At 71.2% G+C, this 230,686-nt stretch carries 196 protein-coding genes and 2 riboswitches; of the genes, 102 read left to right on the top strand and 94 right to left on the bottom strand.

From position 1 onward, the window contains the following. Positions 1–16 precede the first annotated feature (16 nt). From IEY33_RS06615 to IEY33_RS06595, 5 genes are read left to right on the top strand one after another with little or no spacing between them, the layout of a single operon-like run. Entirely contained in the window at positions 17–601 is a 585-nt protein-coding gene (locus tag IEY33_RS06615) for a biliverdin-producing heme oxygenase (RefSeq protein ID WP_188961486.1), read from the top strand. After that, entirely contained in the window at positions 598–2,877 is a 2,280-nt protein-coding gene (locus IEY33_RS06610) for an ATP-binding protein (protein ID WP_188961485.1), read from the top strand. Before IEY33_RS06615 ends, IEY33_RS06610 begins: the two co-directional genes overlap by 4 nt. Then, positions 2,874–3,314, top strand: a complete 441-nt coding sequence (locus IEY33_RS06605) for a response regulator (protein WP_188961484.1) — start codon at positions 2,874–2,876, stop codon at positions 3,312–3,314. The genes IEY33_RS06610 and IEY33_RS06605 overlap by 4 nt, the downstream gene beginning before the upstream one ends. Beyond that, positions 3,311–4,804, top strand: coding sequence for a sensor histidine kinase (locus tag IEY33_RS06600; RefSeq protein WP_188961483.1), 1,494 nt, complete (start codon positions 3,311–3,313; stop codon positions 4,802–4,804). The genes IEY33_RS06605 and IEY33_RS06600 overlap by 4 nt, the downstream gene beginning before the upstream one ends. After that, complete coding sequence (locus tag IEY33_RS06595) at positions 4,797–5,210, top strand: response regulator (RefSeq protein ID WP_188961482.1); 414 nt, start codon at positions 4,797–4,799, stop codon at positions 5,208–5,210. Before IEY33_RS06600 ends, IEY33_RS06595 begins: the two co-directional genes overlap by 8 nt. Before the next feature lie 27 nt (positions 5,211–5,237). Here IEY33_RS06595 and IEY33_RS06590 read toward each other — a convergent pair whose 3' ends face one another. Then, on the bottom strand, positions 5,238–5,588 hold the full coding sequence (locus IEY33_RS06590) for a hypothetical protein (protein ID WP_188961481.1): 351 nt from the start codon (positions 5,586–5,588) through the stop codon (positions 5,238–5,240). Between the two features lie 178 nt (positions 5,589–5,766). Here IEY33_RS06590 and IEY33_RS06585 point away from each other — a divergent pair, with 178 nt between their 5' ends. Both IEY33_RS06585 and IEY33_RS06580 read left to right on the top strand, forming a co-directional pair. Further along, complete coding sequence (locus IEY33_RS06585) at positions 5,767–6,498, top strand: SDR family NAD(P)-dependent oxidoreductase (RefSeq protein ID WP_188961480.1); 732 nt, start codon at positions 5,767–5,769, stop codon at positions 6,496–6,498. Next, positions 6,495–7,574 carry a lactonase family protein gene (locus tag IEY33_RS06580; protein WP_188961479.1) on the top strand — a complete coding sequence of 360 codons (1,080 nt, stop codon included), beginning with the start codon at positions 6,495–6,497 and terminating at the stop codon, positions 7,572–7,574. The genes IEY33_RS06585 and IEY33_RS06580 overlap by 4 nt, the downstream gene beginning before the upstream one ends. A gap of 125 nt (positions 7,575–7,699) precedes the next feature. On the opposite strand, the gene IEY33_RS06575 is transcribed toward IEY33_RS06580, so the two are convergent. From IEY33_RS06575 to IEY33_RS06565, 3 genes are all read right to left on the bottom strand, one after another. Further along, positions 7,700–8,731 carry a Brp/Blh family beta-carotene 15,15'-dioxygenase gene (locus IEY33_RS06575; RefSeq protein WP_188961478.1) on the bottom strand — a complete coding sequence of 344 codons (1,032 nt, stop codon included), beginning with the start codon at positions 8,729–8,731 and terminating at the stop codon, positions 7,700–7,702. Positions 8,732–8,869: 138 nt separating this feature from the next. Then, positions 8,870–9,757: a bacteriorhodopsin-like gene (locus tag IEY33_RS06570; protein WP_229670835.1), complete on the bottom strand. Its 888-nt coding sequence runs from the start codon at positions 9,755–9,757 to the stop codon at positions 8,870–8,872. Between the two features lie 285 nt (positions 9,758–10,042). Next, positions 10,043–10,213 (bottom strand): hypothetical protein, encoded by a 171-nt coding sequence (locus IEY33_RS06565; protein ID WP_188961476.1) that lies wholly within the window; start codon positions 10,211–10,213, stop codon positions 10,043–10,045. Positions 10,214–10,412: 199 nt separating this feature from the next. Here IEY33_RS06565 and IEY33_RS06560 point away from each other — a divergent pair, with 199 nt between their 5' ends. Then, the gene (locus IEY33_RS06560; RefSeq protein WP_188961475.1) at positions 10,413–12,089 is read left to right on the top strand and encodes an HD domain-containing phosphohydrolase; all 1,677 of its coding nucleotides are present in this window, start codon (positions 10,413–10,415) and stop codon (positions 12,087–12,089) included. Continuing rightward, on the top strand, positions 12,086–13,693 hold the full coding sequence (locus IEY33_RS06555; protein ID WP_188961474.1) for a GGDEF domain-containing protein: 1,608 nt from the start codon (positions 12,086–12,088) through the stop codon (positions 13,691–13,693). The genes IEY33_RS06560 and IEY33_RS06555 overlap by 4 nt, the downstream gene beginning before the upstream one ends. Positions 13,694–13,767: 74 nt before the next feature. Here the strand turns inward: IEY33_RS06555 and IEY33_RS06550 are convergent, their stop codons facing one another. Next, a complete protein-coding gene (locus IEY33_RS06550) occupies positions 13,768–15,147 on the bottom strand; it encodes an NCS2 family permease (protein WP_188961473.1) in 1,380 nt (459 codons plus the stop codon). 195 nt (positions 15,148–15,342) lie between these two features. On the opposite strand from IEY33_RS06550, the gene IEY33_RS06545 reads away from it, so the two are divergent. Further along, entirely contained in the window at positions 15,343–16,245 is a 903-nt protein-coding gene (locus IEY33_RS06545; protein WP_188961472.1) for a tyrosine-type recombinase/integrase, read from the top strand. A 143-nt stretch (positions 16,246–16,388) separates the two neighbouring features. On the opposite strand, the gene IEY33_RS06540 is transcribed toward IEY33_RS06545, so the two are convergent. The 10 genes from IEY33_RS06540 to araB all read right to left on the bottom strand — a co-directional run bounded on the left by IEY33_RS06540 (position 16,389) and on the right by araB (position 27,866). After that, a complete protein-coding gene (locus IEY33_RS06540; protein ID WP_188961471.1) occupies positions 16,389–17,498 on the bottom strand; it encodes a DUF4388 domain-containing protein in 1,110 nt (369 codons plus the stop codon). 107 nt (positions 17,499–17,605) lie between these two features. Next, on the bottom strand, positions 17,606–18,556 hold the full coding sequence (locus IEY33_RS06535) for a tyrosine-type recombinase/integrase (protein WP_188961470.1): 951 nt from the start codon (positions 18,554–18,556) through the stop codon (positions 17,606–17,608). A 55-nt stretch (positions 18,557–18,611) separates the two neighbouring features. Further along, the gene (locus tag IEY33_RS06530) at positions 18,612–19,844 is read right to left on the bottom strand and encodes a peroxiredoxin-like family protein (protein ID WP_188961469.1); all 1,233 of its coding nucleotides are present in this window, start codon (positions 19,842–19,844) and stop codon (positions 18,612–18,614) included. A 405-nt stretch (positions 19,845–20,249) separates the two neighbouring features. Further along, entirely contained in the window at positions 20,250–20,606 is a 357-nt protein-coding gene (locus IEY33_RS06525) for a hypothetical protein (protein ID WP_188961468.1), read from the bottom strand. A gap of 78 nt (positions 20,607–20,684) precedes the next feature. Further along, positions 20,685–21,767: an aldose epimerase family protein gene (locus tag IEY33_RS06520; protein WP_188961467.1), complete on the bottom strand. Its 1,083-nt coding sequence runs from the start codon at positions 21,765–21,767 to the stop codon at positions 20,685–20,687. Then, the gene (locus tag IEY33_RS06515; RefSeq protein WP_188961466.1) at positions 21,764–22,894 is read right to left on the bottom strand and encodes an alcohol dehydrogenase catalytic domain-containing protein; all 1,131 of its coding nucleotides are present in this window, start codon (positions 22,892–22,894) and stop codon (positions 21,764–21,766) included. Before IEY33_RS06515 ends, IEY33_RS06520 begins: the two co-directional genes overlap by 4 nt. Next, positions 22,891–23,925, bottom strand: a complete 1,035-nt coding sequence (locus IEY33_RS06510) for an arabinan endo-1,5-alpha-L-arabinosidase (RefSeq protein WP_229670834.1) — start codon at positions 23,923–23,925, stop codon at positions 22,891–22,893. Before IEY33_RS06510 ends, IEY33_RS06515 begins: the two co-directional genes overlap by 4 nt. Beyond that, positions 23,918–25,426 (bottom strand): L-arabinose isomerase, encoded by a 1,509-nt coding sequence (araA, locus tag IEY33_RS06505; protein WP_188961465.1) that lies wholly within the window; start codon positions 25,424–25,426, stop codon positions 23,918–23,920. The genes IEY33_RS06510 and araA overlap by 8 nt, the downstream gene beginning before the upstream one ends. Next, positions 25,423–26,160, bottom strand: a complete 738-nt coding sequence (locus IEY33_RS06500; RefSeq protein ID WP_188961464.1) for an L-ribulose-5-phosphate 4-epimerase — start codon at positions 26,158–26,160, stop codon at positions 25,423–25,425. The genes araA and IEY33_RS06500 overlap by 4 nt, the downstream gene beginning before the upstream one ends. After that, complete coding sequence (gene araB / locus IEY33_RS06495; RefSeq protein ID WP_229670833.1) at positions 26,157–27,866, bottom strand: ribulokinase; 1,710 nt, start codon at positions 27,864–27,866, stop codon at positions 26,157–26,159. The genes IEY33_RS06500 and araB overlap by 4 nt, the downstream gene beginning before the upstream one ends. 422 nt (positions 27,867–28,288) lie before the next feature. On the opposite strand from araB, the gene IEY33_RS06490 reads away from it, so the two are divergent. The 4 genes from IEY33_RS06490 (at position 28,289) to IEY33_RS06475 (ending at position 32,896) form a co-directional block, all read left to right on the top strand. Next, on the top strand, positions 28,289–29,254 hold the full coding sequence (locus IEY33_RS06490; RefSeq protein WP_188961462.1) for an ABC transporter substrate-binding protein: 966 nt from the start codon (positions 28,289–28,291) through the stop codon (positions 29,252–29,254). 129 nt (positions 29,255–29,383) lie between these two features. After that, on the top strand, positions 29,384–30,949 hold the full coding sequence (locus IEY33_RS06485; protein ID WP_188961461.1) for a sugar ABC transporter ATP-binding protein: 1,566 nt from the start codon (positions 29,384–29,386) through the stop codon (positions 30,947–30,949). Continuing rightward, positions 30,946–31,917, top strand: a complete 972-nt coding sequence (locus IEY33_RS06480) for an ABC transporter permease (protein ID WP_188961460.1) — start codon at positions 30,946–30,948, stop codon at positions 31,915–31,917. Before IEY33_RS06485 ends, IEY33_RS06480 begins: the two co-directional genes overlap by 4 nt. A 1-nt stretch (position 31,918) precedes the next feature. Beyond that, complete coding sequence (locus IEY33_RS06475; RefSeq protein ID WP_188961459.1) at positions 31,919–32,896, top strand: ABC transporter permease; 978 nt, start codon at positions 31,919–31,921, stop codon at positions 32,894–32,896. A 417-nt stretch (positions 32,897–33,313) separates the two neighbouring features. Here IEY33_RS06475 and IEY33_RS06470 read toward each other — a convergent pair whose 3' ends face one another. The 3 genes from IEY33_RS06470 to IEY33_RS06460 all read right to left on the bottom strand — a co-directional run bounded on the left by IEY33_RS06470 (position 33,314) and on the right by IEY33_RS06460 (position 36,914). Further along, positions 33,314–34,276 carry a substrate-binding domain-containing protein gene (locus IEY33_RS06470; RefSeq protein WP_188961458.1) on the bottom strand — a complete coding sequence of 321 codons (963 nt, stop codon included), beginning with the start codon at positions 34,274–34,276 and terminating at the stop codon, positions 33,314–33,316. Positions 34,277–34,344: 68 nt separating this feature from the next. After that, complete coding sequence (locus IEY33_RS06465; RefSeq protein WP_188961457.1) at positions 34,345–35,361, bottom strand: ABC transporter permease; 1,017 nt, start codon at positions 35,359–35,361, stop codon at positions 34,345–34,347. After that, complete coding sequence (locus IEY33_RS06460; RefSeq protein WP_188961456.1) at positions 35,358–36,914, bottom strand: sugar ABC transporter ATP-binding protein; 1,557 nt, start codon at positions 36,912–36,914, stop codon at positions 35,358–35,360. The genes IEY33_RS06465 and IEY33_RS06460 overlap by 4 nt, the downstream gene beginning before the upstream one ends. A 386-nt stretch (positions 36,915–37,300) precedes the next feature. Here IEY33_RS06460 and IEY33_RS06455 point away from each other — a divergent pair, with 386 nt between their 5' ends. The 4 genes from IEY33_RS06455 (at position 37,301) to IEY33_RS06440 (ending at position 42,152) form a co-directional block, all read left to right on the top strand. Next, entirely contained in the window at positions 37,301–38,836 is a 1,536-nt protein-coding gene (locus tag IEY33_RS06455) for an alpha-N-arabinofuranosidase (protein ID WP_229670832.1), read from the top strand. Positions 38,837–38,996: 160 nt separating this feature from the next. Continuing rightward, positions 38,997–40,295, top strand: a complete 1,299-nt coding sequence (locus tag IEY33_RS06450; RefSeq protein WP_188961455.1) for an extracellular solute-binding protein — start codon at positions 38,997–38,999, stop codon at positions 40,293–40,295. Positions 40,296–40,368: 73 nt separating this feature from the next. Further along, positions 40,369–41,268 (top strand): carbohydrate ABC transporter permease, encoded by a 900-nt coding sequence (locus tag IEY33_RS06445; protein WP_188961454.1) that lies wholly within the window; start codon positions 40,369–40,371, stop codon positions 41,266–41,268. Further along, on the top strand, positions 41,265–42,152 hold the full coding sequence (locus tag IEY33_RS06440; protein WP_188961453.1) for a carbohydrate ABC transporter permease: 888 nt from the start codon (positions 41,265–41,267) through the stop codon (positions 42,150–42,152). The genes IEY33_RS06445 and IEY33_RS06440 overlap by 4 nt, the downstream gene beginning before the upstream one ends. An 89-nt stretch (positions 42,153–42,241) precedes the next feature. Here the strand turns inward: IEY33_RS06440 and IEY33_RS06435 are convergent, their stop codons facing one another. Beyond that, on the bottom strand, positions 42,242–42,958 hold the full coding sequence (locus IEY33_RS06435; protein ID WP_188961452.1) for an HD-GYP domain-containing protein: 717 nt from the start codon (positions 42,956–42,958) through the stop codon (positions 42,242–42,244). Between the two features lie 208 nt (positions 42,959–43,166). On the opposite strand from IEY33_RS06435, the gene IEY33_RS06430 reads away from it, so the two are divergent. The 8 genes from IEY33_RS06430 (at position 43,167) to IEY33_RS06395 (ending at position 50,291) form a co-directional block, all read left to right on the top strand. Next, complete coding sequence (locus IEY33_RS06430; protein ID WP_229670831.1) at positions 43,167–43,745, top strand: helix-turn-helix domain-containing protein; 579 nt, start codon at positions 43,167–43,169, stop codon at positions 43,743–43,745. Next, positions 43,742–44,260: a putative pterin-binding protein gene (locus IEY33_RS06425; protein ID WP_188961451.1), complete on the top strand. Its 519-nt coding sequence runs from the start codon at positions 43,742–43,744 to the stop codon at positions 44,258–44,260. The genes IEY33_RS06430 and IEY33_RS06425 overlap by 4 nt, the downstream gene beginning before the upstream one ends. Positions 44,261–44,294: 34 nt before the next feature. Continuing rightward, on the top strand, positions 44,295–46,727 hold the full coding sequence (locus IEY33_RS06420; RefSeq protein WP_188961450.1) for a PAS domain-containing sensor histidine kinase: 2,433 nt from the start codon (positions 44,295–44,297) through the stop codon (positions 46,725–46,727). Further along, positions 46,724–47,107 (top strand): response regulator, encoded by a 384-nt coding sequence (locus IEY33_RS06415; protein WP_188961449.1) that lies wholly within the window; start codon positions 46,724–46,726, stop codon positions 47,105–47,107. Before IEY33_RS06420 ends, IEY33_RS06415 begins: the two co-directional genes overlap by 4 nt. Further along, the gene (locus IEY33_RS06410) at positions 47,104–47,484 is read left to right on the top strand and encodes a response regulator transcription factor (protein WP_188961448.1); all 381 of its coding nucleotides are present in this window, start codon (positions 47,104–47,106) and stop codon (positions 47,482–47,484) included. The genes IEY33_RS06415 and IEY33_RS06410 overlap by 4 nt, the downstream gene beginning before the upstream one ends. Further along, positions 47,484–47,717 carry a hypothetical protein gene (locus tag IEY33_RS06405; RefSeq protein WP_188961447.1) on the top strand — a complete coding sequence of 78 codons (234 nt, stop codon included), beginning with the start codon at positions 47,484–47,486 and terminating at the stop codon, positions 47,715–47,717. Before IEY33_RS06410 ends, IEY33_RS06405 begins: the two co-directional genes overlap by 1 nt. Continuing rightward, the gene (locus IEY33_RS06400) at positions 47,711–48,724 is read left to right on the top strand and encodes a LacI family DNA-binding transcriptional regulator (RefSeq protein WP_188961446.1); all 1,014 of its coding nucleotides are present in this window, start codon (positions 47,711–47,713) and stop codon (positions 48,722–48,724) included. Before IEY33_RS06405 ends, IEY33_RS06400 begins: the two co-directional genes overlap by 7 nt. A 460-nt stretch (positions 48,725–49,184) precedes the next feature. Continuing rightward, positions 49,185–50,291: an SDR family oxidoreductase gene (locus tag IEY33_RS06395; RefSeq protein ID WP_188961445.1), complete on the top strand. Its 1,107-nt coding sequence runs from the start codon at positions 49,185–49,187 to the stop codon at positions 50,289–50,291. 19 nt (positions 50,292–50,310) lie between these two features. On the opposite strand, the gene IEY33_RS06390 is transcribed toward IEY33_RS06395, so the two are convergent. Next, the gene (locus IEY33_RS06390; RefSeq protein WP_188961444.1) at positions 50,311–51,963 is read right to left on the bottom strand and encodes an FAD-binding dehydrogenase; all 1,653 of its coding nucleotides are present in this window, start codon (positions 51,961–51,963) and stop codon (positions 50,311–50,313) included. Between the two features lie 94 nt (positions 51,964–52,057). Beyond that, positions 52,058–54,727, bottom strand: coding sequence for a YhgE/Pip domain-containing protein (locus IEY33_RS06385; RefSeq protein ID WP_188961443.1), 2,670 nt, complete (start codon positions 54,725–54,727; stop codon positions 52,058–52,060). 109 nt (positions 54,728–54,836) lie between these two features. On the opposite strand from IEY33_RS06385, the gene IEY33_RS06380 reads away from it, so the two are divergent. From IEY33_RS06380 to IEY33_RS06345, 8 genes are all read left to right on the top strand, one after another. After that, on the top strand, positions 54,837–55,451 hold the full coding sequence (locus IEY33_RS06380) for a TetR/AcrR family transcriptional regulator (protein ID WP_188961442.1): 615 nt from the start codon (positions 54,837–54,839) through the stop codon (positions 55,449–55,451). 333 nt (positions 55,452–55,784) lie between these two features. Further along, positions 55,785–56,144 (top strand): response regulator, encoded by a 360-nt coding sequence (locus tag IEY33_RS06375; RefSeq protein WP_188961441.1) that lies wholly within the window; start codon positions 55,785–55,787, stop codon positions 56,142–56,144. Positions 56,145–56,148: 4 nt separating this feature from the next. Beyond that, the gene (locus IEY33_RS06370; protein WP_188961440.1) at positions 56,149–56,562 is read left to right on the top strand and encodes a chemotaxis protein CheW; all 414 of its coding nucleotides are present in this window, start codon (positions 56,149–56,151) and stop codon (positions 56,560–56,562) included. A 22-nt stretch (positions 56,563–56,584) separates the two neighbouring features. Then, the gene (locus IEY33_RS06365; protein ID WP_229670830.1) at positions 56,585–58,858 is read left to right on the top strand and encodes a methyl-accepting chemotaxis protein; all 2,274 of its coding nucleotides are present in this window, start codon (positions 56,585–56,587) and stop codon (positions 58,856–58,858) included. Positions 58,859–58,864: 6 nt separating this feature from the next. Then, entirely contained in the window at positions 58,865–61,597 is a 2,733-nt protein-coding gene (locus IEY33_RS06360) for a hybrid sensor histidine kinase/response regulator (RefSeq protein WP_188961439.1), read from the top strand. Next, positions 61,594–62,355, top strand: coding sequence for a response regulator (locus tag IEY33_RS06355; protein WP_188961438.1), 762 nt, complete (start codon positions 61,594–61,596; stop codon positions 62,353–62,355). Before IEY33_RS06360 ends, IEY33_RS06355 begins: the two co-directional genes overlap by 4 nt. Before the next feature lie 10 nt (positions 62,356–62,365). Further along, on the top strand, positions 62,366–63,292 hold the full coding sequence (locus IEY33_RS06350) for a response regulator (RefSeq protein WP_188961437.1): 927 nt from the start codon (positions 62,366–62,368) through the stop codon (positions 63,290–63,292). A gap of 160 nt (positions 63,293–63,452) precedes the next feature. After that, a complete protein-coding gene (locus tag IEY33_RS06345; protein ID WP_188961436.1) occupies positions 63,453–64,220 on the top strand; it encodes a class I SAM-dependent methyltransferase in 768 nt (255 codons plus the stop codon). Positions 64,221–64,232: 12 nt separating this feature from the next. Here IEY33_RS06345 and IEY33_RS06340 read toward each other — a convergent pair whose 3' ends face one another. The 10 genes from IEY33_RS06340 to IEY33_RS06295 form a co-directional block, all read right to left on the bottom strand. Next, on the bottom strand, positions 64,233–65,297 hold the full coding sequence (locus tag IEY33_RS06340) for a GGDEF domain-containing protein (protein WP_188961435.1): 1,065 nt from the start codon (positions 65,295–65,297) through the stop codon (positions 64,233–64,235). 84 nt (positions 65,298–65,381) lie between these two features. After that, positions 65,382–66,365: a quinolinate synthase NadA gene (gene nadA / locus IEY33_RS06335; protein WP_188961434.1), complete on the bottom strand. Its 984-nt coding sequence runs from the start codon at positions 66,363–66,365 to the stop codon at positions 65,382–65,384. Further along, positions 66,362–67,231 (bottom strand): carboxylating nicotinate-nucleotide diphosphorylase, encoded by an 870-nt coding sequence (gene nadC / locus IEY33_RS06330; RefSeq protein WP_188961433.1) that lies wholly within the window; start codon positions 67,229–67,231, stop codon positions 66,362–66,364. Before nadC ends, nadA begins: the two co-directional genes overlap by 4 nt. Further along, on the bottom strand, positions 67,228–68,823 hold the full coding sequence (nadB, locus tag IEY33_RS06325; protein ID WP_188961432.1) for an L-aspartate oxidase: 1,596 nt from the start codon (positions 68,821–68,823) through the stop codon (positions 67,228–67,230). Before nadB ends, nadC begins: the two co-directional genes overlap by 4 nt. 26 nt (positions 68,824–68,849) lie before the next feature. After that, positions 68,850–69,695: a bifunctional hydroxymethylpyrimidine kinase/phosphomethylpyrimidine kinase gene (gene thiD, locus IEY33_RS06320; RefSeq protein WP_188961431.1), complete on the bottom strand. Its 846-nt coding sequence runs from the start codon at positions 69,693–69,695 to the stop codon at positions 68,850–68,852. Next, positions 69,692–70,606, bottom strand: a complete 915-nt coding sequence (locus IEY33_RS06315; protein WP_188961430.1) for an NAD(P)/FAD-dependent oxidoreductase — start codon at positions 70,604–70,606, stop codon at positions 69,692–69,694. The genes thiD and IEY33_RS06315 overlap by 4 nt, the downstream gene beginning before the upstream one ends. Then, a complete protein-coding gene (locus IEY33_RS06310; RefSeq protein ID WP_188961429.1) occupies positions 70,603–71,409 on the bottom strand; it encodes a thiazole synthase in 807 nt (268 codons plus the stop codon). Before IEY33_RS06310 ends, IEY33_RS06315 begins: the two co-directional genes overlap by 4 nt. Next, the gene (gene thiE / locus IEY33_RS06305; protein ID WP_188961428.1) at positions 71,406–72,281 is read right to left on the bottom strand and encodes a thiamine phosphate synthase; all 876 of its coding nucleotides are present in this window, start codon (positions 72,279–72,281) and stop codon (positions 71,406–71,408) included. Before thiE ends, IEY33_RS06310 begins: the two co-directional genes overlap by 4 nt. Beyond that, positions 72,278–74,203, bottom strand: coding sequence for a phosphomethylpyrimidine synthase ThiC (gene thiC / locus IEY33_RS06300; protein WP_229670829.1), 1,926 nt, complete (start codon positions 74,201–74,203; stop codon positions 72,278–72,280). The genes thiE and thiC overlap by 4 nt, the downstream gene beginning before the upstream one ends. Before the next feature lie 64 nt (positions 74,204–74,267). Next, a riboswitch (TPP riboswitch) is annotated at positions 74,268–74,384 on the bottom strand. A gap of 111 nt (positions 74,385–74,495) precedes the next feature. Beyond that, positions 74,496–75,263: a type 1 glutamine amidotransferase domain-containing protein gene (locus IEY33_RS06295; RefSeq protein ID WP_229670828.1), complete on the bottom strand. Its 768-nt coding sequence runs from the start codon at positions 75,261–75,263 to the stop codon at positions 74,496–74,498. A 222-nt stretch (positions 75,264–75,485) separates the two neighbouring features. Between IEY33_RS06295 and IEY33_RS19525 the strand changes: the two genes are divergently transcribed. Both IEY33_RS19525 and IEY33_RS06285 read left to right on the top strand, forming a co-directional pair. Beyond that, positions 75,486–77,393 (top strand): GAF domain-containing protein, encoded by a 1,908-nt coding sequence (locus tag IEY33_RS19525; RefSeq protein ID WP_188961426.1) that lies wholly within the window; start codon positions 75,486–75,488, stop codon positions 77,391–77,393. Next, a complete protein-coding gene (locus tag IEY33_RS06285) occupies positions 77,390–78,145 on the top strand; it encodes a TVP38/TMEM64 family protein (protein WP_229670827.1) in 756 nt (251 codons plus the stop codon). The genes IEY33_RS19525 and IEY33_RS06285 overlap by 4 nt, the downstream gene beginning before the upstream one ends. A gap of 47 nt (positions 78,146–78,192) precedes the next feature. On the opposite strand, the gene IEY33_RS06280 is transcribed toward IEY33_RS06285, so the two are convergent. Genes IEY33_RS06280 through IEY33_RS06270 form a run of 3 tightly spaced genes read right to left on the bottom strand, consistent with a single transcriptional unit; the run spans position 78,193 to position 81,418 of the window. Beyond that, the gene (locus IEY33_RS06280) at positions 78,193–79,407 is read right to left on the bottom strand and encodes a vWA domain-containing protein (RefSeq protein WP_188961425.1); all 1,215 of its coding nucleotides are present in this window, start codon (positions 79,405–79,407) and stop codon (positions 78,193–78,195) included. Then, positions 79,404–80,333: an AAA family ATPase gene (locus IEY33_RS06275; protein ID WP_188961424.1), complete on the bottom strand. Its 930-nt coding sequence runs from the start codon at positions 80,331–80,333 to the stop codon at positions 79,404–79,406. The genes IEY33_RS06280 and IEY33_RS06275 overlap by 4 nt, the downstream gene beginning before the upstream one ends. Beyond that, complete coding sequence (locus IEY33_RS06270) at positions 80,330–81,418, bottom strand: XdhC family protein (RefSeq protein ID WP_229670826.1); 1,089 nt, start codon at positions 81,416–81,418, stop codon at positions 80,330–80,332. The genes IEY33_RS06275 and IEY33_RS06270 overlap by 4 nt, the downstream gene beginning before the upstream one ends. A gap of 177 nt (positions 81,419–81,595) precedes the next feature. Between IEY33_RS06270 and IEY33_RS19220 the strand changes: the two genes are divergently transcribed. Together IEY33_RS19220 and IEY33_RS19215 are read left to right on the top strand one after the other, a co-directional pair. Then, positions 81,596–82,402, top strand: coding sequence for a metallophosphoesterase family protein (locus tag IEY33_RS19220; protein WP_229670825.1), 807 nt, complete (start codon positions 81,596–81,598; stop codon positions 82,400–82,402). Further along, on the top strand, positions 82,339–82,644 hold the full coding sequence (locus IEY33_RS19215; protein WP_268238818.1) for a tyrosine-type recombinase/integrase: 306 nt from the start codon (positions 82,339–82,341) through the stop codon (positions 82,642–82,644). The genes IEY33_RS19220 and IEY33_RS19215 overlap by 64 nt, the downstream gene beginning before the upstream one ends. Before the next feature lie 552 nt (positions 82,645–83,196). Here IEY33_RS19215 and IEY33_RS19580 read toward each other — a convergent pair. From IEY33_RS19580 to IEY33_RS06245, 5 genes are all read right to left on the bottom strand, one after another. Next, the gene (locus tag IEY33_RS19580) at positions 83,197–83,472 is read right to left on the bottom strand and encodes a tRNase toxin domain-containing protein (RefSeq protein ID WP_505691147.1); all 276 of its coding nucleotides are present in this window, start codon (positions 83,470–83,472) and stop codon (positions 83,197–83,199) included. Positions 83,473–83,719: 247 nt separating this feature from the next. After that, entirely contained in the window at positions 83,720–84,412 is a 693-nt protein-coding gene (locus IEY33_RS06260) for a putative 2OG-Fe(II) oxygenase (RefSeq protein WP_188961423.1), read from the bottom strand. Positions 84,413–84,592: 180 nt separating this feature from the next. Further along, positions 84,593–86,941 carry an aerobic carbon-monoxide dehydrogenase large subunit gene (locus IEY33_RS06255; protein ID WP_188961422.1) on the bottom strand — a complete coding sequence of 783 codons (2,349 nt, stop codon included), beginning with the start codon at positions 86,939–86,941 and terminating at the stop codon, positions 84,593–84,595. 64 nt (positions 86,942–87,005) lie between these two features. After that, on the bottom strand, positions 87,006–87,497 hold the full coding sequence (locus IEY33_RS06250) for a (2Fe-2S)-binding protein (RefSeq protein ID WP_188961421.1): 492 nt from the start codon (positions 87,495–87,497) through the stop codon (positions 87,006–87,008). Next, on the bottom strand, positions 87,494–88,351 hold the full coding sequence (locus IEY33_RS06245) for an FAD binding domain-containing protein (protein ID WP_229670823.1): 858 nt from the start codon (positions 88,349–88,351) through the stop codon (positions 87,494–87,496). The genes IEY33_RS06250 and IEY33_RS06245 overlap by 4 nt, the downstream gene beginning before the upstream one ends. Positions 88,352–88,728: 377 nt before the next feature. Here IEY33_RS06245 and IEY33_RS06240 point away from each other — a divergent pair, with 377 nt between their 5' ends. Continuing rightward, positions 88,729–88,995, top strand: a complete 267-nt coding sequence (locus IEY33_RS06240) for a hypothetical protein (RefSeq protein ID WP_188961419.1) — start codon at positions 88,729–88,731, stop codon at positions 88,993–88,995. A gap of 23 nt (positions 88,996–89,018) precedes the next feature. On the opposite strand, the gene IEY33_RS06235 is transcribed toward IEY33_RS06240, so the two are convergent. Beyond that, on the bottom strand, positions 89,019–90,017 hold the full coding sequence (locus IEY33_RS06235; RefSeq protein ID WP_229670822.1) for an acetylxylan esterase: 999 nt from the start codon (positions 90,015–90,017) through the stop codon (positions 89,019–89,021). Between the two features lie 150 nt (positions 90,018–90,167). On the opposite strand from IEY33_RS06235, the gene IEY33_RS19210 reads away from it, so the two are divergent. From IEY33_RS19210 to IEY33_RS06220, 3 genes are all read left to right on the top strand, one after another. Continuing rightward, positions 90,168–90,545 carry a plastocyanin/azurin family copper-binding protein gene (locus tag IEY33_RS19210; RefSeq protein ID WP_229670821.1) on the top strand — a complete coding sequence of 126 codons (378 nt, stop codon included), beginning with the start codon at positions 90,168–90,170 and terminating at the stop codon, positions 90,543–90,545. Between the two features lie 229 nt (positions 90,546–90,774). Next, the gene (locus tag IEY33_RS06225) at positions 90,775–92,202 is read left to right on the top strand and encodes a sensor histidine kinase (protein ID WP_188961418.1); all 1,428 of its coding nucleotides are present in this window, start codon (positions 90,775–90,777) and stop codon (positions 92,200–92,202) included. Further along, positions 92,195–92,860: a LuxR C-terminal-related transcriptional regulator gene (locus IEY33_RS06220; protein ID WP_188961417.1), complete on the top strand. Its 666-nt coding sequence runs from the start codon at positions 92,195–92,197 to the stop codon at positions 92,858–92,860. Before IEY33_RS06225 ends, IEY33_RS06220 begins: the two co-directional genes overlap by 8 nt. 22 nt (positions 92,861–92,882) lie before the next feature. Here the strand turns inward: IEY33_RS06220 and IEY33_RS06215 are convergent, their stop codons facing one another. Both IEY33_RS06215 and IEY33_RS06210 read right to left on the bottom strand, forming a co-directional pair. Then, positions 92,883–93,473, bottom strand: a complete 591-nt coding sequence (locus IEY33_RS06215) for a TetR/AcrR family transcriptional regulator (protein ID WP_188961416.1) — start codon at positions 93,471–93,473, stop codon at positions 92,883–92,885. After that, complete coding sequence (locus IEY33_RS06210; RefSeq protein WP_229670820.1) at positions 93,473–93,916, bottom strand: hotdog fold thioesterase; 444 nt, start codon at positions 93,914–93,916, stop codon at positions 93,473–93,475. Before IEY33_RS06210 ends, IEY33_RS06215 begins: the two co-directional genes overlap by 1 nt. Before the next feature lie 224 nt (positions 93,917–94,140). On the opposite strand from IEY33_RS06210, the gene IEY33_RS06205 reads away from it, so the two are divergent. The 5 genes from IEY33_RS06205 to IEY33_RS06185 all read left to right on the top strand — a co-directional run bounded on the left by IEY33_RS06205 (position 94,141) and on the right by IEY33_RS06185 (position 98,984). Then, complete coding sequence (locus tag IEY33_RS06205) at positions 94,141–94,929, top strand: IclR family transcriptional regulator (RefSeq protein ID WP_188961415.1); 789 nt, start codon at positions 94,141–94,143, stop codon at positions 94,927–94,929. Further along, positions 94,926–96,089, top strand: a complete 1,164-nt coding sequence (locus IEY33_RS06200; protein ID WP_229670819.1) for a thiamine pyrophosphate-dependent dehydrogenase E1 component subunit alpha — start codon at positions 94,926–94,928, stop codon at positions 96,087–96,089. Before IEY33_RS06205 ends, IEY33_RS06200 begins: the two co-directional genes overlap by 4 nt. A 62-nt stretch (positions 96,090–96,151) precedes the next feature. After that, a complete protein-coding gene (locus tag IEY33_RS06195; protein WP_188961669.1) occupies positions 96,152–97,114 on the top strand; it encodes an alpha-ketoacid dehydrogenase subunit beta in 963 nt (320 codons plus the stop codon). Beyond that, the gene (locus IEY33_RS06190; protein ID WP_188961414.1) at positions 97,114–97,548 is read left to right on the top strand and encodes a thioesterase family protein; all 435 of its coding nucleotides are present in this window, start codon (positions 97,114–97,116) and stop codon (positions 97,546–97,548) included. Before IEY33_RS06195 ends, IEY33_RS06190 begins: the two co-directional genes overlap by 1 nt. Then, positions 97,545–98,984 (top strand): dihydrolipoamide acetyltransferase family protein, encoded by a 1,440-nt coding sequence (locus IEY33_RS06185; RefSeq protein WP_229670818.1) that lies wholly within the window; start codon positions 97,545–97,547, stop codon positions 98,982–98,984. Before IEY33_RS06190 ends, IEY33_RS06185 begins: the two co-directional genes overlap by 4 nt. A gap of 312 nt (positions 98,985–99,296) precedes the next feature. Here IEY33_RS06185 and IEY33_RS06180 read toward each other — a convergent pair whose 3' ends face one another. From IEY33_RS06180 to paaZ, 4 genes are all read right to left on the bottom strand, one after another. Then, positions 99,297–99,707 carry a DM13 domain-containing protein gene (locus IEY33_RS06180; protein ID WP_188961413.1) on the bottom strand — a complete coding sequence of 137 codons (411 nt, stop codon included), beginning with the start codon at positions 99,705–99,707 and terminating at the stop codon, positions 99,297–99,299. Between the two features lie 55 nt (positions 99,708–99,762). Then, on the bottom strand, positions 99,763–100,395 hold the full coding sequence (locus IEY33_RS06175; protein ID WP_188961412.1) for a YceI family protein: 633 nt from the start codon (positions 100,393–100,395) through the stop codon (positions 99,763–99,765). A 246-nt stretch (positions 100,396–100,641) separates the two neighbouring features. Further along, the gene (locus IEY33_RS06170) at positions 100,642–101,916 is read right to left on the bottom strand and encodes an AMP-binding protein (protein ID WP_188961411.1); all 1,275 of its coding nucleotides are present in this window, start codon (positions 101,914–101,916) and stop codon (positions 100,642–100,644) included. After that, entirely contained in the window at positions 101,909–104,059 is a 2,151-nt protein-coding gene (gene paaZ, locus IEY33_RS06165) for a phenylacetic acid degradation bifunctional protein PaaZ (protein ID WP_373288001.1), read from the bottom strand. The genes IEY33_RS06170 and paaZ overlap by 8 nt, the downstream gene beginning before the upstream one ends. 106 nt (positions 104,060–104,165) lie before the next feature. On the opposite strand from paaZ, the gene map reads away from it, so the two are divergent. Next, positions 104,166–104,909 carry a type I methionyl aminopeptidase gene (map, locus tag IEY33_RS06160; protein WP_188961409.1) on the top strand — a complete coding sequence of 248 codons (744 nt, stop codon included), beginning with the start codon at positions 104,166–104,168 and terminating at the stop codon, positions 104,907–104,909. A 74-nt stretch (positions 104,910–104,983) separates the two neighbouring features. On the opposite strand, the gene IEY33_RS06155 is transcribed toward map, so the two are convergent. The 5 genes from IEY33_RS06155 to paaA are packed head-to-tail and all read right to left on the bottom strand — an operon-like array spanning position 104,984 to position 108,211. Beyond that, a complete protein-coding gene (locus tag IEY33_RS06155) occupies positions 104,984–105,334 on the bottom strand; it encodes a hypothetical protein (protein ID WP_188961408.1) in 351 nt (116 codons plus the stop codon). A gap of 16 nt (positions 105,335–105,350) precedes the next feature. Then, the gene (gene paaD / locus IEY33_RS06150) at positions 105,351–105,845 is read right to left on the bottom strand and encodes a 1,2-phenylacetyl-CoA epoxidase subunit PaaD (protein WP_188961407.1); all 495 of its coding nucleotides are present in this window, start codon (positions 105,843–105,845) and stop codon (positions 105,351–105,353) included. Between the two features lie 4 nt (positions 105,846–105,849). Continuing rightward, complete coding sequence (gene paaC, locus IEY33_RS06145) at positions 105,850–106,626, bottom strand: 1,2-phenylacetyl-CoA epoxidase subunit PaaC (RefSeq protein WP_188961406.1); 777 nt, start codon at positions 106,624–106,626, stop codon at positions 105,850–105,852. Beyond that, positions 106,623–107,219: a phenylacetic acid degradation protein gene (locus tag IEY33_RS06140; protein WP_188961405.1), complete on the bottom strand. Its 597-nt coding sequence runs from the start codon at positions 107,217–107,219 to the stop codon at positions 106,623–106,625. Before IEY33_RS06140 ends, paaC begins: the two co-directional genes overlap by 4 nt. 23 nt (positions 107,220–107,242) lie before the next feature. Further along, complete coding sequence (paaA, locus tag IEY33_RS06135; protein WP_188961404.1) at positions 107,243–108,211, bottom strand: 1,2-phenylacetyl-CoA epoxidase subunit PaaA; 969 nt, start codon at positions 108,209–108,211, stop codon at positions 107,243–107,245. A gap of 125 nt (positions 108,212–108,336) precedes the next feature. Between paaA and IEY33_RS06130 the strand changes: the two genes are divergently transcribed. After that, positions 108,337–108,948, top strand: a complete 612-nt coding sequence (locus IEY33_RS06130) for a TetR/AcrR family transcriptional regulator (protein WP_188961403.1) — start codon at positions 108,337–108,339, stop codon at positions 108,946–108,948. Between the two features lie 114 nt (positions 108,949–109,062). After that, positions 109,063–111,876 carry an ATP-binding protein gene (locus IEY33_RS06125; RefSeq protein ID WP_188961402.1) on the top strand — a complete coding sequence of 938 codons (2,814 nt, stop codon included), beginning with the start codon at positions 109,063–109,065 and terminating at the stop codon, positions 111,874–111,876. 25 nt (positions 111,877–111,901) lie between these two features. Here IEY33_RS06125 and IEY33_RS06120 read toward each other — a convergent pair whose 3' ends face one another. From IEY33_RS06120 to IEY33_RS06105, 4 genes are all read right to left on the bottom strand, one after another. Then, positions 111,902–112,342 carry a hypothetical protein gene (locus tag IEY33_RS06120; RefSeq protein WP_188961401.1) on the bottom strand — a complete coding sequence of 147 codons (441 nt, stop codon included), beginning with the start codon at positions 112,340–112,342 and terminating at the stop codon, positions 111,902–111,904. An 85-nt stretch (positions 112,343–112,427) separates the two neighbouring features. Beyond that, positions 112,428–113,096 (bottom strand): hypothetical protein, encoded by a 669-nt coding sequence (locus IEY33_RS06115; RefSeq protein ID WP_188961400.1) that lies wholly within the window; start codon positions 113,094–113,096, stop codon positions 112,428–112,430. 332 nt (positions 113,097–113,428) lie between these two features. Then, positions 113,429–114,547, bottom strand: a complete 1,119-nt coding sequence (locus IEY33_RS06110) for an NADH-dependent flavin oxidoreductase (protein ID WP_188961399.1) — start codon at positions 114,545–114,547, stop codon at positions 113,429–113,431. A gap of 114 nt (positions 114,548–114,661) precedes the next feature. Then, positions 114,662–115,267 carry a helix-turn-helix domain-containing protein gene (locus tag IEY33_RS06105; RefSeq protein ID WP_188961398.1) on the bottom strand — a complete coding sequence of 202 codons (606 nt, stop codon included), beginning with the start codon at positions 115,265–115,267 and terminating at the stop codon, positions 114,662–114,664. Between the two features lie 203 nt (positions 115,268–115,470). On the opposite strand from IEY33_RS06105, the gene IEY33_RS06100 reads away from it, so the two are divergent. From IEY33_RS06100 to IEY33_RS06085, 4 genes are all read left to right on the top strand, one after another. Then, positions 115,471–116,709 (top strand): transcriptional regulator, encoded by a 1,239-nt coding sequence (locus tag IEY33_RS06100; RefSeq protein ID WP_188961397.1) that lies wholly within the window; start codon positions 115,471–115,473, stop codon positions 116,707–116,709. A gap of 81 nt (positions 116,710–116,790) precedes the next feature. After that, positions 116,791–117,216: a universal stress protein gene (locus IEY33_RS06095; protein ID WP_268238813.1), complete on the top strand. Its 426-nt coding sequence runs from the start codon at positions 116,791–116,793 to the stop codon at positions 117,214–117,216. A 175-nt stretch (positions 117,217–117,391) separates the two neighbouring features. Next, on the top strand, positions 117,392–117,823 hold the full coding sequence (locus IEY33_RS06090) for a universal stress protein (protein ID WP_188961396.1): 432 nt from the start codon (positions 117,392–117,394) through the stop codon (positions 117,821–117,823). Positions 117,824–117,946: 123 nt separating this feature from the next. Further along, positions 117,947–118,507, top strand: coding sequence for a hypothetical protein (locus IEY33_RS06085; protein ID WP_188961395.1), 561 nt, complete (start codon positions 117,947–117,949; stop codon positions 118,505–118,507). A 106-nt stretch (positions 118,508–118,613) separates the two neighbouring features. Here the strand turns inward: IEY33_RS06085 and IEY33_RS06080 are convergent, their stop codons facing one another. Then, positions 118,614–119,510, bottom strand: coding sequence for an AfsR/SARP family transcriptional regulator (locus IEY33_RS06080; protein WP_188961394.1), 897 nt, complete (start codon positions 119,508–119,510; stop codon positions 118,614–118,616). A gap of 140 nt (positions 119,511–119,650) precedes the next feature. On the opposite strand from IEY33_RS06080, the gene IEY33_RS06075 reads away from it, so the two are divergent. The 4 genes from IEY33_RS06075 (at position 119,651) to IEY33_RS06065 (ending at position 123,740) form a co-directional block, all read left to right on the top strand. Next, positions 119,651–120,154 carry a universal stress protein gene (locus IEY33_RS06075; protein WP_188961393.1) on the top strand — a complete coding sequence of 168 codons (504 nt, stop codon included), beginning with the start codon at positions 119,651–119,653 and terminating at the stop codon, positions 120,152–120,154. A gap of 131 nt (positions 120,155–120,285) precedes the next feature. Beyond that, entirely contained in the window at positions 120,286–122,667 is a 2,382-nt protein-coding gene (locus IEY33_RS06070) for a phosphoketolase family protein (RefSeq protein WP_229670817.1), read from the top strand. After that, a complete protein-coding gene (locus IEY33_RS19445; protein WP_268238812.1) occupies positions 122,664–122,786 on the top strand; it encodes a hypothetical protein in 123 nt (40 codons plus the stop codon). The genes IEY33_RS06070 and IEY33_RS19445 overlap by 4 nt, the downstream gene beginning before the upstream one ends. An 84-nt stretch (positions 122,787–122,870) precedes the next feature. Further along, positions 122,871–123,740, top strand: a complete 870-nt coding sequence (locus IEY33_RS06065; RefSeq protein WP_188961392.1) for a DegV family protein — start codon at positions 122,871–122,873, stop codon at positions 123,738–123,740. A 124-nt stretch (positions 123,741–123,864) separates the two neighbouring features. Here the strand turns inward: IEY33_RS06065 and IEY33_RS06060 are convergent, their stop codons facing one another. Next, on the bottom strand, positions 123,865–125,181 hold the full coding sequence (locus IEY33_RS06060; RefSeq protein WP_188961391.1) for a dicarboxylate/amino acid:cation symporter: 1,317 nt from the start codon (positions 125,179–125,181) through the stop codon (positions 123,865–123,867). A 403-nt stretch (positions 125,182–125,584) separates the two neighbouring features. Here IEY33_RS06060 and IEY33_RS06055 point away from each other — a divergent pair, with 403 nt between their 5' ends. The 4 genes from IEY33_RS06055 (at position 125,585) to IEY33_RS06040 (ending at position 133,007) form a co-directional block, all read left to right on the top strand. After that, positions 125,585–127,252 carry a sensor histidine kinase gene (locus tag IEY33_RS06055; RefSeq protein ID WP_229670816.1) on the top strand — a complete coding sequence of 556 codons (1,668 nt, stop codon included), beginning with the start codon at positions 125,585–125,587 and terminating at the stop codon, positions 127,250–127,252. Beyond that, positions 127,245–127,913, top strand: a complete 669-nt coding sequence (locus tag IEY33_RS06050) for a response regulator (protein ID WP_188961389.1) — start codon at positions 127,245–127,247, stop codon at positions 127,911–127,913. The genes IEY33_RS06055 and IEY33_RS06050 overlap by 8 nt, the downstream gene beginning before the upstream one ends. A gap of 121 nt (positions 127,914–128,034) precedes the next feature. Next, positions 128,035–129,627 carry an efflux RND transporter periplasmic adaptor subunit gene (locus IEY33_RS06045; protein WP_188961388.1) on the top strand — a complete coding sequence of 531 codons (1,593 nt, stop codon included), beginning with the start codon at positions 128,035–128,037 and terminating at the stop codon, positions 129,625–129,627. Beyond that, positions 129,624–133,007: an efflux RND transporter permease subunit gene (locus IEY33_RS06040; protein ID WP_188961387.1), complete on the top strand. Its 3,384-nt coding sequence runs from the start codon at positions 129,624–129,626 to the stop codon at positions 133,005–133,007. The genes IEY33_RS06045 and IEY33_RS06040 overlap by 4 nt, the downstream gene beginning before the upstream one ends. 113 nt (positions 133,008–133,120) lie before the next feature. On the opposite strand, the gene IEY33_RS06035 is transcribed toward IEY33_RS06040, so the two are convergent. The 6 genes from IEY33_RS06035 to IEY33_RS06010 all read right to left on the bottom strand — a co-directional run bounded on the left by IEY33_RS06035 (position 133,121) and on the right by IEY33_RS06010 (position 137,086). Further along, a complete protein-coding gene (locus IEY33_RS06035) occupies positions 133,121–133,279 on the bottom strand; it encodes a hypothetical protein (RefSeq protein ID WP_188961386.1) in 159 nt (52 codons plus the stop codon). Positions 133,280–133,356: 77 nt separating this feature from the next. Further along, entirely contained in the window at positions 133,357–134,172 is an 816-nt protein-coding gene (locus IEY33_RS06030) for an AfsR/SARP family transcriptional regulator (RefSeq protein WP_188961385.1), read from the bottom strand. Positions 134,173–134,282: 110 nt separating this feature from the next. After that, a complete protein-coding gene (locus IEY33_RS06025) occupies positions 134,283–136,022 on the bottom strand; it encodes a cbb3-type cytochrome c oxidase subunit I (protein ID WP_188961384.1) in 1,740 nt (579 codons plus the stop codon). Beyond that, the gene (locus IEY33_RS06020; RefSeq protein ID WP_229670815.1) at positions 136,019–136,528 is read right to left on the bottom strand and encodes a cupredoxin domain-containing protein; all 510 of its coding nucleotides are present in this window, start codon (positions 136,526–136,528) and stop codon (positions 136,019–136,021) included. Before IEY33_RS06020 ends, IEY33_RS06025 begins: the two co-directional genes overlap by 4 nt. Before the next feature lie 2 nt (positions 136,529–136,530). After that, positions 136,531–136,695 carry a hypothetical protein gene (locus IEY33_RS06015; RefSeq protein ID WP_188961383.1) on the bottom strand — a complete coding sequence of 55 codons (165 nt, stop codon included), beginning with the start codon at positions 136,693–136,695 and terminating at the stop codon, positions 136,531–136,533. A gap of 1 nt (position 136,696) precedes the next feature. Continuing rightward, a complete protein-coding gene (locus IEY33_RS06010) occupies positions 136,697–137,086 on the bottom strand; it encodes a c-type cytochrome (RefSeq protein ID WP_188961382.1) in 390 nt (129 codons plus the stop codon). 330 nt (positions 137,087–137,416) lie between these two features. On the opposite strand from IEY33_RS06010, the gene IEY33_RS06005 reads away from it, so the two are divergent. From IEY33_RS06005 to IEY33_RS05970, 8 genes are all read left to right on the top strand, one after another. Further along, positions 137,417–138,148 (top strand): FadR/GntR family transcriptional regulator, encoded by a 732-nt coding sequence (locus IEY33_RS06005; protein WP_188961381.1) that lies wholly within the window; start codon positions 137,417–137,419, stop codon positions 138,146–138,148. Between the two features lie 48 nt (positions 138,149–138,196). Next, positions 138,197–139,672 (top strand): ABC transporter substrate-binding protein, encoded by a 1,476-nt coding sequence (locus tag IEY33_RS06000; protein ID WP_188961380.1) that lies wholly within the window; start codon positions 138,197–138,199, stop codon positions 139,670–139,672. 129 nt (positions 139,673–139,801) lie between these two features. Continuing rightward, positions 139,802–140,746: an ABC transporter permease gene (locus IEY33_RS05995; RefSeq protein ID WP_188961379.1), complete on the top strand. Its 945-nt coding sequence runs from the start codon at positions 139,802–139,804 to the stop codon at positions 140,744–140,746. Next, entirely contained in the window at positions 140,743–141,615 is an 873-nt protein-coding gene (locus IEY33_RS05990; RefSeq protein ID WP_188961378.1) for an ABC transporter permease, read from the top strand. Before IEY33_RS05995 ends, IEY33_RS05990 begins: the two co-directional genes overlap by 4 nt. Next, positions 141,612–142,496, top strand: a complete 885-nt coding sequence (locus IEY33_RS05985; protein WP_229670814.1) for an ABC transporter permease — start codon at positions 141,612–141,614, stop codon at positions 142,494–142,496. The genes IEY33_RS05990 and IEY33_RS05985 overlap by 4 nt, the downstream gene beginning before the upstream one ends. A gap of 83 nt (positions 142,497–142,579) precedes the next feature. After that, on the top strand, positions 142,580–143,500 hold the full coding sequence (locus IEY33_RS05980; protein ID WP_188961377.1) for an ABC transporter permease: 921 nt from the start codon (positions 142,580–142,582) through the stop codon (positions 143,498–143,500). A 63-nt stretch (positions 143,501–143,563) separates the two neighbouring features. Continuing rightward, on the top strand, positions 143,564–145,171 hold the full coding sequence (locus IEY33_RS05975; RefSeq protein WP_188961376.1) for an ABC transporter substrate-binding protein: 1,608 nt from the start codon (positions 143,564–143,566) through the stop codon (positions 145,169–145,171). Then, entirely contained in the window at positions 145,168–146,097 is a 930-nt protein-coding gene (locus tag IEY33_RS05970) for an acetamidase/formamidase family protein (RefSeq protein ID WP_188961375.1), read from the top strand. The genes IEY33_RS05975 and IEY33_RS05970 overlap by 4 nt, the downstream gene beginning before the upstream one ends. Positions 146,098–146,213: 116 nt before the next feature. Here IEY33_RS05970 and IEY33_RS05965 read toward each other — a convergent pair whose 3' ends face one another. The 5 genes from IEY33_RS05965 to IEY33_RS05945 form a co-directional block, all read right to left on the bottom strand. Beyond that, entirely contained in the window at positions 146,214–147,257 is a 1,044-nt protein-coding gene (locus tag IEY33_RS05965) for a M42 family metallopeptidase (protein WP_188961374.1), read from the bottom strand. A gap of 187 nt (positions 147,258–147,444) precedes the next feature. Then, entirely contained in the window at positions 147,445–148,473 is a 1,029-nt protein-coding gene (cydB, locus tag IEY33_RS05960; protein ID WP_188961373.1) for a cytochrome d ubiquinol oxidase subunit II, read from the bottom strand. Then, positions 148,470–149,885, bottom strand: a complete 1,416-nt coding sequence (locus tag IEY33_RS05955; protein ID WP_188961372.1) for a cytochrome ubiquinol oxidase subunit I — start codon at positions 149,883–149,885, stop codon at positions 148,470–148,472. The genes cydB and IEY33_RS05955 overlap by 4 nt, the downstream gene beginning before the upstream one ends. After that, positions 149,878–151,482: an amino acid ABC transporter ATP-binding/permease protein gene (locus IEY33_RS05950; RefSeq protein ID WP_188961371.1), complete on the bottom strand. Its 1,605-nt coding sequence runs from the start codon at positions 151,480–151,482 to the stop codon at positions 149,878–149,880. Before IEY33_RS05950 ends, IEY33_RS05955 begins: the two co-directional genes overlap by 8 nt. Then, on the bottom strand, positions 151,479–153,173 hold the full coding sequence (locus IEY33_RS05945; RefSeq protein WP_188961370.1) for an ATP-binding cassette domain-containing protein: 1,695 nt from the start codon (positions 153,171–153,173) through the stop codon (positions 151,479–151,481). Before IEY33_RS05945 ends, IEY33_RS05950 begins: the two co-directional genes overlap by 4 nt. A gap of 310 nt (positions 153,174–153,483) precedes the next feature. On the opposite strand from IEY33_RS05945, the gene IEY33_RS05940 reads away from it, so the two are divergent. From IEY33_RS05940 to IEY33_RS05925, 4 genes are read left to right on the top strand one after another with little or no spacing between them, the layout of a single operon-like run. Continuing rightward, positions 153,484–154,035 (top strand): gluconate 2-dehydrogenase subunit 3 family protein, encoded by a 552-nt coding sequence (locus IEY33_RS05940; protein WP_188961369.1) that lies wholly within the window; start codon positions 153,484–153,486, stop codon positions 154,033–154,035. Next, entirely contained in the window at positions 154,032–155,561 is a 1,530-nt protein-coding gene (locus tag IEY33_RS05935; protein WP_188961368.1) for a GMC family oxidoreductase, read from the top strand. The genes IEY33_RS05940 and IEY33_RS05935 overlap by 4 nt, the downstream gene beginning before the upstream one ends. Further along, the gene (locus IEY33_RS05930) at positions 155,558–156,676 is read left to right on the top strand and encodes a Gfo/Idh/MocA family protein (protein ID WP_229670813.1); all 1,119 of its coding nucleotides are present in this window, start codon (positions 155,558–155,560) and stop codon (positions 156,674–156,676) included. Before IEY33_RS05935 ends, IEY33_RS05930 begins: the two co-directional genes overlap by 4 nt. Beyond that, positions 156,676–157,404, top strand: a complete 729-nt coding sequence (locus tag IEY33_RS05925; RefSeq protein ID WP_188961367.1) for an alpha/beta fold hydrolase — start codon at positions 156,676–156,678, stop codon at positions 157,402–157,404. The genes IEY33_RS05930 and IEY33_RS05925 overlap by 1 nt, the downstream gene beginning before the upstream one ends. A gap of 22 nt (positions 157,405–157,426) precedes the next feature. Here the strand turns inward: IEY33_RS05925 and hutH are convergent, their stop codons facing one another. Genes hutH through hutU form a run of 5 tightly spaced genes read right to left on the bottom strand, consistent with a single transcriptional unit; the run spans position 157,427 to position 163,395 of the window. Further along, complete coding sequence (gene hutH, locus IEY33_RS05920) at positions 157,427–158,929, bottom strand: histidine ammonia-lyase (protein ID WP_188961366.1); 1,503 nt, start codon at positions 158,927–158,929, stop codon at positions 157,427–157,429. Between the two features lie 36 nt (positions 158,930–158,965). Then, the gene (hutI, locus tag IEY33_RS05915; RefSeq protein WP_188961365.1) at positions 158,966–160,171 is read right to left on the bottom strand and encodes an imidazolonepropionase; all 1,206 of its coding nucleotides are present in this window, start codon (positions 160,169–160,171) and stop codon (positions 158,966–158,968) included. Beyond that, on the bottom strand, positions 160,168–161,097 hold the full coding sequence (locus IEY33_RS05910) for an agmatinase (RefSeq protein WP_188961364.1): 930 nt from the start codon (positions 161,095–161,097) through the stop codon (positions 160,168–160,170). The genes hutI and IEY33_RS05910 overlap by 4 nt, the downstream gene beginning before the upstream one ends. Next, on the bottom strand, positions 161,094–161,684 hold the full coding sequence (locus tag IEY33_RS05905) for a WD40 repeat domain-containing protein (protein WP_188961363.1): 591 nt from the start codon (positions 161,682–161,684) through the stop codon (positions 161,094–161,096). The genes IEY33_RS05910 and IEY33_RS05905 overlap by 4 nt, the downstream gene beginning before the upstream one ends. 16 nt (positions 161,685–161,700) lie before the next feature. After that, positions 161,701–163,395 carry a urocanate hydratase gene (gene hutU, locus IEY33_RS05900; protein ID WP_188961362.1) on the bottom strand — a complete coding sequence of 565 codons (1,695 nt, stop codon included), beginning with the start codon at positions 163,393–163,395 and terminating at the stop codon, positions 161,701–161,703. A 163-nt stretch (positions 163,396–163,558) separates the two neighbouring features. Here hutU and IEY33_RS05895 point away from each other — a divergent pair, with 163 nt between their 5' ends. Beyond that, entirely contained in the window at positions 163,559–164,314 is a 756-nt protein-coding gene (locus tag IEY33_RS05895) for an IclR family transcriptional regulator (protein WP_188961361.1), read from the top strand. Between the two features lie 97 nt (positions 164,315–164,411). On the opposite strand, the gene IEY33_RS05890 is transcribed toward IEY33_RS05895, so the two are convergent. The 9 genes from IEY33_RS05890 to IEY33_RS05850 all read right to left on the bottom strand — a co-directional run bounded on the left by IEY33_RS05890 (position 164,412) and on the right by IEY33_RS05850 (position 177,801). Next, a complete protein-coding gene (locus IEY33_RS05890) occupies positions 164,412–167,459 on the bottom strand; it encodes an alpha-amylase family glycosyl hydrolase (protein WP_188961360.1) in 3,048 nt (1,015 codons plus the stop codon). A 107-nt stretch (positions 167,460–167,566) separates the two neighbouring features. Then, positions 167,567–169,441 (bottom strand): glycoside hydrolase family 3 protein, encoded by a 1,875-nt coding sequence (locus IEY33_RS05885; RefSeq protein ID WP_229670812.1) that lies wholly within the window; start codon positions 169,439–169,441, stop codon positions 167,567–167,569. After that, positions 169,431–170,795, bottom strand: a complete 1,365-nt coding sequence (locus IEY33_RS05880) for a GH1 family beta-glucosidase (RefSeq protein ID WP_188961359.1) — start codon at positions 170,793–170,795, stop codon at positions 169,431–169,433. Before IEY33_RS05880 ends, IEY33_RS05885 begins: the two co-directional genes overlap by 11 nt. A 46-nt stretch (positions 170,796–170,841) precedes the next feature. Continuing rightward, positions 170,842–172,191, bottom strand: coding sequence for a glycoside hydrolase family protein (locus IEY33_RS05875; RefSeq protein WP_229670811.1), 1,350 nt, complete (start codon positions 172,189–172,191; stop codon positions 170,842–170,844). After that, positions 172,188–173,060, bottom strand: coding sequence for a carbohydrate ABC transporter permease (locus IEY33_RS05870; protein WP_188961358.1), 873 nt, complete (start codon positions 173,058–173,060; stop codon positions 172,188–172,190). The genes IEY33_RS05875 and IEY33_RS05870 overlap by 4 nt, the downstream gene beginning before the upstream one ends. A gap of 1 nt (position 173,061) precedes the next feature. Further along, the gene (locus tag IEY33_RS05865) at positions 173,062–174,042 is read right to left on the bottom strand and encodes a carbohydrate ABC transporter permease (RefSeq protein ID WP_188961357.1); all 981 of its coding nucleotides are present in this window, start codon (positions 174,040–174,042) and stop codon (positions 173,062–173,064) included. An 88-nt stretch (positions 174,043–174,130) separates the two neighbouring features. Next, complete coding sequence (locus IEY33_RS05860; protein WP_188961356.1) at positions 174,131–175,393, bottom strand: extracellular solute-binding protein; 1,263 nt, start codon at positions 175,391–175,393, stop codon at positions 174,131–174,133. 147 nt (positions 175,394–175,540) lie between these two features. Further along, a complete protein-coding gene (locus tag IEY33_RS05855) occupies positions 175,541–176,548 on the bottom strand; it encodes a LacI family DNA-binding transcriptional regulator (protein ID WP_188961355.1) in 1,008 nt (335 codons plus the stop codon). 371 nt (positions 176,549–176,919) lie between these two features. Beyond that, the gene (locus IEY33_RS05850; protein ID WP_188961354.1) at positions 176,920–177,801 is read right to left on the bottom strand and encodes a cation diffusion facilitator family transporter; all 882 of its coding nucleotides are present in this window, start codon (positions 177,799–177,801) and stop codon (positions 176,920–176,922) included. A gap of 176 nt (positions 177,802–177,977) precedes the next feature. Here IEY33_RS05850 and IEY33_RS05845 point away from each other — a divergent pair, with 176 nt between their 5' ends. Continuing rightward, a complete protein-coding gene (locus tag IEY33_RS05845) occupies positions 177,978–178,958 on the top strand; it encodes an aldo/keto reductase (RefSeq protein ID WP_188961353.1) in 981 nt (326 codons plus the stop codon). Positions 178,959–179,102: 144 nt separating this feature from the next. Here IEY33_RS05845 and IEY33_RS05840 read toward each other — a convergent pair whose 3' ends face one another. After that, on the bottom strand, positions 179,103–179,984 hold the full coding sequence (locus tag IEY33_RS05840; protein WP_188961352.1) for a DUF4384 domain-containing protein: 882 nt from the start codon (positions 179,982–179,984) through the stop codon (positions 179,103–179,105). A 108-nt stretch (positions 179,985–180,092) separates the two neighbouring features. After that, positions 180,093–181,088, bottom strand: a complete 996-nt coding sequence (locus IEY33_RS05835; protein ID WP_188961351.1) for an SDR family oxidoreductase — start codon at positions 181,086–181,088, stop codon at positions 180,093–180,095. Between the two features lie 154 nt (positions 181,089–181,242). Here IEY33_RS05835 and IEY33_RS05830 point away from each other — a divergent pair, with 154 nt between their 5' ends. The 4 genes from IEY33_RS05830 to IEY33_RS05815 all read left to right on the top strand — a co-directional run bounded on the left by IEY33_RS05830 (position 181,243) and on the right by IEY33_RS05815 (position 185,232). Further along, on the top strand, positions 181,243–182,058 hold the full coding sequence (locus tag IEY33_RS05830; protein ID WP_188961350.1) for an intradiol ring-cleavage dioxygenase: 816 nt from the start codon (positions 181,243–181,245) through the stop codon (positions 182,056–182,058). Between the two features lie 57 nt (positions 182,059–182,115). Next, positions 182,116–182,955 carry an intradiol ring-cleavage dioxygenase gene (locus IEY33_RS05825; protein ID WP_188961349.1) on the top strand — a complete coding sequence of 280 codons (840 nt, stop codon included), beginning with the start codon at positions 182,116–182,118 and terminating at the stop codon, positions 182,953–182,955. 81 nt (positions 182,956–183,036) lie between these two features. Beyond that, complete coding sequence (locus IEY33_RS05820; protein WP_188961645.1) at positions 183,037–183,714, top strand: response regulator transcription factor; 678 nt, start codon at positions 183,037–183,039, stop codon at positions 183,712–183,714. Between the two features lie 117 nt (positions 183,715–183,831). After that, positions 183,832–185,232 (top strand): sensor histidine kinase, encoded by a 1,401-nt coding sequence (locus IEY33_RS05815; protein WP_188961348.1) that lies wholly within the window; start codon positions 183,832–183,834, stop codon positions 185,230–185,232. An 85-nt stretch (positions 185,233–185,317) separates the two neighbouring features. Here IEY33_RS05815 and IEY33_RS05810 read toward each other — a convergent pair whose 3' ends face one another. Beyond that, entirely contained in the window at positions 185,318–186,784 is a 1,467-nt protein-coding gene (locus IEY33_RS05810; RefSeq protein WP_188961347.1) for a glutamate synthase subunit beta, read from the bottom strand. A gap of 67 nt (positions 186,785–186,851) precedes the next feature. Then, a complete protein-coding gene (locus IEY33_RS05805; RefSeq protein ID WP_505691148.1) occupies positions 186,852–191,606 on the bottom strand; it encodes a glutamate synthase-related protein in 4,755 nt (1,584 codons plus the stop codon). A gap of 269 nt (positions 191,607–191,875) precedes the next feature. Between IEY33_RS05805 and IEY33_RS05800 the strand changes: the two genes are divergently transcribed. Then, positions 191,876–192,853 (top strand): helix-turn-helix transcriptional regulator, encoded by a 978-nt coding sequence (locus IEY33_RS05800; RefSeq protein ID WP_188961345.1) that lies wholly within the window; start codon positions 191,876–191,878, stop codon positions 192,851–192,853. A gap of 232 nt (positions 192,854–193,085) precedes the next feature. Here IEY33_RS05800 and IEY33_RS05795 read toward each other — a convergent pair whose 3' ends face one another. Beyond that, positions 193,086–193,544, bottom strand: a complete 459-nt coding sequence (locus IEY33_RS05795) for a PA2169 family four-helix-bundle protein (protein WP_188961344.1) — start codon at positions 193,542–193,544, stop codon at positions 193,086–193,088. Between the two features lie 149 nt (positions 193,545–193,693). Continuing rightward, complete coding sequence (locus IEY33_RS05790; RefSeq protein WP_188961343.1) at positions 193,694–194,092, bottom strand: hypothetical protein; 399 nt, start codon at positions 194,090–194,092, stop codon at positions 193,694–193,696. A gap of 219 nt (positions 194,093–194,311) precedes the next feature. Here IEY33_RS05790 and IEY33_RS05785 point away from each other — a divergent pair, with 219 nt between their 5' ends. Next, entirely contained in the window at positions 194,312–194,935 is a 624-nt protein-coding gene (locus IEY33_RS05785) for a DUF1684 domain-containing protein (protein WP_188961342.1), read from the top strand. 116 nt (positions 194,936–195,051) lie between these two features. Here the strand turns inward: IEY33_RS05785 and IEY33_RS05780 are convergent, their stop codons facing one another. Then, positions 195,052–196,968, bottom strand: a complete 1,917-nt coding sequence (locus tag IEY33_RS05780; RefSeq protein WP_188961341.1) for an ATP-binding protein — start codon at positions 196,966–196,968, stop codon at positions 195,052–195,054. A gap of 341 nt (positions 196,969–197,309) precedes the next feature. Here IEY33_RS05780 and IEY33_RS05775 point away from each other — a divergent pair, with 341 nt between their 5' ends. Together IEY33_RS05775 and IEY33_RS05770 are read left to right on the top strand one after the other, a co-directional pair. Further along, on the top strand, positions 197,310–198,527 hold the full coding sequence (locus tag IEY33_RS05775; RefSeq protein WP_188961340.1) for a S8 family serine peptidase: 1,218 nt from the start codon (positions 197,310–197,312) through the stop codon (positions 198,525–198,527). Between the two features lie 159 nt (positions 198,528–198,686). Further along, positions 198,687–201,104 carry an EAL domain-containing protein gene (locus IEY33_RS05770; protein WP_188961339.1) on the top strand — a complete coding sequence of 806 codons (2,418 nt, stop codon included), beginning with the start codon at positions 198,687–198,689 and terminating at the stop codon, positions 201,102–201,104. Between the two features lie 61 nt (positions 201,105–201,165). On the opposite strand, the gene IEY33_RS05765 is transcribed toward IEY33_RS05770, so the two are convergent. Together IEY33_RS05765 and IEY33_RS05760 are read right to left on the bottom strand one after the other, a co-directional pair. Then, entirely contained in the window at positions 201,166–202,452 is a 1,287-nt protein-coding gene (locus tag IEY33_RS05765; protein WP_188961338.1) for a YncE family protein, read from the bottom strand. A gap of 61 nt (positions 202,453–202,513) precedes the next feature. Next, positions 202,514–203,182: an RNA polymerase sigma factor gene (locus IEY33_RS05760; protein ID WP_188961337.1), complete on the bottom strand. Its 669-nt coding sequence runs from the start codon at positions 203,180–203,182 to the stop codon at positions 202,514–202,516. Between the two features lie 89 nt (positions 203,183–203,271). Between IEY33_RS05760 and IEY33_RS05755 the strand changes: the two genes are divergently transcribed. The 6 genes from IEY33_RS05755 to IEY33_RS05730 all read left to right on the top strand — a co-directional run bounded on the left by IEY33_RS05755 (position 203,272) and on the right by IEY33_RS05730 (position 209,535). Further along, complete coding sequence (locus tag IEY33_RS05755) at positions 203,272–203,913, top strand: nitroreductase family protein (RefSeq protein WP_229670810.1); 642 nt, start codon at positions 203,272–203,274, stop codon at positions 203,911–203,913. Positions 203,914–204,061: 148 nt separating this feature from the next. Continuing rightward, complete coding sequence (locus tag IEY33_RS05750; protein ID WP_188961335.1) at positions 204,062–205,096, top strand: aldo/keto reductase; 1,035 nt, start codon at positions 204,062–204,064, stop codon at positions 205,094–205,096. A 65-nt stretch (positions 205,097–205,161) separates the two neighbouring features. Continuing rightward, on the top strand, positions 205,162–206,334 hold the full coding sequence (locus IEY33_RS05745; protein ID WP_188961334.1) for an XRE family transcriptional regulator: 1,173 nt from the start codon (positions 205,162–205,164) through the stop codon (positions 206,332–206,334). Positions 206,335–206,372: 38 nt separating this feature from the next. Beyond that, on the top strand, positions 206,373–207,134 hold the full coding sequence (gene modA, locus IEY33_RS05740; protein ID WP_188961333.1) for a molybdate ABC transporter substrate-binding protein: 762 nt from the start codon (positions 206,373–206,375) through the stop codon (positions 207,132–207,134). A 94-nt stretch (positions 207,135–207,228) separates the two neighbouring features. Next, complete coding sequence (locus tag IEY33_RS05735; RefSeq protein ID WP_188961642.1) at positions 207,229–207,972, top strand: ABC transporter permease; 744 nt, start codon at positions 207,229–207,231, stop codon at positions 207,970–207,972. Positions 207,973–208,146: 174 nt separating this feature from the next. After that, positions 208,147–209,535 carry a nitronate monooxygenase gene (locus IEY33_RS05730; RefSeq protein ID WP_229670809.1) on the top strand — a complete coding sequence of 463 codons (1,389 nt, stop codon included), beginning with the start codon at positions 208,147–208,149 and terminating at the stop codon, positions 209,533–209,535. A 115-nt stretch (positions 209,536–209,650) separates the two neighbouring features. Here IEY33_RS05730 and IEY33_RS05725 read toward each other — a convergent pair whose 3' ends face one another. Then, the gene (locus IEY33_RS05725) at positions 209,651–210,661 is read right to left on the bottom strand and encodes a HoxN/HupN/NixA family nickel/cobalt transporter (protein ID WP_188961332.1); all 1,011 of its coding nucleotides are present in this window, start codon (positions 210,659–210,661) and stop codon (positions 209,651–209,653) included. Between the two features lie 234 nt (positions 210,662–210,895). Further along, positions 210,896–211,067, top strand: a riboswitch (cobalamin riboswitch). A 102-nt stretch (positions 211,068–211,169) separates the two neighbouring features. Here IEY33_RS05725 and IEY33_RS05720 point away from each other — a divergent pair. The 12 genes from IEY33_RS05720 (at position 211,170) to thrC (ending at position 228,753) form a co-directional block, all read left to right on the top strand. Continuing rightward, positions 211,170–215,546 carry a cobaltochelatase subunit CobN gene (locus IEY33_RS05720; RefSeq protein ID WP_229670808.1) on the top strand — a complete coding sequence of 1,459 codons (4,377 nt, stop codon included), beginning with the start codon at positions 211,170–211,172 and terminating at the stop codon, positions 215,544–215,546. After that, the gene (locus tag IEY33_RS05715; RefSeq protein WP_188961331.1) at positions 215,543–217,408 is read left to right on the top strand and encodes a VWA domain-containing protein; all 1,866 of its coding nucleotides are present in this window, start codon (positions 215,543–215,545) and stop codon (positions 217,406–217,408) included. Before IEY33_RS05720 ends, IEY33_RS05715 begins: the two co-directional genes overlap by 4 nt. After that, entirely contained in the window at positions 217,405–218,115 is a 711-nt protein-coding gene (locus IEY33_RS05710) for a cobalt-precorrin-7 (C(5))-methyltransferase (protein WP_188961330.1), read from the top strand. Before IEY33_RS05715 ends, IEY33_RS05710 begins: the two co-directional genes overlap by 4 nt. Then, complete coding sequence (locus IEY33_RS05705) at positions 218,112–219,719, top strand: precorrin-8X methylmutase (protein WP_229670807.1); 1,608 nt, start codon at positions 218,112–218,114, stop codon at positions 219,717–219,719. The genes IEY33_RS05710 and IEY33_RS05705 overlap by 4 nt, the downstream gene beginning before the upstream one ends. Then, complete coding sequence (gene cbiD / locus IEY33_RS05700) at positions 219,716–220,825, top strand: cobalt-precorrin-5B (C(1))-methyltransferase CbiD (protein ID WP_188961739.1); 1,110 nt, start codon at positions 219,716–219,718, stop codon at positions 220,823–220,825. Before IEY33_RS05705 ends, cbiD begins: the two co-directional genes overlap by 4 nt. Continuing rightward, the gene (cobI, locus tag IEY33_RS05695) at positions 220,822–221,547 is read left to right on the top strand and encodes a precorrin-2 C(20)-methyltransferase (protein ID WP_188961328.1); all 726 of its coding nucleotides are present in this window, start codon (positions 220,822–220,824) and stop codon (positions 221,545–221,547) included. The genes cbiD and cobI overlap by 4 nt, the downstream gene beginning before the upstream one ends. 44 nt (positions 221,548–221,591) lie before the next feature. Then, complete coding sequence (gene cobM / locus IEY33_RS05690; protein WP_229670806.1) at positions 221,592–222,374, top strand: precorrin-4 C(11)-methyltransferase; 783 nt, start codon at positions 221,592–221,594, stop codon at positions 222,372–222,374. Beyond that, complete coding sequence (locus IEY33_RS05685; RefSeq protein ID WP_188961327.1) at positions 222,371–223,141, top strand: cobalamin biosynthesis protein; 771 nt, start codon at positions 222,371–222,373, stop codon at positions 223,139–223,141. Before cobM ends, IEY33_RS05685 begins: the two co-directional genes overlap by 4 nt. Next, positions 223,138–224,727 carry a precorrin-3B C(17)-methyltransferase gene (gene cobJ, locus IEY33_RS05680; protein ID WP_188961326.1) on the top strand — a complete coding sequence of 530 codons (1,590 nt, stop codon included), beginning with the start codon at positions 223,138–223,140 and terminating at the stop codon, positions 224,725–224,727. Before IEY33_RS05685 ends, cobJ begins: the two co-directional genes overlap by 4 nt. Further along, complete coding sequence (locus IEY33_RS05675) at positions 224,724–225,824, top strand: CobW family GTP-binding protein (protein WP_188961325.1); 1,101 nt, start codon at positions 224,724–224,726, stop codon at positions 225,822–225,824. The genes cobJ and IEY33_RS05675 overlap by 4 nt, the downstream gene beginning before the upstream one ends. Before the next feature lie 52 nt (positions 225,825–225,876). Further along, a complete protein-coding gene (locus tag IEY33_RS05670) occupies positions 225,877–227,196 on the top strand; it encodes a cobyrinic acid a,c-diamide synthase CobB (RefSeq protein ID WP_229670805.1) in 1,320 nt (439 codons plus the stop codon). Between the two features lie 114 nt (positions 227,197–227,310). Further along, a complete protein-coding gene (gene thrC / locus IEY33_RS05665; RefSeq protein WP_188961324.1) occupies positions 227,311–228,753 on the top strand; it encodes a threonine synthase in 1,443 nt (480 codons plus the stop codon). 271 nt (positions 228,754–229,024) lie between these two features. Here thrC and IEY33_RS05660 read toward each other — a convergent pair whose 3' ends face one another. Further along, positions 229,025–229,399, bottom strand: coding sequence for a hypothetical protein (locus IEY33_RS05660; RefSeq protein WP_188961323.1), 375 nt, complete (start codon positions 229,397–229,399; stop codon positions 229,025–229,027). Next, positions 229,396–230,004 carry a ParA family protein gene (locus IEY33_RS05655; RefSeq protein ID WP_229670804.1) on the bottom strand — a complete coding sequence of 203 codons (609 nt, stop codon included), beginning with the start codon at positions 230,002–230,004 and terminating at the stop codon, positions 229,396–229,398. Before IEY33_RS05655 ends, IEY33_RS05660 begins: the two co-directional genes overlap by 4 nt. Between the last annotated feature and the right edge of the window lie 682 nt (positions 230,005–230,686).

Raw genomic sequence — 230,686 nt, 5'->3', positions numbered from 1 at the left:
GCACCGGAGGCCCCGCATGATCCTCACCGACCTCAAGACGCACACGCACGCGCAGCACGCGCAGGCGGAAGCGTCCCTGAACATCCTCGACCCTGCCCTCACGCTCGACCGGTACGTGGCGCTGCTGTGTGGCCTCGCGGCCCTGTACGCGCCGATCGAGGACGACCTGCGCCGCTGGCTGCCCGCCGAGACCACCGCTGTCCTGCCGCTCACCGCGCTCGCCGCGCTGCACGGCGACCTGAGCGCCCTGGGCGTCAAGGCTCCCGCCGGGCCCGGCGCGCCGCTGGGCCTGCAGAGCGAAGGGCAGGCGTGGGGCGCGCTGTACGTCACCGAGGGCGCCCGCCTGGGCGGCCAGGTGATCGCCCGCCACCTGCAGGCCCGCCTGCCGCTCCCGGCCGGACAGGGCCTCGCGTTCTTCGGGGCGGGCGGCGCGGACGGCCCGGCCACCGCGCTGCGCTGGCGGACCTTCGGGACGCTGATCACGGCCCGCTGGGAGGCGGACCCCGCCCCGGACGCCTTCCGTGACGACGCCGTGCTCGGCGCACGCCACGCCTTCACCGGCTTCACGCGCCTGCACGTCCCCCGGGAGGCCGTCGCATGACCGAGCCCACCCCGGTCCCGGCCCGCCTGAAGGGCCAGCAGGACGTGGACCTCACGAGCTGCGACCGCGAACCGATCCACGTGCCGGGCTCCATCCAGCCGCACGGCGCGATGCTCGTGCTGCAGCAGGGCCGGATCGTGCAGGCGAGCGCGAACACCGCCGACCTCTTCGGGCTGGAGGTGTCGGCGCTGCTCGGCCAGCCGCTCACGGCACTCCTCGCGCCGGACGTGGCCGAACGCGTCCTGCACGCCGAACGCACCGAGGACCTGCGCGACAACCCCCTGTACCTCCTGAGTGCCCGCGTGCAGGAACGCGGCCCCTACGACGTGATCGCGCACCGGCGCGGCGAGCAGACCGTGCTGGAGTTCGAGGGCACGGCCCGCGCCGTGAGCGCCGACGTGTACCCGGCCGTGAAGCGCAGCCTGACGCGCCTGAGCGCCACCGGCAGCGTGCAGGAGTGCTGCGAGGTCGCGGCGCGCGAGGTGCAGGCCCTCACCGGCTTCGACCGCGTGATGGTGTACCGTTTCGCGGAGGACGGCACCGGCACCGTCGTCGCGGAGGCCGCGAGCCCCGCCATGACGCCCTACCTGGGCCTGCGCTACCCCGCGTCCGACATTCCCCGGCAGGCGCGCGCCATGTACGTCAAGAGCATGCTGCGCATCATCTCGGACGCCCGCTACACGCCCGTTCCGATGCTGGCCCTGCCGGACCACGACGCGCCGCTCGACATGACGTACAGCGTGCTGCGCAGCGTGAGCCCCATCCACCTGGAGTACCTCGCGAACATGGGCGTCGCGGCCAGCATGAGCATCAGCCTGCTGGACGGCGACCAGCTGTGGGGCCTGATCGCCTGCCACCACGCCACGCCGCGCCTGCTGCCGTACGACGTGCGCAGCGGCTGCGAGTTCCTCGGGCAGTTCCTGAGCGTGCAGCTGAGCGCCAAGGCCGAGCAGCAGCTGCAGACGTACCGCCTGCAGCTGAAGTCCGCGCAGGCGAAGTTCGTGGAACTGATGGCCGAGGAACGCGACCTCGTCGAGGGCCTCATCCGGCATGACTTCAACCTGCTGGACTTCGTGGACGCGCCGGGCGCCGCCATCTGCCTGAACAGCGAGGTGGTGCTGCTGGGCGTCACCCCGACCCGCGACGAGGTGCGCGCCCTGACCGAATGGCTGTCCGTGAACGCGGACGCCGAGGTGCTGCACACCAGCGGCCTGCCGGACGAGTACCCGCCCGCGCAGGCCTACGCGGACGTCGCGAGCGGCCTGCTGTCGGTGCAGATCTCACGCGGGCGGCGCGACTACGTGATGTGGTTCCGCCCCGAGGAACTGCAGACCGTGCTGTGGGGCGGCGACCCCACCAAGGTCGCCACGCCCGGCCCGGACGGGCAGGAGCGCCTCTCGCCCCGCAAGAGCTTCGCGGCGTGGCAGGAGACCGTGCGGGGCCGCAGCCGCGACTGGCAGCAGGCGGAAGTGCTGGCCGCGCAGGAACTGCGGCACTCGATCATCTCGGTCGTGCTGCGCAGCACCGAACGCGTCAGCGCGCTCAACGAGGAACTGGAACGCTCGAACACCGAGCTGGACTCGTTCGCGTACATCGCGTCGCACGACCTCAAGGAACCGCTGCGCGGCCTGCACAACTACTCCACCTTCCTGATGGAGGCGTACGAGCACCGCCTCGACGAGGACGGCGTGTCGAAACTCCGTACGCTGGTGCGCCTCACGCAGCGCATGGAGGACCTGATCGACTCGCTGCTGCTGTACTCCCGCGTGGGCCGCGTGGACCTGAGCTTCATCAACGGCGACGTCGGCGTCGTCGCGCGCGACGCGGTCGACATCCTGCGCCCCCGCCTGGAGCAGGACGGCGTCGAGATCCGCTGGCACGGCACCTTCCCCAGCATGCCGCACGACCGCGTGCGGCTGCTGGAGGTGTTCAGCAACCTCGTCGCGAACGCCGTGAAGTACACCGACAAGCCCGAACGCTTCATCGAACTCGGCGCGCTCGCACCGGACGAGCGCGGTGACCTGCGCGTCCCGGACGGCGTGTCGCCGCAGGCCACCATCCTGTACGTCCGTGACAACGGCATCGGTATCCAGGAGCGGCACTTCGAGAACATCTTCCGGATCTTCAAGCGCCTGCACGCCCGCGACCAGTTCGGCGGCGGGACCGGCGCGGGCCTCACCATCGCCCGCAAGATCGTGGAACGCCACGGCGGTCAACTGTGGGTGAACAGCGTGTACGGTCAGGGCAGCACCTTCTGCTTTACCCTGGAGGCATGAAGGTGGGACCGGTGCTGGTGGTGGAAGACAGTGACGAGGATTTCATGGCGCTCGAATGGGCGATGCGCAAGCTGGGACGCACGGACCGCGTGCTGCGCTGCCTGGACGGCGACGACGCGCTCGACGCGCTGTTCGGACGCGGGCCGTACACCGAGGCCGTCTGGCCGAGCCTGGTGCTGCTGGACCTGAACCTGCCCGGCACGGACGGCCGCGAGGTGCTCGCGGAACTCAAGGCGACGCCCACCCTGCGGCGCGTGCCGGTCGTGGTGCTCAGCACGTCCAGCAACCCGCGCGACGTGGCCGCCTGCTACCAGAGCGGCGTGAACAGCTACATGCTGAAACCCGTGAATTTCGAGAAGTACACCGAGCAGCTCGGGCGGCTCTTCGAGTTCTGGCTGGGCGTGGCGGTGCTGCCTGAAGCGCCGGTGGAGGCGTGACGGACGCAGCGCAACCCCTCCCGCTGCGCCTGATGATCGTCGAGGACAACCCCGACGACCTGAGCGTGTACCTGCGTCACCTGCTCACCTGGCCCGGCCAGGACGTGACCGTGCAGACGTACGCGCTGGGCGAACCGGCCCTCGCGGCGCTGCAGGCCTCCGCGCCCGACTGCCTGCTGCTCGATTACCTCCTGCCGGACCTGACGGGCCTGGAGGTGCTGGCCGAGGTGCGGGGCACCTGCCCGGTCGTGATGCTGACGGGCCTGGGTGACGAGCGCGTCGCCGTGAACGCCATGAAGGGCGGCGCGCAGGACTACCTCGTCAAGGACCGTCTGGGCGCGCCCGAACTGCGGCACGCGGTCGAGCAGGCCGTGGAACGCTACCGGCTGGAGCAGGAGGTCGCGCGCGCGTCCCGCCGCACCGCTGCGCTGCAGGGCCTGCTGGTCCGGCTGAACGCCGCGACCCGCCTCATGGACGTCATGGAGGTCTGCGCGCAGTGCGCCGAGACGCTCGGGGCGGACCACGCCCGCGTCACCGTGCCCGGCCAGCCGGACGTCTCGCATGGCAACCCCGCGCCCGGCGGGCAGATGCAGCAGCTCCCGCTCGGTGAGGACGCCCTCCTGCACCTGCATTTCCCGGATCTTCACGGCGTCCCGGACGACGCCCTGACCGAGACCTTCGCGGGCGTGTGCGCGCAGGCCCTCGGGCGGGCGACCGCGCACGAGCAGGAACGCGACCTGCGGGAAACGCTGGAGCGCCGCGTCCTGGAGCGCACTGAGGACCTGCGCCGATCCAACCGCGACCTGGAACAGTTCGCGTACGTCGCGTCGCACGACCTCAAGGAACCGCTGCGGACCATCTCCAGTTACACGCAGCTCATTGACCAGCGCTACGGTCCGATGCTCGACGCGCGCGGCCAGACGTACCTCGCGCAGGTGACGGAAGGTGCGGGCCGCCTGTACCGCCTGATCGAGGACCTGCTCGGCTTCGCGCGCATCGGGCAGGAGGAACCCGTGCAGGCCGCCTGCGACCTCGACCGGCTGCTGGCCACGGTCCTGCAGGACCTGCAGGTCTCGCTGCGCGAGGCGAACGCGACCGTCACCCACAGCGCCCTCCCGACCGTGCAGGCCGACGCGGCCCTGATGACGCAACTCTTCCTGAACCTGCTCGGCAACGCCCTGAAATTCAGGCGGCCCGGCGTGCCGCCCGTCGTTCACGTGACGGCCGAACGCACGGGGGACACCTGGACGCTGCGCGTGAGCGATAATGGCCTCGGTATGGACCCCCAGTACAGTGACCAGATCTTCGCGCTGTTCCAGCGCCTGCATTCCCGCAAGGCGTACCCCGGGAACGGGATCGGGCTGTCGGTGTGCCGCCGCATTGTGGAACGCCTCGGCGGGAGCATCTGGGTGGAGTCCACGCCGGGCGAGGGCAGCACCTTCCTGTTCACCCTGCCCGCCCTGGACGCCCGGAGGGCCGCGCATGCCTGACTTCACGGTCCTGCTGGTGGAAGACAACGCGAACGAGGCGATGCTGATGGAGGAGGCCTGCCTGATGAGCGACCAGCCGTTCCGGATGCAGCTCGCGCGGGACGGCGTGGAAGCCATCGCCGCGCTCCGGGACGAGCGGGACGTGCCGGGCCTGGTGCTGCTCGACCTGAACATGCCGCGCATGAACGGCCTGGAGGTGCTGCGCGTCATGAAGCGCGACCCGCTGCTGCGCGCGGTGCCGGTCGTGATCCTCACGAACTCCGCGTCGCCGGAGGACGTGGACCGCTGCTACGAGGCGGGCGCGAACGCCTACGTCACCAAGCCGCTCGACGTGCTGGAGTTCTTCGCGGACGTGCAGAAGCTCCTGAACTACTGGCGGGACGTGGCGATCACGCCCACGCCGTAGGCTCACCTGTCCTGTGCGACCGGCGGCTCAGGCGGGCCTGCGGCGTTTTGCCGGGGTGCGCCGGCGGACGCCCGCGCCGACCTCCGGCTTCGCCGCGCGTCTGGCGCGGCCCGGTGAAGTGGTGCGGCGCGCGCGCGGTCGGCGGGCGGTCCGGCCCCCGCGTCCGGCGCCTTTTCGGCGCCTGTGCGGCAGGCGCAGCGTGAAGGCGGGCCACAGCAGACCGTGGACGACCATCAGCGTGAAGAGCCGCCCGAGCAGCTGCGCCGCGCCCGCCTCGCGCATCGGTCCGTTGCCGCGCGCCTCCCGCCCGAGCTGCCTGACGCCGCTCATGACGCCCCACCCCACGTACGCCCACACGGCGACCACCACGAAATTCACCCGCACACCATGCCCTCTGCGGCGCTCTGTGTCAAGCGGAATTCTCTCAGAATTTCGGTTCCCGTTGAACTCCCGGCGGTACGCTCACCCCCACCCTCCCCGGCAGGCCGCAGCACGCCCCTTCCACGCTCCCCGGCCCGGCCCGCCTCGTCCGGCGCGGAGTGGCACAATGCAGGGTATGGACCTCACCGGGAAAGTGGTGCTCGTCACCGGCGCGTCGAGCGGCATCGGCCTCGCCGCCGCCCGCCTCCTCACCGCCCAGGGCGCCCGCGTCGCCCTCGCCGCCCGCAGCGCCAGCACCCTGCAGGCCATCCAGGCCGAACTGCCCGGCTCCCTCGCCGTGCCGACCGACATGCTCGAAGACCTCGCCGTGCGGCACATGATCGCCCGCACGCACGCCCACTACGGCCGCATCGACGCGCTCGTCAACAACGCCGGCCGCGGCATGCACGTCCCCGTCATGGACGCCTCGCTCGACGCGTACCGGCAGCTCTTCGACCTGAACGTCGTCAGCATCCTGAACGCCATGCAGACCGTCGTGCCCCTCATGCGGCTGCAGGGCGGCGGCAGCATCGTGAACGTCAGTTCCGGCACCACCAAGACGCTCGTGCCGGGCCTCGCCCCGTACTCGTCCACCAAGCACGCCCTCAACAACCTGACCCTCATCGCCAGAGAGGAACTCGCGCCGGACGGCATCACCGTCAGCCTCGTCCACCCCGGCATGACCGACACCGACTTCGGCCGCAACTCGGTCGGCAGCACCCCGGACCGCGCCGCCGGATACCGGCACGGCGACAGCGCCGAATCGGCCGGCGCCCTGATCGTGGAGGCCCTGCAGACCGGCGCGCCCGAAGTGTACGCCCGCAGCGTCCTGGCACGCCTGCAGGCCCACGGCGGTCCCGGCGCGTGACGACCCACCTGGACTTCCTCGTCGGGAGCTACACCCGCCCCGAGGGGCACGTGCCGCACCCGGACGGGCTGGGCGTCACCCGCCACCGCCTCGACCTGCACTCCGGCGAGGTCACGCCGCTCGGCACGCTGCTGGAAGCCCCGAACCCCACCTGGCTGGCCCTGCACCCGGACGGAGAGGTGCTGTACACCGTGCACGAACTCGACCCCGGCGAGGTCCGCGCGTACCGGCTCGGGCCGGACGGCACGGCGCGGCACCTCGTCACGCGCGCCAGCGGCGGTGCGTACCCGGTCCACGCCGAACTGGACGCCGCGCGCGCCGCGCTGCTGTGCGTGAACTACGGGATCGGCGCGGCCCTCGCTCGCTTCACGCTCGGCACGGACGGGCAGCCGGACGAGGCACAGGTCCTCGCGCACGTGCAGGGCCACGGCCCGGACGCGTCCCGGCAGGACGCCCCGCACCCGCACAGCGTCACCGTCAGCCCGGACGGCCGCCACGCCTGGGTGCCGGACCTCGGCAGCGACCGCGTGTGGACGGTCGACCTGCGGGCCGCCCCGGGCACCCCTGCGGGGACGCTCACCCTGCCGCCCGGCAGCGGGCCGCGTCACCTGGCCTTCACGCCGGACGGACGGCACGCGGTCCTCACGCTGGAACTCACGGCCAGCGTCGCCCTGCTCGCCCGTGACCCGGACACGGGCGCCCCGCACACCCTGCAGGTCCTCCCGCTGCCCGTCCCCGCCGGGGCGAAGGCGGACGCGAGCAGCGTGGCCGTCAGCCCAGACGGCCGCTTCGCGTACGTCGCCTCGCGCGGAAGCGACGAACTGCACGTGCTCGCCACCGGCACCGGGGACCCCGCGACCGGGACGGCCACCTCCCTGAGCGCCATCCAGGCCGTCCCGACGCTCGGCAGGACGCCACGCGCGCACGTCCTCAGCCCGGACGGCCGCTTCCTGATCGTGGGCAACCAGGACTCGTCCACGCTCGCCGTGTACCGCCGGGATCCGGAAACGGGTCACCTCGCGGACGGCAGGACCTTCCCGTGCCCGACGCCCGCCTGCTTCGCCTTCCTGCCCTGACCCGGCACCGTGGCCCGCGCCTGAAAGTGATTCCGGGAGCGGGCAGGCGTGGTCAGCCGCACCCTCCTGCCCGGCATGAAGCGTCAGAAAACCGTCGGTGTGCCACTCGGGGCACGGAGTCCCCTTCAGTCCCCGGCGACCCTGAGGGCCGGGAGGTCCATCAGCGCCACGAGCAGCGCGTGCGGCAGGGTCAGGGCCGCGATGAGGGCCAGGTACAGCGCGGCGAACGTTTCGGTCCCCTGGACCCGCGGAGCGGCCCAGACGTACAGGGCGGCGAGCATGCCGAGCGCGATCACCGTGATCGGCAGCAGGTCGAGTGCCAGTCGCCGCACGCTGGCCGCCCCGGCCTGAGGGCCTGCGGGCAGGGTCAGGAGCCTGCCCAGGTGCCTCCAGGCGTGCCACAGCGAGAAGTAAAGACCGATCGACAGTGGCGCGGGCACCAGCGCGAACACGGCCAGCAGCATGCCGGTCTCGCCCAGCTCCTGCAGGACGGCGCGGCTCGACACGAGCGTATCGGCCACGTAGGCCAGCAGCAGCACCACCAGTGCAGCGGCGAGTGCTGCGGTCACTGGCCCGCTCAAGAGCGGCCCGGACGGCACGGGCACTCCGAACACCCGGTGAAGTCCTGCCGCCAGCCGGGCGAACCAGTCCGGGAACACCAGCAGGGGCAGCAGGATCGGCAGGCTGCCGCGCGCCAGCAGGGTCAGCGGGGCACTCCACGGTCCGGCCCGTCCCCGACCCTGGACGGCTTCCAGATGGTGCAGGTCACCCTGCCCCCAGTGCAGCAGCGACACGAGCAGGAACCCCCAGTACACCGCGTCCGGAGCGAGCCGCCAGCCCCCCAGGGTCGCTGCCGCCAGGAGGGCGTACCCCAGCAGGTACAGCCGGACCAGCCGTGGACGGCGACCCCAGGCCCAGCCCATCCGGCCCGGAACCCGGTGGTCGAGCGCCCCGTGCGGAATGCCGAACAGCACGGTGCTCACCAGCAGCGGCAGGTACATCAGGTGTTCCAGTGCCGCCGGGGCGAGCAGCCAGCTGACGAGCAACGCCAGCACCGCGATCTGGGGAACGAAGACCGCGGACGGCCAGCGCGTCCCCAGGGACAGGGTGCGCAGGCGCTGCGGCGGGTACACCGGAAGGTCGGGAGTGGATTTCATGGTCTGGCCTCCCTGGTGCCGCCCGGCACAGCCGGGCGGCACGGTCCGGTCCGCCTTCCGGAGGGTCTGCTGCGGCGTCCGGCCGCCCGCCCTTCCAGGCGTGGCCGGGGGACGGGCTGAAGCGGGTTCACGCCGTGGTCAGTCGGTGCCCTGGGCCAGGCCCGGGCGGGGAGAGACGGCCGTGGGGTTCGGGACCAGCTCGTCGTCCTCGCTCAGGCCCAGGTCCTGCCGGGTCTTGGTGATGGCGATGGCATAGGCGAGCAGACCGAAGATGGGTTTGGCGAGCACATCCGCGATGGTGTACCCGACCTGCACCCCGATCACCGCTTCCCCGCCGGTGATGCCGAGCATCGGGAGGGCGTAGGCAATGGGGTACACGCCCCACGAGAACAGCAGCAGCAGCTTCATGTTGCGGGAGTACAGCTGCACTTCCGGCTTCTGACGGGACGCGGCGCGGCCCAGCTCGCCCCACAGCAGCCACAGGATGTAGATGAACGGCACGGTGCTCGCCAGTCCCCACCAGAAGCGGGCGGTCAGCGTCCCGATCTCGCCGGGGTAACCGAGGATGATCATCAGGGCCGACGCGATCACGAGTCGCCAGATCAGGCTGCGGCTCTGCACGGCCGGCAGGGCCAGCACGGCGACCGTCTCCAGCAGCAGCAGGGGAACGGTCAGCAGCCAGTCCACGTAACGGTAGGCGTCATTGAACGGCTGACCGCTGAAGACGTACGCGCCGTCCTTGAGGGTGTACGCGGCGTCCCAGCTGTTGAAGATCCTGAGGTAATGGTACCCGGCGATGCTGACGACCAGTCCGGACACCAGCATGGCGATCCGGTACTTCGGGCCGACCTCGGAGCGCGACAGGAAGAAGAAGATGGTGGAGGCGCCCATCGCCGCGATGGCGAACGAGAAGAAGTTGTAGACCGTGGAAAACTGCCCTGCCGAGAGTGTGGCCGGAACAGCTTTCTGGGCGAGCCCCAGACCGGACAGCAGCACGAGCAGAGGCGCGAGGCGAATCAGCTTCACCGGATCTCCTTGTCGCATCGTTCAGCCACAGGCGACTTCCAGAACGAGAGGTTCGTCCCGGATACCTGCGGCTTGTATGATTACAAGGGCAAGGTAAGAGTCTGACGACGCGCCCAATTGAGCGGTTCATACACTTTTCATCTGATGTGGTGAGGGGCTACAAAGGCCACCCCCGCCACGCTCGCGGGGGTCAGTCGGCCTGTGACGCCGGCACCTTGTTCGCTGTTTCAGCCGTGGCACCGGGACGGGGCCGTCCGGTCAGGCCACGCCGGGTGCCCGGGGTGCTCAGCTGTGGCCGGGGTCCGCGTCGTCCGTGGGGCGACCGTGCGTTCCTTCCTTCCCCTGAAGGTCCGCGTCCGGGGTGTGATCGTCCGAGACGGGCGTCTGATCGGCGGTGGGCGCGGGCGTGGCGGTGGTATCGTCGGTCGCGTGGCGGTCGTGGTGCTTGTCGGTCATGCTGGGCCTCCAGGTGGGGTTCGCGGGTGCTCGACCGGCGAGGAGGGGAGAGGGTTCTCCCATTCCGCCACGGTAGGCCATCCCGTGACCGGGTGCGTAGGCGCGCGGTGAAGCGCCCTTCAGGAACGGCGTGCGTGCGGACCCTCATGTTTATCCAGATGTGACGTCCATGACAGACGATCTGACGTACCCTGACGCCATGTTCGACCATTCGGGTCCCCGCTCCCGCGCTGCCGGGAGTCGCGGTCAGGAACCGGTGACGCCGCCGCTGCCCCTCCCGCTGCACGATCCGGCCCTGCCGAAACCGCCGCTCGACCCGCAGGCGCTGGTGCACCTCGCGCAGTCGTCGCAGGACGTCTTTCAGCGGTGTGTGGATACCGCGCTCTCCATCACCTGTGCCACGACCGCCCTCGCGCTGCTGCACCGGGGCGGGCCGGAACGGCTGGAGGTCGTCGCGGCCGCCGGGAACCGCGCGGACGAGGCGGTGGGACGCAGCGTCGCGCGCGGCATCGGCCTGTCGTGGGAGGTGTTCGGTGAGCAGCGCGCGAGGCTCGTGCCGCAGGTGCAGTTCCACCCGGGCGCGTACCACCTGGGCGGCACGCCGCTGCCCGGCATGTACGTGGGGGTGCCGCTCGTGGATCCGGAAGGGAAGGTGTTCGGGGTGCTGTCGGCCGACACCACGCACTCCCGCGAGACGCTCGGTGAGGAGGACCTGCGGGCGCTCGGGCTGCTGGCGCAGGCGGCCGGCGTGGCGTACGCGCGCCTGCTGGCGCTGGAGGACGCCTGCCGTTCCGCCCGGAGGTTCGAGCGGGTCGCGCGCCTCTCGGCGGACCTGGAATGCATGACGGACCCCGGCCAGATCGCCCGGCACGCCCTGACGGCCCTGGTGGACGTGTCGGGCTGCACGCGTGCCGGGATGTTCGAGTCCGGCGGGGACGGGTTCCCGCAGCTGAACGTGGCCGTGGACCGGGGCGGCGAGGCGGGAGCGTCTCTCGGTCTGGACGAGGTGCAGGAGGTGCTGCGGGCAGTCCTGTCGTCGCGGGGCACGGTCGCCGTTCCGGACGGCCCGGCCCTGGTTGGCGGGCGCCTCCCACAGACGGAGGCGGTCCCGCCGGGACTGGCGACGCCGCTCCGGTCGCAGGGCGACGTGGTCGGCGTGCTGGTCCTGCTCGGCCTGAACGGCGGTCCAGGAGCGGCGGAGGGCCTGATCTCGCTTCTGGAACTGGTCGCGTCGCACGCGGAACGCGCCATGGAGCGCGTGCGGGGTCGGGAGCGGGAGCGGGTGCTGCGCGAGGCGGCCCTGCGGTCGCTCGGGCGGGTGCTGGAGTACCGGGACGACGAGACGTTCGGGCACACGGACCGCGTCACCACCCTGGCCCTGCGGCTCGGCGAGGCGCTCGGCCTGCACGGCGACGACCTGCGTCACCTGCGCTGGGGCGCGTACCTGCACGACATCGGCAAGGTCGCCGTCCGGGACGAGATCCTGCGCAAGGGCGGTCCTCTCACGCCCGAGGAGCGCCGCGTGATGCAGGAACACGCCGTGACGGGCGACACCATGCTCCGCGACGAGGACTTCGTGCCGCGGGCCGTGCGCGAAATCGTGCGCCACCACCACGAACGCTGGGACGGGACCGGCTACCCGGACCGTCTCGCCGGGAACGCCATCCCGCTGCTCGCCCGGATCTTCAGCGTGGTGGACGTGTACGACGCACTCACCAGCGAACGCCCCTACAAGCGCGCATGGACCCCCGAAGCGGCCTGTGCAGAGCTCGTCCGCTGCGCCGGGCAGCAGTTCGACCCCTGGGTCGTGCAGGCCTTCACGGCGCTGGACGGCACGGGTGCACCGGCAGCACCTCCGGAGGCGGGGACGACGTGACGAATCCGCACCTGTCGACCGTCGCAGCCGTGCCGGGTGCGCGCAGCCTCCCTCAGTCGCTCACGGACCTGCAGGACCTCATTCGCGCGGGCGCGCACCTCGGGGCGGCCGACCTGAGCCTGCTGCACCGCGACGCGGCGTACACGGCGCTGGACGTCGGTACGCCTGCCGTGGCGATGTCGCACGCGCTCGCCAGCCTGGATCTCGCGCGCGGCACCGGCGACCTGAGCCTGCAGGCGAAGGCGCACGTGACGCTGGCGCTCGTGCAGGCCGAGGCCTTCGACGACATCGGCGCGGAAGCGCAGTATCGGAAGGCGGAGGCGCTGGCGCGCGAGGCGGGCGATCACCGGGGCGTGGCGCTCGTCGCCGTGAACGCCGCGCACTGCGACATCGAACGGCAGAAGTACGCGTCGGCCGCCACGCGCCTGTACGCGCTGCTCGACTCGCCGCACTTCCGGAACCTCGACCCGGCCGACTCGCGTGAACTGATCGTGACGTTCCACACGAACTTCGTCACGAGCGCGTCCGAGGCGCTGCGGGGGCAGGACGCGTCCCTGCGCGAGTGCCCCGACCTGCAGCCCCAGCTGGAACGTTCTGCGCGGCTGCTGCAGCACCTCCACGAGACGGGCCTGTGGGAGCACGCCGGGTACTCGGGCCTGCTGCACCTCGCGGTGACGGAGGCCCTCGTACGGTACGCGGTGTGGCGCGGGGACTTCACGGCCGCTCAGACCCTCGCGGACGAGCGCGTACGGACGGCGTTGCCGCTCGGCAGCGCCGTCGCGACCGGCCGCGCGTACCTCGACCGGGCGCACGTGCACGAGGTGCGCGGCGACTGGCAGCGCGTCACCGAGGACGCCGAACTGGCCCTGCAGTCTTTCGAGACGGGGGAACTGAACGTCCTCAGTGCCCGTGCCCGCGACGCGCTCGCCACCGCCTACGCGCAGCTTGACCGGTACCGGGAGGCGTTCGAGGCGCAGCGCGAGGTGACGAGGCAGGTGGAACTCCTGTACCGCGCGTACCACCAGCAGCGGGCGCTGGTCGGGCAGGTGGAGCAGCAGGCGCGTGACGCGGAGGTGCGCGCGTCCGCGTTCGCCGAGGCGGCGCTGCGCGACCCGCTGACCGGCATTCCGAACCGCACGCACGCCATGAACGTCCTGGCGACGCTGCACGGGCGCGCGCAGCTCGGCGCGAGCAGCGTCGTGGCCCTGATGGACCTCGACCATTTCAAGCAGGTGAACGACCTGTACGGGCACCTGACGGGCGACCTGGTGCTCACGCGGGTCGCGCAGTCGCTCGGTCAGGCGGTGCGCGGCGCGGACTGCGTCGCGCGCTTCGGGGGTGAGGAGTTCATTCTGATCTTTCCGGCCGTGACGGTGCAGGTGGCGCTGGAGGTGTGTGAGCGCCTGCGCGTCCTGATGGAACGCCTCGACTGGACAGATGCCGCGCCGGGGCTGCGCACCTCCGCGAGCTTCGGGCTGGCGGTGCTGGACGGCCGCACCGACGTGAAACGCACCCTTCAGGCGGCGGACGAGGCGCTGTACGCCTCCAAGAACGCGGGCCGCAACCGCGTGACCGTGGCCGGTCCCGAGCCCGTGACCGGTTAGAACGGACGCCACACGGGAAAGGCGCGGCGGGCCAGCACCCTGTTGCTGGCCCGCCGGAGTTGGGGGAGGGCGGCTCAGCCTTCCGCGAGGAATGCGTACCGGGCGACGAGCAGCAGCGCCACGCCGTACAGCACGGGGTGCACCTCGCGGCCGCGGCCGCTGAGCAGCTTGATGAGGCAGTAGCTGATGACGCCGAGGCTCACGCCGTTCGCGATGCTGAACGTGAGCGGCATCGCGATGATCGTCAGGAAGGCGGGCAGTGCCTCGCTCATGTCGTTCCACGTGACGTGCACGACCCCTTCGAGCATCATGGCGCCCACGAGGATCAGGGCGGGCGCGGTCGCGGCGGCCGGGATGGCGGCTGCGAGCGGCCAGAGGAACATGCTCAGCAGGAACAGCACGCCGACCGTGACGGCCGTGAGGCCGGTGCGGCCGCCCTCGCCGATGCCGCTGGCGCTCTCCACGTAGGCGGTGGTGGTGCTGGTGCCCATCACGGCACCGAACATGGCGGCGAGGCCGTCCATGGCGAAGGTGCGCCGGGCGCGCGGCATGTCGCCGTTCGCGTCGAGGTACCCGCTGCGCTGCGCGAGGCCGGTGAGGGTGCCGGTCGCGTCGAAGAAGTCCACGAAGAAGAACGTGAACACGACGTTCAGCACGCCCAGCCCGAGGGCGCCCGCGAGGTCGAGCTGCCCGAAGAGGTCGCCGGGCCAGACGGGCGCACCGAAGATCCCGGCGACGCTGCCCTGGAAGCCGGGGAAGGCCTGCAGCGCGCCGTTCGCGCCGCCGGGGTAGACGGGGAGGCGCAGCAGCACGGCGACGAGCGTGGTGGCGAGGATGCCCCACAGGACGGCGCCCGTCACGCGGCGCGTGATGAGCACGGCGCTGAGGATCACGCCGAGCAGCGCGAGCCACACGCTGGGCGTGGTGAGGCTGCCGAGCGCGAGGAACGTCGCGGGGTTGCTGACGACGATGCCGGCGTTCTTGAGGCCGAGGAAGGCGAGGAAGGTGCCGATGCCGGCCGTGATGGCGAACTTCAGGCCGAGCGGGATGGCGCGCACGATGGCCTGCCGCGCACCGACGGCGCTGAGCAGCACGAAGAGCGCGCCGGAGATGAAGACGGCGCCGAGGGCGGTCTGCCAGGGGATCTTCATGCTGCCGACGACGGTGTACGCGAAGAAGGCGTTGAGGCCCATGCCGGGCGCCTGCGCGAAGGGGTAGCGGGCGATGAGGCCCATCATGAGGCTGCCGGCGGCGGCGGAGATGGCGGTCACCATGAGGAGCTGCACGAAGGCGTTCGGGATGTGGACGGCGCTGGAGAGCACCTGGGGGTTCACGAACAGGATGTAGCTCATGGTGAGGAAGGTGGTGAGGCCCGCGCGGAGTTCCTTGGGGACGGTGCTTCCGGCGGCGCGGATGCCGAAGTACCGTTCGAGGGGGGGTGGGGTGGTGGTCATGACGGATCACCTTACCGTGCTGGGGGGCGTGCAGGGTGAGGTGCGGGACTTGGCTGAGCGGGTATCATCTGTTATTTTATACAATAAGGGTCTTCCTGTGCCCGCACCCCGCCGTTCGTCTGTCCCGTTCCGCCCGCGCTGTCCCTCGTACCGCTCCCATTCGTTCCCTGCCGTTTCTCCGTGGAGGTGATGGTCGTGCCCGACCGTGATTCCGTCTACCAGCGTGCCCTCACCCAGCTGCAGCAGCTGCCGGAGCAGGATGAAGCCCAGCAGCTGCGCGTGGCCCTCGACCGCTTCGACACCGAGGGCGCGTGGACGCTGATGTCGCCGCGTTTCAAGGCCGCGCCCGGCAGCCACAGCCACAAGAATTACTTCAGCGCCTTCCGTGACCTGCTCGCCTGGGCTCAGGCGGAAGGGTACGCGCTGACCGAACCGGCCCCGCAGTTCGGCGCGGACTACAAACTGCACCTCGAACAGCGCTACGCGCAGTCCGCCGCCAGCATCAACACGCGGCTCAGCCAGGCCCGCAAGTTCTACCGCATCTTCCGGCAGGTGGGCGTCATCCCCAGCAACCTCGACCCGTTCAGTCTCCTCGAACGCGCCCGTGTCACGCCCGGCGAGCACCGGCACTACTACACGGACGAGGAGGTCTCCAGGCTGCTCGCGCAGGCGGACCTCCCCGAGCGCGTCATGCTGCTCCTCGGCGCGCACAGCGGCCTGACCACCGCCGAGGTGCTCGCGCTTCGCTGGACGCACGTGTCCTTCACGGACGGCACCCTGACCCTCCCGGACCGCACCGTGCCGATCAGCATGGACCTCGAACGCGTCCTGCGGCCCCACGCGGAACAGGTGGGCGGCGGCGCACTCTTCAGCACGCCCACCCCCGTCGTGGACTTCCCCGACCAGAACCAGCTGCGCGCCCGCGTCTTCACGCTCTGCCTCAAGGCCAACGTCACGTATCAGGCGTGGCGCGGACTGCGGCACGCCGCCGGACGACGCTACTACCGGCAGCTGCGCAGCATCGAACAGGTCGCGGCGAGACTCGGGGTGGAGAACCCGCATCTCGTGCGAATGTACGCCGAGGAGCAGAGCGGATGAACCGGTGTGCCTGGCGACGTGTTTGGGCAAACGCACCGGGCGCATCGTCTGCGGGTTCGTCGTTTATATAAAATAAGTGTTGATTCATGACCGACACCGTCCCCGTACCAGTTCGGCCGCACCAGTCTAGACACCGACCCGCCCTACCCGCGCCGGCGGCCGAACAGGCGACCCAGCAGGCCGCCCGCCGGTTTCTCCGGCGCCTCGGCCCTCGCCGGGCCGGCACTGGTTGGCGCGGCCTCCACCTGCGTGCCCGCCAGGGTGTTGAGCGCGCCGTCCACCGTGTCCACCAGGGTGCTGCTCTTCACGCGGCGGCCCTTGCGGCCGTCCTCCGTCAGTCGGCCCGACAGGATCTCCTGCATCAGCAGCGCGTCCAGCCGCCCGAGCGGCACGTGCTCGCGCGACGCGGCCAGCAGCTTCAGTTCCGCCGACAGGATCGGCGTCACGTCCACCACGGCGTGCTCGGCGTGCTTCAGCAGCGACGTGAAGGCCCGCCCCTTCCGGAGCGGACCGTACTCCACCTCGAACACCTCGCCCGCCACGATCTCCAGCCGCCCGATGTGCCGCTCCTGAGGCCCGATCAGCTGCACCCAGAATGCCTGCCGGTTCACGCTGAACAGCTGCAGCACGTCGATCAGCGGCACGTGCTCGGTCCGCGTCCGGAACGCGGTGCGGTGGTCTTCCGGCGCGAGGTCCTTCACGAGGTCGAGTTCGGCGGACACGTCGAAGGTCGTGCCGCTCATCACGGCGGACGCGGAGGACTCGTCGTCGAGCGTGGCGAGTTCGATCAGCAGGTTCTCGGCGTTCTGATGCAGCGTCTGCCGCGGCGTGGTCGGCTCGCCGCGCCGCACGGTGAAGCGCCCGCCCTCCTGCCGGAACAGGATCCGCAGGGCCCTGATGCCCACCTGCGCGCCGATGGGCCGCACCGGGCGGAACATCACGTCGACCGGCGTGCCCCGGTCGATGACCATCTCGAAGGTGCCTGCCAGGGTGGACAGCTCCCAGATCAGCGACTCCGCGCGGGAACACAGGTACCGGAACAGGTCCGGCAGGGCGTCGTGCGTGAAGCCACCCTCGATGATCGGCGCGCGCCTCGGCGCGGGCGGCGTGATCGCGGCGGGGTTCGGGGCAGCGTGAGGGCCAGCCGGAGTGGGCGACGGGTCGTGGCGTCCGGCCCTGGCCGGGGTGCCGCTGTCCGCCGCGCCTTCCGAGGACCGTTTTGCTGTCCAGGGACTCACTTCGCTCCGGCTCATTTCACCGTATTGTGCGCCTGCAGCAGCATGCGGCACACCCCGCCCGTTGGGGGGGACGCGCGTGTGAGGTCGCGTACAGACACGGGACGTGCAGCCTCAGTCCGGGGTCAGAAGCCCTCGACCTCGCTCGCGACGTCGTCCTGCTCGACCGCGACGTAGCGGCGGGTGGTGTCGACGCTGCTGTGCCCCAGGAACAGCCCGACGCGCGTGAAGTCCTTGGTGGCGGAGTACAGGCGCGTCCCGCTGTGCTTGCGGGCCGCGTGGAAGCCGCGCCACGCGTCCGCCCGTCCGGCCGCGCGGAACGCCTTCTGCATGCGGTACGTGGCCTGCGGGTACGTCCACCCGAACAGGTGCCCGTCCTCGCCCAGTGCCGGGAGGGCACGCAGCGCGTCGCGCAGGCGGCGGGAGAGCGGCACCACGCGCGTCTTGCCGCCCTTGCCGTGCACCACGGCCCGGGTGCCCTGCACGTCCGGCACGCGCAGCTGCAGCGCCTCCGTGATGCGCAGGCCGCCGTGCGCGCACAGCAGCAGCAGCGCCGCGAGGCGCGCGTCGCAGTGTTCGAGGGCCGCGTCGATCTCGTCCATGTACGGCGGGTTCTTGACGATGCCGGGCGTCGGGTCGGGCGGCACGTGCGCGTCCTCGAACGGCTGCGCCTCGGTCGCGCCCGCCCAGCGCAGCGCGCGGTACAGGGCGCGCGCGCCGGCCACGTACTGCGCGACGGTGGCGGGCGACAGGCGGCCGCGCTTCCCCTGGCCCTGCGAGTCGCGCGTCTGCAGGTGCGCGACGTACCGCCCGCCGTCCCGCAGGCCGGGACGCAGCAGCGTCACCCCGTTCGCCTGCGCCCACGGCACGAAGTCCCGCACGGCGAGCGAGTACGCGTCGAGCGTCTTGCGGCTCGTGCGGGCCCCCTTGCGGCTCGCGGTCGTCATGTACGCCTGCATCAGCGTCACCAGCGTGTCGAGGTCATAGGTGCTCGCGGCCTGCACGGCCCGCACCCGCAGGGCCTGGTCCGTCAGGTTCACGAGCGCCAGATGGTCAGAAGCGCGAACGAGCGTCAAGAGTAGCGTCCTCCAGCGGCCCCACGGGGCACACGGTCAGAGTAGCACCCGGACTTCAGGCGCGCCGCAGGGCGTCCTCCCACGCCAGCACGTCCTCCACCGGCAGCCAGTCGCTGCCGTACGCGTTGTAGTGCGCGCGGTGCACGGTGCCGTCCGGGTTGATGAGGAACTCGGCGGGCATGCGCGTGAACTCCCCGTCGCTCTTCAGGGCCTTCGCGCCCATCATGCGGACGCCCTGCAGCAGGGTCGGCAGGTTGCGCGGGTCGAGGGTGCCCGCCCAGCTGAAGTGCAGGCCGTACGCGTCGTACGTCTCGTCGTTCGGGTCGGCGAGCACCGGGTACGGCGGCACGAGTCGGCCCACGCCGTCCCGGAGGTCCTCCACGGTGCTGCCCCAGACCGTCACGACGCTCACGCCCAGGGCGCGCAGGCGGCCGTGCAGCGCGATGAGCTGCGCGTTGTGCGGGTTGCAGAGCGCGCAGGTGCTCTGGCGGTTGAACACCAGCCACACCGGCTGGCCGCGCAGGTCGCTGAGGCGCAGGTCCGAGCCGTTCATGGCGGGCAGGCAGAAGTCCGGCGCGGTGTCGCCCGCCTGCAGGCGTGGCCGGACCTGCCGGGGACCGCGGGCGTCCTGGGCGCGCAGCGCGCCGGTTTCGGTGAGGGCCGTCACCTCGCGTGTCAGGCGGTCCCAGCGCATCGGGAGACGCTGCGACAGTTCCGCGAGCGTCAGGCCGCGCATCGCGGCGCGGTACACGCGTTCGGCGTGCCCGCCACTCCCGGCCGGGAGGGACGCGGTGGGGGACACCTCGAACCGCTGCGAGGGCTGCAGGGCGCGCTCCGCTTCGCCCATCACGTGCACGAGCCGTTCGGCCTTCTGCAGCACCTGCAGGCCGTCGCTGCCCGCCAGGAAGGCGCTCGCGTTCCCGCCCGCGTGCACCTGCACGATACCGGACCGTCCGACGATCGGGACGAGGGCCGTCAGGGCCCGCTCGCGTGCGAGGGCCTGCAGTTCCGGCTCGTCGAGGTGCCCGCGCTCCAGCAGGTACGCGAGTCCGCCGTCCAGGCCGCCGCCATGCAGGTTCGCTTCCGTCACCGCCTGCGGCGACACGCCCGCGTCCGCGAGCGACACGGACCACGCGGGCAGGAAGTTGCTCTTCAGGCGCAGCAGCTGACCGTCCAGCATCTGCAGGGTGGTGTTCAGGGAGGAGTCGGCGAACGCGAACTCCAGCACGGTGGGGCCGGAGGTGTCGAGCGTGTGGTTGATGACCTGGGCGACCGGCAGAAGCTGCATGCCTTCCATCGTATGAGGAGAATCTCACAGGAACATGTCAGGCGTGAGAGGAAATCGTCATAGCTTTCCCGCACGAACCTGTATGACGCAATTTGGACGCGCACAAAACAGTTGCTCGGTCGGTGCAGATGGCCTTCAAGGGTCGGCCTCACAGGAAGGCCAGGAAGGGGCCTCCGAACAGTTCTGAGGGGGACGGGAGGGGGGGGGGACCACGGCGTGCCCGTGAGGCCGACGAGACCCGGTCTCGGCTTTCGCACTAATCTCCCTTAGTGCGAAACTGAGGAGCAGACTCATCCCTCTCCATGCCTCCGCTGCAGGGGCGTGGGCGACCCATGAACCTGGGTCGCCCACGCCGTCCGTGCTGTCGTCTTCCTGCGGGGGTCGTCCGGTCCGCGGGTTCCGGCTTCAGTCGCGGCGCGTGGCGCGCAGCGGGGTGAGGCGGGTGCGGAGCGTGTGCCACGCGCTGACGAAGGCGCCGCCCAGCACGATACGGACCATCAGGGCGGCGTCCACGTGGCCGGGCGCGTCGCTGGTGGGCAGGTTGGCGGTGAGGACGATGCTGAGGAGGGCGACGGCCAGCATGACCTGGGCGCTGAAGCTGAGGGTGCCGGCGCGGTCGCTGCCGGGCATACGGCGGTACGCGTGACTGGCGGCCAGCGCGGCGAGCAGCAGCGCCACCAGCTGCAGGGCACTGAGCTGCAGGGCCAGGGGGGCGTGCGTGAGGAGCGGGTGCGTGAGCAGGTCGGTCAGCGCGGTCGGCATGCCCACACTGTACGGTGAGAAGTCTTTCAAGATTCCATCAAGGCGTACGGGATGAGGCCCGCCACGCGGCGTGAAGACTCAGCGGGACTGCGGGTCGTGCCGCACGCCGAAACGGAACTCGCTGCGGGTGCGGTACGTCTCGCCGGGCCGGAGGATCACGGACGGCCACTCGGGGTGATGCGGCGAGTCCGGCGCGTGCTGCGGCTCCAGGCACACGGCGCTGCGGTGCGGGTAGGCGGTCCCGCCGCGCCCGGCGACGCTGCCGTCGAGGAAGTTCCCGCTGTACACCTGCAGGCCCGGCTCGGTCGTGTGCAGGTCCAGGGTGCGCCCGCTCACGGGGTCGTGCAGGGTCGCCGCCCACCGGAGCGCGCCGCCCGCGTCCGGCAGCACGAAGTGATGGTCGTACCCGGCGCCGCGCCGCAGCTGCTCGTCCGGGAGGTTCACCTTCTCCCCCACCGGCGCGGCCCGCCGGAAGTCGAAGGGCGTGCCGTTCACGTCCTGCACGGTGCCGAGCGGGATGGACGTCTCGTCGATGGGCAGGTACTGCGAGGCGGCGAGCTGCAGGTCGTGCCGCATGGCGCTGCCCGCGCCGCCGTCCGCGAGGTTCCAGAAGGCGTGGTTGGTGACGTTGACGGGCGTGGCGCGCGTGGTGGTGGCGGTCACGCCGAAGCTGAGCGTGCCGCCCGTCAGGGTGTACGTGACCGTGAGCGTCAGTTCGCCGGGGTAGCCTTCGTGCCCGTCCGGGCTGACGGTGCGGAAGGTGACGCGGTCCGGGCCGTCCTGCTCGCCGTGCCACAGGACGTGGTCGAGGCCGCCGGGGCCGCCGTGCAGGTGGTTGGGGCCGTTGTTGGTGGCGAGGCGGTACGTGTGCCCGCCGAGGCTGAAGGTGCCGTGCGCGATGCGGTTGGCGTAGCGGCCGACGGTCGCGCCGAAGTACGGGGTCTGCTCGGGGTTCAGGTAGGGGGCGAGCGTGTCGTGACCGAGCGTCACGTCGCCGGGCGTGCCGTGCCGGTCCGGGGCGAGGACGCGCACGATGCGCGCGCCGTACTCGCTGAGCTGCACGGTGAGCGGACCGGACTGCAGGGTGTAGAGCGTGACGGGGCGGCCGTCCGGGAGGGTGCCGTGCCGCTCGCTGCGGGCCTGGGTGCCGTGAACGGTCACGCCGTCACCTCCTGAACCTGCGTGGGTGCGTCCGGGTCGTCCTGTACGGTCAGGTCCACCATCACCTTGACGACGCCCGGCCCGTACGCGGCGTGCCGTTCGAAGGCGCGCGCCACGCCGCTGAGGGGAAACACGTCGCTCACGAGCCGGTCCACGTCCACCTGTCCGGACGTCACGAGCCGGATCGCCTGCGGGTACGTGTGCGCCATGCGGCGCGAGAAGATCAGGCTCAGGCCCTTGCGACGCGCCAGCGAGTGCTGCACCTCCATGCGGTCGTCGCCGGGAATGCCGACCAGCACGACGCGCGCGCCGGGCCGCGCGAGCAGGGCGGCGTCCTGCACCGACGCGTCCGCCCACGCCGCCTCGTACACCACGTCGTACCGGCTGTCGTGCGCGGCGGTGAAGGCCGCGTCGGTGCTCGTGGCGCCCAGGTCCGCCGCCAGCTCGCGCCGCCACGCGAGCGGTTCGGTGACGTGCAGGTCCGTGACGCCCGCGAGGGCCAGCAGCCGCACGATCAGCAGCCCGACCGGCCCGGCGCCCACCACGGCCGCCCGGTCCCCCACCCGCACGTGCCCGAGCCGCACGGCGTGCAGCGCCACCCCGAGCGGTTCGAGCATCGCGCCGCCCGCGTCGCTGATGGCGTCCGGCAGGCGGAAGGCGTTGTGGGCGGGCACGTTCAGTTCACGCTGCAGCGCCCCGTCGCGCGGGTACACGCCCATGAAGGTGTGGTCCGTGCAGAGGTTCGGGTGGCCCTCGCGGCACTCGCGGCAGTGCCCGCACGCGACGTGCGGCTCGACCGCCACGCGGTCCCCCGCCCGCAGCGGCTGCCCGTCGCCGTCCACGGTGCCGGGCGCGGCCTCGCTGACGACGCCCATGAACTCGTGCCCGAGCACCAGCGGCGACGACACGACCGTCGTGCCGATGCGGCCGTCCGTGAACATGTGGATGTCCGAGCCGCACACGCCGACCGTGCCGACCTGCACGCGCACCTCGCCCGGCTGCAGCGGCAGCGTGGGCCGCTGCACGAACGCGAACGTGCCCGGCCCGGTCAGGACGGCAGCCGGGTGAGTGACGGCGTTCGGGGCGGGAGGTTCAGGAGTCGTGGGCGGGGTGGGATTCGTGGTCATGGGGTGCCTCCGGGCGGCGGGGGCAGGTGCGGCCAGCCGTCCTCGTCCCACAGGAGGGGCGTCGTCTGCAGCTGGCTCGTCCCGCCCCGCTCGCGGTCGTATTGATGATAGACGAGGCGGTCCTGCGCCCCGTCACGGTACGCTTCCTGCCCGCCCGGCCCGGTCACGCGTCCGCCGGTGGCGAGCAGTTCGGTCCCGCCGCCCTGCAGCATCGGTCGCCCGGCGCGGTCGAGGTACGGGCCCTTCACGTCCCGCGCGCGGCCCACCATGATGCGGTACGTGCTGGCGAGGCCCGCGCAGCAGCGGTCGAAGGACACGAACAGGTACGTGTACGGGCCGCGCTGAAGCAGGCTGGCCGCCTCGACGGGGCCGCCCGCGCGCGACGCGAGCCGGTACGTGGGCGTGTCCGCCCGGCGCAGCAGGCCGCCCTCCGGGTCGAGTTCCCGCAGCCTGATGCCGTCCCAGTACGACCCGTACACGAGCCACGCCCGGCCGTCCCGCGCGTCGAGGCGGGCCGGGTCGATGGCGTTGAAGTCGTCCCCGGCGCGGCTCGCGAGCACCAGCCCGCGGTCCTGCCAGCCGCCTGCGGGCCGGGCGAGCGTCAGGCGGTCGTTCGTCATCAGGCCGATGCCGCTCGCGTTGCGCCCGAAGGTGGACGCCGAGAAGTACAGGAAGGCCCGCGCGCCCGTCCCGGTCCGGCGGAGCGTGAGGTTCGGCGCCCACAGGTTCGGCGGCGACGACCCCAGCAGGGCCTTCACCCAGCCGGGCTGCGCGTGCAGGAGCGGCCCGGCGTCCCGCCACGTGATCCCGTCCGCGCTCGTCTTGAGGCGCAGCGCGCCGCCGTCCACGTCCTCGAAGCCCGTCCCGGCCACCAGGTACCCGCCCGGCAGCGGCAGCAGGGTCGGGTCGTGCACGTCCAGGTCGCCGTGCAGGGTCGGCTGGACGGGGCCGCTCCCGCCGAGCGCCAGCGCCCCGCCCAGCAGCAGGGCGAGGCCAGCCGCGCGCAGGGTCCGGCGCGGGCGTTCAGGCACGCAGGCCCTGCGCGAGCACGTGGTACAGGTCGCTGAACCGGAGGTCCTGCCGGAAGTCACGCAGGCGCGTGTCCCGGTCGATCACGGCGAGTTCCACGCCCGACATCGCGGCGAAATCCTCGATCATCTCGGTGGTGACGGCCGTGCTGTACCCGGTGTGGTGCGCGCCGCCCGCGTAGATCCACGCGGCGCACGCCGTCTTGAAGTCCGGCAGGCACTCCCACACGGCCCGCGCGACCGGCAGCTGCGGCAGGTCCGGGTGCGGCACGCTCGTCACCTCGTTCACGATGAACCGGAAGCGGCTCCCGAGATCCACCAGCGACACGTTGATGGCCGGGCCGTACGCCGCGTCGAACACGAGGCGCACCGGGTCGTCCTTGCCGCCGATGCCGAGCGGGTGCACCTCCAGGCGCGGTTTCGCCTGCGCGATGCTGGGGCACACCTCCAGCATGTGCGAGCCGAGCACCTGATGCGAGCCCGGCGCGAGGTGGTACGTGTAGTCCTCCATGAAGCTCGTCCCGCCCGGCAGACCGTCCGCCATGACCTTCATGGCGCGCACGAGGGCCGCCGTCTTCCAGTCGCCCTCCCCGCCGAAGCCGTAGCCTTCCTGCATCAGGCGCTGCGTGGCGAGGCCCGGCAACTGTTTCAGGCCGTGCAGGTCCTCGAAGGTGTCGGTGAACGCCAGGTAGCCGCCCTCGTCGAGGAAGGCGCGCATGCCCGCCTCGATGCGCGCCCCGTCCCGCAGGGAGGCGTGCCGGTCCCCGCCGGGCCGCAGTTCCGGCGCGACGTCGTACGCGTCCAGGTACGTGCCGATCAGGGCGTCCACGTCGCCCTCCGTGACGGCCGCGACGCGCGCGGCGAGGTCGCCGACGCCGTACGTGTTGACGCTGAACCCGAAACGCATCTCGGCGCTGACCTTGTCGCCCTCCGTGACGGCCACCTGACGCATGTTGTCCCCGAAGCGCACGACCTTGCCGCCCTGCCAGTCGTGGTACGCCCACGCCGCGCGGGACCACGCGCCCAGCCGGTCCTGCACCTCGGTGTCGCTCCAGTGCCCGACGACGACCTTGCGGTTCAGGCGCATGCGGGTGTGCAGGAAGCCCGCCTCGCGGTCGCCGTGCGCGGACTGGTTGAGGTTCATGTAGTCCATGTCGATGCGGTCCCAGGGGAGGTGCTGGTCGTACTGGGTGTGCAGGTGCACGAAGGGCCGGTTGAGGACGCTCAGCCCGCCGATCCACATCTTGGCGGGGCTGAAGGTGTGCATCCACAGGATCAGGCCCGCGCAGGTGGGGTCAGCGTTCGCGGCGAGGCACAGGGCGCGGATCTCGTCCGGGGTGGTGAGGACGCCTTTCGCGGCGACCTTGAGGGGGACGGCGGGGCTCGCGCCGAGCGCGCCGGCGATCTCGGTGGCGTGCGCGGCGACCTGTTCGAGCGTCTCGGGGCCGTACAGGTGCTGCGAGCCGCAGACGAACCACAGTTCGGGGTGCTGGAGGTGTTTCACGCGTGCTGTTCTCCCTGGAGTGAGGTGGAGGCGGGGGCGACCGGGGCGGCGGGAGCGGACGAGTCCGGCGAGGCGGGCCGCTGGCCGTACACGTGCGTGTAACGGTGGTGCAGCCGGTCGATGTCGGCCTGCGCGAGCGGCACGGGCGACCCGAGCTGCGTGGCGAGGTACGCGGTGCGCGCCACGTCCTCCACCATCACGGCCGCCTTGAGCGCGGCGCGCGCGGTGGGACCGATGGTGAACACCCCGTGGTTCTGCAGGATGATGGCGGGCGAACGGTGCCCGCGCAGGACGCGCACGACCTCCGCGCCGATCTCCTCCCCGCCGATCAGGGCGAACCCGCCGCAGGGAACGGGACCGCCGAACTCGTCGGCCATGGCGGTCAGGAAGCAGGGGATCTCGCGGGCGTTCGCGGCCCACGCGGTCGCGTAGGGGCTGTGCGTGTGCACGATGCCGCCCACGTCCGGCAGGTGCCGGTAGATGTACGCGTGCGTGGCCGTGTCGGACGACGGGCTGAGGCCAGGGTGGAGCACCTGCGCGTCCGCGTCCGTGAGGACCATGCCGTCCGGCGTGAGGTCCTCGAAGGTCACGCCGCTCGGCTTGATGAGCAGGCCCTCCGGGACGCGGGCGCTGATGTTGCCGCTCGTCCACGTGACGAGGCCGTTGCGGGGGAGTTCCAGGTGCAGGCGCGTCAGTTCCTCGCGCAGCGCGCCGTGCGCGTCCGGGCGGGTCACGCGCTCACCTGCTGCGGGACCTGGGCGGCCGGGGTGGGCTGCCCGGCGGCGTGCGCGAGGGATTTGAGGCGTTTCATGACGTCGTTCAGGCCGCGCCCGAAGTAGTCGTGCAGCGTGACGTACTCGGCGTACAGGCGGTCGTACACGGCGACGTGCTCGGGCACGGGGAGGTACGCGGCGCGCGTCACGCGGCCCATCGCGGTCGCCGCCGCGTGGATGTCCGGGTAGATGCCCGCCGCGACGGCCGCGTGCATGGCGCTCCCGAGCGCGGGGCCCTGCTCGGCGTCCAGCACGCTGAGGGGACGGCCCGTCACGTCCGCGTAGATCTGCATCAGCAGCCGGTTGCGTTTCAGGCCGCCCGCGATCACGAGTTCGTGCACGGGAACGCCGTTCGCTTCGAAGTTCTCCACGATGACGCGCGTCCCGAAGGCCGTCGCCTCGATCAGCGCCCGGTACAGGTCGGGGGCGCGCGTGGCGAGCGTCATGCCGACCACCACGCCGCTGAGGTTCGCGTCCACGAGGACGCTGCGGTTCCCGTTCCACCAGTCGAGCGCGATCAGGCCGTGCTGCCCGGGCGACTGGCGGGCCGCCTCGCGTTCCAGCAGCGCGTGCACGCTGAGGCCCTCACGTTCCGCCTGCGCGGTGTACTCAGCGGGCACGGCGTGCCGCACGAACCACGCGAAGATGTCGCCCACGCCGCTCTGCCCGGCCTCGTACCCGTACGCGCCGGGGACGATGCCGCCGTCCACCACGCCGCACATGCCGGGCACGTCGGCGAGCGTGTCGCCGATCAGGACGTGGCAGGTGCTGGTGCCCATGATCGCGACGAGCTGGCCGGGGCCGGTCACGCCCGCGGCGGGCGCGGTCACGTGCGCGTCCACGTTCGCGACGGCGACGGGCGTCCCTTCCGGCAGGCCGGTCCAGCGGGCGGCCTGCGCGGTGAGGGACCCGGCGCACGCGCCGAGCGGCGCGAACGTCTGACCGAGCAGGTCCGTCACGTCGCGGAAGTCCGGGTTGAGGGCCGCGAAGTACTCGCGGCTGGGGTACCGGCCGTCCTGCACCATGGCCTTGTACCCGGCGGTGCAGGCGTTGCGCGTTTCGGTGCCGGTCAGCTGCCACACCACCCAGTCGGCAGCCTCGATGAAGCGCTCAGTGCGCGCCCAGATGCCGGGGTCCTCTTCGAGGACCTGCAGGGCCTTGGCGAACAGCCATTCGCTGCTGACGCGGTTCCCGTAACGGGCGAGCCAGGGTTCGCCTCGTTCGGCGGCGACGGCGTTGATGCGGTCCGCCTGCGGCTGCGCGGCGTGGTGCTTCCAGAGCTTCACCCAGGCGTGCGGGCGGGCCGCGAGGTCCGGCAGGAAGCACAGGGGCGTGCCGTCCGCGAGGGTGGGGAGGACGGTGCAGGCGGTGAAGTCGATGCCGACGCCGACCACCTCGCCGGGCTGCACGCCGCTGAGCTTCAGGGCCTCGGGCACGGCCTGCTGCAGCACGTCGAGGTAGTCCTGCGGGTGCTGGAGCGCCCATTCGCGCCCCAGGGGCGTGCCGTCCGGAAGGGCCTGGTCCATGACGAGGTGGCGGTAGGGGGTGACGGCTTCGGCGAGGGTGTGGCCGTCGCGGGTACGGACGACGACGGCGCGGCCGCTCTCGCTGCCGAAGTCGATGCCGACGGTGTACGTGTCCGGTGGGAGGGGTCGGGTTGAGGTCACGGGCGGCTCCTGGGGGGGGTCTGGTGTGGCGTGGGGACAGGGGTCCGGCGGCCCGGGCTGGGCCGGGCGTCGGGTCGAACGGCGTCTCTGTGAACGTTCACAGCATAGGTGCAGCCGGAATCCACTGTCAAGGCTCACCCGGGCAGGGCCGGACACCCTGCATCCCGCGAGGCGGATGCTCTCCCCTGTCAGCCGCCCAGCGGTGCAAAATTCGGACTCGGCCGGTCGGCCTGGTGTGCGGTCGCCCCGGCCGGTCCGGGCGGCCAGGCATCTTGACGGGACGTTCATGTCTGCCTATGATGTGATCGTTCACTCAATCCATCCGGCCGGTCGCACACCTGCCCCCCGATCCGTCCCACCCGCACGCCAGCCCCCCAGGGCCGGCCTCCCGCACGCCCACCCCACATCCCTGGAGGGACCCCATGAACGCACGCCTCATCGCCCTGACCGCCACCGCCGCCGTCGCCACCATCGCCTACGCCCAGACCGCCCTGCCCAAACTCGCCGTGAAACCCACGTACCGCGTGTGCTTCAACCAGTCCGAGATGGACAATCCCTGGCGCCTCGCACAGACCAAGAGCATGCAGGACGAAGCCAAACGCCTCGGCTGGCAGCTCGTGTTCACCAACGCCAACGGCTCGGCCGCCAAACAGGCCAGCGACGTCCGAAGCTGCATCGCCCAGCGCGTCGACGCCATCTTCCTGACGCCCAGGGAAGAGAAGCCCCTCACGCCCGTCGTGCTGGAAGCCAAGAAGGCCGGCATTCCCCTCTTCGTGATCGACCGCAACGTCGACGAGACCGTCGCCAAGCCCGGCCGGGACTTCGTGGCGTTCATCGGCTCGGACTTCTACGCCGAAGGGCAACGCGCCGCCGAATGGCTCGTCAAGAGCACCGGCGGCAAATCCAAGGTCATCGAACTGCTCGGCAGCACCGGCTCCTCCCCCGCCATCGCCCGCGAGAAAGGCTTCCACGACTACATCGCCAAGTACCCCGGCATTCAGGTGATCGCCGCGCAGACCGGCAACTTCACCCGCGACGAGGGCCGCAAGGTCATGGAGGCCCTCATCCAGGCGCACCCCGAAGCGACCGCCGTGTACGCCCATAACGACGAGATGGCCCTCGGCGCCATCACGGCCCTCGAAGCGGCCGGCCGCAAGCCCGGCAAGGACATCACCCTCGTCAGCATCGACGGGCAGAAGTCCGCGCTCGAAGCGATCATCGCCGGGAAGCTCGGCGCGACCGTCGAATGCAACCCGCGCTTCGGCGTGAAGGCCTTCCAGACCATGAAGGACTACGCCGCAGGCAAGAAGATCGCGCCGCGCCTCATCAACGACGACCGCTTCTTCGACACCGCCAACGCCAAGGCCATGCTGAGCTCCGCCTTCTGAACGGCGCCCCCTGACCCCACACACCCACGTCCCGCTTCGCCACAGTCCGCCAGCACCGCACCGCGACATCCGGCACCCCACCGGATGTCCCTCGCATTCCCGGACGTTCCCGTCCCACCCCGGAGACGCATGACCCACCCCCCACTCCTCGTGATGAGCGGCATCGACAAGGCCTTCGCCGGCGTCAGCGCGCTGCGCGGCGCGGCCCTGAGCGTCGCGGCCGGCGAGGTCCACGCCCTCATCGGTCAGAACGGCGCCGGGAAATCCACGCTGCTCAAGATCCTGACCGGCGCGTACCGCCGCGACGCGGGCACCGTCCGCCTGGACGGACGCGACGTGAACTTCAGTACGCCGCTGCAGGCGCAGCAGGCGGGCATCGCCACCATCTACCAGGAGGTGAACCTCGTGCGGCTGCAGTCCGTGGCGGAGAACGTCATGCTGGGCCACGAGACGCGCCGCTTCGGGCTGATCGACTGGCGCGGCACGCGCGCCCGCGCGGCCGACGTGCTGCGCGGCATGGGCATCGAACTGGACGTCACGCGGCCCCTCGGGTCGTACAGCCTCGCGCTGCAGCAGATGGTCGCCATCGCGCGCGCCCTCGTGCTGAACGCGCGCCTCGTGGTCATGGACGAACCCACCTCCTCGCTCGACGATCACGAGGTGGAACGCCTGTTCACCGTGATCCGGCAGCTGCAGGCGCAGGGCGTCGCCGTGATCTTCGTGTCGCACCGCCTGGACGAGCTGTACGCCGTGTGCACGCACATCACCGTCATGCGCGACGGGCAGACCGTGTACCAGGGGGAACTCGGGCCGCTCAGCCGACTGAACCTCGTGTCGAGCATGCTGGGCCGCCAGGAGCAGGAGCTCGCGGTGGCCGGACAGACCGGCTTCGAGCGCGGCACGCCCGGCGACGAGACGCTCCTCACGGTCGAGGACCTGCGGGCCGCGCCGCACCTGCACGGCGTGAGCCTCAGCGTGCGCCGCGGCGAGGTGACGGGCCTCGCCGGACTGCTCGGCTCGGGCCGCAGTGAGACGGCCCGCGCGATCTTCGCGGCCGACCCGTCCAGCGGCACCGTCACGCTCGGCGGGCAGGCAGGCAGGTGGACGAACCCCGCGCAGGCCATCCGGGCGGGCCTCGCGTTCTGCGGCGAGGACCGCAAGCACGACGGCATCATCCCCGAATGGTCGGTGCGCGAGAACCTCACGCTGGCGCTCCTGCCGCACCTCACGCGGGCAGGCATCGTGCGGCGCGACGAGCAGTCGCGCGTCGTGACGGAATTCATCCGGCGGCTCGACATCCGCTGCGCGGGCGAGGAGCAGCCCATCCGGGAACTGTCCGGCGGCAACCAGCAGAAGGTCCTGCTCGCCCGCTGGCTGTGCCTGAACCCCGACCTGCTGATCCTCGACGAGCCGACGCGCGGCATCGACGTGGGTGCCAAACGCGAACTGCAGCGCCTCGTGAGCGAACTCGCGCAGGACGGCCTGAGCGTCCTGATGATCTCGTCGGACCTGGAGGAACTCCTCGAAGGCTGCCACCGCGTCACCGTGCTGCGTGACGGGCACAGCGTCCGCACCCTGAGCGGAGACGACCTGACCGAGCCGAACGTGCTGGCCGCCATGGCGCACGATCCCGCCTCCCCTGTCAGCGTCCTGCCCGCCACCGCGCCTCACCCCCACCCCGGAGTCCCGTCATGACCACCCTCGCCAACGCGAAGAAACCGCCTGCGCGCAGGCGCGTGCAGGGCGTGTCCAGCGCCCTCGTGGCGCTCGTGGCGCTCGTGCTGTTCAACGCCGTCACCACCCCGAACTTCCTGACGCTCAACACCCTGAACATCAACCTCACGCAGACCGCCACCATCGTCATCGTCGGGATCGGCATGACCTTCGTGATCGCCACGCGCGGCATCGATTTGTCCGTCGGGTCGCTCATGGCGATCAGCGGCGCGCTCGCCCCGGTCCTGTTCCTGAACGAGCGGCTCGGCCCGAACCTCGGCGTGACGCTCTCCATCCTGCTGCCCGTCCTCGCGGCGGGCCTATTCGGGGCGTTCAACGGGCTGCTCGTCACGCGCTTCCGCATCCAGCCGATCATCGCGACGCTCGTGCTGTTCATCGCGGGGCGCGGCATCGCGCAGGTCATCAGCGGCGGCGCGCTCGTGAACTTCACGCAGCCGAGCTTCACGCTGCTCGGCACGGGCCGCGTACTCGGCATCAGCGTGCAGGTCCTGCTGATGCTGGCGCTCCTCGCGCTCGCCGCGTGGGCCCTGCGCGCCACCCTGTTCGGCCGGTACGTGATCGCGGTCGGCGGGAACGCCGACGCCGCCCGCCTCGCCGGGGTGCCCGTCACGCGCACGAAGCTCCTCGTGTACACCCTCAGCGGCCTGCTCGCGGGCCTCGCCGGGCTGATCGTGATCGCCGTGAACAGCTCGTCGGACAGCAACCTCGTGGGGCAGAACATGGAACTCGACGCGATCGCCGCCGTCGCCGTGGGCGGCACCAGCCTGAACGGCGGGCGCGTCACCATGCTCGGCACGCTGCTCGGCGCGCTGTTCATCCAGCTGCTGCGCTACACCCTGCTCGTGAAAGGCATTCCCGACGCGGCCGCCCTGATGGTCAAGGCCGCCATCATCGTCGGCGCCGTCGCCCTGCAGTACCGGAGGTCCTGACGTGACGACCCTCACCCCCGCCCCCGGCGCCGCCCGCCGCGCGAACCTGCTCGGCGGGCGCGGCGCGCTCCTCGTGCTCGTCGCGCTCGTCGTGTTCGCGTCCCTGCGTTACGACGGCTTCCTGAGCGCCTACAACGCCAGCAGCTTCTTCCGCTACAACTCGATGTTCATGCTGATCGGGATCGGCATGACGTTCGTGATCATCACGGGCGGCATCGACCTCTCGGTCGGCAGCACCGCCGCCATGGCGAGCGTCATGGCGGCCCTCGCCAGCCCGCACGGTCCCGCCCTGGGCGTCCTGGCGGGCGTCCTCGCCGGGGGCGCGGTCGGCCTGCTGAACGCCGTCCTGATCATCCGCCTGCGGATCGAGCCGTTCATCGTGACGCTGGCCACGTTCCTCGGCGCGCGCGGACTCGCGCAGCTCGCGTCACACCAGGCCGCCGTGTCCGTGGATTCGGGTGGCCTCTTCGCGCAGATCGGGCAGGGCGACGTGCTCGGGATTCCCGTTCCCGTCGTCATTCTCGCCGTGGCCCTCGTGCTCGGCATGGCGCTCCTCGGCTTCACGCGCGTGGGCCGCACCGCGCTCGCCACCGGCGACAACGAGGACGCCGCCCGCCTGATGGGCCTGCAGGTCGACCACGCGAAACTGCTGGTGTACACCCTGTCCGGCCTGCTCGCGGGCCTCGCGGGCGTGATCCTCGCCGCGCAGTTCGGGGCGGGTCAGCCGACCGAAGGCGTCGGCTGGGAACTGACCGCCATCGCGGGCGTCGTGGTGGGCGGCACGCTCCTCAGCGGCGGGCGCGGCTCGATCTTCAACACCATGGTCGGCGTGACGCTCCTCGGCCTGATCTTCAACATCCTCAACTTCGAGAACGGCAAAGGCATCATCTCCATCGACGTGTTCTGGCAGAACGTCATTCGCGGCGCGTTCCTGCTCGTCGTGATCCTGCTGCAGGCCCGCTCCTCCCGCACCCCCTGAATCCCGCAGCAGCATGCGCGGAACCCCGAGGACCACAGGGTTCCGCGCTTTGCTGCAGTGAGGTGAAGCGTGAGCGGCCGGGCGCATGTGTGCCTGACGGAAGGGCGGGAACCGACGCGGCCCATCCCTGCGTGCCTTCAGTCTGCCCAGCAGACACGGAGGCGACGTCCCCGCCGGTGAGGTGGGTGGCCGCACCCTGGCCACGTGCCATATCCGGGTGGGTGGGTCCACGTCTTGCCGCCACTGCCCTGGGGTGGACGTTCGCCTGAGCGTGTCGCGGACTGAGCTTCACCACTGGTGGTGACCCGCCGGTTCCGGACGGAGAGGGGGAACGCTGTCCTGCTCGCGTTCCCCCTCTTCCGTTGTGCTGCCTCTGCGTTCCCGTCCACCTGTGGACACGTGGACGGGTGGACGCGTTTACTTGCGCCAGAACTTGCTGTTGGCTTTGGTGATGACGCTCACGCCGGTGTCGATGACGGGCGGCAGCGGGCTGATGCTGGCGGTGCGCCAGTTGGAGACGCTGGCGATGCGGTTCTTGGCGACCGAGTCGAGCATCTTCAGGCCCCAGTACCCCATCTGCCAGGTGCCCTGCGCGACGGTCGCGTCGATGACGCCCTTGTCGATGTTGTCGAGGGTGCCTTCGTCGTAGTCGAAGGACACGATCTTGATCTTGCCGTTCATGCGGGCTTCCTTGACGGCCTGCGCGACGCCCACGCCTCCGGCGGCGTCGGTGGCGAAGATGCCCTTGATGTTCGGGTGGGCCTGCAGGACGCTGGCCATCTCGCGGGCGGCGACGGACGAGTCGGTCTTGTCGTCGGTGGTGGCGACGATCTTCAGGTTCGGGCAGTTCGCCTTGAGGTAGTTGGTGAAGCCGGTGCGGCGCTCGACGTGGTTCTGCTGGGCGGGCACGCTGCTGATGGCGACCTCGCCGCTGCTGACCTTGCTGCACAGGTACCTGGCGGCTTCGGCGCCCGCGCGTTCGTTGCCGGTTCCGAGGAACGCGTAGCGGTTGCTTTTGGGGCTGTCGGCGTCGAAGGTCACGACGGGAATGCCGGCCTTGATGGCCTTGTCGATGGTGGGGCGGAGCGCGTCGGCGTTCATGACGGTCAGGAGGATACCTGCGGGTTTGCGGGCGATGACCTGTTCGAGGGTGGCGATGTTGTCGTTCAGTTCGTAGTTGACGCTGCCGGTGTAGGTGGTGCTGACGCCGAGTTCCTTCCCGGCGGCCTGCATGCCGCGGTACGCGTCCTTCCAGTAGTCGATGCCGCTCAGGAAGGTGACCATGACGTAGCCGCTGCCTTTCTGCGCGGCGGCGGGGCCGGAGAGCAGGCCGAGGGTGACGGTGGAGAGGAGGGCGGCGGTGGCGATGCGGTGCTTCATGGTGTGCTCCTTGTGGTCGGGCGGGAGGCCCGGTGGGTGGGCGGTTTCGGTGGCGGGGTGGGGGGAGGTCAGGGGGTGGGGCGCGTGGCGCGCATGGCGCGGCGGCGGCGGACGTTCTGACTGAGGATGTCGCTGGCGACGGCGATGAGCAGGATCGAGCCGCTCACCATCTGCTGCCAGTACACGGGCACCTGGTACAGCACCATGGCGTTGTTGACCATCGCGACGAGCAGCACGCCGAGGAACGCGCCGAGCACGCGGCCCTGCCCGCCGGACAGGCTCGCGCCGCCGATCACGCCGCCCGCGATGGCGATCAGTTCGATGCCGAGGCCCTCGCTGGGCGCGGCGACGGAGAAGCGGCTGGCGCCCAGCACGCCCGCCAGGGCGGCGAGCGTGGAGCAGATGACGTACACGCGCAGCTTGACGCGGTCGGCGGGAATGCCGGACAGGCGGGCGGCGGCCTCGTTGCCGCCCACGTAGTACACCTGGCGTGCCCAGGCGAGGCGGCGCATCAGGAAGTCCGCGACGAGCACCACGACGCCCAGCACCCACACGGGGAGCGGCAGGCCGAGAAAGTCGTTCTGGCCGAGCGCGCCGAAGCTGTCGGGCAGACCGCCGATGGGTGAGCCCTGCGTGATGACGTACGCCGCGCCGCGCGCGATGCCCATGGTGCCGAGCGTCGTGATGAGCGGGTTGATGCCGACGCGCGTGATGAGCAGGCCGTTGACGAGGCCGGTCAGGCTGCCGCACAGCACGGCGAGCAGGAACGCGACGGGGACGGGCACGCCCGCCTTGACGGCCACGGCGGCGATCACTCCGCCGAGCGCGAGGACGGACCCGACCGAGAGGTCCACGCCTCCGGCGGCGAGCGTGACGAGCATGCCGGTGGCGACGATGCCGCTGCTGGCGAGGCCGAGCGCGACCGCGATGAGGTTGCCGGTGCTGGCGAAGCTGCTGCTGGTGACGGACAGCAGCAGGGCCAGCACCACGATGAACACCAGCAGCGCGAACTCGCGGACGCGGGTGAGTTGCGTGAACAGGTTCGCGCGGGGCGGGGCGGCGGGAAGCGAGGGGCTGGTGTTCATGCGGTTCTCCTGGGGGCCGGGTCGGGGTGGGGGGGTGCGGTGGGCCCGCTCGCGGCGCGCAGCAGGTCCTCGGGGGTGGCGTGCGCGGGGTCGAATTCGGCGGTGATGGTGCCCTCGTGCATCACGAGGACGCGGTCACTGACGCCCATCACTTCCGGCAGTTCGGAGCTGATGACGATGACGGCCATGCCGCCGTCCGCGAAGCGGCGCAGCAGGCGGTGGATTTCGGCCTTGGCGCTCACGTCGATGCCGCGCGTGGGTTCGTCCACGATCAGCAGGCGCGGTTCGATGGCGAGCCATTTGGCGATCAGGACCTTCTGCTGGTTCCCGCCGGAGAGGGTGCCGACCTGCTGGTCGGGGCCGCCGGTCTTGACGCGCAGCTGCGTGATGTAGGTTTCGGCGAGGCGGCGTTCGGCGGGCGCGTCGAACCACGGGCCCCGGCGCACGAGGTGGGGGGCGGCGGCGGCGGTGTTCCGGGCCACGTCGAAGTCGAGGAACACGCCGAGGCTCTTGCGGTCCTCGGTGACGTAGCCGATGCGGGCCGCGACGGCGTCCCGGGTGCTGCGGACGCGGAGCGCTTCCCCGCCGAGTTCGATGCTGCCGCTGGTGGCGGGTTCCGCGCCGAAGATCATGCGGGCCAGTTCGGTGCGGCCCGCGCCGACCAGGCCGTACAGGCCGAGGATCTCGCCTCGCCGCAGCTCGAAGCTGCATGGTCCGGCGGTGGCGTTGGCGAGACCCTGGACGCGCACCATGAGCTCGTCCGTGGGGGTGCCGCGCGGCGGGTAGGCGTTCTGCACGTCGCGGCCCGCCATGAGCCGCACGAGCATGTCCTCGGTCACGTCGCGCGTCTGGTGGTGCCCGACGTGGCGGCCGTCGCGCAGGACGGTGACCTCGTCGCACAGCGCGAAGATCTCGCTCATCTTGTGGCTGACGTACAGGACGGCGGTGCCCTGCTGCTGCAGGTCGCGCACGATGCGGAAGAGCGTCTCGACCTCGCGTTCGGTGAGGGACGAGGTGGGTTCGTCGAGGATCAGGACGTCGGCGCGGTGCGCGAGTGCGCGGCCGATCTCGACGAGCTGCTGCTGCGCGAGGCTCAGGTCGCCGACCGGGGTGTCCGGGGAGAGGTTCAGGTCGAGCTGCCGAAGGATGCGGCGGGTGTCGTCGTGCAGGCGGCGGCGGTCCACGAGGCCGAGGCGGGCGGGGAGTGCGCCCGCGTAGATGTTCTCGGCGACGCTGAGCATCGGGACGAGGCTGAGTTCCTGGTGGATGGTGCGGACGCCGCCGCGCTGGGCATGGGCGGCGCTGTGGTAGGCGGTGGGGGTGCCGTCCCGCAGGATGGTGCCGGAGGTGGGGGGGTAGGTGCCACTGAGGATCTTGATGATGGTGCTCTTGCCTGCGCCGTTCTCGCCCATCAGGCCGTGGACACGCCCGGCGTGCAGGTCGAGGTGGACGTTGTCGAGCGCGATCACGCCGGGGAAGCGCTGGTGGATGTCGCGCAGGGCGAGTCGTGCGGTGGGCGTGGGGCCGGCCGGTGACGTGGGGTGACCCGTCATGGATGTCTTCCTCCAGGGATCTGCTTTTGTGAACGATCACAGATTAGACGATGCCTTCCAGTGACGTCAAGCGCTCCCGCCCGGACCTCCGTCCCGATCCCTCTCCGGGCAGCATGCTGGCCGTGCGCCGGACAGGCGCGGCGTCCGGCGGGTGGGCGTGGAGGCGAGGCCGCCCGGGGTGATCGGCCGACAGGGCGCCCACGTGCCGCACAGCCGGTCCAGGAGACTTGACCGTGAACGATCACAATGTATGCTGTACCTGTCAGCCCATCCCGTCTCGCCCGTCCAGGAGCGAGCCACCCGCGCATGGTCCGCGCGCCAGACCCGCCCCGCACCCGCCGGGGTCACGGGTCGTCACGCCCGGTCCTCACCCGTACAGGAGCCCCATGACGACACCAGAAGCGCTCACCGCCCGCGTCTCCCTGCACACCCGGCGAACCGTCGGCGCGATCTCGCCCCTCATCTTCGGCGGCTTCGCCGAACACATGGGACGCTGCATCTACGAGGGCATCTACGACCCGGCCTCTCCCCTCGCCGACGAACGCGGTCTGCGCAGCGACGTGATGGCCGCCCTGCGCGAGACCAACTACCGCATCATGCGCTACCCGGGCGGGAACTTCGTTTCCGGCTACCGCTGGCAGGACGGCATCGGCCCGAAAGCCGAGCGGCCCCGCCGCCGCGCCCTCGCGTGGCGCTCCACCGAAACGAACCAGTTCGGACCGCACGAGTTCATGGACTTCGCCCGCGAACTCGGCACGGAACCGATGTGGGCCGTGAACCTCGGCACCGGCAGCATCCAGGACGCCGCCGACCTCGTGGAGTACATGAACCTCCCCACCGGCACGCACTACAGCGACCTGCGCGCCGCGAACGGCCAGCGGGAAGGGTACGGCGTGAAGTACTGGTGCCTGGGCAACGAGATGGACGGCCCCTGGCAGATCGGGCACCTGGACGCCGCCGCGTACGCCGACAAGGCCGTCGAGGCCGCCAAGCTGATGCGCTGGACGGACCCCGGCATCAAGACCATCGCGTGCGGCTCGTCGAACACCGCGATGGACACCTTCCCCAGCTGGGACCGGACCGTGCTGGAGCGCGCCTGGGAGCACATCGACTACTTCTCGATGCACTACTACGCGGGAAATCCGAACATGGGCGAGCCGAAGGAACAGGTGGACACCGACTCTTACCTGGCGAGCAGCGTGCACTTCGACGAGCACGTGGACACGGTCGCGGCCGCCATCCGGCTCGCGAAGGCGCAGCGGCGCTCCCGCAAGGACGTGTACCTGTGCTGGGACGAGTGGAACGTCTGGTACCGCGCGACGGGCGGGGACGGCGAGTGGGCCGAAGCGCCGCACATCCTGGAAGAGGTGTACAACCTGGAGGACGCGCTGGTGGTCGCGCAGTGGCTGGGGACGTTCCTGCGCAAGGCGGACGTCGTCAAGATCGCGTGCATCGCGCAGATCGTGAACGTGATCGCGCCGATCATGACGCGCCGGGACGGGATGTTCCGGCAGACGATCTTCTACCCGCTGACGCTGTTCAGCCGGCACGCGGCGGGCGACTCGCTGGACGTGCTGGTGGACGCGCCGACGCACGAGACGAGGAAGTTCGGGGAGGTGCCGCTGCTGGACGTGACGGCCAGTTTCGACGCGCCGAGCGGGGACGGCGCCGTGTTCCTCGTGAACCGTTCGCAGGGGCAGGCGATGCAGGTGACGCTGAACTGGGAGGACGTGTCGCCGGGGTCGCTGACGGGCGCGTGGCAGATGAGCGGCAGAGATCCGCGCGCCGCGAACAGTTTCGAGGTGCCGGACGCGGTCACGAGTCGCCCGATCGCGCTGCCGGTGCTGGACGGCGGGAAGGTGACGTTGCTGCTGCCGCCGCTGTCGTTCACGGTGCTGACGAGTCGGCATGCGCCCGCCTGAAGCGGCGGTCGGTTCGGGCGTGGCCCGGGATGATCTTGACATCGCCTGAACACCGACTTACGCTGTGATCGTTCACAACACAATTTCACCGAGGGTCGTCACTCCGTACCAGGGACGCCGGGCCCACACCCTGCCCCTGCCCCGCCGAGGAGGCAATACCATGCGCACACGTACACTGCTCGCCCTGAGTCTCGCCCTCAGCACCAGCGCCCACGCGGCCACCACCGTCGTCTTCTGGGACTTCTTCGGCGGCGGCGACGGCATCCGCATGAAACAGATCGTGGACGACTTCAACGCCTCCCAGAAGGACATCGTCGTGCAGCGCACCACCCAGACCTGGGGGAACCCCTTCTACACCAAGGTCCACACCGCCGTCGTGTCCGGACAGACGCCCGACGTCATGACGTACCACCTGTCCGCCGTCCCCGCCGGACTCCAGAAGAAAGACCTGCGGCCCTTCACGCAGGCCGACCTCAGCCTCGCGGGCCTCAAGACGAGCGACTTCCAGCAGAACCTCGTCGGCACCCTCAACACCGATGCGAAAGCCAGCGGCAACGCCGGCAACCTCTACGCCCTCCCGCTCGACACGCACACCTTCGTCATCTACTACAACAAGGACCTCCTCAAGAAGGCGGGCCTGATCGGCGCGGACGGCAAGATGGCCGCCATGAAGAGCGTCGCCGACCTCACCGCGGCGCTCAACACCATCAAGACCAGAACCGGCGTCACGCCCGTCGCGCTCAGCACCAACCAGGACCCCGCCAGCGTGTGGCGCCTGTGGTACAGCCTGTTCCTGCAGCAGGGCGGCACCATGGTCAAGGACGGCAAACTGTACACCGGCGACCTCGACACCAAGGGCAAGGCGGCCCTGCAGGTCATGGCCGACTGGAGCAAGGCGGGCCTCACCACCAAGAACGTCACGTACCCCGCGGGCGTCGCCCTCTTCACCGCCGGTCGCGCCGCCATGATGATGAACGGCAACTGGGAAGTCCCGACCATGGTGGACGCCAAAGCCAAAGGGCAGATCAAGTTCGACTACGGCGTGATGAGCTTCCCGTCCCTGTACGGCGGCAACACCGCCACCTGGGCCGACTCGCACGAGCTCGCCATTCCCGCGAACAGCAAGACGCCCATGAGCGCCGAGAAGCTCAAGGCCGTCATGACCTTCATCGGGTACGTGAACAAGCAGGGCGGCATGACCTGGGCGGGCGGCGGGCACATCCCCGCGTACCTGCCCACGCAGGGCAGCGCCGCCTTCAAGGCCCTGCAGCCGAACGCCATGTACAGCGCCACCTCCGCCACCGACGCGCGCCTGGAACCCACCGTGCCGATCTTCGGGGTGGGCGGCCCGGTGTACGACTCGGTCGGCGTGAACTTCGTACCGGTGCTGCTCGGCCAGGCCACGCCTGAACAGGGCATCGCGAAATTCAAGGCGGCCCTGCAGGGCTTCACGAAGTAACCCGGACGCGCGCACGGCGGACAGGCACGCCGCCCCGTCCGCCTGCACGCGCCCGGCCCCCAGGAGGCCCGCGATGCTCGACACCCTACCGCCCGCCGCCCGAACGCCCGAACGCCGCCTGCTGGACCGCAGGCGCGCGGGCACGGCGGCGCTGCTCGTCCTGCCGTTCCTGATCCTGTACCTGCTGTTCCTGATCTACCCGACGCTGCGCGTGGTGCAGCTCAGCTTCACGAACGCCGACCTGACCGGCGCAGGCGCCTGGGTGGGCCTGCAGAACTACACGCGGCTGCTTCGCGACCCGACCTTCTGGACGGCCCTGCTGAACACGGTGCTGTTCATCCTGCTGACCGCCGTCCCGAACACGGTGGTGGGCCTGGTGCTGGCGCTGCTGGTCGTGCGCCTGAACCGCCTGAAGAACGTGGTGCTGGCGCTGTTCTTCCTGCCGTTCGTGCTGCCGGTCAGCGTCGTCACGAACGTCTGGAACTGGGTGCTGGACGCGAACTTCGGACTGGTCAACACCCTGACGGGCAGCACCGTCGCGTGGTTCCAGGACCCCGTGTGGGCGCTGCCCGCCGTGGCGCTCGTGACGATCTGGTGGACGGTGGGCTTCAACGTGCTGCTGTTCATCGCGGGCCTGCAGGGCATTCCCGCCGAGATCTACGAGGCGGCGTCGCTGGACGGCGCGGCCGGACAGCGGCTCTTCTGGTCGATCACGTGGCCGAACCTGTGGCCCGTCACGAGCCTGATCCTGCTGCTGCAGCTCATCGCGCAGTTCAAGATCTTCGATCAGATCTACCTGCTGACGCAGGGCGGCCCCTTCGACAAGACGCTGGTGCTGCTGCTGTACTCGTACCGTGAGGGTTTCCAGCAGCAGCACGGCGGGTACTCGTCCACCATCGGCGTGGTCCTGATGCTGGTGATCGCGCTCGTCACGGCCGTGCAGGCGCGCCTGACGCGCCGGGGGAGCGTATGACGACCACCACCCGCCCGGGCGGCACGGCGACCGGCACGCGCCCCGCCCCGACGCTCGCGACGCGGCTGCGGCGCGCGCCCGGCGTGGCCGTCACGGTGCTGACCGTGCTGCTCGCCCTGCTGTGGGTGTTCCCGCTGTACTGGGCGGCCATCACGTCCTTCAAGCCGGAGCAGGAGACGATCGCGAACCCGCCCACCCTGTGGCCGCAGACCTTCGACGTGAGCGCGTACACGTACATCTTCCAGAACAGCCCCATCGTCCGCTGGTACCTGAACAGCGTCTTCACGTCCGGCGCGATCACGGTGCTGGTGCTGCTGCTGTCGGTGCTGTGCGCGTTCGCGCTGTCGCAGCTGCAGTTCCGGGGGCGGACGTGGCTGTACTGGCTGGTGATGGCGGGCTTCATGCTGCCGTTCCAGGCGAGCATCATTCCGCTGTTCATCCTGGTGAACCGCCTGGGCCTCGTGAACGACAACCTGGGCCTGATCCTGCCTCAGCTGGCCGCGCCGATCGCGGTCGTGATCTACAAGCAGTTCTTCGATCAGATTCCGCGTGACCTGGGGGACGCGGCCCGCATCGACGGTGCGGGGGAGCTGCGGGTGCTGTTCAGCATCTTCCTGCCGCTCAACTGGAGCATCACGGTGTCGCTCGCCATCGTGACGTTCATCGCCGCGTGGAACAACTTCCTGTGGCCGTTCATCGTGATGAACGACACCAGCAAGCTCACGATTCCCGTGGGAATCACGCAGGTGCAGTCCGCGTACGGGGTGGCGTACGCGAAGACGATGGCGTCCGCCATGGCGGCGGCCGTGCCGATGGTGATCGCGTACCTGCTGTTCCAGCGGCGCGTGACGGAGGGGGTGATGGCGACGTCCGGCCTGAAGTGAGAAGGACTCCGGGGGGGGGGTCGTTCACGTCGGGCGGGGCAGTGCAGGTGCACTGTCCCGCCCGGCTCCGTGTGCTGTGCGGCGTACGGTCAGCCGGGCGGCGTTTCGCGCCGCAGCGCAGCGATGAAGGCCTGCACGACCTGCGGGTCGAGCTGCGTGCCGCTCACGCGCAGGAGTTCCTGCACGGCCTCGGCGGGCGGACGGCCGGGCCGGTACGACCGGTCGCTGGTCATGGCGTCGTAGGCGTCGACCACGGCGAGCAGTCGGCCCTCGATGGGGATGGCGTCGCCCTTCAGGCCGTGCGGGTAGCCGCTGCCGTCCCAGCGTTCGTGGTGGTACAGCACGTAGTTGCGTGCGCCCTGCAGGGCCGGAAAACTCTCGATCATCAGCCAGCCGACGGACGGGTGGCGGCGGATGTCCTCGTACTCCTGTTCGCTCAGGCGGGCGGGTTTGCGCAGGATGCTGTCCGAGACGGAGATCTTGCCGATGTCGTGCAGGACGCTGCCGAGCCGCACGTCTTCGAGGCGCCCGTCGTCGAAGTCGAGGAGGCGGGCGGTGGCGAGCGCGAGGTGCTGGACGCGGCTCGTGTGGTCGCGGGTGTAGGGGTCGTGCGCGCCGAGCGCGATGATGAAGGCGTTCACGACGGCCAGGGTGGCCGCTTCGAGTTCGCTGCGCTGCTGCTCGGACCGGCGGTAGAGGGTGCCGATCTCCAGCGCGTACTGCCGGAGCTGCGCGTCGAGGACGGAGGTGTGGTCCTCGGTCCGGAACGGGCCGGCGTGGCTGTCCCCGGGCAGGATGACCTTCACGCGGCCTCGCTCCGGGTGTGGGGTCCTCGACGGCGCGTCGCGGTCATGCCCGCATTGTCCTCCTCGGGCGCTCATCTGAACAGGCCCGGCTCTCACGTTACGCGGACTTCCCCCATGCGGGGGCGGGTGGACTTCCGCCCAGAATTCGGCAAAAATGAAACATATGCAAGAAGTGAACGTCCCAGCAGAGTCAGCGGCAGGCGGGCCGGTGGAAACCTTCCTGACCACCCGCGAGGCCGCCGACCGCCTCGGGGTGTCGCTGCGCACCGTGCAGCAGTGGGTGGAGCAGGGCGCGCTGCAGGCCTACAAGACGCACGGCGGGCACCGCCGCATCCTGCGCTCCTCGCTCGACCGCATGCTGGCCGAACGCGAGAGCGCCCTGCGCGGCCACACCCTCAAGGTGCTGGTGGTGGAGGACGACGCCGCCCTGCTGCGGCTTTACACCCTGACGCTCGGCGGCTGGGACCTGCCGCTCGACCTGCGCGCCACCGACAACGGTATTCAGGCCCTGGTGGAGGTGGGCGCGTGGCAGCCGGACGTGCTGATCCTCGACCTGCACCTGCCGGGCCTGGACGGCTTCGAACTGGTGCGCCGACTGAACGCGCTCGTCCCGCACCCGGCACTGATCGTGGTGACGGGTCTCGACCCGCACGAGATCGGTGCGCGCGGCGGCCTGCCGCCGGAACTGCCGGTCCTGCCGAAACCCGTGCCGTTCGCCGTGCTGAAACGCCACCTCGAAACGCTCCTGCAACCCGCCCGTCCCGCCCTGGAGAGGTCACCCGCATGAACAGAGTCGCGCTTGTCAGCCTGTGCCTCCTGACCCTCGTCTCCTGCTCCCGCCCCGGCCCGGCCTACCAGAAGGTCACGGCGCTCGACGTCTCGGCGGACGCGCCCACCGGCACGGTCCTGACCGTCACCGACGCGTCGGGCCACTCCACCAGCTTCACGCGGGGCGACCTCGCGGCCCTGGGGCTCGTGACGTACACCACCCCGGACCCCAGCCTCAAGAACCGCCCCGTCCGGTACGTCGGGCCGCTCCTGAGCGACCTGCTGCGCAGGACGGGCATCCCGCAGGACGCCACGCTGCACCTCGTGGCGCACGACCGCTACACCACCAACCTCGACCTGAAACCTCTCAAGGACGTGCCGCTCGTCCTGGCGCTCGAAGCGGACGGCAAGGCCCTGAAGCTCAGCGATCAGGGTCCGGTGTACCTCGTGTTCCCGTACCAGGCCTACAAGCTGAACACCGCGAAGTACGATTCGGCATGGGTCTGGCAGCTCGAACGCATTGAGGCGAGGTGAAGCACGCGGCCCGCCACGTCCGCCGGGGGCCGGCGTGAAGGGCCTGCGCGGCAGACTGCTGCTCGTCACGATCGTGCTGGTGTTCGCGGCGTTCGTGACGGCGTCCACGCGCCTCACGCGGGCGACGGAACTGTCGAGCATCAGCCTGACCGGGTGGGCCTTCTCGGAGTTCGTGCGGCAGGCGGCCCTCACGGACGTCCTCGCCGCCGACGGACGGAACGGGCAGGACCTGTCGGACAGCATCGCGATCCTGCAGAGCAAGGCGCGCGTCGTGTCGAACGACTACTTCGTGGACCGCCTCGACGCGGACAGCGCGGCGGCCCTGCAGCGCGCCCTGAAGGCCACGAATGCCCTGACGGTCCAGCAGGCGACGTCCAGCCGGGGCAGCACGACGCTCGACGCGATCCTGAACGACGCGCAGGTCGCGTACGCGGGCGCGGTGGACGCGCTCAGCGCGCAGCGGGTGCTGCTGCTGCGCGACCTGCGGCTCGTGGAGGTCACGCTCGGCGTGCTGGCGCTGCTGCTGCTCCTGGCGACCAGCATGGTGTTCCGGCAGTTCCGGTCCGACGCGCGCCGCGCCGTGCAGCTGCAGGAGGACCGCGCGCGCGAAGCCGAGTCGAGCGCGTCCCGGCTGCATGACCTGTACGAGGCGACCGCCTCGGCCGAGCCGGACTTCGCGCGGCGGCTCGAACGGGTTCTGCAGATCGGCAAGTCCGCCTTCGGCGCGACGACCGGCATGTACGCCCGCAGCGAGGACGGCGCGCTCGTGGCGGTGTCCGTGACGGGCGACGAGGGCCCCGTCCCGGACCTGCTCGGCTGGGCCGCCGCGCACGCGCAGGACGGGACCGCCACGCGCCGCGAACGGTACCTCGCGGTGCCGGTCATGTCGGACGGCGTGCCGTGCGGCGCGCTCGCGTACGCGCGCCCGGCCGGGCACGGCACCTTCCAGCCGGGCGACGAGGCCTTCCTGGGCCTGATGGCGCAGTGGGTGGGGCAGCACCTGGAGCAGCAGCGGGCCGAGTGGCTGCTGCGGGAGAGCGAGGCGCGCAGCCAGTCCATCATCCGCAGCAGCCTGGACGCCATCATCACCTGCGACGACGCGGGACGCATCACGGAATTCAACCCGGCCGCCGAGGCGATCTTCCGCGTGAGCCGCGAGGTGGCGGTCGGGCGCACCATCGGTGACCTGATCGTGCCGCCTCACCTGAAGGACGCACACGAGCACGGCATGACTCGCCTGCGCGCCACCGGGATGGGCCGCATCCTGGGGCAGCGGCTGGAGATCGCCGCGCAGCGCCTGGACGGCACGATGTTCCCGGTGGAACTGTCGATCGTGGAACTCCCCACGTCGCCCGCCATGTTCGCGGGCTTCGTGCGCGACATCACGGACCGCACGGCCGCCGAGCGCCGCCTGCAGGAGCGCACGCAGCAGCTCGACTCGGTGTTCCGCGTCAGTCCGGACGGCTTCGTGATGTTCGGCAGCGACCACCTCGCCGTGGACGTGAACCCCGCCTTCCTCGACATGACGGGCCTCGCGCGCGACTGGCTGATCGGCGCGACCGAAGCGCAGGTCACGGAGGCCCTGCAGCGCCTCTCTGCGACAGGACAGCCGTTCCCGCGCAGTTTCACGCACGGCACCTTCGACACGCTGCACCTCTCGCGGCCCACCCCGCGCGTCCTGAAACGCAGCGTGCGCCTGCTGCACGAGGGCGACGGGCAGGACAGCGGGTACGTGATGTACTTCCGCGACGTGACGCACGAAACGGAAGTCAGCGACATGAAGACCGAGTTCCTGTCGACCGCCGCGCACGAACTGCGCACCCCCATGGCCAGCATCTACGGCTTCGCGGAACTGCTGCACACCCGGCAGCTGGACCCCGAGATGAGCGCCGAGATGATCGAGATCATCTACCGGCAGGCGGACCGGCTCGTGAACCTCCTGAACGAACTGCTGGACCTCGCGCGCATCGAGGCGCGTGCCGGGAAGGACTTCCGGATGCTGGAGCAGCCGATCACGCCGCTGGTGCAGCGCACGGTGGAGGCCTTCACCCCGCCCAGCGAGGCCGGACGCGTGCACCTGCAGCTGCCGCAGGACCTGCCGCACGTCGCCATGGACGGCGAGAAGATGCAGCAGGCCCTCGGGAACCTCATCTCGAACGCCTTCAAGTACTCCCCGGACGGCGGTCCCGTCACGGTCAGCGCGCACAATGACGGGAGGCACGTGGTGATCAGCGTGCAGGACCGGGGCATCGGCATGAAGAGCGAACAGGTGGCGCGCGCCTTCGAACGCTTCTACCGCGCCGACGCGTCCGGTAACATCCCCGGCACGGGCCTCGGCCTGACCCTAGTGAAGGAGATCATCGAACGGCACGGCGGTCAGGTGCAGCTCGACAGCCTGCACGGCATCGGCACGCGCGCCACCATCACGCTCCCCACCCACACGACCGCGCCACAAGGAACCCCATGACCAAACGCATCCTGATCGTTGACGACCACGCTGACCTCCGCAAACTCATCCGCCTCACCCTCATGACGACCCCCTACGTGCTGCACGAGGCCGCGAACGGCCGCGACGCCCTGCAGCGCGCCGCCGAGATCAACCCCGACCTCGTGATCCTCGACGTGATGATGCCCGGCGACCTGAACGGCTACCAGGTGTGCCAGCACATCAAGGACGACCCGACCCTCGCGCACACCACCGTCATGCTGATCACGGCACGCGGCCAGCAGGCGGACCTGGAGGAGGGCGCCCGCGTGCGCGCCGACGCGTACCTCGTCAAACCCTTCAGCCCCATCCAGCTGCTCGACCTCGTCACGCAGACGCTCGGCGAGGGCCGCACACCATGACGGCCCCCGCCCGGCTGGGCCCGGTCCTGGTGGTGGACGACGAGGTGCACCTGAACCTGCTCGTGAGCAGCATCCTGAAACTGCACGGCTGCGAGGTCATCACCGCGCAGAACGGCCAGCAGGGCCTGGACGCCGTGCGCGAACGCCGAGACGTGAAGGTCATCGTGACGGACCTGAACATGCCGGTCCTCGACGGGTTCGGGATGCTGAACGCCGTCCGCGCGCTCGGCGTGAACGCGCCCGTGATCGTCCTCACCGCGCGCGGCGACCACCGCGACCAGGAACAGGCCAGCACGCTCGGCGCGCACGCCTTCCTCACCAAGCCCTTCTCGCGTCAGCAGCTGTGGGAGCTGGTCGAGCCGCTCCTGCAGCCCTGATGCGTTCCCCCACCGGCCGCAGCCACGTCATGGCCCGCCCGGAACCCGCACGGGTCGAGCGGCCCGGGACGCCGCGCACCCGCACGCCCGCCCGTCATGCACAAACCTTCACGCACGTCCGCCACCGGCCGGGAGCGGTGCTAAGCTGGCCGCACGTGAAGCACCGAGGACGCAGCAACGACGGCGAACAGCCCAGGCAGGAAGCGTGCGGGGACGCGGGCGGCGCATGGTGAAGCCCGCCGCGCAGAGCGTCACCATCCACGACGTCGCGAAACGCTCCGGCGTGTCGTACCAGACGGTGTCGCGCGTCATCAACAACCACGTCAGCGTCGCCGCCACCACCCGAGAACGCGTCCTGAAGGCCATCGAGGACCTCAACTACCGTCCGAGCATCCTCGCGAAGAGCCTCGTCACGAAACGCTCCCAGCTGATCGGCGTGGTCGCCTACGGCACCGAACAGTACGGCCCCGCGCAGGTCGTGCAGAACGTGGAGCGCAGCGCCCGCACGCACGGCTACGAGATCCTCCTCTCGACCCTCAGTCAGTTCAGGGAACGCGAGATCCAGGCGGCCGTGGAACGCCTCCAGCAGTTCGGCGTGGACGGCCTCGTGCTGCTCACCCCGTACGACGCGCACGACATCGTGAAACGCATCGGCACGCGGCTCCCCTTCATCCTGATCGACGCGACCACCGACGTGGACGGTCCCACCGTCAGCATCGACCAGATGGAGGGCGGCGTCCTCGCCACCGACCACCTGATCCAGCTGGGCCACACCGGCATCCTGCACGTCAGCGGCCCCGACGAGTGGAGCGACGCCGACCTGCGCTACCAGGGCTACCTGCACAGCATGGCCCGCGCGGGCCTCACGCCCCTCCCCCGCTACGCCGGCGACTGGAGTCCCGCCAGCGGTTACGCCGCGACCCGGCAGGCCCTGACGGACGGGCAGCCGTTCACGGCCGTCCTCGCCGCGAACGACCAGATGGCGCTCGGCGCGATGCGCGCCGTCCGGGAGGCGGGGAAACGCATCCCGCAGGACGTGTCCGTGCTCGGCTTCGACGACATCCCGGAAGCGGCGTACTTCGACCCGCCCCTCACGACCGTCGTGCAGGACTTCGGGCTGCTGGGCCGCAAGAGCCTGGAGGAACTGCTGCGCCTCGTGAAGGAACCGCAGGAACGCGTGCGGCACGTGGTGTTCCAGCCGCAGCTCGTGGTGCGCGGCACCACCGCCCGCCGCTCCTGAGAAGGAACCCGGCAGGAAAGAATGAAAAGACCCCCACCTTCGCGGGGGTCAGGGCGGTGCGGATCGGCGGCTCTCGTTCGGGGTGTACGGCACGGGTCGGTGCGGTCTGGAGAGCGAACGATGCGTCAGTGTCTGCACCCGCACTCCTGCCTGACATCACACGGCCGGTGTGGAGTGCGCTGCCCTCACCGTACGGCCGGTGGCTCTCAGACTCCAGCGTGGAACGCTTCACGAACCGTCGCGCCGTCCGGGCAGACTGGACGCGCACAGGTGCCTGATCCGCCACCGGTCCTCACGGGGGGCCGTGCAGGTCGGTACCAGGCGGACCGGGCCGCCGTTCGAGGAGGTCGCCCGGCCGGTGTTCCGCAACTCCCCGCGCGGCCTGGCGCTCGTCCTTCAGCGTCCCTTCATGCGGTGCGGCCTCACCCCGCATCCTCCTGACGACTGCTAGGGTGGCGCGATGACCGACCTCCCCAGCACCCTCCCCAACTCTTCCGCGCAGCGCACGGCGCTCGTCGTGGGCGCGTCCGGCCTGTCCGGCAGTCATCTCGCCCGGCTCCTCGTCCGTGAAGGCTGGACGGTGTACGGCCTGTCCAGAGCTCCGAGTGACGAAGGCGCAGGCGTCCGGCCCGTCGCGGCGGACCTGCTGGACCGGGACGGGCTGACGCGGGCGCTCGCGCAGGTCGCGCCGACGCACGTGTTCATCACGTCGTGGATGCGGAACGACACCGAGGCAGAGAACATCCGCGTGAACAGCCTGATGGTCCGCAACGTGCTCGACGCGGTCGCCGTGCACCGCACGCTGCGGCACGTGGCGCTCGTGACGGGCCTGAAGCATTACCTGGGGCCGTTCGACGCGTACGCGCAGGGGGCGTCGCTGCCGGTCACGCCGCTGCGGGAGGACCTGCCGCGGCTGGACGTCCCGAACTTCTATTACGCGCAGGAGGACGAGGTGTACGCGGCGGCCGCGCGGGACGGGTTCACGTGGAGCGTGCACCGGCCGCACACCCTGATCGGGCGGGCGGTGGGGAATGCCATGAATCTCGGGACGACGCTGGCCGTGTACGCGTCCATCTGCCGCGAGACGGGCCGTCCTTTCCGCTGGCCGGGGTCGGGCGCGCAGTGGTCGGGCGTGTCGGACGTGACGGACGTGGACGTGCTGGCCCGGCACCTGCTGTGGGCGGCCGAGACGGAGGCGGCGCACGATCAGGCGTTCAACGTGGTGAACGGTGACGTGTTCCGCTGGTCGTGGCTGTGGGGCCGCGTCGCCGAGTGGTTCGGGGTGGAGGCGGCCGGATTCGACGGCCAGATTCACCCGCTGGAGCAGGAGCTGGCGGGGGCGGAGGGCGTGTGGGCGGACCTCGCCGCGCGGCACGGCCTGCGCGAGTCGCGGCTCGGGCGTCTCGCGTCGCCGTGGCACACGGACCTCGACCTGAGCCGCCCGATCGAGGTGGTGACCGACATGGCCCGTAGCCGCAGGCTGGGATTCACGGTGTACCGCAGCACCGAGGATTCCTTCCTGGACCTGTTCGCGGAACTGCGGCGGGAGCGGCTCATCCCGGAATGACGCGCGATCCGGAATCCCGTCAGAGTTCGGTGGCGGCGGCCCTCCCGGCGACGCGGCCGCTGTACAGGCAGCCGCCCAGGAAGGTGCCTTCCAGGCTGCGGTAGCCGTGCATGCCGCCCCCGCCGAACCCGGCGACCTCTCCGGCGGCGTACAGGCCGGGGATGGGCGTCCCGGCGGGCGTGAGGACGCGGGCCTGCAGGTCCGTCTCCAGGCCGCCGAGGGATTTGCGGGTGAGGACGTTCATACGCACGGCGATGAGTGGCCCGCTGGCCGGGCCGAGGATCGGGGCAGGCGCGGCGACGCGCGTGAAGCGGTCACCGGGGTAGGCGCGTGCGCCGCGGATGGCGGTCACCTGTGGGTCCTTGGAGTAGGGGTTACGGATCTGCAGGTCACGGTCCTGCACGGCGCGCCGCACGGTGTCGAGCTGGAGGCGGGTTTCGCCGGTCAGGTCGTTCATGCCCTGCACGAGTTCGGGGAGGGTGGCGCGCACCACGAAGTCCTCGCCGTGGTCCATGAAGGCACGGACGGGGTCCTGCACGCCGCGCACGCGGGACAGGACGCCCCGCACGTCGCGGTTCGTCAGGTCCGGGTTCTGTTCGCTGCCGGAGAGTGCGAATTCGCGGCGGATGATCTTCTCGTTGAGCAGGAACCACGTGTACGGGTAGCGGTGCGTGGTGATGTGCGTGAGGCTGGTGAGGGTGTCGAAGCCGGGGTAGTTGGGGTACGGGAGGCGTTCGCCGTCCGGGGTGAGCCACAGGCTGCTCGGGCCGGGCAGGACGCGGATGCCGTGGTTGTGCCAGATGGGGTTCCAGTTGCGGAGCCCTTCGGTGTAGTGCCACATGCGGTCCGGATGGATGAGGTTCGCTCCGGCGGCGTGCACGGTTTCGCGCAGGGTGCCGTCCACGTGGGCGGGGACGCCGGCCACCATGAAGTCCGGGGCGGGCCCGAGGCGTTCGGTGGGCCAGTAGCGGCGCACGAGGTCGTGGTTTCCGCCGATGCCGCCGGACGTGACGATCACGGCGCCTGCCGTGTACTCGAAGTCGCCGACGGTGACGCGGGAGCTGCGTTCGCCGCGCGCGACGTCGCTCGCTTCGAGCAGCTGGCCGTGCACGCCGGTGACGCGGTCGCCGTGCGTGGTGAGGCCGGTGACGCGGTGCCGGAACGCGAAGGTGATGCGTCCGGCGCTGGCGTGCGCACGGACGCGGCGTTCGAAGGGTTCGACGACACCGGGGCCGGTGCCCCAGGTGACGTGGAAGCGCGGGACGCTGTTGCCGGGGCCTTCGGCGCCCTGCCCGCCGCGTTCGGCCCAGCCGACGACGGGGAACCAGCGCATGCCCATGCCGTGCAGCCACGCGCGTTTCTCGCCCGCGGCGAAGTTCAGGTAGTGTTCGGCCCACTGGCGCGGCCAGTGGTCTTCGGGCCGGTCGAAGCCCGCGGTGTTCGCCCAGTCGCGCGTGGCGAGGTCCAGGGAGTCGCGGATGCCGAGGCGGCGCTGTTCGGGCGAGTCGATCAGGAAGAGGCCGCCGAAGGACCAGAAGGCCTGTCCGCCGAGGTTCTGTTCGCCTTCCTGGTCGAGCAGCAGGACGCGTTTTCCGGCGTCGGCGAGTTCGGCGGCGGCGACGAGTCCGGCAAGTCCGGCGCCGACCACGATGGCGTCTGTGGCGTGTGTCATGTGGACCTCCTGGGGGCGGGGCAGTGAAAACGTTGGAGTGGGTTCAACATAGCAGTTCGGGGCGGGAACACTCCCGCCCCGAGGGGTGAAGGCGTCAGCCGACGTCGAGGACGAGCGGGGAGCGGAAGCGGTCGTCGGCGATGTACATCCAGCGGCGGCGGCTGAGGAGCGCGACGATCAGGCTCGCGAGGGCGACGAGGCCCATGCGGGTCATGAACAGCGCGTACTGGCCCTCGTACGCGCCGAACATGGCGTAGCGCATGGCGTTGATGGCGTCCGTGACGGGAATGTACGTGTGCAGCCAGCGGAAGAAGGGGCTGGAGAGCTCCACGGGGTAGCTGCCGCCACTCGCGGCGAGCTGGATCACGAGGAGCACCAGCGCGAGCAGGCGTCCGGCCGCGCCGAGCAGCAGGTTGAGGGCCAGCACGAACAGCATGAAGGTGAGGCTGGCGGCCACGGCGGTCACGGTGACGAGGGCGGGGTGCAGGTAGTGCACGCCGAGCAGGTGCACGCCGTACACCACGATGAGGGCCTGCAGGACGACGTAGATGCCGGGCACCGTGAATTTTCGCAGGACGCGTGCGGCCTGCCCGGTGTGCCGGGCGCTCTCGGGAATGAGGAGGTAAGGGAAGATGAAGGTGGTGAGGGTGCAGCCGACCCACAGGCCGAGCGCGATGAAGTACGGCGCGAAGGCGGAGCCGTTGTTCCCGACGGGCGCGGTGGTGGTCGTGACGACCGTGACGCTCTCGGAGAGGCCTTCGGGGTCGCCGCCGAGCTGTTCGACGGTGGCGGGCACCTTGCTGTACAGGCTGTCGAGGCCGTCCTTGAGTTTGGTGGCGCCGGTGTTGAGGTCGGTGGCGCCGGTGGCGAGCTTGGCGCTGCCGTCGCGGAGTTTGCCGAGGCCGGTGGCGAGGTCGGCGGAGCGGCCGGCGAGGGTGCTGGCGCCGCCGCTGAGGGCCGTGAGGTCCTTGCTGGCGGGGAGTTTGGCGGTGATCGTGCCGAGCGCGTCCTTGATCTTGAGGTTGCCGTCGACCAGGGTCTGCACGCCGCCCTGCAGGCGTTTCGCGCCGGCGTTCAGGTCGCTGGCCCCCTTGCTGGCGTCGCCGAGACCGGCGGCGAGCTGCGAGGCGCCCGTCTGGAGCTGCGCGGCGCCGGTCTTCAGGGCGCCGGTCCCGCTGCGCAGCTGGGCGGCGCCGGTCGCGGCCTTCTGCGCGCCCTTGCTGGCGTCTCCGAGGCCGGTGGAGAGCTGCGTGGCGCCCGTCTGGAGCTGCGCGGCGCCGGTCTTCAGGGCGCCGGTCCCGCTGCGCAGTTGCGCGGCGCCGGTCGCGGCCTTCTGCGCGCCCTTGCTGGCGTCTCCGAGGCCGGTGGAGAGCTGTGTGGCGCCCGTCTCGAGCTGCGCGGCACCGGTCTTCAGGGCGTCCGCACCGCTCTGCAGCTGGCCCGCGCCGCCCTGCAGGGCCTGAAGCTGCGCGGCGTTCAGGCCGAGCTGGGTGGCCTGCCCGCCGAAGCCTTTGATGCCGCTGCTGAGGGTGCCCGCGCCGGTCGCGAGGCTGGTCGCGCCGCCCGCGAGTTTCTGCGCTCCGGCCTGCAGCTGCGTCAGGCCGCCCGAGAGTTCCGGGAGCTGCGCGGCGAGCTGCGACGTGCCGCCGTCCACCTGCGCCGCGCCGGTCGCGAGGCTGGTCGCACCGCCCGCGAGTTTCTGCGCTCCGGCCTGCAGCTGCGTCAGGCCGCCCGAGAGTTCCGGGAGTTGCGCGGCGAGCTGCGCCGTGCCTCCGTCCACCTGCGCCGCGCCGCTCGCGAGGCTGGTCGCACCGCCCGCGAGTTTCTGCGCTCCGGCCTGGAGTTTTTCGGTGCCTGCCGCGAGGCTGGCTGCACCCTGGGCGAGGCTGGCCGTACCGTCCTGCAGGGGTTGCAGCTGGGCTTTGCCGGGGGCCTTGTCGTTCAGCTGGCGCAGGCCGCCGGACAGCTGCGTGACGCCGCCCGTGAGGCTGCTGACGCCGCTGCTGAGGCTGCGGGCGCCGCTCGTGAGCTTGGTGCTGCCGTCGGCGGCGGTGACGGCGCCGCTGGCGAGGTCGCGCGCACCCTTCTGCAGGGTCGCGGTACCGTTCTGGAGGGTGCCTGCGCCGTCCGAGAGTTTGCGCACGGCGGTGCGGATGTCCACGAAGCCGGTCTGGACGTCCACGAGGGAGCTCTTGACCTTTTCCCAGCGGTTGCTGCCGAGTTCGGTGTTGAGGTTCGCGGCGACGGCGTTGCTGACGGTGGTGGCGACGCGGCTCGCGAAGTAGCTGGTGCCTTCGGAGACGTAGAGGTTCAGCAGACCGTGTTCGGCGCTGCTGCCCGCGATGGCGCGGCGGCTGAAGTCTGCGGGCACGGTGAGTGCGAAGTACACGCGGCCCTCGCGGACGGCCTGCTGCGCGGCGTCCTGGGTGGGGTAGCGGACGAAGCGGACGGGCGGGTCGTCGTGGAAGGCGTCGAGGAGGTCCTGGCCGAGGTTGTACGGCTTGCCGCGGTAGGTGGTGCCCTGGTCCTGTTCGACGAGCGCGACGGGGAGGTCTTTCAGCTTGCCGTAGGGGTCCCAGACGCTGCCGAGGTACACGGCGACGTACACGATGGGGATGAACAGGATGGCGATGGCGGCGGCCCACATGAGCGGTAGGCGCCAGAGGCGGCGTTCGCTGGGGCTGAGGCTTCTGTAGTCGGCGAGCAGGCCGTTGCGGGTGGGGGGGGTGGGGGTGGGGTCCGGGGCTGGGGTTGGCTGGGTCATGGGGCCTCGTGTGCGGGGGGAACGCTGTCCCCGCTGATGTGTCCAGTCTGGGACATGAAGTGACAACATGTCAAGTGACAAAATGTCACCAATGCGGTATGCTGTGTCCATGCCCGTGAACGAACACCGCAAACGCCTCGCCGCGAGCGCGCGCAGGCAGCAGATTCTCGACGCTGCCACCGCGCTGTTCATCGCGCGCGGCTTCGAGGCGGTCAGCATGGCGGACCTCGCGCAGGCCATCCAGGTCTCCCGGCCCGCCGTGTACAGCTACTTCCCGACCACCGAGGCCGTCCTGCAGACCCTGCTCGACGAGCGCCTCCAGCAGCTCTGGACGCACCTGGAACGCCTCCTGCCGCACAACCTCGACCCGCACGACCGCTCCTCGCGCGGCGTGTACGCGGCCCTCTTCGGGTTCCTGCTCGGCGAACGCGAGTCGCTGCTGCTGCTGCACAGCGGCGGCGGGCCGTCCTTCCAGGCGCGCCGCACGGCCTTCCTCACGCAGCTCGGCGAGCGGCTGGAAGCGCAGTACCCGCACATCCGCCGCCGCCCCTTCCAGATGGTGCTCATCACGCAGCTGCTCGACAGCCTCGCCCATCACGCCGTGCAGAACGACGTGCAGGACGTGGCGGCCCTCGCCCGCACGCTCGACGCCTTCGTTCGCGGCGGCATCGAGGCGCTGAGCAGCGAATGGGAACGGGAAACGGAGTTCAGCCTCACATCCTGAGGTGGTAGGCAGCGGCGGTCACCTTCCCGGCAGGGTGGTGGCCGCCGATTTTTTCACACTTGGCTCCATATAAGAAAACTCACTGCACGGCCCTCACAAATCAGGTAAGAGGCCCGTAAGAACGTGAGGCTTAATGTGACATTCACATGAGGCGGTCAGGCGTCTGCAGCGCCGACCCGCCCGTGTGTCCGCGCCTCATTCCGAACCCCGTGGCCCACACGCGGCTGCCCCTCCCACTCCACTGTCCACTCCACCCGCCCCGGGTGGCGTCAGGTGCCTTACGCCTGCACGGCCCCCGGCACCCCTACCTCCGTTCAAAGGACTCCGAACCCCATGGCCAAGATCATGATCGTCGACGACTCCCCCGCAGACCTCCGCTTCATGAGCGAGATCCTCAGACAGACGCCGCACACCGTCACCCAGGTGCAGGGCAGCGCCGACGTGGAGGTGCGCGCCTCCGCCGACGTTCCGGACCTCATCCTGCTCGACGTGGTCATGCCGGACCGCAACGGCTACGAGGTCCTGCGTTCCCTGAAACGCCAGGACAGCACCCGTGACGTCAAGGTGGTGTTCGTGTCCAGCAAGGGAGGCGACACCGACATCAAGTGGGGTCTGCGACAGGGTGCGGTGGATTACCTGATCAAGCCGTACACCGCCGATCAGGTCATGACCGTCCTCAAGAAGCACCTGTAACGCCATGAGCGAACCTGCCCTCGTCTTCACGCACCACGGCCTCACGCTGGCCGTCCCGGCACGCCTGGGCCGCGAGGCCTTCTCCACCGGGCAGGTCATGCCGCTGCCGGGCGGGCACGCCGCCCTGCTCGGACTGACCGAGGTGCGTGGGCGCGCCGTGCCGCTCCTGAACCTGTCATCCCTCACCGCTCATGAGGCGCCTGCCTCCACCCCCCTGCCGCTGTCCCTGCTTCTCGAGGTGAGCGGCACGTATCTGGCCGTCCCGGTCACCCAGGTGCTCGGCGTGTTCAGCGTGGACGCCTTCCTGGACCCCGGCACGCTCCTCTCAGGCCCTCTGGACGCCGGACCACACGAGGTCCAGGCGCTCGGCGCGCAGGCCCTCCTGACCGCCGTCCGTTCCCGCCTCGCCCTCACCTGAAATCGTTCCTGCCGGAGGAAGCATGATCAGCAAGCTCGACCCCACCACCGACCTGCGCACCACCCACGAAACCCGCATCCGACGCCCCGGCCTCAGCCTGCTCGGGCGACTCTCGGTGGGGCAGAAACTGGCCCTGTCGGCAGCCACGTTCGCCCTCCCCATCGTGGTGATCGTGTCCCTCCTGGCGAGTGAGCAGCAGCAGGCACTGAACTTCGTGCGCTCGGAGCAGCGCGGCGCGCAGTACCTGCCGTCCCTGGAAACCGTGTTGAAGAACATGCAGCTGCACCGCCGCGCGTCCTCCAAGTTCCTGAACGGCGACGCGGAACAGAAGGCCACCCTCACCTCCCTCGACGCGCAGATCGACCAGGGCATCGCGCAGCTCGAATCGACGAACACGGGCCTGGGCGACGAGTTCCAGCTCGGAGCCGACATCGGCGCCCTCAAGACCGCCTGGACGCGCCTCAAGAGCCAGGTGAGCAACCAGACCATCACGGCCGACAAGAGCACGGATGCGCACACCGCCCTCCTGTCCGAAAACATCACGCAGGCCTTCGCGAACGTCTCGCACGCCAGCCAGATCTCGCTCGACCCGTCGGTCGACGGCTACTACCTCGGCCTGCTCAGCACCGAACGCCTCCCGGACGCACTCCCCACCATCGGCGTGACCCGCACGCTCGGCAGTGCCGCCATCACGGCTGGCACACCCCTCACCGAGGTGCAGCGCACCGAGTACCTGAACGCCCTCGACCAGGCGCAGGGCGCGCGCCACGAGGTGGACGAGGCCGTGAAGTACCTGCTGCCCGCACTGCCACAGGACGTCCGCGCACAGTACGAGGCCGCCTACAAGCAATTCGACGACAACAACGCCATCCTCCTCAAAACCTTCGAGGAGAACATCCTCGCGCCGGGGGGCACCACCATCAGCGCCGCCGACTTCAAGAAGATCAGCGACAGCTCCACCAGCGCGCAGTTCGACTTCTTCGAACGCACCATCTCACTGCTCGGCCAGCGACTCACGGACCGTGAGGCGAGCGAGACCCGCCAGCGTCTGCTCTCGCTCGGGCTGTCGCTGCTCGCCGTGCTGCTCGCGAGCGCCCTGCTGTTCCTGATCGCGCGCGCCATCACCCGCCCGCTCGGCCAGCTCGCCGACGCCTCCACCCGCCTCGCGGGCGGCGACCTTAACGCCAGCGTGCCCGTCACGACGCGTGACGAGGTGGGCACGGTGTCGGGCGCCTTCAACTCGGCCGTCGCGCAGCTGCGCGAGAACGAAGTCCGGAACGAGCAGGCGCGCGTCGAGGCGCAGCAGCTGCAGCAGAACATCGGGCAGTTCCTCGACGTGACCATGGACATCGCCGAGGGCGACCTCACCAAGCGCGGCAGGGTCACCGAGGACGTCCTCGGGAACGTGGTGGACTCCATCAACCTCATGACCGAGGAGCTCGGGCAGGTGCTGCGCGACGTGCAGCGCGCGTCGAACTCCGTGACGGGCGGCTCGGTCGACATGCTCGCCACCACCAGCGACATCCAGGCGAGCGCGCAGCTCACCGCGAACGAGGCGCAGCAGGTGGCCCGGCAGGTGCAGCAGGTGATCGTGCAGATCCGCGACATGGCCACCAGCGCGCAGGCGTCCGCCGACTCGGCCCGCCAGGCGCTCCTCGCGTCCCAGCAGGGACAGCAGGCCGTGGCCGGAACGCTGGAAGGCATGCAGAACATCCGCCGCGAGGTGCAGGGCGTCGCCAAGCGCATCAAGGGCCTCGGCGACCGCTCGCTCGAGATTCAGGAGATCGTGGACACCATCTCGCAGATCGCCAGCCAGACGAACCTCCTCGCGCTGAACGCCGCCATCGAGGCGGCCGGTGCAGGCGAGGCCGGCAGCCGTTTCGCGATCGTCGCGGACGAGGTCCGTAAACTCGCGGACAACTCCGCGCAGGCCACCGGACGCATCGCGAACCTCATCCGTACCGTGCAGACCGAGATTCAGGACGTGATCGTGACGGTGGAGGACGGCACGCGCGAGGTGGAGCAGGGGTACCGTATCGCGGGAACCGCCGGTGAACGCCTGCGTGAGATCGGAACGCTCACGCAGCAGTCCGCGCAGCTCGCGGAATCCATCTCGAACGCCACGCAGGCGCAGGTGCAGGGCATGGAACAGGTGGGCGGCGCCGTGCAGGAGATCGCCAGCATCGCGGACCGTTCGCGCAGCTCGGTGGAACGCGGACGTGTCGCGGCCGAGCAGCTCCAGAACCTCGCCTCTCAACTGAACTCCGGCCTGGCGCGATTCCGGCTGCCGAGCTGATTCCACATGCCCGGGGGAGAACTGCTCGAAATCTTTCTGCTGGAGGCCTGGGAAGGGCTGGCGCTGCTCGAAGGCTCGGTCGGCGACCTGCGGGCCACCGACCGGAACGACGACCACGAACTCGGCCAGGTGAGCCTGATCGCGCACCGGTTGCGCGGCAGCGCGGGCCTGTACGGTTACCCGCAGCTCGCGAGCCTCGCGGGCCTCGCCGAACGCCTCACCGAGTCCCGCCCGCACCTCGCACCGGGTGACCGCGAGACGCTGCTGGACGTGCTGGAACTCGTCACGCTCGGCCTGCGCCGCGCCCTCACGGACCTGAGCAGCGGTCAGGCGGAGAACGCCGTCGGGCTGTACTTCGCGGAGGTGGGCGGCGTGGAGCGCCTGCAGGCCCTGCTGAAGTCCGCTCCGGCGGCCTTCCGGACCGTGCATCCGGCGAGCGCGCCGGACGCCGCCGTGCCAGACGCCGCGCCCGCTGGCCTGCAGGGCGAACTGCGGACCTTCGCGCGGACGAACGCGGAAGTGTACAGCTACTTCGCGCCGGAAGTGCGCGAGTACCTGGAGGCGCTCAGGACCGAACTCGACCGGGGCGCGCAGGCCAACATCACCCTGATGTTCCGCTCGGCGCACACCATCAAGGGCAGCGCCTTCATGGTGGGCCTGCCCGCCCTCGGCCACGTCGCGCACCGGCTGGAGGACCTGATGAACGCCGTGCGCGAGCAGGGCCTCACGCTGGCGGGCGCGCCGTCCGCGCTGCTGCTGCAGGGCGTGACCCTGCTGGAACGCATGCTGCTGACGGCCGAGGGACACGACGACGCGGCCCTCACAGCGGACAGTGAGCGCCTCCCGGCACGCATCCAGGCGCTCCTGCAGGGCGACGCGCCCACCGTGGAGCGCGCCGTCCCGGACGCGCCGGTGCCGGGGACCGTGGCGGGCGGCGCGCAGACGGTGCGCGTCAGCACGGAACGGCTCGACAGCATCATGGACGGCATCGGTCAGCTCGTCATGTCGCGCGCGCGCCTGGAGCGTCAGCTCGACCGGCTGTCGCAGCTGGAGGAGGCGCTGCAGGCCAGTCACGCGCGCGTGCAGCGTGTCGTGCGGGACTTCGAGGAACGCTACCTGAACCCCGACATGGTCCGCAGCGACGCGCCGGAAGCGCCGGGTGAGGCGCCCGGCGGGCTGCGCGGCACGGTCAGCGAGGTGTTCGAGGAACTGGAGTTCGACAGTTACGACGACATGAACATCCTCGCGCGGTCCGTGACGGAGCTCAGCGCCGACCTGGGCGAGCTGCGCGGGCAGTTCCGCGACGGGCGCGAGGCGCTGCGCGGCGAGGCGGACACCTTCACGAAACTGCTGCGCACCCTGCGCGGCAACGTCGTCCGGACGCGCCGCGTGCCGCTCAGTCAGGCGTACGCCCGCCCGAGACGCTGGGCGCGCGGCCGGAAGGACGCGGAACTCGTCACGCTGGGCGGGGACCTCGACGTGGACGCCTTCGTGACGCAGGGCCTGTCGGAGGTGCTGCTGCACCTCGTCACGAACGCCTTCACGCACGGCCTGGAAACGCCGGACGCGCGGGAAGCGGCCGGGAAGCCCACGCTGGGCCGCGTGACGGTCGACGCCCGACGCCGCGGCACGCTGCTCGACGTGACCGTCAGCGACGACGGGCGCGGCATCGACGTGGACGCCGTGCGCGCCCAGGCGCTCGAACGCGGCCTGCGCAGCGCCCGCGAACTGGAACAGCTGAGCAACGACGACACCCTGCGCCTGATCTTCCTGCCGGGCCTGTCCACCGCGCGCGAGGTCACGAACGAGGCGGGACGCGGGGTCGGGATGGACATCGTGGCGAGCACCGTCCGCAGGCTCGGCGGCGAGCTGCTCGTGCAGAGTGCGCGGGGGGTGGGCAGCACCTTCACGCTGCGCGTCCCGCTCAGCCAGCAGGTCGTGGACCTCCTGACCGTCCGGGTCGGCCCGTACCTGCTGGGCTTCCCGGCGGGGAACATCGCGGGCCTGCGCGAACTGCAGGTCACGGACGTTCAGGAGCGCGAGGGGCAGGCGCACCTGCCGGACGGCACGCCGCTGCACCTCCTGCAGCGCGTGTGGGGCGTGCCCTCCCCCACCGGCACCGTGCACGCCGTCGTGATCGACACGGCGTCCGGTCCGCTGGCCTTCGGTGTGGACCGCTTCGAGGGCATCGCGGAAGCGGTCGTGAGCGCGCCTGGACCTCTCCTCGACTCCCTCGGGTACGTGACGGGCACCAGTGTCACGCCGGACGGCGAGCCGGTGCTGCTGCCGGACGCGGCCGGACTCGCGCGCGCCGCCGTGCAGCTGCGCGGCACGCCGAGCGTGCAGGGCGAGGCCCGCAGCGCCGCCCCCAGCCGCCGCCGCCTGCTGCTCATCGACGACAGCCTCAGCGTGCGCCGCGTGGTGTCCAGGATGCTGGAACGCGCCGGGTACACGGTCGTCACGGCCAGCGACGGCCAGGAGGCCCTCGACCTGTACCGCCAGGACCAGGCCTTCGAGGCGATCCTCACGGACCTCGAGATGCCGCGCGTGAACGGCTTCGAGGTGATCGAGGACGTGCGCCGACGTGACGCGCGCGTGCCGATCGTCGTCATGACGACCCGCGCGGGCGACAAGCACCAGCGGCTCGCCTTCCAGCTCGGCGCGAGCGACTACTTCAGCAAGCCGGTCGACGAGTCGCTGCTCACCCGCTGCCTCGAACGGCTCCTGAGGCCCGCGTGACGCGACTGCTCATCGTGCTGCCCGACGAGATCACCCGCAGGGCCGTGTCTGTCCTCGCGGAGTACGAGGGCTACGAGGTCACGAGCGCCGACAGTCGCCTGCACGCCCTCACGCAACTCGAACGCAACACGCCGGACGTCGTCCTGTGCGACGACCGCCCCGGCGACCTGAGCAGCGTCGAGTTCCACGAGATCATCCGCAGCGAGCCGGGCACGCAGGGCGTCCCGCTGCTGCTCGTCACGGACCGCGTGCCCGGCTGGTTCGACACGGCGCTCGACGTGCCGGTCGGCCGGGACCGCACCTCGCGGGAACTGGTGGAGGCCATCACGGACGCCACCACGCGGCTCGCGCGCGACCCGGTCAAACTGACTCCGCTGACGCCCGCACCGGTCGGCGCGCAGATGCGCGGCACGCTGGAGATCGTGAACCTCTTCGACCTGATCGTGTCGTTCAACCAGATGCGCAAGACGGGCCGCATCATGGTCACGGTCGGGAACACCGAAGCCGTCATCTATCTCATGCGCGGCGAGGTGTGGCACATCGAATACGGCGGGCACACCGGGCAGCAGGCCCTGCTGAACGCCTTCGCGGACACCGAGGTGGCGCCCACCTCCTCGTTCGCGTTCGCGATCCTGCCGGAACCGCTGGTGGAACTGCTCCCGCGCACCAGCCTCACCTCCACGTCGCGCCTGCTGCTCGACATCGCCGTTCACCTCGATCACGTCCGCTCGGCCCGGCAGGCCCCCGCACCGCAATGAAGGAGACCGCATGACCCGCATCCTCGTGGTGGATGACAGCCTCAGCATCCGCAAAGCCCTGGAGAAGATCCTCAGTCAGACCGCCGTCGTCCACGTCGCCAACAGCGCCGAAGACGCCCTCGCCCAGCTGCACGCCGGTCTGGAGCCCCCGGACCTGATCGTGTCGGACGTCCTCATGCCGGGCATGAGCGGCTTCGAACTCGCGCACGAACTGCGCCTGCTGCCCGCCACGCTGCGCACGCCCGTCCTGCTGATGAGCGGCATCATCGACGACGACGTACACCACCAGGCGCAGGAGGTCCACGCCCGGGGCGTGATCCGCAAACCGTTCACGGCAGAGGAACTGATGCCCGTGATTCACGCGGCCCTCAGCGGCGCGCCCGGCGTGTCCGCCGAGAGCGCCCCGGTGCAGGCGCCACCTGCCGTCCCGGAGGAACCGGAACTGCTGAGCGGTCCCGGCCCGGTCCACGCGGACCCCGCCCCCGAACCCGTGCCGGCCGCTCCCGTGTCCCCGGCTCCCCGCACGGCCGCCACGCAGCCTGCTGCCAGTGCCCCACCCCCGGTCACACCCGCTCCGGCTCCGGTTGCCCCGGCACCTTCGGCGCATCAGGCGCTGCTGGACACGCTGACCCAGAAGCCCGGCGTGCTCGGCGCGCTCGTCCTGACCCGGCACGGCGAGGTGCAGGCGCACTCGGGCGACCTCGCGGTCGCGCCTGCCGACCTCGCCATGTACGCGCGCTTCTTCGCGAGTACGGCGGGCACGCTCGGCAACCGGATGGAGCGCGGCGCGCTGAGCGGCCTGCAGCTGGAGTACGCGGGCGGCACGCTGCTGCTCCTGCCGCTCGACGACGCGGACCTGCTCGTGACGCTCCTGAAGGACGTGAACAGCAGCCAGATGGTGCGCTTCGCGCTGCGCCGCCACCTCACCACCGCCTGACCCACACGGACGGCCGGACCTCCCGCCGCGCGCCGGAGGCCCGGCCGCTGTCTAGCGCGGCGGCACGGCCCCCCCCGGACGTGGGCATAGGGTGCGGGTCAACCCGCTCCGCACCACGGACCGGAGCGGCAGCACGCGCGCGCGTGCGGGGAGGCGCAGCATGAAGACCACCTGGGACGCCAGCGAGTACCGCCGCCGACACGCCTTCGTGTACCGGAGCAGCCAGGACCTCGTGGACGACTGGCTCGCGCCGAGCGCCGGGGAGCGCGTGCTGGACCTCGGCTGCGGCAGCGGCGAACTGACGGCGCTGATCGCGCGGTCCGGCGCGCACGTGAAGGGCATGGACGCCTCCGCCGACATGATCGCCGCCGCCCGCACCGCGCACCCGCACGTGACCTTCGAAGTGCAGGACGCCCACACCCTGCAGGCCACCGCCAGTTTCGACGCGGTGTTCAGCAACGCCGCCCTCCACTGGATGCGTCCCCTGGACTCGGTGTTCGGACGGGTGCACGGCGCGCTGCGGCCCGGCGGGCGCCTCGTGCTGGAGATGGGCGGGCAGGGCAACGTGCAGGTCACGCTGGACGCCGTCGCCCACGCCTGCCGGGCACTGGGCCTGCCGGATCTGCCGCTCCCGTGGGAGTTCCCGAGCACGGCGCAGCTCGCCCGCCTGCTGGAGGACGCGGGCCTGCAGGTGCGGCAGACGCTGTGGTTCCCGCGTCCCAGCCCGCTGCAGGGCGAGGACGGCTTCCGCGCGTGGCTCGCCACCTTCGGCAGCGGATGGCTGTCCCCGCTCGCGCCGGACGAGCGCGCCGCGGTGCTGGAACGGGCCGAGGCGTACGCACGCCCGCGCCTGTGGAACGGCGAGACCTGGCAGTCCGACTACTGCCGCCTGCGCGCCGTCGCCACCCGTCCGGACCTGCGCCCCTGACGCTGCGGCCGGTCAGGCGGTCACGACGCGGTCGCGGCCCGAGCGTTTGGCGCGCAGGAGGGCCGCGTCGATCCGCATGAAGTTCTCCCGCAGGCTTTCGTCCGGCCGCCACGCCCCCACACCTCCGCTGACGGTGACGGGCAGCCCCGCCACCGGTGACCGGGCGACCTGTGCGCGGACCGCTTCGGCCGCCTGGCGGGCGCGGCCCGGCATGTGGCCGGGCAGCAGGATCACGAACTCCTCGCCGCCCCAGCGGTACACGGTGCCGTGCTCGCGGATCACGTGCTGCAGGCGCTCACCGAGGCCCACGAGCACCTGATCGCCCACGTCGTGCCCGTACACGTCGTTCACGGTCTTGAAGTGGTCCACGTCCAGCAGCAGCACGGCATGCGGCGTGTCTGCGGCCAGGGTCTGCATGTCCTCCTCGAAGACGCGCCGGTTGGGGAGGCCCGTCAGGGTGTCGTGTCTCGCCGCATGCAGCGCCGCGTCACGGTGCGCGCTGACCGTCACCATCTCGTCCGCGAGCCGTCTCAGGTCCGAGAGGTTGTAGATCTGCAGCAGACCGAGCAGCACGACCGTGGCCGGGTCGAGGTCCAGGTGGCCGCGCAGGAACGTGACGAGCACCGCGCCGCCCGTGAGGCACAGGTACAGCAGGCTGAAGGTCAGGCCGAGGCGCGGCTGCTCGGCGTACTGCACGGCCCAGCGGGCGTAGTACGTGGGGGCGAGCAGCGGCAGCAGGGCCACGCCGACCGGGTGCGCGGCGTTCGACTGCAGCGCCAGCACGATCAGGTAGAGCAGCGGGCTGAGCAGGATGGCCGTCTCGGTCAGCGCCCGGTCCCTGCCGGTCTGCAGGCGCTGGCCGGGCGGGCGCCAGAAGACGGAGGACGCCGTGACGGCCGCCCCGACGGCAGCCGCTGCCAGGAACCAGCGTTCGCCCGGCACCTGGAGGCGCACGGCGTTCCACGCGATCACGCCCGGCACCACGAGCAGCGCCGCGACGCTGTTCAGTTCGTGGAGCCTGGATCTCAGGTGGGACCAGTGCGGCCTGATGTACGGGGTGCCCATCGCTTCCGGCATTGTCCGTCACGAAGTCTGACCGTGGCGTCACAACGGTCCTCGCCGCCGCACGGGGGCGGGCACGGCAGCAGGGTGCCGCAGGGGTCAGCCGATGGCGAGCATCCGTTCGATGGGCAGCAGGGCGCGCAGGGCGGTGTCGTGCGGGACGGTCACGCGGCCCGAGAGGTCGCGGAGCGATTCGTACACGTTCTCCAGGGTGATCATCTTCATGTACTCGCAGCAGGCGGTGCGGTTGACGGGCACGAAGGTCTTGCCGGGCACGTCGCGTTCCAGGCGCGTCACCATGCCGAGTTCCGTGACGACCACGAACGACGCGGCGCTGCTCTCGCGGGCGTGCGTGACCATGCTCTCGGTGCTGTGCAGGCGCAGATCCGGGAATTCCTGCAGGACGTGGCTGCTGCAGCCGCACTCGGGGTGGATGAGGAGTTCCGCGTCGGGGTGGAGGGCGCGGGCGGCGTCCACGTGGGCGGGCAGGATCGCTTCGTGCACGTGGCACGCGCCCTGCCAGATGTCGAGGGTGCGGCCCGTCTGGCGTTCGACGTGCGCGGCCAGGAAGCGGTCCGGCGCGAACAGGACGGGCACGCCCTGCGGGAGGCTCTGCACGATCTGCACGGCGTTGCCGCTGGTGACGCAGTAGTCCGCTTCGGCTTTCACGTCGGCGGTGGTGTTGACGTACACGACCACGAGGCCGTCCGGGTGCCGGGCCTTCCAGTCGCGGACGTCCTGCGCGGTGAGGGTGTCGGCGAGGCTGCAGCCGGCGCGCAGGTCGGGGAGCAGCACGGTCTTCTCGGGGTTGAGGATGGCGGCCGTCTCGGCCATGAAGTGCACGCCCGCGAACACGATCACGTCGGCGTCCGTGCGGGCCGCCTGCCGGGACAGGCCGAGCGAGTCTCCGACGTAGTCAGCGATGGCCTGCACTTCGGGCCGCTGGTAGTTGTGCGCGAGGATGACGGCGTTGCGTTCGCGGCGCAGCCTGGAGATCTCGCTGAGGAGTTCGTCCTGGGTGAGCATGGGGCGCAGCTGCATGAGGTTGGCGTGTTCGTTCTGGCGGGCGGGGATGTCGTTCATGCTTGTTTCACGTCCAGGCTGATGTCGAGGGCGGGGGCGGAGTGGGTGAGCGCGCCGACGCTCACGAAGTCCACGCCGGTCCGGGCGACGTGTGGGAGGCGGGCGAGGGTCATGTTGCCGCTCGCTTCGAGGGTGACGCGCGGGGCGTGGCGGTCGCGCAGCAGGACCGCTTCGCGCATCTGGTCGTCCGGCATGTTGTCGAGCAGCAGGCGGTCCGCGCCGGCGTCAAGGGCTTCCTGCACCTGTGCGGGCGTGCTGACCTCGCACTCGACCTGCAGCAGGTACCCGCCGCTGCGGGCGCGCCGGACGGCCTCGCCGACGCTGCCGGCCGCGGCGACGTGGTTGTCCTTGATGAGCAGGCCGTCGTCGAGGCCGTGGCGGTGGTTGAGGCCGCCGCCGACGCGCACGGCGTACTTTTCGAGGTCGCGCCACAGGGGCGTGGTCTTGCGGGTGTCGAGGAGGCGGGTGCGGGTCCCGGCGAGCGCGTCGGCGTACGTGCGGCTGAGGGTGGCGACGCCGCTGAGGCGCTGCATGAGGTTCAGCGCGAGACGTTCGGCCGTCAGGATGGCGCGCAGGTTGCCGCGCACCTCGCCGATCACGCCGGGCACGAGAGGTTCGCCTTCCGGCTGCAGCCACTGCACGTGCAGGTCCGCGCCGGTCAGGGCGAACACCTGCCGGGCGACGTCCTGCCCGGCGAGGATGCCCGCCTGCTTGAGTTTCAGCACGGCGACACCGTCCTGCGCGGCGGGAATGGTGCTGAGGGTGGTCGCGTCGCCGCGCCCGAGGTCTTCCTGCAGCGCGAGGCGCAGGCGGTCGGTGAGCGAGTCGCTGCGGGGAGCGGCGGGGAGGGAGTCAGTGGGCGTCATGCGCTCTCCGGGGGGTTGATGTGGGTGGGGCCTGTCGAAACACGGGCAGACTGTAGCACTCCGTCCGGGACGCTTCCCGGCAGGGCTTCGTGCCGGAGGGTGCCCGCGACCTGCACGGCGTGCCGGGGTGCGGCGAGGTGCGGGTGGTCGGCGCGCCAGTGGGCGCCGCGCGATTCCTGCCGGGCGAGCGCGCCGAGGAGCAGCAGGCGGCCGAGCAGCGCGAGGTTCCCGCGTTCCAGGGCCGCGCGGTCCACGCTGTCCGGCGCGTCCGGCAGGTCCGGCCATCCGTCCAGAGCGGCCTGGAGGGCGTCGCCGTGGCGGACGAGTCCGGCGGCGTCCGCGAGGCGCGCCTGCGCGGTCAGCCACTCGCCCTCGGGGAGGGTCTGGAGGGGGGTGGCGCGGGCGGGAGGTTCGCGGTGCAGGTCCTGCGCGGCGGCCTGCACGGCCCGCGCGCCGAACACGAGGCCCTCGGTGAGGCTGTTGCTGGCGAGCCTGTTCGCGCCGTGCAGGCCGCTGGACGCGACCTCGCCCGCCGCGTACAGGCCGGGCAGGGTGGTGCGGCCCCAGGCGTCGGTGGTGACGCCGCCCATGGTGTAGTGCACGGCGGGCTGCACGGGGACGGGGGTGGTGGCGGGGTCCACGCCGAGCGCGGTGAGGCGCGCGGCGATGCCGGGGAAGCGCGTGCGGACGTGGTCGGCCCCGAGGTGGCGCAGGTCGAGGGTGACGGTGCCGGTCCGGGCGCGTTCGGCGGCGACGGCGCGGGCGACCACGTCCCTGGGCGCGAGTTCCAGGGCGGCGTCGTGGCGGGCCATGAAGCGCTCCCCGTCGCCGTTCAGGAGGTGGGCGCCCTCGCCGCGCACGGCCTCGCTCACGAGGACGACGGTGCCGGGCGGCGTGGCGGGCACGAAGGCGGTCGGGTGAAACTGCACGAATTCCAGGTCGCGCAGCTCCGCGCCGGCGCGGTACGCGAGGGCGAGGCCGTCGCCGGTCCCTTCGGGCGGGGCGGTCGTGACGGGGTACACGCGGCCGAAGCCGCCCGTGGCGAGCAGCACGGCGCCCGCGAGGGCCTGCGTGACGCGGCCCTGCGTTTCGAGTTCCGCGCCGACCACGCGGCCGGACGCGGACTGCAGCAGGCGGCGCGCGAAGGTGTGTTCGAGCACCTGCATGCCGCTCTGCCGGACGGCGCGGGCGAGCGTCTCGCTGATGGCGCGTCCCGTCTCGTCCCCGTAGGCGTGGCGGACGCGGGGGCGGCCGTGCCCGCCTTCCAGGGTGACGTGGCGGCTGAAGGGCACGCCGAGCGTGTCGAGGGCGTCGAGGCTGGCGGCCGCTTCCTGCACGAAGCCCGCCACGACGTCCTCGTGGCACAGGCCGCGTCCGGCGTCCAGGGTGTCGTGCAGGTGGGCGGCGTGGTCGTCCGGGCCGGTGGGGGCGGCGGCGCCGCCCTGCGCCCAGAAGGTGCTGCCGCCTTCGAGGGCGGTCTTGCTGACGAGCAGGACGCGCAGGCCGCGTCGGTGGGCGTGCAGGGCGGCGCTGAGTCCGGCGATGCCGCCGCCGACGATCAGCAGGTCCGCGTCGAAAGAGCTTGTGAACACCGGCACATTATGGGGGTCGGGGACGGTCACGGGACATGCGTCCTCGGACCGGTGACAGAATCCCCCCGTTCAGGGGGGGTACGGCCCCACGTTCCGGACGGCGAATGCTCCAGCGGCCCGGCACCCGCCCCCAGCCCGGGCGCCTCCAGCAGCGCGGCCCGCAGGTACGCCAGCCCCGCCTCCACCGCGTCCGGCAGGCTGTCCCCGAGCGCGAGGCGTGCCGTGACCGCTGCCGACAGGGTGCAGCCGGTCCCGTGCGTGTGCCGCGTCACGACGCGCCGACCCTCGAAGCGGCGCGGCTCTCCGCCCAGGCACAGCAGGTCCGTCAGGACGTCGCCCGTGCCGTGCCCGCCCTTCAGCAGGGCCGGCCAGGGCAGCGGCGTCGTCAACGCCCGCGCCAGCCCGTCCCTGGCGTGCAGCGCGCCGGGCGCGAGGTCCAGCAGCACCTCCGCTTCCGGCAGGTTCGGCGTCACGAGCGCCGCCAGAGGCAGCAGCAGCTCCCGCAGCGCACTCACCGCCTCCGATTGCAGCAGCGCGTCGCCGCTCTTCGCGATCATTACGGGGTCCACCACCAGCGGCAGGTTGCGCCCGCGCAGCACCTGCGCGACGACCGCGACGGTGGCCGCGTCCCCGAGCGCGCCGGTCTTCACGGCCGCCACCGGAAAGTCGTCCAGGACCGCCTCCAGCTGGTCGCGCACCACGTCCGGCGTGAGGATCACGGCCCGGCGCACGCCGCGCGTGTTCTGCGCCGTGACGAGCGTCACGACCGACGCGCCGTACACGCCGTGCGCCTGGAAGGTCTTCAGGTCGGCCTGCAGGCCCGCCCCGCCGCCCGAGTCGGACCCGGCGACGGTGAGCGCCACGCGCTTCACCCGGCCACCCCGGCCCGCAGCCAGTCGAGGGCGCGGCGGGCCGTCAGGGGCGCGAGGAGTGCCCCGTGTCGCCCGTGCCCCGTCGCCACGAACACCCGCGCCCAGTCGGGGTGCGGCCCCACGATGGGCTGCCCGTCCGGCGTGACGGGCCGCGCCCCGGCGAGGCGACCCCGCACGGCCTGACCCGGGGGCAGGTCGCCCAGCAGGTCGCGCGCCACACCGAGCAGCCAGCGGTCGGACCAGCCGCCCGGCGCGGGGGACGGCTGCGGCCGGGCCGTCGCGCCGACATACACGCCGTCCGGGCGGTCCAGCGCGTACCGCCGGTGCGCCGCCCGGCCCGCGCGCCTGGGAGCGTAGCGGGGCAGGGGCGCGCCGCTGCCCGGCAGCAGGAGCGCCTCGCCCCACACCGCGCGCACCGGCAGGCCGAACGCGGCACTCCACGCGCCACACGCGAGGACACCCGCCGCGAACACCTCCTCGCCAGCGTCCGTGCGGACCTTCAGGCCACGCGGGTCCTCCTGCAGGTGCAGGACCTCCTCGCGGCGCACCTCCAGGCCCGCCAGCGCGGCGGCCCGCACGGACGGCGGGTGCACCTGCCCTTCGAGCGGACCGAAGCCGCGCCCCGGCGGGGCGGGCCGGTGGTGCACCGCCTGCCCCGACGCCGCCTCCAGCCTGCGCGCGAAGTCCGGCCAGAGCGCCAGGCTGAGGACCGCGTCCCCGTCCAGCGGGGTGCCGCGCAGGTCCTCGTGCGTCGGCGTGAGCAGCCCGGCGCTCGCCGCCCACGCCGCGCCCGGCCGGTCCGGGTCGAACACCGTGACGCGCTCGCCCGCCCACGCCAGTTCGGCCGCGACGCACGCCCCGATCAGGCCGCCACCGATCACGGCGACGCCCGTCCCGTCACGCGCCGTCACGGGAGCGGCACTTCGGGGTCGGGGAGGCGCACCACGCCCGTCACGGGACTGCTGGGGCTCGCGTGGTCGCGGACCTCCATGCGCCCCGCGAGGAACCCGGCGCGGCCCGCCTGCACGGCCAGGCCGAACGCGGCCGCCATGCCGACCGGGTCGTGCGCCTCCGCGACCGCCGTGTTCACGAGGACCGCCTGCGCGCCCAGCTCCATCGCCTGCGCCGCGTCGCTCGGGACGCCCAGGCCCGCGTCCACCACGACCGGCACGTCCACTGCCTCCACCACCGTCCGCACGAGGGCCGCCGTGAGCAGGCCGCGCCCCGACCCGATGGGACTGCCGAGCGGCATGACGGTCGCGCAGCCCGCCGCCTGCAGCGCCCGCGCGAGCACCGCGTCCGGCTGCACGTACGGCAGCACCGTGAAGCCCTCTCCCACCAGCACCTCGGCGGCCCGCAGGGTCTCCAGGCTGTCCGGCAGCAGGTAACGGGCGTCCGGGATGACTTCCAGCTTCACCCAGTCCACGCCGGTCAGGGCGCGGGCGAGCCGCGCGACGCGCAGCGCCTCGGCCGCCGTGCGGCACCCGGCGGTGTTCGGGAGGAGCTGCAGGCGGTCCAGGTCGAGGCGGTCGAGGAGGCCCTCGTGGCCCGGCGCGTTCAGTTCGACGCGCCGGATGGCGACCGTCACGATCTGCGCGCCGCTCGCCGCGATGGCGTCCCGCATGACGTGATGGTCGCGGAACTTGCCGGTGCCGAGCATCAGCCGCGACGCGAACGGGCGGCCCGCCACGACGAGGGAGTCGTGGGCCGTCATCCGCCCACCGTGACGCGCACGATGTCGAGCACGTCTCCCGGCAGGAGCGGTGCGTCCGGCACGCGCGCGCCGGGGTGGAAGTCGTCGTTGTGCGCCACGGCGACGCGGGACGCGTCCACGTTCAGGTCACGCAGCAGGGCGTGCAGGGTGAGGCCCGGCGGGCAGGGGCGGGCCTCGCCGTTCACGGTCAGGGTGGCGGCCTGGGCATATGCGGCGAGCGGGAAGGCGTCCAGCATGGCCTTCAGCGTATCCGCGGCACGGGCGGGATCGGGGGCGTCCAGCACGGCGCGCACCACCGCCACGCGGCGAGCGCCGGCCTGCAGGACGTCCGGCAGGGTGACCGCGTCGATCCCGCCGATCGCAAACCATGGCAGCTGGACGTGACGGGCGGCCCAGCGGACGTAGTCCAGTCCGGCAGCCGCGCGGCCCGGCTTGGTGGGCGTGGCGTGCACCGGTCCCACCGCGACGTAAGCGGGCGCGTCCTGCAGGGCCGCGAGCGCCTGGGCGGGCGCGTGCGTGCTCCGCCCGACCTGCAGGTGCGGCGCGAGCGCGCGCGCAAAGGCGGGCGGCAGGTCGCCCTGCCCGAGGTGCACGCCCGTCGCGCCGCACGCGGCGGCCACGTCGGGCCGGTCGTTGATGTACAGCGGCACGCCGCGCCGCTCGCACAGCGGGCGCAGGCGCGCGGCGAGCGCGAGGTACGGGACGGCCTCGGTGTCCTTGCAGCGCAGCTGCAGGGTGTCCACCCCGCCGTCCAGCGCGGCCTCCACCCGCGCCACGAACTCGTCCTCGGGCAACTCCGGGCGCGGCGTCGCCACGAGGTACAGGCGGCCCGGCCCGCCCGGCAGCGGGGCCGGGAACACGGGCGCGGTCACGGGCGCTCCGGGGCGCTCAGGTCAGCGGCGTTCAGGTCCGGGGCATTCAGGTCCGGGGCATTCAGGTACAAGGCGCTGCCGAATTCGCGGAACTCCTGCGCTTTGGCTTCCAGGCCCGCCAGGACGTCCGCGCCGCGCAGTTCGTGCGAGAGTTTCATGCTGCAGAAGTGCGGGCCGCACATGCTGCAGAAGTGCGCGGTCTTGGCGGCCTCGGCAGGCAGGGTCGCGTCGTGGAAGCTGCGGGCGCGTTCCGGGTCGAGCGACAGGTTGAACTGGTCCTCCCAGCGGAACTCGAAGCGGGCGCGCGACAGGGCATTGTCGCGGTCCTGCGCGCCCGGGACGCCCTTGGCGAGATCGGCGGCGTGCGCGGCCACCCGGTACGCGACCACGCCCTCGCGCACGTCTTCCCGGTCCGGCAGGCCCAGGTGTTCCTTCGGGGTGACGTAGCACAGCATCGCGGTGCCCATCCAGCCGATCACGGCCGCGCCGATGGCCGACGTGATGTGGTCGTACCCGGGCGCGACGTCCGTCGTGAGCGGCCCGAGCGTGTAGAAGGGCGCCTCCTGGCACACCGCGAACTGGCGCGCCATGTTCTCCTGCAGCAGGTGCAGCGGCACGTGCCCCGGCCCTTCGATCATGGTCTGCACGTCGTGCCGCCACGCCACGGCGGTCAGTTCGCCGAGCGTGTCCAGTTCCGCGAACTGCGCGGCGTCGTTCGCGTCCTCGACGCTGCCGGGCCGCAGGCCGTCCCCGAGGCTGAAGGTCACGTCGTACGCCGCCATGATCTCGCAGATCTCCTCGAAGTGCGTGTACAGGAAGTTCTCCCGGTGGTGCGCGAGGCACCACTTGGCGAGGATGCTGCCGCCGCGCGACACGATGCCCGTGCGGCGGCGCGCGGTGAGCGGCAGGTGCGCGAGCCGCACGCCCGCGTGCACCGTGAAGTAGTCCACGCCCTGCTCCGCCTGCTCGATCAGCGTGTCGCGGTACAGCGCCCACGTGAGGTCCTCGGCGACGCCGCCCACCTTCTCCAGCGCCTGGTAGATGGGCACCGTGCCGATCGGGACGGCGCTGTTGCGCAGGATCCACTCGCGCGTGCGGTGGATGTGCCGCCCGGTGCTGAGGTCCATGACGGTGTCGGCCCCCCAGCGGGTCGCCCAGACCATCTTCTCGACCTCCTCGGCGACGCTGCTCGTGACGGCGCTGTTGCCGATGTTGGCGTTGACCTTGGTGCGGAAGTTCCGCCCGATGATCATGGGTTCCAGTTCCGGGTGGTTGATGCTGGCGGGAATGACGGCCCGGCCGCGCGCGACCTCCTGCCGCACGAATTCCGGCGTGACCTCGCGCGGAATGCTGGCCTGCGGCAGGCCGGGGAAGCCCGCCCCGGCGTGCGCGTGCCGGTCCGTGAATGCCGCCTGCTGGCGGAGGTTCTCGCGGATGGCGACGAACTCCATCTCGGGCGTGACGACGCCGGTCCGCGCGGCGTGCATCTGCGTGACGTTGCGGCCCGGCCGGGCACGCAGTGGCGCGCGCGCTGCCGGGAACACCAGCGGGCCGCCGTCCTCGTGGAGCGCGCGGGTGTACGCGCTGGAGTGCTCCGGCAGCGCCTCCAGGTCGGGGTGAGGCTGCAGCCAGGAGCGCACGACGGGCAGGCCGCGCCGCAGGTCCGGCACGAAGGCCGCGTCGGTGTACGGGCCGCCCGTGTCGTACACGCGCAGCGGCGCGTTCGGGGTGGCGCGCGTCAGGCCGCCCACGTGTTCCAGGGTGGGGCCCAGGGTGATCTCGCGGTGCGGGACGCGCACGGCCGGGTGCAGCGTGCCCGCCTTGTGGACCTTCGTGCTGGCGGGAAAGGGGCGCGCGCTCAGGTGCAGGGCGTCCAGGGCGAGCTGTTCGGCCGCGTCGCGGGTGGGGGTGGGGTTCGTCATGGGCATGCCCTCCAGGTCCGGCGGAGGGAATGCCCGGCGCGCCCCGGCGGGCGGGACGGCGTGATGTTCGGGCACGTCACGCTCCCTCCGCTGGTATGAGCCAGATCAGGTTCTTAGGGTCGTGCCTGCGGCACTCTCAGCCACCCCGGACGATTCCGAAGTGACACCCCTGGTGACGGCTCAGGAATAGCACCGCGGGCCGCGCGCGTCAAGACGAAGCGCCTCCACACAACAGGACGGCGCCGCCGGACCCCTGGGGGAAACCGGCGGCGCCGCCCTGCCTGCGGGAAGCTCAGGCCTGCGCGGCCTGCTCGTCCAGCGCCTTCAGGAACACCTCGACGAACTCCTCGTCGCTCATGGGGTTCTGGCCCGTGATGAGTTCACGGTCACGCACGACGTGGCTGCTGTACTTGTCGCCGTTCAGCACGAGGGCGCCCGCCGCGTTCAGCGCGTCGGCCGGGTAGTACTGCATGGGCGCCTCGAAACCCTTCTCGGCGTCCTGCTCCTCGGTGTTCGCGAAGACCGTGACCTTGTAGCCGTCGTAAAGGAAGCCCTTGCTGGCAGGCGTCTCGCCGCGCTGCAGGGCCGCCTGGAAGTCGGCCGCGTCGGGCTGCGCGGCCAGCAGGGCGGCGGGCGCGTGGCAGATGAGGGCCGTGGGGAGGCTGCGGGCGTGGAAGTGCTCCAGCACGCGCCCCAGGTCCGCGTCGCGCATCAGTTCGATCATGGGGGCGTGCCCGCCCGGCAGGAACACCGCGTCGAACTTGGAGAGGTCGGCGGCGGCGTCCGAGAGCTTCACGACGCCCCGGTCGAGCAGGTCCGTCACGAAAGCCTTGATGCTCTGGTGCTCCTCTTCGCTCTTGAAGAAGTCCTTGACGTCGCTTCCGGCGTCCATGGCAGGGCGGTTGCCTCTGGGCGTGGCGACAGTGAGGGTGTAGCCCTCCTGCACGAGGCGGTGGGCGGGCACGCCGAACTCGTTGAGGTAGAAGCCGGTGGCGTGCGTCTTGCCGTCCTTGAGGGGCAGCTGGGTTTCGCTAGACAGGATCACGAGGATGTTCTTCACGGGGCCCACCTTAAGCTCGGCGCGTCAGGGCAATTGTCTGATTGATCGGCGCGGCGTTGAGGAAGGCTTGCGCCGTCTCTCATCGGGTGTCACGGCGGAGGCGTCAGGACCGCGGGCGCAGGGCACGGTGGACCCGGCCCGCGTCTGGCGGCCCGGGCATGAAGGTGGAGTGCCCGGCGCTGACAGGCTCTTGTCAGAGCGTCCACGTACAGTGAGAGTCACATGACGGTCCTGAACCCCACCACAGAACAGAGCCGACTGGAGGCGCTCGCAAGGTACGCCGTCATCAACACCCTGCCGGAAACGGCCTTCGACCGCATCGCGGCCCTCGCGGCCCGGCTCTTCCGGACCCCCATCGCGCTCGTGTCGCTGGTGGACGAGGAACACCAGTTCTTCAAGGCGTGCCTGGGCCTGGACCTGCGGCAGACCTCGCGTGAACTGTCATTCTGCGCGCACGCACTCGACGCGAGCGAAGTGCTGGTCGTGCAGGACGCCCGGCAGGACCCCCGGTTCCGGGACAACGCGCTCGTGACCGGCCATCCCCACATCCGCTTCTACGCGGGCGCGCCGCTGGAGACCCACGACGGCTTCCGGCTCGGGACGCTGTGCATCATCGACACCGTGCCGCGCCCGGACCTCACGGCGGACGAACGCGGCGTCCTGCAGGACCTCGCGGCCCTGGTGATGGACGAACTGGAACTGCGGCTGCGCGGCCTTCAGCTGGAACGCGAATCGCAGGCGAACGCGCTGCTGATGCGCTCCCTGCGCGACAGTCACGCGTACAGCGAGGTGCTGCTCGGCGTGTCGGAACTGCTGCTGCTGCAGCTCCCGCCGATGGACCTCGTGACGCGGGTGCTGGAACTCGTGTCGGGCGTGGCCCGCATCGACTGGGGGAACCTCAGCATCGTGCGCGGCGACGAGGCGTCCATCGCGGCCGTGTGGGCCGCGAATCCCGAAGGCGAGATGCTCACCTCGTGGATTCCGTCGCTGCTCAAGCGCGGCACGGGCGCACTCTGGCACGTGCTCGACCAGCAGCGGCCGCACTTCGTGGACCGGTACGAGACGCACCCCGACTCGGTGCCGGAACTGCGGGGCCTGGGCATCACGGCCGTCGCGTGGCTGCCGCTCGGACATTTCGAGGACCAGTCGTACATCGTGATGTTCACGCGCCTGCGCCGCAACGAACCGTGGAGTGCCGAGGACCGCGCGCTGCTGGAGGCCGCCGCGCGGAGCCTGCGCGCATCGCTCAGCAATCAGGAACGTCGGCGCATGATGCACGAGTCGGCGTTCACGGACCCCCTCACGAGCCTCGGGAACCGGCAGGCGCTCGACGCGGCCCTCAAGGCGCTGCCCGCGCAGGGCCTCGCGGGCCTCGCGTCCATCTCGCTCGCCGGGTACCGCAGCGTGCTGGAGGCCGAAGGGCAGGCGCGCGGCGACGCGCTCGTGCGGCTCTTCTCGATCGCGCTCTCCTCGGACCTCGCGGGCGGCGTGCAGCTCTTCCGGACAGGCGCGAACGAGTTCGCGCTCGTGTCGCAGCTCGGTCAGGCGATGACGCCCTCCGCGTGGCAGTGCGAGGTGGAGACGGCCATCCAGTCGGCCCTGCCGGTGCTGCGCCTCGCGCACTTCTCGGGCGTGACCGTGCAGACCGGCACGGCCATCGGCAACGAGGCGCCCGGCGTGCGCGAGGCGCTGGAACTCGCGGAACGCCGCCGCTACGAGCAGCGCGCCCTGCAGCGCCCGGCACCGGACGCGTCCCAGGTCAGGACGGCGCAGGTCGAGCGCCCGCTGCCGACCCAGCCGACCCTGGACGACCTGATGGCCGCCCCCGTCCGCTGCGGACCGCTGGTGCTGTACCCGGCACGGCAGACGGTGCGCGTCCTGGACCGCGAGGTGAGACTGAACCTCAAGGAGACGCAGGTGCTGGCCGTCCTGGCGAGCAGCCCGGAGCAGATGTTCAGCCGCGCGGACCTGTGCCGCACCGTGTGGAACCGCACGGCGGAAGAGGCCGGGAATGCCCTGAACCTCAGCGTCAGCAGCCTGCGAAAGAAACTGCTGACACTCACGAGCGAGTACGTGATCCGCTCGGTGCGGCTCGGCGGGTACGTCCTGCGCGTCCCGCCGCGCGCGTGACCCCGACCGGCACGGGCACAGTGCCGGACGCGGGCCGGTCCGCGCGCCTGCTGCGCCGCTGGCTGCCGCCCGCCCTGCTGCTGCTGTGCGCGGCGGCCCTGCTGCTCGTGCCGGACGTGCGGGCCTTCCTGACGGATGCGTGGCGCGCCCTGAGCAGCGACGACGCGCTCGTCCGGCACGCGTGGGTGGACCGCTTCGGGATGTGGGGGCCGGTGGCCCTGGTGGGCGGGATGCTGGTGCAGGCGGTCCTGCCGGTGCTGCCCGCCGCGGCGGACGTGATGATCGCGTCCCTCGCGTACGGGGTGTGGGGCGGGTTCCTGATCGTGTACGTCGGGACGATGCTCGGTGCGGTCCTCGGGTACGCGGTGGGCCGGGCGGCCGGAGGCAGGCTCGTGCGGCGCCTGACGGGCGAACGTCTCGCGGCGCGCACCGAGCGCTTCGCGGCGCAGCGCGGCTGGCAGGCGGTGCTGCTCGTGCGCCTGATGCCCGCCCTGAAGGCCGAAGTGATGAACCTCGTGGCGGGCGCGGTCGGCATGCCGTTCCTGCCGTTCCTGCTCGCGTCGGCGGTGGGCGCGCTGCCCGCGACGGCGCTGGTGGTATGGCTGGCGGCCACACCGTCCCGGCTGGTGTGGGGGGTGGTCGGCGTGAGCATCCTCACGGCGGGCGTGGCGGGCGTGCGGCTCTGGACGGCGCGGCAAGCCCGGGCAGCGAACGGGTCAGCCATGCCGGCAGAAGGAGAGAAGACGGACTGACCGGCCCGTTCACCCGCCCACCGCTCCGGAACGAAGCAGACGAGGTCTCAGCGGCCGGGGAGGCGCAGCGCGGCGTACTCGGCGTGCGTGTCGGCGTGCGCGAGCAGCGTCAGGTGCGGCAGGGCGGCCACCATGCCGCGCGCGGTCGGCTGGAAGCCGGGGTGCGCGGCGAGCGGGTTGAGCCAGAGGACGCCCGCACTGCGCCGCGCGAGTTCGCTCATGGCGTGCGCGAGGGGGGCGGTGTCGCCCACGTCGAGCGCGTCGCTGACGATCACGACGATGGTGCCGGGGCCGAGCAGGCGGTCGCCGTGCGCCTGCAGGAACGCCTGCAGGTTCGGGCCGATGCGCGTGCCGCCGCCCCACGCGGCCCGCAGGGGCGGCAGGTCGCGTCCGGCCTGCAGGTCCGGCGTGAGGTCGTGCAGACCGGTCGAGAAGCTGAAGGTGTGCGCGGCATGCGTGCGCCGACTGAGGGCCGCCGCGAAGCGCAGGGCGTCCTGCGCGTGCGCGTCCATGGAGCGGCTCGCGTCGATGAGCAGCACGACCTTCGCGCGGCGCGGCGCGCGTGCCCGCCAGTACAGGCGGAACGCTTCGCCCTCGGTGGCGAGGGCGGCGCGCAGGGTGCGGCGCGGGTCGAGGCGCGTGCCGCGTGCCGCGTGCGTGAGGCGCCGCTGCGGCCGGAGGCGCAGGTGGTGCAGGAACTCGCGGGCGGCCGCGTCGTACGCGCGGTCCAGCGTGCGGGCCGCGTCCGGCGCGTGGCCGTCCCCGGTCTCGGCGCTCGCCTGGGCGCGCGCGGCCTCTCCCCCGTCGGTGTCGGCTTCGTCGCCTGCGGGAGCGTGGCGGGCCGGGCCGCTGCCCGTCTCGCCGCTCTCCTCGCCGGGGCGCGTGCCGGGCGTCAGGGTGCGCTGCTCGCCGCTGCGGCCGTCGGGCGCGTCCCGGGCCACGTCCGGGTCCGGGGGGCTGGGGAAGCCGAAGTTCGTTTCGGGCAGGTCGTCCTGCCGGGTGGGGGCCGCCCCGCGCCCGCCCAGGAAGTGCCGGTCGAAGGCTTCGTCGAAGATCGGCAGGTGCTCGGCGCGCGCGCAGCACACGGCGCGGAGCGCGGCGCGGACGGGGCCGGGACGCGCCAGTCCGACGGCGTCCACGGCCTGCAGTGCGAGGAGCGTGTCGCCCGGCCCGAGCGGGAAGCCGTGCCGGTCGCGCAGCACGGTGCAGAACGCGCGGACGCTCGCGTCGAGGGTCGCGGCGCGGGGGGCGCGGCCCGTCACCGCACGCGCACCGACCCGATCCCGAAATCCGTGTCGGGCCGGGCGGAAGCGGCGGGCGTGCCGCCCCACGCGGCCTGCAGGGCTGGGATATTCGCGTCGAGGGTCGCCCAGTCCTCCCGCGCCTTCAGGATGCAGCCGCGCGTGAGGCGCAGCGTGTGCTCGTCGAGCGAGTCGCGGCCCAGGCTGGTCAGGGCGAGCGCCCAGTCGAGCGTCTCGGCCACGCCGGGCGTCTTGCGCAGCGGCAGGGCGCGCAGGGCCGCCATGACGGCCACGACCTGCACGGCGAGCCGTTCGGGCAGGTCCGGCTGACGCGCGTGCAGGATGCGGCGTTCCTCGTCCGCGCTGGGGTACGCCTGCCACGCGTACAGGCAGCGGCGGCGCAGCGCGTCGCTCAGGTCGCGCGTGCGGTTGCCGGTCAGGATGACGTGCGGCGGGTGCGCAGCACGGATCGTGCCGAGTTCGGGAATGCTGATCTGCCACTCGGACAGCAGTTCGAGCAGGAACGCCTCGAAGGCCTCGTCGGCGCGGTCCACCTCGTCGATCAGCAGGACGGGGGCCGTGTCCTGCGTGATGGCTTCCAGCAGTGGGCGGCGCAGCAGGAAGCTCTCGGAGTACACGTCCGTCACGGCGGGACGGTCGGGGCCAGCGTCGTGGACGCGCAGGTGCAGCAGCTGACGGGGGTAGTTCCACTCGTACAGGGCGCTCTGCGCGTCGAGGCCCTCGTAGCACTGCAGGCGGATGAGGCGCGTGCCGAGCACCTGCGCGAGCGTGCGGGCGCTCTGCGTCTTGCCGACCCCGGCCGGGCCCTCCACCAGCAGCGGCCGTTGGAGAGTGAGGCTCAGGCTGAGGGCCGTCGCGTACTCCTCGGACACGACGTGCCCGTGCTCCGCGAAGCGGGCCGTGAGGACGTCCGGGCTGAGCGTCACGCGGGACCTGCGGGCGCGAGGTACCGGGCCGGGTCCTTCAGGAAGCGGCGCTTGCAGTTCGGGCAGCTGAAGTAGTACCGGACGCCGCCGTGGTCGGCATGGTGGAGGGCCGTGGCGATCTCGACCTCCTCGCCGTCCACCGGGCTGATCGCGTACCCCTCCCGGGCGGCCCGCGCGGGGCCCGCCGCCACCGGGGACGCCGGGATCAGGGCGGGGGGAGTGGCCGGGGGCAGCGTGACGGGCTGCGATGCCTGACCCTGCGGGACCGTGCGGCCCTGCCGGTCCGCGATCAGACCCGCCAGGATCGACACGGCCACCTCGCCCGGCGTGCGCGCCCCCAGGTCCAGGCCCGCCGGAGCGCGAATGAGGGCCGTCAGGTCCTCCGGCACGCCCTGCAGGTGCAGCAGGTCCAGCACCGACGCCGCGCGCTTGCGGCTCGCGAGCAGCGCGAGGTTCGTGACGCCGCCGCGCAACAGCGCCTCCAGCGCCAGCTCGTCGTAATGCCCCTGCGACGCCACCACCGCCGACACCTGCGCCCGCGCGGGCGCGCTCAGCGCCGAGAGCGCGTCCGTCAGGGCAGGCAGGTCCAGCGCGGGCGTGCCCGGCTCCAGGTCCCGGCGTTCCTCGCGCGTCACGACGCGCTGCACGCGCTCACCCATCGCCGCCGCGAGCCGGTACACCATCTCCGCGACGGGCGTCAGGCCCACCACCAGCAGCGTCCGGGCCGGCTGGTGCGGCTCCAGGTACACGTTCACCGACCCCTCGCTCGCGCAGGTCATGGGGACCACCACGGCCTCCAGGCCCGCATCCGGCTCGCTGGCCGCGTCCGGCCGGATCATCACGAGGCGCGGCGAGCCGCCCGCGAGAACCTCCAGCGCCTGCCGCCGCACGATCTCGCGGGAACACGCGCCGCCCACGAAGCCCTCCATGCGGCCGTCCTCGTGCACGATGGCGCGGTCCCCCATGTGAGACGACACGGGCGCGCGCCGCAGGACGACGGTCGCCGTCACGAACCGCGCCCCCTCGGCCTCCAGGCGCGCCACGCGGGCATGATGATCCGCGCGGGACAGGGCGTCAAAGGACACGCGGACACTCCGGAACGATCAGGCATCGCTTCATGGGAACTTCATTCTACGCTCCCCGGCCCGCCGCAATTGCGTCCACGCACGCTGCGCCACCCGCCCTGAAGACGACCCGAACGCGGCTCCGCCCGGACAGAAAACGACCCGCACCGTTCCGCCCGATGCACTAGGATGGCGCGCGTGACAGTGTATGTGATCGGTGACACGCACGGCTGCCTCACGGCACTCGACACCCTCCTCCAGGCCGAAGGCCTCACGGACCGGGACCACCGCTGGACGGGCGGCACGGACGAACTGTGGTTCCTCGGCGACTACACCGACCGCGGACCGGACGGCGTGGGCGTCATCGAACGCGTGATGGACCTGCAGGCCCAGGCGCAAACGGCAGGCGGACGCGTCGGCGCGCTCCTCGGCAACCACGACGTGATCCTCCTCAACGCCCAGGACCTCCCCGAAGAGACCGTCCCCGACCTGACCATCGCAGGCCAACCCTGGACCTTCCGGCAACTGTGGCAGGACCACGCCGGCGGACAGGCCAGCGACGCCGCCCACCTCACACCCGAACACCTCACGTGGCTGCGGGCACGGCCCCTGCTGGCCCGCGTGGGCGACACGCTCCTCATGCACGCCGACACCACCATGTACCTCGACCTCGGCGACACACCAGACGAGATCAACGCCGCCGGACACGCCCTGCTGCACAGCCGCGACGCCACCCTGCGCGGCACCTTCGAAGCGAACTTCGCCCGCCGACAGGAATTCATGCCGGACGTCCTCCCCGACGACGAAGCCGAAGCGAACCTGCAGGCCATGCTCGGCGCGAGCGGCTGCACCCGCCTCGTCCACGGCCACACGCCCGTCTTCCTGCTGCACGGCCAGCCCGCCGCGAACGTCACCGAACCCTACGTGTACGCCCAGGGCCGCTGCACCGACGTGGACGCCGCACTCTTCGCCGGCGGCCCAGGCTTCACGCTCCGCCTCCCCTGACCCGTACCTTCCATCAGCTCAGCACAGTGGCGGGCGTTCCGGTCATCCGCCTGCATGACCTGCGCCACACCCACGCGAGCCTGCTGGCCTTGAGAGGAGTGACGCCGAAAGTGATTGCAGATCGGTTGGGGCATACCAATTTCGGCTTCACCATGCAGGTGTACACCCACCTGTACGACGAGCAGCGCCGGGAAGCTGCGCCCTGCCTGGCAGAACTGATCCAGCAGGACAAGGCAAGCTGAGCAGAAATGGGCAGGGTAGCACCTCGGTAAGTAGCTGGCTGGTGAAGATTGGTCCATGAGTGGAGGCTCGTTCGGTTCATCCTGTTCCCGCCTTCGCCCCAGTAGGGAAAAACGGGGAGCCGAAAGCAAAGCGAGCAAGGGTGCAGATGCATCAGTTCATATCAGCCAGCTACTTAGCACCGTAGATGAAAAGGAATAGGCCGCTCCGGAAATTGGAGCGGCCCATTCATAGAGGTCAGAGTTGGGAGAACGTGGCGCTATTTGTAATGATAGTTAATGCAGGTGCAGGAAAGGAGAGTCGTTAAGTATTGTTTCCAGGAAGGGTTTTCACATCTGCGTAAGCATCTTGCAAAGCTTCAAAAAATACATCAGCGTCAGTCTCGATAGGTGGCTTACTATGCTCCACATAGATTGCTAGATGCCTTTTGCCTCCCTCGATAAAAAACTCAAAAACTATGTCCTCGCCTACTGCCATTTCTACGACGAGTTTGTCTCTGGCTGGATTTGTGGCAACAACCAAGCTATACCTATTTCGCTCACTCATGGATCACGCTACCAGTTTGGATTAGGGTCGAGAAAGGTGATGAAGTTTCCCTTTGCGTCGGTACGCACTCCCATACCAAGAGCCCTATTACGATATTCCGTAATTGGCCCATACGTTTTGTGGTTCCAAGAAACCACATTTGTAGATGGATTGGTAAGAATTTCCTCCAAAACTTCTTGGCCAAGAGCATTGTATGCGGCGGGGTTCTTGACACCAGTTGGTTTTGGAAAAAGACTACCCGCACGTCCCGAATGCGATTGCAGTGAATGTCCTGCCTGAGTCAACCCTTTCGCGGGTGAGGGATTCAGAGCGGAGGCAACAACGTCGTCTAGAGTTGGGCCACAGGGCCCGGTGTTATGGACCAGCCACCCATCCTCCTCGACGTAGAACGTATGGCCTCGTCAACCGTGAGATTGAACATCTCCTGGGTCTGCTGGATGGCGTTGGCCCGGGCGTCTATCAGCCTCCTTGATCTTATCGCCGCTCCGGAGGGACCTGCACACCCGTTCCCTCTCGACAGGGTGTCAAAGTTCAGGCGAAGCCGTATCCGGCGGTCTGGTTGCCGCTCTGGCCGTGCACCTGGGCGTTGAAGCTCACGATCACGCGGTCCTTCTGTCCGTCGTAGGGGAGGGCTTTGTGGTTCAGCCAGCTGGGGAAGACGATCAGGGTGCCGCTTTCGGGTTGGACGTCGTGGTGCACCTGCTGCATGTAGGCGTTCCCGAGGTCCTGGTACGCGCCGCCGAGCAGGGTGAGGTTGGGGCCGTAGAAGCGCGTGATGCCGTTGCGTGTCCCGAGGTGCGGGTGGCGGGCGCGTTCGGCGGTGTCGTCGATCTGGACGTAGTACACGCCGCTCCATGAGCAGTTGCCGTGCGTGTGGATGTCGTGGAAGCCGTAGCGGTTCTGGATCTGGAACCATGCGCCGACGACGCGCATCTGGAGCCTGAGGTCCGGCAGGGCGGCCCAGGCGGAGGCGTTCACGGTCTGCGCGACCTCGAACACGGAGCGGGACACGAAGCTGAACAGGTGTTTCAGGGCGGGGTGGTCGTAGCGTTGCAGGAGGTCGTCGCCGCTGGAGTACACGTTGCCCTGCGGGCCGGGGTGCGTGTCGCGGTGGCGCGCGAAGAGGTCGAGCAGGTCGGCGTTCACGTCGTGATGGTCGGGGAGGGTGGTGTGCAGGATGGGGGTGGGCCAGAGCGTCTGGAGGTTCGGGGTGTGGGTCGTCATTCGGCCTCGCGGGGTGGTGGGGGCGTGAGGCGGGGGGCCGGAGCGGGCCGTCGGTGTGTTGACGGTTCCGTCCGGCCCCCTGCCTGTGGTGGGCGCTGCGTGGTGTGCTGACCGTGGCGGTCCTGGCCCTGGTGGTGTGGTGGGCCGGGCCGGGTCACGGGGTTCGGGTGGCGTTCCGGGTCAGGCCTGGGCGGGCTGGGCGGCTTCGGCTTCGCGGATGGCGCTCCAGACTTTCTCGCGCGTGAGCGGCATGTCGATGTGGCGCACGCCGAGCGGGGAGAGCGCGTCGATGACGGCGTTCACGAACGCGGCGGGGCTGCCGACGTTGGGGCTCTCGCCGACGCTCTTCGCGCCGATCGGGTGGTGGGGGCTGGGCGTCACGGTGTGGCCCGTCTCCCAGCTGGGCGTTTCCAGGCTGGTCGGCACGAGGTACTCGGTGAAGTTCGTGGCGAGGTTGTTGCCGTCCTCGTCGTAGGGGATCTCCTGCATGAACGCGATGGCGTACCCTTCGGTCAGGCCGCCGTGCACCTGGCCTTCCACGATCATGGGGTTGATGATGGTGCCGCAGTCGTCGATGGCCATGAAGCGGCGCACCTTCGTTTCGCCGGTCTCGCGGTCCACGTCCACCACGGCGATGTACGTGCCGTGCGGGAAGACCATGTTGGGCGGATCGTAGTACAGGGTCGCTTCGAGACCCGGTTCGTTCTCGCCGGGGTTGGTGTACGCCGCGAACGCGACTTCCTTCATGGTGACGCTGCGGCTGGGGGCGCCCATCACCTGGAAGCGGTAGTCCTTCCATTCGAGGTCCATCTCGTCCACTTCGAGGAGGTGCGCGGCGATCTTGCGGCCCTTGTCGCGGATCTTGCGGGCGGCGAGGGCGAGGGCGCCGCCCGCGACGGGCGTGCTGCGGCTCGCGTACGTGCCGAGACCGTAGGGGGCGGTGTCGGTGTCGCCTTCCTCCACCTGGAAGTTCTGCGGGTCGAGGCCGAGTTCCTCCGCGACGATCTGCGCCCACGTCGTCTCGTGGCCCTGCCCCTGGCTTTTCGTGCCGGTGCGGATGATGCCCGCGCCGCTCGGGTGGATGCGGATCTCGGCGCCGTCGAACATCTTGATGCCGAGGATGTCGAAGTGCTTGGACGGTCCGGCGCCCGTCACTTCGGTGAAGGTGCTGATGCCGATGCCCATCAGTTCGCCGCGCGCGCGTTTCTCTGCCTGTTCCTTGAGCAGGTCCGCGTACCCGATGCGTTCCAGGGCGACGTCCATGGTCTTCTCGTAGTCGCCGCTGTCGTACGTGAAGCTGAGCGGCGACTGGTACGGGAACTGTTCCGGCTGGATGAAGTTCCGGCGGCGCAGTTCGACGGGATCGATGTTCAGGTCGTCCGCGAGGATGTCCATGGCGCGCTCGATGCAGTACGCGGCTTCCGTGACGCGGAAGGAGCAGCGGTACGCGACGCCGCCCGGCATCTTGTTCGTGAAGTACGCGTCGAGGCTCGCGTACGCGGTGGGGATGTCGTAACTGCCGGTGATGATGCCGAACATCCCGGCCGGGTACTTGCTGGGGTCGGCGGCCGCGTCGAAGGCGCCGTGGTCGGCGTCCGTGAGGACCTTGAGGGCGGTGAGCTTGCCGTCTTTCGTCGCGCCGAGTTCGATGTCCATGTGGTAGTCGCGCGCGAAGCTGCTCGTGAGGTTCTCGGTGCGCGTCTCGATCCACTTGACGGGCCGCCCGATCACGAGGGCGCCCGCGATGGCGCAGATGTACCCGGGGTACACGGGGACCTTGTTGCCGAAGCCGCCGCCGAGGTCCGGCGCGATGACCTGAATCTTGTCTTCGGGAATGCCGGTCACGAGGAACAGCGCCGTGCGGTACACGTGCGGCGCCTGGGAGGTCACGTAGAACTTCAGGCGGCCCATCACGTCGAACTCGGCGACGCAGCCGCACGGTTCGAGCGGCGCGGCGTGCACGCGCTGATACTTGATGTGCTGGCGCACGACGTGGTCGCTGCCCGCGAGCGCCTGCTCGGTCGCGTCCTGCTGTCCGACCGACCAGTTGAAGATGTGGTTCGTCTGCTGTTCGCGGTCCGCGCGGATGATGGTCTCGTCCGTCTTGGCCTGCTGGGGCGTCACGACGGCCTGCAGCGGCTCGTAGTCCACCTCGACGAGTTCGGCGGCGTCGTAGGCGGCCTCGCGCGTCTCGGCGTACACGGCGGCGACCTCCTGGTGCTGGTAGAGGACCTTGCCGTCCGCGAGGACCATCTGCTGGTCGAAGCCGTGGAAGGTGGGGAGGCGGCCCACGCCGTGCGCGTTGAGTTCCTTGGCGGTCACGACGGCGACCACGCCGGGGACCTTCATGGCTTCGCTGCTGTCGATGCCGAGGATGTTGGCGTGCGGGTACGGGCTGTGCACGAGCGCCATGTACAGCTGGCCCGGCAGGTTGATGTCGTCGAGGTAATGCCCTTTACCCTGGATGAAGCGCGGGTCCTCGCGGCGCTTCATGCTCTTGCCCATCGCGAATTTCTCGGTGCTGGTCATGCTCCCTCCTGTGCTGTGGTCTGCGGGCGCTGCGGGCCGGACGGGAACCGTGCGGCGTTCCGTTTCAGTCGGCGGCGGCGGTATCGGCGGTCTGGGCGCCCATGGTGCCGGCCGCCTGCTGCACGGCCTTCACGATGTTGTTGTAGCCGGTGCAGCGGCAGAGGTTTCCGCTGAGGCCTTCGCGGATCTCGTGCTCGGTGGGGTTGGGGTTGCGTTCCAGCAGCGCGAGGCTCGTCATGAGCATGCCGGGCGTGCAGTACCCGCACTGCAGGCCGTGCTGGTCCGTGAACGCCTGCTGCAGCGGGTGCAGCGTGCCGCCCTGCGCGAGGCCCTCGACGGTGCGGATGTCGCTGCCTTCGGCCATGACGGCGAAGGCGGTGCAGCTCTTGACGGGGCTGCCGTCCTGCAGGACGACGCAGCAGCCGCAGCTGCTGGAGTCGCAGCCGACGTGCGTGCCGGTCAGGTGGCCCTGTTCGCGGATGAAGTACGCGAGCAGCGTGCGTTCCTCGACGTCGGCGCTGACCTTGCGGCCATTGATGGTCATGGTGACGTTCATGCTGTGACCTCCGCGTTCAGGCGGGTGAGGGACTGCTTCAGGCCGCGCAGCACGAGGACGCGCGCCATGTCTTTCTTGTAGGCGACGCTGCCGCGCGCGTCCGCGACGGGCGTGGACAGGATGCTGGCCTCCATCGCGGCGTCCTGCAGGAGTTGCAGGGTGGGGCGCTGGCCGATAAGCATCGCTTCGGCTTTCGCGACGCGGATGGCGGTGGTCGCGGCGGCCGTGATGGCGACCCCGGCGGCGCTGATGAGTCCGGCGTCGTCCAGCGTGAGCTGCACGGCGGCCGCGCAGGTGGCGTAGTCGCCGACCTTGCGTTCGATCTTCTGGTACGAGCCCTGCGTGCGCGGGCCGGGTGTGGGGAGGCGCATGGCGATGGCCAGTTCGCCGTCCTGCACGGAGGTCTGGAAGGCGTCGATCAGGAAGTCGTCGATCAGGACGTCGCGCGGGCCGTCCTGGCCCTGCACGGTCATGGTGGCGCGCGCGGCGAGCGCGGCGGCCGTCCAGTCGCCGGAGGGGTCGTTGTGGCAGACGCTGCCGACGACGGTGCCCATGTGGCGCACGATGGGGTCCGCGACGACGCGGCTCACGTCGCTGAGCAGCGAGTACCGTTCGGCGATCCAGGGCGTGAATTCGAGCCGGGCGTCGCGGAGGGTCGCGCCGATGTGCAGGTGCCCGTCGGCCTCGTGGAGGGTGTCGAGGCCCTGCACGCGGTTGATGTCGACGAGCACAGCGGGACGCGCGAGGCGGTACCGCATGGCGGGGATGAGGCTCTGGCCGCCGGCGAGCACGCGGGCGTCGCCGCCGTGCTGCTGCAGGGCGGCGAGGGCTTCCTCGACGGAGGTGGATCTCACATACTCGAAGCTGACTGGAAACATGAACGCTCCTCGGGATCTTCAGGACGATGTGGGACTGGGACGGCATGCAGGGCCGCGCCGTCCCGGCTGAGGGGAATGGCTCGGGATGGGTCCAGGGACGCCCGGCATGCGAACGGTCACGCTGGATTGTTCCTGCATCCACAGTGTAGCGCGATCCGCTTTTGCATGAGAGGCCCTTTATCGGAGCTTTGGGTGCGGGCGTCAAGGATTCTGTAAGCTGGGAATCAAAGACACGCGAACGGCACGCGGGAACGGGACCTTCCCGTTCGGTCGGACGGTCGGTTCGCACTCAGGAGGGGCCATGCCTGCCGAGTCCATGCACGTTCACCGCCCAAGTCACCCCGGGGGGAGTCATGCCGCGTGACGCGCGGATCGAGGTGGACCTGATCGCGCACGTCGAACCGGCAGGCCGGGAGCGTGCCGTCATCGACCTCTTTCTCGAGGCGGGCACCCCGCCGCCCGGCACGGAGATTCTGGACGTGCTGGACCGTTTCCGGGTGGACCTGATCCTGATCCGGCAGACGCCCCGCAGCGGCGCGCGGGTTCTCGCGACACGGCAGCCTCCGCGGGACGACGTCCGGACAGACCGGCAGGGCCGGGACGAGCCGGACTTCGGGTAACGCCCTGCATGCAGGGAGGCCAGTCAGTCGAGCGGGAGGTGCGCGTTCAGGGCGGCGAGCTTCACCTGCAGGTGCGTGCCCTCGCCGCCCTCGTGGCCGTTGAAGGAGTACACGTGCATCTCCTTGCGGCCCGCGTAGCGGTTGTACGCGGCGTACACGGTGCTGGGCGGGCACACGGCGTCCATCAGGCCCACCGAGAACACGGCGGGCGCCATGGCGAGCGGCGCGAAGTGCAGCGTGTCGAAGTACGCGAGCGTGCCCATCACCTCGTCCACCCGCGTGCGGTGAATGCGGAGGTACTGCGCGATCTCGCTGTACGGCGCGCTGTCCGTCAGGGTCACGGCGCGCCGGAAGTGCGTGAGGAACGGCACGTCCGTCATGCACAGCGCGAGGTCCGGCACGAGTCCCGCCACGGCCAGCGCCAGCCCGCCGCCCTGACTGCCGCCGCTCACGGCGATGCGGGCGGCGTCCACGCGCGGGTGCGTGCGGGCGGCCTCCACGGCACGCACGGCGTCCGTCACGACCCGCCGGTAGTAGTAGGTGTCGCGGTGCCGGATACCCTGCGTCATGAAGCCCGGCAGGTGCGGCGCGCCGTCCGCGCCGGGGTCCGGCGTGTCGCCCTGCCGCCACGCCGTGCCCTGCCCGCGCGTGTCCATCACGAGGGTCGCGTACCCGGCGGACGGCCAGGTGAGCCAGTCAGTCGGGTGCCCGCGCCCACCGCCGTACCCGATGAACTCCACCACGCACGGCAGCGGCCCGGTCGTCCCGGCGGGCGTCAGCAGCCACCCCCGGATGGGCGCGCCGCCGTGCCCGGAGAAGGTCACGTCCTGCACCTCCACCTGCCGCAGCGGCGTGACGAGCGGGTCGAAGCGGGCGTTCAGGTCGTGCATGCGCGCCTGCGCGAGCGTCTCCTGCCAGAACGGCAGGAAGTCGTGCGGCGCGGTCTCGCGGGGGTCGTACCCCTCCAGCTGCTCCAGCGGCAGGTCGAAGTGCATGACGGCACTGTACAGGAGGGCGACCATGGGTGGGACCGCCACCCGACCAAGGTCGGTGTGCGGCGCCCCCCCGCAGGCGTGTAATGACGGCAGGACCGTCCCTGCCGCGCGCCGCGCCCACCTCACCGTGAGGTCGGCCGGTCGGGCGCGGCGCGGGTCCGGCCGCGAGGAGCACGCATGAACATTCAACGCACCGCAGGGGCCCTGCTCGCCGTCACCCTGTTCATCACGGCCGCCGGAGCGCAGGGCAGTGCGCCCACGCCCGCCAAGCCGACCGTCGTGCAGGTGAACCTGAACGAGTGGACGATGGGCCTGGAAAGCATGAAGGTGACGGGCCCCGTCACCTTCGCCGTGACGAACACTGGCAAGTACCCGCACGCGCTCGCCGTGGAAGGCAAGATCGGCGGGAAGGACTTCGAGATCTCGACCGGCTGGCTCAAGGCGGGCGAGAAGACCACCCTGACCATCGACCTGCCTGCCGGGACGTACAACGCGTACTGCCCGGTGCCGGGACACGAAGGCAAAGGCATGAAGAGCGACCTGACCTTCCAGTGACCTGATACGGTGTTGATCCGATTCCAGGGATGCCGGGAACAGCACCGACATCCCTTCCACCTCCTCAACACCGGACTTGTTGGTGCTCGCTTCGCTCGGCTGAACTCTACGAGTTCAGCTCAAAACCGTATGACCTTCCGGTGACTGTGCCCGGCTGTCCTGACGCGCGGCCCGTCCTGCCCCGACCTTGGTTGGATGTGCGGGCGGGCCGCGAGGACGATAATGCGGCATGTCCCTCACGGTTCCGCTCTCCCCCGCCGGTCGGTGGCGGGGCCTGCTGCGCGGCCCGGCGCGGCGCCTGACGCTGGCCGGGCAGTACAACCTCGCGAGCCTGCTGGTGCTGCTCGCGAGCATGCTCGTGACCGGCTGGTGGGTGGGCCTGCAGATCCGGGAGGGCGTCATTCACCGCACGGCGGCCACCACGTCGCTGTACGTCGAGAATTTCCTCGTGACGCAGCTGCAGGAGCTGGGCGAGGGGCCGTGGCTGCCTCCCCGGCGGGTGGCGGCCATCGAGGACCTGCTGGCGCGCACGCCGCTCGGGCACGAGATCGTCAGCGTGAAGATCTGGGCGCCGGGCGGACGCGTCGTGTACGGCGAGAATGCCGGGAAGGTGTTCCCCGTCAAGGAAGATCAGGTGCGGGCGTGGCGGGGCGAGGTGTCGAGCGACATCACGGACCTGCGCGAGTCGGAGAACGCGTCGCAGCGCGGCCGGTACTCGCGGCTGATCGAGACGTACACCCCGATGCGGACCGAGGGGTCGGCGCGCGTGATCGCCGTCGCGGAGTTCTACCAGCTGGCCGGGCCGCTCGAACGGGAGATCCGGGCGGCGCAGCTGCGCAGCTGGCTGGTGGTGGGCGGCGCCGCCCTCCTGACGTACCTGACGCTGTCGGGACTGGTGCGGCGCGGGTCAGACACCATCCGGGCGCAGCAGGTGCGGCTGGAGGAGCAGGTGCGGACGCTGGAGTCGCTGCTCGTGCAGAACGGGGCGCTGAACGTCCGCGTGCGGCGCGCGGCGGCCCGGCACGCGGCGCACAGCGAGCGGTTCCTGCGGCGCGTGTCGAGCGACCTGCACGACGGTCCGGCGCAGGACCTGAGTTACGCGCTGCTGCGGCTGGAGAGCCTGTCGGCCTTCCGGGGCCTGAGCGTGGACGCCGACCGCGACCTGCTGTCGCTGGAGGGGTCGCTCGCGTCGGCGCTGCGCGAGATGCGGCTCATCGCGACGGACCTGCGCCTGCCGGACCTGGAACCGCTGGACCTGCCGGGCACGCTGCAGCGCGCGGTGCGCGACCACCGCCGCCGGACGGACACGCCGGCGGACCTGCAGCTGCACGCCCTGCCGGACGGGGCGTCCCTGCCGCTCAAGATCGCCGCGTACCGCATCGTGCAGGAGGCGCTCGCGAACGCGGCCCGGCACGCGCGGGCCCCGCTGCGGGTGGAGGCCTTCGTGCAGGGGGACGCGCTGCACCTGCACGTGAGTGATGCCGGGGAGGGCATGTCGTGGGACGGCGAGGCGCTCGATGGGCATCTGGGGCTGGTCGGGATGCGTGAACGTGCGGAGAGTCTCGGCGGGACCTTCTCGCTGCGTGCCCTGCCGGGCGGCGGCACGCGGGCCGAGGCGACCCTGCCGCTCGGCGGGACGGAGGGCGACCATGACTGACCCCGTGCAAGACGGGCGGCCGGACCGGGTGCGGGTGGTGATCGTGGACGACCACCCGCTGTTCCGGGAGGGCGTGGCGGCCGCGCTCGGCAGTGACGGTGATCTGGAGGTGGTGGGTGAGGGCAGCAGCGGCCCCGAGGCGCTGACGCTCGCGACGACGCTGCTGCCGGACCTGCTGCTGCTGGACCTGAACCTGCCGGGCGGCGGGCTGAGCGCGCTGCGGGCGGTATCGGCCGCGTGTCCCGTCACGAAGATCGTGATGCTGACCTTCAGCGAGGAGGAGTCGGACGTGCTCGCGTCCCTGAAGGGCGGGGCGCGCGGGTACATCCTGAAGGGCGTGGCGGGCCGCGAACTGCGGCAGATCCTGCGGGCCGTGCAGGCGGGCGAGGTGTACATCACGCCGGCCCTCGCGGCGGGCGTGCTCGTGGAGATGGCGAGCGCCCGGCGGGAGGGGGCCGGGCCGCTGCACGACCTGACGCCGCGCGAACGGCAGATTCTGGAGGGCGTGGCGGGCGGGCGCAGCAACAAGGAGATCGGACGGGACCTGGACCTGACGGAGAAGACCGTGAAGCACTACATGACGAACATCCTGCAGAAGCTGCAGGTCCGGAACCGGGTGGAGGCGGCGCTCATCGCGCAGCGCGAGGCGAACCGCTGACCCCTGACGTGCGGGGGCGCGGTCAGGCCGGGGCCGGGCCGGGCGGTGCGGGCGGGAGCGCTTTGATCAGGGTGTGTCGGGCGCCGTGCAGCAGGGCGTCGCTCGCTTCGCGGTCCGGGAGGGCGCGGGCCAGCAGCAGCGTGCCGACGAGCGCGGCGACGAGCGTCTGCGCCTGGGCGGGCGTCAGGTCCGGCTGCAGGCCCAGGACGCTCTGCGTGAAGTGCGTGAGGCCCTGCGCGAACGTGCGTCTGAGCGGGTCCTGCGCGCGGGACACGTCGGCGCTCAGGGCGGGGAGGGGGCAGCCGTCGTCCGGGTGGTCGCGGTGCTGGCGGCTCAGGTACGCGCGGACGAGGGCCGCGAGCGGGTGCGGGTGAGTGCGGGCGTGCGCGACGAGCGCGGCGTGCTTGCGGAAGGCGGAGCGTTCGAGGGCCGCGGCCACGAGCGCGTCGCGGTTCTCGAAGTGCGCGTAGAAGCCGCCGTGCGTGAGTCCGGCGTCCTGCATCACGCTCTGCACGCTGACGCCCGACAGTCCGGCCCGCAGGTACGCCCTGGACGCGGCGTCCAGGATGCGTTCGCGGGTGTGTTCGCGGTGCTGCGGGGCGTAGCGGGGCATCAGCGCGAGGGGGGCGCGATGACGGCGAGCGTGCAGCGGGACACGCAGACGGCCTTGCCGCGTTCGTCCACGATCTCGATCTGCCACACCTCGGACGTGCGGCCCTGGAAGACGGGGGTGGCGGTGGCGGTCACGGTGCCGCTGGCGACGCTGCGCAGGTGGTTGGCGTTGATTTCCTGACCGACAGCGATCATGCCGCGTTCCCGGACGTTCATGTACGCGCCGATGCTGGCGACGCTCTCGGCGAGGGCGACGCTGGCCCCGCCGTGCAGCACGCCGAACGGCTGGTGGACGCGGCTCTCGACGGGCATGGTGGCGACGACGCGGGTGGGTCCGGCCTCGGTGACGCGGATGCCGAGGTGGGCGAGGAGCGTGTCCCTGCCGAGGGCGATGTCGGCGGCGCTGGGGGTCTGGGCGGCGTTCTGGTCGGTGGGGGTGGTCACGGGTGGTCCTCCGGGGTCGGCGTCCGGCAGGCCGGGCGGCAGGGGCGGGGGGATACGGGGGCCAGGGCGGCTCCGGGCGCGAATTGAATATGACGCTCATCATATCCACTTCGCCCGGCGTGTGCCAGTGCGACGTTCGGCGCCGGGCTATGCTCGGACGTGCGGGTATTCCGGACCCGCGTCTTCGCGGCGGACGGCGCCGGGACTACAGTGGAGTCACCATCATGCTAAGCACTGTCGCGCGGGCCTTCGAGGTCCTGTCCCTGTTCACACCCACAGAATCGTCCTGGGGCGCCAGCAGCGTCGCCCTGCGCCTGGGTCTTCCCAAATCCAGCGCCCACGATCTGCTGCGGTCCCTCTACGACCTCGGGATGCTGGAACGCCAGACGGGCGGGCAGTACCGCCTGGGCCTGGGCCTGCTGACGCTCACGCACAGCGTCTGCGCGGGACGCCCGTGGCTCGCCGCGTCCCGGCAGGCCATCGCGGCCCTCGCGGAAGCGTCCGGCGAGGTCGTGCACCTGTCCGTGCTGCAGGACGGCGCGCTGCTGCACCTGGAGGACGCCCACCCCAACTGCGGGTACGGCGAGGACCTCGGGCTGCCCTCGCCGGGCCTCGCGTCCATGAGCGTGCCGCCGCAGTGCAGCGCCATGGGCAAGGCCATGCTGTCCGCCCTGCCGTGGAGCGAGGTACAGGCCCTCATCCGCCGCCAGGGCCTGCCGGGCCTGACCGTGAACTCCATCAGCACGCCCGACGAACTGCAGACGGAACTAGAACGCATCCGGCAGCAGGGCTACGCCTACGACGTGGAGGAAGCGTTCCCCGGCGTGTGCTGCATCGCCGTGCCGGTCCACGGCGAGGACGGACGCGTGCAGGCCGCCATCAGCATGTCCATGAAGGCCGACCGCTTCTACGCGGGCAAGGCCGTGCACCGCGCGCAGCTGCTGGAAGCCGTCGCGCGCCTGGAAGCCGCCATCCGCCGCACGCCCGTGCCGCGCATCCAGGCGACCGCGTGAGCAGCACCCCCCCGGCCTCCACCGCTGCGGCCTCCACTGTTCCGGCCTCCCCGGGCACGGACACGCCGGACCCGAGGCTGGACGACGCGCTCACGGTGCTGCACCCGGACGGCCAGGTGGCCCGGCCGGACCTCGTGCCGACCGACACGGCCCACGTCACGCGCCTGTACCGCGCCATGCGCCGCGCCCGCCTCTTCGACGAGCGCGCCCTGCTGCTGCAGCGCCAGGGCAGGCTCGGCGTGTACCCGCTGTTCGGCGGGATGGAGGCCACGCAGGTCGGCGCGGCGCTCGCCCTGACGCCCGGCCGCGACTGGCTGGCCCCCACCTACCGCGGGAGCGGCTGCGCCCTCGCGTACGGCCTGCCGATGTCCAAGGTGATCCTCAACTGGCGCGCGCACCCGGACGGCTTCCGGATGGACCCGGACCTGCGCGTCCTGCCGTTCTACACACCCATCGCCAACCAGCTGCCGCACGCGACCGGCATCGCGCTCGCCGAGGCGCGGCACGCGCGGCGCGAGCACAGGCCGTCCAACGTGGCGCTCGCCTTCGTGGGCGACGGCGGCACGTCCGAGGGAGACTTTCACGTCGGCCTGAACTTCGCCGGAGCGTACCGCGCGCCCGCCGTGTTCGTGATCGAGAACAACGGCTGGGCCATCAGCACCCCCACCAGCCGCCAGACAGCCGCCCGGACGCTCGCGTCGCGCGGCGAGGGCTACGGCATGCCCGCCGTCCGCGTGGACGGCAACGACCTGCTCGCCGTGCACCACGTCACCGCAGAGGCCGTCGCACGCGCGCGGCGCGGGGACGGCCCCACCCTCATCGAGGCGATCACGTACCGGATCCTGCCGCACACCTCCAGTGACGACCCCGCCCGCTACCGCGACGAGGTGCAGGCAGAAGCGTGGAAGCGGCGCGACCCCGGCCTGCGCCTGCGCGCGTACCTGACGCGCGAGGGCGCCTGGGACGAGCGGCAGGAGGACGACCTCGTGCGCGAGGTGGACGCCGAACTGCGCGCCGCCGTGCACGACGCGGACGCCGCGCCGGACCTGGAGCCGTGGGAACTGCTGGAGCACGTGTTCGAGACGCCCACCCCGGAAATGCGGGAGCAGCAGGCGGAACTGCGCGCCCTGCACCCCGCCCGCAGCGGAGGACCGGCGTGACGGCCCTCCCGCACGCGGAAGAACGCGGCGCCCAGGGCGAGCAAGGAACGCGGAACGTGACGATGGTGCAGGCCGTGCAGGCCGCCCTGCGGGACGCGATGCGGGCAGACGAACGCGTCCTGCTGTTCGGGGAGGACGTCGGCATGGGCGGCGTGTTCCGCGCCAGCGACGGCCTGCAGGCCGAGTTCGGCGAGGAGCGCGTGTTCGACACGCCGCTCTCCGAGGCGGGCATCGTCGGCATGGGCATCGGACTGGCGCTCGCCGGAATGCGGCCCGTCGCGGAAATCCAGTTCGCGGGCTTCCTGTACCCGGCGCTCGAACAGATGGGCGTGCAGCTCGGCCGGTACCGGCAGCGCAGCCAGGGCCGCTACACCGTCCCCATGGTGATCCGCGCCCCGTACGGCGGCGGCATCCACTCGCCCGAACTGCACTCCGAGAGCCCCGAGGGCCTCGTGGCGGCCCTGCCGGGCATCAAGGTCGTCGTGCCGAGCACGCCCGCCGACGCGTACGGCCTGCTGCGCGCCGCCGTGCAGGACCCCGACCCGGTCGTGATGTTCGAGAGCATCAAGCTGTACCGCTCGGTGCGCGGCGACCTGCCCGGCGACGGCGAGACCGTCCCGATCGGGCAGGCGCGCCTGGCACGGCGCGGGGACGACTGCACCGTCCTGTGCTACGGCGGCATGGTGGAGGTCTGTGAACGCGCCGCCGACGCCGCGCACACTGCCGGCATCCGCGTGGAGGTCCTCGACCTGCGGTCCCTGGTGCCGCTCGACCTGGACGCCATCGCGCTCAGCGTGACCCGCACCGGGCGCGTCGTGATCGTGCACGAGGCCGCGCGCCGCATGGGGTTCGGCGCGGAACTCGCCGCGCAGATCGCGGAGCGTCACCATGCCCACCTGCTCGCCCCCATCGTGCGTGTCGCCGGGTGGGACGCCCCCTACCCGCCCTTCACTTCGGCCGAGGCCGCGTACCGGCCCGACGCGCGCCGCGTGGCACTCGCCATCCGCCGCGTCATGGAGTCCTGATGCTCACCATCCCAGACGGCCGCACGGCGCACCTGAGCGTCACCGTGACCGAAGACATGACCGTGCACTTCCACGGGCTCGGCCCGCTGCACCCGGTGTACGCCACGTACGAACTCGCCCGGCACTTCGAGGAGGTGGGCCGCGCCCTGCTCCTCCCGTACCTCGAGGCCGGCGAGGACGGCGTGGGAACGGAAGTGAACGTGCAGCACCACGCGCCCGCCCTGCCCGGCATGCGCGTGGACCTCACCGCGACCCTGGACGGCGTGCAGGGCCGCCGCCTGCGCGTCACGGTGCGCGCCGTGTCGGAGCTCGGCGACTTGATCGCCAGCGGGCACACCGAGCAGCACGTCACGGCCCGCGCCCGCCTGGAGGCAGGCATCACCGACCTGCGGGCACGCTGGACCGCTCACCGCGCGGCAGGGAGGTCCACGTGACCGCCACGCCCCCCACGGCCGAGACGGCCACCCCGGCCGGCGGGACCCTCGTGGACCTGCGCCTCCCGTCCCTGGCCGAGTCGGTGGTGGAAGGCGAAGTGCTCGCGTGGCTCGTCCCGGAAGGCGGCCGCGTCACGGAAGGGCAGAGCGTGCTGGAGATCATGACCGACAAGGTCACGGTCGAACTGCCCTCCCCTCACTCGGGCGTGCTCGTGCAGCACGTCGCGCCGGTCGGCGCGGTCGTCGCGGTGGGCGCCGTCCTGGCCCGCATCGACACCGGCGACACCCAGCCCGGAGCGGCGCCGATGCCGCCCGAACCGGTGCAGGAGGCCTCCACCCCGCCCACGGCCACGCGCCAGGAGGCGCCACCCGAACGGGAGCGGTCCATCATCGAATCGCGCGACGCCGGGCAGGAGGACGATGCGCTCGTCCGCGCCGTCTTCGACGGGTACACGCACCCCACCCGCGAAGGTGCAGGCACGCCCGCCGCATCCGCCCGCGTGCTGGCCGTCCCGTCCGCGCGAAAACTCGCGCGGGAACAGGGCACCGACCTGAAGGCCGTGCAGGGCAGCGGTCCCAACGGCGTGATCCGCACACACGACCTCACCGCGCCCGCATCGCCCGGCGACCGGATGCCCAGTGACCGGGTACCCAGCGACCGGATACCCAACGACTGGCCGCCCCCGGCGCCACCCGCGTACCGCACGCCGGACGGCGCCGCCCACCTCGAAACGCGCACCCCGTACCGCGGCACGCGGCGCGCCATCGGCCAGACCCTCCTCGCCAGCACCCTCCACACCGCGCAGACGCACACCATCGAGGAACTCGACTGCACCGCCCTCACCGCCCTGCGCGCCGACCTGCAGCCGGACGCCGTTCACGCCGGCGTGAAGCTTTCGTACCTGCCGTTCTTCCTGAAGGCCGTCGCCACCGCCCTGCACGAGTACCCGGCCCTCAACAGCGCCCTCGACACCCGAAGCGGCGAGATCGTGCAGCGCGGCTTCGTTCACCTCGGCGTGGCCGTCAACACCGACGCGGGCCTCATCGTGCCCGTCGTCCGCGACGTGCCGCACCGCAGCCTCCTCGACCTCGCCCGCAGCACCACCGACCTCGCCGAACGCGCCAGGAACGGCACCCTGCGCCCCGCCGACACGCAGGACGCCACGTTCACCGTCTCGAACATCGGCGCGGTCGGCGCACTCGTGGGCGTCCCCATCGTCACGCCGCCCAGCGTCGGCATCCTGTCGCTGCACAGCATCGTGAAGCGCCCCGTGGCCGCCGAACGCGACGGTCAGGACATCGTCGTGGTGCGCCCCATGATGTACCTCACCCTCAGCTTCGACCACCGCCTCGTGGACGGCGCGGACGCCGCCCGCTTCAACCGCCGCGTCGTCGACCTGCTCCAGCACCCGCAGCGGCTCCTGCTGCACCTCTAGCTGCAGTCCGCCCCGGGCACGCGCCCCGGACCTGCACCGCACCAACAAGAACTGCCTGTGTCGACAGGCAGTTCTGAAGTCGCGGCAGACGCGAGGCCGATGCACTTCCCCGTCGACACGGTTCTCCCGCACTTGGCTGGGGCCAGACGACTGGCTGGCGGACCCAGAGCCGCGTCAGCATTTGCCCTGGTCCCGTGACTCTACCGGAGTGACGCTGCGCGGGTCACTGGAAGGCAGGAACATCAGCCGTGCGTCAGCACCGGTCCCGGAAGCGTCACGCCGCAGCACCTGTGGCGAGTGCCGGGACGGACGCTACTTCAGGTCGCCGGCCGCGAAGGCCGTCTTCGCGGCGGCGCAGTACAGGACCACGCTTCTGTAGTCGGCGAGTTTGGTGCCCGCGGGCGCCTTGAACGTGAAGGTGCCGTTGAAGGTCTTCAGCGCTCCCACCTTGACGTGCCGGACCGCCACGATGGCGGCGTCCGTAGCGCCTTTGGCCGGGGCCTGCTTGGTGTACAGCCAGACCTGCAGGTCAGGTCCGGGTTCGGTCTTGAGGTCGGTGAGCGTCACGACGACCTGTCCGGCCTTCTCTTCTGCGGAGACCTGCCCGGTGGTGGGCGCCCCGAGGCTGTGCAGGGGACGGCCGTGCATCATCATGGCGGTCTGGGCGTGGGCGGTGGCGAGCGTCAGGACGGCGGTGCTCAGAAGGATCAGGGACTTGTTCATGGTGACCTCGTGTGGATGGGAGAGGGCTCTGGGCGCGTGGCGGAGGGCCCGCAGGTCAGGGGGTGACGGGCAGGCGGAACCTGACCTGCACGTCGGTGGTGGGGTCCGCGCCGGGAATGGAGATCCCGTGGTCGGCGAACGTCACGCCGAACTCCGCCTTGACGTCGAGGGTGGTTCCGGCCGAGTTCAGGGTGAGCGTGGTCGGGGCGCGCACGTCCCGGCTGACGCCGTTCAGGGTGAGGACGCCGCGCGCCGTCACGTGCGCGACCTGTCCCGGTGCGACGCGGGCCGCACCTTCGAGGGTGCCGAGCCTGAATGTGGCCGTGGGGTGGGCCGGGACGCCCAGGAAGGTCCTGGCGTGTTCGTCACGCAGGGCGATGCCGGTGTCGAGGGCCTTGAGGTTCAGGGTGACGGTGGCGGTGGTGGAGCTCAGGGCGGCGGGACGCCAGCGGGCCTGCACCCGGACGCCCGGAACGACGCCCGGCACGGGAATACCGGTCACCCGGAAGTTGAAGTTCGCGACGCCCGCCCCTTCCTGCGCGGCGACCTGCGGCGGCCTGGTGGTGTACACGTGGACGGCACCGGCCCCCAGCACGGCCGTCCCCAGCGCCAGGAGTGCCGCTCCGGCGATCATCCACGGGGCGCGTCTCGGTCTGGTGGGGCGGGTGCGGGCGGTGACGGCGTTCATGGGGGACCTCCTCGTCCTGCTGGGATGGGGGCTGCTGCGGTCGGGGACTTCTGGGATCGGGGGCAGGTCCTGGGGACCGCGGGTCTGCGTTCCGGGTCTCGTCCTGCCCTTACCTACACCTACGCAGGGCAGGGCCCGGAGGTTCAGTCCGGGCCCTGTTCACGTTCGTCTGTCTGTCGGTACGCGCGCCTGCACCTGTCCTTCAGGGTGCGGCACGCGGCACGGTCGGGTGACCGGGGCGGGCGCTCAGCGCTGGGCGCGGAGGTCCTGCACGCGGCGCAGCTTGCCGCCCTCGCTGCGCGGGAGGGTACCGTCCGGGCACAGTTCACAGGTGACGGTGACGCCCACGCGGTCCTTCACGGTCCGGATCACCTCGTCCCGGAGGGCCGCGTCGTGCCGGGCCGCCTCGACGCGCAGGTGCAGTTCGTCGAGCGGGCCTTGGCGCGTCAGGACGAGCAGGTAGTGCGGGCGGAGGTCCGGCAGGTCCGCGAGGGCCGCCTCCACCTGACTGGGGTACACGTTCACGCCGCGCAGCACGATCATGTCGTCGCTGCGGCCCTGGATGCGGTCCATGCGCCGCATCGTCCGTGGAGGGACGGGCGGGAGGAGGCGCGTGAGGTCGCCCGTCCAGTACCGCAGGAGCGGCATGGCGGTGCGTGTCATGCTGGTGAGGACCAGCACGCCCATCTCGCCGTCCGGCAGGATCTCGCCCGTGACGGGGTCCACGATCTCGGGGTAGAAGTGGTCCTCCCACAGGTGACTGCCGTGCTGCACCTCGGCGTCCTCGTTGCTGACGCCCGGCCCGATGATTTCCGACAGGCCGTAGATGTTGGTGGCGCGCACGCCGAGCTTCGCTTCCACCTCGCGGCGCATGGTGTCCGACCAGGGTTCCGCACCGAGCAGGGCGTACTGCAGCCCCAGGTCGCCGGGCGCGTGCCCGCGCGCGCGGAGGGCCTCGGCGAGCACGAGGGCGTAACTGGGCGTGCACGCAATCACTTCGGGCCGGAAGTCCTCCAGCAGTTCCACCTGCCGGGCCGTGTTGCCGCCCGAGACGGGCACGGTGCCCAGCCCGAGCCGTTCGGCGCCCGCGTGCAGGCCGAGACCGCCCGTGAACAGCCCGTACCCGTACGCGTTGTGGAAGAGCATGCCGGGCCGCGCGCCGGCAGCGTGCAGGCAGCGGGCCACGACCTGCGCGAACACGTCGAGGTCATTCTCGTCGTACGCGACGACGGTGGGTTTGCCGGTCGTGCCGCTGCTGGCGTGAACGCGCCGCACCTCGCTGCGCGGGACGCTCAGCAGCCCGAAGGGGTACGCGTCCCGCAGGTCTGTCTTGCGCGTGAACGGGAAGCGGGCGAGGTCCGTCAGGTCCCGCAGGTCGTCCGGCGTGACGCCCGCCTCCCGGAACTTCGCTCGGTAGGCGGGCACCCGAGAAGAGAGGCGCTGCACGGTCGCCTGCAGGCGCGCCAGCTGCAGGGCGCGCAGGGCGGGAACAGGCAGGCTTTCCGCCGCCGGGTCAAACACGGTCCGCCTCCCCGGCGGGACCGGCGGCCTCCCCGTCCAGCGGGGGGCCGTCCAATGAGGAGTCGGCCAGTGGGGGGTCGAAGGCGTCGCGCGCCCGTTCGACCAGCGTGAGGATGTCGTACGTGGCGACGAGCGCGCCGTCCTGGTTGGTGATCTCGCTGAGCCACTCGACCACGCCGGTCGGGCGCGTTTCACCTGGGCGCAGGTCCTTGCGGATCCTGCGTTTGCAGGTCAGGCGGGTGCGGATGGTGTCCCCGATCCCGACCGGCAGGATGAAGCGCAGGTTTTCCAGGCCGTAGTTCGCGAGCACCGGCCCCGGTGCGGGCGACACGAACATCCCTGCCGCCGCCGAGATCAGGAAGTACCCGTGCGCCACGCGCTTCCCGAAGATGCCTTCCCGCGCGCCGATCTCGTCCACGTGCGCGTAGAAGTGGTCGCCGGTGAGCGCAGCGAAGTTCACGATGTCCGCCTCGGTGACGGTCCGGCGGTGCGTGAGGAGGCTGTCTCCCACCGCGATCTCGTCGAAGGACTTGCGGAACGGATGGACGACGTCCTCCTGCACCTGCGCGCCCTGCACGAACTCCCGCGTGATGCGGGTCAGGGTGGTCGGATCGGCCTGCACCGCCACGCGGTTCATGTGATGCCGCACGGCCGAGAGGCCCCCCAGTTCCGAGCCGCCCCCGGCGCGGCCCGGCCCGCCGTGGTTCAGCTGCGGGAGCGGCGACCCGTGCCCGGTGTTCTCCCTGGCGTTGTCGCGGTTCAGGACCAGCAGCCGCCCGTGCGTGCTCGCCATGCCCAGCACGAGTTCCGTCGCCTCCGCGCGGTCGTGCGTCACGATGCTGCCGGCCAGCGAGCCGCGCCCCAGCTTGGTGAGGGTCACGGCGTCGTCGTGCGAGTCGTACGGCAGCAGCGTCACCACCGGCCCGAACGCCTCCAGCTCGTGCGGCCCGCGCGCGGTCAGGGGCGACTCGCACAGCAGCACCGTCGGGTCGAGGAACGCGCCCCGCTCACGGTCGCCGCCCAGCAGGGTCGCCTCGCCGCTGATCAGCACCCGCGTCTCAGACTGCAACTTCGCCAGCGTCTCGCGCACCCGCTCGCGCTGCTCCACGCTGACGAGCGCGCCCATCCGCACGTCGTCCCGCGCCGGGTCGCCCAGCGTCACCCGGCTCAACTCGCGGCGCAGGCCGTCCGTCACCGCCTCCACCAGGTGGGCAGGCACCACCGCACGGCGGATCGCGGTGCACTTCTGCCCGGCCTTCCCGGTCATCTCGCGCGCCACCTCCCGCACGAACAGCGCGAACTCCGGGTCCTCCGGCTTCACGCTCAGGCCCAGCACCGACGCGTTCAGGCTGTCCGCCTCCACACCGAACGGCACGCTGCGCGCCACGACGTTCGGATGCACCCGCAGTTTCGCTGCCGTCGCCGCCGATCCCGTGAACCCCACCACGTCCTGCTCCTCCAGGTGATCCAGCAGGTCACCCGGTTCGCCCGTCACGAGTTGCAGCGCACCCTCCGGAATCAGGCCCGACGCCACGATGTCCCGCACGACCCGCTCCGTGACATACGCCGTCTGTGGGGCGGGCTTCACCAGACTCGGCATTCCCCCGATGAACGCGGGCGCGAACTTCTCCAGCATCCCCCACACCGGGAAGTTGAACGCGTTGATCTGCACCGCCACGCCCTCACGCGGCACCAGCAGGTGACGGCCCACGAACGTCCCCTCGCGCCCCAGCCGCTCCACCCGCCCGTCCGGCCAGAACCGCTCGTCCGGCAGTTCCCGGCGCGCCGCACTCGCGTAGCTGAAGAGCGTCCCGATCCCGCCCTCGATGTCCACCCACGAATCCCGCCGCGTCGCGCCCGTCAGGGTGCTCAGCGCGTAGTACGCCTCCTTGCGCTCCATCAGGTACGTGCCCAGCGCCCGGAGTGCTCGCGCCCGCTCGTGGAAGGTCATGCGCCGAAGCGCCCCACCCGCCCGCCGCCCATACGCCAGCGCCTCCCCGAAATTCACGCCCTCCGACGAGATCACCGCCACCGGACGCCCGTACACCGCGTCCAGCAGCGTCTGCCCCTCCAGGGTCGAATGCCAGCTTCCGTACACGTAAGACGCCGGACGAAGAAGATCCACCTGAGACTGAGTCACCACACCACACTCCTGAACGAAAGAAGAATCACAAGACGAACAGCACACCTCAACCGACACTCACGACCACGCCACACCCGGCAAGAGAACCGAACGCTTACACTGCCGCATGACGATCACCACGCAGCACGAACTGGACTTCATGACCCTCGCCGGGAAAGTCGTCGCCCGCACCCTGGACGCCCTGCGGGCCGCCGTCGAACCCGGCATCACGCCCGCCGAACTCGACGCGCTCGCCGGACAGGTGTTCGCGCAGTACGGCGCGATCTCCGCCCCGCGCGACGAGTACGACGCGCCCGTCAACGTGTTCATCAGCGTGAACGACGACATCGTCCACGGCCTCCCCACGAACCGCCCCCTTCAGGCCGGGGACGTGGTGTGCATCGACGTCACCCCGAACGTCGCCGGGTTCGTCGCGGACGCCGCCATCACCGTCGCCGTCCCCCCCGTTTCGCCCACCACCGCGAACCTCATCGCCGCCGCCGAAGCTGCCCTCGCGCAGGGCCTGAGCGCCGCCCGCGCCGGACGACCCCTGAACGGCATCGGCCGCGCCATCCAGACCGAAGTGAAACGCCGCGGCTTCACGCTCCTCCCCGAACTGCAGGGCCACGGCGTGGGCCGCGCCATCCACGAGAAACCCGACGTGCCCAACGATTACCGCCCCGCCCTCAGGCAACCCCTGCACGAGGGCCTCGTGATCGCCGTGGAACCCATGATCAGCACCGGCAGAAGCCCCCGCGTCCGCACCCGCCGCGACGGCTGGACGCTCGCCACCACCGACGGAGGCATCGCCGCCCACGTCGAACACACCATCATGATCACCAAAGGGAAACCACTGGTGCTGACGGCATGAAGATGAATGTGAAAGCCACTGGAATTCTGGCCAATGACGAATGCGCGTGAAAGACCTTCTCCTGAGATTCACGTTTAACTCTCTGCAACAGGCAGAAGCTCATTCGCACACATAGCTTGCTGCCCCACTCTGATCAGATGCCCGAGAGAGATCAACATGTAGCGACGACCAGCGTCGTCCTTGTGTTGATCAATTTCATCAAACAGTCTGTGAGCCGCTCCCAAAAAATATCGAAGGCTGACCGTATCAAATTCAGTCAAATCCAAGAAGCCATTGGGGCGGTATTCACGGAGATAGTCGAGCAGCGGCGCAGGAATATCACGATCCTGCATCACGTGTTCTGCGATGCGGTCAAAAGCACCAGACGTATCCTTCCAGAATAAATCTGCCCCATCCTGCGAATGCAGAATGATCATGGCTGACATAGAAGCTCTCCGAAACTCATACGCTCTTGAAGCCCTCGAAGGGTTCGCGGCACGCGTCGCAGACGTACATGCGCTTGCAGAGAGTGGGGCCGAAAGATGCGGTCATTCTGACGTTCAGGCTGCCGCAGCGGGGGCAGCGGGCGGGTTCCGCGTCCAGCTGAATCAGTTGGCCTTCCCCGGTGGGGGCGGGGGGCGCGATGCCGTACTGCCGCAGCCGCTCCCGCGCGTCGTCACCTATCCAGTCGGTCGTCCAGGGGGGCGTGAGGGTGCTGCGGACCTCGACGTCCGTGACGCCCAGGTCGCGTACCGCCTGCTCGATGCTCTCCCGGATGACGTGCAGGGCGGGGCAGCCGCTGAAGGTGGGCGTGAACGTGACGGTCACGCGACCCGCGTCGCTGACGGTCACGCCCCGCACCATGCCCATGTCCGTGATGCTGACCACGGGGATTTCCGGGTCGGGCACCCGGGCGAGGGCCTGCAGGATGGCGTGCCGGGTGTGGGGGGCGGTCACGGGGTCACCAGACCTCGGCGTCGGGGTGTTCCCGCGCGACGCTCTGCATCTCTTCCAGCAGGGGGGCGAGGTGGGGGGTGTGCGTGTCGCGGCCCGGCTGGGTGTCGGGCGCGTCGGGCAGGGTCAGGCCGCATTTCTGTGTGAGGTGCCGGGTGACGAGGTCGGTCCAGCGGGCGTGCGCGGCGTTCAGGTCGGGGAGGATGCCCGCTGCGGTCAATTCGGCCTCGCCCTGGATGGGCTGGAAGAGTTGCGCGGCGTGCGGCCACAGTTCCGTCAGGGCCGCCTGGGTGCGGCGTTCGCTTTCGGGTGTACCGAGGGCGAGGCGTTCGACCCACAGCGCGGTGTGCTGCACGTGAAATTTCTCCTCGCGTACGGCTTTCGCGGCGATTTCCGCGAGGGGCGCGTAGGTGCTGCTGGTGGCGGCCTCCAGCCACAGCGCCTCGGAGGTGTCGTACAGGAACTGCCGGACCATCGTGAAGGCCCAGTCGCCTTTCGGGAGTTCCACGAGGCGGGTGTTCCGGTAGTCGTCCGGGCCGCGCCAGAACGCGACGTGGTCGGGGTCGCTGCCGCCGAGGCTCTGCGCGAGGGTGAGGTACATTCCGGCGTGCCCGAGTTCGTCCTGCGCGATGTTCGCCAGTGCAATGTCCTCTTCGAGGATGGGGGCGTGGCCGGTCCATTCGCCGCAGCGGTGCGCGAGGATGATCTCGTCGTCGGCGAGGACCGTGAGTTTCAGGAGGAGGGCCTGCGTCTGCGCGCCGGTGAGTGCCTGGGTGGCGGTCATGCGCTCTCCTCGCTGGCGGCGCGGCCCGGCATCCGCCCGGCGCGTTTGAGTTCGGAGGCGTGACGGCCGATCACGCCGTAGTACTGCTGCTGCTTGTACGTCTTGTCCCGGGCGGGCGCGAACCAGCTGTCGACGGTTCCGGCGTCCTCCTCCGTGCGAACGACGGCCGACTCGGGGAAGACCATCCAGGCGAGCGCGTCGGGGTGCAGGGTGCGGGCCTGCCGGAGCGCGTCACCGGGGCCGCCCGCGTTCACGGTGCCGCTGAGGTCCACGAAGGTCATGCTGCGCCTGATCGTGCGTTTCACGCCCACGTGGTACGTGCCTGACGTGCCGGATGCGTCCAGCAGGGCAGGGGTCGTGACGAGTTCCTCGGGCGTGGTGGTCAGGAGATCGCCTTCCGGGACGCACCAGAGGCTCACGGCGGCCGGGCGGCGCACGAACACGTTGCGGGCGGTCAGCAGCGCGTGCAGAGGGTCACCGGCGTGGACGCTGCCGACCGCCTGATGCGGGCGGCCCGGCGCGTCCTGCTTGAACACCTCCCAGCGGGGCCACTGCGTCCCGGTGGCCCGGGGTTGGGGTTGAGGTTCAGTCATGGGTTCCTTCCGTGTGGGGGAGGTCAGTCGGCGGCCACGGTGCGCTGGCGGTCCGCGTAGGCCTGCAGGGCGTCGCGGACCCAGGCGCCGTCGTCGTGGGCGTGCTGGCGGGCGGCGAGGCGTTCCCTGTTCAGGCCCTCTTCGCCGCGGATGACGGCCCAGAATTCGGTCCAGTCGATCGGGCCGTGACGCCAGTTGCCGTGCGCGTCCTGGTGGAGGTCCGGGTCCGGGATGGTGAGGCCCGCTTCGAGGAGCTCGGGGACGTGTTCGTTGATGAATTCCTGGCGGACCTCGTCGTTGCTCTTGAGTTTGATGCCCCACCTCGTGAGCGCGCCGCTGTTGGGGCTGTCGCTGTCGTGCGGGCCGAGCATCATCATGGCGGGCCACCACCAGCGGTTCACGGCGTCCTGCGCCATATGCCGCTGCTGGGCGGTGCCCTGCGCGTAGGTGACGATCATTTCCTTCCCCTGTTTGTGGTGGAAGGTCTCCTCGCTGCAGATGCGGACCATGGCGCGGCTGTACGGGCCGTAGCTGCATCCGGCGAGCATGGTCTGGTTCTTGATGGCGGCGCCGTCCACGAGCCAGCCGATCATGCCGACGTCCGCCCAGGTGCGGGTGGGGTAGTTGAAGATGCTGCTGTACTTGGCCCGGCCACCGAGGAGCGCGGCGAGCATGTCCTCGCGGGTGGCGCCGAGCGTCTCGGCGGCGTGGTACAGGTATTGGCCGTGCCCGGCCTCGTCCTGCACCTTGGCCATCAGGATGGTCTTGCGTTTCAGGCTGGGGGCGCGGGTGATCCATTCGCCTTCGGGGAGCATGCCGACGACCTCGCTGTGGGCGTGCTGGCTGATCATGCGGATGAGCTGGCGGCGGTACTCGGCGGGCATCCAGTCGCCCGCCTCGATCTTCTCGCCGCGCGCGATACGGGCTTCGAAGTGCGCGTGCTGTTCGGGCGTTTCGCCGCTCTGCAGGGTTGGCCGGGACGGGTCGGTCATGCTTCGCCTCCTGAAAGGATACTTCTACCTAATGTTAGTTAGGTTCAGTGTAGGGCGTGCGCGCCTCCCGGTCAAACCGCGCGCGCGCAGCGCCCACCGCAGCAATCTGGCAAGATGATGACCTGATGCCGCCCCGCCCACCCGCCACCGAGTCCCGCGAACGCATCTACCACGCCGCCGCACGCCTCTTCTCCGAGACCGGGTACCGTGCCACGTCCATGCGCGACATCGCGGCCGCGCTCGGCATGAAGGCCGGCAGCCTGTACGCGCACATCAGCGGCAAGGAAGACCTGCTGTGGGAAATCATCGTCCGCATCGCGGACGAGTTCGACGAGGCCCTCACCCCCGCCCTCGCGCCCGCCGCGCCCGCCGAGGACCGCCTGCGCGCCGCGCTGGAAGCGTACGTGAACGTCATCGCCCGCAACATCGAGATGTCCACCGTGCTGTTCAGCGAGTGGCGGCACCTGCCGCCCGAACGGCAGACCATGATCCGCACGCGCCGGGACGCCGTCGAAGCGGTATTCCGTGAGATCCTCCGGCAGGGCACCGAGAGCGGCGAGTTCAGCGCGGGCACGCAGGTGAACCTGACGGCCGTGCTCGCCCTGTCCGGCGCGAACTGGCTCCCGAACTGGTACCGGCAGGACGGCCCGCTCAGCCCTCAGGACGTCGCGGACACGTTCGTGGCCCTGCTGCTGCACGGCATCCTCCCCAGGACGCCCGCCCCCGGTCCCCGCTGAACCTCGGTGCCGGATGAGGCGCCGCACTGAACGCCCAGCCGATCAGCGTGCGGAACCGCCGCCCGCGTCGCCGGGACGACAGACCGTTTCACGCGCAGCAGGGTAGATTGGAGCGTGTCGATTCACCATCTGGTCACGCTCGGTACACTGATGGTGCAGGGCGTCACGTGGAACCCGCCGAAAGCCCTGACGCTCCTCACGTACCTGCACCTGGAAGGCCCCAGCCCCAGGAGACGCCTGCGGGAACTGTTCTGGCCGAACAGCCAGGACCCGAGCGTGAACCTGCGCGTGGTGCTGGGGCACCTGCGCCGCGAACTGCCGGACGCCGTGACGGGCGCGGACCTGCTCAGCGCACACGTCACGTCCGACGCGGCCGCCCTGCTCGGTCGGCACGGCGGCATCTCCACCTCCGGTGACCCCTTCTATCCGGGCGCGTTCCTGGCGGGCGTGGAGCTGAGCGACGTGTCGCCCGAACTGGACGAGTGGATCCTGGAAACACGTGAACGCCTCGCGGGCGCGGCCCGGCTGGAAGGCCTGCGCCGCGCCGAACTGTCCGGCAGTCCCGGCGACGCCGAGCGCTGGGCCATCTGGGCGTATGCCCTGCCGGACGCCGTCCCGCCGGAACGGGAGGAACTGGAGCGGTTCGCGCGGCTCGCGCTGCCCGGCAGCCCGCTCGAAGCGCAGGTGCGGCACGACCTGAACGTCGTGACGCCCGGCACGCCCACCGCGCACGTCGAACAGGAACTGCTCGGCCGCGACCGGGAACTGAGCGAACTGCTGCTCGCCCTGGCCCGCCCCGAGGTCCGCAGCGTCGAGATCACCGGGCCGGGCGGGATCGGCAAGAGCACCCTGGCGGCCGCACTGCTGCGCGAACAGGCGGCCCTCGACCGGGTGCGCGTGCTGAGCGTGCCGCTGGAACACGCGCACGCAGCGTCTCAGGCGGCCGCACAGGTGGCGGTCGCGCTCGGCGTGCAGGTGCAGGACCAGGGGAACGGCTGGACGGCGCTCGGGAAAGCGTGGGGGGAGCGGCCACTGCTGCTGCTGCTCGACGGAGCCGAAGGACTACCGGACCTCGCGGACGGCGTGCACGCCCTGCTCGGCGCGAGTCCGAACGTGCGGGTCGTGGTCACGTCCCGCGTGCGCCGCCTGGACGGCGCGCACCACCTCGCGCTCGACGGCCTGGCCGTCCCGGTCGCGGGCGACGCGCCGGAACGCGTGGCGCAGTCGGCCGCCGTGCGGCTCTTCGTTCGCGGGGCGCGCCGTCACGTGCCGCACTTCGAGCTGGACGACCGGGCCGCTCCGGTCGTGTCCGCCATCGTGCGCCGCCTGGACGGGCACCCACTCGCGACCGTGCTGAGCGCCACGTGGATGCGCGTGCACTCCCCGGAACACATCCACACCCTGATCCTGCAGGACCTCGCCACCCTGCACGCCGAGACGGGCAGCAGCGAGCGCCACCAGCTGCGCGCCGTGTTCGAGCGTTCCTGGACGCTCCTCGACACGCAGGAACGGCAGGCACTGTCGGCCCTTTCCTACTTCCACGGCTTCGACACCGACGCCGCCATGACGGTGGCGGGCGTCACACCGGAGCTCCTGCACCGCCTGCAGCGGCACTCGCTGATCCATCCCCTGCCCGCCCACGGGAGTGGCCCCGAACGGCTGGAGGTGCCGCCCGTCCTGGCTGCGCAGGCGCTCCGGTACCTGCACGCTCCCGCCCCCGTGCAGGCTGAGCACGCCGCGTACTACCTGGCACTGCTCGAACGGCACGCGCCGGACACCGAACAGGTGCAGCGGGAGCGCGCCAACCTGCTCGGCGCGCTCGGCTTCGCGCTCACGGCGGGTCAGCGCGTCTCGGCGCACGTGGACGCCTTTCTCGCGTCGTACGACCGGACCGGTCAGCTCGCGGCGGGCCAGGACGCCTTCCTTGTGCTGCAGGAGGCCCTGGCAGGCGCGCAGCCCGAAGCGGCGGGCAGCGTGCTGGTCGGCCGGGCCTGGCTCGCTCACCTGACGGGAAACTTCGAGGACAGCGCCCACCTCTCACTCACCCTGCTGGCGGACCCCAGGTACAGGGGCAGCGTGACCGGCATGAAGGCGCACAACGTCCTGAGCCTTACCCGGCGCCGCCAGGGGCAGCTCGCGGCGGCCAGCGAATCGCTCGCGCAGGCCCTCGCTCTGGCGGAAGTGCTGCGCGACGACACCCGTCGCGTCATGTACTCGCTGAACCTCTCGGACCTGCTGATCCAGCTCGGCCGGTACGACGAGTGCACGGCGCTGCTCGACACGCTCGACGCGACCCTGCCGCCGGAAGCGGACGGGTGGCTGCACGCCCAGATCACCGAGCAGCGGCTGCGTGCGGACCACTTCTCCGGCACGCTGTCGCCCGCCGAGGTGGCCGAACGCTGCAGGGCACTGCTCCCGCGTGAACGGAACAGGACGCCCACGTACGCAGAGATGCTGCTGCGCCTTCAGGAGGTGCGCGCCCTGCTGCAGCTCGGACACCTCACGGAAGCCGCCGCACGCCTGCGCGACCTCCTGCCGGACCTGCACGCGTCCGAGGTGACGTCCATGTCCCTGGCGGGACGCCTGCTGAACGTACAACTCCTGTACCTGCAGGGCCGCTCCGCCCAGGCACACGCGGAATCCCTCGTGGCCGTAGAGCAGTGGGGGCAGGTGCGCGAGGACAGCGCATTCTTCGAGCTGCTGCTCGCGCTCGCCGCGCCACTCCTGCGTGCGGACGCCACCCTCGCCCTCGGTGCGCTCGGCACCCTGCTGCACCATCCTGCCAGCTATCACGACCAGCGCGTCCGTGCCCGCGACCTGCTGAGCTCTGCAGGTGTCCCGGACCCCAGCCCGCCGTTCCCGGACGTTCAGGCGCTGGCGAGCGACCTGAAAGCGCACCTGGAGCGCCTGACGTCCCGGCGGCGCTGAAGCCCGAGCAGTCCGGGCCGGGCCGTCAGGGACCGAACGCGGCGGGCGGCCAGCCGTCCACCGGGCTGTCTTCTGGCCGCACCCACGGCTCCTCCACGCTCACCAGTTCGAAGAGACCAGGCGTGGTTCCCTGCGGCGCCAGCGCGAACCCGGGCGAGTCGAACGCGCAGGTGTACAGCGGCCAGCCGCGGAACACCGCCTGCAGATAGTCGCGTTTCGCGCCGGTGCGCGGCTGGCTCTTCAGGCCTGCCCTGACCGCAGGCGAGTCCGAGGACGTTTCCGGCAGCGGCGTGTAGTTCATCACCCAGGCCAGGATGTACGGGTCCCACTGCGACGCCCACGGAATGCCCTGCCTGGCCTTCACCATCGGCGCGAGCGGCACGTAACGGTAGAGCGGCAGGCCGTCCGTGGTGTACAGGTTACCGCCGTACACCACGATCTTCTCGCTGATGGTTGCTGGAGTCATCACTGGGCAGCATACGCGGAACACGCGCCGACAGGATAGACCCATGGGCGCGTGTTCCTCGTTCGGCGTGCGGTGCGGCGCGCCGTCAGGAGAAGTCGGAGAGGACGGCGGTCGTCTCGCCGAGCTTCATGGTCATGGTGCAGCCCGCGAGGCCGTTGTCGCTGGCGCTCAGGTCCGCGTCGAGCTGCGCGTCGTTCACCCCACCGGACGTGAGGACCACGATGGCCGCGTCGGTGGCCGTGCGGTCCGCCGTGACGTTCAGGGTGCCGCCCGACACGCTGTAGGTCGCGTCCGTGAGGGACGAGCCGGTCTTCGTGAGGGTGACGGTGTAGCTGGGCGTGGCCGTCACGGTGGCGGTGCTGGTCGTGTCCTTCAGGGTCACGGTGACCTTCTTCAGCGTCAGCGTGAAGCTGGCGGGTTTGACGCACGCGCCCGTCACGGTAGCGCTGGCGAGCCCGCTGTTGATGGCGAGGCCGTGCGGTCTGATGCCGAAGGGAATGTTGTCAGGGTACTTGATGTCGTCGAAGCTGGATTTCGGGGCGTCCTGGGTGCTGTAGTGCACGGTGCCCTTCACGGACTCCACGACGAGCGTGCTGCTGGTGGCGAGGGTCTTGCCGGTCAGGCCGGCGGGGTTCGTGATGGTCTGCGGGGGAATGAAGGCGCCCACGACGCTCCCGCACCCGCTGAGCAGGACGCTGCCGCCGAGCAGCAGGGCGGAGACGAGGACCGGGCCGCGAACGCGAGTTGAGGTCATGCGTTCAGGGTAGGCGTGCGGGCCGCGCCGGGCTATGAAGATTCCGATGGACGCGTGGGAGCGGGTTCAAGATCAGCTTGCGCTCACCTCTCCCCCGCTCCGTGCACCTGCCGTTCACGGGTCAGGTGTTGCTCGTGTTGTGCCGTTCAGCCGCCCGGCGGGCGGCCCCGGACCATCCGGTGTCGCTCCGATTTCAGGGCTGACGGGAACAGCGAAGGCATGCCTTCTTGGGCAGGACAGCGCCCTGCAGGACGCCTGCCCGCTTCCATCTCCTCAACACCGGACGTGTTGGCGCCCTTGTCGCCCGGCTGAACTTTAGGCGTTCAGCTCGATCAGGCGCGTTCGACGACCGGGAACCAGCCCGCGTAGCCCAGGATGGCCTTCCAGAGCGGGTCCGGCACCACCAGCAGGTCCTGCTCGTCCGCGCTGAGCGCCGTGCGGAGCGTGCCCTCGCGACCGGACTCGACCTTCTGCACCCAGTCGGGCTCCACGATGATGGAGCGGCCCAGCGCCACCATCGCCGCGCCCGCCTCCAGGACCGCCAGCGCGTCCTCCGCCTGCCATACGGCCCCCACGCCGATGAGGGGCGTACGGCCGTGCAGGTGACGCGCGATGATCTCCAGGCGCGTGCCTTCGCCCTCGCCGCTGCGGGGCGCGCCGCGGTAATCGGCGAGCGACACGTGCAGGTAGTCCATCTGGCGGGCGTCGAGCGCGTCCAGCAGTTCGAGCGTGTCGCTCATGCGGATGCCGGGCGTTTCGGGTTCTTCGGGCGAGAAGCGGTACCCGACGATGAAGGGCCGCGTCGCGTGCGCCTTCACGGCCTGCTGCACGGCGTCCACCACGGCGAGCGGGAACGCCATGCGGCCCTGCACGTCGCCGCCCCAGCGGTCCGTGCGGCGGTTGCTATGCGGCGAGAAGAACTGCTGGATCAGGTAGCCGTTCGCGCCGTGCAGTTCGACGCCGTCGAAGCCCGCCTCGATGGCGCGGCGGGTCGCGTCCGCGAAGGCCGTCACGATGCCGGCCACTTCGGCGTCCGTCAGTTCGCGCGGTTCGGCCGAGCCGGGCCGTTCGGACACGACGGCGCTCGCGCTGACCACGTCGCCGTCTACGAGTTCGGCGGGCGCGAGGCGGCCCGCGTGGAAGATCTGCAGGACGGCCTTCGCGCCCTGTGCCTGAATGCGCGCCGCGAGTTCACGCAGGCTCGGGACGAGGTCGTCGCGGTGCGCGCTGACCTGATGCGTGAAGCCCTGGCCGTTGTCCGTCACGTTGGCGCAGGCGGTGACGACCATGCCGACGCCGCCGCTGCGGCGCGCGTAGTACGCGAGTTCGGACGCCGTGACGCGGCCGTCCTCCTCGGAGGAGTAGTTGGTCATGGGGGCCATCACGACGCGGTTCTTGAGGGTGTGACCGCTCCGCAGCGTGATGGGCGTGAAGAGTGCTTCGGTGTTCATGGGTCCTCCTGAGCGGCACGGATGCCGCGTGACCCGCGAATCATGCCGCGCCACGCGGTCCGGCAACTGTGACGCGGCGCGCGGTCCGGCCAGCCGGACGCGCGCCGGGCACGTTCAGGATTCCGGCGTGAGGAGGGCCGTGAAGGACCACACGGGCTCCCCTTCCTGCTGCGCGTCTTCCATTTCCCGGATGAGCGAGACGAACCGCCGGGCGAACTCGCGGGCGCGCGTTTCGCTGAGGCGCACGTCCACGCCGCGCGCCAGGATCGGTTCCAGGGCCGGGCCCGGCTGGACGTTCGGTGTGATGTTGTGCTGCCAGTGGCCGTCTTGCGCCCACACCTGAATCACCCAGCGGCAGTCGAGGCGCGTCATGACGGCCGCGAGACCGTCGAGGTGATCGTTCACGCGGGGCGTCATGCTGGACGCCAGCAGGTCGCGCAGGGTCGCGGCGGGCGTCACCTCGAACGGCACGGTCCAGCGGTCCGGCATCGCGTACTCGCGCAGTGGCCGACCCGCGCGTGGCCTGAGCGTCTCCGTGACGAGACCCGCCCGCACGAGTCGCTGCAGGACCGCGTGCGTGCTCGACAGGGGCCGCCCCAGCGCGCGCGCGAGCACGGCGGCACCGGCGGGCGTCCCGCACAGCCGCGCCAGCAGCGGGCCGAGGGCGGGATTCAGGAGCAGTTCGGCCTGTTCCGGGTTCGCGACGCGCTCGCTCTGCATGCCCCGCAGGCTAGCGTGACTGCAGCGGGGGCGGCGTGGCAGGTGTCGCCCGGCCCGTGAGCGTTCACGCGCGACGCGCCTCCACCCGTCCTGGGGGTGTGGGTGCAGGCATACCCGGCCCTCAGGGCGGCATGCTACGCTCCGCGTGAACAGGCAGGGCAGGTGCAGGCAATCGGGTCGCCCCAGGGCGCGGAGGTGAAGGCATGGACGAACTCCTGGCTCGCGAACGGCAACGCGTGCAGCGCGCGTGGCTCGCGTACCACCGCCCCGGCACCCGCGCGCGCGACGCGGCCGAAGCGCCGCCCAGCCCGGACGTGCTGGCGTCCTGGCGACGCTCCGCCCGCAGCGTCCCGCTCGAACGCGTGAGCGCGCCCCTGGAGGCGGGCAGCGACACCCGGCACGCCTGGCAGGAGTCCGCGCTGGAGTTCGCGGCGCGGCCCCTGCTGGCCGACCTGCAGGCCATCGCGTCCGAGGGAGACCTCGTGGTCGGCATCGCGGACGCGAGCGGGCGGCTCGCCTGGACCGGTGGGAGTCGGCGCATGCAGACGCTCGCGGGGAACCTGAACTTCGTGCCGGGCGGCCACTGGGACGAATCCAGCGTCGGCACGAACGCCCTCGCGCTGGCCCTGCGGCACCGCCGCCCGCTGCGGGTGTTCGCGGCGGAACACTACGTGCAGGCCGTACACGACTGGGTCTGCTACTCCTCCCCCATCCAGCACCCCCGCACGGGTGAACTGCTCGGCGTGCTGGACTTCAGCACCACGTGGCAGCACTCCACGCCGCTCGGCCTGGCCGGCGCGCGTTACTACGCGCAGCAGATCGAGCAGGGCCTCCTGACGGCACCGGAACGTCCCGCCGAGGCGCCCGGCACGCTGCGCCTCACGCTGTGCGGCACACCCGAAGCGCGGCGCGGCACGGAGCGCCTGCACCTGACGCGGCGACAGTTCGAGCTGCTGGGCGTCCTGGCGCTCAACCCGGCGGGTTTGAGCCTGGACGCGCTGCACGCGCACGTGTACGGTGACCAGCCGATCAGCGCGTCCACCCTCAAGAGTGAGATCAGCACGCTCCGCACGCTGCTGGGCGGCTTCATCGCGTCCAGACCGTACCGCCTGATGCTGGGCGTGACCTTCGACGCGCAGACGGTCGAGGGCGCGCTCCTGAGCGGGCACACGGCCCGCGCCCTCGACCTCTACGGCGGGCCGCTCCTCCCGAACTCCGAGTCTCCCCTCCTGCGGTACTGGCGGGAGTATCTCGCGGCCGCCCTGCGAGAAGCGGTGCTCGGCAGCGGCGACACCGACCTGATCTGGCGGTACGCGTCCCGCTTCGACGACCCGGAAGCCCTCGCGGCGCTGGATGGAGCGCTCGGCCGGACGGACCCGCGCCGTCCCGTGGTGCACGCGCGCCTCGCCGGGCTGATCGGGGAACCCGGACCGTCCAGGTAGCACGGCCCTGAACGCCCGGCCGTAATGGGCACGTAACGGGCGCGCGGCACACTCCGGCACAGGAGGTCCCAACCGCTCGTCATGTACCAGCATGTGCTCGTCCCTGTGGACTTCAGCCCCCGCGGCCGGACGGTGGCTCGGCACGCCTTCGACCTCGCGCGCGCCGCGGGCGGACGGGTGACGCTGCTGCACGTCCTGACGGACGGCGACCCGGCACGCGCCGAGGCCCTCCTGCACGCCCTGACCGTGTACGGTCGCCGCCCGCCGACCGTGCTGATCGTGCCGCCCGAACCGGACGCCGCGCGCGCCATCCTGCTCGCCGCGGCCCGCGGGGGCACGGACCTGATCGTGATGGGCGTGCACGCCCGCCCGGACGCGGGCCTCGCGGTCGGCAGCGTGGCCCGCGAGGTGCTGCTGCACGCGAGCGTCCCCGTGCAGATCGTGCCTGGCGCGTACGGCCCGCCGGAACGGGACGGACGCTGGCAGGCCCTCATCCCGCACCGCTGAAGCCCCCTGGTCCGGGTTCGCTCCGATTCCACGAGATCCGGCACCGAATTCCGTTTCGTGGCCTCCAGACCGGACGTGTCGGCCCCCGCTCCGCCCGGCCGAACCCCAGGCGTTCAGTTCCGTCCGGTCCGAGCGGTGAGCCACTCGCCGCCCCGGCACCCGCAAGGAGACCCGTATGATCCAGAAAGTCCTGATCGCCATCGACCCCTCCCCGCAGGCCGTGCTGGCCCTCAAGGTGGCGCGCAGTCACTTCCCGCAGGCGGAACGCCACCTGCTGACCGTCATCGACGAACGCGACTACCCCATGCGGGACGGCGTCAGCGAAGCGCCGGAAAGCGTGAAACACGGCGCGGAACGCCTGCTGCGGGACGCCGCATGGCCGGGGGAGCACTGGGACGTACGCGTCGGCGAGCCGGTCCGGGCCATGCTGCACCACGCCGAGCAGATGAACGCGGACCTGCTCGTGATCGGCACGCACGGGCGACGCGGCCTGAACCGCCTGCTGAGCGGCTCGGTCGCCGAAGAACTCATCCGGCAGGCGGGCGTGCCCGTCATGGTGGTGCGCGAGGCGCGCGTGCCGGATCCCGCCCTGTCCCGCACGACCTGAACCGCCCACGACATCCAGATCGCCCCGCCGCGCATACAACAGTGCAGGAACGGGACACGCCCGGCCCCTCACACGAACCGCCAAAGGCCCCGGCCGCAGGCGTTCAGGTCGCCGGAGAACACCATGACACGCACCCCCACCGCCACCGCCCCGCAGCTCCCGCTCCCCTGGTGGTCCGCCACCGAAACGCGAATGGTGAGCTGGTGGGCGCGGCACGGCATCACGCTGCTCAGGCTCGCGCTCGGCGTGGTGTTCTTCTGGTTCGGCGTGCTGAAGTACTTCCCGGGCGTCAGTGCCGCCGAGGCGCTCGCCACGCGCACCATCAGCGTCCTGACGTTCGGCCTGGTCCCGCCCGCCGTGAGCCTCCCCATCCTCGCGACGTGGGAGTGCGCGATCGGCCTGGGCCTGCTGCTCGGCGGGCGCTTCCTGCGCGCGGCCATCCTGCTGCTGCTCGCGCAGATGGCAGGCACGTTCCTGCCGCTCGCGTTCTTCCCGCACGAGACCTTCAGGGTCGTGCCGTTCGTCCCGAACCTCGAAGGGCAGTACATCATCAAGAACCTGGTGCTCGTCGCGGCTGGCCTCGTCGTCGGTGCGACCCAGCGCGGCGGGCGCCTCATCCACGACGCGCGCGCCGCCGACACCGCCCTCGCCGCGCAGGAACGGCGCGCCAAGGCGAGACACTGAAACGCACCCAGGCAATCGGCGCCCCGCCCCCTCGCCATCCCACGGAAGGGAACTGGGGAACACGGGTTCCGTATGACCGCGGCGACCGGGGCCCGCTGCCCCGCGGTCAGTTGAGCTGCAGGAGTTCCTGACTGCCGTGCAGGTGGCACATGCCGTCCCGTGCGTGCGGGCAGGTGGGCGGGGTGGGGGTGGGGTGGCGGGCGCAGAGGCGCTCACCGTTCTTGACGCGCTCCGCGAGGCGCACCGTTTCCGGCATGGGCGTGTCGCCGAGGTCGTCGCGCAGGAAGCGCAGGAAGGTCCGGTAGTGTTCGGTGGCGGCGTAGCGGCCTTCGGTGACGGTGAGGCACGTCATGGCCTTCTGGTGGTGGTTTTCGCCGACGAAGGGGTCGGCGCGCAGGGCGCGCTGCAGGGCGTCCACGGCGTCGTGGCAGTTGCCGAGGTCGCAGGACAGCAGGGACACTTCGAGTGCGGCGCGGACGTACACGGCGCGGTGTTCGTCGCGCGCCTGCCGGGCCCAGTCGGTGTGCACGTCCGGCAGGTAGTCGCCGCGGTACAGGTCCAGCACGGCGCGGTACGCGTGCAGGCGGGCGGCGGGCGTGGTGGCGGTCGCGGCGGTGTGCGCGGCCTCGTGCAGGCGGTACACGTCGGCGGCGCGCAGCACGTCGCCGGACAGGCGGAAACGGCCGTACTCCTCGCCGAGCGCGTCCGGGCGGGCGAGCGCGGCGCGCAGGCGGTGCGTGGTGACACGGAAGCGGTTGCGGCTCTCCTGCGTCACGTCGAGGCTCCAGAGGTCTTCCATGATCTCGGCCCGGGTGCGGCCTTCCGGGAACGACAGCAGGTAGTGGAAGAGGTCACGGGCGCTGGCCGCCTGCCACTGCACGGCATGGCCGTCCACGCTCACCTCGGCGCGGCCGAGCGTGACGACGTGCAGGGCGCCGGGCGCGCCGTCCGGGGCGGGGTGGGCGGCCACGGTCCGGGGGTGGGCGGTGCGGGGGGCGTTCATGCGCGCATGGTGTCACCCGGGCATTACAGGAGCATTACGGGGGTGGGAGTGCACGGAACGGGGGACGACTCGGAGCGCGGGACTGGGCACGGTAACGGTCCGGTAATTCCCGCGCTTGAGGGTAGGGCCGGAGGTTCATCATGTTCGAGCGCATTCTGGTCACGACCGACGGCAGTCCTCTCGCCACGCTCGCCCTGCCCGTCGCGGCGGATCTCGCCCGGAGGTACGGGAGTGCCGTGACGCTGCTGTACGTGGTTCCGCCCGCGTACGCGCCCGTGGCACTCGCGGAAGGCATGGCGTACGCGTACGACGACGCGCTGGAGCAGGAACGCATCTCGGCCGAGACGGAGCGCGTGGTGGGGAACGCGCTGCGGGTGCTGGACCTGCCGGACGTGACGGTCGTCCGCGCGCACGACACGGGCCTGAGCGTGCAGGACTGCATCGCGGAGCACGTGGCGCGGCTGGACGCTCGCCTGGTGGTGATGAGCACGCACGGGCGCGGCGGGCTGGCGCACCTGTTCCTGGGGAGCGTGGCGGAAGGCGTGCTGCGGCACGTGCACGTCCCGGTCCTGCTGGTGCGGGACGCGCTGCCGGAGACGGGCGGCCCGCACCGGAGCGGAGGCCACGCCCTCACCGTGACCTGAACCCCTCCCCCGTCCGGCGTCTGTCCTTCAGGCATTCAGGGCCGGGACTCACGGGGGCGAGGAGAGCGGATGGTATGACGGGGCACGGCACCTGCCGCGCCTGAGCTGGACCCACGAACCCTGGAGGAACTGTGACGACCACCGAGACGCGCACGCCCACCCTGACCCCGCAGGAACGCGACCTGATGCACGCGTACTGGCGGGCCGCGAACTACCTGTCGGCCGGGCAGATCTACCTGCAGGACAATCCGCTGCTGCGCTCGCCGCTGCGGCCCGAGCACGTCAAGGCGCGCCTGCTGGGGCACTGGGGGACGACGCCCGGCCTGAACTTCGTGTACGTGCACCTGAACCGTCTGATCCGGCAGTCCGGCGCGTCCGTGCTGTACATCGCCGGGCCGGGGCACGGCGGGCCGGGCCTCGTCGCGAACACGTACCTGGAAGGCACGTACAGCGAGCTGTACCCGGACGTGTCACGGGACGAGGCGGGCCTGCGGCGGCTGTTCCGGCAGTTCTCGTTCCCGGGCGGCATCCCGAGCCACGCGGCGCCGGAAACGCCCGGCAGCATCCACGAGGGCGGCGAGCTGGGGTACAGTCTGGCGCACGCGTACGGCGCGGCCTTCGATCAGCCGGACCTGCTCGTCGCGTGCGTGATCGGGGACGGGGAGGCCGAGACGGGACCGCTGGCGGGCAGCTGGCACAGCAACAAGTTCCTGAACGCCGCGCGGGACGGCGCGGTCCTGCCGATCCTGCACCTGAACGGGTACAAGATCGCGAACCCGACCGTGATGGCGCGCCTGCCGAGGGCGGAACTGGAGGCGCTGCTGCGCGGGTACGGGCACGAGCCGTACTTCGTGGAGGGCGACGACCTGCCCGGCATGCACGAGCGGATGGCGGCCACGCTGGACGCCGTGCACGCCGAGATCCTCGCCATTCAGCGGCGTGCGCGGCAGGACGGCGTGACGGAACGCCCCCGCTGGCCGATGATCGTGCTCCGCACCCCGAAAGGCTGGACCGGCCCGAGAGAGGTGGACGGCAAACCGGTCGAGGGCACGTGGCGGGCGCATCAGGTGCCGCTGAGCGAGGTGCGGCGCAACCCCGCCCACCTCGCCCAGCTGGAGGAATGGATGCGCGGGTACCGTCCGGAGGAGCTGTTCACGGAGGCGGGCGCGCTGTGTCCGGAGCTGGCGGCACTCGCCCCGCAGGGGGACCTGCGCATGGGCGCGAATCCCGTGTCGAACGGCGGGCTGAACGCCCGCTCGCTGGACCTGCCGGACTTCCGCGCGTACCGGGCGGAGGTGCCGGTGCCGGGCGGCGTGGACAGCGAGGCGACCCGCGTGCTGGGCACGTACCTGCGGGACGTGATGAGCGGCAACATGGACCGCTTCCGGCTGTTCGGGCCGGACGAGACGGCCTCGAACCGGCTGGACGCGGTGTTCGAGGCGACCGCGAAGACCTGGGAGGACGAGACGCTGCCGGTGGACGAGCACCTCGCGCGGGACGGCCGCGTGATGGAGGTGCTGAGCGAGCACCTGTGCGAGGGCTGGCTGGAGGGGTACACGCTGACGGGACGGCACGGGCTGTTCTCGTGTTACGAGGCGTTCATCCACATCGTGGACTCGATGTTCAACCAGCATGCCAAGTGGCTCCGCACGAGCCGCGACCTGCCGTGGCGGCGCGACGTGCCGTCCCTGAACATCCTGCTCACGTCGCACGTGTGGCGGCAGGACCACAACGGGTTCTCGCATCAGGACCCGGGCTTCATCGATCACGTCATGAACAAGTCGGCGGACGTGGTGCGCGTGTACCTGCCGCCCGACGCGAACACGCTGCTGTCCGTCGCGGACCACTGCCTGCGCAGCCGCCAGTACGTGAACGTGATCGTGGCGGGCAAACAGCCGTCCCCGCAGTGGCTGTCCATGCCGGAAGCGGAGGCGCACTGCGCGGCGGGCCTCGGCATCTGGGACTGGGCGAGCAGCGACCGGGACGGGCCGCCGGAGGTGGTGATGGCGTGCGCGGGCGACGTGCCGACCCTGGAGACGCTGGCGGCGGTGGACCTGCTGCGCGGCGCGTTCCCGGACCTGCGCGTGCGCGTGGTGAACGTGGTGGACCTGATGACGCTGCAGCCGCACACGGAGCACCCGCACGGCCTGCGGGACGCGGATTACGACAGTCTCTTCACGACGGACGCGCCCGTGATCTTCGCGTACCACGGGTACCCGTGGCTCATTCACCGGCTCACGTACCGGCGGCGCGGGCACGCGAACCTGCACGTGCGCGGGTACAAGGAGCGCGGCACGACGACCACGCCGCTCGACATGACGGTCCTGAACGAACTGGACCGCTACCACCTGGCGCTGGACGTGATCGAGCGCGTGCCGCGCCTCGCGGTGCAGGGGGCACGCACGAAGCAGGCGCTGCAGGCGCAGCTGCGGCGGCACCGGCAGTACATCGAGGAGACGGGCGAGGACCTGCCGGAGGTGCGCGAGTGGCGCTGGACGACGCGCGGTGAGTGACGGGCCGGGCCGTGATGGGCGACTTCGCGGTGCGCGGCCCACTGCGGGTGCTGGGCTGGCTGGCGACCCTCGTGATGGCGGCGGCTGCCGCCGCGCTCCTCCTGACGCTGCGGTCCTGAACCCCGAGTGGCCCGCAGCATGAAGACTCACGGAAGGCAGCGGCGTGTAAGAAGGCCGTGAACGGCACCGGGATAGCGTCGGGCATGCCGACCGCCGTCCTCACCGACAGTACCAGCGACCTGACGCCCGACGAGCAGCGACACTTCGGGCTGTTCGTCCTGCCGCTGCGCGTCAGGTTTCAGGACCGGCAGTTCATGGATCACCAGAACATCGACGCGCAGCAGATGTTCGCGGCCGTGCGCAGCGGCGCGGACCTCCCCAGCACGAGGCCGCCCACGCTCGACACGTTCACGCGCGGGTACGAGCTGCTGCTGCAGCGCCACGACCACGTGCTGAGCGTGCACCTCAGCGCGCAGCTGAGCGAGACCGTGCAGGTCGCGCGCCGCGCCGCGAAACTCTTCCCGGGCCGCGTGACGGTCGTGGACAGCCGCCAGTCGAGCGGCGCGCTCGCCATGCAGGCCGAACGCGCCGCGCGCCTCGTGGCGGACGGCGTGCCGCCCAGCGTGGTGGCGGAGGTGCTGGAGGTCGCCGCGCACTCGGCCGTGACCCGCATGAGCCTCGACACGCTGGAGTACCTGCGCCGCAACGGCCGCATCGGCGCGGCCGCCGCGCTGCTCGGCGGCCTGCTGAACACCAAACCCATCGTGGGGCTCGATGCGGGCCGGGTGGTCGGCGTCGCGCGGGAACGCGGCCGGGAGGCGGCCATCGCCCGCATGACGCGCGACCTGAAGGAACAGGTGCGGCTCCAGTCGAGCGGCGGGGCGCGGGCCGTGATCTTCGACAACGGCGACGAGGAAGGTGCCGAGCGGCTGGAGGCGGCCCTGCGGGAGGCGGGCGGCACGCTGTTCCTGCGCAGTTCGCTGGGGAGCGTGCTGTCCGCGCACGGCGGGCCGGGTGTGTGCGGCTTCAGCATCGAGCCGGTGCAGGTGTCCCTGCGCTTCCGGAACTTCTGAACCGGTGGGCGGTGGCTTCGTTGCTGTGGACGGGAAAAGCCAGCCGGGCGGAGGTGGGCCTTTCCGGGTCCAGCAGACAGCGCCGCCCCGGAATCCAGCCGGGGCGGCGCTGCGGGAGGGGACTTCAGGCGCGGACAGGCTGAGCGTCCGGAGCCGCGAGAGACGGGCTGAGCGGATCGTTCACGGGAGGAAGCGTCTCACCGTCGAGGACGCGGGCGAGGCGGTTCATGTCGAGGGCGCGTTCGCTGCGGGCGACGACCAGCGTGGCGACGCCGTTCCCGATGATGTTGGTGATGGCGCGGCCCTCGCTCATGAAGCGGTCGATGCCGAGGATCAGGGCGAGACCCGCGACAGGCACCGTGCCGAGCGCGGAGAGCGTCGCGGCGAGCACCACGAAGCCCGACCCGGTCACGCCGGCCGCGCCCTTGCTGGTGAGGAGCAGGATGCCGATCAGCGCGAACTGCTGCCCGAGGGACAGGGGCGTGTTGGTGGCCTGCGCGATGAACACGGCGGCCATGGTGAGGTAGATGCTGGTGCCGTCGAGGTTGAAGGAGTACCCGGTGGGGACCACGAGGCCCACGACGGGTTTCGCGGCGCCCGCGTTCTCGAGTTTGGTCATGAGGCGCGGCAGGGCCGACTCGCTGCTGGACGTGCCGAGCACGAGGAGCAGTTCCTCGCGGATGTACCGCAGGAATTTCAGGAGGCTGAACCCGGCGGCGCGGCAGATGAGGTTCAGGACCACGAACACGAAGAGCGCGCAGGTGAGGTAGAAGCTGCCCATCAGGTACGCGAGCTGCTGGAGGCTGCCCACGCCGTACTTGCCGATGGTGAAGGCCATCGCGCCGAACGCGCCGATCGGGGCGAGCCGCATGATGAATCCCAGGATGGTGAAGACGAGCGCGTTGACGGCCTCGATACCGTGCAGGACGCGGTCCCCGACCGCGCCGAGGCGGATGAGGGCGAAGCCGCTGAGCAGCGCGATGAGCAGCACCTGCAGCAGGTCGCCGTCCGTGAAGGCGCTCACGAAGGTCTTGGGGATGACGTGCAGCACGAAGTCCGCGACGCTCTGCTCGCTGGCGGCGTCCGTGTACTTGGTGATGCTGCTGGTGTCGAGCGTGGCGGGGTTGATGTTCATGCCGCGCCCCGGGCCGACGAGGTTCACGACGGTCAGGCCGATCAGGAGGGCGGCGGTCGTGACGACCTCGAAGTACAGGAGGGCCTTGCCGCCCACCCGGCCGATGCGGCGCGTGTCGCGCATGTGGGCCACGCCGGACACGACCGTGCAGAAGATGATCGGGCCGATCACGACCTTGATGAGGGCGATGAAGCCGTCACCGAGGGGTTTGAGGGCCTCGCCGACCTTCGGGAAGAAATGCCCGACGAGCACCCCGATCACGATGGCCGTCAGGACCTGGACGTACAGATTGCGGAAGATCTTCATGGCTCTCCTTGCCGCGCGGGGCGGGCTGGGGCGCGTGCGGCCGTCGCCCGCCGCGCCGTCCGGGCGGGCCGGGGGCGGGGGTGGAGGGCACACCTCGCTGGGGGTTGATGTGGCGATATCGTGCCACACCGTGCCGCGTGGTCCAACCCGCGTGACGACGTGGGCGGGGTACTGGCATGAGTTTCGTGCGCCTGGAGGGCCTGCAACGGGGGTGCGCCCTGGGCGGGTTCCGTTCGGGCCGTGAACTTTATTCGGTGCGCCTGCACGGCTTCCTGCGGGCGTGGTGACGTGCGGCGTTCCGCAGCGCGCCGTCATCTGCTCTACTGGCAGTCCGATGACGACGCGCGCAACCCGGTCGGGGTGGAGGGCCGTTCACGTGCAGGCACTGGCGGCGGAGGTCGTCATGCCGAGCACGTCGCGACTGCGGGTGCAGGCGCGGCTGTTCCTGTGGATCCTGGCGTTCTTCCTGGCGCTGGCGGTGCCGCTCGCCCTGCTGGGCAGTGCGGCGCTGCGCGGCAGCATCTACCGGGATTACGCTGACCGCTCGCTGCGGGAGTCGCGGGTGCTGGCGCAGGACCCAGGCCTGCTGGGCGCGTACCGGCTCGCGCGGCCCGCGAGCGTGATCCAGCCGCTCGCGGAGCGGGTCCGGGCGCTGCTCGGCGCGGATTACGTGACGGTCACGGACCGGGACGCGCGCAGGCTCGCGCACCCGGACCCGGCACTGCTGGGCCGCACGATGGTGGGCGGCGACCTGAGCAGCTTCCGGGCGGGCCGCACGGTGGTGGAGACGGTGCGCGGCACGCTGGGCGTGTCGGTCCGGGCGAAGGTGCCGGTGCTGCTGGACGGGTCCGTGGTGGGCCTGGTGAGCGTGGGCTTCCTGCTGCCGCGCCTGACGGCGCTCTTTCTGGAGGTGGTGCGCCAGAGCGCCCCGTGGTACGCGCTGACGCTGCTGCTGGCGCTGCTCGGCGCGCACGTGCTGTCGCTGCGGGTGCGGCGCGAGATGCTGGGCCTGGAGCCGGAGCAGATCGCGGCCGTGACGGCGCAGTTCCGGACGGTGCTGCACGCGCTGGAGGAGGGCGTGATGGTGCTGCGCGGCGAGCAGGTGCAGCTGCTCAGCCCGCAGGCCGCGCGCCTGCTGTCAGCCCCGAGCGGGCCGCTGCCGGTGCCGGTCACGGCCCTGCTGCCGGGCGAGGCGTGCCGGGCACTGCTGGACCTGCGGGCCGGCGACGGGCCGCCGCTCGCGCTGACCGTGCAGGGACGACCGCTGCTGGTGAGCGTGGTGGGCGTGCCGGGCGGCGACTGGATCGTGACGTGGCGTGACCGGGCCAGCGTGCAGGCCCTCAGCGACGAGCTGTTCCAGGCACGGCGGTACGCGGAGCTGCTGCGCGCGCAGGCGCACGAGTTCTCGAACCGGCTGCACACGCTGGCGGGCCTGCTGCACCTGGGCGAGACGGACGCCGCGCTGGAGAGCATCTACTCCAGCGCGCGCCTGAGTGCGCAGGCGCGGGACGCGGTGATGCCGCTGCGCAACGTGACGCTGGCGGGCCTGGTGCTCGGCAAGTACGAGCGGGCGCGCGAACTGCGCCTCCCGTTCACGCTCGACCCGCTGTCGGCCCTGCCGGGCACGCTGCCGCCGGAGGTGGTGGACGCGGCGGCCCTGGCGGTCGGGAACCTCGTCGAGAACGCGTTCGAGGCGGTCCTGGCGGCCGGGCCGGGCGAGGCGGGCGGGGTACGGCTGCTCGTCGCGGCGGACCCGGAGGGCGTGCAGATCGAGGTACGGGATTCCGGGCCGGGCGTGCCCGCGCACCTGCTGCCGGGCGTGATGGCGCGCGGGGTGAGCAGCAAGGGCGAGGGGCGAGGGCTGGGCCTCGCGCTCGTGAACGAGGCGGCGCGCTCGCTGGGCGGGGACGTGCAGTACGCGCGGGATGACGGGCCGCTCGGGACGCGGTTCACGGTGACGCTGCCACTCGACGGGCACCTGCCTCCGGATGAGCACGGGCCTCCAGACGCGCCCCGGCCTCCGGAGCCCCAGGGGCCACCGGACGACGGGGCGGGAGGGCCGGATGCGTGACGTGCCCCTGAAGGTCCTGATCGTGGAGGACGACCCGGTCGCGCTGCGCCTGCACGACGCGCTCGTGAGCGCGCAGCCGGGCTTCACGGTCATCGGGAACGCGGGCACGCTCCGCACCGCGCGCGCCATGCTGCTCGGCCTGCGCCCGGACCTGCTGCTGCTGGACGTGCACCTGCCCGACGGACGCGGCCTGGAGCTGCTGGAGGTGCTGCCGAGCGGCACCGCCTGCGTCCTCATCACGGCCGCGAACGACCTGGGCAGCGTCATGACGGCCCTGTCGCACGGCGCGGCCGACTACCTCGTGAAGCCGGTCGAGCCGGAACGCCTGACACTCGCGCTCGGCCGTGCCCGTGAACGCGCCCTGCTGCGCGGCGAGGGCGTCCTCGCACAGTCGCAGCTCGACACGCTGTTCGGCGTGCCTGGCGCGACCCTCCCCAGCGGCTTCGACCACAGCACCCTGGCGCGCGTCCGGGCCGCCGTGCCGTCCGGTGAGGCCGTCACGGCGCAGGAAGTCGCGGACCGCGTGAACCTCAGCCGCGTGACCGCGTGGCGGTACCTGGAACTGCTGCGCGAGAAGGGTGAGGTGCAGCTCACGCGCAGCAGCGCGGGCGTGGGCCGCCCCGCGAACCGCTACCGCCGGACCAGCCCCGAGCCCAGCTGACCCGAATCCGGCTGACCCGGACTGCGCCGTTTCAGGGGAGGAGGCGCGCAGGGTGGTGGCGGGGACGGAATCTGCGTGAAGCCTTCGTCATTCCTTCGATTTCGGGTGTTTGGATGGAATCATGAATCAGGCCTCCTCCGCTCCAGATCCCGCCCGGCCCGACCCGGCCCGCACGGACGCCGCGCCGTCCAGGTCCGGCGTTCCGTCCTCTTCCGGCAGCAGCGCGCGGCGCTGGTGGCTGATCGGCATTCCGCTGCTGCTGGTGGTGGGCTTCGGCAGCTACGAGCTCGGGCAGCGCAGCGGCACGGCGGGTGGTGCGGGCAGCCAGGCGAGCGGCGGGGCGTTCGGGGCCGGTCAGTTCGGAGCCGGGCAGGCGGGCGCGGCGGGCGGCTTCTCCGGCAGGCGCAGCGGCCAGACCGGGACGCGCGCGGGCGGCACGGGCGCAACGTCCGTCGGGACCGGGTCGTCCGGCGCGGTCATCGCGGTCACGGCGTCCGCTGTGAAGACCGGGACGCTCGTCACGGACCGCACCGCGACCGGCACCGTCGCGTCCACCCAGCAGACGAGCGTGTCCGCCCGCACGTCCGGCACCGTCAGCGGTCTCGCCGTGGCGGTCGGCGACACGGTGCGCGCCGGGCAGACGGTCGTGACGCTCAGCAGCCCCGACCTGAACACCGCCGTACAGAGCGCTCAGAACGCGCTGGACAGCGCGCAGGTGTCGCTCGTCACGCAGCGCAACCAGACGACCGGCAGCCGCGCGCAGCTGCAGGCGGCCGTGGCGGCCGCGCAGACGACCCTCGCGAACGCGCAGACGACCCTGACCGCCAACGAGCGCCTGTACGGCATCGGGGCGATCTCGCAGACGGACCTGAACGCCTCGCGCGCACAGGTGCAGCAGGCGCAGAGTTCACTCAGCAGCGCGCAGAACAGCCTGAACGAGAACGCCCGCGCGGGCAGCGAAGGCATCGCCAGCCTGCAGCTCGCGGTGCAGAAGGCGCGCATCACGCTCTCGCAGGCGCATCAGGCCGCGGCGGACGCGCGCGTCACCGCCCCCTTCGACGGTCAGGTGACGGCCATCGGCGTGACGGGCGGCACCTACGTGAATGCCGGGACGGCCGCGTTCACGCTCACGAGCAGCGCGCGTCAGGTGACGTTCAACGTGCCGCCCAGCCAGAGCGTGGGCCTGAAGGTCGGCGACCTGCTGAGCTACACGGTCGGGCAGTCGAAGTACACCGTGAAGGTCACGCAGAACGCGGGCGCGCCCGTGAACGGCAACGTGTCGCTCGTCGCGAAGTTCGTGGACGCCGCGAACGTCCCGGCGCTCGGCGCGGTCGGCGCGGTCGCGTACCCCTTCACGGTCGCGAGCGGCGTGCTCGTGCCCAGCACGGCCCTGCAGGTGGACAGCGACACCACCTTCGTGTACACGGTGGTGGACGGCAAGGCGAAACAGGTGACGGTCACGGTGCTCGGGCAGGCGAACGGTCAGGCGGCCGTGAATGGCCTGCAGAGCGGCGCGGCCGTCATCGCGCAGCCGCCGTCCGGCCTGCTGGACGGCGCGAGCGTCACCACGGCCGCCGACGGCGCGCGCGCCGGGTCGAGCAGCACCGCCAGGAGTGACGTGAAGGCCGCGCCCGCCGGCACCGGCACCCGCAGCGGCAGTGGTGGCACGCCTGCCGGTGGCCCGCCCGCCGGTGGTCCTGGAGGCGCCCCGTGAAGGGCCAGAGCGAGAACAGCGGCCCGGTCCGGGCGCTGCAGCAGAAGCTGTGGGAGCGGGTCAATCCCATCGTGGGGTTCTCGGTCACGCGCTACGTGCTGAGCATCGGCATCTTCGTGGGCGTCGTCGTGTTCGGCTGGATCAGCACACGCTCGCTCGGGGTGGACCTGCTTCCTACCGTCACGATTCCCGTCGTGAGCGTGAACACCACGTACTCGGGTGCCAGCCCCGAATCGGTGGACACGCAGGTCACGCAGGTCATCGAGAGCGCCGTGGCGCAGGTGACGGGCGTGAGCAGCATGTCCAGCACGAGCAGCAGCGGCCGCAGCCGCGTCACGCTGAACTTCGCGACCGGCACCGACCAGAACAGCGCCGTCAACCAGGTGGCGTCCCTCGTCGCGAGCGCCAGCCGTGGCCTCCCGAGCGGCGCCGCGACCCCCAACGTGCAGTCCTTCAACCCGAACGCGAGCGCCATCCTGGAGTTCGGCGTGACGGGCGGGAAGGCCAGCCTGGACGACGTGTACGACTACGCGCAGAACGTCCTGACGCCCGCCCTGCAGCGCGTGGACGGCGTGGCGAACGTGTCGCTGAGCGGCGGGTCGCAGCGTGAGGTGAAGGTCCTGCTGGACGCCGACAAGCTCAGCGCCGCGAACCTCACGCCCGCGCAGGTGAGCAGCGCCATCGCGGCCAGCAACGTGAACTCGTCCATCGGGACGATCACGCGCGGCGGCGACACCCTCACGTACACCACCAACAGCACGCTGAGCAGCACCACCGACATCGGCAACGTCCTCGTGGACAACGCCCGCGCCCTGCGCGTCTCGGACCTCGGTGAGGTGCAGGCGTCCAGCAGCACCGACAGCTACACCCGCGTGAACGGCCTGCCGGTCGTGCTGGTGTCCATCCAGCAGACGTCCGGCAGCAACGCCGTGAGCGTCGTCGACAACGTCAGGAAGGCCGTGGCGGGCACGAAGCTCCCCGCGAACTACAGCGTCACCTTCAGCAACGACACGACCGGCCCGATCCGCAGCGCGATCAGCAGCACCACGCACGAACTGTGGGTGACGGCCCTGGTGGTGGCCGTCGTGACGCTGCTGTTCCTGGGTCGCCTGAACACGGCCCTCACGGTGATCGCCGCCATCCCGATCTCGCTGGCGGGCGCGCCGATCCTGTACAGCCTGCTCGGCTTCACCTTCAATCAGGTGTCGCTGCTGGCGTTGATCGTCGCGATCGGCATCGTGGTGGACGACAGCATCGTGGTGGCCGAGAACGTCGAACGCTACCGCGCGCTCGGGTACGACCGCAAGGAGGCCGTGCTGCGCGGCGCGAGCGAGGTGTTCAGCGCCGTCGCGGCGGCCAGCCTGTCGCTGCTGGCGGTGCTGATCCCCGTGAGTTTCATCAGCGGCATCGTGGGGGAGTACGTGCGGCAGTTCGCGCTGGGCCTGTCGGCCGCCGTGCTGCTCTCGTGGCTGGAGGCGCTGCTGTTCCTGACGGTCCGCATGGCGTACACGCCGGACGCGCACCCGCTCAGCTGGGCGGACTTCGGGCGCAGCTTCGCGCTCGCGCCCGCCCGCCTGCGCGCCGGTCTGCTGAGCGTACGGACGTGGGGCTTCTGGGCGCTGGCACTGGTGCTGCTCGGCGTGCTGTGGGGGGCGACGCACCGGCCCGTCCTGCTGCTCGGCGTGCTGCTGCTGCCGGTGCTGCTCGGCGTGCTGAACGCCGTGTGGGGCGTGGTGTTCGCGTTCCTGGAGGCGACCACCACCACCCTGAGCGGCCTGACGGGCCGCGTCGTGGACCGCGTGCGGGACGCGTACGCCCGCAGCCTGGACGGCGCGCTGCGCTTCAGTCCCGCCGTGCTGCTCGCCGCCGTCGCGTTCCTCGTCCTGACGGGCCTCGTGGTGGGCAGCCGACTGAACTTCACGTTCACGCCCAGCACCGACTCCGGCACGCTGCGCGCCAACCTGCGCCTCCCCAGCGGCCTGTCCCTGAGCACCACCAACGAACTCATCGCGCGCATGGAGAACTACTTCCTGAGTCAGAAGTCCGTGCAGACGGTGCAGGCCAGCGTCAGCGGGTCCGGCAGCAACCTGAACATCACCCTGAAGCCACTGGATGAACGAGAGAGCATCAACACGCTCACCACCACCTTCCAGGCCGCGCTGCGCAACATGTACCCCGACCACACGGACGTGCGCGCCAACATCTTCAGCGGCGGCGGATTCCGCGGCATGGGCACTCAACAGAGCCTGACGCTGGTCTCCAGCAACTTCGACCTGCTCAAGGCGCGCGCCAGCAGGGCCGTCACCACGCTCGAAGCGGACCCGAACGTCCTGAGCGTCTCCAGCGGCCTCGACAACTCCACCACCGAGAACCGCTTCGTGCCGAGCGGCACCCTGCTCGCCGGAACGGGCCTCACGGCCAGCAGCGTCGCCAGCACCCTGCAGAGCTACGCGAGCGGCAGCAGCGCCGGCAACATCACGCTGGGCGGCAGCACCTACCCCATTCAGGTGAGCCTCGACCCGGCCGACCTGCGGGACGAGCAGTCGCTGCTGGGCCTGCCCGTGTACAGCAGCACCCTGAGCAGCAATCTGACGGTCGGGCAGCTGGGCAGCATCGTGCAGGCCACGTCGCCCGCCACCATCTCCCGCAACAACCGCATCTACAGCCTGTCGCTCACGTACCAGCCGACCACCGACACCGCCCTCAGCACCACGGCCCTCAACGACCGCCTCGTCGCGGAACTCGGCACGGCGGGCGTCACGGACAACCTCGTGACGGTCGGGTCGGCCGACAGCAACAGCGCCTTCGCGCTCGGCAACCAGCTCGGAAGCATCGGCCTGCAGTCGTTCGCGCTGTCCCTGCTGCTCGTGTACCTCGTGATGGGCGCGCAGTTCAACAGCTTCCGCTACCCGCTGTACCTGCTGCTCCCCGTGCCGTTCGCGGTGGCGGGCGCCCTGTGGCTCGTGTACCTGACGGGCAGCAGCCTCGACATCTTCGGCGTGCTGGGCTTCCTGCTCCTGATCGGCCTGTCCGCCAAGAACGCCATCCTGTACCTGGAGTTCGTGGTGGAGAAGATGCAGGAACTCCCGTTCCGCGACGCGCTGCTCGAAGCGAGCCGCCTGCGCTTCCGGCCCATCGTGATGACGACCCTCACGGTCCTCGTGATCAGCCTCCCGCTTCTCCTGAGTCACGGGAGCGGCTCGGAGTTCGGCAAGAGCCTGAGCATCATCATCGTGGGCGGCATCAGCGTCTCGGCCGTCATGACCTTCTACGTCGTGCCCGCCGCCTTCTACCTCTTCGAGGGCCGCCGCGCCCGCAGGCAGGAGCTGGAAGCGCAGGCCACGTACCCTGTCAGCGCCGAGTGGCACCCCGGCGACTGAACCGCCCTACCCAATACACGCCGCCCCCGGACCAGTCTCGGTTCCGGGGGCGGCTTCCTGCCGTCAGGCGTGAGCGAAGGGGCGAAACCACGCCGTCAGGGCCAGGGCTCCCGTCACATGTTGAAGGTGACGAGGAACCCCACGGCCGCGAGGGCCATCACGGCGAGACCCTCGTCGCGGAAGGGGCGGCTGCGCGTCCAGTTGCGGGTCGTGACGAGGCCACCCACGGTGAACACCAGGGTCAGGGCCATGAGCGCGTACATTCTCAGCACGCCTCCAGGGTAGGACCGAAGCGGGTCAGGGCGAGAATAGCTGTCCCTGACGCTTCTCTCATGGGCCGGGGTGCGGGTCAGCGCTGCGGGAGGAAGGGGCAGGGCGGAGGACCGTGCTGGCCGGGGCGGCGTTCGCAGATCTGCTCGCCGCACTTGATGCGTGCGGCCAGCGCCACGGTTTCCGGCATGGGCGTGTCGCCCAGTTCGTCACGCAGGAAGCGCACGAAGCGGCGGTAGTGTTCGGTCGCGGCGTAGCGGTCGTCGGTGACGGTGAGGCACGTCATGAGCTGCTGGTGGTGCTGCTCTCCGAGGTACGGGTCGGCGCGCAGGGCGTGCACGAGGGCGTCCACCGTGTCGCGGCAGGCGTGCGCGTCGCAGGCGAGGACCGAGCGTTCCACGCTGAGGCGCGCGTACGCCCCGCGGTGCGCGTCTCGCGCGACCTGCACGCGGTCCAGGGTGTCGTCCGGCAGGAAGTCCCCGGTGTACAGCGCCAGGGCGGCGTCCAGCGTCCGCAGGCGCGCGTCCGGCGCGGCGGGGGGGGCGTTCAGCGCGGCGTGCAGGAGGCTGAAGTCGGCGGCGGCCAGCAGGTCCGGGGACAGGCGCACGCGCCCTCCGCGTTCCTGCACGCTGTCCGGCGAGCCGAGCGTGGTCCGCAGACGGTGCGCGGTGACGCGGAAGCGGTTGTCGGCGGCCGGTGAGGGCGCGAGGCCCCACAGGTCCTCCAGCAGCGTTTCGCGCCGCACGCCGTCCGGGGAGGCGAGCAGCGCGGCGAACAGGTCACGGGCGCTGCGGGCCGTCCACTCCACGGGCGTCCCTTGGCGTTCGACGCTCAGGCCGCCGAACGTGACGACCTTCCAGGCGGGCGGGACGGGTGTGGTGGCGGGTGCGTGCATGCGGTTCCCCGGGGTGGGCGGAGGGCGAGGCCGGACGTGCACCGGCGTTCCCTCCAGTATGCGCGCCCGGCACGGCCCGCACCAGCGTCTCCTTCACGGCGAACCGGGCGTCACCAGAGGCGCAGGCCGGGGACGGGGTGCGGGTTGAGCAGCATCCCGATCAGGGTCGGGCCGTACATGATGACCACCAGCAGCAGCGCGAGCGCCGTGAACACCCACAGGCGGTCCAGCACCAGCTGCGCGCCGTGAATGCGCGCCCCGGCAGGCGAGACGGTGGCCGCACCGGCGGGCAGGGCGCGGTGTTCGGCGTCCTCCAGCGAGTCGCTGAACGGGATGGGCGTCTCCTGCGCGGCCGTCACGCGCGGCCCGAACAGCGTCCGGAACGTGACCGTGAAGTACAGGACGGCCGCCACCGTGAGCACCAGCCCGCTGATGCCGGTGAGGGCCATGGGGATGTGCGCGCGGGCCAGCATGTCGCCCAGGCCGGTGGCGGTGGCGAGGTACGTGCGGCGCGGAATGCCGATCAGGCCCTCCCAGTGCATGCCGACCGCGAAGAGCGCCATGCCCCAGAACCACAGCCAGCTCGCCCAGAGGGCCATACGGCGGCTCGCGAGGGGTTTGCGCGTCAGGTGCGGCAGCAGCCAGAACGTCACGCCGAAGAACGTGAGGGTGGTGGCCGTCCCGACCGTGATGTGAAAGTGACCGGGAATCCAGGCGGTGTTGTGCACGGCGGCGTCCAGGGCCACGCTGGCGTTCACGATGCCGCCTGCCCCGCCGGGAATGAAGGTGATCATGGCGAGCGCCTGCGCCACGAACACCGGGTCGCGCCACGGCAGGTGGCGGATCCAGCCGCTCCAGCCGCCGCCGCCCCGGGCGCGCGCGCCGAGTTCCAGGGACGCGCCCACGCTGAATGCCGTGAGCAGCGACGGAATGACGACCAGGAAGGTGAGGAGCATCTGCAGGACCTTCCAGCCCATGCCGATGCCGGGGTCCGCGAACTGGTGGTGCAGGCCGACCGGGGTCGACAGCAGCAGGAACAGCACGAACGCGAGGCGCGCCATCGTCTGCGACGCGATCACGCCGCCCGCGCTGCGCGGCAGCAGCCCGTACCACGACACGTACGCGGGCAGCAGCCAGAAGTACACGATGGGGTGCCCCGTGTACCAGAAGAGCGTCCGGGCGAGCAGCGGGTCCACGCCGCGCGTGAGGCCCAGCGACCACGGGATGAGCAGGAACACGACCTCCACCACCAGTCCGAGCGACGCGACGAACCACATCAGCCACGTGGCGACGCTCATGAACGTGACGAGGGGCGTCACCTCGCGCGGGTGGCGGCGCTTCCAGACGGTCCAGATGGTGACGACCTGCGCGCCGATCACGAGGCTCCCCACCACCAGCAGCGCCGCGCCGATGTAGAAGAGCGGACTGCCCTGCAGCGGCGGGTAGAAGGTGTACAGCAGCGTCGCGTTGTTCCCGAGCACCGCGACGGCCGCCATCAGCACGCCGACCGTCATGATCCAGTACCCGGCCCACGACATCTTCAGGTTCGGGCGGACGCCCAGCTCCCGGCACGGGAGGTACAGCAGCAGGCCGCTGATGAAGTACGTGGTGAACACCAGCGCGTTCAGCACGCCGTGCAGCGACAGGCCCTGGTAGTACGACTTCAGGAACGGCAGGGAGCGGTACACGTCGATGCCCGCGTAGTTCAGGGCCTGCAGCGGGCCGATGGCGACGCCGACCATCAGGAAGACGAGGCCCGTCACGAGGAAGTACAGCGTGACCTTCTTCTCGGGGTTCAGGGCGTAGACGCGTTCGTCGGGAACGCTGCGGGGGGGCAAGGTGGTGGTCATTTCGTGGCCTCTGGCTGTGTGGGCGGCTCCACCACGAGGTGGAAGGCCATGGTCTGGTGGCCGCTGCCGCAGTACTCGTTGCACTCGGTGGTGTACGTGCCGGGGCGCGTGAAGGTCCGGGGGAGATTCGCGACCTGACCGGGGATGAGTTCGACGTTGACGTTGCCCTGCTCCAGCATCAGGCCGTGAATGACGTCCACGCTCAGGAGGTGCAGCGTGACGCGCTGTCCGGCCGGGACGCGCAGGGTGCTCGGCTGGAACGCGAAGGCGCGCGCGACGATGTACGCGTCGAGCGTCCCGTCCGCGTTGCGGTGCAGGCCGGGCGTGGCGAAGGGCGTGCCCGTGAGGTGCGCGGGGTCGACGTACGAGGAACGCGCGCCGAAGAAGCCGGGCACGGTCTCGCTGATCATGCTGCCGAGCACGCCCGCGAACAGCATCACGACGAGGACGACGGACACGACCAGCCAGCCGAGTTCGTAGCGTTCGATGGTGCGGTGGTCGAGCACGCTCAGCCCCTCGCCTGCACGAGGCCCAGCACCAGGAACCACAGGGCCATCACGGTCACGAACACGGTGCCCACCACGAACAGCGCTCCCCTGGGCACGGTGGAGGCGCTCGCCCCGGCGGGCGGGGTGCGGGGCGGGACAGGCGGAGTGGAACGGGAAGGGGTCATGTCAGAGTCCTTTGAGGTACGCGTGCAGCGCGGTGAGCTGCGCGGGCGTGGGCGCCGAACCGTCGAAACCGGCGGTCCTGAAGTGCGGCATCATCGCGGCGAGGGTGCGGCCGTCCGGGGCGCGGCCGTCCAGTACGGCGTCCGCGAAGGCGGTGTCCGTCCAGGGCCTCACGAGGCCCGCCAGTTTCGGTCCGACCGCGCCCTGCGCCGCCGCCCCGTGACACCCGGCGCAGTTCGCGGCGAACAGGGCCGCTCCTCGCGGCGCGGCGCCCGCCTGCAGGACCGTCACGGCCGGCGGGCTCCCGGCGACGTTCACGCCCGTCACGTACCCCAGCACGCTCAACGCCACCGCCGCGAACCCGAAGGCCGCTCCGACGAACGCGGCCCGCATCAGCCGCCCCCCTGCCGGGACGCGGTCCCCCGGACCGGGCAGGAACCCTCTGGCAGTCGAATGATGTCAATCATGAAAAGCCTCCACGGTCAGCTTCGCCGCGCGCGATTACGGGACCGTTACCACGGGAGGAAGGGGCGCCCGGCGGGACGCCCCGGGGGGCCGCGGGCGGAAGGGAGGACGGGCCTTCGGGGCGCTTGACACCGGGCGGACATGTGGCTGATAGTGGACGCATGAGGTCCGATGGTTGGACCAATCTGCGGAGGGGCATCCCTGCCGCCGCTCCGCGTGCCGCCGCCTGTCCTCTCCCCTGACCGTGAGGAGGTCCGTTTGACCGGAAAGCCCGTGAAGGCCGTGAAGATCGCGGATCAGGTCGCGTCGCAGCTGCAGGAGTGGTTTCAGTCGGGGCGGCTGACGCCCGGCACGCGCCTGCCGCCGGAGCGGGAGCTGGCTGCGCAGTTCGGCGTGTCGCGCACCAGCGTCCGGGACGCGCTGCGGCGCCTGGAACTGCTGGGGTACCTGGACGCGCGGCAGGGGGACGGGACGTACGTGCGGCACCCGGGCGGGGAGGCGATGTCGCAGCCGTTCCGCAGTCTGGTGAGTCTGGTCCCGCAGAACGCGGCGGACCTGCTCGAGTTCCGGCGGCTGCTGGAACCGGAGGTGGCGGCCATGGCGGCCGAGCGCCTCACCGCGCCCGGACGCGAGGCGCTGCTGGCGTGCGTGGCGCGCCAGCGGGCGCTGCCGGACCACAGTCCGGCCCTGGCGAGCGAGGACGCGCAGTTTCACGACCTGCTGGCGCAGCTGGCGGGCAACACGGTGGTGCTGCGGGTGCTGGAGACGCTGCGGGACCTGCTGCGCGACGTGCGGATCATCGCGCTCCCGGCCGCCGGGTCGAGCCGCACGGTGGACGACCACGACCGGATCGTGCAGGCGGTGCTGGCGCAGGACCGGGACGGCGCGCGACAAGCGATGCAGGCGCACCTGGACGACGTCTCACAGACGTACGCCCGTGCGCTCTCGCAGCTGCGCGCCGCCGCCCCGGACCCCGTCCGGTCCACCTGAGCCACGTCCAGGGCCACCGCCCGTTCAAGGAAAGACAGGAGTGACGTCATGAAGAGAACCCTCACCGCTCTCAGCCTGCTGCTCGCCCTCAGTGCCGCCTCCGCGCAGACCCTCACCGTGGGGCTGGACGCCGACCCGCCGCGCCTCGATCCGGCGCTCTCCACGGCATTCGTGGACCGGCAGGTCATGAACCAGATCTTCGACAAGCTGGTGGACGTCAACGAGAACCTGAAGATCGTTCCGATGGTCGCGAAGAGCTGGAAAGTCACGAACGGCGGCCTGACGTACACCTTCAAGCTGAACACCGGCATCAGGTTCAGTGACGGGACGCCGCTCGACGCGGCCGCCGTCAAGTACAGCATCGAGCGCAACATGACCCTGGACGGCAGCGCCCGCAAAGGCGAACTCGGCAGCGTCAAGGACGTCGCCGCGCCCGACGCGGCCACGGTCGTCATCACGCTCAAGGCGCCGTACGGGCCGCTGCTGGCCGTGCTGAGCGACCGTTCCGGGATGATCGTGTCGCCCACCGCCGCGAAGAAGGCGGGCGCGGACTTCGCGAGCGGTCCGGTCGGGAGCGGCCCCTTCACGTTCGTGAGCCGCAAACGGCAGGACAACATCACCCTGAAGGCCAACACCGGGTACTGGCGCGGCAAGCCGAGCCTCGACACGCTGGTGTACCGGCCCTTCCCGGACGGGGACGTGCGCGTCGCGAACCTGCTGTCCGGCGCGGTGCAGGTCATCACGCCGGTCGACCCCAAGGACATCGCCACCATCCAGAAAAACCCGAAGCTCGACGTGGACACCTTCCAGGGCCTGGGCTTCCAGGGCGTGTGGATGAACGTGACGCGCCCGCCCTTCAACAGCAAACTGGTGCGGCAGGCGTTCAGCGCGACCGTCGAGCGCGACGCGATCAACAAGGTCGTGTTCCTGAACACCGTGAAGCCCGCCGCCGGACCGTTCCCGCCCGGCACGCCCGCGTACTCGGCCGCCATCAAGGCCCCGCAGGGGGACGTGGCGCTCGCGCGTAAAAAGCTCGCGCAGGCCGGAAAGGCCAACGTGAGCTTCACGCTGCTCACATCGCCCGGCGCGGTGAACGCGCAGCTCGCGCAGCTGTACCAGGCGATGGCGGCGCAGGCGGGCTTCACGGTGAAGATCGAGACGGTGGAATTCGGGACGCTGCTCGACCGGGCCGACAGACGCAACTACGACGCCGTGATGCTCGGCTGGTCGGGACGGCCCGACCCGGACGGGAACATCTACGACTTCTTCCACACGGGCGGCAGCAACAACCAGGCCGGGTACAGCGATCCCGGCATCGACGCGCTGCTGGAGAAGGCCCGCGCGCAGAACGCCATGAGCGCCCGCGTCGCGACGTACAACGTGGCGCTCGGCAAGATCCTGGACGACGCGCCATACGTGTTCACGTACTTCAGCAGCAACACCGTCGGCGTCTCCAAGTCCCTCACCGGTCTGAAGCTCGTCCCGGACGGCATCCTGCGCTTCTCCACCGCTGACCTGAAGTGAACCCTGAAGCGAAGGCGCGCCCCGCGCCCGCACGGCGTTCATGCCCGCACCGTACAGGGCCCGTCCCGGCGGGTCGTCCGTGACGGCCCCGCCGCCTGAAGAGAGTCCGTTCGCGTTCCGGAGGCCCATATGCTGAATTTTGCGGCGAGGCGGCTGCTGGCCGCCATTCCCACCCTGCTGGTGGTGACGCTGCTGGTGTTCGCGCTCGTCCGGCTGCTGCCGGGCGACCCGGCGCGCCTGCAGCTGGGGGAGGAAGCGACCCCGCAGGCCCTCACGGAACTGCGGCACCAGATGGGCCTCGACCGGCCCGTCGCGGTGCAGTACCTGCAGTGGCTGGCAGACCTGTCCCACCTGAACCTGGGGCGCAGCCTGCAGGACCACGCATCCGTGGCGGGCCTCATCGCGCAGAAGCTCCCCACCACCTTCGAGCTGAGTGTCCTGAGCCTGCTGATCGCGGTAGCGCTCGCGCTGCCCGCCGGGATCTTCAGCGCGCTGCGGCCGGGGTCCGTCACGGACCGGCTCGTGACGCTGCTGGCCCTGTCGGGCATCAGCCTGCCGAGCTTCTTCCTGGGGATTCTGCTCGTGTACCTGTTCAGCGTGCAGCTCGCGTGGATCCCCGCGAGCGGGTACGTGGACCTCAGCGAGAACCCCGCCCTGAACCTGAAACTGATGCTGCTGCCCGCCGTGACGCTCGGGGTGGGGTCGGGCGCGGTCCTCACGCGCTTCCTGCGCGGCAGTCTGCTGGAGGTCCTGTCGCAGGATTACGTGCGGACGGCGCGCGCCAAGGGCATCACGGGGCATTTCGTGGTGGTGAAGCACGCCCTGCGCAACGCGCTCATCCCGGTGGTGACGGTGCTGGGCCTGCAGCTGGGCGGGCTGCTGGGCGGCGCGGTCGTGACGGAGCAGATCTTCAGCGTGCCGGGCTTCGGGCGGCTGCTGGTGGACGCGGTGTTCACGCGGGACCTGCCGGTCATTCAGGGCATGGTGCTCACGTCGGCGGCGCTGGTGCTGGTCGTGAGTTTCGTGGTGGACCTGCTGTACGGCATGATCGACCCGCGCGTGAGGTACGCGTGACGGCCGTCCCGGCACTCCCCGCGCGCCCGCGTGAGCGCAGCAAGGCGTGGCGGCGCTTCGGCGCGAACCGGCTGGCGGTGGCGGGCCTCGTGATCGTGGCGGTGCTGTGCGTGGTGGCGCTCTTCGCGCCGCAGTTCGCGCCGGCCGATCCGGCCCGGCAGGATTTCGCGGCGCTGCTGCAGCCGCCCGGCGCGGGGCACGTCCTCGGGACGGACGAGCTGGGTCGCGACACGCTGACGCGCGTGATGTACGGGGCGCGCATCAGCCTGTCGGCGGGCCTGGTCAGCGTGCTGGTGGCGCTGGTGGCCGGGTCGCTGCTGGGGCTGGTGGCGGGCTTCGTGGGCGGCTGGCTCGACGAGCTGATCGGCCGTGTGATCGACGCGATGCTCGCCTTCCCGTTCCTGATCCTGGCGATCACGCTCGCCGCGATCCTCGGGCCGAGCCTGCAGAACACCATGCTCGCCATCGCCATCGTGACGACGCCCGCCTTCGCGCGCGTGACGCGCGCCCAGGTGATCGCGCAGCGCGAACTGGAGTACGTGCAGGCGGCCGGGGCGCTCGGGGCGGGCAGCGGACGCACGCTGCTGCGGCACATCCTGCCGAACATCTCCGGCGCGCTGATCGTGCAGGCGAGCCTCGCCATCGCCGAGGCCGTGCTGGCCGAAAGCACCCTGAGCTTCCTGGGGCTGGGCGTGCAGCCGCCCACGCCCAGCTGGGGCAGCATGCTGAACACGGCGCGCGGCTACCTGCAGACGGCGCCGTGGCTGGCACTCGCGCCGGGCGTCGTCATCTTCCTGACGGTCCTCGCCTTCAACCTGCTCGGGGACGGCCTGCGCGACGCGCTCGACCCGAAAGGACGGACGCGGTGACGGTCCTCGCCTCGCCCGCCCGGCCCGCCCGCCGTCCATCCAAGGTGCTGCGCCGGTTCCTGCGGCACCGGGCGGGCATGACGGGCCTCGTCGTGTGCGCCTTCGTCGTGATCGTCGCCGTGCTCGCGCCGTGGAGCGCGCCGCACGACCCGGACTTTCAGTTCCCGGAGGGCCTCACGATGGAGGGCGCGCCGCTCGCGCCGGGTGGCCCGTACCTGCTCGGCACGGACCTGCTGGGCCGCGACCTGCTGTCACGCCTCGTGTGGGGCGCGCGCGCGTCCCTGACGGTAGGGTTCGTCGCGAACGGCGTCGCGGTCGTGATCGGCCTGCTCTTCGGCGCGCTGGGGGCCCTGACGCGCGGGTGGGCGGGCACGCTCATCATGCGCTTCACGGACGTGATGCTGGCCTTCCCGGTGCTGCTGCTCGCCATCGCGCTCACGGCGATCCTGCGGCCCAGCCTGTGGATCGTGGCGCTCGTGATCGCGTTCCTGAACTGGGTGCCGATCGCGCGGGTCGTGTACAGCGAGGTGAGCGCCCTGCGCGAGCGGGAGTTCGTGGAGGCCGCCACCGCCGTCGGCGCGAGCGGAGGCCGCATCCTGCTGCGGCACATCGTGCCGCACCTCGTGCCGACCGCGCTCGTGTGGGGGTCGCTGGGCGTCGGGACGACCGTGCTGCTCGAAGCGACCCTGAGTTTCCTGGGCGTCGGCGTGCAGCCGCCCACCCCCAGCTGGGGCGGCATCATCAACGAATCGCAGAGCTACCTCACGACCGCCCCGTGGCTGGTGCTCGCGCCGGGCGCGGCCATCCTGATCACCTCGCTCGGCTTCAACCTGCTCGGCGAGGGCCTGCGCGACGCCCTCGACCCGCGCAGCACCTCTTGACCTTCACGGTCGTCCCCTCCCGTCCAGTTCTCCCCGGCCCACTTCCCGCACCACAAGTGCCCCGCATCAAGAGGAGTCAACGTATGCTGTCGTTCCTGGGATCGCGTCTGCTGCAGAGCGTGTTCGTGCTGCTCGTCGCGTCGTGCGTCACGTTCACCCTCGTGTTCCTGCTGCCCGCCGACCCGGCCCGCATGGTGGCCGGGCCGAGCGCGAGCGTGGCGACCGTGCAGAGCATCCGGCACGAGATGGGCCTCGACCGGCCCTTCGTGGCGCAGTACGGCACGTATCTCGGCCGCCTCGCGCACCTGGACCTGGGCCGCTCGTACAAGCAGGGCAGCACCGTCCGTTCGCTGCTGTCGTCGCGCATCCTGCCGACCGTGCAGCTCATGCTGGGCGCCATCGCGCTCGAACTGCTGATCGGCGTGCCGCTCGGCATCTGGGCGGCCGTGCGGCGCGGCGGGTGGCCCGACACGGTCGTGATGGGCCTCGCGTTCCTCGGGGCGGCCGCACCGCAGTTCTGGCTGGCCCTGAGCCTCGTGTACCTGCTCGCGTACCGCTTCGCGCTGTTCCCGCTCGGCGGGTACGGCGGCCTGAGCCACCTGTTCCTCCCGGCCCTCACGCTCGGCATCGGCGGGGCAGGCTGGTACGCCCGCATGATGCGCTCGCAGCTGCTGGAGGTGCTGTCGCAGGACTACGTCCGTACGGCGCGCGCCAAGGGGCAGACGCCGCGCCTCGTGCTGCTCAGGCACGCGCTGCGCAACGCGGCCCTGCCGATCGTGACGATGATCGGGCTGGACATCGGGACGTTCATGGGCGGCGTGGTCGTGGTGGAGAGCGTGTTCGGCTGGCCGGGCCTGGGGCGGCTGGTGTGGGACGCGATCCGGGTGGTGGACATCCCCGTCATCGTGGGCGTCGTCATCTTCAGCGCGTTCGTGATCACGCTCGCCAACCTGCTCGCCGACCTCGTGCAGCCCCTCGTGGACCCCCGCGTCCGTTACCGCTGACCGGCCCCGCGCCGTGTTCCGCTCGCCCACTCCCCTGACCGTTCCACTCCCACCGGAGGTTTCATGAACCGCACCCTGAAGTCCGCCGCCCTGCTGAGCGCCCTCGCGCTCGGCGGAACGCTCGCCGCGCCCGCACGCGGCGGCAGCATGGTCGTGTCGTACAAGGACGACGTGACCACCCTCGACCCCGCCATCGGGTACGACCTGCAGAACTGGCCGATCGAGAAGATGGTCTTCGACGGCCTGCTCGACTACAAGGTCGGCAGCACCACCCTCGAACCGCGCCTCGCCACCGGCATGCCCACAGTCAGCGCGGACGGCCGCACGTACACCTTCACGCTGCGGCCCGGCGTGAAATTCCAGAACGGCCGCGAAGTCGTCGCGAGCGACGTGGTGTACACCCTCACCCGCGTCCTCGACCCCAAAACCAAGAGCCCCGGCCAGTCCTTCTACATGGGCATCGTGGGCGCGCAGGCCTTCACGACCGGCAAGGCCAAGACCGTCACGGGCCTCAAGACGACCGGCAAGTACGGCGTCACGATCACCCTCACCGCCCCGAACGCCGCGTTCCTGAACGTCATGGCCATGAACTTCGCGTTCGTGGTCCCCAGGGAGGAAGTCGCGAAGTACGGCGCGGACTTCGGGCACCACCCGGTCGGGACCGGCCCGTTCCGCCTGACGGGCTGGCCGAGCGGTCAGCAGCTCGTGTTCGAACGCAACCCCGCGTACTTCTACCAGAACCTCCCGTACCTGGACCGCGTGACCGTCAAGGTGGGTCTGGACCCCAGCGTCGCGTTCCTGTCGCTCACGCGCGGCGAGGTGGACCTCCTCGGGGACGGCATTCCGCCCGCGCAGTTCCTGCAGGTGATCCGCGACCCGAAATACAAGGCGAACATCCTGCAGCGCACCAACGTCAACACCAGCTACCTGTCCCTGAACACCGGCATCGGACCGCTCAAGGACGTGCGCGTGCGTCAGGCCATCAACATGGCCATCAACAAGACGAAGGTGCTGCGCCTCATCAACGGGCGCGGCGTGATCGCCAACACGTACCTGCCGCCCCTCATGCCCGGCTACGACAAGGCCGCCACCGGCTACCGCTACGACCCGGCCGCCGCGAAAGCCCTCCTGAAACAGGCCGGGTACGAGAAAGGCTTCGACACCACCCTGTACACCACCTCCACCGACCCGAATCCCCGCATCGCGCAGAGCCTGCAGCAGGACCTCGCCGCCGTCGGCATCCGCGCCAGCATCAAGAGCCAGGCGCAGAGCACCGTCGCCGAAGCGGCCGGAACGCCCGGCACCGCCCCGATGGTCTGGTCGGGCGGCATGGCCTGGACGCAGGACTACCCCGACCCCAGCGACTTCTACTGGCCGATCCTCAGCTGCCGCAGCGCCGTCCAGGGCGGCTGGAACTGGCCCTTCACCTGCGACAAGGCGCTCGACGCGGCCGCCGACCGCGCCGACCAGATGGTCAAACCCGCGCAGGCCACCGCGCGCCTAAACGCCTACGCCGCCATCTTCGCGAAACTCAACGCGCAGGCCGTCTGGGTTCCCGTGTACCACGAGGTGCGGTACATGATGCGCTCCGACCGGCTGGTGGGCGGCCTGAACGAACTGCAGGACCCCATTCACAACATCGTGTACGAACGCCTCTCGGTGAAGCCGTGAGCGGCCCGCACATCCACACCATCCACCACCGGCACTTCGGGTGGGACAACAGCCTCACCCCGCAGCGGCACGTCGCGCCCGGCGACACGCTCGCCTTCGACATCCAGGACGCCAGCGGCGGCCAGCTGACCGCCCACAGCACCGCCGCCGACGTCGCCACCTTCGACTTCTCCCGCACCAACCCCGTCAACGGCCCCGTCTACGTGGACGGCGCGGAACCCGGCGACGCGCTCGTGATCGAGGTGCTGGACTTCCAGGAGAGCGACTGGGGCTGGACCGGCATCATCCCGGGCTTCGGGCTGCTCGCGCAGGAGTTCAAGGACCCCTGGCTGCACATCAGCCGCTACGACCGCGCGGCCGTGCAGTTCACGCCCGACATCACCCTCCCCACCCGGCCCTTCACCGGCACCATCGGCGTCGCCCCCGCCGAACCCGGCCTGCACAGCGTCGTCCCGCCGAGGCGCGTGGGCGGCAACCTCGACATCCGCGACCTGACGCGCGGCGCGAAACTGTACCTGCCTGTCGAAGTGCCGGGCGCGCTGTTCAGCGTCGGTGACACGCACGTCTGCCAGGGTGACGGCGAAGTGTGCGGCACGGCCGTCGAAACCGCCATGACCGCCCAGCTGCGCTTCAGCGTCCAGAAAGGCGCGAACTTCAGCGGCCCGCGCTTTGAAGTGCCCGCCGCCGCCATGCCCGCCGTGGACGCACGAGGGTACTACGCCACCACCGGGCACGGCCCGGACCTGTACGCCGCGTCCCAGGACGCCATCCGCGCCATGATCGACCACCTCGGCCGCGAGTACCGCCTTGACCCGCAACTCGCGTACGCACTGTGCAGCGTCGCCGTCGACCTCAAGATCAGCGAGATCGTGGACGCCCCCAACTGGCTCGTCAGCGCGTACCTCCCCAGAGGCATCTTCCGCTGACCCCACACCCGGCAGACCGCAGGAACGCCTGACGGAACACAACACATGCAGCCTTTCGGCGGTCCGGCAGAACGGACGCCCCTGTACCTGGGGCGTCCGTTTCGCGGCGCTTCAGTTCATCTGAGGTAGGCGAGCAGCAGGTCGGTGCCGGCCTTGAGGTCGTCGACGTGGACGCTTTCGACGACGCTGTGGATGTAGCGGGTGGGGAGGCTGAGGGTGACGGTGGGCACGCCGTCGCGGCTGCGCTGGATGGCGGCGCCGTCCGTCCCGCCGAGCGAGAGGACTTCCAGCTGGTAGGGGATGCCTTCGCGGTCGGCGAGGTCGGCGAAGTCGTCGACCAGCCAGCGGGTGCTGATCATGGTGCTGTCGTACACCTTGATGCCGATGCCCTGGCCCATGCGGGTGACGGCTTCGTCCGGGCCGACGCCGGGCGTGTCGACGGCGAGCGTCACGTCGAGGGCGACGCCGATGGTGGGCTGCACGCTGTACGCGGCGGTGATGGCGCCGCGCAGGCCGACCTCTTCCTGCGTGCTGAACACGGCGTACACGTCGTGGCGCGGCTTGCCGTCCAGGCGGCGCAGCACTTCGAGCTGCATGTAGACGCTGGCGCGGTCGTCCATGGCCTTGCCGACGATCAGGTGGCCGACCTGCCGGGCCGTCTGGTCGAGCGTGACCATGTCACCCACCCGGACCTGGCGTTTCACGTCGTCCACACTCAGGCCGAGGTCCACGAAGAATTCCCGCATTTCCGGGACTTTCTTGCGGTCTTCGGGGGTGCTGATGTGGATGGGGCGTCCGCCGGGCGAGAGGATGCCGGGCAGGGTGGTGGTGCGGGTGTGAACGGTGACGTTGCGCGCGAAGAGGTTACGGGTGTCGAAGCCGCCGAGCGCCTGGAGGCGCAGGTAGCCGGTGTCGTCGATGTAGCGGACGATGAAGCCGATCTCGTCCATGTGAGCGCTCAGCATGACGCGTTCGCGCGTCTGGCCTTCGGGCGCGTCGCGGCCCTGGCGGTACGCGATGACGTTGCCCATCGCGTCGACGCGCACGTCGTCCGCGAGGCCCTGGAGGGCAGCGAGGACGTAGTCGCGGACGGCGTCCTCGCGTCCGGGCACGCCGTTAAGGTTCGAGAGGTCGAGGAGCGCCTGGAAGGGATCGGTCATCCGGGAAGTCTAGCGTGCTGGTGCGCGTCCGGGCGGTGTGCGTGCTGACTGTCCGGACGCGCGCGTCTCGTTGCGCCGTGCCCTGGCGCGTGGTCGTCCGGTTTCGCTCCAGTTCCGCCTCCGCCACGCCGTCCTGTCGACACCCTCTTCACTCGGCTGGCCTCCTGGAGCTCGCTTCGACCGGGGATCAGTAGCCGTGCCCGAGACCGCCCGCATCTTCCTTGACGCGCTGGCGGAACACGTAGTAGTTCCAGGCCTGGTAGCCGATGACGAGCGGCAGGAAGATCAGGCCGACCCAGCTCATGAGGCGCAGGGTGTAGGGGGCGCTGGCGCTGTTCTGGATGGTGAGGTTGAAGCTCGGGTCGAGGGTGCTGGGGAGGACGTTCGGGTACAGGCTGAGGAAGATGGTGGCGGTCGAGAAGAGGATGGTGAGGCTCGTTGCGATGAAGCTGAGGCGGTCGCGGCGCAGCGTGAGTGCCAGCCAGACGAGGGCCAGGTTGACGGCCGCTCCGGCGGGGAACAGCCAGGAGGACAGGCCGAAGCTGCGGAACAGTTCGTCGCGCACGAAGCCCAGGTACACGAAGCCGAGGACGAGGACGGTGGCGAAGGCGCCCCAGGTGAGGGCGGCGCGGTGCGCGCGGGTGTGCAGTTCGGTGCCGGTGTGCAGGCGCAGCAGCAGGAAGGTCGCGCCGTGCAGCACGAAGAGCGCGAGGGTGGCGAGTCCGCCGAGGATGCTGAACGCGTCGAAGAAGTCGAAGCTGCCGCCCACGTAGCGTCCGGCGGCGGCGAGCGGCAGGCCGCGCACCATGTTCGCCATGATGACGCCCCACAGGAAGGCGGGCAGGAGGCTCCCGACGAAGCTCGTCACGTCCCAGAAGACGCGCCAGCGGCGGTCGTCGACCTGCGCGCGGAATTCAAAGGCGACGCCGCGGCCGATGAGGGCGAGGAGGATCAGGGCGAACAGCGGGTACATGCTCGTGAGGAGCGCGCCGTACCAGGTGGGGAACGCCGCGAAGATCGCGCCTGCCGCGAGGATCACCCAGACCTCGTTGCCGTCCCAGAAGGGACCGATGGTGCCGATGAGGGCCTTGCGCTGCGCCTCGTTGCGGGCGAGGAAGGGGCGGAGGAGGTCCACGCCGAAGTCGAAGCCTTCGAGGAAGAAGTAGATGGTGAACGTGGCGGCCACCAGGATGAACCACACGAGGGGCAGGGTCACAGCGTGCCGCCTTCCGGCAGGTAGTGCGGGGCGGGCATGCCCTGCGCTTCCACGTCGGGCGCGTGCATGCCTGCGCGGGCGGTGCGGGTCAGGAGGTACACGTCCAGGCCGATCAGGAGGAGGTACACCACCCAGAACGCGGCGAGGCTCAGCAGGACGGGGAGGGGTCTGAGGCTGCTGACGGCGTCGCCGGTGCGCAGCAGGCCCTGCACCACCCACGGCTGGCGGCCCATCTCGGTGGCGATCCAGCCGCTGAAGTTCGCGAGGTGCGGCGCGAGCGGCATGGCGAGCAGCAGCGGGTACAGGCGGCCGGGGTCGGCGAGTTTCCCGGCGCGCCAGCGCCACGCGAAGTACAGGGCGGTGAGGAGCATCACGCCGCCCAGGCCGACCATGATACGGAACGCCCAGTACACGGGCCAGACGTAGGGGATGTAGTTGCCGGGACCGTACTTGCGGACGCTCTCGGCCTGCAGTTCGTGGAGGCCCTTGGCCTGCGAGCTGAAGTTGTTGAAGGCGAGGAGCGAGCCGACGTACGGGACGCTCAGCTCGAAGGTGTTCCGTCCCTGGCTGTTGCTGGGGAACGCGACGAGACTTTCGGGCATGCCTTTGCCGGTGGGCGTGTCCCACAGGGCGCTGAAGGCGGCGTACTTCATGGGCTGGTCACGCACGGCGCTCTGGCCCTGTTCGTGCCCGGCGAGGATCACGCCGGCGGACCCGGCGAGCGCGACGACGAGCGCGACCTTGAAGCTCACGAGGAAGGCGTCCGTCTCGTGCTTGCGGCGCAGGTGGTACGCGCTGACGGCGAGCACGAAGAACGCGCCGACCGTGAGGGAGCCGGTCCAGAGGTGCGCGAACCATTCGAGGCCCTTGGGGTTGAAGACCACGGCCCAGAAGTCCGTCATGACGGCCTGCCCGTTCTGGATGGTGTACCCGACGGGGTGCTGCATCCAGGCGTTCGCGATGATGATCCAGAAGGCGCTGATGCTGGTGCCGAGCGCCACGATCCAGATGCTGGCGAGCGTCGCCCAGCGCGGCAGGCGGTCCCGGCCGAACCACCACAGGCCCAGGAAGGTGCTTTCGAGGAAGAAGGCCATCAGGACTTCCAGGGCGAGCGGCACGCCGAAGATGTTGCCGACGAAGTTGCTGAACACCGACCAGTTCATGCCGAACTGGAATTCCTGCACGATGCCGGTCACGACGCCCACCGCGAAGTTGATGAAGAACAGGTGACCGAAGAAGCGGGTGAGGTTCTCCATGCGGGGGCTCTGCGTGCGGTACGCGATGGTCTGGAAGATCGCGATGATGAGCGCGAAGCCGACCGTGAACGGCACGAAGAAGTAATGGAAGATGCTGGTCGTCGCGAACTGGAAGCGCGACAGGTCGAGGGTGCTGAAGCCGAACAGTTCAGTCATGGGGGGTCCCTCCAGCGGGAACGGGGGTGGGGGCGGGCGTGAGGTGGCCGTCCTGGAGGTGCAGGACGCGGGTGGCGAGGGCGAGGGGGGCCACGCGGTGCGTGAGGAGCAGCAGGGCGCGTCCCGCGAGGTGACGCTGCACGGCGTGCAGCACGACCTGTTCGTCATCCTGGTCGAGGTGCGCGGTGGGTTCGTCGAGAATGAGGAGGCGGGCGGGTTTCAGGAGGGCGCGGGCGATGGACACGCGGGCGCGTTCCCCGCCGGAGAGTCGCGTGCCGCCCTCCCCCACCCAGTCGTCCAGGCGGTGCGGGAGGTGCAGGTCGTCCAGCATGGCCTGCAGGGCCGTGTCGGGCAGGGCGGGGTTCGCGAGGAGCAGGTTCTCGCGCAGGGTGCCGTCGAGGAGCGGCGCGTCCTGTTCGTGCAGGCTGACGTTGCGGCGCAGGGCGGCCGGGTCGAGCTGCGGGAGCGGCACGCCGCCCCAGGTGACGCGGCCCGCAGCGGGATCGAGGTCGCGGGTGAGGAGGCGGGCGAGGGTGGTCTTGCCGCCGCCGCTCGGGCCGACGACGGCGACGCGCTCGCTGCCCTGAAGGTGCAGGGTGGTGCCGTGCAGCACCTGCCGCCCGGCGCGCAGGACCGTGACGTCCTGCACGTGCAGGTCGAGCGGGCCGTCCGGGACGGGGGTGGGGGTGGGGGGCGCGGTGACGGTGGGCGTCACGGCGGTCAGGGCGGCGTGGCGGGCGAGGGCGGCGTGCCGGGCGGCGTGCGCGGCGGGCACCTGCCCGAGTCCGGCGAGCGCGTCGAAGGCGGCGGTCACGGCCAGCAGCACGGCCGCGAACTGCACGCCGGGCAGGGTGCCGTCCGCGACGAGGGTGGCGCCGCGCGCGAGGACGCCCGTGACGGCGAGCGTGAACAGCAGGCCCTGCACGGCCGTGAGTCGGCGCGTGAGGGCCGCCTCCTGCAGCGTGCCGAGTTCCAGGCGGGCGCTGAGGGCATTCAGGGCGGGGAGGGCGGTGCGGGCGGCGCCGTCGCCGCTGCTGGCGAGCGCGTCGAGGAGGAGGGTGCCGTGGTGGCGGGCCGCCTCGACCTGGTCGCGGGTGAGGGCCGTCATGGGGGCGCGCAGGGGCAGCACGGCGAGCGCGGCGACGGCGAGCGGGACGGCGCCCGTCAGGCCGAGCAGCGGGTCGAGCGTGAAGAGCCACGCACCGAGCAGCAGCAGGGTCCCGGTCAGCGCGGCGAGCGGCAGCGCGGCGCGCAGGGCGTACATCTGGCGGGCGTCGGTGTCGGCGTTCAGGCGGGCGAGGGTGTCGCCGGTGCGTTCGTGGGCGAGCAGGTCGCGGCCGAAGCCGGCGAGGCGCGTGAAGAGCGCTTCGCGCTGCGCGGCGCCGCGTTTCAGGGCCGCGTCGTGTCCGGTGAGGCGTTCGGCGTAGCGCAGGGCGGCGCGTCCCACGCCGAGCGCGCGGACGGTCGTGACGAGCAGCGTGAGGGCGAGGAAGGTGGCGGGGAACGTGGCGGCGCGTGAGATGAGCAGGCCGGAACTGCCCGCGAGGCCCACCCCGGCGAGCGCGGCGAGCACGCCGAGCAGCAGGGCGCGGGTCATGCGGCCACGTCCGGGTCAGTGTCCGGTCTCACAGCCGGTCTCCCTGCCGGTCCGTGGGCGGGGCGGGTGAGGTGCGCGGCCGTGAAGCCGGGCGGCACGGCGCGGTGCGTGGCGAGGATCACGGTGCGTCCGGCGAGCGCGCGGTGCAGCAGCGCGTGGACGCCCTTCTCGGTGTGCGCGTCGAGGTGCGCGGTCACCTCGTCAAGCAGCACGACCGGCGCGCCGCTCAGCAGGGCGCGGGCGAGCGCGAGGCGGGCCGTCTCGCCGCCGCTGAGGACCTGTCCGCCCTCGCCGAGCGGCGTGTCGAGCCCGGCGGGCATCGCGCGGACGACCGTACCGAGGTCCACGGCGTCCAGGGCGCGCCAGAGGGCGGCGTCGTCCGCGTCGGCCAGCAGGCGCAGGTTGTCGCGGACGCTGCCCGACACGAGGCGCGGGTGCTGCGGCACGAGGGCGACGCGGGCCTGCCAGCCTGCGCTGTCGAGGGTGTCGAGCGCCTCGCCGTCCACGAGGATCTGCCCAAAGTGCGGGAGGTGCTTGCGCAGCGCGTGCAGCAGGGTGGTCTTGCCGCTGCCGCTGGGGCCGAGCAGGGCGGCGTGCGTGCCGGGCGGCAGGTCGAGCGTGAGGGGCGTGCCGCGCCGGTCGTCCGGATGGCCTGCCTCCGGGGTGCCGACATGCAGGGCGGGGCTGGCGCCGAGCAGCCGCAGGTGCGGCACGGCGGCCCCCTCGGTGCGGACGGAACCGGACGGGGCGAGCGGGCGGGCGAGGAGGGCCGTGAGGCGCGCGGCGACCGGCTCGGCGTCCAGGGCGGCGTGCCGGTCCGTGCCGAGCTGACGGAGCGGGCCGAAGAATTCCGGGACGAGCATCAGGGCCGCGAGGGTCGGGGCGAGCGCCGCGTGACCCTCGAAGAGGCGCACGCCGATCCACACGGCGGCGAGGGCCGTGCCGAGCGTCGCGGCGAAATCCATCACGAAGCCGCTCAGGAACGCGACCTTCAGCACGCGGAGCGTCGTGACGCGCTGGGCGTCGGCGCTGGCGCGCAGCAGGTCGCGGTACGTGCCGACCTGCCCGAAGGCGTGCAGGGTCGGCAGGGCGCGCACGAGCGTCACGAGGCGCGCGGAGAGGCGGGTGTGCGCCAGCCACTGCCGTTCCGTCTGCGCCTGCGCGGCGAGGCCCACCAGGGCCAGGAACACGACGGTGAGCGGGCCGGTCACGGCGAGCACGGCGGCACTGGCGGGATCGAGGACCGTCACGGCGGCCAGGACGGCGGTGGCGGCGACAGCGGCGTGGACGGCCTGCGGGAGGTAGCGGGCGTAGTACGGGGTGAGGCGGGAGGCGGTGTCGCCGGTGAGGCGTTCGAGGTCGCTGGCGCGGTCGTCGCTGAGGAGGACCGGACCGAGCTGCAGGGCGGCCAGCGTGCCCGCGTCACGCCATTCGCGCACGGTGTGGGCGGCGAGCCGGGCGGCGCCATGGTCGCGCAGGGCGAGGCCCGCCGCGCGCAGCAGCAGTCCGGCGGCCACCGCCGCGAGCTGCCGGGGGGTGGGGGTGGCGTGCTGGAAGAGGGCGGCGGCGACGATGTGCGCGGCCGTGATCCAGGCGAGGAGCGTGCCGCCGAGCTGGGCGGCGCTGTACACGGCACTGCGGGCGAGGGCAGGCCGCAGCCGGGGGGTGCGGTGCAGGTCCCGGAGGCTCATGGGCGTCCCTTCCGGCGCGGGGGCCGGAGAGGAGCGGCGCGGGTGCCCGAGTGTGATGCTGGAACGAGCATGTGAATCACCTCACGTGCATTCTTGGATGTGGGACCACACCCCTCAAGTTCAGATGTCCCCACCAGCAGCGTACCCACACCCTCCCCCGCACACGCCGCTCCGCCCCTCCCACAACCTTGAGGCTCCGCTCATGTCGTCAGCCGAAGTACAGTTCAGCCCGCCAGGGACACGACACTGGAACCACCATGCCTGTCCCCTCCTACCGTCCCCAGCCCGCCCGCCGGTTCCCGGAGCACCGATGACCGCCGACCGCGACCCGATCACCCGACTCCTGCAGGACGACCGCGTGACCGCGCCCACCCGCGCCGCGCTGACCGCCCGCCTGAACCCCGCGACCGTCCCGAGGCCGCACGTCTTCAACTTCGAGGAGTTCGCCCGCCTCGAAGCGCTCAGCGTGAGGCTCGTCCCGCACGACCCGGCACACATGCCGCTCGCGCGCCGCATCGACGCGCGCCTCGCCAGCGGCGATACGGACGGCTGGCGGTACGACCACCTGCCGCCCGACGAGGCCAGCTACCGCGCCCTGCTCGCCGCCCTGCCCGGCGACTTCACCGCGCTGGACGGCGGCCTGCAGGACGAGGCGCTGCACGCCCTGCAGGCCGCCCACCCGCACGCCTTCGAGGACCTGCTCGCCGAACTGACCGAAGGCTACTACTCGCACCCCGCCGCGCAGGCCGCCATCGGGTACGTGGGCTTCGCGGACGCGCACGGCTGGACCGAGACGCGCCTGGACCGCCTCGACCCCAACGAGGCGGCCGCCCTCGCCCTGCTGCGCGGGGAGGACGCGTGAACGCCCGCACGCGCGTCGCCGTGATCGGCACCGGCGCGGGCGGCGCACCCCTCCTCGCGCGGCTCGCGCAGGCGGGCGTGCAGGTCACGGCACTCGAAGCGGGCCTGCGCCACCCGCCGCACGGCGTCGCGACGGACGAGGTCGCGCAGGCGGGCCTCTTCTGGATGGACGAACGCCTCTCGGCAGGCAACGACCCGCTCGCCTTCGGCCGCAACAACAGCGGGCGCGGCGTGGGCGGCTCCACCCTGCACTACACCGCGTACACCCCGCGCGCCCAGCCGGACGACCTGCGCCTGCACAGCGAGTTCGGGCAGGGCGTGGACTGGCCACTGGAATACGCGGACCTCGAACGGTACTACGACGAGATCGAACCGTTCCTGGGCGTGTCCGGCCCCAGCACGTACCCCTGGGGACCGCCACGCCGCCAGCCGTACCGGCACCCGCCCCTCCCGCTCAACGGCGCGGCGGAACTCATGGCGCGCGGCTGCGACGCGCTCGGGCTGCGCACCAGTCCCGCCGCGAACGCCGCCCTCAGCCGCCCCCAGACGCAGGAAGGCTACGGTGAGCGGCCCGCGTGCAGCAACCGCGGCTTCTGCCAGGCGGGCTGCTCGACCGGCGCGAAAGCCAGCCTGGACGTCACGTACCTCGCGCTGGCCGAACATCACGGCGCACGCATTCTGGACGGCAGTTACGTGACCGGCTTCCGCCGCGACGGGGACCGCGTGACGGGCGTGGAGTACCTGCGGTACGGCGAACAGCACCTGCTGGAGGCCGACATCGTGGTGCTCAGCGCGGGCGCCGTCGAGACGCCCCGCATGCTGCTCATGCACGACCTCGCCAACAGCAGCGGGCAGGTCGGCCGGAACTTCATGGCGCACACCGGCGTGCAGGTGTGGGGGCAGTTTCCGGAATCGGTGCGCCCCAACCGCGGCATTCCCGGCTCGCTCATCAGCGAGGACACGCACCGCGTGCCGGGCCTCGTGGGCGGCTACCTGCTGCAGAGCATCGGCGTGATGCCCGTCACGTACGCCACGCAGTACACGCGCGGCACCGGCACGTGGGGCGCCGCGCTGCACGAGCACATGGCGGGCTACAACCACGTGGCGGGCATCAACATCCTCGGCGACTGCCTCCCGTACGACCACAACTACCTCGAACTGTCGGACGAGCACGACGCGTGGGGCCTTCCGAAACCGCGCGTGCACTTCACGTTCGGCGACAACGAGCGCCGCATGACGCAGCACGCCGAAGACCTCATGCGCCGCATCTGGGAGGCGGCGGGCGCGACCGGCATCTGGGCCTTCCCGCGCGCCGCGCACACCATCGGGACGGCCCGCATGGGGACGGACCCGCAGAGCAGCGTCGTGGATCCGTACGGCCGGGCGCACGACCTGCAGAACCTGTGGATCAGCGACAACAGCACCTTTCCCAGCGCCCTGAGCGCCAACCCCGCCCTCACCATCATGGCCCTCAGCCTGAGGACCGCCGACCGACTCCTGCACCACATGAACAGAGGTGAAGCGTGACCCCACTGAACACCGACGCCCGACTGAAGATCCTCCCGCCCGACGAGCGCGTCGGTTACGCCGTCATCGGCCTGGGGGACCTGACCTCGCAGGAACTGTACCCGGCCTTCCACCTGAGCGGCCAGTCGCGCCTCGCGGCCCTCGTGAGCGGCGACCGCGACAAGGCCACCCAGCAGGCCCGGCAGCTCGGCCTGCGGGACGACGACGTGTACACCTACGACGAACTCGAACGCCTGAAGGACCGCCCGGACGTGCAGGCCGTGTTCATCGTGCTGCCGAACGCGCAGCACCGCGAGTTCACGGAACGCGCCGCCGCCATCGGCAAGCACGTCCTGTGCGAGAAGCCCCTGTCGGTCAGCGTGCAGGACGCCCAGGCGATGGTAGACGCCTGCCAAAACGCGGGCGTGCTTCTCATGACCGCGTACCGCATTCAGTACACGCCGCACCACCAGGCGGCCCGCGACCTGATGCGGGACGGCACGCTCGGCCGCGTGAAGCTCATCGAGGCGACCGACGTGCAGGTCGAGCCGGACGAGGGCCAGTGGCGCCTGAAGCGCGACATGGCGGGCGGCGGGAGCCTGCTCGACGTGGGCCTGTACTGCCTGAACACCGCGCGGTACCTGACGGGCGAGGAACCGACCGAGGTGTTCGCGTACACGCACAGCACGCCCGGCGACCCGCGCTTCACGGAAGTCGAGGAGAGCGTGAGCTTCGTGCTGCGCTTCCCGAGCGGGATCATCGCGAACAGCTTCTGCAGTTACGGCGCGTCCCGGCAGCGGTCCGTGCGCGTGATGGGCGAGGACGCGCACCTGACGCTCGATCCGGCCTTCGACTACACCAACCTGCGCCTGCGCGTCGGCACCGAGGACGCCGTGCGCGAGCACCTGATCCGCGAGGTGGACCAGTTCGCGCTGGAACTCGACCACTTCTCGCACTGCGTGCTGACCGGTGAGACGCCCTTCACGCCGGGCGAGGAGGGCCTGCAGGACCAGGTGATCATGGAGGCCATCTACCGCTCCGCGCGTGAGGGTCGCCCCGTCCGGTTGGACCGGCACGAGGGGCAGGACGTGTTCCGCGGCACGCCGCCGCGCCCCACCGAACGGGAACGCTCCTGATGCCCGCCACGCCCACAGCGGTCCTCGTGCACGGCTTCGGCACGTCCAGCCGCGTGTGGCGCGCCGTCTTGCCCCTGCTGGACGCGGGCGGCGGGGAGGCCCTCGTGCCTGACCTGCCGGGCTTCGGGAGCAGCACGGACGGCCGCCACACGGTGGACGGCATGGCGGACGTCCTGCTGGAGGCTGTGCAGGCACGCGGCCTGACGCGGTACGTGCTCGTGGGACACTCGATGGGCGCGAAGGTCGCGGCGGTCCTCGCGGCGCGCCGCCCGGCGGGACTCTCGGGCCTGCTGCTCGTCGCCCCGTCCCCCCCGTCACCGGAACCCATGACCGACGAGGGCAGGCGCGACCTCAAGGCTGCGCACGGCCACCCGGACCTCCTGCGCGAACACTACCTCACGATCACGCGCGCCCCCCTGACCCCAGCCGACCTGGACGCCCTGGTAGAAGACGGCGTGCGGGCCGACGCCTCCGCGTGGGCCGCGTGGCCCGACCACGGCAGCCGCGAAGACCGCAGCGGCGACATGACGCGCGTGCAGGTGCCGGTCCACCTGGTCAGCTCCGCCACCGACCCCGTCATCACACCGCAGGTCATGCACGCACAGGTGCGGCCCGCCTTCCCGGACGCCACCGCCCAGACCGTCCTGGGCAGCGGCCACCTGCTCCCGCTGGAACGCCCGCAGCCGGTCGCGGGCGCCGTGCGCGGCTTCCTGCAGCAGCTCAGCTGAACCGGTCCCGCAGGTCCGGCGTTCAGGCGTCCCGGGCCACGCGGAGCAGTTCGCCGCCCCGCACCATCTGCACGATCTTCAGGAGGTCGGGTCGGTAGTAGCGGTCCTGTGTCATGTTGGGGATGTGCGCGCGGATGTGCTCCCACGCGGCCTGCGCGCCCCGTCCGGCCTGCAGCTTCTGGAAGTCGAGGGCCTGCGCGGCGCACAGCAGCTCGATTCCGACGACGTTCTGCACGTTCTCCAGGATGGCGCGCAGCTGCCGCGCGCCGTGCGCGCCCATGCTGACGTGATCCTCCTGGTTGGCGCTGGTGGGGATGGTGTCCACGCTCGCCGGGTGCGCGAGGACCTTGTTCTCGCTGACGAGCGCGGCGGCCGTGTACTGCGCGATCATGAAGCCGCTGTTCAGGCCGCCCTGCGGCGCGAGGAAGCCCGGCAGGCCCGACAGGGCCGGATTCAGGAGCTGCTCGCAGCGGCGCTCGCTGATGCTGCCGAGTTCCGCCACCGCGACCTTGAGCGCGTCGATGGTGACGGCCAGCGGCTGCCCGTGGAAGTTCCCGCCGCTCACCACGTCCCCGGTGTCCGGGAAGATCAGCGGGTTGTCCGTCACGGACGCGAACTCCACGGCCAGGACCCGCTCGGCGTGCGCGAGCGTATCCAGGCTCGCGCCGTGCACCTGCGGCGCGGCCCGCAGCGAGTACGCGTCCTGCACCTTCCCGTCCCCCACTGCGTGCGACGGCGCGATCTGCGAGTCCCGCAGGAAGAACCGCAGTTCCTCCGCCACCGCGACCGCGCCGGGGTGGGGGCGCAGACCGATCACGTCCGGCTGGAACGGCCGGTGCGAGCCGTACATCGCCTCGACCGTCATGGCCGCCGCGAGGTTCGCCGTGCCCAGCAGCGTGCGCGCGTCCGCGACCGCCAGGGCCAGCAGGCTCCCCATGAGCTGCGTGCCATTGATCAGGGCCAGCCCCTCCTTCGCCTGTAACGTCAGCGGACTCAGGCCAAGGTCTGACAGCACATCCGCACTGGGACGCACCTGCCCCCGATACTCCATCTCGCCCAGCCCGATCAATCCCAGTGCCAGGTGCGCCAGCGGCGCGAGGTCCCCCGACGCGCCCACGCTCCCCTGCGCCGGAATGACCGGGTGCGCGCCTGCGTTCAGCAGCGAGAGCAGCAGCTCCACCACCTCGGGCCGCACGCCCGAGTGCCCCAGCGCGAGCGACTGTGCGCGCAGCAGCAGCATGCCGCGCACCACCTCGCCCGGCAGGTTCTCCCCCACCCCGATCGCGTGCGACAGGATCAGGTTCAGCTGCAGCTCCTCCAGCCCAGCACGCGGCACCTGCACCGACGCGAACTTCCCGAACCCCGTGTTCACGCCGTACACCGCCGCCTGACCGTCCACGATCCGCTCGATCACCGCCCGCGCACGAAGAATGCGCTCCCGCGCGGCCTCGGCCAGCTGGACGGACTCGCCGCCACGCACGACGGACAGGAAAGCTTCAAGGGACAGGTGTTGATCGAGAATCACGGGTACTCCTTCAGAGGGGAGAGAGGGAAGAGAGAATCAGAGTTCAGTGCCGCTGACAACCACGCTCCGTACCGGACTCGCACCGAGCGTGTACGGCAGGTCGCGCCAGTCGTGGCTGTGCAGGGCGAGGAAATCCGCCCGCTGGCCGGGCGCGAGGGTGCCCCGGTCACTCAGGCCGAGGGCAGCGGCAGCATTCACGGTGCAGGCGGTCAGCGCCTCGGCGAGCGTCAGGCGACACAGGCGCACGGCCAGGGCCAGCGCGAGTTGCGTGCTGAACACAGGCGAGGAACCGGGATTCAGGTCGGTGCCCACGGCGACCGCCGCACCCGCGTCGATCAGGGCGCGGCCCGGCGCGGCAGGCAGGCCCAGGTGCAGCGTCACGCCCGGCAGGATGGTCGCCACGGTGTTCGACGCGGCCAGCGCGGCGATCTGCGCGGGGCCGCTCGCCTCCAGGTGATCCACGCTCAGGGCACCCAGCTCGCACGCGAGTTCCGTGCCGCCGATGGCGTGGAACTGGTCGGCGTGCAGCTTCGTCTGAAGCCCGTGTGCCTTCGCGGCCTGGAGGATGGCGCGGGTCTCGTCCACCGTGAACGCCTCGCGCTCGGTGAACACGTCCACCGCCGTTGCCAGCCCCTCGCGCGCCACGCCGGGAATGAGGTCGTGGCAGACCGCCTGCACGTACTCCGCGCGGCCCCCGGTGGGCGGCACGTGAATCAGCAGGGTCGGCACGAGCTGGAATTCCGCCTGAAGGACACGGACGGCGCGGAGCATCCGCAGCTCGGCGTCGAAGTCCAGACCGTACCCGCTCTTGACCTCAGTCGTCGTCGCGCCGGAGGCATGCAGCGCCCGCAGGCGGGGCCGGGCAAGCGCGACGAGTTCCTCCACGCCCGCCGCCCCGGTCGCCCGCATGCTGCTGCGGATGCCGCCGCCACGCGCCAGGATCTCCTCGTACGGGACGCCGGAAATGCGCGCCTCGAAGTCCGCGAGGCGATCCCCGGCCCACACGGCGTGCGTGTGCGGGTCGATCAGCCCGGGGACGACCGCCACGCCGCCCAGATCATGCTCCTGCACCATTCCGGGAGCCTGGGCGCGCGGGCCGACCCAGCGGATCACTCCGCCCGACACGAGGATCGCCGCGTCAGGGATGACGGTCAGGTCGCGCATGGCCGCGCCGCGCTGCATGCCCACCCCTGGCGTGACGAGTTGGCTGATGTTCGTGAACAGCGTTTCCGCTCCCGTCATCGCGCCCACCCCGGCTGCGCGGAACCGAACTCGTCCACGGCGCACAGCGTCTCCATGATCAGCCGCGCCATCAGGAGTTCGCTGCGGCCGGTCGGGTCGAGGTTCGGGGCGAGCTCCACGACGTCCAGGCCGACGACGGTGTTGTGCCGCGCGGTTTCCGCCAGGATGCGCATGCCCTGCGCGTACGTCAGGCCGTCCGGTTCGGGGCTGCTCGTGCCGGGGATGACGCTGGGGTCGAAGCCGTCCACGTCCACGCTGAGGTACACGTTCTTCCCGCGCGGCAACTGCTCCAGCACGCGCGTCAGGTCGCTCGCGACGTCCGTCATGGGGATCAGGGCGTGCCCCCGCGCGCGGGCTGCCGCGACCGCTTCCGGGTCGAAGCGCAGCCCCCGCAGACCAATGGTCGTGATGTGCACGAGGTTCGGCAGGTCCTCGCACGCGCGGCGAAAGGGGCTGCTGTTGCTGTAGCGGGTGTCGTTGCGGGTGTCCGTGAAGTCCAGGTGGGCGTCCAGCTGCACCACGTGCAGGTCAGGCACGCCCGCGAACGCCCGCAGGATCGGGTACGTGACGCTGTGGTCACCACCCAGGAACACGGGCAGGCTGCACCGCTCCCGCACCAGCTCGGCCGCATCCGTGATCCGCTGCCGCGCCAGTTCCGGCTCCAGGCTGGGCAGCACCACGTCCCCCGCGTCCACGAAGGTCACGCCCGCCAGACGCGTCACGCCGTCCAGCCCCGTGAAGGGCGGCACGCTCCGCAGGCTCGCCTCCCGCAACGCACGCGGCGCGAAGCGCGCGCCGGGGCGGAAGCCCAGCGCGATATCGAAGGGAACGCCGAGCACAGCAACGTCCGCCGTCCAGTCACCCTCAGGCTGCACGATGGGTGCGCGGGCGAAGGTCGGAATCCCGCCGTAAGGAAGGTGGGTCATGGTCGAGCCTCACAGGTCGCGTTGCCGTCGGTGTCTTTGTCTGAGATCTGCGTCAGCGAAGGAACGGCAAGGTGGATTTCAGAAGTGCGGCTGAGTCGACCCGTTGTGGGGCTGTACCAGCCCACGTTCAGGCACAGGGTCTTCCCCATCACGCGGCTGGCCCAGATATCAGGAAATGTGACCTGCCGGACGCCACCGTTCAGGTTCCAGAGTCGAATGGTGTTATCTCCTGTACCAACAAGATAGAGACCATCTTCAGTCCACTGAATCTTACGGACCTCACCATTCTTCAATTCCTCGACAGTGCCGTCTGGACGCACAAGGAAGACGGCAGCACTCCAATATTTGATTGCACGCCCGTGATACAGCACAGCAGTAAATTTTTCATTCGGACTTTTCAGAACATTCGAGACCTTCCACCTCCACCAAGTATCGAAGTCCAAATCTACCTTTGGCCCTTTCACCACGACGGTCTTCCCTGTCGACGTGGTGATTGTAACAGCCAGCTTTGGATCCAAACCGTACGTGTTTGCAAGAGCCCAACCAGAAAATGACAGGGAAAAACCAATCAGGATAGCAACTTTCATGCGTCCATTGTTCACGTCAGCGGTGTTCTTTGATGTCGAGGCTGGGGAGGTCGAGGCCGCGTTCGTGGGCGACGTTCAGGGCGTGGTCGTATCCGGCGTCGGCGTGGCGGATGACGCCCATGCCGGGGTCGTTGGTCAGCGCGCGGGACAGTTTCTGCGCCGCTGCTTCCGTGCCGTCGGCGACGATGACGAGGCCGCTGTGCTGGCTGAAGCCCAGGCCGACGCCGCCCCCGTGGTGGAAGCTCATCCAGCTGGCCCCACTGGCGATGCCGAGGCCGAAGTTCAGGAGGGGCCAGTCGCTGACGGCGTCGCTGCCGTCGAGCATGGCTTCCGTTTCGCGGTAGGGGCTGGCGACGCTTCCGGCGTCGAGGTGGTCGCGGCCGATGACGATGGGGGCTTTCAGGCGGCCGTCGGCGACCATCTCGTTGAACAGGCGCGCGGCATGGTCACGTTCCCGGTACCCGAGCCAGCAGATGCGGGCGGGGAGGCCCTGGAAGGCGATCTGATCGGCGGCGTACGTCAGCCAGGACTGCAGGCGTTCGTCGTTCGGGAAGAGGTCGAGGAGCGCGCGGTCGGTGGCGCGGATGTCCTCGGGGTCGCCGGACAGCGCCACCCAGCGGAAGGGGCCGCGTCCCTCGCAGAAGCTGTCGCGGATGAAGGCGGGCACGAAGCCGGGGTAGTCGAAGGCGTCCGTCACGCCGGCTTCCTGGGCGCGGTGGCGGAGGTTGTTGCCGTAATCGAAGGCGACCGCGCCGCGCCGCTGGAGTTCGAGGATGGCGCGGACGTGCGCGGCCATCGCGTCGTACGCGCGCTGGCGGTACTCGTCGGCGTGGTCGGTGCGCAGGCGGCTGGCGTCCTCGTCGGGCGAGAGGACGGGCAGGTAGCCCCACATGGGGTCGTGCGCGCTCGTCTGGTCCGTGACGAGGTCCGGCGTCCAGTTCATCGTGACGAGCTGCGGGACGAGTTCGGCGGCGTTGCCCTGCACGCCGATGGAGCGGGCCACTCCCGCAGTCTTGTACTGTTCTGCGCGGGTGATGGCATCTTCGAGGCTGCTGGCGACCTCGTCGAGGTAGCGGGTATCCAGGCGTTTCTGGATGCGGGTCGGGTCGATCTCGATGGTGATGCTGACGCCCCCGGCGAGCTTCACGGCGAGCGGTTGCGCGCCCCCCATGCCGCCCAGTCCGGCGGTGACGGTGATGGTGCCTTTCAGGCTGCCGCCGAAGTGTTTGCGGGCCGCGCCCGCGAAGGTCTCGTAGGTGCCCTGCAGGATGCCCTGCGTGCCGATGTAGATCCAGCTTCCGGCGGTCATCTGGCCGTACATCATCAGGCCCGCCCGGTCGAGTTTGTCGAAGGTCTCCCAGTTCGCCCAGTGCGGCACGAGGTTGCTGTTGGCGAGCAGCACGCGCGGTGCCCACTCGTGCGTTTTCAGCACGGCGACGGGCTTGCCGGACTGGATGAGGAGCGTCTCGTCGTTCTCCAGTCGGTCGAGCGTCTCCACGATCTTGTGGTACGCCTCCCAGGTTCGGGCGGCCTTGCCGCGCCCGCCGTACACGACGAGGGTGTCGGGGTGCTCGGCGACGTCCGGGTCGAGGTTGTTCATCAGCATGCGTTTGGCGGCTTCCTGCACCCAGCCTTTCGCGGTCCGGTTCGGGCCGCGCGGGGCGCGCACGACGGGGGCGGGTTCGGGGGCCGTGATGGGGGACTGGGTCATGGGGGGTTCCTCCGGGGCGGTACAGGAGCGTGATGGTGCTGGGGTGTGTGTGGCCTCCCCGCATGGGGTGGCGTGCGTATGGCGTTGCCGTCATCTTGCGTCCGTGGGTGGGACGCGGCAAGACCGTTTTCCGGTGTGGCCGGAAACGTGGCAGACTGCCCGCATGCCTTCCCCTTCCCTGCTGTCCGGCGCGGTGGACGTCCTGACGGCCTTCGACGCGGACCACACCGAGTGGCGCCTGTCGGACCTGTCGCGGCATCTGGACGTGCCGACGAGCACCCTGCACGAGCAGTTGCTGGCACTGTGCGAGACGGGCCTGCTGCTGCGTGTCGGGCGGGGCCGCTACCGGCTGGGCTGGCGGCTCCTGAAACTGTCGAGCGCCCTGTACGGCAGCCTGCCGTGGTATGCCCCGGCGCACGCGGCGATGGAACGCGTGGCGCGCGGCACGCACCGCCTGGCGTTCCTGTGCGTGCTGGACGGCGAGGACCGGGTGCTGTGCATCGCGCGGAGCGTGCAGGGCCGTGACGGTCCGCCGGTGGCGGGCGAACTGGATTACCAGTTGCCCGCGCACGCGACCGCGAGCGGGAAGCTGCTCCTCGCGTACGCCGGGCGTCCCCTGCCGCGCCCGGCGGTGACGTTCACGCCCGGTACCGTCACGGACGCGGGCACCTGGGACGTACAGGCGCGGGAGATCCGTGCGCAGGGGTACGCGGTCACGGCGGACGAGTGGGCGACCGGCACGGCAAGCCTCGCGGTGCCGCTGCGCGGCGCGGACGGCGGGGTGCTGGCCGCGCTGGGCGTCAGCGTCCCGACCCCGCGCCTGCGCGAGCGGCACTCGCTGCTGCGGGCCCTGCACGGCGCGGCGGACGACCTGAACTGGACGCTCGGGTGGCGGCCCCCCCGCGCCACGCACGGTTGACCCCTGGGCCTGCGGGGCGTCTTCGCGCAAACGGAACCGGCGCGCCCCCATCTGAGGGGCGCGCCGTGCCGTGCAGGACCGGTGAGGTGAAGGGGGTTCAGGGGGTGAAGGTCAGGCCCTCGGTGAAGTTCGCGCGGCGTTTGTCGGCGTCGCTGCCGATGGTGTTCGCGCCGGGCGGGGTGCTGCCCGCGTCGGGAATGATGTCGCCCGCGCCGTAGTTGTCGCCGCCGAACACGCCGCCGTACAGCCGGATGGGCGTGGTGGGTCTGCCGCTGAAGCCGAGGCTCGTCCAGGGGATGGCGACCTCGAAGCTCTGTTCCGGCAGGGTGCCACTGCTCGCCTGCAGGTACCCGGCGGCGGGCAGTTCGGTGGTGGCGGTGTCGCTGTCGATGCGGCGCAGCTGCGCGGCCTGGTTCTCGTAGCGGGCGATAAAGTAGTCGGCGCCGCCCGCGAGGTTCGCGGCGCGCGGCCAGGCGTCGAAGGTGTCGGCCTTCATGGCGCCGCCGGTCCTGGTGTCGAGGTACAGGAGGGCGCTGTTGCCGCTGACACGGTACGTGTAGGCGAGGTACAGGTACGTGTCGTCACTGTCGGCCTGCAGGGTGAGCCAGTTGTTGTCCGCGCCGAACACGCCGGCGTCCGGGCTGCTGAGTTTGAGTTTCGGGCTGGTCCAGTCGCTGAGGTTCCCGTCGATGGTGTAGCGGGTCCGCAGGTCGCGGCTCAGGTCGAAGTCGATGCCGGTGGCGGGCGCGGTGGCGGTGCGGGGGGCGCTGGTGGTGTACGCGGCGGCGCTGGCCTTCAGGGTCTGCTGGCCGCTCGTGAGGGCGGTGTACGTTCCGTCCGCGAAGGTGTAGGCGTAGTCGAAGGCGGGGTCGTTGCCTTCCACGAGGGCGCCCGCGAGGGGGGTGCCGCCGCCCGTGACGCGGCCCTCGACGGTGGTGGTGGGGACGGGGCGGCTGATGTAGTCGTACGTGCCGGTGTACGTCGCGCCGGGCGTGACGGTGAGGCTGCGGTCAGACTGGCCGGGGGCCTCGTAGCCGCTGTTCTTGACGCCACCGGAGCTGTTCCCGAACTTGAACTTCACTTCGCGGTAGAGCGGCAGGTCGATGTCGGTCTTCCAGATGCCGCGCGCGGTCTGTGTCATGGGGTAGCTGATCTGGCCGCCGGTGTCGAAGCGGCGCAGTTCGACGGTGCTGTTGCCCTGGGTGCGGGCGTCGACCGTGAAGGTGACCTTGACGGTGCTGGCGGTGCTGGGGGTGCTGCTGACGGTCGTGCCCTTGCTCTCGCGGCCCTGGGCGTCCACGCCGACCACGCGGAAGGTGTACGCAGTGCCGTTGGTGAGGCTGCGGGCGACGGAGCTGCGGGTGGTGGCGGGCAGCGGCGCGAAGTTCAGGAGGCGTTCCTCGCCGCCGTTCGCGCGCTGGTACACGCGGTAGCCGGTCACGTCGGCGCTGGTGGCGGCCGTCCAGCTGAGGCCCACCGCGCCGTCGCCGGGCGTGGCGGTGAGGGCAGTCACGTCCGGCAGGGCGGCGTTCACGGTGGTGCCCGCGCCGGTTCCGGCCGTGCCGGTCACCATGAGGAGCGTGCGGGCAGGGACGGTGCCGACGAGTTTCCCGTCCTGCACGCTGAGGTTGGTGGTGCGGCCCGTGAGTTCCCGGAGCGTGCTCTGCGCGAAGGTGCCGAGGAGCGGGATGCCGCCGCCGGGAAGGGTGGCGAGGTTCAGGTCGGTGTTGCCGTTGTTGAGCACCGCGACGACGGGCGTGCTGCCGGAGTCCGTGGCGGCCGGGACGCGGCGGAAGGCGTAGATGGGCGCGCCGCCGTTCGGACGCCACAGTTCCTGCTGCGCGCCGTGCCGCAGCGCGGGGCTGGCCGCTCTCGCGGAGGTGAGGGCGCGGATGCGGGCGGCGGTGCTGCTGCCCGCGACGGCCGTGAAGTCCATGTCCTCGCGGTTGCCTTCGCCGAGCGCGTAGTTGTACGGGTCGCCCTTGCCCTGCTGGGCGATCTCGGTGCCCTGGTACAGGCTGGGGGTGCCGCGTGACGCGAACATCAGGCTGAGGGCTAGGTCGAGCCGCTCGCGCGCCTCGGAACCGCTTCCACCCCGGGTCTGGACTTCCGACACGAAGCGCGGCACGTCGTGGTTGTCCACGAAGGTCGTCAGCCGGGACGGGTCACGGTACGCGCTGTCCCGCGCGAACACGTCCGCGAGCGCGTCAAGGTTCCCGGACCCGGTGCTCAGGTTGTCCTTCACGGCGAAATACAGCGCGAAATCGAAGACGCTGGGCGAGCCGAGCACGTCCATGTAGCGGGCCAGCACGGCCGGGTCGCCGTTGAACACCTCGCCGACCGACCAGAGTTTCGCCGGGTCGCCCGCGCCGCCCGCCGCGAAGAACTGCCGCCAGTAGTCGTCCGTGACGTGCTTCATGGTGTCGATGCGCAGCCCATCGATGCCGACGTTCTTCTGCCAGTACGTCACGAAGTCGTTCAGGTACGTGGTCACGGCGGGCACGTTCTGCCGGAAGTCGGGCAGGCCCGCCAGTGCGCAGTCCTGGTCCTTGTTGCTGCTGGCGTCGCAGTCGGCCTGCGTGTGGAACCAGTCGGGGTGCTGCGTGGTGAGGGCCGACCCGTACCCGGCGTGGTTCACGACCACGTCCTGAATGACTTTCAGCCCGTGCGCGTGCGCGCTGTCCACCAGGGCCTTGAGGTCTGCCTGCGTTCCGAAGTGCGGGTCGGTCCTGAAGAAGTCCTCGGCCCAGTACCCGTGGAATCCGGCGAAGAGTTTGCCGGTGTTGGGACCGTCGCCCACGGGAATGGCGGGAACCTGCAGCACGACCGGGCTGATCCAGAGGGCGGTCGCGCCGAGGTCGCGGAAGTACCCGCTGTCGATCTTGGCTTTCAGGCCCTTCCAGTCCCCGCCGTGCCAGCCGAGCGGGTTGCTGCGGTCGAGGCGGTCGCCCGCATCGCGGTTGCTGCCGTTGTCGTTGCTGGGGTCGCCGTTGCTGAACCGGTCGGTCAGGGCGAAGTAGATGACTTCGTCCTGCCAGGCGCGGGCGGTGGGTGTGGGGCCAGACTGCTGGAGGCCGCAGGCCGACAGGGTGAGTGTCAGGGCGGCCAGGGCACCGAAGCGCCCGGCAAACGGTTTGTTTTGCATTGCGTGTTCATTTCAATCGAAAGCCGTGAACATGTCAATCAGGGGCCTTCGCCGTCCCTTCATGTGATCGCTCACGGCGGCGCGCCCCCCTGACGTGCAGGTGTGCGTCAGCGCGTCGGGCCCGCTCCGTACGGAAACATTGTCCTGCCCGCGTCCCTGGGGCGTCCGACCGGGACCTGCGCGTTGGTGTCCGGCCACGTCACCGGCAGGCGGCCCGTGAACCCCGCACGGCCGTAGAGGGTGTCGGCGACGCCTCCACCTTCCGTGCCGGGCAGCCACGCGGCCACCAGGGCGTGCACGCGCGGCAGCAGGTCCGTCACGAGCAGCGGTCGGCCCGACACCACGACCAGCACGCAGCGCGTCGCGGCGCACACGGTCCGGGCGAGGTCGTGGTCCGCCGCGTTCAGGCTCAGGTCGTCCGTGTCTCCCTTGCCCTCGGCGTAGGGCGCCTCGCCGACCACCACCACCGCGAGGTCGTAACGGCGCGCGGTGGCGGCGTCCACGGCCGCGCGGTACTCGACCTTCGTTCCGGCGGGCGCCCCGGCCCGCAGGCCTGCCAGGATGGTGGTGCCGCTGCGGGTGGGGCCGGACGCGCCCTGCCACGTGACGCTCCAGCCGCCCATCTGCCGCCCGAGATCGTCGGCGCTACTGCCGGTCACGAGGAGGCGCTTCACGTTCGCGCGGATGGGCAGCACGCCGTCGTTCTTCAGGAGCACCTGGGATTCCTGCACGGCGCGGCGCGCGAGGGCGCGGTGCGCACTGGACCCCACGCCCGCCGCGAGCGAACGGTCCGTGAACGGGTGCTCGAACAGCCCCAGACGGAATTTCTGCACTAGGATGCGCGTCACGGCGTCGTCGATGCGGGAGGTGGGGACGCGGCCCGCCTCGACCTCGGCGGTGAGGGTCGTCATGAAGCGCCGGTAGTCGTTGGGGACCATCACCATGTCGATCCCGGCGTTGACGGCGGTCCGCACGGCGAGCGGGTAGTCGGGCGCGATCTGGTCGATGCCCGCCCAGTCGCTCACCACGAAGCCCTGGAAGCCCAGCTGGCCCTTCAGCACGTCGGTCAGCAGGTGCCGCTGCGCGTGCATGCGCGTGCCGTTCCAGCTGGAGAAGGACGCCATGACGCTTCCCACGCCGGCCCGGACGGCCGCCCGGTACGGCGGGAGGTGCAGCGCGCCGAGCTGCGCCTCGCTGAGCCGGGTGTCGCCCTGGTCGAGGAGGTAGTCGCCGGTGGTGCTGCTGCCGTAGGTGGTGCCGCCGTCCCCCAGGAAGTGCTTCGCGGTGGCGAGAACGCGCGCCCGGTCGCCCGGCGCGCCCTGGTACCCGGTCACGGCGACCGCCATGTCGCTCACGAGCTCCGGGCGTTCCCCGAAGCTCTCGTAGGTGCGGCCCCAGCGCACGTCGCGCGCGACGCACAGGCAGGGGCTGAAGGTCCAGTTCGCGCCGGTCGCGGCGACCTCCTCGGCCGTGGCGCGCGCGACGGCCTGCACGAGCGCCGGGTCGCGCGTGGCGCCCAGCCCGATGTTGTGCGGGTAGAGGACCGCTCCCTTCAGGTTCCCGTGCCCGTGCACGGCGTCAGTGCCGTACAGGACGGGAATGCCGAGCCGCGTGGCGAGCGCGGCCCGCTGGTAGGCGTCCACCATGTCGGCCCACCCGGCGGGCGTGTTGGGGGTGGGGGCACTCCCCCCGCCGGACAGGACGCTGCCGAGCATGGCGCGCGTCACGTCCTGCGGGTCGGGCAGCACGCCGCGTTCCGCCTGCGTCATCTGCCCGACCTTCTCGGCGAGCGTCATGCGGGCCAGGAGGTCCGCCGCGCGCACCTGCGGGCTGAGGGCCGCGTCCCGGTACGGGGCCGGGGCGGCGGGCGGGGTGGCACGGGCCGGGCCCTGCAGCAGGAACGGCAAGGCCAGCACCGTGCCCACGGCGAGTGCCCGGCCCGCACCGCCGGATCGCCGCCCGGCGGGGGCGTCAGTCGTCACGGGCCTCGCTGCTCGCGAGCGACCGGTACCATTTCGCGCTGTCCTTCAGGATGCGGCGCTGATCGCCGTAATCCACGTACACCAGCCCGAAGCGTTTGCTGTACCCGTGCGCCCACTCGAAGTTGTCCATCAGGCTCCACGCGAAGTACCCGCGCACGTCCACGCCCTGATCGGCCGCGGCACGCACGGCGTTCAGGTGCGTCTCGAAGTACCGGACGCGCGCCGTGTCGTGCACGTCGTCGCCCTCCAGCACGTCGTGGTACGCCGCGCCGTTCTCGGTGATGTAGATGGGCGGCACGAGGTAGTCCGTCTTCAGGCGCACGAGCAGGTCCGTGAGGCCCTGCGGGTACACTTCCCAGTCCATCGCGGTGAACTCCGACTGCTCCGCGCGGGCCGGGCCGCTGGCGGAGATCAGCCCGCGGCTGTAGTAGTTGACGCCCATGAAGTCCAGCGGCTGCCGGATGGTCTGCAGGTCGCCGGGGTGCACGTCCGGCACGTCCTGGCCGTACGCTTCCCAGGTGTCGCGCGGGTACTCGCCGACGAGCAGCGGTTCCAGGAACCAGCGGTTGAATTCGCCGTCGAAGCTGCGCGCGGCGGCCGCGTCGGCCGGGGAGGTCGTGGCGGGGTACGCGGGGTTGAGGTTCAGGACGATGCCGACCTCGGCCTGCTGCACGACGCTGCGCAGGGCGAGGACGGCCTCGCCGTGCCCGAGCAGCAGGTGGTGCGCGGCGCTCAGGGCGGCGCGGCGGTCGCGCAGGCCGGGCGCGTGCTCCCCGATCTGGTAGCTGAGGATGCTGCTGCACCACGGCTCGTTGAGGGTCGCGTAGCTGCGGACGCGGTCCCCGAGGCGCTCCGCGAAGATCCGGGCGTACTCCGCGAAGCGGTGCGCGGTCTCGCGGTTGTCCCAGCCGCCCGCGTCCTGCAGGGCCTGCGGCAGGTCCCAGTGGTACAGGGTCGCGTAGGGGCTCAGGCCGCGTTCGAGCATGCCGTCCACCAGGCGCTCGTAGAAGTCGAGGCCGGCCGCGTTGACGGCGCCCGACCCGGTCGGCTGGATGCGCGGCCACGCGACCGAGAAGCGGTACGCGTCCACGCCGAGCGAGCGGATCAGGTCGAGGTCCTCGGGCCAGCGGTGGTAATGGTCGCAGGCGATGTCGCCGCTGCTGCCGTCCGAGATGCGGCCCGGCTCGCGGCAGAAGGTGTCCCAGATGGACGGGCCGCGTCCGTCCTCGTGCGCGGCACCCTCGATCTGGTACGAGGAGGTCGCGACCCCGAAGCGGAACCCGGCGGGAAAGTCGTGGCGGGTCAGCACGCTCGGCTGCGGGCGGGCGTTGATGGCGGTTTCGGGGATGCTCATGGGGACCTCTCTCTGGACTGGATTGGGGGTGGGGTTCGGGTGGGGGTCAGGGCTGGCGGGCGTACACGAGGCGCGTCAGGGACCGGGCGGGCAGGGTGAGGTCCGCGCCGAGCGGGCGTCGGGCGGGCGGCGCCTCGTCGTCCACGGTCTGCGCGGTGAAGCCTTTCGCGCCGAGCAGCCGGTAGCCGGGCAGGGCGGTGCGCAGCACGGCGGGCGTGGTGGCGGTGTTGCTCGCGATGACGGTGAGGCGCGTGCCGTTCAGGGCGGCGTGCGCCCACACGGCGGGGTCACTGCTGTGCAGCGGGAGCGCCGTGCCCGCGTAGGTGCGCAGTTCGCGGAAGGCGTACAGGGTGGGGCGCGGGATGCCCGCGAGGTCCACGAGGCCGTGGCTGCCGGACCCGATCAGCGCGAAGTACTGCGCGAGGGTCGCGCCGCCGTCCGCGAGGCGCAGGGTCGTCTCGGCCGCCCAGAGGGCCGCGACCATGTCGGACAGGTGCCGGGAACGGTTGGAGACGTACGACAGGCCGTACTCGGTCACGCCGTACCCCACCGTGCGGCCCGCGCCGAGCGGATTGCTGGCGGGATCGGCCATCAGGGCCCGGTGGCGCTGCAGGTGCTGCGTGACGCGGTCCGCCGTGGCGAGCGCGTCCTCGTCGCTGCCCTGCCCGTCGGTGGGGTACTCGTGCCATGTCAGCAGGTCCACGACGTCGCCGCAAGCCTTCACGAACGCCTCCAGGAAGGGGCCACCCGCGCCCGTCACGTTGGACACGGCCGGGCCGGCGAAACGGGCACGCGGGTCCACCTGCAGGATCGCGGCGCGCTGCGCGCGGAAGGTACGGCAGTAGCGTTCGGGCGTCCAGCTGGGGTCGCCACGGTTGGTGGCGTACAGGTCCGGTTCGTTCCCGATCTCCCAGTACTCCACGTTCAGGCCGAGGGCGCGGGCGTCTCGGGCGGCCTGCGCGGCGTCCTCGGGGCGGTTTCGGGCGTCGGGGCGGGTGGAGAACACGCGCGTCTCGACGGTCGCCCGCGCCTGTGGTCCGGCGAGCTGGAGGGTGGAGCGGAAGCCGGTCAGGCCGGAGCGGGTGAGGTCCTGCTCGTCGCCGACGTTGCCGGGCGGGTAGCGCAGGCTGGTCGGCGCGATGGACCGGACCGCTGGGAGCGCTTCCGCGACCGACATGTCGTACGGCACGTTGAATCCCGACACCGCGAGCGGCGAGATGGATGTCCCGGTCTCACCGAGCGTCAGCGTGACGACGGCAGGTGTCCCGGCGCCAGGCACCGGTCCGCCCGCCGGGGGGGCAGCGGGCGCGGCGGCATTCACCGCGCCGAGCAGCAGCAGAGAGGTCGTCAGCAGCGCCCGCAGGGGCCTGAGCGTGACGCCAGCGATCCCCGTCATCCCTTGGTGGCCCCGGCGGTCAGGCCCGCGATCAGCTGACGGCTCGCGAGGGCGAACACCACCAGCAGCGGCAGCACCGTCAGGCCCACCCCGAGCATCAGGGCGCCCCAGTCGGTGTTCACGAGGCCCTGCAGGCTGCGCAGCGCGAGCGGCGCCGTGAACGTCTGCGCGCTTCGGAAGATGATGAGCGGCCCCAGGAAGTTGTTCCACGACGCGATGAACGTCACGAGACCCAGCGTCGCCATGGCCGGACCGCACAGCGGCACGATGATGCGGCGGTAGATGGTGAACTCGCTGCACCCGTCGATGCGGGCCGCCTCGACCAGTTCGCGCGGGATGGCTGAACCGATGTACTGCCGCATCAGGAAGATCCCGAACGCGCCCGCCATGCCCGGCACCCACAGGGCGCGGGGCGTGTCGATCCACCCGAAGGCCTGCATGATCAGCGCGAACGGCACGATGTTCAGCGCGTTCGGGATGAGCAGCGTCGCGAGGACCACGTTGAACAGCCCGTCACGGAACCGGAAGTTGTACATCGCGAAGGCGTACCCGGCGAGCGAGCAGAAGAACAGGGTGGTGCCGGTCGCCATGACGGCCAGGTACAGGCTGTTCCACAGGTTCCGCCAGAAGGGCGTGCGGCCGAGCAGGCTGTCGTAGTTCTGCGGGGTGTGGTCACCGAACCACGCGGGCGGCGGGAGGTTGAAGATCTCACTGCGGGAGTGCGTGGCGAACACGAACATGAAGTAGAAGGGCAGCACCGTGAGGAGGGCGCCCGCGACGAGCAGCAGCAGGGCCGCGCCGCGCCCGAGGGGCTTGAGGGCGCCGCCTTCACGGGCGGGGGCGGGCGGGCGGGTGTAGGTGACGGCCATCTCAGTCGCTCCCGGAGAGTCGGCTCTTGCCGAAGATGCGGTTGTTCACGAGGGTCAGGGCGCCGATCAGGATGAACAGCAGCCACGACATGGCGGCGGCGAGTCCGGCGTCGCCGTAGAAGTTGTACGTGCGGTACATGTACATGACGGTCGTGAGGGCCACGCTGCCGATGCCGCCCGAATCGCCCGCGATGATGTACGGTTCCTCGAACAGCTGCAGGTTCCCGATGAGCGTCAGGGTGATCGCGACGAACATGATGGGGCGCAGCAGCGGGAGCGTGATGTACCGGAACTGCTGCCCGGTGGTGGCGCCGTCCACGCTGGCCGCCTCGTACAGGTCCGACGGGATGGCCTGAATGCCGGACAGGTACAGCACGGTGTTCCAGCCGACGTAGCGCCACACGACGACGCTCGCCACGGCAGGCTGCACGAAATCGCGGTTGCCGAGCCAGTTGATCTTCTCGGCGGGGAACAGGCCGCCGATGAGCGGCAGGTGGTGCAGGCCGGTCAGGACGACGTTCAGCACGCCGTACTGCCAGCTGAACAGTGTCACGAAGATGACGGACACCGCGACGACCGACGTGATGTACGGCAGGAAGTACAGCGCCGTCACGAGGCCCTGCACGCGCTTGAGGCTGGTGTGGATCGCGAAGGCGAGCGGAATGGCGATCAGGTGCTGCGGCACGCCGGACTCCAGCGCGAGGATGCCGGTGTTGCGCAGCGACTGCCAGAAGGTGGGGTCCGTGAGGTTGTCCGTGAAGTTCCGCCACCCGATGAACTTCATGCTGCCGAGGCCCGCGGCGGGCTGCCAGCTGTGGAAGGACAGGTACAGCGAGAACACGATCGGGAACAGGCCGAACACCAGGAACAGGATGAAGAAGGGGCTGATGAAGATGTACGGCGCGTAGCGGCGCTGGAAGGACTCCCAGCGTTCGGCGGGACTGCGTTTCGGGCGGGGTGGGGCGGTGGCGCTCGCTTGCATCGGCGTGAGGTCTCCTGCGGTGGAAAAGGGTTCAGGGGATGTGGACGCGGGCGGCCCCCCGGTGGGGGAGCCACCCGTGCGGAGGGACTTAGCGGGCGCGGCGGGCGATGAGGCCCTGGGCGTCCGTGAGGGCCTGCGGGACGGTCTTGCTGCCGTCGAGCACGGCACTCAGCGCGTCGGCGACGATCTGGTCGGCGACCGGGTCGAGGCGGTTCACGTCGATGGGCTTGATGTTGTTGGCGGCGGTGCGCCACACGAGGCGGGCCTTCTGGTTGGCGAGGTACGGGACGCCCTCGTTGAAGAGCGGGGCGGTCTGCGCGGCCTTGAGGGCCGGGAAGGCGCCGGTCGTCTTGAAGGCCAGGATCTGCTGGGCGGGATCGGTCGTGAGGTACTTGATGAGTTCCCACGCTTCGGCCTTGTGCTGGCTCTGGTTGGGGATGCCGTAGAAGGACCCGCCGTAGCTGGTGAAGCTCTTGCCGGGCAGCTGCTGGGAAGCCCACTTGCCGCTGAAGTCCTTGGCGAGCCAGTTCTGCATGTGGCCGACGAGCCACGCGCCGCTCACTTCGGTGGCGAGGTTGCCTTTCTGGAAGGCGGTGGTCCAGTCGCTGCTGAAGGCCGCACCGGCGCGGGCGTCGAGCTTGGCGTCACGGATGGCCTTGGCGACCGTGAAGGCCTGCACGAAGCGCGGACTGGTGGGGCTCACGAGGACCTTGTTGTTCTTGTCGAAGTACAGGCCCTCACCGCTCGCGAGGCCGGTGCGGATGATGATCTGCGCGACTTCGGAAGCGTCGGGAATCAGGAAGGTTCCGGGGTTCGCGGAGACGATCTTCTTGCCGGCGGTGACGTAGGAGTCCCAGCTGCGGTTGAGGTCGGCGGCGCTCACGCCGGCCTTCTTGAGGTAGTCGGTGCGGTAGAACATCGAGCCGGGGCCGATGTCGGTGGGCATGGCGACCATACGGCCGTCGTCGGTGATGGCCTGCGGGAAGGTGTAGTTCACGAACTTGCTGCGGTATTGTCCGGCGCTGTAGGGCGCCTTGCTGATGTCGACGAGGCCGCCGCCCTCGGCGAACTTGGCGACGTAGCCGAAGTCGATCGCTTCGACGTCGTTGGCGCCGCTGCCGGTGGCGAGGGCGGTGGTCAGGGCGTTGTGGTGGTCGCCATACGCGAGGGAATTGATCTTGATCTCGATGTTGGGGAACTTCTTGTTGAAGCCGGGGATGGCGGCCTTGACGACACTGTCGAGGTCAGGGAAGACGCCGACCGTCAGGGTGACTTTGGCCTGGGCGTGGCTGGTGGAGAGCGTGGCGGCGGCCAGCAGGGAGAGGGACAGGGACAGCAGTGCGTTCTTCATGGGTTCCTCCTGGGAACTGGCACGGACGTGCCGGAGAGTGGCATTGAAAGCGCTTTCAGATGAAGGTCGCGGTGCACCGAAGGGTCTCGGCGTGCGCCTCCCGTGGAAGGTCAGACAGGAACAGAACAGAGATCTACGAAGGACCGGTCAGGGATTCCGGCGGCGCACGGTGGACTCGCGCAGCACCAGCCGCACGTCCAGGCGTGCCACCTCGGCCCGCTCGCCGCGCAGCAGGCGCAGCATTCCGAGGGCCGCCTCGCGGCCCATGTCCTCCACCGGCTGCTGCACGGTGGTGAGTGGAGGCGTGGTGTACATGGAGCCCGGCAGGTCGTCGAAACCCACCAGCGAGATGTCCTCCGGGACGCGCAGACCCTTGCGGTGCAGCGCGAGCCTCGCCCCGTACGCCATCTGGTCGTTCGCCGCGAAGATCGCACTGAAGACCTTGCGGCCGTCCACCAGACGCGTGGCGGCGAGAAATCCGGCCGCCTCGTGGAAATCGCCCGGCTGGACGAGGTCCGCGTCGAAGGTCAGGCCCGCGTCCTCGAGGGCGGCCCGGTAGCCGTCCACGCGGTCCTGCGCGTCCCGGTGCGTCGGTTCGCCCGCGATGTGCGCGACGCTGCGGTGCCCGAGTTCGATCAGGTGACGGGTCGCCTCGTACGCCCCGGCGCGGTTGTCGAGCCGCAGGCACTGGTCCTCCAGGCCGGGAACGGTCCTCCCGAGCACGATCATCGGGAGTTGACGGCTGACTTCCTGCAGGCGGTGGTCGGGAACGCCGCCGCCCAGCACGATGACGCCGTCCACCTTGCGGGAGAGGAGAAAATCGATCGCTTCGAGTTCCTCCTGCAGGTGCCAGTGCCCGCTGATGAAGATCGGGTGGTAGCCGGTGCCCTGCAGGGCGCCCTCGATGCCGCGCAGCATGCTGCCATAGAAGGGGCTGGAGATGTCCTGGGTGAGGATGCCGACGCCCATCGTCCGGCCACTGGCGAGACTGCGGGCAAGCACGTTTGGGCGATAGTTCAGCTCGGCCATGATACGGATCACCGTCTCGCGCTTGGCGTCACTCACGCGGGCCGTTCCGTTGATGATGCGGGATACGGTGCTTGAGGACACGCCAGCACGACGTGCGACCTGGTCGAGCGTGACAGTCTGTTCCATAAGTGCTTGCCGTGACAATACGCCATCAAGAAAGCGCTGTCAAACGCACGACCTGAGGCAGCCCCGGACAGGCTGCATCCGCTCCCAGTGGGACGCCATCCGGCCCCATTAAGATCCGGAAAAGACTGAATTCGGTGCAGGCGGCGGCGGCCATGGACGCCCCACCGGAATCGGTCTCCGCCAGCCACCAGGCCCGCAGGAACACGCAGAACACAAAAAATTCCTCCCAGACGTATTTGCTGCACCTGCCGGCTCGCCCGCTGGGTCCCGGAAGCGCTTGCAACCGCGCCCGACAGCAGCAGGGGCGCGGCTCCGACCAGCGGAACGCGCGCCCCTCCCCTCACCCGGCTGCCCGCCGGGCGGGCAGCCGGTCACATCACGACGATGCCGTGGTGCTTTGCCTTGCTCTCCGGCTCGACGTGAATGGTCACCTCGCTGCTGGGAATTTCCTGCTCGATCGCCTCCTCCAGCTGATCGCAGATGGCGTGCGCCGCCTCCACCGTCATGTGACCCGGCACCACGAGGTGAAAGTCGATGAAGGTCACGGCGCCCGCGTGCCGGGTCCGGAAGTCGTGCGCTTCGAGCGCGCCGCTCGCGTGCGTCGCCACCAGCGTCTTGATCTGGTGCTGCACCGCGACGGGCGCCGCCTCGTCCAGCAGGCTCACGAGGCTGTTCTGCACCAGCGAGTACCCGACCCACAGGATGTACAGCGCCACCAGAATCGCCGCGATCGGGTCGAGCACCTGCCAGCCCGTGAGCTTCACGAGGATCACGCCCGCCAGCACCCCGATGCTCGTCACCACGTCACTCAGCAGGTGGTGACCGTCCGCCACGAGCGCCGGTGATTTCAGCGCGCGGCCCGTGCGCAGCAGGTACTGCCCGTACGCCCAGTTCAGCAGGGTCGCGACCGACGACACGGCCAGGCCGATCCCGAGCGCCTCCAGCTCTGCAGGGTGCTGCAGGGCCTGCACCGACTGCCAGATGATCGCGATGGCCGCCACGATGATCAGGGCGCCCTCCAGCACGGCACTGAAGTACTCGGCCTTCTGATGCCCGTACGGGTGGTTCTCGTCCGGCGGGCGGCGCGCGACGAGCAGGGCCGCGATGGCTGCTCCGGCCGCGACGACGTTGATGACACTCTCCAGCGCGTCGGAGAACAGCGCCACACTGCCCGTCAGCAGGTACGCGCCGCCCTTGAGAGCGACGACGATCACGCTCAGCAGCAGACTGAGATAAGCGCTTCTTACGGCCATACAGGGCCTCCTGGGAGGGTGGAATGCAGCACACCAGACCATATCAGTCTTTCCGGCAGCGCCGCTCCGTCCCAGCACCGTTGTTCCCGGTGCAGGAACAGCCGGGCATGGAGCGGCACTTCACCCGGGATGCCCGCTCACGTTCCCGGCGCGGCCGCCGCGCCAGCATGACCGGCATGGAAACACGCACGCTGGGAACGTCGGACCTGCAGGTGTCACTGGTGGGACTGGGCTGCAACAACTTCGGCGCGAAACTCGATCAGGCCGGGACGGACGCCGTGGTACAGCGCGCGCTGGAGGCGGGCATCACCTTCTTCGACACGGCCGACGTGTACGGCGGCACGCAGGGCGGCCCGAAAGGCACGTCGGAGATCATGCTCGGCCGCGCGCTGGGCCGCGACCGGGACCGCGTGATCCTCGCCAGCAAGTTCGGCGCGGACATGGGCACGGACGACCACGGCCCCCTGAAGGGCGCGCGGCCCGAGTACATCCGCCGGGCGCTGGAAGCCAGCCTGAAGCGCCTCGGCACGGACCGCCTCGACCTGTACCAGCTGCACATACCGGACCCCTCCACCCCGATCGAGGACACGCTCGGGACACTCAACGACCTCGTGAAGGAGGGCCTCGTGCGTTACGTGGGCTGCTCGAACCTGCCCGCCAGCGAGGTCCGGCACGCGGACGCCGCCGCCCGCGCCGCCGGGGGCGTGACCTTCGTGTCGTGCCAGGACGAGTACAGCCTGCTGGTCCGCGAGGTGGAGGACGACCTGCTGCCCACCATGCGCGAGCTGGGCCTGGGGCTGCTGCCGTACTTCCCGCTCGCGAGCGGGCTGCTGAGCGGCAAGTACCGCGCCGGGGAGGCCGCGCCCGCCGGGTCCCGCCTCGCGTCGTGGAAGGGCCTGGGGAACCGCTACATGACGGACGAGAACCTCGCCCGCGTCGAGGTGCTGCGCGCCTACGCCGAGGAGCGCGGGCACACGCTGCTGGAGCTGGCGTTCAGCTGGCTGGCCGCGCAGGACGGCGTGAGCAGCGTCATCGCGGGCGCGACCAGCCCCGAGCAGATCGACCAGAACGTCGCCGCCGTCCGCTGGACCCTCACGCCCGAAGAGGTGGACGCCGTGGATCAGCTCACGTCGCGCACGCAGGCCACGCCCTCCTGACCTTGCCACCGGGCAACCGTTCAGGAGCAGTGCCCGGCCGGATGAAGAGCCTTCAGCCTCCCCCCCAACAAGACAGGCCCGCACACCTTCCGAGTGTGCGGGCCTGCCTGCTGTGAACTGGGGATGGTGTGGTCCGGGGCCGGGTCAGCTGCGGCGCGTGATCTTGACCTCGTACTTGCCGCTGCGGCCTTCCTGCTTGACGCTCAGGGTGGCGTTGCCGCGCCCGTTGAAGGTGGCGTTGTAGTGGTTGCCGCTGCGTTTGCTGGCGACCAGACGGTAACCCTGACCCTGCAGTTCGTGAACGTAGCGGACGTACACGCTGTCGAGGTTCTCACGGCTGGTGAAGCTGGACTCCCATTCGCTGCGGGACGTCCAGGCGGGCATCGGGGCTGGCTTGGGCGTGGCGACCGGCGCGGGACGGGGGGCCGGGGCAGGCGTGACCGGCGCGGGGCGGGCGATGGGAGCAGCCACGGCGTACTGCACGGTGCTCGTCACCCAGGCGTTGTCCTTGACGGGATTGACGACGATGCTGAGCGCCTGGGCGAGGCCCGCCTGACCCTGCACGTTCACGGTCGCGAAGGTGTCCTGCGAGGTCTTGAAGGACGACAGCTGCGTCAGGTTCAGCGGGGTGCTGCTCGCGAGGGCCAGCACCTTGTTCACGCCTGCCGGACCGGCGATGTCGAAGGTGAACTTGTCGCCCGTGCCGGGGAAGGCCTTGACGACGTTCGCCTTGACGAGCGCCTCGCCACTGAAGCGGTTCGGGAGGATCTGCGTGACGCCGCCGTCCGCCTCGACGTTGAAGAGGTACACGTAGGCGTCCTTGTTGGGCGTCACGAAGATCTGGATCTTGTCGCCGCGGCTGTAGCTGGGGGTGTTCTGGCCGCTCGGGTCACGGTCCGTCCAGACGCGGACCTTCAGGTCGCTGGTGACGGGGTTCACGATGATGCTCTGCGCGCTGATCTTCGGGGCGGCGCTGGCCGCACCGAGGGCGAGGACCGGCAGGGTGGCGAGAAGGATGTGTTTCATGCCCCGAGGATGCCTGCCGGCAGTGACCCCAGCCTGACCGGGACATGCAGGCCATGAGGAGGCTGCTCTCAGGACACGTTCACGTCCGCATGCACCAAGCGAGGCGCGTCAGAGGGGCCAGGCGCGGTCGTAGGCGGCGATCATGTCGTCCATCCGCCGGTCGAGGGCCGCGTCCACCACCTGCCGGGCCGGGTCGGCGTCGTACCACGCCATGATCTCCTCCGCCCCGCGAGCGAAGGGAATGACGGGCCGGAACGCCGGAACGGCGCGCCGCACCTTGCTGTTGTCAAACACCATGCTGTGCGCCTTGTCGCCGAGCAGGCCCGCACCCCACGCGGCGTCGTACGCGGCGATCAGGTCGGACGGCAGGTACACGGGCCGGAATTCCGCTCCGGCGGCGCGCGCGACCGTCTCGAAGATCTGATTCCAGGTGAGGACCTCGTCGCCGGTGATGTGGTAACTCTCACCGACCGCGTGCGGGTTCCCGATCAGGCCCAGGAAGCCGACCGCGAAATCCCGGTGGTGCGTGAGCGTCCACAGGGACGTGCCGTCACCGTGCACGACGACGCGCTTGCCCTGCCTCATGCGCTGCACGACCGTGTAGCCGCCGTCCATCGGGAGGAGCGTCCGGTCGTACGTGTGCGAGGGCCGCACGACCGTGACGGGAAAGCCCTCCTCGCGGTACGCGCGCGTGAGGCGTTCCTCGCAGGCGATCTTGTCGCGCGAGTACGCCCAGTGCGGGTTGCGCAGCGGCGTGGATTCCAGGATGGGAAGGCTGGCGGGCGGGGTCTGGTACGCGGACGCGGAACTGATGAAGACGTACTGCGCCGTGCGGCCACGGAAGACGCGCAGGTCCGCCTCGACCTGCTCCGGCGTGAACGCGATCCAGTTCACGACCGCGTCGAAGGAATGACCGGCCAGGACCTGCGTGAGGGCCGCCTCGTCGTGCAGGTCGGCGTGCAGCTGTGTCACGCCTGCCGGTGCGGGCCGTGCGGACGCGGACGTGCCGCGGTTGAGGAGGTACAGGTCCACGCCCTGCTGCGCGGCGAGCGCCGTGCAGGCGCTGCTGATGATGCCGGTCCCGCCGATGAACAGTACTTTCATGCGTTCCCCCTGCGTGCGGCCCCCGCCCGCACGGCTTGCCGTGCGGGCGGATGACTGGCCGGACGACCCTGATGGTGGCACGCGCGGACGCGGGTGGCGAGCCGGAACGGCGAATCCTAACAACTTCTGAACACGCGGCTGTCATGCTCCCTGCATGAATCCACATCCCGTTCAGGCAGCGCACGAAGACAACGACGACGAGATGGTCGGCCAGATCCTCAGCCGCCGCCGCGCCCTGAACCTGCTGGGCCTGGGCGGCATGGCCCTCACGGCGGGACTGGTCGGCTGCGCCAGCAGCACCTCGGGCACCACGACGCCCACCACCGGCAGCGGCAGCGGGACCGGCACGACCCTCCCCAGCTGCGTGGTGCGTCCCGCCCTGACGGAAGGGCCGTACTGGGTGGACGAACGCATCAACCGCAGCGACGTCCGCAGCGATACCGGCACCGGCACCGTCTCGCAGGGCGTCCCGCTCAGCCTGGAGTTCGTGATCTCGAAGGTCGGGACGGGCAGCTGCACCGCGCTGAGCGGCGTGATGGTGGACATCTGGCAGTGCGACGCGCTCGGCGTGTACAGCGACGTGAGCGGCAACGGGCAGGCGACCACGACCGGCAGGAACAACCTGCGCGGGTACCAGCTGACCGACGCGAACGGCAGCGCGAAATTCACGACCATCTACCCCGGCTGGTACGAGGGCCGCGCCACGCACGTCCACTTCCGGCTGCGGGTCCTGAGCAGCAGCGGCGGCACCTCGCAGGAGTTCGTGTCGCAGGTGTTCTTCGACGACTCGGTCAGCGACACCGTGTACAGCACCGTCAGCCCGTACACCTCCAAAGGCTCGTCGCGCAGCGTCCGCAACGCGAACGACCAGATCTACCGGAACGGCGGCAGTCAGCTGCTCCTGACCCTGAGCGGCAACGCGCAGTCCGGCTTCACGGCCAGCATGGACGTCGGCATGAACATCGCCTGACCCGGCGTCCCGCCCGCCCCGCCCACCCCCTCTTCCCGCTGTTCCACAGGAGTTCCCATGACCGACCTCAAGTACCAGGGCCCGCACGCCACTCCCGAAGACGACAACGATGACGACCTCGTGGGCGAGATCCTCAGCCGCCGCCGCGCCCTGCGCGCCCTCGGAATCGCAGGCGGCCTGACCGTGGCGGGCGGCGTGCTCGCCGGAGGTGCGGGCGGCCGCCCGCCCGGCCCGCCCCCGAGCGGCACGGGCGGCATGGGCACCAGTGCCGGGACGAGCGGCGTGAAGGGCCTGCCCGGCTGCGTGGTCCGGCCCGCACAGACGCAGGGGCCGTACTGGGTGGACGAGCGCCTGCAGCGGCGCGACATCCGCAGCGACACCCACACGCGCGCCGTGAAGCCGGGCGTGCCGCTCGTGCTGACCTTCGACGTGTCGCGCGTCGGCGTGGGCGTGTGCGAACCGCGCGCGGGCATCCTGGTGGACGTGTGGCACTGCGACGCGGCCGGCGTGTACTCCGACGCGAAAGACGCCGGGTACGACACGCGCGGGCAGAACTTCCTGCGCGGCACGCAGCTCACGGACGCCAGCGGCAAGGCCACCTTCAGCACCATCTTCCCCGGCTGGTACGCGGGCCGGGCCGTGCACATCCACTACCGGCTGCGCGTGCTGAACGGCAGCACCGTGAAGGGCGACTTCGCGTCGCAGCTGTTCTTCGACGAGGCCGTCACCGACACCGTCCACAAGGCCGCACCGTACCGCAGCAAGGGCCGCCGCGACACCCTCAACGCGAACGACATGGTGTACCGGAACGGCGGCAGCCAGATGCTCCTGCAGCTCAAAGGCAGCGCGAGCAGGGGGTACACGGCGACCTTCGACGTGGGCCTGAACATCGCCTGACCATGACATGCCGCTCAGCCAAGGTGGACTTCAGGGCGGGGCACGGGCCGCTATGCTGAACGTGAGGTCCGAACCGTGAAGATGGTGCTGCTGGTCGAGGACAGCCTGACGCTGCGCGACATGGTGCGCGAGTACCTGGAGGCGCACGGGCTGGGCGTACGCGTCGCGTCGAACGGGCAGGAGGCGCTGTACGCCTGCCGTCACGACCCGCCGGACCTCGTGCTGCTGGACGTGATGATGCCGCACATGGACGGCCTGACCTTCCTGCGCGCGTACCGGGCGTCGTGGCACGCGCCCGTGATCCTGCTGACCGCGCTCGACGCGGAACGCGACAAGATCGCCGGCCTGGAGAGCGGCGCGGACGACTACGTCACGAAGCCGTTCTCGCTGGCGGAACTGCTCGCGCGCGTGCGGGCTCAACTGCGCCGCGCGGACGGCCCGCAGGGCACGAGCGTCCTGCGGCACGGCCCGCTCACGCTGGACCTCGACGCCCGCTCGGTCCGGGTGTCGGGCGAGCCGGTCACACTCACCCGCTCGGAGTTCGAGCTGCTGGCCGCCCTGATGCGCTCGCCGGGACGGGTGCTGTCCCGCCCGGACCTGCTCGCCTGCCTGCAGGACGACGGGAGCGCGTCGGAGCGGACCATCGACGTGCACGTCCGCAACCTGCGCGTGAAGACCGAACCCGACCCCGGACGGCCCAGGTGGCTGGAGACGGTGTTCGGCATCGGGTACCGCCTGCGGCCCGAAGCCGCCCGATGAACCTGCTCGGTTGCGGTGACGTGGGACCCGGTGCGTCGCCCGCACCCCCTTCCGCTTCCGTCAGACCGGACGCCGTGCCGCTCCGGACGCGCCGACCCACGCTGCTCGCCGGGACGCATGGCGCGCGGTAAGGGCGTGTGGCGCTCCCTGACGGGACGGCTGGCGCTGGCGTTCGTGGCGCTCAGCGTCCTGACGCTCGGCCTGGTGGGGGCCTTCTCGTACGCGTTCACGCGCGCGCAGTTCCGGCAGCTGCTGACCGAGCAGGTCCGGACGGAACTCGTGCAGGAGCTGCAGACGTACGAGGCCCTGCACGGCAGCACCGCCGGATTCCGCGAGCACCAGGGGAAAGGCCCGCCGGAACGCTCCGGTCCCGGAAGCGCGCCGGGAGGGCAGGACCGTCCGTCCGCCCCGGCGGTCGGCGGCCCCTTCACCGTCCTCGACGCGCAGTACCGTCCCCTGACGCCGTCCACAGGGCACGTGGCGGGCCACACGCTGCCCGTCGCCGAGCGGCAGAACCTGATGCCCGTGCCGGACGCGAGCGGAACGCGGACCATCGCGTACCTGCGGCCCACCGGGAACCAGCCGCCGCAGGACGCGCGCAGCGCCGCCTTCCTGAACAGCGTGGCGCGCGCCGTCCTGACCGTCATGGTGGTCGCGGCGATCCTCGCCGTCCTGACAGGCGGCCTGCTCGCCCGGACCCTGCTGCACCCGCTGCGGCTTCTGCTGCGCGCCATTCACGCCATGCAGCGCGGCGAGCGCGTCCCGCGCCTCCCCAGAACCGGGCCGGACGAACTCGGGGAGGTGCTGGTCGCGTTCAACGCCATGCAGGACGAGGTGAACCGTCAGCGGCACGCGCAGCGGCAGTTGACGGCCGACATCGCACACGACCTGAACACGCCGCTCAGCGTGATCGGCGGGACGCTGGAAGGCCTGCTCGACGGCACTTTCCCGCCCACCCCGGAACGCCTGACGCGCCTGCAGCACGAGACGCGGCACCTCACGGCCCTCGTGCGGGACCTGCGCTTCCTGGCGCTCGCGGACGCCGGAGAACTGCGCCTCACGCGGGAACGCACGCCGGTCGGCCCGCTCCTGCGGGACGCCACGCTGCGCTTTCAGGAGCTGGCCGACCGGGCCGGAGTGACGCTCCACGCGACCCTCCCCGACCCCGGCCCAGACGCGCCCGTCGACCCGGTACGGGTGGTGCAGGTCGTGCAGAACCTCATCAGCAACGCCCTGACGCACACACCGCCCGGCGGGACCGTCACACTGAACGCCCGCACGGACGGAGCGTCGTACGTGGTCAGCGTGCACGACACCGGCCCCGGCATCCCTGCCGACGTGCTGCCGCACATCTTCGAGCGGCTGTACCGCGCCGACCCGTCCCGGCACGCGCCCGGCTCGGGACTCGGCCTGAGCATCGCCCGCAGCATCGTCGAAGCCCACGGCGGACGCGTCACGGCGACGAGTACGCCAGGCCACGGGACGACCGTGACCTTCACGCTGCCACTTCAGGACTAGAACCTCCACAGGCAGGACAGGGTGAAACGAGCAGGAGGGGGAACGAGGCGCGCCGCCTGTTCCCCCTCCCCTGCTGCCGGGCCGTTCAGCGCGGCAGGAGCGTCTGGCCCATCAGGAAGCGGTCCACTTCGCGGGCGGCCTGGCGGCCTTCGCGGATCGCCCAGACCACCAGCGACTGGCCGCGCCGCATGTCGCCCGCCGCGAACACGCCGGGGACGTTGGTGGCGTAGCCGGTTTCGTCGTCGGTGCTGGCGCGCGCGTTGCCGCGGCCGTCCTTCTCGATCCCGAACGTTTCGAGGACGCTGCCGAGCGGGCTCATGAAGCCCATGGCGAGCAGGACGAGGTCGGCGGGCAGGAGTTCCTCGCTGCCTTCCACCTCGGTCATCTTGCCGCCTTCCCACTGGACCTTCACGGTGCGGATGCCGGTCAGTTTACCGTTCTCGCCGACGAATTCGCGGGTGGCGACCGCGAACTGCCGTTCGCCGCCTTCCTCGTGGCTGCTGCTGGTACGCAGGCGGTACGGCCAGTACGGCCAGCTGAGGGGTTTGTACTCGCTTTCCGGCGGCATGGGCATCAGTTCGAACTGCGTGACGCTGCGGGCGCCCTGCCGGTGGCTGGTGCCCATGCAGTCGCTGCCGGTGTCGCCGCCGCCGATCACGATGACGTTCTTGCCGGTCGCGAGGATCTGACCGTCGCCGTTCCAGCCGTGGTTTGCGCGGTTCTGCTGCGGCAGGAACTCCATCGCGAAGTGTACGCCGTCCAGTTCGCGGCCCGGGACGGGCAGGTCGCGGGGGTGTTCGGCCCCGCCCGCGAGGAGCACCGCGTCGAACTCGGCGCGCAGCTGCTCGGCACTGATCGTCTCCTGGTGGTGGGACGTGACCTTGATGCCGGTGGGCAGGTCGCCCACGAGGACGCCGGTGCGGAAGGTGACGCCTTCCTGCGTCATCTGCTCGACACGCCGGTCGATGTGGTGCTTCTCCATCTTGAAGTCCGGGATGCCGTAGCGCAGCAGGCCGCCCACGCGTTCGTTCTTCTCAAAGACGGTCACGTCGTGCCCGGCCCGCGCGAGCTGCTGCGCGGCGGCGAGGCCGCTGGGGCCGCTGCCGACCACGGCGACGCGGCGGCCCGTCCGGACTTCCGGCGGTTGCGGTCGCACCCAGCCTTCCTGCCAGGCACGGTCGATGATGGTGCGTTCGATGCTCTTGATGCCGACCGCTTCGCTGTTGAAGTTCAGGGTGCAGGCGGCCTCGCAGGGGGCGGGGCAGATGCGGCCCGTGAATTCCGGGAAGTTGTTGGTGGAGTGCAGCACGTCGATGGCGGACTTCCAGTCCTGCTGGTACACGAGGTCGTTGAAGTCGGGGATGATGTTGTTGACGGGGCAGCCGTTGTTGCAGAAGGGAATGCCGCAGTCCATGCAGCGGGCGGCCTGCTGTTTGGCGTCCTGTTCCTGCAGGGGGTTGACGAACTCGCGGTAGTGCCGCAGGCGAGCCTCGGCGGGCTGGTAGGTGTCCTTGACGCGCTCGTACTCCAGAAATCCGGTGACTTTCGCCATGCTGTGTTCTCCTGCGGGGGTGCGGGCGCCGCCCCGTGGTGGGGGCGGGCCGGGTGGGTTCAGGGGGTCAGTGCGTGCGGGTGGTCTGGCCGGACTGCGCGTGGCCCTCGACGGTGCCCGCGTCGGCCTGCAGCTGCACGCTGTCCATCTCGGTGAGGGCGCGGCGGTACTCGTGCGGGTAGACCTTCACGAATCTCGTCATGGCGGCGTCCCAGTTCTCGAGGAGGTCGCTGGCGCGCACGCTGCCGGTCCACGTGTGGTGGTCCTCGATGAGTTTGCGCAGCTGTTCCTCGTCGGTCATGCCGCGGTGCAGGTGCCCGTCGCCCTGACCGGCGCGCAGCGCCTCCAGCTGGGCGTCGCTGCTGCGGAGCGGTTCGATGTCGACCATGCTGGTGTTGCAGCGCGAGCGGAAGGTGCCGTCCTCGTCGTAGACGTACGCGACGCCGCCCGACATCCCGGCCGCGAAGTTGCGGCCCGTCTGGCCGAGCACGACGACGGTGCCGCCCGTCATGTACTCGCAGCCGTGGTCGCCGGTGCCTTCCACGACGGTGCTCGCACCGCTGAGGCGCACGGCGAAGCGTTCGCCCGCCACGCCCCGGAAGAAGGCCTCGCCGCTCGTCGCGCCGTACAGCACGGTGTTGCCCGCGATGATGTTGCGGGTCGCGTCGCCGCGGAAGTCGATGCTGGGCCGGATGGCGACGCGCCCGCCGGAGAGGCCCTTGCCGGTGTAGTCGTTCGCGTCCCCGATCAGGTACAGGGTGATGCCCTGCGCGAGGAACGCGCCGAAGCTCTGCCCGCCGTTCCCTTCCATCTGAATGAAGATGGTGTGGTCGGGGAGCCCTTCGGGCCGCGTGCGGATGAGTTCGCCGGACAGCATGGCGCCCACGCTGCGGTTGACGTTGCGGGCCGGGTACAGCAGTTGCACCTTCTCGCCGTGATCGATGGCCGCGCGGACCTTGTCGATGAGGACGTGGTCGATGGCGCGGGCGAGACCGTGGTCCTGGCTGCTCTCGTGGCGGCGCACGAGGTCGCCGCCTGAGCGGTAGAAGACGCGGCTGAAGTCCAGGCCGCGCGCCTTCCAGTGCGCGATGCCGGCGCGGGTGTCGAGCAGGTCGCTGCGGCCCACGAGGTCCTCGAAGCGGCGGATGCCGAGCTGCGCCATGATGGCGCGCACTTCCTCGGCCACGAAGAAGAAGAAGTTGATGACGTGCTCGGGCTTGCCGCTGAACTTCTTGCGGAGTTCAGGGTCCTGCGTCGCCACGCCGACCGGACAGGTGTTCAGGTGGCATTTGCGCATCATGATGCAGCCTTCCGCGACGAGCGGCGCGGTCGCGAAGCCGAACTCGTCCGCGCCGAGCAGCGCGCCGATCACGACGTCACGGCCGGTCTTCATCTGGCCGTCCGCCTGCACGCGCACCCGGTCGCGCAGCCCGTTGAGGACCAGCGTCTGCTGCGTCTCCGCGAGGCCCAGTTCCCAGGGGGTGCCGGCGTGCTTGATGCTGCTCCAGGGGCTCGCGCCGGTCCCGCCGTCGTGCCCGGCGATCACGAGGTGGTCGGCCTTCGCCTTGGCGACGCCGGCCGCGATGGTGCCCACGCCGACCTCCGACACGAGCTTCACGCTGATGTCCGCGCGCGGGTTGACGTTCTTGAGGTCGTGGATGAGCTGCGCGAGGTCCTCGATGCTGTAGATGTCGTGGTGCGGCGGCGGGCTGATGAGGCCCACGCCGGGCACGCTGTGGCGCAGCATGCCGATGTACTCGCTGACCTTCCCGCCGGGCAGCTGTCCGCCCTCGCCGGGCTTGGCGCCCTGCGCCATCTTGATCTGGATCTGGTCGGCGGACACGAGGTACTCGGTGGTGACGCCGAAGCGGCCGGACGCGACCTGCTTGATCTTGCTGCGCAGGCTGTCGCCGTCCTGCAGTTCGTAGTCGGCGAGCAGGCGGCCCTCGCCGATGATGTCGCCCACGCGCGTTCCGGCCTGGATGGTGTGGCCCTTGCGTTCCTCGCGGTAGCGGGCGGGGTCCTCGCCGCCCTCGCCGGTGTTGCTCTTGCCGCCGATGCGGTTCATGGCGACGGCGAGCGTGGTGTGCGCCTCGGTGCTGATGCTGCCGAGACTCATGGCGCCCGTCGCGAAGCGTTTCACGATGGACGCGGCGCTCTCGACCTCTTCGAGCGGCACGGCGGCGGCCGGGTCGAGGCGGAAGTCGAACAGGCCGCGCAGCGTCATGTGACGGCGGCTCTGGTCGTTGATGATGCCGGAGTACTCCGTGAAGGTGCGGGCCTCGCCGCTGCGCACCGAGTGCTGCAGTTTGGCGACGGCGTCCGGCGTCCACATGTGCTCCTCGCCGCGCGCGCGCCACGCGTACTCGCCGCCCACGTCGAGCGCGTTCCGCAGCAGGGGGTCGTTGCTGAAGGCGGCCGTGTGGTTGCGGATGGCTTCTTCGGCCACCTCGAACACGCCGATGCCGCCCACCTGGGTGCTCGTGCCGCTGAAGTAGCGGTCCACGAGTTCGCGGCTCAGGCCGACCGCCTCGAAGATCTGCGCGCCGCAGTAACTCATGTACGTGCTGATGCCCATCTTGGACATGATCTTCGACAGGCCCTTCCCGATGGCCTTGACGTAGTTGGCGATGGCCTTGTCGCTGCCGACGCCGGAGGCGGGGTCGCTGTGCTGCGAGATCAGCGTCTCCAGCGCGAGGTACGGGTGGATGGCCTCGGCGCCGTACCCGGCGAGCACCGCGAAGTGGTGCACTTCGCGCGCGTCGCCCGTCTCGACGACGAGGCCCGCCGAGGTGCGCAGGCCCTCACGGACGAGCGAGGTGTGGATGGCCGACAGGGCGAGCAGGGCGGGCACAGCGACCCGTTCGCGGTCGAGGCGCCGGTCCGTGACGATCAGGATGCTCGCGCCGCCCTGGATGGCGTCGGTGGCCTGCGCGCACAGCGACGCGAGTTTCGCTTCGACGCCCTCACGGCCCCACGCGGCGGGGTACGTGATGTCCAGCTCGTGCGGTTTGAACTTGCCGCGCGTGTGCTCCGCGATGCTGCGGATGCGGGCCATGTCGTTGAAGTCCAGGATCGGCTGGGACACTTCGAGGCGCATGGTGGGGTTCGCGGCGTTGATGTCGAGCAGGTTCGGTTTCGGGCCGATGAAGCTGCGCAGCGACATGACGACCGCCTCGCGGATCGGGTCGATGGGCGGGTTCGTGACCTGCGCGAACAGCTGACGGAAGTAGTTGTAGAGCGGCTTGTTGCGGCTGCTGAGCACGGCGAGCGGCGAGTCGTTGCCCATGCTGCCGATGCCTTCCTCGCCGAGCTGCGCCATCGGTCCGAGCAGGAACTTCAGGTCCTCCTGCGTGTACCCGAAGGCCTGCTGCCGGTCGAGGAGCGTCTCGGGGTGCGCTTCGACGCTGCCGGACACGTCGATGCTGCTGAGGTTCACGCGGACGTTGTCGATCCACTGCCGGTACGGTTTCGCGCCGGAGTACTGCGCCTTGAGTTCGTCGTCCTCGATGATGCGGCCCTGCTCGAAGTCGATCATGAACATCTTGCCGGGCTGCAGGCGCCACTTGCGGACGATCTTGTTCTCCGGGATGGGCAGCACGCCGCTCTCGGAGGCGAGCACCACGAGGTCGTCCTTCGTGACGATGTACCGCGCGGGGCGCAGCCCGTTGCGGTCGAGCGTCGCACCGAGCTGGCGGCCGTCCGTGAAGACCATCGCGGCCGGGCCGTCCCAGGGCTCCATCATGGCGGCGTGGTACTCGTAGAAGGCGCGGCGGCGGTCGTCCATCAGCGGGTTCTGCTCCCACGCTTCGGGGATCAGCATCATGGCGGCCTGCGCCATCGGGTACCCGGCCAGCGTGAGCAGTTCCAGGGCGTTGTCGAAGGTGGCGGTGTCGGACTCGCCCTCGAAGCTGATGGGGTACAGCTTCTTCAGGTCGTCCCCGAGGACGGGGCTGCTCATGACGCCCTCGCGGGCGCGCATCCAGTTGAAGTTGCCCTTCACGGTGTTGATCTCGCCGTTGTGCGCCACCATGCGGTAGGGGTGCGCGAGCGGCCACTCAGGGAAGGTGTTCGTGCTGAAGCGCTGGTGGACGAGCGCGAGCGCCGACACGACCGTCTCGTCCTGCAGGTCGAGGTAGTACTGCCCGACCTGATCGGCGAGCAGCAGGCCCTTGTAGATGACGGTGCGGCACGACATGCTCGGCACGTAGTACTCGCCGCCGTGCGTGAGCCGCAGGTACCGGATGGCGTTGCTGGCGCGGCGGCGGATCACGTACAGCTTGCGTTCCAGCGCGTCCGGCACGAGGATGTCCGGCCCGCGCCCGATGAACACCTGCCGGATGATCGGTTCCTTCTCGCGCACGGCGGGACTCATGGGCATGTCCCGGTCGACCGGCACGTCACGCCAGCCGAGCAGCACCTGGCCTTCCGCGACGATCACGCGTTCGAGTTCCTGCTCGCACACGCGGCGGGACGCCATCTCCTTGGGCAGGAAGATCATGCCGACGCCGTACTCCCCGGCGGGCGGCAGCGTCACGCCCTGCGCCTGCATCTCGCGGCGGTAGAAGGCGTCCGGAATCTGAATAAGAATACCGGCGCCGTCGCCCATCAGCTTGTCTGCGCCGACCGCGCCACGGTGGTCGAGGTTCTCGAGGATCTTCAGGCCCTGCTGCACGATGCTGTGCGCCTTGCGGCCCTTGATGTGCGCCACGAAGCCCACGCCGCACGCGTCGTGCTCCTGCGTCTTCTGGTACAGGCCGTGCTGCTCGGCGTCGGCTCGGGCGGCGTCCGTGCCGGTCTGATCGCTGTTCGTGCTGGACAGGTCGCCCTGGGTGACCGGGGTGGATTCCACGTCGCTCCGCTCTGACGTATGCTGTTGGGAGACATCCTTCTGACCGTTCAATTCCTGCTCGTGCATCGTTATCCCTCCAGTAACCTGCCGGGCGGGCCGGTCTATCCGTTCACCATACCCGAGGACCGCGTCCCGGATTGGGTGTTTGTTTATGCGTCTTCATGAACGCCCCCTTGCATACAGGGCCCCGACCTGCTTGACCGGCGCCGCCACCCGCACGGGCGTGTCATGATGCCGGCATGTACGACCCCTCCATGCGGGTGCTGACGGTCCTGGAACTCCTTCAGGAGCACGAGGAGATCACCGGGCAGGAACTCGCGCGCCACCTGGAGGTCAGCGCGCGTACCGTGCAGCGGTACGTGGCACGGCTGCAGGACCTCGGCGTGCCCGTCGAGGGTCGGCGCGGCGTCGGCGGCGCGTACCGGCTGCGGCCCGGCTACCGGCTCCCGCCCCTGATGTTCACGGCGCAGGAGGCCACCAGCGTCGCGCTCGGCCTGCAGGCCCTGCACCTGCTGGGCCTGGACTCCCTCACGCCCGCCACGACCGGCGCCCGCAGCAAACTGCGCCGCGCCCTGCCCGCCGCGCTTCGCGAACAGGTGCAGGCGCTGGAGCAGGCCGTGCAGTTCGGGCAGGGGGACGGCGTGCGGACGGACGCTGCGCTGCTCGCGGCCCTCACGGTCGCCGTGCAGCAGGGCCGCACCGTCACCTTCCGCTACCCGCCCACCGGGCCAGACCGTGAGGCGCGCGGTCCACAGACGCGGCGCGTGAACGTGTACCGCGCCCTGCATCACTGGGGCCGCTGGTACGCGGTCGGGCAATGCCACCTGCGCGGCGCGCTCCGCAGCTTCCGGCTCGACCGCATGACCGACCTGCAGATCTGCCCGGAGCGCTTCGTGCCGCCGCCCGATTTCGATGCCCTCGGCGTGCTGCTCGCCATGCCGGACCCCGTACACACCGTCGAGGTGTGGCTGGACGCCCCGCCTCACGCCCTGCGCGCCCGCCTGCACACCTGGGGTGCCGCCCTGGAGCCCGACGGAACCGGGACGCGTCTGCACTGCCAGCGGGACGACCTGCACAGCTTTGCGGCACACCTCCTGACCCTCGGCTGCGACTTTCGCGTGCACCGCCCCGCCGCCCTGCTGGACGCCCTGCAGGACCACCAGCGGCGCTGCGCCACCGCCCTCGGCGCCCGGAACGGACCCGGCGTGACTGCCTGAACCCACCGTTCGCTGATCGGGACTCAGCCGAGCGAAACGCGTGACAAACGTCCCGTCCGGGGGAGGCGGACCTGGATTCGGCGCTGTTCCTGAAGGTGACTGTTCCCGAAGGTGACCGGCACGAAAGCGGACGGCGGACAAAGAGGACATGAAACACGGCGAATCCATGTGGATTCGCCGTGTCCTGGTTCTGCTGTGCTTCAGGGCACAGCGGAACTGTTCGGGAGAGGAATTACTTGTTGCGGGCCGCTTCCATGGTGTGCTTCAGGTCGCGCACCTTGTCGTGGCTGGCCTTGATCTTGGCGTACTGCGCCTCGACCACCGAGCGCACGTCGGCAGGCAGCTCGTCTTTCAGGACTTCCTCGTAGTTGCCTTTCGCGACGTCCTCGCCGCGTTCGGCCTCGGCGACGACGGCGTAGTCGTCGCTGCCGGTCAGGGCGTCACGGACGTTCAGCCAGCCGCGGTGCAGGGCCGCGCCGACGCTGCCGCCCTCGCGGGGCGTCTCACCGTACTGGCGGGTGAGAGGTTCGAGGTCCGAGGCGAGCGAGGCGCGCTCCTGGCTGAGGCTGGAGAACATGCTCTTGAGGTCGGCGGCTTCGGCCTTCTCGGCCGCGTCCGCGAAGCCTTTCTCGCCGTCGCGCAGCGTGCCGGACAGTTTCTTCAGGGCGTCACCGATCTGTTCGTTGTTCATGGCTCCAGTGTGCGGGGGCGGCCCGGGGCGTACGTGGGAATCCGGCCTGTTTCCTTCATGTGTCCCCCGCGAAGCCTTGAGCGGCGTTAAACGTCCGCCGGCCTGTGTGCGTTCCGACAATTTTTCCCTGCGGACCGTGCGGATCCGGGTCAGGCGCTCAGCTGCTGCACCACCCACGCGCCGTAATGGTGCACGAAGGTCGCGCCCGTCTCGCGGAACGCGGCGCAGACGGGGGAACGGTCGGTGCGGGGCGGAAGCTTCACGGACACGACGATGCGTCCGCGCCGGACGGCCCACTCGTACTCCTCGACGTGGCCACGTTCGTCCGTGAGGCCCTGCAGGCTGCGGCGCAGGCGGGCGATGAGTCCGTGATGCCGTCCGTCCCGGTCGAGTTCGCGCGCGCCCGCGTCTCCCTGCAGGATGCGGACCTTGGCGTCCTGCAGGCCGAGCGCGAGGAGACGGTCCGTGAGGTCGCGGACCTGGGCGAGATCGTCGTAGATGCCGTAGATGCTGTTGCGTGGACCGTCGAGCAGATGCCGTTCGAGCATGCTGGTTCCTCCTGGCGACCGGCGGGGGCCGGGCAAGGGGCGGGCGAACAGACGCGGGGCCAGCGCCTCACGCGCCGCAGCCGTGAGGGGATGAATGTCCCTGGATGGTACCGGACGGGCACGGGTCGAGACTGCATGCTGCGAAACAGAGCACCGGCCCGGCGGGTGCAAGGTGTGCCCGTGCCGCGCAGACCGGGCCGGGGGCCGCTAGCCTGCGGTATGACCGTCACCGAAGCTGCCACCTGGACTGACCTGCTCGACTGGAGACGCCGCGTGCAGCGGCAGTACGCGGCCCTCCACGGCCTGAGCGTCCCGGAACGCGCCGATCGGCACGCGGCGTTCGTGCAGGAGCGCGAGCGGCTGTTCCGGACGCACCCGCAGTCGCCGGTGCCGCCGGAGGCGCGCGCGGACCGCCCCCTGCCCTACTGGCCGTACGACGCGGGGCTGGCGTTCACGGCGGCACTGGAGGCCCTGCCGGAGGAGCGGTTCGTGATTCCCACCAGCACCGGGCAGGACATGCCGCTCGTGCGCTTCGCGCGCCTGAGCCTGCCGTTCGGGACGCTGGACGCGTACTGGATCGACGTGTACGGCGGCGGGGTGTTCGTGCCGTTCCGTGACCGGACGAGTGGGCGGGAAACGTACGGCGGTGGCCGCTACCTGCTGGACACCGTGAAGGGTGCGGATCTCGGAGCAGGCCCGGACGGCCGACTGGTGCTGGATTTCAATTTCGCGTACCACCCGTCCTGCTATTACGATCACCGCTGGAGCTGCCCGCTCGCGCCGCCCGCGAACGTGCTGAACGTGGAGATTCGTGCCGGAGAGCGCGCCCCGACCCCCACCTGAACCGGGATCACGCCTGACTGCGCGGCGCTCCGGGGTGCGGCCGAGCGGCACGCCTGGAGTCCGGCCGAACTGAACGCAGGGCCGCCACCCGGCTGCGGGCATCAGCCAGCCCGTCCCTACTTGCCGAGGGTGGCGCGGACGCGGCCCGCGAGGCGGGTCGTCCAGTCGGGCGTGCGCCCCAGGTCGCGCCGAGCGTGGCGCTGCTGCTCCTCGATGAGGTTCAGGGCGCTACCGGGCCCTTCGAGGTGCAGGGTCGCCTCGGTGAGGGCTTCGACGATGTCCTCCTCGTGCGGTGAGATCAGCAGGAGTTGCCGGGCGAGCGCCGCGCAGGGATGATGCTCCTGCCGGGCGTGCCAGCGAGTGAGGAGGGCGCGTCCCGCCGTGAGGACGGCCCACGCGATCCGGTCGCGTTCCTCGCGTGCCCATTCGGTGTCGGCGTCCGGCAGGAAGGGGCCGCCGTACGTCTGAATGGCGCGCAGCACGCGGTCCTCGCGGGCGTCGTGCAGGCCCTGCAGCAGGGCCTGCACGTCCCACTCGAGTGCGGGGCCGCTGCTGACGACGCGGTACTGCCCGGTTCGTCGGTCGTGCTGGACGTGCAGGGAGGGCGCGGCGCGCGTCAGTTCGTGTTTCGCCTGGTGGAAGTAGTTGGTGGCGCGGCGCGGGTCGTCGTCGGGCCACAGGGCCAGCAGCACCTGCTCGCGCGTGGCCGTCCCGGCGTGCAGGAGGTACGCGAGGAGTTCGGGCGTGCGTTTCATGCGCAGCCGGAGGTCCTGCCCGTCGAGATTCAGGGTGGCGGTACCGAGCGTACGGAAGTGCAGCGCGGCGTGCGGGGCGGGGTCTGGGCGGCGGCGGTCGGCGGGGGAGGGTACGCCGGGCATGGTGGCGTGCGCCTGCAGGTGAGCGTCCAGGGCGGGCAGGAGGCGCAGTTCGCAGAGCGTGAACGCGCCTGTTCCGGCGTGGTGCAGGGCGTCGAGCGCGCCGCGGAGGGCCTGTTCCGGCCGGGTGGGCAGCAGCAGGTTCGCGTGGTGCAGGGCGCACGCGGCCGCGTCGCGCGTCAGGCCGCGTGCGCCGAGGTCGGCGTGCAGGTCGCGCAGGGTGGTCTCGGCGTGCGGGTCGTCCTGTGTGGCCTGCCATGCGGTGCGGCGCAGCGAGAGGGTCGCCTGGACGGCCCCGGAGGTGCTGAGGGCGGCAGCGCGGCTGAGGGCGTCGCGGGCGCGCGGGTCGGCGTGGCGGGTGTGGACGGCGGCGCGGGCGAGTTCGGCCTGCGCCTGCAGGTGCGGCTGTCCGGTCCGGGCGGCGTGCGTGACGGCGGTGTCCTGGGCGCGGGCCGCGCCGGGCCAGTCGTTCAGGGCGGCGCGCAGGTCGGCGAGGTGCAGGTGGTGCTGCGCCGCGTGGAGGGGCGCGTGCATGAGGAGCGGCGCGGCCTCGTCGAGGTCCTGCTGTGCCTGGGTCCAGCGGCCGGAGGCGACGGCGAGGGCAGCGCGGACGTGCAGGGCAGGGACGCGGTGCGTGCCGGTCGCGTGCTGCGCGGCGAGGGCCACGTAGTGCTCGGCGTGCAGGGTGCGGCCGAGCGTGGCGTAGGCGCGGGCGAGGTGCGTGGCGACCACGGCCCGGTCGGCGGACGTGGCATGCGGGTCGCCCTGGGCGGCACTCCAGGCATCCTCGGTGGCCGCGAGGGCCAGTCTGGGCTGACCCGCGTGCAGGTGCCGTTCGCCGTCTTCGAGGTAGGCCAGCACGCGGTCGGCAGGGTCCGGCCACGCCTGCGGGTCGGGCAGAAGGGAGGGCCGGGTGGGAACGTCGTCCCCGAGGAGGCGCAGGGTGCGGGCGAGTTCGATGCTGGCGGGCGCGTGGCCCCGGCCATGGGCGCGCTGCAGCAGGTCCTTGGCGTCGAGGAGGCGGCCGAGCGTGACGAGGCCGTGCCCGGCCCAGCGGTCGTCCTCGGGGGTGGGGTTAGGGAGGGCCTGGTACAGGGCGAGACCGAGGGCGGGGTCGCCGCCCCGCACCGCACGCCGGATGGAGTGGTCGGAGGTCATGCGGGCGACCGGCAGAGGCGGGAGGGGGGGTGGGGTGAGGAGTCGTCGAGCGCCTGCGGGTCGGAGCGGCACCGGTTCACACGGGCAGCATAGCGAGCGCCGACGGCGTTCACAGGTCACTTTCTTGATGAACGCTAAGTGTGAATAAAGTGTGGACGGACTACCCTGGACACGTGCCCAGGAAGGCGTGCCACCAGACCCGTCCCGCCCACCCGAACGACGCGCCCAGGCGCACCAACCGCACCTCCGGTCACGACCCTTCCTGCCCAGCGACCTCCTTTCATCCCGGCCCGCCCCAGCACCGCGCCCCGACGGCCCCGCCGTCCCGACAGGAGTCCACCATGAAGCAGCGCACCATCCTCCCGGCCGCCCTCCTCCTCAGCGTCACCCTCGCCGCCTGCGGGCAGAGCGGCAGCCCCACCGCCCACACCTCACAGGTCCTCACACTGACCCTGCAGGGCAACGAGACGCCCGCCGACCTGCGGGCCCGCTACGGCGGCGAGATCGTGGCCTTCAAACCGCAGGCGCACCTCGCCATCGTCCGCACGGACCGGCCCCAGCTGCAGACGCTCGGGCTCGGCTCCAGCAGCGAGACCAACGAAGGCCGGGTCCGCGCGCAGGCCGGCGCGGTCATCTGGACCAAAGCCGGGGCCGTCATCTGGACGAAAGCGCCCGCCGTCATCTGGACCAAGGCCGGAGCCGTCATCTGGACCAAGGCGACCTTCGAGATGATGCCCGAGAACTCCGGCAACTGGGTCTCCGCCGGACTCGACGCCGCGCAGACGCGCCTCACGCACCTGGGGAGCGGCGTGAAGGTCGCCGTGATCGACACCGGCGCCGACACGGCCCTCTTCGCGGGCAGTCTCGCCCCGCAGAGCGAATGGCGCGACTGGGTGGACGGCGACACCCTGCCCGACGAGCCCGGCACGCCCGCAGACGCCGGGTTCGGGCACGGGACGGGCATCACGTCCACCATCCTGCAGATGAGTCCGGGCGCGACCATCCTGCCGCTGCGCGTGCTCGGCACGAACGGCGGCGGTGACGTGGCCGACGTGGCGGCCGCCATCGTGTACGCCGCCGACAGCGGCTCGCAGGTCATCAACCTCAGCCTCGGCACGTCCGACCCCTCTCCCGCCATCGAGGCGGCCATCCAGTACGCCGAGAGCCTGAACGTGCTCGTGGTCACGTCGAGCGGCAACGACGGCGCAACTCAGCTCGACTACCCCGCGCGCGGCGCACAGGGCGACCCGCAGCGCCTCGCGGTCGGCAGCGTCGGTCTGGACGGCACGGTCAGCGCCTTCAGCAACACCGGCGCGGGCCTGAGCGTCTTCGCGCCCGGCGAGGGCATCTACTCGCCCGCCCCGCAGGACTACGGCGTGTACTGGAGCGGCACCTCGCAGAGCGCCGCCGTCGTCACGGGCGCCCTCGCGCTCGGACTGGGCGAGCAGCACGGCCCGGCCCAGACGCGCGCCGCCCTGCTGTCCAGCACCGCCAGCGTGCCGGGCCAGGGTGCAGGCCGCCTGAACCTCGCCGCGTACAGCGCCCTGCTGAACCCCTGAACCCCAGACCGTGCGGACCGCCCGGACATCACCACTGCTTGAGAAAGCAGCAGAGGTGGAGTTCGGTAAGACACCGTGTTTAGACTGGAGCCACCTGGGACCCTCCCGGGTGGTTTCTGCGCGTCCGAAATCACGCTCTGGTCCCCAACGAGGTTCCGCGTGCCCCCAGACCCGAAGCTTCCCCTGCTGCCCGAACGCGTCGCCCAGGAGCGGTACGACGAAGCGTGGCGACTGCTGGAACACGGGCACTTCGCGGACGCGCAGGCCACCTTCGAGCACCTGCTCACCCACGACCTCGACCGCCGCATTCAGGCGGACGTCCGCAGCGGCCTCGCCGGAACGCTGCACCTGCAGGGACGCAGCATGCAGGCGCTGAGCGAACTGCACCGCGCCCTCGCGCTGCGCGAGGAACTGCAGGACGACATGGCCGTCGCAAGCACCTACAACAACCTCGGCATCCTGAGCCTGGAACTCGGGAACCTCGCGCTGGCCGCCGAGCACCTCGAGAACGCCCGCGTCCTGCTGAGCGGACAGCCGGATCATCCGCTGTTCGTGCCGCTGCTGTGCAACCTGGCCCGCACGCACCTGGACCACGGCGACCTCGGCCGGGCCGAACAGTACGCGCGTGAAGGGCTCGCCCTCGTGGGCGGACCGCCCGACCGGCAGAGCGTCGCCCTGCACCTGAATCTCGCCGAGTCGCTGCTCGGCCAGGGCGAGCTGCAGGAGGCCAGGGCACACCTGCACAGCGCCTGCCAGGGCGCGGGACGCATCGAAGCGCAGGACCTGCTGATGCGGGCACGGCACGGCACGGCCCTCGCGCTGGAACAGGAGGGACGCCTGGAGGCCGCCATCACCGTGATGGACGAGGTGCTGCTCCTGGCGCGTGACGCGCAGGACAACGCCGTGGAGATCCTCTGCACCCTGGGGCTCGCGCGGCTCGAACTGCAGGCCGGGCGGCCCGCGAGCGCCCTGGACCACGCGCGGGCCGCGCTGCGCACCTGCTGGCAGGCGGGGCGGCGCCTGATGGAACTGGAGACGCACGACCTGCTGTGCCGGATCCTCAGTTCGCTCGGCGAGCACGTCCTCGCACTGGAACACGTGGGCGAGGCGAGACAGCTGGAGCGCGAACTGCGCAACGACGACAACGAGCAGCGCCTGATGATCCTGAACATGCGGCACGACGTGGAACGCGTGAAGCACGACCGGGCCGCCGCGTGGCACGCGACGCACCTCGCGGAAACCAAGATCCGCGAACAGCTTGCGGAACTGCAGCGCCTCGCCCTGTATGACACCCTGACCGGCCTCCCCAACCGCACGCTGCTCACCGACCGCCTGAGGCAGTGGGTCGGAACCGGGCGTCCCGTCACGGTCGGCCTGCTGAACCTGAAGCGCTTCCGGCAGATCAACCTCACGTACGGGCAGGCGAGCGGGGACGCGCTGCTCGCGCACGTCGCGATGCTGCTGTCCACGTCGCTGCAGGACGGCGAGACGGCGTCCCGGCCCGGCGGGGCGGAATTCCTGCTCCTGATGCACTCGGGTGACGGCCCGGCCGCGGTGGCGGCACGCGTGCAGGCCGCCCTGGAGCGCACCCCCATGAACCTCGACGGGCGCGAGTACTGGCCGGAGATGGCGCTCGGCCTCGCGACGTTCCCGGACGACAGCATGAACACCGAGACCCTGCTGAAGCACGCGGACCTCGCCCTGCACCACGCGCTCACCACGGACGCCCGCTGGGCACTGTTCCACCCGGACCTGACGAGCGGCACGATGACCTTCGAGAGGGAACTGCAGACCGCGACGCGCGAACAGCAGTGGGAACTGCACCACCAGCCGCAGATTCACGCGGGCACCGGTCACGTGCTGGGCGTGGAGGCCCTCCTGCGCTGGCGCCACCCGGTCCGGGGACTCGTCCCGCCCGCCGAGTTCATCCCGGCGCTGGAGGACTCGAACCTGATCGTGGAGGTGGGCGCGTGGGTGCTGACGGAAGCGTGCCGTCAGATCGCGCCGCTCGGTGACCTGCGCGTGAGCGTGAACGTCAGCGCCCGCCAGTTCCTGAACGGCGCGTCGCTGATCGGGGCAGTCCAGGGCGCCCTGCGGGATTCCGGGCTGCCCGCGTCGCGCCTGGAACTGGAACTCACGGAAAGTCAGGTGATGCGCAACCCCGAGTACGCGGTCGGGGTGCTGCAGGCGCTCCGGGCACTGGGCGTGCGCGTCTCCATCGACGATTTCGGGACGGGGCACTCCAGTTTCGCGTACCTGCGCCAGTTCCCGCTCGACGCGCTGAAGATCGACCGGGCCTTCGTCCGGGAACTCGCGGGCGACCGGCGCGACCGGGCCATCGTGGAGACCATCGCGCACCTCGCACACGGCCTGGGCCTGGAGGTGGTGGCCGAGGGCATCGAGACGGAACGGCAGGCCGAGATCACCCGCGAGATCGGGGTGGACCTGCTGCAGGGCTACCTGTTCGGGCGGCCCCTGCCGCTCGCGGACCTGAAGGCGTACCTGAACCGCTGCCCCGGCGAGGACAGCGCGCCGGTCGCGGCGACGGACAGCCCGGCAGAACCCCCGCGGCCCTGAGCGGTCCGGAGGCCGGTCGCACGGGACCGCGGAGACCGCCCCCTCGGCCGGAAGGGGACGGTCAGCGCACGTCGCCGCCGGGCATCACGGTCAGGTCCGGCGTGAGGAGCGCGACGCCGCGCCCACCCTGCGCGACCACGATGTCGCCGCGCGGGTCGAGCGTCACGTCCATCGGGTGGTGGAGGGCCGCGCTGCGCTGCGCTCCGCTGCCGAGGTCGAGGCGGGTGACGGTTCCTGCGCGGTCCGTGACGACGACCGTGCGGCCGTTCAGCACGAACTTGTCCGGCTGGCCCGGCAGCGCCCAGGTGCGCCGCACGCGGCCCTGGAAGTCGGTGCGGAGCAGGCGGCCCTGCACGTCCAGCAGCAGCAGGCCCTCCCGGTCCGCGGTGATTCCGACCGGCGCGCCCCCCACGTGTACGCGCGTCCGGACGGCGAGCGTGACCGGGTCGAGGAGGCACAGTTCGCCGCGCAGGTGGTGCGTGACGTACAGGGTGCCGCGCTGCATCAGCACGCCGTCCATCACGTCCGGCATGCGGGTGGGCGCCTCGGCGTGCAGCGCCATCCGCGTCCCGGCGTGCAGGACGGTGGGGAGGGTGCCGACCTCGCCGCGCACGGACTTGTAGTACACGCGGCCGTTGCCGGCACTCAGGCCCGCCACGCCGCCCGGCACGGGGTAGGCGCGCCGCAGGCGCAGGGGGCTCAGCTGGACTTCGAGGACGCGGTCGTTGCCGGCGTCGGCGAGGTACACGTCCTCGCCGACGCGCAGGCCCTCCGTGAACCACGCAGGGGACGGAGAGGGCAGGTCGAGGGTGGCGGTCACGCGTTCGCCCGTGACGAGGCTCACGCGGGCCGTGCCGGGCGTCCCGCGTCCGGCGGGAGGGAGGGCGCCGTTGCTGGCGACGAGCAGGGCCGGTCCGGCGTTCACGACGACGGCCGGGTCCGGCAGGCCACCCGCGAGGCTGGGTGGGCCGAGGAGCGTTCCGGTGAGCAGCAGGGCGGCGGCGACGGCAGCCGCACCGAGCGCGAGCCCGGGCCACAGGGCGGCGCGGGCCCCTGGACGGACTGCCGACCTCGCCTGAACCGGTGCGGGGCGGGCCACGGTGCGGCCGTTCGCGCGGCGCAGCAGTGCGTCCCGCACGGCGGGCGGCGGCGCGGCAGGCGGCGCGGCGGCGTCCTCCAGCAGGGTCGCCTGCAGGGTCTGCAACAGCGCCCACTCTTCCCGGCAGGCGGAGCAGTGCTGCAGGTGAGCGTCCAGCGCCGGACCGGGCCTTCGTCCGGACGCGGCGGCAAGGTGCAGTTCGTCACGCCAGCGGTCGTGTTCCGGTGGGACGGGGGGTTGGGGGGTCATGTGTTCACCTCCTTCGGGTGGCAGGACGGACGGTCGAGGGCATGTGGCGGGCGCAGGCGGGTCATTCGTGGTCCTCCCGTACGGAGAGGCGGCGTTTCAGGGCGCCGAGCGCGGTGTTCAGGCGGCTCTTGACCGTGCCGACCGGGACGCCCATGTGCCGTGCCGTTTCCTCGCGCGACTCGCCCAGCAGGAAGGCGCGCCGCACCGTTTCGCGCTGCACGTCGCTCAGGCGCGCCATCGCCTGCCGCACCTCGTCGGCCTGCTGCTGGTCGGCGGCCCGGGCGAAGGGGTCCTGACGGTCGTCGGGGAGCGGGAAGTCCTGGCCCTCGTCGTCGTAGAGGCGCCACTCGCCGCGCCGTTGCCGCAGGCGGTCCAGGGCGCGCGAGCGGGCCATCACCAGCAGGTACGCGCGCAGTTCTGCCCGGCCCGCATCGAACCGTTCCGGGGCCTCCCACAGCCGCAGGAACACGTCCTGCAGCACCTCCTGCGCGCTCGGCGGGTCCAGCAGGCGCAGCAGCAGGGCGTACACGCCGGGACTGTGCCGGTCGTACAGCGTGGCCAGCGCGCGCTCATCCCGCACCTGCAGGGACTGCATGAGGTGCGCGTCACTCGGCGGGTCGGGCGGATCGGCCACGGCCTCCACGCTATCAGGCCGGGCGGTGCGGCGGCCCGGGTCGCGGCCGGCACGGTCGGGGCGGGCCAGGAGCGCGGCGGTCGGGGAACGGATCATGGCAGGGGTACGTGGGCGGAGCGGGAAAGGTTCAGTCCGGCAGCGAAGCCCCGCAATCTTGACCGTTTTACTCGGTTATGAGATGCTTCGTGCAGCATGGCCTTCACCCTCCCCTCCCCCATCCCGGCCGCACCCCGATGAGCGGCCTCCCCCTCAGCCTGCACGACAGCGTCCGCGAGCGCCGCACCGTGGACCTCCTGAACCTCAGTGCCGTCCCGGTCGCGCCGCCCGTCATCGAACGCGTGCTGGAGGCCGCGAACTGGGCTCCCAGCCATGGGCAGACCGAACCGTGGCGCTTCGCGGTCTTCACCGGCGAGGCCCGCATGCGTCTCTCCGGAGCGCTCGCCACCTCCCTGGCCCTGCTGAAAGGCGAACCGCAGGCGGACCCCGAGGTGCTGCGCCTGCAGCAGGGCCGCCAGCAGCTTGCGCCCGTCTGGATCGCGGTCGCGGTGGAGCCCGCCGTGCAGCCGCGCATGCCGCTGCACGAGGAGCAGTGGGCGGTCGCGTGCGCCGTGCAGAACCTGATGCTGACGGCGCGCTCGCTGGGACTGGCGAGCAAGTGGATCAGCAACCCGCCCAGCCTGCACGACGCGACGCGCGCGGCACTCGGCTTCGGTGAGCGCGCCAGCATGATGGGCGTGCTGTACCTCGGCTACCCGCGCGACGAGGGCAGCTGGCCCGCCGGGAAGCGCCGCCCGCTGGCGGAGAAGGTCCGGTACTTCACCGACTGACGACCGGGACGGGCCGTGCGGAGTGTCACCCCTGGTCAGCAGGGACGCGGTGTGCTCTGATGGACCGGAACTGAACCGATTCAGCCCCGGGCGCTCACGGGTGCCCGGGCCGTTCCCAGACGCCGGACCACCCGGAAACGAGGCCTCCATGACGACCGACCCCGCAGTGCACGCCGAGCCCTACACGCCCGCCCCCGCCCGGTACGCGGGCATGACGTACCGCCGCAGCGGACGCAGCGGCCTGCACCTCCCGGCCATCTCGCTCGGACTGTGGCACAACTTCGCCGCGCAGGAGTTCGGCGGGCGCGACAGCCTGGAGAACGCGCGCGCCATGCTGAGGCGCGCCTTCGACCTGGGCGTCACACACTTCGACCTCGCCAACAACTACGGCCCGCCGCCCGGCAGTGCCGAACGCACCTTCGGGCGGGTGATCCAGCAGGACCTGCGGCCCTACCGCGACGAGCTGATCGTGTCCAGCAAGGCCGGGTACGACATGTGGGACGGCCCGTACGGCAGCTGGGGAAGCCGCAAGTCGCTGATCGCCAGCCTGGACCAGAGCCTCGCGCGCATGGGGCTGGAGTACGTGGACATCTTCTACCACCACCGGCCCGACCCGCAGACACCGCTGGAGGAGACGATGACGGCCCTGGACCACATCGTGCGGAGCGGGCGGGCCCTGTACGTGGGGCTCAGCAACTACTCGCCGGAAGCGACGCGGCACGCGGCCGCCCTGCTGCGGGAGCTGGGCACGCCCGCCCTGATCCACCAGCCGTCGTACAGCATGCTGAACCGGCACGTGGAGGCGGGGCTGCTGGCGGCGCTGCGTGACACGGGGATGGGCAGCATCGTGTTCAGTCCGCTGCAGCAGGGGCTCCTGACGGACCGGTACCTGGACGGCGGGATTCCGGAGGGGTCGCGGGCGAGCACGGGCCGGTTCCTGCGGCCGGAGCACGTGACGGACGCGGTGCTGGCCCGCACGCGCGCCCTGAACGCGCTGGCGCTGGAGCGCGGGCAGACGCTCGCGCAGATGGCGCTGGCGTGGGTGCTGCGCTGGCCGGAGGTCACGTCGGCACTCATCGGTGCGAGCCGCCCGGCGCAGATCGACGACGCGGTGGGGGCGCTCGCGCGGCTGGAGTTCGGGGCGGCGGAACTGGCGCGCATCGAGGAGATTCTGGCGGGCTGAGCCCGGCCATCCGCAGAGGCGTCAACTGCACTTGACCTGACGTCATTTCAGAATTACCTTTGGGCATGACGCCCACAGGGACCCCGGACCGTGCCGCGCACGGCCCGCCCGCAGACCCCCTCCCCAGCCGCGTCCGTGCACGGCGCGAGGAGCTGCACGTCCGCCCCGGCGACCTCGCCGCCCGCTGCGGCATCACCCGGCAGGCCCTGCACGCCATCGAGACGGACGCGTACACCCCCAACACCGTCGTCGCCCTGCGCCTCGCCCGCGCGCTCGCCTGCCGCGTCGAGGACCTCTTCCAGCTGCAGGACGACCCCGCCCCGCAAGTCCACGCGCGCCTGCTCGGCCCCGCACAGCCCGCCGGGACGCGCGTGCAGCTCGCGCAGCTCGGCGACGACTGGCTCGCCCAGCCGCTCTCCGGGCAGAGCGGCTGGGACCAGCCGGCCGACGGCACCCTCCGCAGCGACGCCAGCGGCGACGCGCCCGCCAGCGTGCAGCCCTTCACGGACCTGCGCCTCGCGCAGCGCACGGCGGTCCTGACGGGCTGCGACCCGTCGCTCGGCCTGGCCGCCATGCACGCGGCCCGGCACACCCCGGACGTGCGGGTCCTGTGGCGCAACGCGTCCAGCCTGCAGGCCCTGCGGGCCGTGGCGCGCGGCGAGGCGCACGCGGCCGGCATTCACCTGTGGGAGGCCACGACCGGCATCTCGAACCTCGGCGCGGTGGAGCGAGAACTGCCGGGACGCCGCGCCCACCTGTACACCCTCTGGGAGTGGGAGCAGGGCCTGATCGTGCCGCGCGGCAACCCGAAGCGCGTCACCGGCCCGGAAAGCCTGATCCACGGGCAGCTGCGCCTCGTGAACCGCGAGGACGGTGCGGGCAGCCGCCTGCTGCTCGACGCGTGGCTCGCCGGACTCGGCGTGACGCTCGCCGAGCGCGCCCGTCTGCCCGGCTACCGCGACGAGGCACCCAGCCACCTGGAGGCCGCCGGGCGCGTCGCGGCGGGTGTCGCGGACGCCGCGCCGGGGCCCCGCTCGGCCGCGCAGGTGCTCGGGCTGGACTTCGTGCCGGTGCAGCGCGAACGCTTCGACCTGGTCGTGCCGGACCCGTACCTCACGCACCCCGCCATCGCCGCGCTGATCGGCGTGGCGCAGCAGCAGTCGTTCCGGGCGGAACTCAGCGCCCTGGGCGGCTACGACCCCGCGCATGCGGGCGAGCACTGGCAGTCCACCCCCTGACCGATCACACAGGCTCACCGACCACGAAGGAGCTCCGCATGCTGAAATCCCTCACCCTGACCGCCCTCCTCCTCGCCACCGGCAGCGCGTCCGCCGCGAACCTCACCGTGTACGCCGCCGCGTCCCTCACCGACGCCTTCACCGAACTCGGCAAAGCCTTCGACGCCCAGAGCGGCCACCGGACCACCTTCAGCTTCGCCGGGTCCCAGGCCCTCCGGACGCAGCTCGAAAACGGCGCGAAGGCCGACGTGTACGCCAGCGCCAACGACGCCCAGTACACCCCCCTCGTCACCAGAGGGCTGGTGGCTCCGGGGCAGGCCTTCGTCCGCAACAAGCTCACCCTCATCGTCCCGAAGAGCAACGCCTCGCTGCGCACCCTGAACGACCTCACGAAACCGGGCCTGAAGCTGGTCCTCGCCGACAGGACCGTCCCGGTCGGCGACTACACCCGCCGCATGCTGACGGCCATCGACAGGTCCGGCACGTACGGCCGGGACTTCTCCGCCCGCGTCCTGAAGAACGTCGTCAGCGAGGAGACCAACGTCCGGCAGGTCGCCCTCAAGGTGCAGCTCGGCGAGGCGGACGCCGCCGTCGTGTACGCCACCGACGTGACGCCCACCCTGAAGCCCCTCGTGCGCGCGATCGCCCTCCCCACCCGTTTCAACCAGAACGCCAGCTACCCCATCGGCGTCCTCAAGGGCACCGCCAGTCCCGAGGCGGCGCAGGCCTTCGTGACGTACGTGCAGTCGCCCGCCGGGCAGAAGATCCTCAGGAAGTGGGGCTTCCTCAGCCTGCAATGACGCGCCCGCACGGACACCCGCACCGTTGAGCACCCCGGCCCGCCCGTCCGTCCGGCACGCGCCGCACGCCCTGCCCGTGCTGCTGAGCGTGCTGATGGCGGCGTTCCTGCTGACACCGACGCTGGTGCTGCTGCACGCCGGACTCGGCCCGCGGTTCGTGCCGACCCTGCAGAGTCCCGCCGTGCAGGACGCCCTGCGCGTGAGCCTCGTCACGACGGGCGTCACGCTGCTCCTCACGGTGCTGCTCGTGACGCCCGTCGCGTACCTGCTCGCCCGGTTCCGCTTCCCGGGCCGCACCCTGCTCGACACGCTGCTCGATTTGCCCATCGTGCTGCCGCCCGTCGTGGCAGGCGTCGGCCTGCTCCTCACCTTCGGCCGGACCGGGCTGCTCGGCGCGCCCCTGCACCTGGCGGGCGTGGACCTCGCCTTCTCCCCCGCGGCGGTCGTGATGGCGCAGCTGTTCACGTCCGCGCCCTTCTACCTGCGGACCGCGAAGGCGGGCTTCGGGGCGGTGGACCGCGACGCGGAAGGGGCGGCGCGCACGGACGGCGCGGACGGGTGGGCGGTGTTCCGGCTCATCACGTGGCCGCTCGCGTTTCCCTTCCTGCTGGAGGGTCTGGTCCTGACGTGGGCGCGCGCACTGGGGGAATTCGGGGCGACCGTGCTGTTCGCCGGATCGCTGCAGGGCCGCACGCGCACCGTCACGCTCGCCATCTACTCGGCCCTGGAGTCGGACCTCGCGCCCGCGCTGGTGCTGTCGGCCGTGATGGTGCTGCTGTCCTTCACGGTGCTCGTCACGGTGAGGCTCCTCGCCGCGCGCCGGGGCGACCCCGACTGAACGGCCGGTAACGGGAACGTAATGGTGCAGGGCGAGCGTGAGGGCGTGCATCCTGACTCCCCGGCCCGCCCACCCATCACATCCCCAGACCATCAGCGGGCAGACGATCAGCAGACCGCCCGGCCTGACCGCACCCCCATCCCGCCCGTGATCCAGGGAGGGATGGGGGTGGGCGTGTCCGGCTGGCCGCTCGCACGGGCCGTGTCGCGGGCCGGTCAGCTGGGCGTCGTGTCGGCCACGTGCCTGGACACCGTGATGGTCCGGCGACTGCAGGACGGCGATCCGGGCGGTCACACCCGGCGCGCCCTGGCACACTTCCCGAGTCAGGATGCGGTGCGGGAGGTGCTCGACCGGTACTTCCTGCCGGGAGGCCGGGCGGCGGGGCAGCCGTACCGGCGCGTGCCGCTGCCCGGCGTGCCACTGCAGCCGGAGAACGAGCGTCTGACGGTCATGGCGAACTTCGTGGAGGTGTGGCTGGCCCGTGAGGGGCACGGCGGCACGGTCGGCGTGAACCTCCTCACCAAGGTTCAGCTGCAGACCCTGCCGGGCCTGTACGGCGCGGTCCTGGCGGGCGTGCACGTCGTGCTGATGGGAGCAGGCATCCCGCGCGACGTGCCGCAGGTCCTCGACCGCTTCGCGGCGGGACAGGCGGCGACCCTGCGGCTAGACGTGACGGGCGCGGCCGCCCCGACCGTCCTGACCTTCGATCCGGCGTCCCTGGGCCTGGAGGGCGTACCGCTCGCGCGTCCGGCCTTCCTGCCGGTCGTGTCGTCGAACGTGCTGGCGGCCATGCTGGCCCGGCGCGGCGAGGGGGCCGTGCAGGGCTTCGTGGTGGAGGGCCCCACGGCGGGCGGGCACAGCGCCCCCCCGCGCGGGGACCGCGCCCTCGACGAACGGGGCGAACCGCGCTACGGCCCGAAAGACGAGGTGGACCTGCAGGCCCTCGCGGCGCTCGGCCTGCCGTTCTGGCTGGCGGGCGGGACGGGCTCGCCGGAAGCGCTGCGGGACGCGTGGGCGCGCGGCGCGGCAGGTGTGCAGGTGGGCACGCTGTTCGCGTACTGTGAGGAGTCCGGCCTGCGCGCGGACCTGCGCGACCGGGCGCTGCGGGGCGCTCGGCGCGGTGAGCTGCGCGTACGGACGGACCCGCACGCGTCCCCGACCGGCTTTCCCTTTAAGGTGGTGATGCTGCCCGGCACGCTCGCCGACCCGGACGTGTACGCGGCCCGCACGCGCCGCTGCGACCTGGGGTACCTGCGCGAGAGTTACGCCCGGCCGGACGGCCTCGTGGGATTCCGCTGCCCGGCCGAACCGGTCGGGGAGTACACCCGCAAGGGGGGCCGGGCGGAGGACACGCGGGGCCGCATGTGCCTGTGCAACGCGCTGCTGGCCGACGTGGGCCTGGGGCAGACGCAGCCACAGGGACCGGAGCCCGCGCTGCTCACGAGCGGCGACGACCTGCGCAGCGCAGGCCGCTGGCCGCACGGACAGGTCCCGGATTCCGGGCCGGGGCAGGACACCTCCGGGTACGCCGCCCTGGACGCCCTCCGGTACCTGCTCGACTGAGCCCCGGCCCTGGAAGTCCCGGACTGGAGACACTGGACCCGCCCGCCTTCCCCACAGAACGGATTGCAGACGGGACGTGCGCGTCCTGCTCAGGGTTCGGGGCGTGCCGTCCCTTTCAGCCGCGGCTGGAGGGGACACGCCGTGACCGCAGGTTCGCCAGGACGAACAGGCCCAGCACGATGCCGGACAGCCAGTACCCGAGGGTGGACGTGTCGAGCGTGCCGAGTGGGGCGAGCCACGCGCCGAGCGCCGTGAAGTGCGCCCCCACCCATCCGGCGAGCGTGACCGCGCCGATCACCAGGGCGAGTCCGCCGGACAGGCCGGTCACGATGAGGTTGTACCCGCGCCGCGCGCGGGGGTGTTCGAGCGCCCAGGCGTAGGCGTGCGTCATGGCCGCGCCGTCCAGCGTGTCGAGGAGCGTCATGCCGGACGCGAACAGCAGCGGCAGGCTCAGCACGGACGCGAGGCTCAGGCCCTGCTGTGACGCGCTGCCCGCCAGGCCGAGCAGGGCGACTTCGGTGGCGGTGTCGAAGCCCAGGCCCATCAGGAAACCGAGCGGCAGGACCTGCCACTGCCGGTTCACCATGCGCGTCATGGGCGCGATCAGGCGCGCGAGCAGCCCGCCGTGCGAGTGGTGCTGCTCGTGCCCGCGCCACACGCGCGGCAGCGACGCGAGGTTCACGGCGGCGACCGTGAGGAGGTACGCGCCCGCCACGAGCGGACCCACCCACCCGCCGAAGGTTTCCAGCTGGGCCTGCCGGCCGATCAGGGCCTTGCCGACGACGGCGGCCACGGCGGACAGGGCGAACACCACGCCGGAGTGCCCCAGCCCGAAGTACAGGCCCGTGCCGTGCGCGGGACGGCCGAGCAGCAGGAGTTTGCGGACGGTGTTGTCGATGACGGCGATGTGGTCGGCGTCCCAGGCGTGACGCAGGCCGAACAGGTACGCGGTGACGCCCACGCCCCACAGCAGCGGCGCGTGCAGGGCGGCAGGCACCCACAGCAGCAGGGCCAGCAGGTGCAGGGCCAGCACGACGCTCAGGTACGGGAGGCTGTGGCGGGCGCTGCGGGCGAGCGGCATCCGGAGGGCGGAGGGGTGCGGGTGGTTCGGGTCGGGGTGATGCATGACGGCTCCTGACGGTGGGGCGCGGCAGCAGAGCCGGTGCTCGACTGCCCCTGGCGCGGGGGCGGAGCGCCCTTGCGGGGCGCGTGGCGGCGAGTGAGCGACCGGACTGTGACCGTGGCGCGACCGTGCCGGACTGAACCTGACGTGCAGGCGTGACCGGACTTCCCTCTGTTCTCGCTGGGTCCGGCCGCTGGGGCGCGGGACCGTCCGTGAGTGTACACAGCTTTTCGTTTGCTATGCTCGGGCAGCCTGGTGCCCGAGTCGCCGTGCCCGTGTGGGCGCACCATAGACCGGGCTTAAAGTGGGGAAGTCCGGTGTGAGTCCGGCGCTGTTCCGCAACGGTGTGGTCTGGACCTGACAAGCGTCCCGCCCGAGCCCGAATGCCTGCCAGGTCCGCCCCCGTGTGGGGGCACCTCTCGCTGAAAGGGGGACCCGCCGTGAACCTGTCTCTTGCCGTCCTGCCGTATCCCGGCATCTTCCCTCGCCCTGTTCGCCGTGCGGTGCGCCCGTGACTGAGGGTCAGGGCGCGGCCCTGCACCGCCAGAAGGTCACGCGTGCCGACGGCCGCACCGTGAACATCGTGCAGCGGCGCGGTCACCTGTCGTACTGCTATTCCGGCTGCTGCTGCGGTCACACGGACCGCGGGTACGCGCCGCTGCCGGTGGACGCGTACAAGAACGAATGGGTGTCGCGCCGCCTGAGGAATCAGGTGCACCTGACGCGGGCGGGCTGCCTGGGGCCGTGCACGCTCGCGAACGTGGCGTCGCTGGTGTTCGACGGGCGCAGCGTGTGGTTCCACAGCGTGAACACCGAGTGGCAGGTGGGCCTGATCTACGACTACATCGAGAGCATGATCGCCGCCGACCGCTTCCTGGTGCCGCCGCCGGACCTGTCGGAGTACGTCTTCAACTTCTACGACTGGGAGTACCGCGCGCCGCAGGAGGACGCGGCGGCGCCCGTCCCGGCGGAGCAGGCGGACCTGTCGGGGATCGCGGTGCTGTCGCACGCGGACACGGACCTGCTCGCCCTGAGCCGGGCGCGCGAGGAGTTCCCGCCCGGCTTCCCGGCGCTGTTCACGCACCCGCTGCAGCGGGTACGGACGCCGGAAGCGATGCAGCTGCTGCTGGACGGCGAGCTGGGCCGCGCGGCCGTCGTGGTGCTGCGCGTGCACGGGTCGCTTTCGGGCCTGCCGGGGTTCGCGGCGCTGCAGGCGCATGCCCGCGCGCGCGGGCAGCATCTCGCGGTGGTGAGCGGCGTCGGCGAACTCGACCCGGAGTTCGCGCGGGCCGGGAACGTGCCGCTCGACGTGCTGGAGACGCTGACGCTGGCGTTCATGCACGGCGGTCCCGGCAACCTCGCGCAGGGCCTGCGCGCCCTGTCGGACCGGACGCTGCTCACGGCCTTCGGGAGCGAAGCGGCGCGCGTCACGCCGGAGCACGGCGTGTACCTGCCCGCGCTGGACGGCGCGACGCTGGAAGACTGGGCGCGTCAGGCGACGCCGGGACGGCCCACGGTGGGCGTGCTCTTCTACCGCGCGCACCTGCTGAGCGGCAACACGGCCTTCGTGGACGTGCTGCTGGACGCGCTGGACGCGGCAGGCGTGAACGCGCTCGCGGTGTTCACGTCGAGCCTCAAGGCGCAGGAGGACGGCTTCCCGCTGGCGCTCGCACCGATGCTGGGCCGGGTGGACGCGCTCGTCAGCACGCTGTCGTTCGCGCTGGGCGACGTGAACGCGGGCGGGGTGACGCTGTCGGGCGGGAACGTCACGGCGCTCGAACGGCTGGGCGTGCCGGTGATCCAGGCGGTCGCGAGCGGCATGGCGCGCGGCGCGTGGGCACTGTCGAGCCGTGGCCTGAACCCGCTGGACACCGCCATGAACGTCGCCATCCCGGAGTTCGACGGGCGGATCGTGACGGTCCCGCTGTCCTTCAAGGAGTCCACGCCGGACGGCGTGGTGTACGTGCCGGACGCGGAGCGCGCGGCGCGCGTGGCGGGCATCGCGGCGCGGCAGGCGGAGTTGCGGCACCTGCCGAACACGGACAAGCGGGTGGCGTTCGTGTTCACGAATTCCGGCGCGAAGGCCGCGTCGGTCGGGAACGCGGTGGGGCTCGACGCGCCCGCCAGCCTGCTGAACCTGCTGCGCGCCATGAAGGGCCGCGGTTACCGCCTGCCGGACCTGCCCGCGCACAGCGACACGCTGATGCACGACCTGCTGTCGCGCGGCACGTACGACGACGCGCACCCGCTCGATCCGGCCCGCGCGTACCGGTACGGCCGGGCCGAGTACCTGAAGTGGCACCGGTCCCTGCCGGACGCGCCCCGGCAGCGCATGAACGACCAGTGGGGCGAGGCGCTCGCGCTCGGGCCGAGCGTCCGGGCGGGCCGGTCACGCATCGACCGCAAGCTCGTGGCGGGCACGCCCGTCCCGGCCGGACTGACGGAACCGTGGGGGGACGCGCAGCACCACCACTTCGCGGCGATGGAGCTCGGGAACGCGCTCGTGGCGCTGCAGCCCCCGCGCGGGTACGGCATGGACCCGGACGCCATCTACCACCAGCCGGACCTGCCGCCCACGCATCACTACGCGGCCTTCTACCGCTGGCTGACCTCGCCGCGCAGCGAGGGCGGGTGGGGCGCGCACGCCGTCGTGCACGTCGGCAAGCACGGCACGCTGGAGTGGCTGCCCGGCAAGGGCGTCGGCCTGTCCCGCGAGTGCTTCCCGGACCTGCTGCTCACCGACACGCCGCTCGTGTACCCCTTCATCGTGAACGATCCCGGCGAGGGCTCGCAGGCGAAACGCCGGGCGCACGCGGTGGTGGTGGATCACCTGACGCCGCCCATGACGAGCGCCGAGACGTACGGGCCGCTCAGCGAACTGAACGCGCTCGTGAACGAGTACTACGCCGTCGAGAAGCTCGACCCCGGCAAGCTGCCGCTGCTGCAGGGCCAGATCTGGGACCTGATCCGCGAGACGAACCTGCAGGCGGACCTCGACCTGAAAGGCATGCTGAGCGCCGACCACGGCGACCACAAGCACGAGTGGGACGACGAACTCACGCCGGAGGGCGTGCCGGTCACGCTGGCCGAGATGGACGGCAGCGGCGTCGCGCACCTGCTCGAAGACCTGGACGGGTACCTGTGCGAACTGGGCCTCGCGCAGATCCGGGACGGGCTGCACGTGCTGGGGCAGATGCCGCCCCTGCCGGACATGCTGCGCGCCCTGACGCGCCTCCCGAACGCGGGCGTGCCGGGCCTGCAGGCGTCGCTCGCGTCGGCGTTCGGCTTCGAGCTCGCGGCGCTGCTCGCGCGGCCCGGCGAGCGCCTCCCCGCGCCCGCAGACGTGCGCGGCGTGACGTGCCACGCGCACGCGGACGTGCTGGAACGCCTGGACGCCCTGAGCCTGGACCTCATGGCGCGCCTGGAAGAAGACGGCTTCCTGCCGGGCCGCGCGGACGACGCGCAGCGGGCCGTGCTGGGCCTGCACAGTGCGGACGTGGCGGCGGTGCTGGACTTCGTGTGCGGCACGCTCGTCCCCAACCTCGAGGCGGTGGACGCCGAGGTGCGGCACACGCTGGACGCGCTGGAAGGCCGGTACGTGCCGGCCGGGCCGTCCGGCGCGCCGACGCGCGGCATGGCGCACATCCTGCCGACCGGACGCAACTTCTATGCGGTGGACCCGCGCGCCCTGCCGTCCCAGGCGGCGTGGACGGTCGGGCAGGCGCTCGCGCGGGAGACGGTGGACCGCTACCGGCGGGAGCACGGTCAGGTGCCGGAAATGGTGGGCCTGTCCGCGTGGGGCACCGCGCAGATGCGCACGCACGGGGACGACGTGGCGCAGGCGCTCGCGCTGCTCGGCGTGCGGCCCGTCTGGAGCGGCACGTCGCGGCGACTGGAGGGCGTGGAGGTCGTTCCGCTCGCGGAACTCGGTCGGCCGCGCGTCGACGTGACGCTGCGCATCTCCGGGTTCTTCCGGGACGCGTTCCCTCACCTGATCGACCTGCTGGACGACGCCGTGACGCTCGTGACGGGCCTGGACGAGGACCCGGAACTGAACTTCCCGCGCAAGCACTACCTCGCGGAACTCGCCGTGCCGGACGAACGCCCCCTCGACGAGCGCGAGCAGGAGGCCCGCTACCGGGTGTTCGGCGCGAAGCCCGGCAGTTACGGGGCGGGCATCCTGCCGCTGATCGAGACGGGCCACTGGCAGGACGACGCGGACTTCGCGCGCGCCTTCCTGGAGTGGGGCGGGTACGCGTACACGCGCGCCGGGAGCGGCACGCCCGCCCGCGAGGTGTTCGCCGCGCGCCTGCGGACCGTGCAGGTGGCGCTGCACAACCAGGACAACCGCGAGCACGACATCTTCGACAGCGACGACTACCTGCAGTTCCACGGCGGCATGATCGCCACCATCCGGTCTCTCACGGGCGCGCAGCCGTCCACGTACTTCGGGGACACGTCGCGGCCCGAGTCGCCCGCCGTGCGTGACCTGCGCGAGGAGACGCTGCGCGTGCACCGGTCACGCGTCGTGAATCCCAAGTGGCTGGAGGGCATCCGGCGGCACGGGTACAAGGGCGGGCTGGAACTGGCGGCCACCGTCGACTACATCTTCGGGTATGACGCGACCGCGCACGTCGCGCCGGACTTCGTGTACGAGGACCTCGCGCGTACGTACGCGCTGGACAGCGTCACGCGCGCCTTTCTGGAGGAGAGCAACCCCTGGGCGCTCGGTGCGGTCGCCGGACGCCTGCTGGAGGCCGCCGAGCGCGGCCTGTGGGAGCAGCCGGACCCGGGCACGCTGCAGGCGCTGCGGGACGTGCTGCTGGACAGCGAGACGCTGCTGGAGGCAAGAGGCGAGACGGGCCGGGCGCGCGGGGTGACGCCGTGACGCCGCCGTCAGCACAGTCGGCGCACCGGCCGCCGCTCTACCCGTTCGCGGCGCTGGTGGGGCAGGAGACGCTGCGGCTCGCGCTGCTGCTGTGCGCCGCCGACCCGTCGCTGGGCGTGCTGCTGCGCGGCGACAAGGGCGCCGCGAAGAGCACGGCGGCCCGCGCCCTGGCCGAACTGCTGCCCGCCGGGTCGCCGTTCGTGAACCTGCCGGTCGGGGCGACCGAGGACCGCCTGCTGGGCGGCCTGGACCTGGAGCGCGCCCTGCGGGGCGAGAGCGCCCTGAAGCCGGGTCTGCTCACGCGGGCGCACGGCGGCGTGCTGTACGTGGACGAGGTGAACCTGCTGCCCGCGCACCTGATCGACGCGCTGCTGGACGTGGCGGCGAGCGGCGTGAACGTGCTGGAGCGCGAGGGGTTCAGCGAGGCTCACGCGGCGCGGTTCGTGCTGCTGGGCAGCATGAATCCCGAGGAGGGGGCGCTGCGGCCGCAGCTGCTCGACCGTTTCGCGCTGACGGTGGAGGTGCGCGCGCCGGACGAGGTGAGCGTGCGGCGCGAGGTGCTGGCGCGCCGACTCGCCTTCGACGCGGACCCGCACGCCTTCCGGGCCGGGTGGGCGCGGGCGCAGGAGGAGCTGGCGGCGCAGGTGGCGGCGGCGCGCGCGGCAATGGGCGGCGTGACCGTGCCGGACGTGCTGCTCACGCGCGTGGCGGAGGACGTGTGCCGTCACGGGGTGACGTCGCTGCGCGCGGACCTGGCGCTCGTGCGTGCGGCGCGGGCGCACGCGGCGCTGCACCTGCGGGGGGAGGTGAGCGGGGAGGACGTGGACGCGGTGCTGCCGCTGGTGCTCGCTCACCGCCTGCCGTCCGGCAGCGTGCCGCCGCCCGCCCTGCGCCCGCCACCGCCGCCACCACCATCACCGCCCCCCCCGCAGGCGCCGCAGGAGACCCCGAACGAGACGCTTCCATCGCCGGGCCAGCGTGATCCGCTCCCGCCGGACGACAGCCCGGAACCGCTCGCGCAGGGGCCAGACGAGCGGGTGTTCGCGCCGCTCGCCCAGGACGCACCGGACCTCGCCGTGCGGGCCGCCGAACGGCACACCGGCCGCCTCGCGCTGAGCAGCGCCCCCACGGGCGACACGGCGCGCGGACGCACCGTGCGGAGCGTCCCGGACCCCGAACCGCGCGAACTGGACGTGCGCGCCAGCCTGCACGCCGCGCTCGCCCGCTCGGGCCGCCCCGCCCTCACGCGGGACGCACTGCGCGGCCGGGTCCGCGAGGAGGTCGGCGGACGCCTGCTGCTGCTGCTGATCGACGCGAGCGGTTCGCACGCGCAGGGCGAACGCATGCGGGCCGTGAAGGGCGCCGCCCTGTCGCTGCTCGCCGCCCTCACGTCCGGCGAACGGGCAGCCGTGGTGGCGTTCCGGGGCGCGGGCGCCGAACTGCTGTGCCCGCCCACGGCGCAGCACGGACAGGCGCGCGCGGCCCTGGAGTTCCTGCCGACCGGCGGGCGCACGCCGCTCGCGCAGGCCCTCACGCTCGCGGCGGACCTGCTGCAGGACCTCTCCCCTCCCGGCGGGAGCGTGGCGCTCTTCACGGACGGGCGCGCGAACGTCCCCCTGCCGGGCGGCCAGGACCCCTGGCAGGACTCGCTCGGCGCGGCCACCCACCTGCGGGACGTGGCCAGCCACCTGGGTGTCGCCCTGACCGTCATCGACACGGAACTCGGCCCTCACTCCCTCGGGCGCGCCGCGCCGCTCGCCTCGGCCCTCGGCGCCGACCTGCACCCCCTGCACCCGGACCACACCACACACACCGGCGGGGCCGCCACGCACGCGGACCCCGCCCGAATGGAGCATTCATGATCACCTGTATCGGCATCGGTCCCGGCAGCCTCGACTACCTCACGTCGCTCGGCCGTCACCTCATCACGGACGCGGAGGTCGTGGCGGGCTTCGACACCGTCCTCGACCTCGTCGCGCCCCTCATCCGCCCGGACGCCGTCCGGATCGGCATGGGGTACCGCGACCAGACGCAGCGCCTCGCGGAAGTCGCGGCCCTGCACCACGCCGGGAAGCGCTGCGTGGTGGCGTTCATGGGCGACGTGCACTTCTCCGGCTTCCAGTTCCTGGAGCGCGTGGAACTCGCGTGCGGTGAACGGGTGGACACCGTGCCCGGCATCTCCAGCGCGCAGATCCTCGCGAGCCGGGGCCGGGTGTGCTTCGACGAGACGACCTTCCTGACCTTCCACCGGCGCGGCGACGTGCAGCCCTTCAAGACGCACCTCATCCACGCGCTGCAGGACGGCCGGAACGCCATCGTGATCCCGCGCCCCTGGGACTTCATGCCCAGGGACGTCGCCGCGCACTGCCTGCAGCACGGCGTGGCCCCGGACCGTCAGGTGGAGGTCTGGGAGGCCCTCACGCAGCGCGACGCGGCCTGGGCGGGCCGCCTGGACGAATGCACGCAGGCGTTCTCGGACCTGTCCATCATGCTGATCCGCGCGCCGCAGGCGTTCCCCAGCCAGCTCGACTCGCCCGAATCCGGCGCGCTGCCCGGCGGGACGGCGTGAGCGCGTACCGGGTGGTGCTGGCCGGGCACGGCAGCCGCGACCCGTCCAGCATGGCGGAACTCGAGACGCTGGTCGGGCACATGAACGACCTGTCGGCCGAACCGGTCGGGTACGGGTACCTGGAGTTCGCCACGCCCACCATCGACGTGGCCGTCCGTACCCAGCTGGAGGCGGGCGCGCAGGACGTGGTGGTGGTGCCGGGCGTGCTGCTGGCCGCCACGCACGCCAAGAACGACCTGCCGAGCGAGGTTCAGGCCCTGCAGCGCGAGTTCCCCGCGGCGCGCGTCCATTACGCCGCCGCGATGGACCTGCACCCGCTGCTGCTGCAGGTGTGCCGCGAACGGCTGGTGGAGGCCGAGGCCGCGTCCGGACGCACGGTGGCGCGCGCCCGGACCTGCCTGCTGGTGGTGGGGCGCGGCACGACCGACCCCGACGCGAACGGCGACGTGTACAAGCTCACGCGGATGCTGGAGGAGGGCCTGGGGTACGGGGGGAGCGTGGTGTGCTTCAGCGGCACCGCGTCGCCCCGCGTGGACGAGGGCCTGAAACGCGCGGCGCGCCTGGGTTTCGAGCGGGTGGTGGTGCTGCCGTACTTCCTGTTCGACGGGGTGCTCGTCAAGCGCGTGCAGGCCGCCGTGCACGCCGCCCGCGAACGCCACCCGGACCTCGAAGTGCTCGCCAGCGCGCACCTCGGGCCGCACCGGGACGTGGCCCGCGTGTTCCTGGAACGCGCCCGCGAGGGCTTCGAGGGACGCGCGCACATGAACTGCTCGCTGTGCAAGTACCGCGTGGCGGTCGTCGGGTACGAGTCGCAGGTGGGTGAGGCGCAGGTCAGCCATCACGCGGCCGTGCGTGGCCTCGCGGGCCGTGCCGAACCCGTCCCCGCGAAACGCTGGGAGCGGTACGTGCCGCACCCCATCGAGGCGGAAAGCTTCGAGATCATCGCGGCGGCGCGCGACTGGTCCACCGTGCCCGCCGAGTGGCGGTACCTCGCGCAGCGGCTGGTGCACACGAGCGGCAACGTGGACATCGTGGAGGACCTGTACGTGTCGCCCGGCGCGGTCGAGGCGGGCGTGCGCGCCGTCCTGGCAGGCAAGACCGTCGTGACGGACGTGACGATGGTGCAGAGCGGCCTGAAGCGCGAACTGGTGAACGAGCTGGGCGTGCGCGTGTGGTGCGGCGTGCACGACAAGGAAAGCTTCCTGCTGCAGCGCGAGGAGGGCATCACGCGCTCCGCGGCGGGCATCCGGCGCGCGTGGCAGAAGTTCGGGAACGACTGCATCCTCGCCATCGGGGACGCGCCGACGGCTATCGCGGAGGCGGTGCGCCTGATCCGCGAGCAGCGCTGGCGGCCCGCGCTGGTGATCGGCCTGCCGGTGGGGTTCGTCGGAACGCGCGAGACCAAGGCGACGCTGCGCGCCTGCCTGCAGGTGCCGCGCGTCACGAACGCGGGCACGCTGGGCGGCAGCCCATGGGCGTCGAGCGTCGTGAACGTCCTGATGATCGAGGTCAAGAACCGCCTCGCGCAGGCGGGCGAACTGGCAGGCAGCAGCCCGGACGCCCTGCCGGGCGCGGCCCCCGCCGGGAGGGACGCCGCCTCTTGAAGCGCTTCGATCTCACGGTCCCTGCCGGGAACGGCCTGCGGCGCGGCCGGACCACCGGCACCTGCGCGGCCGCCGCCGCCCGCGCCGCGCTGCACCTGCTGCTGCACGGCGAGACGCTGCGCGAGGTGGACGTGCCGCTCCCGGACGGGGAGCACGTGCTGGCCGTCCCGGTGCAGGACGCCGCCCTGGACGGAACGGGCGCGCGCGCCAGCGTCCTCAAGGACGGCGGGGACGACCCGGACGCCACGCACGGCGCGACCATCTGGGCGCACGTCACCCCGAACGCGGGCGGCCCCGTCCGCTGCCTCGCAGGCGAGGGGGTCGGCACCGTCACCGCGCCCGGCCTGCAGGTCGCCATCGGGGAGGCGGCCATCAACCCCGTGCCGCGCCGAATGCTGCGTCAGGCGGTCGAGGACCTGACGGGCGACGCGGCCGGGTACGACGTGACGGTCGGCTGCGTGGACGGCGAACGCATCGCGCGCCGGACCTTCAACCCGAAGCTCGGCATTCTGGGCGGCATCAGCATCCTCGGCACGACCGGCATCGTGGAACCGATGAGCCTGGAAGCGTACATGGCGTCCGTGGAGGTGTACGTGCGCGTCGCGCTGGGCGTGCAGCCGGACGTGATGGCCTTCACGCCCGGACGGCTCGGGCGGGACTTCGCGCGGTCGCTGGGCGTGGGTGACCGGCAGATCATCCAGATCTCGAACTTCGTGGGCTTCTCGCTGGACGCCGCGCAGACGTGCCTGAACGAACGGCAGCAGGAGCTGCCGCTGCTGCTCGTGGCGGGCCACCCCGCCAAGCTCGCCAAGGTGCTGAACGGCGACTGGGACACGCACTCGCAGCGCAGCGGCATGGCCATGAACGCCCTGGCGGACGTGGCCGTGAGCGGCCCCTGGCAGCAGGACGCGGCCCGGATGCGCGGCGCGAACACCGTGGAGGAGATCGCCATGACCTACGACCACCCGGACTTCTGGAGGGCGGTGGAGTCGCGCGTGGCCGCCACCATGCACGCCCGCGTGCCCCGGGCGCGCGAGGTGCGCGTGCGCCTGTTCGCCATGAACGGCCGCGCGCTCGGCGCGGCCCACACGGGGTTCGGCGCGTGACGGGCCGCTTCATCGGCGTGGGCGTGGGCGTCACGCCCGGCTCGCTGAGCGTCGCGGCGTGGCAGGACCTGCAGGGCGCGGACCTCGTGTACGCGCCGCGCTCGCAGGTGTCCGGGTCGTCCGTCGCGCTCGCGATGCTCGCGGGCCTGGACCTCGACCCGGCCCGCGTGCGCGAGGTGCTGTTCCTGATGGACGGCGACGACGCCCGCATCGAGACGCACTACCGTACGCTCGCGCAGGAGATCGCGGGCGAACTGCGCGCGGGCCGCACCGTCGCGTACCTGACGATCGGGGACAGCATGACGTACAGCACGTACGGCTACCTGCTCGCGCAGCTGCGGGCCGTGATGCCGGACTCGGTGCGCGTCACGCATCCCGGCATCACCAGTTACGCCACGGCGGCCAGCCTCACCGAGTTCAGTCTGGGGGAGGAGAAGGAACGCACCCTGATCCTCCCCTGCCCGGACGACATGGACGCCCTGCGCCGCGACCTGCTCACGCACGACGTGGTGGCCGTCATGAAGATCGGGCACCGCTTTCCTGCCGTGCTGGCCCTGCTGCAGGAGCTGAACCTCACGGAGCACGCCACGCTCGCGTCGCGCCTCGGGCTGCCCGAACAGCGGCTGCTGCCCACCCTGACCCACCTTCCCACCGACCTCACGCGGCCCGGCTACCTGTCGGTGCTGCTCGTCCGGACCCCCAAAGAGAGGCGATTCACCTGACTTCCCCCACCCCCCACCCCACCCCCACGGGCCGCACCGCGAAGGTGTGGTTCATCGGCGCCGGGCCCGGCGCGCCGGACCTCATCACGCTGCGCGGCGCACGCGCCCTGCAGACGGCGGACGTGGTGCTGTACGCCGGGTCGCTCGTGCCGGAAGCCGTGCTGGAGCACTGCCGTCCCGGCGTGCAGACCGTCAACACGGCCGCCCTCGACCTGAACGCGCAGCGCGACTGGTACGCGCGTGCCCTGCGGCACGGCTGGAGCGTCGCGCGGCTGCATTCGGGCGACCCGGCCATCTACGGCGCGACGGCCGAGCAGATGGACCTGCTGCGCACCCTGGACCTGCCCTTCGAGGTGATTCCGGGCGTGTCGAGCTTCACGGCGTGCGCCGCCGCCCTGAACGCCGAACTGACGCGGCCGGACGTGTCGCAGACGATCATCATCACGCGCGGCAGCGGGCGCGCCTCGCCCGTCCCGGAACGCGAGGCGCTCGGGCTGCTCGCCGCGCACCGCGCGACCATGTGCGTGTTCCTGTCGGGACGACAGCTGGAGACGGTGGTGCAGGAACTCCTCGCGCACTACCCGCCGGAAACGCCCGCCGCGCTCGTGCAGCGCGTCTCGCAGCCGGAGGAACGCCAGCACCGCGCCACGCTCGGGACGCTGCTGGACGGCCTGACGCTCAGCGAGTGGGCGCTCACGACCATGGTGCTGGTGGGCGGCGCGCTCGGCGAGGACCTGAGCGTCACGTCGCGCCTGTACGACCCGCAGTACGCGCACCGCTTCCGCCGCGCCAGCGATCCCGAAACGGACGCCGGGAGTGCCCCGTGACGCTCGCCGTGCTGCCCGTGCGCCGCGAGGCGCTCCCGCTCGCGCAGGCCCTCTCGGCAGGCCTGAACGCCACGCTCCTGCGCCCCTGGGACGCCGCGCGCTCCCCGCGCGACCTGCTGCACGCGCAGTTCCGTGACTTCGGCGGGTGGGTGCTGCTCATGGCGTCCGGCATCGCCACCCGCTCCCTGAGCGGCCTGCCCATCTCCAAGCTCAGCGACCCGGCCGTGGTGCTGCTCGACGAGGGCGCCCGCTTCGCGGTGTCGCTGCTGTCCGGCCACGAGGGCGGCGCGAACGCCCTCGCGTACCGCGTGGCGAACCTGACGGGCGCCACGCCCGTCGTGACGACCGCCACCGAGGCCACCAGACCCCTCACGCTCGGCATCGGCTGCCGCCGCGGCGTCACGGCCACCACCGTCGAGGCCGCCGTCATGCGCGCCATCGGGGAGCGCCTGACGGACGTGCGCGAGGTCGCCACCATCGACCTGAAGCGCGACGAGGCAGGCCTGCTGGACTTCTGCGACACGCACGGCCTGCCGCTGCGGATCTTCTCGGCCCGCGACCTGCAGGCCCGGCCCTTCGTGACCGCGCCCTCCGCGTGGGTGGAGCATGTGACCGGCGCGCGCGGCGTGAGCGAACCCTGCGCGCTCCTCGCGAGCCCCAGGGGCACATTGATCGTGCCGCGCCTCGTGCACGAGGGCGTGACCGTCGCGGCCGTCGAGGACCGCTGGACGCCCCAGCCTCCCACCGCGCCGGAGGTGCAGGCATGAGCGGACGGCTGAACCTCGTGTCGGTCGGGCCGGGCTTCGCGGAACTCATCCCGGACCTCGCCCGGCACGCGCTGGAAGCGAGCGACGTGATCGTCGGGTACGACCTGTACCTCCGCTGGATCGCGCCGTGGATCGAGGGCAAGGAACAGCACGCGCCGCCCCTCACGCAGGAACGCGAACGCGCGCAGCTCGCCCTGAACCTCGCGCGGGAGGGCCGCACGGTGTCGCTCGTGTCGAGCGGCGACATCGGCATCTACGCCATGGCGACCCTGGCGTTCGACGAACTGCGCGAGGACGACACCGTGCAGGTGCAGGTCGTGCCGGGCATCAGTGCCGCGAACGCCTGCGCGTCCCTGCTGGGCGCGCCCCTCTCGCACGACTACGCCACGCTGTCCCTGTCGGACCTGCTGTGCCCCTGGGAGTGGATCGAGCGGCGCGCGACGCACATTGCGCAGGCGGACCTGTGCGCCGTGTTCTACAACGTGCAGAGCCGCGGGCGGCAGGAGGGCGTGTACCGCGTGCTGGACCTGATGCTGGAACACAAGTCGCCGGACACCGTGTGCGGCGTGGTCCGCAACGCGTACCGCGAGGACCAGACGGTGCGCATCACGACGCTCGGCGAACTGCGGCGGGGACGGTTCGACATGCTGACGAGCCTCGTGATCGGGAACCGCTTCACGCGCCGCAAGACGCAGCCGGGCGGGCAGGAGTGGATGTACACGCCGCGCGGCTACAACGCCTGGACGGAGGAAGCGCCGCCCGCCGCTCCGGTGCAGGCCGCGCCCGAACCGGACGCCCCGCCCGCCGGTGCGGTCTGGGTGTTCGCGGGCACCTCGGACGGCAACGCCATCGCCCGCGACCTCGTGCAGGCGGGCGAGACGGTGGTGGTGTCCGTCGCGACCGAGTACGGCGGCCGGGTCGCGCGGGACGCCGTGCCGGGCGCGTTCGTGTACGCCGGTCGGCGCGGCGTGGAAGCCAGACGTCAGGTGCTGCGCGGCGCGAAGGCCGTGGTGGACGCCACGCACCCGTACTCGGCCGTGATGAGTGCGCAGCTCGCCCTGCTCGGACAGGAACTCGGCCTGCCGTACCTGCGATACGAACGCCCGCCGCTGCTGCCGGAAGGCACACCCGGCGTGACGCTCGTGGACGGCCCCGAGGACGCCCTGCGGACCGCGGCGCAGGCCGGGCCGCGCGTGTTCCTCGCGACCGGCTCGGGCGGCCTGAGTGCCTTCACGCGCCTCCCCGAAGCGCAGGGCCTGCAGCCGTACGCGCGCGTCGCCCCCATCGCGTCCAGCCTCGACGCGGCCAGCGCGGCCGGTATTCCGTCCCGCAACCTGCTCGCCATGCTCGGCCCGTTCACGCGCGAGCAGAACGTCAGCCAGTGGCGGCACTGGGGCGTGCAGTCCGTCATCACCAAGGACAGCGGCGAGGCCGGCGGCGCGCACGACAAGCTCGCGGCAGCACAGGAGCTCGGCATTCCGCTCATCGTGCTGCGCCGCCCCGCGCTCAGCACCAGCGCCCCCTACACCGACCCCGCGGACGTGCTGAGCGCCGTCCTGAACCTGCAGGAGCACCCCACACCATGAAACAGACGCCCGTGACCGTCGTGACCGGCTTCCTCGGGTCCGGCAAGACCACCCTCATCAGCGGCGTGCTCGGCGACACGCCCGACCGCCGCCTCGCGGTCCTCGTGAACGAGTTCGGCGAGAAGAACGTGGACGGCGAGATCCTCCGCTCCGAACAGCTCGGGCACTGCGAGATCCTCGACCTGGAGGGCGGCCTGATCGCGTACTCGCAGGACGACGCCTTCATCCCCACCCTGCGCGAACTGCAGCGCCGCCGCCACCGTTTCGACCACGTGCTGATCGAGACGTCCGGGCTGGCCGTCCCGACCGCCGTGTACGTCGTCCTGCAGTCCGAGGAGTTCGCGGCCGACTTCGTGCTCGACGCGACGATCGCGGTGGTGGACACGCCCCTGCTGCTCGGCGGTGACTTCGAGGCGGGCACGCAGGGCAGCGAGGACGCGCCGTCCCGCGCGGCCGTGCAGGCACTGTTCGACGCGCAGCTCGAACACGCGGACGTGGTGGTCCTCAACAAGATCGACGCCCTGAACGAGTACGACCTGCTGCGCGCCGAGGGGGACGTGCGCGCCCGCGCGCCCCGCGTGCGCTTCATGGAACTCGCGTACGGCGCGAAGCTCGACCCGCAGCTCACGCTCGGCCTGCACCTGCACGAACTGGACGCCGGGACGCACCACCACGGCCCGGTGCGCGGCGTGCCGGGCGAGGAGAGCCTGCCGCTGGAGGCGCAGCACCTGCTGGACGGCCACAGTCACGGCGACCTGGGCGCGCACCTGCACAGCATGAACACGCACGTGCACTTCCACGTGCACGACACCGGCTGGCAGAGTTTCCTGCTCAGCACGGACACCCCCCAGGACCCGCAGCGCCTGCCGGTCATCCTGGCGGACATCGCGCGGAAGTTCCCGGTGCTGCGCGCCAAGGGCTTCGCGCACATCAACGCCGGGCAGACGCTGACCGTGCAGGCCGTCCGGACGCGGGTGGACAGCGAGCTGCGCGAGCAGGCCGTGCCGCGCAGCGAACTGGTCTTCATCGGGTACCACATCAACCGCAAGAAGGTCATTCAGGTGCTCAGCGGCGCGACCGGCAGCACGTGGGAGTGACGACGGGCGGCAAGGCACGTTCCGCGTCCCGCCGTGCGGCGCGGGGGCAGCGGTGACGGCGCGGTTCCTGCTGGCCGCGCCGCACTCCGGGAGCGGCAAGACGACCGTGACGAGCGTCGTCCTGGCGGCGCTGCACGCGCGCGGCCTGAAGGTGCAGCCGTTCAAGGCCGGGCCGGACTACCTGGACCCGACGCACCTCAGCCGCGCGGCAGGCCGGGCCGCCCGGAACCTCGACAGTTTCCTGCTGCCGGAGGAACGGCTGCGCGAGGTGTTCGCGCGCGCGGCGTGGGACGCGGACGTGAGCGTGGTGGAGGGCGTGATGGGCCTGTACGACGGGCGCGATCCGCTCAGCGACGAGCATTCCAGCGCGCACCTGTCGCGGACGCTGGACCTGCCGGTCGTGCTGCTGATCGACGCGGGCGGCATGGCCCGCACCGTGGCGGCCGTCGCGGGCGGCCTGCGCGACTACGGGCAGGGCGTGAGGCTCGCGGGCGTGATCCTGAACCGTGTGGGCAGCGCCCGGCACGCGGAACTGTGCGGCGCGGCCCTGGAGCAGGCCGGGATTCGCTGTTTCGGGCACGTGCCGAAGATGGAGGCGCTGCACCTCCCGAGCCGTCACCTGGGCCTGCTGGCGGCGCAGACGCACCCGCACGACCGGGACGCCCTGCTGCGCGCCGCCGGGACCCTCGATCTGGACGCGCTGCTCGCCGTGACGGCCGCCCCTCCCCTGCCCGCCCGCGCGCCCGGCACCGGCCGCAGCGGGCCGCGCGTCCGGATCGCGCTGGCGCGTGACGAGGCGTTCAGCTTCTACTACGAGGACGCCCTCGACGCCCTGCAGGAGGCGGGCGCGGACCTCGTGCCGTTCAGTCCGCTGCTGGACGACCGCGTGCCGGACGCGGACGGCCTGCTCATCGGCGGCGGATACCCGGAAGCGCACGCGGCCGCGCTGAGCGCCAACCACGCCATGCGGGAGAGCGTCGCCGACTTCTGCCGCTCGGGCCGCCCCGTGATCGCCGAGTGCGGCGGCCTGATGTACCTCTCGCACGCCCTCGAAACGCAGGACGGCACGTATCCCATGTGCGGCGTCGTCCCGGAACGCACCCGCATGGCGGGCCGCCTGACGCTCGGGTACCGCGAGGTCACGTCGCTGCAAGACACGCCGCTCGCGCCGGCAGGCACGCCCCTGCGCGCTCACGAATTCCATTACAGCGTTCTGGACGGCACGCCCGCCCACCCCGCGTACCACGTGCAGGGCGTACCGGAAGGCTACGCGCGCGGCAACGTGCTCGCCAGTTACCTGCACCTGCACCTGAGTGCCGACCCGGCCCTCCCCGCCCGCCTCGTGCGCGCCTGCCTGGACGCCAGGCCCTGACGTGAAGGCAGGATGTCTGCCCCGCCCCTCCCGGCCCGCCTTGCCGGTCCTCTAGAGTACGGGTACGGGAGCGTCGCGCGTCCGCCCGGCACGCGACCCACTGGAGGAACACAGATGAAGTACGTTTCAACGCGCGGCACCCCGGACCTGGGCCAGTTCTCGGATGTGCTGCTGATGGGCCTCGCCCCGGACGGCGGGCTCGCCATGCCGGAAAGCATCCCCGCCTTCGGACCGGCCGACCTCGAAGCGCTGCGCGGCCTGAGTTACCCGGACCTCGCGTTCGCCGTCATGCGGCCCTTCATCACGGACGTGCCGGAAGACGACCTGCGCGCCCTGCTGCACCGCACGTACCGCAGCGACGTGTTCCACAGCGCCGACATGACGCCCCTCACGCGGCTGGGCGACTCGCAGCTGTACCTGCTGGAACTCTCGAACGGCCCGTCCCTCGCCTTCAAGGACATGGCCATGCAGTTCCTCGGGGAGATCTTCGAGTACGTCCTCGAACGGCGCGGCGAGGTCCTCAACATCCTCGGCGCGACGTCCGGCGACACCGGCTCCGCCGCGGAGTACGCGATGCTCGGCAAGGCGCGCGTGAACGTGTTCATGCTGTCCCCGCACGGCCGCATGAGCACCTTCCAGCAGGCGCAGATGTTCAGCCTGCACGAGCCGAACATCTTCAACATCGCGGTCGAGGGCGTCTTCGACGACTGCCAGGACCTCGTGAAGGCCGTGAACGCCGACGCGCCCTTCAAGGCCCGGTACGAGATCGGCGCCGTGAACAGCATCAACTGGGCGCGTGTGCTCGCGCAGGCCGTGTATTACTTCAAGGCGTACCTCGCCCTGAACCTCGCGCCGGGCCAGCCGGTGGATTTCAGCGTGCCGTCCGGGAATTTCGGGAACGTGTTCGCCGGGTATCTCGCCAAGAGCATGGGGCTCCCCGTCGGGCAGCTGATCGTGGCGAGCAACGAGAACGACGTGCTGCACGACTTCTTCAGCAGCGGCACGTACCACGTCCGGCCCGCCGAACGGGTCGCCATGACGAGCAGCCCCAGCATGGACATCGGCAAGGCCTCGAACTTCGAACGGTACCTGTACCTCATCGCAGACCGCGACGGTGCACAGACCCGCACGTGGTGGGAAGGCGTGGGGCGCGGCGAGCCTGTCGCCCTGCACGGCAGCGCCCACTGGGACGCCGTGACGGCCAGCGAGTTCCGCAGCGGCCGCAGCACGCACGCGGACCGGCTGAACACCATCCGCCGCATCGACCGTGAGTACGGGCGCCTGATCGACCCGCACACCGCGGACGGCGTGCTCGTCGGCGAGCGTCACCTCCGGCCCGGCGTGCCGATGGTGTGCCTGGAGACGGCGCTGCCCGCCAAGTTCGGCGAGACGGTGCAGGAAGCGGTGGGCCGCATCCCCGGACGCCCGGAACGCTTCCTGAACATCGAGGACGCGCCGCGAACCTTCGAGGTCATGCCGAACGACGTTCAGGTCCTCAAGGCGTACATCGCCGCGAAGCTCGGCGCCCTGAAAGGCGAGGTCAGCCCCACCCGCTGACGGACCGCAATGACAGGAGCAGGGGGAACGAGCCGTACACTCGTTCCCCCTACTCCTGCACGGTCCGGGCGGCACTCACCCGACCGGAGGCACCGGATTCCGGATCATGCGGTTTTGAGCTGAACTTGTAGAGTTCAGCCGAGCGAAGCGAGCACCAAAAAGTACGGTTTGGAGGAGATGGAAGCGGGCAAGCGTCCTCATGGGCGCTGTTCTGCCCAAGAAGGGATGTCGGTGCTGTTTCCGGCATCCCTGGAATCGGATCAAAACCGTATCAGCCCTCGCGTTTCTCGCGGCGCACTTCACGCAGCTGCGCGTACCATTCCTGCGTCGCGGCCGGGTCGCGCAGCACCACGCGGATCGCGGCCTCCAGCCCCTCGTCCACGTTCACCTTCCCGACCTTCAGTTCGTCGGCGGCGTCCAGCAGGGCGCGCGTCAGGTCACGGTGCAGCTGCAGCGGGACCCGTCCCGCCAGGGTCTTGATCTCGCCGCGCGGCACGCTCGCCTCCACTTCCGTCGTGGCGGGCGGTGGCACGGCAGGCGAAGGTGCAGGTGCGACTGGCGCGGGCTCGACCGGCGCGGGTGCGGAGGCGTCCTCGGCGCCGCGGGCGGCGCGCAGCTGCGCGAGAGCATTCTTGATGTCGGTCATGCGATCCTCCCCGTGATCCTGGCGATGAGTTCGGCCGTCACGTCCTGATAGTCACGCCAGCATTTCGGGGCGACGTCGCTCTTCACGTCCCGCACCAGCACCGCACCGTTCGACGCGTCCCGGAACGCCTCGCTGATCCGTACGCTGGCCTTCAGCACCGGCAGGCCCATCTCCTGCAGGCCGCGCCGCGCGTTGATGTCCTTCATGCCGCCGGGCCGCACCATGGTCAGCAGCGCTGCCGACTGCGTGCTCGGCACGCCGCCCGCACGCAGGACCTCGGCCGTCTGCGAGGCGCCGTCCAGGCCGTTGATGTCGGGGCTGGTGGGCAGCACGATCAGGTCGCTCGACTGCGCGTATTCGACGAGCTTGCCGTTCTCCACGCCGCCCTCGGTATCCATGACGACGGCGTCGTACTGACTGACGCCGCGGGCGAGCGCCGTGATCGGCAGGACCGGGAACGGCAGGTTCCCTCCGCGTGCCCAGGCGGTCGCGGTCCGGATGCGGTCACCGTCGGCCAGCAGAACCCGCTGGCCGGCCAGGGCCAGGTGAGCGGCGATGTGGATGGCGGTCGTGGTCTTGCCCACCCCGCCCTTCAGGCTGGCCACGCTGATCACCAGTGGGCCTGTGTGTGTACCTGTCATGACACCCACGTTAGCACGCACATGCACACGGGATCACCCGTACACACACGTACACACACGTACACACACTTGCGTGAGACTGCCCTGCACCTCCACGGCTCACTGATGTGTGTATTTCACGACACGTCCACGCGTACACAATCATTGGAGATGCCTGCAGAACGGCACGAAACTGAACGCTGGGCGAGCGGGCGGAAACAAGGGGCTTCGCTTTGTACACATGTGTATGCGTGTACACGTATTCATAAACACACGTCCACGCACATACGCGTCAACACACACATGAACACGATTCATAGTCGCTCTCGCAGAGGAACCGTGTACGCCAAACCGGCCGCATCTCGGCCCGAACTCCTGTTCGGCTGCGAGGGGTGCGTATGCTCACCCATTCGGGCCACCCGCGCTCAGTCGACGTGGCCACCTGTGCTGAGCTGATCGGGCCACCGGCGCTCGGGTTATCGGGCCACCTCTCTGCCAGCACACGAGACTCCACGGTCATCCTGAAGGATGACCAAAAAGAGAGTGTCGATGCGAAAAATCCAGGATGTCCTTCGACTCAAGTTCGACCACCACCTCAGCGACCGAGACATCGGTCGCAGTGTCAGGCTGGGACGAACTACCGTCCAGAACTACGTCAAACGCGCCC

Origin of the sequence: Deinococcus aquiradiocola, from assembly GCF_014646915.1 — a bacterium.
Classification (GTDB): domain Bacteria; phylum Deinococcota; class Deinococci; order Deinococcales; family Deinococcaceae; genus Deinococcus; species Deinococcus aquiradiocola.
The sequence above is the reverse complement of the archived record's forward strand: the minus strand, read 5'-3'. Positions and strand labels throughout refer to the sequence as shown.

What these genes read in the sequence shown, in the direction of transcription:
- IEY33_RS05945 (WP_188961370.1), bottom strand. Translation starts at nt 153,173, where the DNA reads ATGAGCCTCCGGGACCTGCACCGCACCCCCCGGCTGCGGCCTGCCCTC.
- IEY33_RS06515 (WP_188961466.1), bottom strand. Translation starts at nt 22,894, where the DNA reads ATGACCACGAATCCCACCCCGCCCACGACTCCTGAACCTCCCGCCCCG.
- IEY33_RS06255 (WP_188961422.1), bottom strand. Translation starts at nt 86,941, where the DNA reads ATGACCAGCACCGAGAAATTCGCGATGGGCAAGAGCATGAAGCGCCGC.
- IEY33_RS06385 (WP_188961443.1), bottom strand. Translation starts at nt 54,727, where the DNA reads ATGACCCAGCCAACCCCAGCCCCGGACCCCACCCCCACCCCCCCCACC.
- IEY33_RS06065 (WP_188961392.1), top strand. Translation starts at nt 122,871, where the DNA reads ATGCCGACCGCCGTCCTCACCGACAGTACCAGCGACCTGACGCCCGAC.
- IEY33_RS06110 (WP_188961399.1), bottom strand. Translation starts at nt 114,547, where the DNA reads ATGAACACCGAAGCACTCTTCACGCCCATCACGCTGCGGAGCGGTCAC.
- IEY33_RS05845 (WP_188961353.1), top strand. Translation starts at nt 177,978, where the DNA reads ATGGAAACACGCACGCTGGGAACGTCGGACCTGCAGGTGTCACTGGTG.
- IEY33_RS05870 (WP_188961358.1), bottom strand. Translation starts at nt 173,060, where the DNA reads ATGGCCGTCACCTACACCCGCCCGCCCGCCCCCGCCCGTGAAGGCGGC.
- IEY33_RS05735 (WP_188961642.1), top strand. Translation starts at nt 207,229, where the DNA reads ATGGCGGCGTTCCTGCTGACACCGACGCTGGTGCTGCTGCACGCCGGA.
- IEY33_RS06615 (WP_188961486.1), top strand. Translation starts at nt 17, where the DNA reads ATGATCCTCACCGACCTCAAGACGCACACGCACGCGCAGCACGCGCAG.
- IEY33_RS05875 (WP_229670811.1), bottom strand. Translation starts at nt 172,191, where the DNA reads ATGACGGGGATCGCTGGCGTCACGCTCAGGCCCCTGCGGGCGCTGCTG.
- IEY33_RS06260 (WP_188961423.1), bottom strand. Translation starts at nt 84,412, where the DNA reads ATGACGACCCACACCCCGAACCTCCAGACGCTCTGGCCCACCCCCATC.
- IEY33_RS06480 (WP_188961460.1), top strand. Translation starts at nt 30,946, where the DNA reads ATGACCACCCTCGCCAACGCGAAGAAACCGCCTGCGCGCAGGCGCGTG.
- IEY33_RS06470 (WP_188961458.1), bottom strand. Translation starts at nt 34,276, where the DNA reads ATGAAGCACCGCATCGCCACCGCCGCCCTCCTCTCCACCGTCACCCTC.
- IEY33_RS06045 (WP_188961388.1), top strand. Translation starts at nt 128,035, where the DNA reads ATGAATCAGGCCTCCTCCGCTCCAGATCCCGCCCGGCCCGACCCGGCC.
- hutU (WP_188961362.1), bottom strand. Translation starts at nt 163,395, where the DNA reads ATGACCCAGTCCCCCATCACGGCCCCCGAACCCGCCCCCGTCGTGCGC.
- IEY33_RS05910 (WP_188961364.1), bottom strand. Translation starts at nt 161,097, where the DNA reads ATGACCCACCTTCCTTACGGCGGGATTCCGACCTTCGCCCGCGCACCC.
- IEY33_RS06575 (WP_188961478.1), bottom strand. Translation starts at nt 8,731, where the DNA reads ATGAAATCCACTCCCGACCTTCCGGTGTACCCGCCGCAGCGCCTGCGC.
- IEY33_RS05790 (WP_188961343.1), bottom strand. Translation starts at nt 194,092, where the DNA reads ATGCTCGAACGGCATCTGCTCGACGGTCCACGCAACAGCATCTACGGC.
- IEY33_RS06030 (WP_188961385.1), bottom strand. Translation starts at nt 134,172, where the DNA reads ATGCACGCACCCGCCACCACACCCGTCCCGCCCGCCTGGAAGGTCGTC.
- IEY33_RS06240 (WP_188961419.1), top strand. Translation starts at nt 88,729, where the DNA reads ATGCCGCGTGACGCGCGGATCGAGGTGGACCTGATCGCGCACGTCGAA.
- IEY33_RS06175 (WP_188961412.1), bottom strand. Translation starts at nt 100,395, where the DNA reads ATGAACGCCGTCACCGCCCGCACCCGCCCCACCAGACCGAGACGCGCC.
- IEY33_RS06525 (WP_188961468.1), bottom strand. Translation starts at nt 20,606, where the DNA reads ATGCCGACCGCGCTGACCGACCTGCTCACGCACCCGCTCCTCACGCAC.
- IEY33_RS06180 (WP_188961413.1), bottom strand. Translation starts at nt 99,707, where the DNA reads ATGAACAAGTCCCTGATCCTTCTGAGCACCGCCGTCCTGACGCTCGCC.
- thrC (WP_188961324.1), top strand. Translation starts at nt 227,311, where the DNA reads ATGAAGTACGTTTCAACGCGCGGCACCCCGGACCTGGGCCAGTTCTCG.
- IEY33_RS05965 (WP_188961374.1), bottom strand. Translation starts at nt 147,257, where the DNA reads ATGACCGATCCCTTCCAGGCGCTCCTCGACCTCTCGAACCTTAACGGC.
- IEY33_RS05710 (WP_188961330.1), top strand. Translation starts at nt 217,405, where the DNA reads ATGATCACCTGTATCGGCATCGGTCCCGGCAGCCTCGACTACCTCACG.
- nadA (WP_188961434.1), bottom strand. Translation starts at nt 66,365, where the DNA reads ATGAACGACATCCCCGCCCGCCAGAACGAACACGCCAACCTCATGCAG.
- IEY33_RS06565 (WP_188961476.1), bottom strand. Translation starts at nt 10,213, where the DNA reads ATGACCGACAAGCACCACGACCGCCACGCGACCGACGATACCACCGCC.
- IEY33_RS06425 (WP_188961451.1), top strand. Translation starts at nt 43,742, where the DNA reads ATGAACAGAGTCGCGCTTGTCAGCCTGTGCCTCCTGACCCTCGTCTCC.
- IEY33_RS05880 (WP_188961359.1), bottom strand. Translation starts at nt 170,795, where the DNA reads ATGAGCATCCCCGAAACCGCCATCAACGCCCGCCCGCAGCCGAGCGTG.
- IEY33_RS19525 (WP_188961426.1), top strand. Translation starts at nt 75,486, where the DNA reads ATGACGGTCCTGAACCCCACCACAGAACAGAGCCGACTGGAGGCGCTC.
- IEY33_RS19210 (WP_229670821.1), top strand. Translation starts at nt 90,168, where the DNA reads ATGAACATTCAACGCACCGCAGGGGCCCTGCTCGCCGTCACCCTGTTC.
- IEY33_RS06100 (WP_188961397.1), top strand. Translation starts at nt 115,471, where the DNA reads ATGGACGAACTCCTGGCTCGCGAACGGCAACGCGTGCAGCGCGCGTGG.
- IEY33_RS05750 (WP_188961335.1), top strand. Translation starts at nt 204,062, where the DNA reads ATGACGACCGACCCCGCAGTGCACGCCGAGCCCTACACGCCCGCCCCC.
- IEY33_RS05890 (WP_188961360.1), bottom strand. Translation starts at nt 167,459, where the DNA reads ATGCAAAACAAACCGTTTGCCGGGCGCTTCGGTGCCCTGGCCGCCCTG.
- IEY33_RS06075 (WP_188961393.1), top strand. Translation starts at nt 119,651, where the DNA reads ATGTTCGAGCGCATTCTGGTCACGACCGACGGCAGTCCTCTCGCCACG.
- IEY33_RS06225 (WP_188961418.1), top strand. Translation starts at nt 90,775, where the DNA reads ATGTCCCTCACGGTTCCGCTCTCCCCCGCCGGTCGGTGGCGGGGCCTG.
- IEY33_RS06120 (WP_188961401.1), bottom strand. Translation starts at nt 112,342, where the DNA reads ATGACTCCAGCAACCATCAGCGAGAAGATCGTGGTGTACGGCGGTAAC.
- IEY33_RS05785 (WP_188961342.1), top strand. Translation starts at nt 194,312, where the DNA reads ATGACCGTCACCGAAGCTGCCACCTGGACTGACCTGCTCGACTGGAGA.
- IEY33_RS06140 (WP_188961405.1), bottom strand. Translation starts at nt 107,219, where the DNA reads ATGACTGAACCTCAACCCCAACCCCGGGCCACCGGGACGCAGTGGCCC.
- IEY33_RS06485 (WP_188961461.1), top strand. Translation starts at nt 29,384, where the DNA reads ATGACCCACCCCCCACTCCTCGTGATGAGCGGCATCGACAAGGCCTTC.
- IEY33_RS05780 (WP_188961341.1), bottom strand. Translation starts at nt 196,968, where the DNA reads ATGACCTCCGACCACTCCATCCGGCGTGCGGTGCGGGGCGGCGACCCC.
- IEY33_RS06380 (WP_188961442.1), top strand. Translation starts at nt 54,837, where the DNA reads ATGCCCGTGAACGAACACCGCAAACGCCTCGCCGCGAGCGCGCGCAGG.
- IEY33_RS06060 (WP_188961391.1), bottom strand. Translation starts at nt 125,181, where the DNA reads ATGAAGATCTTCCGCAATCTGTACGTCCAGGTCCTGACGGCCATCGTG.
- IEY33_RS06000 (WP_188961380.1), top strand. Translation starts at nt 138,197, where the DNA reads ATGAAGAGAACCCTCACCGCTCTCAGCCTGCTGCTCGCCCTCAGTGCC.
- thiC (WP_229670829.1), bottom strand. Translation starts at nt 74,203, where the DNA reads ATGACGAACCCCACCCCCACCCGCGACGCGGCCGAACAGCTCGCCCTG.
- IEY33_RS06195 (WP_188961669.1), top strand. Translation starts at nt 96,152, where the DNA reads ATGGTGCAGGCCGTGCAGGCCGCCCTGCGGGACGCGATGCGGGCAGAC.
- nadC (WP_188961433.1), bottom strand. Translation starts at nt 67,231, where the DNA reads ATGACGCCCACTGACTCCCTCCCCGCCGCTCCCCGCAGCGACTCGCTC.
- IEY33_RS05980 (WP_188961377.1), top strand. Translation starts at nt 142,580, where the DNA reads ATGCTGTCGTTCCTGGGATCGCGTCTGCTGCAGAGCGTGTTCGTGCTG.
- IEY33_RS05865 (WP_188961357.1), bottom strand. Translation starts at nt 174,042, where the DNA reads ATGCAAGCGAGCGCCACCGCCCCACCCCGCCCGAAACGCAGTCCCGCC.
- IEY33_RS06360 (WP_188961439.1), top strand. Translation starts at nt 58,865, where the DNA reads ATGCCCGGGGGAGAACTGCTCGAAATCTTTCTGCTGGAGGCCTGGGAA.
- paaA (WP_188961404.1), bottom strand. Translation starts at nt 108,211, where the DNA reads ATGACCGACCCGTCCCGGCCAACCCTGCAGAGCGGCGAAACGCCCGAA.
- IEY33_RS06445 (WP_188961454.1), top strand. Translation starts at nt 40,369, where the DNA reads ATGCTCGACACCCTACCGCCCGCCGCCCGAACGCCCGAACGCCGCCTG.
- map (WP_188961409.1), top strand. Translation starts at nt 104,166, where the DNA reads ATGACGATCACCACGCAGCACGAACTGGACTTCATGACCCTCGCCGGG.
- IEY33_RS06340 (WP_188961435.1), bottom strand. Translation starts at nt 65,297, where the DNA reads ATGCCGGAAGCGATGGGCACCCCGTACATCAGGCCGCACTGGTCCCAC.
- IEY33_RS05975 (WP_188961376.1), top strand. Translation starts at nt 143,564, where the DNA reads ATGAACCGCACCCTGAAGTCCGCCGCCCTGCTGAGCGCCCTCGCGCTC.
- IEY33_RS05855 (WP_188961355.1), bottom strand. Translation starts at nt 176,548, where the DNA reads ATGGAACAGACTGTCACGCTCGACCAGGTCGCACGTCGTGCTGGCGTG.
- IEY33_RS05765 (WP_188961338.1), bottom strand. Translation starts at nt 202,452, where the DNA reads ATGACCCCCCAACCCCCCGTCCCACCGGAACACGACCGCTGGCGTGAC.
- IEY33_RS05810 (WP_188961347.1), bottom strand. Translation starts at nt 186,784, where the DNA reads ATGGCGAAAGTCACCGGATTTCTGGAGTACGAGCGCGTCAAGGACACC.
- IEY33_RS06450 (WP_188961455.1), top strand. Translation starts at nt 38,997, where the DNA reads ATGCGCACACGTACACTGCTCGCCCTGAGTCTCGCCCTCAGCACCAGC.
- IEY33_RS05860 (WP_188961356.1), bottom strand. Translation starts at nt 175,393, where the DNA reads ATGAAGAACGCACTGCTGTCCCTGTCCCTCTCCCTGCTGGCCGCCGCC.
- IEY33_RS05925 (WP_188961367.1), top strand. Translation starts at nt 156,676, where the DNA reads ATGCCCGCCACGCCCACAGCGGTCCTCGTGCACGGCTTCGGCACGTCC.
- IEY33_RS05950 (WP_188961371.1), bottom strand. Translation starts at nt 151,482, where the DNA reads ATGACCCGCGCCCTGCTGCTCGGCGTGCTCGCCGCGCTCGCCGGGGTG.
- IEY33_RS05840 (WP_188961352.1), bottom strand. Translation starts at nt 179,984, where the DNA reads ATGAAACACATCCTTCTCGCCACCCTGCCGGTCCTCGCCCTCGGTGCG.
- paaC (WP_188961406.1), bottom strand. Translation starts at nt 106,626, where the DNA reads ATGACCGCCACCCAGGCACTCACCGGCGCGCAGACGCAGGCCCTCCTC.
- IEY33_RS06080 (WP_188961394.1), bottom strand. Translation starts at nt 119,510, where the DNA reads ATGAACGCCCCCCGCACCGCCCACCCCCGGACCGTGGCCGCCCACCCC.
- IEY33_RS06540 (WP_188961471.1), bottom strand. Translation starts at nt 17,498, where the DNA reads ATGAGCCGGAGCGAAGTGAGTCCCTGGACAGCAAAACGGTCCTCGGAA.
- IEY33_RS05675 (WP_188961325.1), top strand. Translation starts at nt 224,724, where the DNA reads ATGAAACAGACGCCCGTGACCGTCGTGACCGGCTTCCTCGGGTCCGGC.
- IEY33_RS05795 (WP_188961344.1), bottom strand. Translation starts at nt 193,544, where the DNA reads ATGAACAACGAACAGATCGGTGACGCCCTGAAGAAACTGTCCGGCACG.
- IEY33_RS06310 (WP_188961429.1), bottom strand. Translation starts at nt 71,409, where the DNA reads ATGACGGCCCACGACTCCCTCGTCGTGGCGGGCCGCCCGTTCGCGTCG.
- IEY33_RS05760 (WP_188961337.1), bottom strand. Translation starts at nt 203,182, where the DNA reads ATGATCCGTTCCCCGACCGCCGCGCTCCTGGCCCGCCCCGACCGTGCC.
- IEY33_RS06190 (WP_188961414.1), top strand. Translation starts at nt 97,114, where the DNA reads ATGCTCACCATCCCAGACGGCCGCACGGCGCACCTGAGCGTCACCGTG.
- IEY33_RS05995 (WP_188961379.1), top strand. Translation starts at nt 139,802, where the DNA reads ATGCTGAATTTTGCGGCGAGGCGGCTGCTGGCCGCCATTCCCACCCTG.
- IEY33_RS06025 (WP_188961384.1), bottom strand. Translation starts at nt 136,022, where the DNA reads ATGACCACCACCTTGCCCCCCCGCAGCGTTCCCGACGAACGCGTCTAC.
- IEY33_RS06050 (WP_188961389.1), top strand. Translation starts at nt 127,245, where the DNA reads ATGCGTGACGTGCCCCTGAAGGTCCTGATCGTGGAGGACGACCCGGTC.
- IEY33_RS06345 (WP_188961436.1), top strand. Translation starts at nt 63,453, where the DNA reads ATGAAGACCACCTGGGACGCCAGCGAGTACCGCCGCCGACACGCCTTC.
- hutI (WP_188961365.1), bottom strand. Translation starts at nt 160,171, where the DNA reads ATGACGGGAGCGGAAACGCTGTTCACGAACATCAGCCAACTCGTCACG.
- IEY33_RS06390 (WP_188961444.1), bottom strand. Translation starts at nt 51,963, where the DNA reads ATGACACACGCCACAGACGCCATCGTGGTCGGCGCCGGACTTGCCGGA.
- IEY33_RS06155 (WP_188961408.1), bottom strand. Translation starts at nt 105,334, where the DNA reads ATGTCAGCCATGATCATTCTGCATTCGCAGGATGGGGCAGATTTATTC.
- IEY33_RS06085 (WP_188961395.1), top strand. Translation starts at nt 117,947, where the DNA reads ATGACACGCACCCCCACCGCCACCGCCCCGCAGCTCCCGCTCCCCTGG.
- IEY33_RS06400 (WP_188961446.1), top strand. Translation starts at nt 47,711, where the DNA reads ATGGTGAAGCCCGCCGCGCAGAGCGTCACCATCCACGACGTCGCGAAA.
- IEY33_RS06115 (WP_188961400.1), bottom strand. Translation starts at nt 113,096, where the DNA reads ATGACCTCAACTCGCGTTCGCGGCCCGGTCCTCGTCTCCGCCCTGCTG.
- IEY33_RS06095 (WP_268238813.1), top strand. Translation starts at nt 116,791, where the DNA reads ATGTACCAGCATGTGCTCGTCCCTGTGGACTTCAGCCCCCGCGGCCGG.
- IEY33_RS05940 (WP_188961369.1), top strand. Translation starts at nt 153,484, where the DNA reads ATGACCGCCGACCGCGACCCGATCACCCGACTCCTGCAGGACGACCGC.
- IEY33_RS06015 (WP_188961383.1), bottom strand. Translation starts at nt 136,695, where the DNA reads ATGACCCCTTCCCGTTCCACTCCGCCTGTCCCGCCCCGCACCCCGCCC.
- IEY33_RS06205 (WP_188961415.1), top strand. Translation starts at nt 94,141, where the DNA reads ATGCTAAGCACTGTCGCGCGGGCCTTCGAGGTCCTGTCCCTGTTCACA.
- IEY33_RS06010 (WP_188961382.1), bottom strand. Translation starts at nt 137,086, where the DNA reads ATGCGGGCCGCGTTCGTCGGAGCGGCCTTCGGGTTCGCGGCGGTGGCG.
- IEY33_RS06455 (WP_229670832.1), top strand. Translation starts at nt 37,301, where the DNA reads ATGACGACACCAGAAGCGCTCACCGCCCGCGTCTCCCTGCACACCCGG.
- IEY33_RS05660 (WP_188961323.1), bottom strand. Translation starts at nt 229,399, where the DNA reads ATGACCGACATCAAGAATGCTCTCGCGCAGCTGCGCGCCGCCCGCGGC.
- IEY33_RS05955 (WP_188961372.1), bottom strand. Translation starts at nt 149,885, where the DNA reads ATGACTGAACTGTTCGGCTTCAGCACCCTCGACCTGTCGCGCTTCCAG.
- IEY33_RS06395 (WP_188961445.1), top strand. Translation starts at nt 49,185, where the DNA reads ATGACCGACCTCCCCAGCACCCTCCCCAACTCTTCCGCGCAGCGCACG.
- IEY33_RS05830 (WP_188961350.1), top strand. Translation starts at nt 181,243, where the DNA reads ATGAATCCACATCCCGTTCAGGCAGCGCACGAAGACAACGACGACGAG.
- IEY33_RS06215 (WP_188961416.1), bottom strand. Translation starts at nt 93,473, where the DNA reads ATGCCCCGCTACGCCCCGCAGCACCGCGAACACACCCGCGAACGCATC.
- IEY33_RS05815 (WP_188961348.1), top strand. Translation starts at nt 183,832, where the DNA reads ATGGCGCGCGGTAAGGGCGTGTGGCGCTCCCTGACGGGACGGCTGGCG.
- IEY33_RS05745 (WP_188961334.1), top strand. Translation starts at nt 205,162, where the DNA reads ATGACGCCCACAGGGACCCCGGACCGTGCCGCGCACGGCCCGCCCGCA.
- IEY33_RS06410 (WP_188961448.1), top strand. Translation starts at nt 47,104, where the DNA reads ATGACGGCCCCCGCCCGGCTGGGCCCGGTCCTGGTGGTGGACGACGAG.
- IEY33_RS05820 (WP_188961645.1), top strand. Translation starts at nt 183,037, where the DNA reads ATGGTGCTGCTGGTCGAGGACAGCCTGACGCTGCGCGACATGGTGCGC.
- IEY33_RS06090 (WP_188961396.1), top strand. Translation starts at nt 117,392, where the DNA reads ATGATCCAGAAAGTCCTGATCGCCATCGACCCCTCCCCGCAGGCCGTG.
- IEY33_RS06560 (WP_188961475.1), top strand. Translation starts at nt 10,413, where the DNA reads ATGTTCGACCATTCGGGTCCCCGCTCCCGCGCTGCCGGGAGTCGCGGT.
- IEY33_RS05775 (WP_188961340.1), top strand. Translation starts at nt 197,310, where the DNA reads ATGAAGCAGCGCACCATCCTCCCGGCCGCCCTCCTCCTCAGCGTCACC.
- IEY33_RS05835 (WP_188961351.1), bottom strand. Translation starts at nt 181,088, where the DNA reads ATGAAAGTACTGTTCATCGGCGGGACCGGCATCATCAGCAGCGCCTGC.
- IEY33_RS06370 (WP_188961440.1), top strand. Translation starts at nt 56,149, where the DNA reads ATGAGCGAACCTGCCCTCGTCTTCACGCACCACGGCCTCACGCTGGCC.
- IEY33_RS06585 (WP_188961480.1), top strand. Translation starts at nt 5,767, where the DNA reads ATGGACCTCACCGGGAAAGTGGTGCTCGTCACCGGCGCGTCGAGCGGC.
- IEY33_RS05725 (WP_188961332.1), bottom strand. Translation starts at nt 210,661, where the DNA reads ATGCATCACCCCGACCCGAACCACCCGCACCCCTCCGCCCTCCGGATG.
- IEY33_RS06250 (WP_188961421.1), bottom strand. Translation starts at nt 87,497, where the DNA reads ATGAACGTCACCATGACCATCAATGGCCGCAAGGTCAGCGCCGACGTC.
- IEY33_RS06610 (WP_188961485.1), top strand. Translation starts at nt 598, where the DNA reads ATGACCGAGCCCACCCCGGTCCCGGCCCGCCTGAAGGGCCAGCAGGAC.
- IEY33_RS06460 (WP_188961456.1), bottom strand. Translation starts at nt 36,914, where the DNA reads ATGACGGGTCACCCCACGTCACCGGCCGGCCCCACGCCCACCGCACGA.
- modA (WP_188961333.1), top strand. Translation starts at nt 206,373, where the DNA reads ATGCTGAAATCCCTCACCCTGACCGCCCTCCTCCTCGCCACCGGCAGC.
- IEY33_RS05850 (WP_188961354.1), bottom strand. Translation starts at nt 177,801, where the DNA reads ATGGCCGTAAGAAGCGCTTATCTCAGTCTGCTGCTGAGCGTGATCGTC.
- cobJ (WP_188961326.1), top strand. Translation starts at nt 223,138, where the DNA reads ATGAGCGGACGGCTGAACCTCGTGTCGGTCGGGCCGGGCTTCGCGGAA.
- IEY33_RS06375 (WP_188961441.1), top strand. Translation starts at nt 55,785, where the DNA reads ATGGCCAAGATCATGATCGTCGACGACTCCCCCGCAGACCTCCGCTTC.
- IEY33_RS06490 (WP_188961462.1), top strand. Translation starts at nt 28,289, where the DNA reads ATGAACGCACGCCTCATCGCCCTGACCGCCACCGCCGCCGTCGCCACC.
- IEY33_RS06440 (WP_188961453.1), top strand. Translation starts at nt 41,265, where the DNA reads ATGACGACCACCACCCGCCCGGGCGGCACGGCGACCGGCACGCGCCCC.
- IEY33_RS06105 (WP_188961398.1), bottom strand. Translation starts at nt 115,267, where the DNA reads ATGCAGAGCGAGCGCGTCGCGAACCCGGAACAGGCCGAACTGCTCCTG.
- IEY33_RS05825 (WP_188961349.1), top strand. Translation starts at nt 182,116, where the DNA reads ATGACCGACCTCAAGTACCAGGGCCCGCACGCCACTCCCGAAGACGAC.
- IEY33_RS06530 (WP_188961469.1), bottom strand. Translation starts at nt 19,844, where the DNA reads ATGCAGCTTCTGCCGGTCGCCCAGGTCATCAACCACACGCTCGACACC.
- IEY33_RS06550 (WP_188961473.1), bottom strand. Translation starts at nt 15,147, where the DNA reads ATGACCACCACCCCACCCCCCCTCGAACGGTACTTCGGCATCCGCGCC.
- IEY33_RS05895 (WP_188961361.1), top strand. Translation starts at nt 163,559, where the DNA reads ATGCCTTCCCCTTCCCTGCTGTCCGGCGCGGTGGACGTCCTGACGGCC.
- IEY33_RS06235 (WP_229670822.1), bottom strand. Translation starts at nt 90,017, where the DNA reads ATGGTCGCCCTCCTGTACAGTGCCGTCATGCACTTCGACCTGCCGCTG.
- IEY33_RS06130 (WP_188961403.1), top strand. Translation starts at nt 108,337, where the DNA reads ATGCCGCCCCGCCCACCCGCCACCGAGTCCCGCGAACGCATCTACCAC.
- IEY33_RS06415 (WP_188961449.1), top strand. Translation starts at nt 46,724, where the DNA reads ATGACCAAACGCATCCTGATCGTTGACGACCACGCTGACCTCCGCAAA.
- IEY33_RS06595 (WP_188961482.1), top strand. Translation starts at nt 4,797, where the DNA reads ATGCCTGACTTCACGGTCCTGCTGGTGGAAGACAACGCGAACGAGGCG.
- IEY33_RS06365 (WP_229670830.1), top strand. Translation starts at nt 56,585, where the DNA reads ATGATCAGCAAGCTCGACCCCACCACCGACCTGCGCACCACCCACGAA.
- IEY33_RS06350 (WP_188961437.1), top strand. Translation starts at nt 62,366, where the DNA reads ATGACCCGCATCCTCGTGGTGGATGACAGCCTCAGCATCCGCAAAGCC.
- IEY33_RS06220 (WP_188961417.1), top strand. Translation starts at nt 92,195, where the DNA reads ATGACTGACCCCGTGCAAGACGGGCGGCCGGACCGGGTGCGGGTGGTG.
- IEY33_RS06405 (WP_188961447.1), top strand. Translation starts at nt 47,484, where the DNA reads ATGCGTTCCCCCACCGGCCGCAGCCACGTCATGGCCCGCCCGGAACCC.
- IEY33_RS06465 (WP_188961457.1), bottom strand. Translation starts at nt 35,361, where the DNA reads ATGAACACCAGCCCCTCGCTTCCCGCCGCCCCGCCCCGCGCGAACCTG.
- IEY33_RS05800 (WP_188961345.1), top strand. Translation starts at nt 191,876, where the DNA reads ATGTACGACCCCTCCATGCGGGTGCTGACGGTCCTGGAACTCCTTCAG.
- IEY33_RS06605 (WP_188961484.1), top strand. Translation starts at nt 2,874, where the DNA reads ATGAAGGTGGGACCGGTGCTGGTGGTGGAAGACAGTGACGAGGATTTC.
- IEY33_RS06055 (WP_229670816.1), top strand. Translation starts at nt 125,585, where the DNA reads ATGCCGAGCACGTCGCGACTGCGGGTGCAGGCGCGGCTGTTCCTGTGG.
- IEY33_RS05905 (WP_188961363.1), bottom strand. Translation starts at nt 161,684, where the DNA reads ATGAAAGTTGCTATCCTGATTGGTTTTTCCCTGTCATTTTCTGGTTGG.